This is a genomic window from Niallia sp. Marseille-Q9988, from assembly GCF_976954375.1.
Genome location: NZ_CDRJSZ010000001.1, coordinates 1 through 230,686, shown reverse-complemented (window position 1 = coordinate 230,686; position 230,686 = coordinate 1). Strand labels below are relative to the sequence as shown.

Annotated in this window: 203 protein-coding genes, 12 tRNA genes, 9 rRNA genes, 1 pseudogene, 6 riboswitches and 2 other annotated features (1 of these 233 cut by a window edge); of the genes and pseudogenes, 177 read left to right on the top strand and 48 right to left on the bottom strand. The window is 37.0% G+C overall.

Annotated elements, in window-relative coordinates:
- Positions 1-2,046, bottom strand: the 5' portion of a protein-coding gene (ileS, locus tag ACWNMZ_RS01125) for an isoleucine--tRNA ligase (protein ID WP_251627878.1). 1,047 nt of this gene lie to the left of the window's left edge; 2,046 of the gene's 3,093 nt are visible here — the first part of the coding sequence; it begins with the start codon at positions 2,044-2,046; its stop codon lies off the left edge, out of view.
- Positions 2,047-2,125: 79 nt separating this feature from the next.
- Positions 2,126-2,374: a binding site (T-box leader), on the bottom strand.
- Between the two features lie 187 nt (positions 2,375-2,561).
- Here ileS and ACWNMZ_RS01120 point away from each other — a divergent pair.
- Entirely contained in the window at positions 2,562-2,990 is a 429-nt protein-coding gene (locus tag ACWNMZ_RS01120) for a DUF2871 domain-containing protein (protein ID WP_031535088.1), read from the top strand.
- A 69-nt stretch (positions 2,991-3,059) separates the two neighbouring features.
- Here the strand turns inward: ACWNMZ_RS01120 and shc are convergent, their stop codons facing one another.
- The gene (gene shc / locus ACWNMZ_RS01115; RefSeq protein ID WP_251627875.1) at positions 3,060-4,952 is read right to left on the bottom strand and encodes a squalene--hopene cyclase; all 1,893 of its coding nucleotides are present in this window, start codon (positions 4,950-4,952) and stop codon (positions 3,060-3,062) included.
- Positions 4,953-5,092: 140 nt separating this feature from the next.
- Positions 5,093-5,307 (top strand) — a binding site (T-box leader).
- A gap of 163 nt (positions 5,308-5,470) precedes the next feature.
- On the opposite strand from shc, the gene aspS reads away from it, so the two are divergent.
- Entirely contained in the window at positions 5,471-6,766 is a 1,296-nt protein-coding gene (gene aspS / locus ACWNMZ_RS01110) for an aspartate--tRNA(Asn) ligase (protein WP_031535086.1), read from the top strand.
- A gap of 272 nt (positions 6,767-7,038) precedes the next feature.
- Positions 7,039-7,923: an SMP-30/gluconolactonase/LRE family protein gene (locus tag ACWNMZ_RS01105; protein ID WP_031535084.1), complete on the top strand. Its 885-nt coding sequence runs from the start codon at positions 7,039-7,041 to the stop codon at positions 7,921-7,923.
- 64 nt (positions 7,924-7,987) lie between these two features.
- On the opposite strand, the gene ACWNMZ_RS01100 is transcribed toward ACWNMZ_RS01105, so the two are convergent.
- Positions 7,988-8,407, bottom strand: a complete 420-nt coding sequence (locus ACWNMZ_RS01100; RefSeq protein ID WP_031535082.1) for a universal stress protein — start codon at positions 8,405-8,407, stop codon at positions 7,988-7,990.
- A 19-nt stretch (positions 8,408-8,426) separates the two neighbouring features.
- The gene (locus ACWNMZ_RS01095) at positions 8,427-9,890 is read right to left on the bottom strand and encodes a SulP family inorganic anion transporter (RefSeq protein WP_109768649.1); all 1,464 of its coding nucleotides are present in this window, start codon (positions 9,888-9,890) and stop codon (positions 8,427-8,429) included.
- A gap of 144 nt (positions 9,891-10,034) precedes the next feature.
- Here ACWNMZ_RS01095 and ACWNMZ_RS01090 point away from each other — a divergent pair, with 144 nt between their 5' ends.
- Entirely contained in the window at positions 10,035-10,574 is a 540-nt protein-coding gene (locus tag ACWNMZ_RS01090; RefSeq protein ID WP_109768687.1) for a recombinase family protein, read from the top strand.
- On the top strand, positions 10,574-10,708 hold the full coding sequence (locus ACWNMZ_RS01085; RefSeq protein ID WP_285846418.1) for a hypothetical protein: 135 nt from the start codon (positions 10,574-10,576) through the stop codon (positions 10,706-10,708). Before ACWNMZ_RS01090 ends, ACWNMZ_RS01085 begins: the two co-directional genes overlap by 1 nt.
- Before the next feature lie 9 nt (positions 10,709-10,717).
- Here ACWNMZ_RS01085 and ACWNMZ_RS01080 read toward each other — a convergent pair whose 3' ends face one another.
- The 4 genes from ACWNMZ_RS01080 to ACWNMZ_RS01065 form a co-directional block, all read right to left on the bottom strand.
- The gene (locus ACWNMZ_RS01080) at positions 10,718-11,806 is read right to left on the bottom strand and encodes a helix-turn-helix domain-containing protein (protein ID WP_251627873.1); all 1,089 of its coding nucleotides are present in this window, start codon (positions 11,804-11,806) and stop codon (positions 10,718-10,720) included.
- Positions 11,807-12,485: 679 nt separating this feature from the next.
- Complete coding sequence (locus tag ACWNMZ_RS01075; RefSeq protein WP_031535073.1) at positions 12,486-13,841, bottom strand: 6-phospho-alpha-glucosidase; 1,356 nt, start codon at positions 13,839-13,841, stop codon at positions 12,486-12,488.
- Between the two features lies 1 nt (position 13,842).
- Positions 13,843-15,417 (bottom strand): PTS transporter subunit EIIC, encoded by a 1,575-nt coding sequence (locus ACWNMZ_RS01070; protein ID WP_031535071.1) that lies wholly within the window; start codon positions 15,415-15,417, stop codon positions 13,843-13,845.
- 197 nt (positions 15,418-15,614) lie between these two features.
- On the bottom strand, positions 15,615-16,424 hold the full coding sequence (locus ACWNMZ_RS01065) for a MurR/RpiR family transcriptional regulator (RefSeq protein ID WP_231512495.1): 810 nt from the start codon (positions 16,422-16,424) through the stop codon (positions 15,615-15,617).
- A 150-nt stretch (positions 16,425-16,574) separates the two neighbouring features.
- Here ACWNMZ_RS01065 and ACWNMZ_RS01060 point away from each other — a divergent pair, with 150 nt between their 5' ends.
- A complete protein-coding gene (locus tag ACWNMZ_RS01060) occupies positions 16,575-17,564 on the top strand; it encodes a DUF3231 family protein (protein WP_251627871.1) in 990 nt (329 codons plus the stop codon).
- A gap of 166 nt (positions 17,565-17,730) precedes the next feature.
- On the opposite strand, the gene ACWNMZ_RS01055 is transcribed toward ACWNMZ_RS01060, so the two are convergent.
- Positions 17,731-18,480: a MurR/RpiR family transcriptional regulator gene (locus tag ACWNMZ_RS01055; protein ID WP_109768646.1), complete on the bottom strand. Its 750-nt coding sequence runs from the start codon at positions 18,478-18,480 to the stop codon at positions 17,731-17,733.
- Between the two features lie 204 nt (positions 18,481-18,684).
- Between ACWNMZ_RS01055 and ACWNMZ_RS01050 the strand changes: the two genes are divergently transcribed.
- The 4 genes from ACWNMZ_RS01050 to trhO all read left to right on the top strand — a co-directional run bounded on the left by ACWNMZ_RS01050 (position 18,685) and on the right by trhO (position 22,001).
- Positions 18,685-18,987, top strand: a complete 303-nt coding sequence (locus tag ACWNMZ_RS01050) for a PTS sugar transporter subunit IIB (RefSeq protein WP_109768645.1) — start codon at positions 18,685-18,687, stop codon at positions 18,985-18,987.
- 90 nt (positions 18,988-19,077) lie between these two features.
- A complete protein-coding gene (locus tag ACWNMZ_RS01045) occupies positions 19,078-20,424 on the top strand; it encodes a PTS sugar transporter subunit IIC (protein WP_235248489.1) in 1,347 nt (448 codons plus the stop codon).
- A gap of 13 nt (positions 20,425-20,437) precedes the next feature.
- Positions 20,438-20,683 carry a hypothetical protein gene (locus ACWNMZ_RS01040; RefSeq protein WP_109767884.1) on the top strand — a complete coding sequence of 82 codons (246 nt, stop codon included), beginning with the start codon at positions 20,438-20,440 and terminating at the stop codon, positions 20,681-20,683.
- Between the two features lie 346 nt (positions 20,684-21,029).
- On the top strand, positions 21,030-22,001 hold the full coding sequence (trhO, locus tag ACWNMZ_RS01035; protein WP_109767885.1) for an oxygen-dependent tRNA uridine(34) hydroxylase TrhO: 972 nt from the start codon (positions 21,030-21,032) through the stop codon (positions 21,999-22,001).
- Between the two features lie 373 nt (positions 22,002-22,374).
- Here trhO and ACWNMZ_RS01030 read toward each other — a convergent pair whose 3' ends face one another.
- From ACWNMZ_RS01030 to ACWNMZ_RS01010, 5 genes are all read right to left on the bottom strand, one after another.
- Complete coding sequence (locus ACWNMZ_RS01030) at positions 22,375-22,632, bottom strand: TetR-like C-terminal domain-containing protein (RefSeq protein WP_353964064.1); 258 nt, start codon at positions 22,630-22,632, stop codon at positions 22,375-22,377.
- Between the two features lie 341 nt (positions 22,633-22,973).
- A complete protein-coding gene (locus ACWNMZ_RS01025) occupies positions 22,974-23,663 on the bottom strand; it encodes a metal-dependent hydrolase (RefSeq protein ID WP_031535055.1) in 690 nt (229 codons plus the stop codon).
- Between the two features lie 172 nt (positions 23,664-23,835).
- Positions 23,836-24,516 carry a molybdate ABC transporter permease subunit gene (modB, locus tag ACWNMZ_RS01020; protein ID WP_031535053.1) on the bottom strand — a complete coding sequence of 227 codons (681 nt, stop codon included), beginning with the start codon at positions 24,514-24,516 and terminating at the stop codon, positions 23,836-23,838.
- The gene (modA, locus tag ACWNMZ_RS01015) at positions 24,497-25,285 is read right to left on the bottom strand and encodes a molybdate ABC transporter substrate-binding protein (RefSeq protein WP_031535050.1); all 789 of its coding nucleotides are present in this window, start codon (positions 25,283-25,285) and stop codon (positions 24,497-24,499) included. Before modA ends, modB begins: the two co-directional genes overlap by 20 nt.
- Complete coding sequence (locus tag ACWNMZ_RS01010; protein WP_031535048.1) at positions 25,282-26,172, bottom strand: dihydrodipicolinate synthase family protein; 891 nt, start codon at positions 26,170-26,172, stop codon at positions 25,282-25,284. The genes modA and ACWNMZ_RS01010 overlap by 4 nt, the downstream gene beginning before the upstream one ends.
- 139 nt (positions 26,173-26,311) lie before the next feature.
- On the opposite strand from ACWNMZ_RS01010, the gene ACWNMZ_RS01005 reads away from it, so the two are divergent.
- The 4 genes from ACWNMZ_RS01005 to ACWNMZ_RS00990 all read left to right on the top strand — a co-directional run bounded on the left by ACWNMZ_RS01005 (position 26,312) and on the right by ACWNMZ_RS00990 (position 27,904).
- A complete protein-coding gene (locus ACWNMZ_RS01005) occupies positions 26,312-26,749 on the top strand; it encodes a cupin domain-containing protein (protein WP_251627869.1) in 438 nt (145 codons plus the stop codon).
- A 159-nt stretch (positions 26,750-26,908) separates the two neighbouring features.
- Positions 26,909-27,556: a sigma factor-like helix-turn-helix DNA-binding protein gene (locus ACWNMZ_RS01000; protein WP_031535044.1), complete on the top strand. Its 648-nt coding sequence runs from the start codon at positions 26,909-26,911 to the stop codon at positions 27,554-27,556.
- A complete protein-coding gene (locus ACWNMZ_RS00995) occupies positions 27,513-27,677 on the top strand; it encodes a YvrJ family protein (RefSeq protein WP_081836540.1) in 165 nt (54 codons plus the stop codon). The genes ACWNMZ_RS01000 and ACWNMZ_RS00995 overlap by 44 nt, the downstream gene beginning before the upstream one ends.
- Positions 27,674-27,904, top strand: coding sequence for a hypothetical protein (locus ACWNMZ_RS00990; protein ID WP_031535042.1), 231 nt, complete (start codon positions 27,674-27,676; stop codon positions 27,902-27,904). The genes ACWNMZ_RS00995 and ACWNMZ_RS00990 overlap by 4 nt, the downstream gene beginning before the upstream one ends.
- A 78-nt stretch (positions 27,905-27,982) precedes the next feature.
- Here ACWNMZ_RS00990 and ACWNMZ_RS00985 read toward each other — a convergent pair whose 3' ends face one another.
- The 3 genes from ACWNMZ_RS00985 to ACWNMZ_RS00975 form a co-directional block, all read right to left on the bottom strand.
- Entirely contained in the window at positions 27,983-28,963 is a 981-nt protein-coding gene (locus ACWNMZ_RS00985; RefSeq protein ID WP_031535040.1) for a polyprenyl synthetase family protein, read from the bottom strand.
- A 3-nt stretch (positions 28,964-28,966) separates the two neighbouring features.
- Positions 28,967-29,518 carry a Gx transporter family protein gene (locus ACWNMZ_RS00980; RefSeq protein ID WP_031535038.1) on the bottom strand — a complete coding sequence of 184 codons (552 nt, stop codon included), beginning with the start codon at positions 29,516-29,518 and terminating at the stop codon, positions 28,967-28,969.
- 322 nt (positions 29,519-29,840) lie between these two features.
- Positions 29,841-31,712, bottom strand: a complete 1,872-nt coding sequence (locus ACWNMZ_RS00975) for an FAD-dependent oxidoreductase (RefSeq protein WP_031535036.1) — start codon at positions 31,710-31,712, stop codon at positions 29,841-29,843.
- 413 nt (positions 31,713-32,125) lie between these two features.
- Here ACWNMZ_RS00975 and ACWNMZ_RS00970 point away from each other — a divergent pair, with 413 nt between their 5' ends.
- The 13 genes from ACWNMZ_RS00970 (at position 32,126) to tuaH (ending at position 45,790) form a co-directional block, all read left to right on the top strand.
- The gene (locus ACWNMZ_RS00970) at positions 32,126-33,172 is read left to right on the top strand and encodes an FAD:protein FMN transferase (RefSeq protein ID WP_031535034.1); all 1,047 of its coding nucleotides are present in this window, start codon (positions 32,126-32,128) and stop codon (positions 33,170-33,172) included.
- A 23-nt stretch (positions 33,173-33,195) separates the two neighbouring features.
- Positions 33,196-34,137, top strand: a complete 942-nt coding sequence (menA, locus tag ACWNMZ_RS00965; protein WP_031535031.1) for a 1,4-dihydroxy-2-naphthoate polyprenyltransferase — start codon at positions 33,196-33,198, stop codon at positions 34,135-34,137.
- 59 nt (positions 34,138-34,196) lie between these two features.
- Positions 34,197-35,000: an energy-coupling factor transporter ATPase gene (locus ACWNMZ_RS00960; RefSeq protein WP_035415984.1), complete on the top strand. Its 804-nt coding sequence runs from the start codon at positions 34,197-34,199 to the stop codon at positions 34,998-35,000.
- On the top strand, positions 34,985-35,842 hold the full coding sequence (locus tag ACWNMZ_RS00955) for an energy-coupling factor transporter ATPase (protein ID WP_031535028.1): 858 nt from the start codon (positions 34,985-34,987) through the stop codon (positions 35,840-35,842). Before ACWNMZ_RS00960 ends, ACWNMZ_RS00955 begins: the two co-directional genes overlap by 16 nt.
- Positions 35,839-36,630 carry an energy-coupling factor transporter transmembrane component T family protein gene (locus ACWNMZ_RS00950; RefSeq protein ID WP_251627868.1) on the top strand — a complete coding sequence of 264 codons (792 nt, stop codon included), beginning with the start codon at positions 35,839-35,841 and terminating at the stop codon, positions 36,628-36,630. The genes ACWNMZ_RS00955 and ACWNMZ_RS00950 overlap by 4 nt, the downstream gene beginning before the upstream one ends.
- Before the next feature lie 721 nt (positions 36,631-37,351).
- Positions 37,352-38,011, top strand: coding sequence for a sugar transferase (locus tag ACWNMZ_RS00945; RefSeq protein WP_031535024.1), 660 nt, complete (start codon positions 37,352-37,354; stop codon positions 38,009-38,011).
- On the top strand, positions 38,012-39,454 hold the full coding sequence (gene tuaB / locus ACWNMZ_RS00940; RefSeq protein WP_031535022.1) for a teichuronic acid biosynthesis protein TuaB: 1,443 nt from the start codon (positions 38,012-38,014) through the stop codon (positions 39,452-39,454).
- A gap of 35 nt (positions 39,455-39,489) precedes the next feature.
- Entirely contained in the window at positions 39,490-40,719 is a 1,230-nt protein-coding gene (tuaC, locus tag ACWNMZ_RS00935; RefSeq protein ID WP_109767889.1) for a teichuronic acid biosynthesis protein TuaC, read from the top strand.
- The gene (locus ACWNMZ_RS00930; RefSeq protein WP_031535018.1) at positions 40,716-41,645 is read left to right on the top strand and encodes an NAD-dependent epimerase/dehydratase family protein; all 930 of its coding nucleotides are present in this window, start codon (positions 40,716-40,718) and stop codon (positions 41,643-41,645) included. Before tuaC ends, ACWNMZ_RS00930 begins: the two co-directional genes overlap by 4 nt.
- A gap of 31 nt (positions 41,646-41,676) precedes the next feature.
- Entirely contained in the window at positions 41,677-43,116 is a 1,440-nt protein-coding gene (gene tuaE / locus ACWNMZ_RS00925; RefSeq protein ID WP_251627867.1) for a teichuronic acid biosynthesis protein TuaE, read from the top strand.
- A 29-nt stretch (positions 43,117-43,145) separates the two neighbouring features.
- Positions 43,146-43,820, top strand: coding sequence for a hypothetical protein (locus ACWNMZ_RS00920; RefSeq protein WP_251627866.1), 675 nt, complete (start codon positions 43,146-43,148; stop codon positions 43,818-43,820).
- 7 nt (positions 43,821-43,827) lie between these two features.
- Positions 43,828-44,577, top strand: coding sequence for a teichuronic acid biosynthesis protein TuaG (tuaG, locus tag ACWNMZ_RS00915; protein WP_251627865.1), 750 nt, complete (start codon positions 43,828-43,830; stop codon positions 44,575-44,577).
- 19 nt (positions 44,578-44,596) lie between these two features.
- Positions 44,597-45,790, top strand: a complete 1,194-nt coding sequence (gene tuaH / locus ACWNMZ_RS00910; RefSeq protein ID WP_048718169.1) for a teichuronic acid biosynthesis protein TuaH — start codon at positions 44,597-44,599, stop codon at positions 45,788-45,790.
- A gap of 354 nt (positions 45,791-46,144) precedes the next feature.
- Here the strand turns inward: tuaH and ACWNMZ_RS00905 are convergent, their stop codons facing one another.
- Positions 46,145-46,567: an Rrf2 family transcriptional regulator gene (locus ACWNMZ_RS00905; protein ID WP_235248452.1), complete on the bottom strand. Its 423-nt coding sequence runs from the start codon at positions 46,565-46,567 to the stop codon at positions 46,145-46,147.
- Positions 46,568-46,871: 304 nt separating this feature from the next.
- Between ACWNMZ_RS00905 and ACWNMZ_RS00900 the strand changes: the two genes are divergently transcribed.
- The 15 genes from ACWNMZ_RS00900 (at position 46,872) to murB (ending at position 63,446) form a co-directional block, all read left to right on the top strand.
- The gene (locus ACWNMZ_RS00900; RefSeq protein WP_251627864.1) at positions 46,872-48,260 is read left to right on the top strand and encodes a protoporphyrinogen oxidase; all 1,389 of its coding nucleotides are present in this window, start codon (positions 46,872-46,874) and stop codon (positions 48,258-48,260) included.
- Between the two features lie 150 nt (positions 48,261-48,410).
- Positions 48,411-50,069: a histidine kinase N-terminal 7TM domain-containing diguanylate cyclase gene (locus tag ACWNMZ_RS00895; protein WP_251627863.1), complete on the top strand. Its 1,659-nt coding sequence runs from the start codon at positions 48,411-48,413 to the stop codon at positions 50,067-50,069.
- Positions 50,070-50,419: 350 nt separating this feature from the next.
- A complete protein-coding gene (locus tag ACWNMZ_RS00890; RefSeq protein WP_031535002.1) occupies positions 50,420-50,743 on the top strand; it encodes a DUF3870 domain-containing protein in 324 nt (107 codons plus the stop codon).
- Positions 50,744-50,881: 138 nt separating this feature from the next.
- Positions 50,882-51,694 carry a M55 family metallopeptidase gene (locus ACWNMZ_RS00885; RefSeq protein WP_031535000.1) on the top strand — a complete coding sequence of 271 codons (813 nt, stop codon included), beginning with the start codon at positions 50,882-50,884 and terminating at the stop codon, positions 51,692-51,694.
- A gap of 13 nt (positions 51,695-51,707) precedes the next feature.
- Positions 51,708-52,637 carry an ABC transporter permease gene (locus ACWNMZ_RS00880; protein ID WP_031534998.1) on the top strand — a complete coding sequence of 310 codons (930 nt, stop codon included), beginning with the start codon at positions 51,708-51,710 and terminating at the stop codon, positions 52,635-52,637.
- Between the two features lie 2 nt (positions 52,638-52,639).
- Positions 52,640-53,602, top strand: a complete 963-nt coding sequence (locus ACWNMZ_RS00875; RefSeq protein ID WP_031534996.1) for an ABC transporter permease — start codon at positions 52,640-52,642, stop codon at positions 53,600-53,602.
- Positions 53,602-54,594 (top strand): ABC transporter ATP-binding protein, encoded by a 993-nt coding sequence (locus tag ACWNMZ_RS00870; RefSeq protein WP_109767892.1) that lies wholly within the window; start codon positions 53,602-53,604, stop codon positions 54,592-54,594. Before ACWNMZ_RS00875 ends, ACWNMZ_RS00870 begins: the two co-directional genes overlap by 1 nt.
- Positions 54,595-54,703: 109 nt before the next feature.
- The gene (locus ACWNMZ_RS00865; RefSeq protein WP_251627861.1) at positions 54,704-56,317 is read left to right on the top strand and encodes a peptide ABC transporter substrate-binding protein; all 1,614 of its coding nucleotides are present in this window, start codon (positions 54,704-54,706) and stop codon (positions 56,315-56,317) included.
- Between the two features lie 74 nt (positions 56,318-56,391).
- Positions 56,392-57,321, top strand: a complete 930-nt coding sequence (locus ACWNMZ_RS00860) for an LD-carboxypeptidase (RefSeq protein WP_396953870.1) — start codon at positions 56,392-56,394, stop codon at positions 57,319-57,321.
- An 87-nt stretch (positions 57,322-57,408) separates the two neighbouring features.
- Positions 57,409-58,509 (top strand): mandelate racemase/muconate lactonizing enzyme family protein, encoded by a 1,101-nt coding sequence (locus ACWNMZ_RS00855; protein ID WP_109767894.1) that lies wholly within the window; start codon positions 57,409-57,411, stop codon positions 58,507-58,509.
- A complete protein-coding gene (locus ACWNMZ_RS00850) occupies positions 58,506-59,423 on the top strand; it encodes a C40 family peptidase (RefSeq protein WP_109767895.1) in 918 nt (305 codons plus the stop codon). The genes ACWNMZ_RS00855 and ACWNMZ_RS00850 overlap by 4 nt, the downstream gene beginning before the upstream one ends.
- A gap of 12 nt (positions 59,424-59,435) precedes the next feature.
- Positions 59,436-60,395 carry an ABC transporter ATP-binding protein gene (locus ACWNMZ_RS00845; protein WP_031534985.1) on the top strand — a complete coding sequence of 320 codons (960 nt, stop codon included), beginning with the start codon at positions 59,436-59,438 and terminating at the stop codon, positions 60,393-60,395.
- An 11-nt stretch (positions 60,396-60,406) separates the two neighbouring features.
- Positions 60,407-61,189, top strand: a complete 783-nt coding sequence (locus ACWNMZ_RS00840) for a serine hydrolase (protein ID WP_235248441.1) — start codon at positions 60,407-60,409, stop codon at positions 61,187-61,189.
- Positions 61,190-61,472: 283 nt separating this feature from the next.
- Complete coding sequence (locus ACWNMZ_RS00835) at positions 61,473-62,291, top strand: ABC transporter ATP-binding protein (RefSeq protein WP_109767897.1); 819 nt, start codon at positions 61,473-61,475, stop codon at positions 62,289-62,291.
- A gap of 243 nt (positions 62,292-62,534) precedes the next feature.
- On the top strand, positions 62,535-63,446 hold the full coding sequence (gene murB, locus ACWNMZ_RS00830; protein WP_031536235.1) for a UDP-N-acetylmuramate dehydrogenase: 912 nt from the start codon (positions 62,535-62,537) through the stop codon (positions 63,444-63,446).
- Positions 63,447-63,874: 428 nt separating this feature from the next.
- On the opposite strand, the gene ACWNMZ_RS00825 is transcribed toward murB, so the two are convergent.
- The gene (locus ACWNMZ_RS00825) at positions 63,875-64,273 is read right to left on the bottom strand and encodes a VanZ family protein (RefSeq protein ID WP_065429047.1); all 399 of its coding nucleotides are present in this window, start codon (positions 64,271-64,273) and stop codon (positions 63,875-63,877) included.
- Positions 64,274-64,645: 372 nt separating this feature from the next.
- On the opposite strand from ACWNMZ_RS00825, the gene ACWNMZ_RS00820 reads away from it, so the two are divergent.
- On the top strand, positions 64,646-65,578 hold the full coding sequence (locus ACWNMZ_RS00820; RefSeq protein ID WP_396953869.1) for an aldo/keto reductase: 933 nt from the start codon (positions 64,646-64,648) through the stop codon (positions 65,576-65,578).
- Between the two features lie 502 nt (positions 65,579-66,080).
- Positions 66,081-67,757, top strand: a complete 1,677-nt coding sequence (gene ilvD, locus ACWNMZ_RS00815) for a dihydroxy-acid dehydratase (protein ID WP_031536239.1) — start codon at positions 66,081-66,083, stop codon at positions 67,755-67,757.
- A 98-nt stretch (positions 67,758-67,855) separates the two neighbouring features.
- Here the strand turns inward: ilvD and ACWNMZ_RS00810 are convergent, their stop codons facing one another.
- A complete protein-coding gene (locus tag ACWNMZ_RS00810; RefSeq protein ID WP_031536240.1) occupies positions 67,856-68,887 on the bottom strand; it encodes an AI-2E family transporter in 1,032 nt (343 codons plus the stop codon).
- Between the two features lie 227 nt (positions 68,888-69,114).
- Here ACWNMZ_RS00810 and ACWNMZ_RS00805 point away from each other — a divergent pair, with 227 nt between their 5' ends.
- The 18 genes from ACWNMZ_RS00805 to ACWNMZ_RS00720 all read left to right on the top strand — a co-directional run bounded on the left by ACWNMZ_RS00805 (position 69,115) and on the right by ACWNMZ_RS00720 (position 89,794).
- Complete coding sequence (locus ACWNMZ_RS00805; RefSeq protein ID WP_231512521.1) at positions 69,115-69,507, top strand: MerR family transcriptional regulator; 393 nt, start codon at positions 69,115-69,117, stop codon at positions 69,505-69,507.
- Between the two features lie 140 nt (positions 69,508-69,647).
- On the top strand, positions 69,648-70,952 hold the full coding sequence (locus ACWNMZ_RS00800) for a hemolysin family protein (RefSeq protein ID WP_048716901.1): 1,305 nt from the start codon (positions 69,648-69,650) through the stop codon (positions 70,950-70,952).
- Between the two features lie 105 nt (positions 70,953-71,057).
- Complete coding sequence (locus ACWNMZ_RS00795) at positions 71,058-71,432, top strand: mannitol dehydrogenase family protein (RefSeq protein WP_449598257.1); 375 nt, start codon at positions 71,058-71,060, stop codon at positions 71,430-71,432.
- A 433-nt stretch (positions 71,433-71,865) separates the two neighbouring features.
- Positions 71,866-73,965 (top strand): transglycosylase domain-containing protein, encoded by a 2,100-nt coding sequence (locus ACWNMZ_RS00790; RefSeq protein WP_251627857.1) that lies wholly within the window; start codon positions 71,866-71,868, stop codon positions 73,963-73,965.
- A gap of 600 nt (positions 73,966-74,565) precedes the next feature.
- Positions 74,566-75,495, top strand: coding sequence for a cytochrome aa3 quinol oxidase subunit II (qoxA, locus tag ACWNMZ_RS00785; RefSeq protein ID WP_031536245.1), 930 nt, complete (start codon positions 74,566-74,568; stop codon positions 75,493-75,495).
- On the top strand, positions 75,485-77,437 hold the full coding sequence (qoxB, locus tag ACWNMZ_RS00780) for a cytochrome aa3 quinol oxidase subunit I (protein ID WP_109767898.1): 1,953 nt from the start codon (positions 75,485-75,487) through the stop codon (positions 77,435-77,437). The genes qoxA and qoxB overlap by 11 nt, the downstream gene beginning before the upstream one ends.
- Complete coding sequence (gene qoxC / locus ACWNMZ_RS00775; protein ID WP_035416157.1) at positions 77,437-78,039, top strand: cytochrome aa3 quinol oxidase subunit III; 603 nt, start codon at positions 77,437-77,439, stop codon at positions 78,037-78,039. Before qoxB ends, qoxC begins: the two co-directional genes overlap by 1 nt.
- Before the next feature lie 6 nt (positions 78,040-78,045).
- Positions 78,046-78,351, top strand: a complete 306-nt coding sequence (gene qoxD / locus ACWNMZ_RS00770) for a cytochrome aa3 quinol oxidase subunit IV (protein WP_031536248.1) — start codon at positions 78,046-78,048, stop codon at positions 78,349-78,351.
- A gap of 295 nt (positions 78,352-78,646) precedes the next feature.
- Positions 78,647-79,603, top strand: coding sequence for an ABC transporter permease (locus ACWNMZ_RS00765; protein ID WP_109767905.1), 957 nt, complete (start codon positions 78,647-78,649; stop codon positions 79,601-79,603).
- Complete coding sequence (locus ACWNMZ_RS00760) at positions 79,590-80,546, top strand: iron chelate uptake ABC transporter family permease subunit (protein WP_031536250.1); 957 nt, start codon at positions 79,590-79,592, stop codon at positions 80,544-80,546. The genes ACWNMZ_RS00765 and ACWNMZ_RS00760 overlap by 14 nt, the downstream gene beginning before the upstream one ends.
- Positions 80,540-81,298 (top strand): iron ABC transporter ATP-binding protein, encoded by a 759-nt coding sequence (locus tag ACWNMZ_RS00755; protein WP_109767899.1) that lies wholly within the window; start codon positions 80,540-80,542, stop codon positions 81,296-81,298. Before ACWNMZ_RS00760 ends, ACWNMZ_RS00755 begins: the two co-directional genes overlap by 7 nt.
- Positions 81,299-81,580: 282 nt before the next feature.
- Positions 81,581-82,537 carry a siderophore ABC transporter substrate-binding protein gene (locus ACWNMZ_RS00750; protein WP_031536252.1) on the top strand — a complete coding sequence of 319 codons (957 nt, stop codon included), beginning with the start codon at positions 81,581-81,583 and terminating at the stop codon, positions 82,535-82,537.
- A 187-nt stretch (positions 82,538-82,724) separates the two neighbouring features.
- Positions 82,725-83,714, top strand: a complete 990-nt coding sequence (locus ACWNMZ_RS00745) for a Gfo/Idh/MocA family protein (RefSeq protein ID WP_109767900.1) — start codon at positions 82,725-82,727, stop codon at positions 83,712-83,714.
- Positions 83,715-83,755: 41 nt separating this feature from the next.
- On the top strand, positions 83,756-84,652 hold the full coding sequence (locus ACWNMZ_RS00740) for an ROK family protein (RefSeq protein ID WP_109767901.1): 897 nt from the start codon (positions 83,756-83,758) through the stop codon (positions 84,650-84,652).
- Between the two features lie 199 nt (positions 84,653-84,851).
- Positions 84,852-85,538, top strand: a complete 687-nt coding sequence (locus ACWNMZ_RS00735; RefSeq protein ID WP_048716883.1) for a response regulator transcription factor — start codon at positions 84,852-84,854, stop codon at positions 85,536-85,538.
- A complete protein-coding gene (locus tag ACWNMZ_RS00730; RefSeq protein ID WP_048716880.1) occupies positions 85,528-86,949 on the top strand; it encodes a sensor histidine kinase in 1,422 nt (473 codons plus the stop codon). Before ACWNMZ_RS00735 ends, ACWNMZ_RS00730 begins: the two co-directional genes overlap by 11 nt.
- A gap of 282 nt (positions 86,950-87,231) precedes the next feature.
- Complete coding sequence (locus ACWNMZ_RS00725; RefSeq protein WP_251627855.1) at positions 87,232-88,722, top strand: S1C family serine protease; 1,491 nt, start codon at positions 87,232-87,234, stop codon at positions 88,720-88,722.
- A gap of 187 nt (positions 88,723-88,909) precedes the next feature.
- Positions 88,910-89,794 carry a peptidylprolyl isomerase gene (locus tag ACWNMZ_RS00720; RefSeq protein WP_031536259.1) on the top strand — a complete coding sequence of 295 codons (885 nt, stop codon included), beginning with the start codon at positions 88,910-88,912 and terminating at the stop codon, positions 89,792-89,794.
- A gap of 98 nt (positions 89,795-89,892) precedes the next feature.
- Here the strand turns inward: ACWNMZ_RS00720 and def are convergent, their stop codons facing one another.
- Positions 89,893-90,474 (bottom strand): peptide deformylase, encoded by a 582-nt coding sequence (def, locus tag ACWNMZ_RS00715; RefSeq protein ID WP_031536260.1) that lies wholly within the window; start codon positions 90,472-90,474, stop codon positions 89,893-89,895.
- A 223-nt stretch (positions 90,475-90,697) separates the two neighbouring features.
- On the opposite strand from def, the gene ACWNMZ_RS00710 reads away from it, so the two are divergent.
- From ACWNMZ_RS00710 to ACWNMZ_RS00675, 8 genes are all read left to right on the top strand, one after another.
- Positions 90,698-91,420 carry a hypothetical protein gene (locus ACWNMZ_RS00710; RefSeq protein ID WP_031536261.1) on the top strand — a complete coding sequence of 241 codons (723 nt, stop codon included), beginning with the start codon at positions 90,698-90,700 and terminating at the stop codon, positions 91,418-91,420.
- Positions 91,421-91,866: 446 nt separating this feature from the next.
- Positions 91,867-92,103 carry a hypothetical protein gene (locus tag ACWNMZ_RS00705; RefSeq protein WP_031536262.1) on the top strand — a complete coding sequence of 79 codons (237 nt, stop codon included), beginning with the start codon at positions 91,867-91,869 and terminating at the stop codon, positions 92,101-92,103.
- Between the two features lie 348 nt (positions 92,104-92,451).
- A complete protein-coding gene (locus ACWNMZ_RS00700) occupies positions 92,452-92,994 on the top strand; it encodes a helix-turn-helix domain-containing protein (protein WP_031536263.1) in 543 nt (180 codons plus the stop codon).
- Positions 92,995-93,125: 131 nt separating this feature from the next.
- Complete coding sequence (locus tag ACWNMZ_RS00695) at positions 93,126-94,232, top strand: ABC transporter ATP-binding protein (protein ID WP_251627853.1); 1,107 nt, start codon at positions 93,126-93,128, stop codon at positions 94,230-94,232.
- Positions 94,222-95,019: an ABC transporter permease gene (locus tag ACWNMZ_RS00690; protein ID WP_251627851.1), complete on the top strand. Its 798-nt coding sequence runs from the start codon at positions 94,222-94,224 to the stop codon at positions 95,017-95,019. Before ACWNMZ_RS00695 ends, ACWNMZ_RS00690 begins: the two co-directional genes overlap by 11 nt.
- 2 nt (positions 95,020-95,021) lie before the next feature.
- Entirely contained in the window at positions 95,022-95,825 is an 804-nt protein-coding gene (locus tag ACWNMZ_RS00685) for an ABC transporter permease (RefSeq protein ID WP_031536266.1), read from the top strand.
- Positions 95,822-96,895 (top strand): ABC transporter substrate-binding protein, encoded by a 1,074-nt coding sequence (locus ACWNMZ_RS00680; protein WP_031536267.1) that lies wholly within the window; start codon positions 95,822-95,824, stop codon positions 96,893-96,895. Before ACWNMZ_RS00685 ends, ACWNMZ_RS00680 begins: the two co-directional genes overlap by 4 nt.
- 172 nt (positions 96,896-97,067) lie before the next feature.
- The gene (locus ACWNMZ_RS00675; RefSeq protein ID WP_031536268.1) at positions 97,068-97,853 is read left to right on the top strand and encodes a divergent polysaccharide deacetylase family protein; all 786 of its coding nucleotides are present in this window, start codon (positions 97,068-97,070) and stop codon (positions 97,851-97,853) included.
- Positions 97,854-98,044: 191 nt separating this feature from the next.
- Here ACWNMZ_RS00675 and ACWNMZ_RS00670 read toward each other — a convergent pair whose 3' ends face one another.
- From ACWNMZ_RS00670 to mgtE, 5 genes are all read right to left on the bottom strand, one after another.
- Positions 98,045-99,550 (bottom strand): mechanosensitive ion channel, encoded by a 1,506-nt coding sequence (locus ACWNMZ_RS00670; RefSeq protein ID WP_031536269.1) that lies wholly within the window; start codon positions 99,548-99,550, stop codon positions 98,045-98,047.
- A gap of 160 nt (positions 99,551-99,710) precedes the next feature.
- Positions 99,711-100,370, bottom strand: a complete 660-nt coding sequence (locus ACWNMZ_RS00665; protein WP_031536270.1) for a potassium channel family protein — start codon at positions 100,368-100,370, stop codon at positions 99,711-99,713.
- Between the two features lie 173 nt (positions 100,371-100,543).
- Positions 100,544-100,996 (bottom strand): Dps family protein, encoded by a 453-nt coding sequence (locus ACWNMZ_RS00660; RefSeq protein WP_031536271.1) that lies wholly within the window; start codon positions 100,994-100,996, stop codon positions 100,544-100,546.
- Positions 100,997-101,603: 607 nt separating this feature from the next.
- Positions 101,604-102,764: an FtsW/RodA/SpoVE family cell cycle protein gene (locus ACWNMZ_RS00655; protein ID WP_235252103.1), complete on the bottom strand. Its 1,161-nt coding sequence runs from the start codon at positions 102,762-102,764 to the stop codon at positions 101,604-101,606.
- Between the two features lie 258 nt (positions 102,765-103,022).
- Positions 103,023-104,381: a magnesium transporter gene (gene mgtE, locus ACWNMZ_RS00650; RefSeq protein ID WP_235252104.1), complete on the bottom strand. Its 1,359-nt coding sequence runs from the start codon at positions 104,379-104,381 to the stop codon at positions 103,023-103,025.
- Between the two features lie 231 nt (positions 104,382-104,612).
- A riboswitch (purine riboswitch) is annotated at positions 104,613-104,711 on the top strand.
- Between the two features lie 61 nt (positions 104,712-104,772).
- Between mgtE and ACWNMZ_RS00645 the strand changes: the two genes are divergently transcribed.
- From ACWNMZ_RS00645 to ACWNMZ_RS00535, 23 genes are all read left to right on the top strand, one after another.
- Positions 104,773-106,107 carry a 5'-deoxyadenosine deaminase gene (locus ACWNMZ_RS00645; protein ID WP_031536274.1) on the top strand — a complete coding sequence of 445 codons (1,335 nt, stop codon included), beginning with the start codon at positions 104,773-104,775 and terminating at the stop codon, positions 106,105-106,107.
- 373 nt (positions 106,108-106,480) lie between these two features.
- A complete protein-coding gene (locus ACWNMZ_RS00640) occupies positions 106,481-107,257 on the top strand; it encodes a hypothetical protein (protein WP_251627849.1) in 777 nt (258 codons plus the stop codon).
- 12 nt (positions 107,258-107,269) lie between these two features.
- Complete coding sequence (gene sfsA, locus ACWNMZ_RS00635) at positions 107,270-108,004, top strand: DNA/RNA nuclease SfsA (RefSeq protein WP_031536276.1); 735 nt, start codon at positions 107,270-107,272, stop codon at positions 108,002-108,004.
- 83 nt (positions 108,005-108,087) lie between these two features.
- Positions 108,088-108,286, top strand: a riboswitch (cobalamin riboswitch).
- 131 nt (positions 108,287-108,417) lie between these two features.
- The gene (locus ACWNMZ_RS00630) at positions 108,418-109,383 is read left to right on the top strand and encodes an ABC transporter substrate-binding protein (protein ID WP_031536277.1); all 966 of its coding nucleotides are present in this window, start codon (positions 108,418-108,420) and stop codon (positions 109,381-109,383) included.
- Positions 109,370-110,407, top strand: coding sequence for a FecCD family ABC transporter permease (locus ACWNMZ_RS00625; RefSeq protein WP_031536278.1), 1,038 nt, complete (start codon positions 109,370-109,372; stop codon positions 110,405-110,407). The genes ACWNMZ_RS00630 and ACWNMZ_RS00625 overlap by 14 nt, the downstream gene beginning before the upstream one ends.
- Positions 110,407-111,873 carry a heme ABC transporter ATP-binding protein gene (locus ACWNMZ_RS00620; RefSeq protein ID WP_031536279.1) on the top strand — a complete coding sequence of 489 codons (1,467 nt, stop codon included), beginning with the start codon at positions 110,407-110,409 and terminating at the stop codon, positions 111,871-111,873. The genes ACWNMZ_RS00625 and ACWNMZ_RS00620 overlap by 1 nt, the downstream gene beginning before the upstream one ends.
- Entirely contained in the window at positions 111,870-112,832 is a 963-nt protein-coding gene (gene cbiB / locus ACWNMZ_RS00615) for an adenosylcobinamide-phosphate synthase CbiB (RefSeq protein ID WP_031536280.1), read from the top strand. Before ACWNMZ_RS00620 ends, cbiB begins: the two co-directional genes overlap by 4 nt.
- Complete coding sequence (locus tag ACWNMZ_RS00610) at positions 112,807-113,898, top strand: pyridoxal phosphate-dependent aminotransferase (protein WP_031536281.1); 1,092 nt, start codon at positions 112,807-112,809, stop codon at positions 113,896-113,898. Before cbiB ends, ACWNMZ_RS00610 begins: the two co-directional genes overlap by 26 nt.
- The gene (locus ACWNMZ_RS00605; RefSeq protein WP_031536282.1) at positions 113,868-114,425 is read left to right on the top strand and encodes a bifunctional adenosylcobinamide kinase/adenosylcobinamide-phosphate guanylyltransferase; all 558 of its coding nucleotides are present in this window, start codon (positions 113,868-113,870) and stop codon (positions 114,423-114,425) included. Before ACWNMZ_RS00610 ends, ACWNMZ_RS00605 begins: the two co-directional genes overlap by 31 nt.
- Positions 114,422-115,924 carry a cobyric acid synthase gene (locus ACWNMZ_RS00600; protein WP_031536283.1) on the top strand — a complete coding sequence of 501 codons (1,503 nt, stop codon included), beginning with the start codon at positions 114,422-114,424 and terminating at the stop codon, positions 115,922-115,924. Before ACWNMZ_RS00605 ends, ACWNMZ_RS00600 begins: the two co-directional genes overlap by 4 nt.
- Positions 115,925-115,926: 2 nt before the next feature.
- Complete coding sequence (cobS, locus tag ACWNMZ_RS00595) at positions 115,927-116,721, top strand: adenosylcobinamide-GDP ribazoletransferase (RefSeq protein WP_031536284.1); 795 nt, start codon at positions 115,927-115,929, stop codon at positions 116,719-116,721.
- Complete coding sequence (locus tag ACWNMZ_RS00590) at positions 116,679-117,335, top strand: histidine phosphatase family protein (protein WP_065429064.1); 657 nt, start codon at positions 116,679-116,681, stop codon at positions 117,333-117,335. Before cobS ends, ACWNMZ_RS00590 begins: the two co-directional genes overlap by 43 nt.
- On the top strand, positions 117,254-117,691 hold the full coding sequence (locus ACWNMZ_RS00585) for a bifunctional adenosylcobinamide kinase/adenosylcobinamide-phosphate guanylyltransferase (RefSeq protein ID WP_031536286.1): 438 nt from the start codon (positions 117,254-117,256) through the stop codon (positions 117,689-117,691). Before ACWNMZ_RS00590 ends, ACWNMZ_RS00585 begins: the two co-directional genes overlap by 82 nt.
- 47 nt (positions 117,692-117,738) lie before the next feature.
- Positions 117,739-117,867, top strand: coding sequence for a hypothetical protein (locus tag ACWNMZ_RS00580; protein WP_269320376.1), 129 nt, complete (start codon positions 117,739-117,741; stop codon positions 117,865-117,867).
- A 52-nt stretch (positions 117,868-117,919) separates the two neighbouring features.
- Complete coding sequence (locus tag ACWNMZ_RS00575; RefSeq protein WP_031536287.1) at positions 117,920-118,519, top strand: cob(I)yrinic acid a,c-diamide adenosyltransferase; 600 nt, start codon at positions 117,920-117,922, stop codon at positions 118,517-118,519.
- Positions 118,500-118,985 (top strand): ECF transporter S component, encoded by a 486-nt coding sequence (locus ACWNMZ_RS00570; protein ID WP_031536288.1) that lies wholly within the window; start codon positions 118,500-118,502, stop codon positions 118,983-118,985. The genes ACWNMZ_RS00575 and ACWNMZ_RS00570 overlap by 20 nt, the downstream gene beginning before the upstream one ends.
- Entirely contained in the window at positions 118,982-119,695 is a 714-nt protein-coding gene (locus tag ACWNMZ_RS00565) for a hypothetical protein (protein WP_031536289.1), read from the top strand. Before ACWNMZ_RS00570 ends, ACWNMZ_RS00565 begins: the two co-directional genes overlap by 4 nt.
- A 215-nt stretch (positions 119,696-119,910) precedes the next feature.
- Entirely contained in the window at positions 119,911-120,984 is a 1,074-nt protein-coding gene (locus tag ACWNMZ_RS00560) for a D-alanine--D-alanine ligase (protein WP_031536290.1), read from the top strand.
- A gap of 216 nt (positions 120,985-121,200) precedes the next feature.
- The gene (locus tag ACWNMZ_RS00555; protein WP_031536291.1) at positions 121,201-122,562 is read left to right on the top strand and encodes a UDP-N-acetylmuramoyl-tripeptide--D-alanyl-D-alanine ligase; all 1,362 of its coding nucleotides are present in this window, start codon (positions 121,201-121,203) and stop codon (positions 122,560-122,562) included.
- 173 nt (positions 122,563-122,735) lie between these two features.
- Positions 122,736-123,428: an alpha/beta hydrolase gene (locus tag ACWNMZ_RS00550; protein ID WP_031536292.1), complete on the top strand. Its 693-nt coding sequence runs from the start codon at positions 122,736-122,738 to the stop codon at positions 123,426-123,428.
- Positions 123,429-124,474: 1,046 nt separating this feature from the next.
- Positions 124,475-125,965: a DEAD/DEAH box helicase gene (locus ACWNMZ_RS00545; RefSeq protein WP_081836568.1), complete on the top strand. Its 1,491-nt coding sequence runs from the start codon at positions 124,475-124,477 to the stop codon at positions 125,963-125,965.
- Between the two features lie 142 nt (positions 125,966-126,107).
- The gene (locus ACWNMZ_RS00540; RefSeq protein WP_031536294.1) at positions 126,108-126,587 is read left to right on the top strand and encodes a PH domain-containing protein; all 480 of its coding nucleotides are present in this window, start codon (positions 126,108-126,110) and stop codon (positions 126,585-126,587) included.
- Entirely contained in the window at positions 126,580-128,007 is a 1,428-nt protein-coding gene (locus tag ACWNMZ_RS00535; RefSeq protein ID WP_031536295.1) for a PH domain-containing protein, read from the top strand. The genes ACWNMZ_RS00540 and ACWNMZ_RS00535 overlap by 8 nt, the downstream gene beginning before the upstream one ends.
- A 58-nt stretch (positions 128,008-128,065) precedes the next feature.
- On the opposite strand, the gene ACWNMZ_RS00530 is transcribed toward ACWNMZ_RS00535, so the two are convergent.
- A complete protein-coding gene (locus ACWNMZ_RS00530) occupies positions 128,066-128,791 on the bottom strand; it encodes a rhomboid family intramembrane serine protease (protein ID WP_031536296.1) in 726 nt (241 codons plus the stop codon).
- Positions 128,792-128,899: 108 nt separating this feature from the next.
- On the opposite strand from ACWNMZ_RS00530, the gene acpS reads away from it, so the two are divergent.
- The 13 genes from acpS to ACWNMZ_RS00465 all read left to right on the top strand — a co-directional run bounded on the left by acpS (position 128,900) and on the right by ACWNMZ_RS00465 (position 140,146).
- Positions 128,900-129,250: a holo-ACP synthase gene (gene acpS / locus ACWNMZ_RS00525; protein WP_031536297.1), complete on the top strand. Its 351-nt coding sequence runs from the start codon at positions 128,900-128,902 to the stop codon at positions 129,248-129,250.
- A 286-nt stretch (positions 129,251-129,536) separates the two neighbouring features.
- Positions 129,537-130,547 carry a LolA family protein gene (locus ACWNMZ_RS00520; protein ID WP_031536298.1) on the top strand — a complete coding sequence of 337 codons (1,011 nt, stop codon included), beginning with the start codon at positions 129,537-129,539 and terminating at the stop codon, positions 130,545-130,547.
- 155 nt (positions 130,548-130,702) lie between these two features.
- Positions 130,703-131,872: an alanine racemase gene (gene alr, locus ACWNMZ_RS00515; protein WP_031536299.1), complete on the top strand. Its 1,170-nt coding sequence runs from the start codon at positions 130,703-130,705 to the stop codon at positions 131,870-131,872.
- A gap of 347 nt (positions 131,873-132,219) precedes the next feature.
- Positions 132,220-132,501, top strand: a complete 282-nt coding sequence (locus tag ACWNMZ_RS00510; protein ID WP_016201247.1) for a CopG family ribbon-helix-helix protein — start codon at positions 132,220-132,222, stop codon at positions 132,499-132,501.
- Positions 132,502-132,505: 4 nt separating this feature from the next.
- The gene (ndoA, locus tag ACWNMZ_RS00505; RefSeq protein ID WP_016201246.1) at positions 132,506-132,856 is read left to right on the top strand and encodes a type II toxin-antitoxin system endoribonuclease NdoA; all 351 of its coding nucleotides are present in this window, start codon (positions 132,506-132,508) and stop codon (positions 132,854-132,856) included.
- Positions 132,857-133,661: 805 nt separating this feature from the next.
- A complete protein-coding gene (locus tag ACWNMZ_RS00500) occupies positions 133,662-134,018 on the top strand; it encodes an STAS domain-containing protein (RefSeq protein WP_031540168.1) in 357 nt (118 codons plus the stop codon).
- Between the two features lie 3 nt (positions 134,019-134,021).
- On the top strand, positions 134,022-134,423 hold the full coding sequence (locus tag ACWNMZ_RS00495) for an anti-sigma regulatory factor (protein WP_031540169.1): 402 nt from the start codon (positions 134,022-134,024) through the stop codon (positions 134,421-134,423).
- Between the two features lie 14 nt (positions 134,424-134,437).
- On the top strand, positions 134,438-135,448 hold the full coding sequence (locus ACWNMZ_RS00490) for a PP2C family protein-serine/threonine phosphatase (RefSeq protein ID WP_031540170.1): 1,011 nt from the start codon (positions 134,438-134,440) through the stop codon (positions 135,446-135,448).
- A 55-nt stretch (positions 135,449-135,503) separates the two neighbouring features.
- On the top strand, positions 135,504-135,836 hold the full coding sequence (locus ACWNMZ_RS00485; protein ID WP_031540171.1) for an anti-sigma factor antagonist: 333 nt from the start codon (positions 135,504-135,506) through the stop codon (positions 135,834-135,836).
- Complete coding sequence (rsbW, locus tag ACWNMZ_RS00480; protein ID WP_031540172.1) at positions 135,833-136,303, top strand: anti-sigma B factor RsbW; 471 nt, start codon at positions 135,833-135,835, stop codon at positions 136,301-136,303. Before ACWNMZ_RS00485 ends, rsbW begins: the two co-directional genes overlap by 4 nt.
- On the top strand, positions 136,281-137,078 hold the full coding sequence (sigB, locus tag ACWNMZ_RS00475; RefSeq protein WP_031540173.1) for an RNA polymerase sigma factor SigB: 798 nt from the start codon (positions 136,281-136,283) through the stop codon (positions 137,076-137,078). The genes rsbW and sigB overlap by 23 nt, the downstream gene beginning before the upstream one ends.
- Positions 137,075-137,671 (top strand): PP2C family serine/threonine-protein phosphatase, encoded by a 597-nt coding sequence (locus tag ACWNMZ_RS00470; protein WP_251627847.1) that lies wholly within the window; start codon positions 137,075-137,077, stop codon positions 137,669-137,671. Before sigB ends, ACWNMZ_RS00470 begins: the two co-directional genes overlap by 4 nt.
- Before the next feature lie 285 nt (positions 137,672-137,956).
- The gene (locus ACWNMZ_RS00465; RefSeq protein ID WP_031540175.1) at positions 137,957-140,146 is read left to right on the top strand and encodes a Tex family protein; all 2,190 of its coding nucleotides are present in this window, start codon (positions 137,957-137,959) and stop codon (positions 140,144-140,146) included.
- A gap of 97 nt (positions 140,147-140,243) precedes the next feature.
- Here ACWNMZ_RS00465 and cmpA read toward each other — a convergent pair whose 3' ends face one another.
- Positions 140,244-140,360: a cortex morphogenetic protein CmpA gene (gene cmpA, locus ACWNMZ_RS00460; protein WP_109767903.1), complete on the bottom strand. Its 117-nt coding sequence runs from the start codon at positions 140,358-140,360 to the stop codon at positions 140,244-140,246.
- Between the two features lie 222 nt (positions 140,361-140,582).
- Between cmpA and ACWNMZ_RS00455 the strand changes: the two genes are divergently transcribed.
- The 20 genes from ACWNMZ_RS00455 to tsaD all read left to right on the top strand — a co-directional run bounded on the left by ACWNMZ_RS00455 (position 140,583) and on the right by tsaD (position 150,789).
- The gene (locus tag ACWNMZ_RS00455; RefSeq protein ID WP_031540176.1) at positions 140,583-141,059 is read left to right on the top strand and encodes a SprT family protein; all 477 of its coding nucleotides are present in this window, start codon (positions 140,583-140,585) and stop codon (positions 141,057-141,059) included.
- Between the two features lie 159 nt (positions 141,060-141,218).
- Positions 141,219-141,293: transfer RNA gene (locus tag ACWNMZ_RS00450), tRNA-Asn, on the top strand.
- Positions 141,294-141,297: 4 nt separating this feature from the next.
- Positions 141,298-141,388 (top strand) — tRNA-Ser (locus ACWNMZ_RS00445).
- A gap of 19 nt (positions 141,389-141,407) precedes the next feature.
- Positions 141,408-141,479, top strand: a tRNA-Glu gene (locus tag ACWNMZ_RS00440).
- A gap of 26 nt (positions 141,480-141,505) precedes the next feature.
- Positions 141,506-141,582, top strand: a tRNA-Asp gene (locus ACWNMZ_RS00435).
- Between the two features lie 16 nt (positions 141,583-141,598).
- Positions 141,599-141,673: transfer RNA gene (locus ACWNMZ_RS00430), tRNA-Gln, on the top strand.
- A 1-nt stretch (position 141,674) separates the two neighbouring features.
- Positions 141,675-141,750, top strand: a tRNA-Lys gene (locus ACWNMZ_RS00425).
- Positions 141,751-141,768: 18 nt separating this feature from the next.
- A tRNA-Leu gene (locus ACWNMZ_RS00420) sits at positions 141,769-141,853 on the top strand.
- A gap of 51 nt (positions 141,854-141,904) precedes the next feature.
- Positions 141,905-141,987: transfer RNA gene (locus ACWNMZ_RS00415), tRNA-Leu, on the top strand.
- Positions 141,988-142,051: 64 nt separating this feature from the next.
- Positions 142,052-142,128 (top strand) — tRNA-Arg (locus ACWNMZ_RS00410).
- Positions 142,129-142,132: 4 nt separating this feature from the next.
- Positions 142,133-142,209 (top strand) — tRNA-Pro (locus tag ACWNMZ_RS00405).
- A 38-nt stretch (positions 142,210-142,247) separates the two neighbouring features.
- A tRNA-Gly gene (locus ACWNMZ_RS00400) sits at positions 142,248-142,321 on the top strand.
- Between the two features lie 123 nt (positions 142,322-142,444).
- A 16S ribosomal RNA gene (locus tag ACWNMZ_RS00395) occupies positions 142,445-143,992 on the top strand.
- A gap of 474 nt (positions 143,993-144,466) precedes the next feature.
- Positions 144,467-147,401, top strand: a 23S ribosomal RNA gene (locus ACWNMZ_RS00390).
- Positions 147,402-147,646: 245 nt separating this feature from the next.
- Positions 147,647-147,764 (top strand): 5S ribosomal RNA (gene rrf / locus ACWNMZ_RS00385).
- Together the 16S, 23S and 5S rRNA genes with 12 tRNA genes alongside form the textbook arrangement of a ribosomal RNA operon.
- 20 nt (positions 147,765-147,784) lie before the next feature.
- A tRNA-Met gene (locus ACWNMZ_RS00380) sits at positions 147,785-147,858 on the top strand.
- A 282-nt stretch (positions 147,859-148,140) separates the two neighbouring features.
- Positions 148,141-148,596 (top strand): tRNA (adenosine(37)-N6)-threonylcarbamoyltransferase complex ATPase subunit type 1 TsaE, encoded by a 456-nt coding sequence (tsaE, locus tag ACWNMZ_RS00375; RefSeq protein ID WP_235252723.1) that lies wholly within the window; start codon positions 148,141-148,143, stop codon positions 148,594-148,596.
- Positions 148,593-149,309, top strand: coding sequence for a tRNA (adenosine(37)-N6)-threonylcarbamoyltransferase complex dimerization subunit type 1 TsaB (tsaB, locus tag ACWNMZ_RS00370; protein ID WP_251628919.1), 717 nt, complete (start codon positions 148,593-148,595; stop codon positions 149,307-149,309). The genes tsaE and tsaB overlap by 4 nt, the downstream gene beginning before the upstream one ends.
- Positions 149,309-149,755, top strand: coding sequence for a ribosomal protein S18-alanine N-acetyltransferase (gene rimI / locus ACWNMZ_RS00365; RefSeq protein ID WP_235252721.1), 447 nt, complete (start codon positions 149,309-149,311; stop codon positions 149,753-149,755). The genes tsaB and rimI overlap by 1 nt, the downstream gene beginning before the upstream one ends.
- Entirely contained in the window at positions 149,752-150,789 is a 1,038-nt protein-coding gene (tsaD, locus tag ACWNMZ_RS00360) for a tRNA (adenosine(37)-N6)-threonylcarbamoyltransferase complex transferase subunit TsaD (RefSeq protein WP_031540010.1), read from the top strand. The genes rimI and tsaD overlap by 4 nt, the downstream gene beginning before the upstream one ends.
- A gap of 189 nt (positions 150,790-150,978) precedes the next feature.
- On the opposite strand, the gene ACWNMZ_RS00355 is transcribed toward tsaD, so the two are convergent.
- Positions 150,979-152,907, bottom strand: coding sequence for an ABC-F family ATP-binding cassette domain-containing protein (locus ACWNMZ_RS00355; RefSeq protein ID WP_449598256.1), 1,929 nt, complete (start codon positions 152,905-152,907; stop codon positions 150,979-150,981).
- A gap of 140 nt (positions 152,908-153,047) precedes the next feature.
- Between ACWNMZ_RS00355 and moaC the strand changes: the two genes are divergently transcribed.
- Together moaC and ACWNMZ_RS00345 are read left to right on the top strand one after the other, a co-directional pair.
- Positions 153,048-153,533, top strand: coding sequence for a cyclic pyranopterin monophosphate synthase MoaC (gene moaC, locus ACWNMZ_RS00350; protein WP_449598255.1), 486 nt, complete (start codon positions 153,048-153,050; stop codon positions 153,531-153,533).
- A gap of 38 nt (positions 153,534-153,571) precedes the next feature.
- Complete coding sequence (locus tag ACWNMZ_RS00345) at positions 153,572-154,240, top strand: redox-sensing transcriptional repressor Rex (RefSeq protein ID WP_031540007.1); 669 nt, start codon at positions 153,572-153,574, stop codon at positions 154,238-154,240.
- Positions 154,241-154,350: 110 nt separating this feature from the next.
- Here ACWNMZ_RS00345 and ACWNMZ_RS00340 read toward each other — a convergent pair whose 3' ends face one another.
- Together ACWNMZ_RS00340 and ACWNMZ_RS00335 are read right to left on the bottom strand one after the other, a co-directional pair.
- Positions 154,351-154,572, bottom strand: a complete 222-nt coding sequence (locus tag ACWNMZ_RS00340) for a YdiK family protein (protein WP_449598254.1) — start codon at positions 154,570-154,572, stop codon at positions 154,351-154,353.
- A 1-nt stretch (position 154,573) separates the two neighbouring features.
- Positions 154,574-155,308, bottom strand: a complete 735-nt coding sequence (locus ACWNMZ_RS00335) for a CPBP family intramembrane glutamic endopeptidase (RefSeq protein ID WP_048716480.1) — start codon at positions 155,306-155,308, stop codon at positions 154,574-154,576.
- Between the two features lie 357 nt (positions 155,309-155,665).
- Here ACWNMZ_RS00335 and groES point away from each other — a divergent pair, with 357 nt between their 5' ends.
- Positions 155,666-155,950, top strand: a complete 285-nt coding sequence (gene groES / locus ACWNMZ_RS00330; RefSeq protein WP_031540004.1) for a co-chaperone GroES — start codon at positions 155,666-155,668, stop codon at positions 155,948-155,950.
- Positions 155,951-156,022: 72 nt separating this feature from the next.
- The gene (gene groL, locus ACWNMZ_RS00325; RefSeq protein WP_048716483.1) at positions 156,023-157,657 is read left to right on the top strand and encodes a chaperonin GroEL; all 1,635 of its coding nucleotides are present in this window, start codon (positions 156,023-156,025) and stop codon (positions 157,655-157,657) included.
- A 190-nt stretch (positions 157,658-157,847) separates the two neighbouring features.
- Here groL and ACWNMZ_RS00320 read toward each other — a convergent pair whose 3' ends face one another.
- Positions 157,848-159,185, bottom strand: coding sequence for an ISLre2 family transposase (locus tag ACWNMZ_RS00320; RefSeq protein ID WP_251628884.1), 1,338 nt, complete (start codon positions 159,183-159,185; stop codon positions 157,848-157,850).
- Positions 159,186-159,343: 158 nt separating this feature from the next.
- Between ACWNMZ_RS00320 and dcuS the strand changes: the two genes are divergently transcribed.
- From dcuS to ACWNMZ_RS00240, 16 genes are all read left to right on the top strand, one after another.
- Positions 159,344-160,954: a DcuS/MalK family sensor histidine kinase gene (gene dcuS, locus ACWNMZ_RS00315; protein WP_449598265.1), complete on the top strand. Its 1,611-nt coding sequence runs from the start codon at positions 159,344-159,346 to the stop codon at positions 160,952-160,954.
- Positions 160,947-161,654 (top strand): response regulator, encoded by a 708-nt coding sequence (locus ACWNMZ_RS00310; RefSeq protein ID WP_441131491.1) that lies wholly within the window; start codon positions 160,947-160,949, stop codon positions 161,652-161,654. The genes dcuS and ACWNMZ_RS00310 overlap by 8 nt, the downstream gene beginning before the upstream one ends.
- A gap of 186 nt (positions 161,655-161,840) precedes the next feature.
- On the top strand, positions 161,841-162,809 hold the full coding sequence (locus ACWNMZ_RS00305; protein ID WP_031539004.1) for a 2-keto-3-deoxygluconate permease: 969 nt from the start codon (positions 161,841-161,843) through the stop codon (positions 162,807-162,809).
- Between the two features lie 193 nt (positions 162,810-163,002).
- A complete protein-coding gene (locus tag ACWNMZ_RS00300) occupies positions 163,003-164,706 on the top strand; it encodes an NAD-dependent malic enzyme (protein WP_048716382.1) in 1,704 nt (567 codons plus the stop codon).
- Between the two features lie 236 nt (positions 164,707-164,942).
- Positions 164,943-165,029, top strand: a riboswitch (cyclic di-GMP riboswitch).
- Positions 165,030-165,143: 114 nt separating this feature from the next.
- On the top strand, positions 165,144-165,512 hold the full coding sequence (locus ACWNMZ_RS00295) for a hypothetical protein (protein WP_441131494.1): 369 nt from the start codon (positions 165,144-165,146) through the stop codon (positions 165,510-165,512).
- A 58-nt stretch (positions 165,513-165,570) separates the two neighbouring features.
- Complete coding sequence (locus ACWNMZ_RS00290; protein ID WP_031538999.1) at positions 165,571-166,281, top strand: hypothetical protein; 711 nt, start codon at positions 165,571-165,573, stop codon at positions 166,279-166,281.
- Between the two features lie 47 nt (positions 166,282-166,328).
- A complete protein-coding gene (locus ACWNMZ_RS00285) occupies positions 166,329-167,522 on the top strand; it encodes a methyl-accepting chemotaxis protein (protein WP_048716385.1) in 1,194 nt (397 codons plus the stop codon).
- 98 nt (positions 167,523-167,620) lie between these two features.
- Positions 167,621-167,705, top strand: a riboswitch (cyclic di-GMP riboswitch).
- Between the two features lie 124 nt (positions 167,706-167,829).
- Positions 167,830-169,197: a sodium-dependent transporter gene (locus tag ACWNMZ_RS00280; RefSeq protein WP_449598253.1), complete on the top strand. Its 1,368-nt coding sequence runs from the start codon at positions 167,830-167,832 to the stop codon at positions 169,195-169,197.
- Positions 169,198-169,234: 37 nt separating this feature from the next.
- Positions 169,235-170,872: a pyridoxal phosphate-dependent decarboxylase family protein gene (locus tag ACWNMZ_RS00275; protein ID WP_031538996.1), complete on the top strand. Its 1,638-nt coding sequence runs from the start codon at positions 169,235-169,237 to the stop codon at positions 170,870-170,872.
- 365 nt (positions 170,873-171,237) lie between these two features.
- The gene (locus ACWNMZ_RS00270) at positions 171,238-172,020 is read left to right on the top strand and encodes a sugar phosphate isomerase/epimerase family protein (RefSeq protein ID WP_031538995.1); all 783 of its coding nucleotides are present in this window, start codon (positions 171,238-171,240) and stop codon (positions 172,018-172,020) included.
- A complete protein-coding gene (gene surE, locus ACWNMZ_RS00265; protein ID WP_449598252.1) occupies positions 172,017-172,826 on the top strand; it encodes a 5'/3'-nucleotidase SurE in 810 nt (269 codons plus the stop codon). The genes ACWNMZ_RS00270 and surE overlap by 4 nt, the downstream gene beginning before the upstream one ends.
- Complete coding sequence (locus tag ACWNMZ_RS00260) at positions 172,819-173,859, top strand: ABC transporter substrate-binding protein (protein WP_155986775.1); 1,041 nt, start codon at positions 172,819-172,821, stop codon at positions 173,857-173,859. The genes surE and ACWNMZ_RS00260 overlap by 8 nt, the downstream gene beginning before the upstream one ends.
- Positions 173,860-173,886: 27 nt before the next feature.
- A complete protein-coding gene (locus ACWNMZ_RS00255; RefSeq protein WP_031538990.1) occupies positions 173,887-175,617 on the top strand; it encodes an ABC transporter permease in 1,731 nt (576 codons plus the stop codon).
- Positions 175,604-176,680, top strand: coding sequence for an ABC transporter ATP-binding protein (locus ACWNMZ_RS00250; protein WP_031538988.1), 1,077 nt, complete (start codon positions 175,604-175,606; stop codon positions 176,678-176,680). Before ACWNMZ_RS00255 ends, ACWNMZ_RS00250 begins: the two co-directional genes overlap by 14 nt.
- Positions 176,681-176,692: 12 nt before the next feature.
- Positions 176,693-177,505 carry a PHP domain-containing protein gene (locus ACWNMZ_RS00245; RefSeq protein ID WP_031538985.1) on the top strand — a complete coding sequence of 271 codons (813 nt, stop codon included), beginning with the start codon at positions 176,693-176,695 and terminating at the stop codon, positions 177,503-177,505.
- A gap of 153 nt (positions 177,506-177,658) precedes the next feature.
- The gene (locus ACWNMZ_RS00240; RefSeq protein WP_031538984.1) at positions 177,659-178,213 is read left to right on the top strand and encodes a DUF6155 family protein; all 555 of its coding nucleotides are present in this window, start codon (positions 177,659-177,661) and stop codon (positions 178,211-178,213) included.
- 271 nt (positions 178,214-178,484) lie between these two features.
- On the opposite strand, the gene splB is transcribed toward ACWNMZ_RS00240, so the two are convergent.
- Both splB and ACWNMZ_RS00230 read right to left on the bottom strand, forming a co-directional pair.
- Positions 178,485-179,513, bottom strand: coding sequence for a spore photoproduct lyase (gene splB / locus ACWNMZ_RS00235; RefSeq protein WP_031538983.1), 1,029 nt, complete (start codon positions 179,511-179,513; stop codon positions 178,485-178,487).
- Positions 179,510-179,773: a transcriptional regulator SplA domain-containing protein gene (locus tag ACWNMZ_RS00230; protein WP_031538982.1), complete on the bottom strand. Its 264-nt coding sequence runs from the start codon at positions 179,771-179,773 to the stop codon at positions 179,510-179,512. Before ACWNMZ_RS00230 ends, splB begins: the two co-directional genes overlap by 4 nt.
- Before the next feature lie 166 nt (positions 179,774-179,939).
- Here ACWNMZ_RS00230 and ACWNMZ_RS00225 point away from each other — a divergent pair, with 166 nt between their 5' ends.
- Positions 179,940-180,299, top strand: a complete 360-nt coding sequence (locus tag ACWNMZ_RS00225) for a carboxymuconolactone decarboxylase family protein (RefSeq protein ID WP_031538981.1) — start codon at positions 179,940-179,942, stop codon at positions 180,297-180,299.
- 41 nt (positions 180,300-180,340) lie between these two features.
- Positions 180,341-180,772, top strand: a complete 432-nt coding sequence (locus ACWNMZ_RS00220; protein WP_031538978.1) for a pyridoxamine 5'-phosphate oxidase family protein — start codon at positions 180,341-180,343, stop codon at positions 180,770-180,772.
- A 26-nt stretch (positions 180,773-180,798) separates the two neighbouring features.
- On the opposite strand, the gene uvsE (ACWNMZ_RS00215) is transcribed toward ACWNMZ_RS00220, so the two are convergent.
- From uvsE (ACWNMZ_RS00215) to ACWNMZ_RS00205, 3 genes are all read right to left on the bottom strand, one after another.
- On the bottom strand, positions 180,799-181,767 hold the full coding sequence (gene uvsE, locus ACWNMZ_RS00215; RefSeq protein ID WP_048716405.1) for a UV DNA damage repair endonuclease UvsE: 969 nt from the start codon (positions 181,765-181,767) through the stop codon (positions 180,799-180,801).
- A 38-nt stretch (positions 181,768-181,805) separates the two neighbouring features.
- Positions 181,806-182,759: a UV DNA damage repair endonuclease UvsE gene (uvsE, locus tag ACWNMZ_RS00210; RefSeq protein WP_031538976.1), complete on the bottom strand. Its 954-nt coding sequence runs from the start codon at positions 182,757-182,759 to the stop codon at positions 181,806-181,808.
- 138 nt (positions 182,760-182,897) lie between these two features.
- Complete coding sequence (locus ACWNMZ_RS00205; protein WP_031538974.1) at positions 182,898-184,544, bottom strand: ABC transporter substrate-binding protein; 1,647 nt, start codon at positions 184,542-184,544, stop codon at positions 182,898-182,900.
- A gap of 97 nt (positions 184,545-184,641) precedes the next feature.
- Here ACWNMZ_RS00205 and ACWNMZ_RS00200 point away from each other — a divergent pair, with 97 nt between their 5' ends.
- Positions 184,642-185,898, top strand: a complete 1,257-nt coding sequence (locus ACWNMZ_RS00200) for an MDR family MFS transporter (RefSeq protein ID WP_235251854.1) — start codon at positions 184,642-184,644, stop codon at positions 185,896-185,898.
- Positions 185,899-186,299: 401 nt separating this feature from the next.
- Here ACWNMZ_RS00200 and ACWNMZ_RS00195 read toward each other — a convergent pair whose 3' ends face one another.
- The gene (locus ACWNMZ_RS00195; RefSeq protein WP_441994198.1) at positions 186,300-187,484 is read right to left on the bottom strand and encodes a DUF4317 domain-containing protein; all 1,185 of its coding nucleotides are present in this window, start codon (positions 187,482-187,484) and stop codon (positions 186,300-186,302) included.
- Between the two features lie 238 nt (positions 187,485-187,722).
- Between ACWNMZ_RS00195 and ACWNMZ_RS00190 the strand changes: the two genes are divergently transcribed.
- The 6 genes from ACWNMZ_RS00190 to ACWNMZ_RS00165 all read left to right on the top strand — a co-directional run bounded on the left by ACWNMZ_RS00190 (position 187,723) and on the right by ACWNMZ_RS00165 (position 194,132).
- Positions 187,723-188,610 carry a LysR substrate-binding domain-containing protein gene (locus tag ACWNMZ_RS00190; RefSeq protein ID WP_441994197.1) on the top strand — a complete coding sequence of 296 codons (888 nt, stop codon included), beginning with the start codon at positions 187,723-187,725 and terminating at the stop codon, positions 188,608-188,610.
- Positions 188,611-188,808: 198 nt separating this feature from the next.
- Entirely contained in the window at positions 188,809-190,008 is a 1,200-nt protein-coding gene (locus ACWNMZ_RS00185; RefSeq protein WP_048718094.1) for a M20 family metallopeptidase, read from the top strand.
- Between the two features lie 31 nt (positions 190,009-190,039).
- Complete coding sequence (locus ACWNMZ_RS00180; protein ID WP_231512586.1) at positions 190,040-191,473, top strand: YfcC family protein; 1,434 nt, start codon at positions 190,040-190,042, stop codon at positions 191,471-191,473.
- Positions 191,474-191,488: 15 nt separating this feature from the next.
- The gene (locus tag ACWNMZ_RS00175) at positions 191,489-193,180 is read left to right on the top strand and encodes a M28 family peptidase (protein WP_441131526.1); all 1,692 of its coding nucleotides are present in this window, start codon (positions 191,489-191,491) and stop codon (positions 193,178-193,180) included.
- Between the two features lie 127 nt (positions 193,181-193,307).
- Positions 193,308-193,958, top strand: a complete 651-nt coding sequence (locus tag ACWNMZ_RS00170) for an SDR family oxidoreductase (RefSeq protein ID WP_235251858.1) — start codon at positions 193,308-193,310, stop codon at positions 193,956-193,958.
- Positions 193,959-193,979: 21 nt separating this feature from the next.
- Complete coding sequence (locus ACWNMZ_RS00165) at positions 193,980-194,132, top strand: hypothetical protein (RefSeq protein WP_441131528.1); 153 nt, start codon at positions 193,980-193,982, stop codon at positions 194,130-194,132.
- Positions 194,133-194,207: 75 nt separating this feature from the next.
- On the opposite strand, the gene ACWNMZ_RS00160 is transcribed toward ACWNMZ_RS00165, so the two are convergent.
- Positions 194,208-194,753, bottom strand: a complete 546-nt coding sequence (locus ACWNMZ_RS00160; protein ID WP_441994195.1) for a DUF2812 domain-containing protein — start codon at positions 194,751-194,753, stop codon at positions 194,208-194,210.
- The gene (locus tag ACWNMZ_RS00155; RefSeq protein ID WP_202908300.1) at positions 194,754-195,089 is read right to left on the bottom strand and encodes a PadR family transcriptional regulator; all 336 of its coding nucleotides are present in this window, start codon (positions 195,087-195,089) and stop codon (positions 194,754-194,756) included.
- 407 nt (positions 195,090-195,496) lie between these two features.
- On the opposite strand from ACWNMZ_RS00155, the gene ACWNMZ_RS00150 reads away from it, so the two are divergent.
- Complete coding sequence (locus ACWNMZ_RS00150) at positions 195,497-196,075, top strand: hypothetical protein (protein ID WP_441131532.1); 579 nt, start codon at positions 195,497-195,499, stop codon at positions 196,073-196,075.
- A gap of 185 nt (positions 196,076-196,260) precedes the next feature.
- Here the strand turns inward: ACWNMZ_RS00150 and ACWNMZ_RS00145 are convergent, their stop codons facing one another.
- On the bottom strand, positions 196,261-196,437 hold the full coding sequence (locus tag ACWNMZ_RS00145) for a hypothetical protein (protein ID WP_160314258.1): 177 nt from the start codon (positions 196,435-196,437) through the stop codon (positions 196,261-196,263).
- 340 nt (positions 196,438-196,777) lie between these two features.
- On the opposite strand from ACWNMZ_RS00145, the gene ACWNMZ_RS00140 reads away from it, so the two are divergent.
- The 13 genes and pseudogenes from ACWNMZ_RS00140 to ACWNMZ_RS00080 all read left to right on the top strand — a co-directional run.
- Entirely contained in the window at positions 196,778-198,172 is a 1,395-nt protein-coding gene (locus tag ACWNMZ_RS00140; protein WP_419181469.1) for a TerD family protein, read from the top strand.
- Positions 198,173-198,442: 270 nt separating this feature from the next.
- Positions 198,443-199,396: an AAA family ATPase gene (locus ACWNMZ_RS00135; protein ID WP_235251861.1), complete on the top strand. Its 954-nt coding sequence runs from the start codon at positions 198,443-198,445 to the stop codon at positions 199,394-199,396.
- Positions 199,396-200,601 carry a DUF58 domain-containing protein gene (locus ACWNMZ_RS00130; RefSeq protein WP_048718086.1) on the top strand — a complete coding sequence of 402 codons (1,206 nt, stop codon included), beginning with the start codon at positions 199,396-199,398 and terminating at the stop codon, positions 200,599-200,601. Before ACWNMZ_RS00135 ends, ACWNMZ_RS00130 begins: the two co-directional genes overlap by 1 nt.
- On the top strand, positions 200,602-202,839 hold the full coding sequence (locus ACWNMZ_RS00125; protein ID WP_048718084.1) for a DUF4129 domain-containing transglutaminase family protein: 2,238 nt from the start codon (positions 200,602-200,604) through the stop codon (positions 202,837-202,839).
- 29 nt (positions 202,840-202,868) lie between these two features.
- Positions 202,869-202,970, top strand: a riboswitch (purine riboswitch).
- Positions 202,971-203,151: 181 nt separating this feature from the next.
- Positions 203,152-204,702 carry a glutamine-hydrolyzing GMP synthase gene (gene guaA, locus ACWNMZ_RS00120; RefSeq protein WP_048718082.1) on the top strand — a complete coding sequence of 517 codons (1,551 nt, stop codon included), beginning with the start codon at positions 203,152-203,154 and terminating at the stop codon, positions 204,700-204,702.
- A 135-nt stretch (positions 204,703-204,837) separates the two neighbouring features.
- Positions 204,838-204,940, top strand: a riboswitch (purine riboswitch).
- A gap of 144 nt (positions 204,941-205,084) precedes the next feature.
- On the top strand, positions 205,085-206,413 hold the full coding sequence (locus tag ACWNMZ_RS00115) for an NCS2 family permease (RefSeq protein ID WP_031539104.1): 1,329 nt from the start codon (positions 205,085-205,087) through the stop codon (positions 206,411-206,413).
- Between the two features lie 204 nt (positions 206,414-206,617).
- A complete protein-coding gene (glcT, locus tag ACWNMZ_RS00110; RefSeq protein WP_031539103.1) occupies positions 206,618-207,460 on the top strand; it encodes a glucose PTS transporter transcription antiterminator GlcT in 843 nt (280 codons plus the stop codon).
- A 187-nt stretch (positions 207,461-207,647) separates the two neighbouring features.
- Complete coding sequence (gene ptsG, locus ACWNMZ_RS00105; RefSeq protein ID WP_251628860.1) at positions 207,648-209,717, top strand: glucose-specific PTS transporter subunit IIBC; 2,070 nt, start codon at positions 207,648-207,650, stop codon at positions 209,715-209,717.
- A 585-nt stretch (positions 209,718-210,302) separates the two neighbouring features.
- Positions 210,303-211,850 (top strand): 16S ribosomal RNA (locus ACWNMZ_RS00100).
- Between the two features lie 361 nt (positions 211,851-212,211).
- Positions 212,212-215,146: ribosomal RNA gene (locus ACWNMZ_RS00095) — 23S ribosomal RNA — on the top strand.
- A gap of 247 nt (positions 215,147-215,393) precedes the next feature.
- Positions 215,394-215,511: ribosomal RNA gene (rrf, locus tag ACWNMZ_RS00090) — 5S ribosomal RNA — on the top strand.
- A 153-nt stretch (positions 215,512-215,664) separates the two neighbouring features.
- A complete protein-coding gene (locus tag ACWNMZ_RS00085) occupies positions 215,665-216,111 on the top strand; it encodes a MarR family transcriptional regulator (protein WP_048718390.1) in 447 nt (148 codons plus the stop codon).
- Between the two features lie 142 nt (positions 216,112-216,253).
- Positions 216,254-217,419 (top strand): annotated as a pseudogene (locus tag ACWNMZ_RS00080) (MFS transporter); the annotation flags it as partial.
- Between the two features lie 269 nt (positions 217,420-217,688).
- On the opposite strand, the gene ACWNMZ_RS00075 reads toward ACWNMZ_RS00080, so the two are convergent.
- The 6 genes from ACWNMZ_RS00075 to sigY form a co-directional block, all read right to left on the bottom strand.
- Positions 217,689-218,465, bottom strand: a complete 777-nt coding sequence (locus ACWNMZ_RS00075; RefSeq protein ID WP_449598251.1) for an ABC transporter permease — start codon at positions 218,463-218,465, stop codon at positions 217,689-217,691.
- Complete coding sequence (locus tag ACWNMZ_RS00070; protein ID WP_284561792.1) at positions 218,462-219,352, bottom strand: ABC transporter ATP-binding protein; 891 nt, start codon at positions 219,350-219,352, stop codon at positions 218,462-218,464. Before ACWNMZ_RS00070 ends, ACWNMZ_RS00075 begins: the two co-directional genes overlap by 4 nt.
- Before the next feature lie 12 nt (positions 219,353-219,364).
- Positions 219,365-219,499: a PLD nuclease N-terminal domain-containing protein gene (locus ACWNMZ_RS00065; RefSeq protein ID WP_082169286.1), complete on the bottom strand. Its 135-nt coding sequence runs from the start codon at positions 219,497-219,499 to the stop codon at positions 219,365-219,367.
- A gap of 68 nt (positions 219,500-219,567) precedes the next feature.
- Positions 219,568-219,774, bottom strand: a complete 207-nt coding sequence (locus ACWNMZ_RS00060; protein ID WP_048718379.1) for a hypothetical protein — start codon at positions 219,772-219,774, stop codon at positions 219,568-219,570.
- Positions 219,761-220,096 carry a DUF5345 family protein gene (locus ACWNMZ_RS00055; protein ID WP_048718377.1) on the bottom strand — a complete coding sequence of 112 codons (336 nt, stop codon included), beginning with the start codon at positions 220,094-220,096 and terminating at the stop codon, positions 219,761-219,763. The genes ACWNMZ_RS00060 and ACWNMZ_RS00055 overlap by 14 nt, the downstream gene beginning before the upstream one ends.
- Positions 220,080-220,622, bottom strand: coding sequence for an RNA polymerase sigma factor SigY (gene sigY / locus ACWNMZ_RS00050; protein WP_048718375.1), 543 nt, complete (start codon positions 220,620-220,622; stop codon positions 220,080-220,082). The genes ACWNMZ_RS00055 and sigY overlap by 17 nt, the downstream gene beginning before the upstream one ends.
- A 296-nt stretch (positions 220,623-220,918) precedes the next feature.
- Between sigY and ACWNMZ_RS00045 the strand changes: the two genes are divergently transcribed.
- From ACWNMZ_RS00045 to rrf (ACWNMZ_RS00015), 7 genes are all read left to right on the top strand, one after another.
- A complete protein-coding gene (locus ACWNMZ_RS00045) occupies positions 220,919-221,278 on the top strand; it encodes a hypothetical protein (RefSeq protein ID WP_449598250.1) in 360 nt (119 codons plus the stop codon).
- Position 221,279: 1 nt separating this feature from the next.
- Positions 221,280-221,756, top strand: coding sequence for a metallophosphoesterase family protein (locus ACWNMZ_RS00040; RefSeq protein ID WP_449598249.1), 477 nt, complete (start codon positions 221,280-221,282; stop codon positions 221,754-221,756).
- Position 221,757: 1 nt separating this feature from the next.
- Positions 221,758-222,267, top strand: coding sequence for an NUDIX hydrolase (locus ACWNMZ_RS00035; RefSeq protein WP_048718374.1), 510 nt, complete (start codon positions 221,758-221,760; stop codon positions 222,265-222,267).
- Between the two features lie 14 nt (positions 222,268-222,281).
- Positions 222,282-222,824: a 2'-5' RNA ligase family protein gene (locus ACWNMZ_RS00030; protein WP_048718371.1), complete on the top strand. Its 543-nt coding sequence runs from the start codon at positions 222,282-222,284 to the stop codon at positions 222,822-222,824.
- A gap of 294 nt (positions 222,825-223,118) precedes the next feature.
- Positions 223,119-224,666, top strand: a 16S ribosomal RNA gene (locus ACWNMZ_RS00025).
- 361 nt (positions 224,667-225,027) lie between these two features.
- Positions 225,028-227,962, top strand: a 23S ribosomal RNA gene (locus ACWNMZ_RS00020).
- 247 nt (positions 227,963-228,209) lie between these two features.
- Positions 228,210-228,327, top strand: a 5S ribosomal RNA gene (gene rrf / locus ACWNMZ_RS00015).
- A gap of 462 nt (positions 228,328-228,789) precedes the next feature.
- Here rrf (ACWNMZ_RS00015) and ACWNMZ_RS00010 read toward each other — a convergent pair.
- On the bottom strand, positions 228,790-229,089 hold the full coding sequence (locus ACWNMZ_RS00010) for a winged helix-turn-helix transcriptional regulator (RefSeq protein WP_349205536.1): 300 nt from the start codon (positions 229,087-229,089) through the stop codon (positions 228,790-228,792).
- A gap of 516 nt (positions 229,090-229,605) precedes the next feature.
- Here ACWNMZ_RS00010 and ACWNMZ_RS00005 point away from each other — a divergent pair.
- A complete protein-coding gene (locus ACWNMZ_RS00005; RefSeq protein ID WP_449598248.1) occupies positions 229,606-230,430 on the top strand; it encodes an aldo/keto reductase in 825 nt (274 codons plus the stop codon).
- Positions 230,431-230,686: the final 256 nt, after the last annotated feature.

The following is a 230,686-nucleotide window of genomic DNA, read 5'->3' as shown; positions in this document are numbered from 1 at the left end:
CGTTAATCGAGAGAGAATCCAACGGTCCATGATAGGAATGTTTTTGATCTTTGGCAATTTCGGATCAAAGTGATCAATTTCTGCGTATAAAGAGTAGAAATGAAATAAACTTAAGAATGTATCAATCATTTTTGATTTTGCTTCTTGGACATTTTTTTCTGAGAATCTTTTTTGGTTCCATGGAGCGCTATCTGCAACAAGCGCCCATCGCAGAGCGTCTGCACCATATGTTTGGATAAGCTCAATCGGATTTAGTGCATTCCCCTTACTTTTGGACATTTTTTGTCCGAGTTCATCTAATACATGCCCTGTGGCAAGAACATTTTTATAGGGAACTTCTCCCGAATAAAGGACAGAAACTGCTAAAAGAGAATAAAACCATCCTCTTGTTTGATCAATGCCTTCTACAACAACATCTGCTGGAAACTGTTTTTGAAACAGTTCGCTATTTTCAAATGGGGTATGATATTGGGCAAAGGGCATGGAGCCACTATCGAACCATACATCAATTACCTCAGGTGTCCGGTACATATCTCCACTGCAGGATGGACAAGTAAAGACAAGTTCATCTACATATGGTTTGTGCAATTCCACATCATCAATCGGAGTTTTGTTATAGTTTTTTACCTCAGAAATGCTTTTGGGAGCAATCTCCTTTTGACAGGATGTGCATTGCCAAACATTTAAGGGAGTTCCCCAATATCGATTACGACTAATATTCCAATCAACTAAACCATCGAGGAAATTTCCAAATCGACCATTCTTTATATGCTCAGGGTACCAAGTTACTTCTTGGTTTTTGGCAACCAACCTTTCCTTTGCAGCAGTTGTTTTAATAAACCAGCTTTCTGTGGCATAATACAAAAGCGGTGTGTCGCAGCGCCAGCAATGCGGGTAAGAATGTTCATATTTCTCTTTATGGAATAACAATCCTTTTTGATGGAGTAGCTTGATTATCTCTACATCAACCTTCCCGTCTTTTACAAAGGAACCGGCTAATGGTGTAATGCTTTCCTTGTACCTTCCCCTTTCATCCACTACATGGACAAAAGAAAGATTGTTTGTCTGCACAAGACGATAGTCATCCTCACCGTACGCTGGAGCGATATGGACAATTCCTGTTCCGCTATCGTTTGTGACGAAATTACCATGATGAATGGTGTGCCCTTTTTCCACTTGAACGTATGAAAATGGTGCTGTATAGGAAAGTCCTACTAATGTTGATCCCTTCAAAGTTTCAAGGACTTCCCCTTCTAAGCCGATTACCGGCTGTAATCTATCTTTTGCAACGATGAATATTTCCTCTCCTACTTTTACTCTAACATAGTCTAAATCTTTGTGAACCGCTAAGGCGACATTTGCTGGCAATGTCCAAGGAGTCGTTGTCCAACCGAGTATATATTCGTTTTCTTTTGTGGCAAGCTTAAATTTAACTGTTGCACTCAAGTCTTTTACATCTTTATAGCCTTGTGCGACCTCATGTGAGCTCAAGGAGGTTTGGCAGCTTGGGCAGTATGGTGAAACGCGATGCCCTTTATATAACCAGCCTTTTTCGTGAATAGTACCAAGGATATTCCAAACCGATTCGATGTATTCATTACTCATGGTCATGTAGGGATGATCCATATCAACCCAATATCCTAATTCCTCTGTAAAGGTTCGCCATTGTTTTTCATAGGAAAATACACTATCTTTACATTTTTCAATAAAAGGAATAATGCCATAGTTCTCAATTTCTTGTTTTCCAGAAATACCTAGCGCCTTTTCGACCCCTAATTCAACAGGAAGTCCATGTGTATCCCAGCCTGCTTTACGAATGACTTGTTTGCCGTTCATTGTTTGAAATCTTGCGATGATGTCTTTGATGGTTCTTCCAAGTGCATGACCGACGTGTGGGAGGCCGTTGGCAGTTGGTGGTCCTTCGTAAAAAACAAAGGTGTCATTGTTATTGCGCTGTTCGATTGACTTTGGAAAAATTTGTTCTTCCTCCCAATAGGCCAGGATTCTTTTTTCACGAGCTCTGTCTGTTTCTTTTTGTACTTCCATCTATATCCCTCCATCTATTTAATAAACATTCCAGTATAGAAAGATATTTTTAGGAAAAAAAAAAACACCCGTCCCTTTAGTAAGGGACGAGTGTATTATCATAACCCGCGTTACCACCCAAATTCTGTTTGACAAAAAACAAACAGCGCTTAGTCAACGTACTATCATACGTGTTCCTTTTAACGGTGGAAATCCGTCAAGACTTACTAGTTGTTCAGCCTTGCATCTCAGAGATGATTTTTTCGTTTCGGTTACCTTACTGGCTTTCACCATACCCAGCTCGCTAAAAGGGATATCAAAACGTACTTTTTCTCTTCATTGATTTCTATGAATTGGAATGTTTTGTATAGGATAGCACTTTTAATGGAGAATTTCAAGGGACATTTGCCTATATCAAGCAAAGGAGGAAAGCCGGATAAATAGGATTTTTTAGCCACAAAACTGTCATAGTATCCCGATTGGTATTTTGTTAGAATGGTAGGTAGTGATTATTAGGTTTGAAAGGAAGTAGAGAGATGAAAAAAGTATTGAATATAGCCTTCTTTTATACAATTTTAGGTTTAGTTAGTGGCGTTTACTATAGAGAGTTTACGAAAATGAGAGATTTCACAGGGGAAACGCAGCTCTCTGTTGTTCATACTCACTCGTTTGCTTTAGGAATGATGATCATGCTAATCGTCTATTTATTCTGTTATACGATGAAAATACATACACTTAAAAATTTTGATTTGTTCTTTTATTTTTATAATATTGGTTTACTATCAACGATTACATTAATGGTGATAAGAGGAACTCTGCAAGTGCTTGAATTTGATTTATCCAGCGGTTTAGATTCTGCCATCTCTGGAATTGCCGGATTAGGGCATATTTCTATAACTATTGGTTTAGTGATTTTTTTCCTTCTTTTGAGAAAGAATCATAGCGAGAATATTCGAACGAAATAGGAAAAAATGTTTTTCCGAAGTTTATAAGAATGATAAATTTGCTTCGGAAAAAACATTCTAGATTCATGATCAACTATGCGCCTCCTTGTTTATATAATGGGAAAGAGCCAATAAAGGAAAAATCTTATTATAACTATGATAATAAATGTAGAATTGTTTCGGTAACCCAATACCTGTAGGATAAGTAATGGCGCGTTCCTCTTTCTTTTCGTCTAGTAAGTAACGAATTCCCCTTTTCACTTCTTTGCTTGCTCCTTCTCCTGCCGCAATTAAGGCATCAACAGCCCAAGCTGTTTGTGATTCCGTGCTAAATGGTAGAGGAACATAGATGGAAGTTTCACAGCTCCTACAAGATTCTCCCCATCCTCCATTGGAGTGTTGGATTTTTTTCAGCCAACCAATTGCTTTTTGGATTGCTGGGTGATTTGGTTTCATGCCAACTGCTGTTAACCCTGTAAGTGCTGCCCAAGTCCCGTAAATATAACAAACACCCCATCTGCCATACCAAGAGCCGTTTTTTTCCTGATTATTGATTAACCAGCTGACGGCCTGCTTTATATGAGGATGTGTGTCGTTAAGATGAGCAAAGTTTCCAAAGTATTCTAATACTCTTCCAGTTAAATCAGCGGTAGAAGGATCCACGGCAGCATCCTTTGCATTATCGATTGGAACCATCTTGAGAATGTCCCAATCGGTATTCTTTTCGAACGCTGCCCACCCTCCATCTTTATTTTGCATGGATAATAAATAGTTTGTGCCTTTTTGCCAAGCGTAATGAACCGTTTTGTTTGATGAGGCGGTTGCGGTTAAGGCCCGTAAAACGGCAGAGGTATCATCATTGTCAGGATTATTCGTATTAATATCAGAAAAGCCCCATCCTCCTGGTTCCGAATTTGGGTTATGAACCTGCCAATCTCCTTTTTTTGTATGTTGTTTTGCTAGCAAATAATTAGTTGCTTTTATTATTGGAGTAGATTCAGTAGGTATTCCAGCTTGTTGTAATGTATAGCTGATTAAGCCTGTGTCCCAAACCGTGCTGGTGGAGTTCTCTAGGTGACTTTGCTTACCTTTTTTATCGATAAGGGATGTGAGTCCAGCAATTGCTTTTTGAATTACTGGAGAATTTTTTTTATAGCCAAGGGCAAGTAATGCATAGATCATAAAGAAAGTTGCACTCGCATAACTGTAAAGTGTCCCATCCTCTTCTAATCGATCTAGCATGTATTTTTCTGCAGATTGAAAGCCTAAGTGATGAAGATAGGCTGGAAACTTTCCGATTCGTTTCATTTCTTTCCAAAGAAATGTAAGGGGATTTCGCTCTTCTTCTAGGTGATCAAAGGATGGATAAAGAGCTATATCTCTTACAAATAGGTCATCTAGCGGTGGCTTGGTTTTTGTTTGGATTGTGAATTTTTTATTGGCTGCTATTAACATCGGAATGAAGTGAATCCGAGCATAGGCACTAAATTGGTAGAAATTGAAAGGCTGAAAGGTTGGCAAGAGTAAAAATGTCATTGGAATGTAGATCATATGGGACCAAGGGTAGAGACCATTCACGGATAGCATCCATTTTATCATAAAATGAGCCTTCGCTAGGCCGCCGTGTTTTAAAATAAATGCTTTTGCTTTCTGCATTTGTGTGTCTTCCTTTGCATAAAGGCCAGAATATAATAGGGCAGTGTAAGCAATTATGGTAGCAGAGAGATGGCCGTTTGGTTCATCGCTATATGCTTTCCAATAGCCTTCTTTATGCTGGGCGTTACGCAGTGTTTTGGCTAAAAGGTGGATGTTTTCTTCTTCTGTGTGAATGTTTAATGCTCGAATGGTGATGATATAAAAAGCATCTGTCATTAAGCTTCCTTGAAACCGGAAATGAAAAGAACCGTCTGACTTTTGTAGCTCGACAAGCTCTTTTATGCGTTTTTGTTGCTCTTTTTCAACAGAGTGGAGAAATGTATTCAATATAATCACCTCAAATGTAACATCGTATTAGTAAACTTTATGCTTCTTAAGGAAAGTCATATTCAGAAATATTTATATTTTCTTTTTTTAGTAGTTGAAATTAGGGGGAGAGAGGTCTATAATGAACATAATTTAATGGAGCGAACATGTTGATCAGAAGGAGTACCCTAAGAACCTTTTTCGAAAGAGAGCAGTCGGTAGCTGAAAAGATTGTGCAAAAGCCTTAGGAGAAGACATCTGTGAGTGTTACTTTGAACGTATTATGCTAGTAGAGGTAACCGGTTATCACCGTTATGATACAAGTGGTTTCTGTATGAAACAATTTGGGTGGTACCGCGGATAATCCGTCCCTTTTATAGGGGCGGATTTTTTTATGTTTTTTTTAGACGAATATTTAGTGTCTAGCCCTGGGCACCCAGGGGCTGATGGGCTTTTCTAATAAGGAGGTGAGTGCCGTGGACGATGATGATGATAACGATATGAATCAAAATTTTACTAACTTTAGGAGGAACAGTTATATGGAATCTTCAAAAAGGGTGCTCATTTCTGAGTGTAATATGCTTATTGGTAAAGAGGTTGTTTTAAAGGGCTGGGTGAAAAAGATTCGCCAGCTAGGAAAAGTAGGCTTCTTGTTATTGAGAGACCGCACTGGGTTGCTGCAATGTGTATTAGAGCAAGAGCAGAATCAGGTGAAAATAGAGACAGAGAGTGTTGTTCAAGTTACCGGAATTCTTGTAAAAACAGATAAAACAGCAAATGGAGTGGAACTTCAAGTTAGTGAAATCCTCGTACTAGCTGAAGCTGATTTATTGCCATTTGAAATTAATAAGAAAAAACTGAATGTCGGCTTAGATCATTTACTGAATCATCGAGTTCTATCCTTAAGACATGAACAAATAAACGCAATATTTACGATTCAATCCGTGTTCGTGAAAGGTTTTACAGATTTTCTCATGCAAGAAGGGTTTACCAGAATTTTCACTCCAAAAATAGTTTCACAAGGAGCAGAAGGCGGGGCAAATGTTTTTACCTTTAACTATTTTGATAAAAGTGCCTATTTAGCACAATCCCCTCAATTTTATAAACAAATGATGGTAGGAGCGGGCTTTGAAAGGGTGTTTGAAATTGCCCCTGTATATAGGGCGGAAGAGCATAATTCATCTAGACATTTAAATGAATATATTTCGTTAGATGTAGAAATGGGATTCATTGAAAATGTGGAGGAAGTAATGGAGATGGAGAAGCGAGTTCTTCAATATGTTTTCCAATATGTGAAGGAGCGTTGTCAGAAGCAGCTGGACGTTCTTCAGGTCGACATACCAGTGTTGAACGAAATCCCTAAAATGACATTAGCAGAAGCACAGGCTATATTAAAAGAGACATATCAAAAGGACTCTCCAGAAGGAGATTTAAATACAGAAGGGGAAAAATGCATCGGAAACTATGTTAAGGATAAATATGGAAGTGATTTTGTGTTTATAACAAACTATCCGAGAGCAACAAGACCGATGTATACCATGCCAAATAAGGAAAATCCTGAGCTGACAGATTCTTTTGACCTTTTATATAAAGGAAGTGAAATTACCTCTGGCGGGCAAAGGATTCATCGTAAAGGAGAGCTAATAGCTTCTTTTAGAGAAAAGGGACTAAATCCGAATGAATTTAAGGCATATATCGATTCTTTTGCATATGCTATTCCACCGCATGGAGGATTTGGAATTGGTTTAGAACGGATTATAATGAAGTTCCTAAACCTTGGTAATATTCGCGAAGCAAGCGCATTTCCGAGAGATTGTGATAGGCTTATTCCATAAAAGGGTTATTTAAGTCTAGTACCCATAAATAAAAACTAGCCCCTTACTCGTAAATTCGTAGGTTAATTTGGAAAAATGTTTTCTAGAAAACATAACCAAAGCAGAGCTACATTTACGAAAGGAGCTAGTTTTATTATAATATCCCGAATTTGATTGATTGAAACATAAAAAGGAGCATATTTTTATAAAATTTTAATTATATGGGTTTCTTTTCTATCTAGAAAAGGTATAGGACAAGGAGATAGATTATACATAGTTGGAGGGGGAAACATATGATAGAGGATCTAGAATTAGTACTTGATGCAAAAGCTGTGCTTGGAGAAGGACCATGCTGGGATTTTAGAAACAATATTTTATATTGGGTAGATATTGAAGGAAAAAAAGTACATATGTATAACCATATTTCTGGTGAGCACAAACAGGTTCAACTAGAACGTGAAGTATCGGCTGTTATCCCTTGTATAACAAAAGATACAGAATTTATTGTTACATTAGATAATGGCTTTCATCTTTTAAATATAGAAACAGAGCAACTAAAGTTTATTGGCGATCCAGAGCGAGATTTAAAACAGAATCGTTTTAATGATGGGAAATGTGATGCTTATGGTCGTTTATGGGCAGGTACAATGTGCAGAGATGGAAAGACGAAAGATGCAGCACTATACTGTCTTGATAATGAAGGAAAATGGACGGAAAAAATAAGTCATTTGAGTATTTCGAACGGCATGGCATGGACTAGTGATAATGAATACTTATACCATATTGATACACCTGCTCAAACAGTAACACGTTATGAATATGATTTGGAAACAGGAAAATTAGGAAAAGCAAAGCAGATTATTGATTTTTCAGAGGAAGAAGGATTCCCAGATGGTATGACAATTGATAGCGAAGGAATGCTATGGATTGCTCATTATGGTGGAGGAAGAGTGTCTAGATGGAATCCAGAGAGTGGGGAAAAATTAAGTGAAATATGCTTGCCAGTACCGAATGTGACTTCTTGTACATTTGGAGGGGAAAAATTAAATGAGTTATATATAACGACAGCGAGATCTGGTTTGGATGATGAAGAATTAAAAAAGTATCCACAATCAGGAGGGTTATATAAAATCAAGCTACATATTCAAGGGGTAAAAACGTATTTATATCAAAACTAATTCGTAGATATTGGCTATAAAAAAGAGCTAATCAAACAGGATAATCATTTGATTAGCTCTTTTTTTATTTAACAACTAAAACCGGACATTTTACTCGTTTGATTACTTTATGACTAACACTTCCCAATACCATTTCTTGCAAGGAATTTAATCCGCGACTGCCAATGACAAGTAAGTCAAAGCTATTTTGATTTGCATACTCGACAATTGTAGGACCCGGCTCTCCATGAAGAAATAGTAGATTATAAGCGATATTATTGGATTGTAAGTATTCTTCCATTGATACGAATTTTTTCCGCCTAGTAAGTTCTAAATCAGCCTTCCCTTGAGCGTGCAATACATCATATTTCGATTGAGTGATATCTAGGACATGAACAACTGTAATTACAGCATTCTTCTGAAGGGAAGCTAATTTCACTGCTTCTGTTGTTGCTCTTAACGAGTTTTTTGAACCGTCAATTGCTAAAAGAATAGTAGAATACATGATTTACGCTCCTTTTGAGTTAGTGATCAGATAATTTCGCATTTTGTTTGGGAAATACAGCAAGTTTATCTACAATCTTTTTACTTGCAGAATCTAAGCCAGTAATGGTAACTGTATTTTGATTTTCCTTCAGCTTTAACGCAATTTTATCAATGGCACCGACTGCAGAATCATCCCATACATGAGAATTAGTAAAATCAATGGAAATTTCTTTGTTTTTAATCGTTGTATCAAATGCTTGAACAAAGCTATCAACAGAAGCAAAAAATAGTTGTCCTTCCACTGCATAGTTGTAGCCTTGCGATGTTTCCTGTTTATGCATCTTCACATGGGAAATCTTCGCAGCAAATAAGACAGCACTTAAAATAACTCCAGCAATTACCCCTATGGATAAATTATCGGTTGCGACAACAATTATCACGGTTACGAGCATAACGATTGCATCTCCTTTTGGAGCAGTAACTAAGTACTTGAAGGAAGACCAGTCAAAGGTGCCGATACACACCATAATCATGATGCCAACTAGGACTGGCATAGGAATTTGTACAACAAGACTTCCTAATACCATTATCAAAAACATAAGAAAAACACCTGCAACAAATGTAGAGAGTCTTCCTCTCCCACCTGATTTCACATTGATAACAGATTGACCAATCATCGCACAGCCAGCCATTCCGCCAAAAAATCCTGTAACAATATTAGCTATTCCCTGTCCCCTTGCTTCTCTGTTTTTATTGCTGTCTGTATCTGTTGCATCATCAACGATAGAAGCAGTTAATAAGGATTCCAATAAACCAACAATTGATAAAGCTAGCGCATATGGGAAAATAATTGCTAACGTCTCAAAGGAAAACGGTACATTTGGAATAAAGAAAGATGGCAATGATTGCGTAATTTTTCCCAAATCACCAACAGTAGCTACATTTACATTTCCAAAAATAGCAACAACGGTTAAAATAATAATAGCAATTAGTGGTGCTGGAATGACTTTTAAAAATCGCGGCAAGATATACACAATTAATAACGTGATGATTACAAATAAATAAGTAATGTTTGTGACGTTAATAAGATGTGGCACTTGAGCCATAAAAATTAAGATCGCTAAAGCATTAACAAATCCAATCATCACTGCTCTCGGGATAAACTTCATGAGCTTCGCAATTTTTAATACGCCGAAAATAATCTGAATTATCCCTGTAAGGATTGTAGCAGCAAATAAATATTCTAATCCGTAATCTCTAACTAATGGCCCCATTAATAATGCCATTGCTCCTGTTGCTGCTGAAATCATACCAGGTCTTCCACCTGTAAACGAAATAACCACAGCCATAGTAAAGGAGGCATACAATCCAATCATCGGATCTACCCCGGCAATGATAGAAAATGCAATCGCCTCTGGTATTAATGCAAGAGCAACGACCATTCCTGATAAAATATCCCCACGGATATTTGAAAACCATTCCTTTTTTATTTTTTCAATCAAATGATTCACCTCAATATCTTTCTGCTTGATACAAAGAAGTCTACCATGTTTTTTCCCAAAAAGGAATATATTTTGGGATAGTTTTTACAAGGAGAGAATTTCTATCTATAATAATGAGAAGAGATAATGTTGGAGGCAATTAAGATGAAATATGGTTATATGCGACCTACCATTGCAGATACTAGCTGCGAGCAGCAGTTAAAAATACTGAAACCTATATGTGAGCAAATGTATCAAGAAGAACATGATTCGGCAAAAAATAGATCAAAGCTATCGGAAGTAATAGCCTCTCTATTAAAGGGAGACAAAATTGTTGTAGCGCAGTTATTTACCATTGCAGACTCGAGTAGGCATCTGATGGAGTTATTAGAAATACTTGAAGACAAAGGTGCTTATTTACAATCAATAAAGGAAGATATTGATACAGAAAGAAAAAAGGAGTATTCGTTGTCTGAAATGCTATCTCATTTAATTGAATTCCAGAATGAGATTATTCGGGAAAGAACAAAAAAAGGCATGGAATACGCGAGACAGCATGGGAAAGCAAGTGGAAGACCGAGAAAAGCGGATGAAAATGTAAAAAAAGCAATGGAGATGTATCAGTCTAAAAAATATACATTAAAAGAAATAAAAGCAGAAACAGGAATTAGTAAATCTACATTATATAGGTATTTAGAGCATTAATGGGGGATTTCATTTTTAAAGAGTGGAAGGCAGAAGTAGAGTTTATCAAAGGAACGAAAGCAAGAAATAAGTCGTTCATCCGAGGAATGAACGACCAAGTCGAAGTAGAAACGATTTTTTTTTTAGAAAGATAAATACTGCATTTATCTTGTCTTAAGTAACTGTTTTACGATTCTACCTAAAGAATTTTTCTCCATAAAAGGAGCTAGCTTTGCTAGTGATTGAGGAGACAGTCTATCAGCATCCATATTGGATAATAATTGATCAATAGCATCCTCTTCAAAAAAAGGAGCAAGTTCCATTAGCTGTTCTAATTCTATTTCTCCATTCACTGCTTTATCCACTAGTTCATTAAAGGAAGCTTCTCCTATAAATGGAGCCATTTTTTGTATGAAAGACCATTCCCCCTTACTTGATGCGATTGAAACTAAGTGTTCAATCGTATCTTCTTCTAAAAAGGGAGCCAAGCCAATTATATGTTCCTCATTAAACATGTCGTCTATTCCTTGCAAGACAAGATTATTTAAAGCTGTATCACTAATAAAAGGAGCCATATTTGTGATGAACTGCCAAGTTAATTGCCCATTTTGCACTTTCCATATTAAGCTGTCTATATATTCTTCATCTAAGAAGGGTGCAAGCTGCACTAATTCTATAGGTTCAATCGATTCGCTAATGACTTGATTGGCGATTGAGTGTAAGGTGCTAGAAGATAAAAAAGGGGCAATTCGTTGAACAATCTTCCAATCAATAGTTCCTTTTGTTGCTTGTATGACGATTTCATCTAATGCTTCTGTTGACAGAAAAGGAGCTAGATGAACAATTGTGTCTAAATCCCAAGCGGTTGCATCCATTTTTTCAGATACTTTACTTAGTTGACTAGTTTTAATAAGAGGGGCGATATCAATCAGCTCCTTTACGTCGGCAGCTCCTGAATTAATTAAATCCGCTACTTCCTCGGGTTGGTCGGCCGATAAATGCTCAACCATTTTCCCAATTTGCTTGGAAGGTTTTGGTTGTTTATTTCCAGCGTTCATTAAGAGATCAATAGAAACCTCCAATTCATTCGCAATAATGGGAATGGTCATAATATCAGGAAGGGATTCTCCTCTTTCCCATTTGGATACCGCTTGGTGACTGATATTTAATTTATCTGCTAATTCAACCTGTGTTAGATCTTTTTCTTTTCTCAATTTTGATATATAAGCCCCAATTTTTCGTGAATCAACCATACTTGTCATCTCCTCTACTTTTCCAGTGCGCACTGTCTAATTCGATACTAGCATACTTGCCAAAACATGCCTATCAACGGCTAGTTGAATAGCTGAAAAATAGTGATTCTACTAGTGGTAGAATTGTTTTTGCATGAGGGTTTCTAGTGAAAAGCAATACAACATTAGAACATTAAAAAGAGACTGGGAAAAAACGAAATACATAATCTTTAAAGACGAACAATCTCTAATTCAGCTCTAAAATAAAGCTACTTTTTCAAGAGGGTTCTCTATGTTTTTAAATATAGTTAAGTGTAAAAACTAAGTCGTTCCATTGCTCTACAGACGCACGATGCGCCGGGGAGGAAGCTGAGCCTCCTCACTGCGAGGCCACTGAAAAAGTATATTACCTGGTGAATCATTAGTTAGCAAACCATTCTAACTTAGTGTAGGTTTTTGTTTTCCGAGGCTTACCGCACGACTCACCGGGGCGAGCGCCGAGCCGCTTCACAGCTCACACTCCTGCAGGGTCTCGGACTTTCTCGCATCTCCCGTAGGAGTCGAGCGTCCTCCGCTCCATTTCACTTTGTTTTAAAACCTTGTTCTAAAACGAAAAACGAACAATTATGCATGTTAATCGCATAATTGTTCGACTTTGTTGCTAACTGAAATGTTTATGTCCCAGCCTCCTATTATAATCTTACACTAATACGCCTTCTTTATATTCTTTTGTTAATGTTGGCCAGAATTCTTTATTTGCTTCAATTAAATCATCAAGAACTGCTTTCGCTACTTTAGCAGAAGGTAAGGTTTTATTTAATGTGAATGCTTGTAATGCTTTTTCATAAGAACCTTCCACAATGGCTTGCACTAAAATTTTCTCCGATGCTAATTGTTGGTCAATCATTGCTTTGTAGAAGTAAGGAATGTCTCCAACAAATTCAGGTTTAGGACCATCACTTGTAATAAGCGCAGGCACTTCAATCATCGCATCATTTGGCAAGTTTGGAATTGTTCCATTGTTTTCTACCATTACTAAATATCTTTTTCCGAGGTTTTGAGCAAGAGATACTGTTACATCTACAATAAATGTTCCGTGTACACCAACTGCAAAGGAATCTTCTAAAATACCAGTCTCTTCATATTTATCTACTGTTTCAAACAATGTTTTTTCACGGCCATCCATTACTTCGTTCGCACGAGTGTATTCCTTATTTGAAGTTTCCACAATATGATCTGGGAACAGATAGTATTGTAAATATGGATTCGGCAGATATTCTGGAAAATGATCCATGATTAGTTTAATATTCTTAAAGGTTTTAATCCAGGAAGAATCTGCATGACGATAGTCAATTTTTGAAACATCTTCTGTTAGTAATCCATGTTTATATACATGCTCACGAATTTCTGGCAATCTTTCTACCCCATCAACTTTAATGCTTGTAAACCAGCCAAAGTGATTTAAACCAAAGTAGTCAACATCTAATTCTTCTCTTTCTACTCCGAGGATTGCTGCGATATTACGCATTGTTGCAACAGGCATATCACAAATGTTTAAGACTCTTGAATTTGGTCGAAGCTTACGAACACCTTCTGCCACAATGGATGCTGGATTGGAGTAGTTTACAATCCATGCTGTTTCTTTAGCATATTTTTCTACATAATCGATCAGCTCAATCATTGGAGAGATAGTTCTCAGTCCGTAAGCCAATCCGCCAGGTCCACATGTTTCTTGCCCAACTACATGATGGGAAAGGGGAATTTTCTCATCGAGTTCACGCATTGCATATTTTCCAACTCTCATTTGGGCAAATACAAAGTCTACATCTTCAAAGGCTGTTTGTGGATCTGTTGTATCAATGACTTTAATTTTATCTGTATATTCTTCAATGACGGCCTTTGCAGCTACGACTACTTTAGACTGTCTTTCTCCGTCAATATCGTAGAAGCGAATTTCAGAAAGTGGTAGATCTTCTAATCGGTCCATTAAGCTACGAATAATTCCTGGAGTGTATGTGCTTCCCCCGCCTGCAACTGCTAATTTATATGTTTTCATCTTAAATTCCTCCTAATTGTTGGTCTACTTGATCTCGAACAGATTTAACATTTAAACCATATACGACTTGGACATTATTTCCTGATTTGATAATTCCTTTGGATCCTGTTTGTTTTAATATCAGTTCATCTACTGCATTTGGATCTTTTAAAATTAGGCGTAATCTTGTATAGCAATTATCAACATTTTCAATGTTTGCTTTTCCGCCCAATGCATCGACAATAGTTGCCCCTAAAGCTGATGGCGAATCATTTGTCGTTCCACCAGATACAGCTGCCTCTGCATTAGCTAATTCATTTGTTTCAGCTGCTATCATATCTTCTTCACGACCTGGTGTTTTTAAATTAAATTTAAGAATTAAGAAGCGGAAAAGGATAAAATAGATAACTGCCATTAGTAATCCTACTAAGATAAACATTGGCCAGTTGGACTTTGTTGTTCCAAGCGGTAAATTATATAGTAAGAAATCAATAAATCCATTTGCGCCAATTGCATGTACATGAAAGATACTTAAGAGCATCATACCCACACCAGAAAGAACAGCATGTAGGACAAACAAGATTGGTGCGGTGAAAAGGAAAGCAAATTCTAAAGGCTCTGTTACTCCTAGTAAGAAGGAGGTAAAGGCTGCAGGAAGAAGAATTGCTTTTGCGATTGTTTTTTTCTTTTTATCTGCAGTTACATACATTGCTAGTGCTGCTCCCATAAGTCCAAACATTTTGCTTAAACCGCGAGCATCCCAGTTCACTGTACTGCTTAATACTTTAATGCTTGAGTCTGCCATTTCGGCAAAATAGATATTTCGGGCGCCATAAATAATTTCATTTCCGATATTTGCAACTCCACCTAATTCTGTGTAAAGAAATGGAGTATACACTAAGTGATGTAATCCAGTTGGGATGAGAATTCTTTCTAAGAATCCATAAATAAGTAATCCAACTACTCCTAAATTTTTAATGCCGCTGGCTACAGCTGTAATACCATCTTGTACGAATGGCCAAAATTCTGCGGCAAGTGCTCCTAAAATCATCGCACTAGGAATGGCTAAAATAGCTACAAAGCGATGTCCTGAGTATATAGCCATAACACCTTTGAATTCCGTGTCGCAGTATTTATTGTGCAAAATTCCAACTAGAGCACCTAGAAGAATTCCAGAAAAAACACCCATTTCCAATACTTGAACATTTAATACCATTGCTTGACCAGATAATTGCATTTGCTCTGGTGCTACTAAGCTACCAGTTAAACTTAATATTTGATGCATTGCATTTATGAAAATAACGAAGGTAACTAAGCCAGTTAAGGCAGCATATCCTTTATCTTTTTTAGCTAAGCCAATCGGAATACCGACAGCGAAGATTAAAGCTAGGTTTTGCAAAATCGATACAGCGGAGGAAGATATAAATTTCCCTGTATTTTGAATTAATGGATTTTCTAAAATCGGAATATATTGTGCTAAGTTTCCGTTTCCGAAAACATTTCCAAATGCGATAAATAGACCGATAATCGGTAGAATGAGAATTGGTGCAAATAAAGATTTTCCGAAGAGCTGAAGACCATTTACTACCTTTTTCATCTATAAAACCTCCCTTTGTTGGTAAGCGTTGTCATATCTTTTTAATAACCAAAGTATATAATTGAACAGGTAAATTTGAAAGGGTTTGCAAGGATTGTGTACAATGTCTTTCAATCCTGTAACATGTTACAAGGCTTAAGTGAAAGAAAGAGGATGTTCGATAGCATCCTCTTTCAACAGTGTATATAAAAAAAGTATTAATATTCTTTAACAATCCCTCTTTTAATCGCTACGATTAAAAGTAAATCAATGAGCATAAACATATTGGATTCAAAAGAGGTAACTTCGAATTCTTGTTGAGACTCAATGGTAGGATCGAGGACGGTAAAGACAATATCAGCAATTTTGGCGGTAGAGCTTTTATTGTTTCCGGTAAAAAGGATTGTTTTTACGCCTTTATCCTTTGCGATTTGCACTTTCTCTAGTACTTTAGCTGTTTCACCTGAGCGAGAAAAAGCAATGAGCAATTTGTATTTTTGAATATTATTGAGAAAAATCGCTCTACTGTCGCTTGTTGTTGAATTGGAAACATAATAACCAAAGAGCTCTAGTTTTTTTGCAAAATAGCTAGAAAAAAGCGTAGAAAAGCCTGCACCATAAAAGTAAATCATTTTATTTTCATTAATTTGCGCAAGAAATAGTTCGATGCTTGTTTCATCAAGGGAATCGATTGTTTGTTTATAATTTTGCTTAAAGGAAGAAACAGCATCTATCAATGGTTGATGAATACTATCTACATATTCTACTTCTTGATCAAGCATTTTTGTTACTTTTAAATTTAGGTTGTAAATAAATTCACTATAGCCACTAAAACCAAGTTTTTTACAGAGGCGGATAATGGTTGCTGTGGATACAAATAGATCATTTGCAGCTGCTCGAATGCTTAATGTTTCTCCTGCTAATTTCTTCTGGATAAGGAAATAGGTGATCTCTTTCTCTGCTTCTGTTAAGTTTTTATCATTTGCATAATCAAGAAACAGCATATCTATATTTTTCAAACCTCTCATCATTCCTTGTTCGTATTTTCGGCCTATATGTATCTCTTATTATAATGAATATATAGGGTATTATGTTTTACTTTTTTGCTGTGGTAAGCATAATTTAAAAAAGGATGCCAATACTACTAAACACAATGTAAATTCTGGAGGTTTTACTTCGTGTCTCAATCAAATATAAAGCTAACATCCTCAGAAATAGCTTCCCTGTGGACATCTTATATGAATAATTGTATGTCAAAGCAGGTTCTAACGCATATGCTTCAGCATGTAAAGGATCGAGAAATCTCTAATGCGATTCGTTTTTCTTTTCAGTTTGCCCAAAAACAAGAAAAGCGTTTTATAAAGATTTTTCAAAAAGATGATTTCGCCATTCCTCATGGATTTACAGAAACAGATGTTAATACCAATGCTCCTGCCTTATTTACAGAAACCTTTTGTCTAGCATATATTAATCAAATGGCGAAAGCAGGCTTATTGGCTTATGGAGGGTTCCTTGCAATGAGTACAAGGGAAGACCTCAGCGCTTTTTATCACCATGGATTACATAATACTTCCAAGCTTTATCATTTAACGAATTCAATATTAGAAAAGAAGGGTCTGTTAATTCGATCACCGCATACTTCCATTCCAAAGAAAATTGACTACATAGATAGCAAGAAATACTTAAGTGGTTTCTCTTTGTTCCATAAAAAAAGACCCTTAAATGCCGTAGAGGTTTCCCATCTTTTTATGAATACTCAGACGAACAATTTGGGAGTGAAGATTACATTAGCCTTTGCTCAAACTACCACAAATAAAGATGTACGGGCATATATGTTAAGAGGAAAGGATATTTCCCAAAAGCATTTAAAATTATTCATGGATGCTTTAGTGGATGAAGGAATACAAAGTCCAAATTCATCGGATATAGGAGTTACTGATTCTAAGGTACGTACATTTTCAGATAAATTAATGATGTTCCATATTAGCTTATTAAGTGCTACAGGAGTTGGAAACTACGCATTAGCAGGAGGCGCTAGTCAAAGAAGTGACCTTTTGCTCAATTATGAAAGACTGTCCATGGAAATAGCTCAATATGCAAAAGATGGGGAAGATTTGATGATTGAAAATAGTTGGCTAGAACAGCCACCGCCAACTATTCAAATATAAACTTTCCCTATGGAAAGAGAAGTGTATGTTATGGGACGTAGGTAGTAATAGCGACAAACTTCCTGGAATACTTTAAAAAAAGCCCAAACAATTATATGAATCTTTTGTCGGCATTGCGTATAATTGTTTGGGTCTATCTTAAGCTGTTTTGGTCAATCCTCTAATCTTATGCCTCCAGTTCTGTAGTATTTTTTTTACTGTTCTTTTTTACAGTGTGAGCGCTTTCCTCTAGTATATACATTACCGGTAATTGGGATGTAATATTCGATTCTCCTATATAAACTTCTGTAACATAATAGGCAATGTTGATATCGGAAATTTTTGCTAATTGGCAGTTTTTGCTATTGGTGATACTGATGATGTTGCAGCCTTCTAATTTTAATTGATTTGCAAGATGCAGTGTATGATCCGTTTCACCAGAAACAGATAAGATAATGGCTGTACTGTTTTTTAATTCTTTACTGTTAATCGGATAAAAGGGGTCTTTAATAAAAGTAGAAAATTTTCCTAAGCTGGAAAAGTATCTTGCTCCATACTCTGCTAAAATTCCAGAACTGCCTGTTCCTACGAAAATAACTTTATTTGATTTGATTACCATTTCAGCTGTTTCGTGTATGTACGTTTCGAAGTTCCCTTTCATTGTCCGTTCCAAAAACTCAGAAAGATAGTATTTTGTTGATTTTAAGTTTTCTTGTTCATTTCTATCTAAATATAATTTTAATTTAATCTTAAACTCGGAAAAACCATCACAGTTTAGTTTTCGGCAAAACCTTAAAATACTAGAAGTGGAGACGTGTGTTTCGTCAGATAATTCTCTAATGCGCATGTAAATAACCTTTTCAATATTTTTTGTAACATAGTTATAGAGTAGCATTTCCAAATCATTAAAGGATTGGATCATTTCATTTGTGAACAAATTTTTCCCTCCTACTCTAAAAGATAGTTTTCCTATATTCACCATTTAGTATAAAACAGGTTGTGACTAAAATGTAACAAATTCCTACTGAAGAAAAAAGATACTAAGTGTTTATTTTTTATTGTATTATATTTGAAAGCGTATACAATTTAGAAGGAAGGCGGAATATGATGTTTTGGTTATGAAAAATAGGGAGGGAATAAAATGAAGAAATTGCTATTAGTATGTGCAGCAGGAATGTCCACTAGCTTATTGGTAAATAAAATGAATGATGCGGCAAAGGAGAAAGGGGTAGAGCTAGAAATTTTCGCGTTGCCAGTGTCAGAATGTCAAAAAGTTGCTCATGAAGTAGATGTCGTTTTATTAGGACCACAGGTTCGTTACCAAAAACCACAGGTAGAAGAGATTATAGCTGGAAGAGTACCAGTGGAAGTAATCGATATGAGAGCATATGGCACGATGAATGGAAAGGCAGTATTAGAAAGGGCGTTAGAATTAATAGCTTAATGGATATGCAATTTGCAACTAGATATGCCTGCAAAATAAAACAGTTTCTAACTGTGAATATAATGACATTTATTTGGGGGGAGTTTTACAATGGGTTTTATGGCCGCTTTTGAGAAGTTTGCGGAGAAAACATTAGTGCCAGTTGCAGCAAAATTAAACTCACAAAGGCATATAGTTGCAATCCGTGATGCATTTATTCTATCTTTTCCTATTACACTTGCAGGTTCATTAATTGTCTTACTAAATTTTGCCGTTTTAGCTCCAGATGGCTTTATAGCTAAAATCTTATTTTTGCATAAATTATTTCCGAATTTAGCAGATTTACAATCTGTTTTCTCGCCGGTTCTAAATGGATCAGTTAATATTTTATCCATGTTTATTGTCTTCCTCGTTGCCAGAAATATGGCGATCTCTCTCAAAGCAGATGAATTATTAAGTGGACTTACTGGTCTTTCTGTATTTTTTATTATATACCCACCATATACAAATGTAGATGGGGCAAATTTCTTAACGACTCAATGGGTCGGTGCACAAGGATTATTTGTTGCATTAATTGTAGGGTTGTTAGTTGGAGAACTTTTCAGTAAATTATCTAAATCGAAAAGGCTTCAAATTAATATGCCTGATTCTGTTCCTCCAGCTGTTTCTCGTTCTTTTAAGGTGTTATTCCCAATTATTATTATTACTGTTTTGTTCGCTATTGTAAACGCTTTAATAAATGCTATTTATCCAGATGGCCTGCACGGATTTATTTATGCCGCAATTCAGACACCATTAAAAAGTCTAGGTACAAATATCGTTTCTCTTGTTATATTAGCGATTGTTTCCAACCTTTTATGGGTATTCGGTATTCATGGTCCCAACACGATTGCTGCTATTCGTGAAGCAATGTTTGCAGAGGCGAATTTAGAAAACCTTAACTTTGTTGCGGAGCATGGGACTGCTTGGGGAGCTCCATATCCAGTAACTTGGGCGATTAATGATGCTTTTGCGAACTATGGCGGCTCTGGAATGACACTTGGACTACTAATTGCTATCTTTATTGTTGCGAAAAGACAGGATTACAGAGATATTGGTAAATTATCGATTGCGCCAGGAATATTTAATATTAATGAACCAGTTATTTTTGGTTTGCCAGTAGTATTGAATCCGATTTTAATCGTGCCGTTTATTCTTGTCCCTGCCATTAATATTATTATCGGATATGTTGCCATTGTATCTGGATTAATTCCGCCAATTGCCTATTCTGTGCCGTGGACTACGCCAGGACCACTAATTGCCTTCCTGGGCACAGGCGGAAACTATATCGCGTTATTGCTTGGATTTGTGTGTCTAGCCGTCTCTACTCTTGTGTATTTGCCATTTGTCATCGCAGCAAATAAAGCCAATGCAGTAAGTTATGGAGGACAAAAAAGTGATTCGGATGTCTCGGCTTAAAGAGTGAGGAAGTATGAATCACTATACTATCCAGTTCCTATGTGGACAAATAAACTATGTCCGAGCTTTTTTTGAAAATTATCAGGATGCTAAAGTTCAAACAGATGTAGAGATTCTAAATAAAATAAAGGCAAATATTCAGGTAGAATCAGCGTTAAATGTAACGGAAGTACAATCTTACTTAGAGAAAATTTTTCAACAATCTAAATATGGCTGTGCGTTGCATTTTCAAACGATAGTGATAGAAGGGGGAGAGTAATATACTGGAAATGATAGTGGTGTCCGAGGTACTCATTTAGTGGGTACCTTTTTTGATGGAAGGGGATTGTTTTTTCCATTTCTAGATAGGCAGGAATTATATTTTTATGCTAGAATGTATAGGATAAATATCGAATGGAATATATACTAGGTAAAATCTGCATCTTTCTTTTTATCTCGTATTACATTATAATTATTTTAACTTTAATTTTAAGCAGGGGGAGATTTCAATGGGTGAAGTCTCTTTCTGTTTGTTTGCGATTTTATAAAGAAGCGATTGGTTTTTACTATTAGCACAATTGGTGTATAGTTATTATAGATAATTTTAGAAGGAATAGGGTGTTGAAATAATGAGTGAATATCGAGTATTACTTTATTATAAATATGTACCGATTGAAAATCCGGAAGAGTTAACACAAGAGCATTTAGCTTTTTGTAAAGAGCTTGGATTATTAGGTCGTATTCTTATTTCCCATGAAGGGATTAATGGAACAGTTTCTGGTACGGTAGAGCAAACAGATAAGTATATGGAAGCGATGAGACAGGATCCTCGCTTTAGTGATACTATCTTTAAAATTGATGAAGTGGATGGACATGCTTTTAAGAAAATGCATGTTCGCCATAAAAAAGAATTAGTGAACTTAAGCTTAGAAGATGATGTAGATCCACTTGAATTAACTGGTAAGCACTTAAAACCAACAGAATTCTATGAGCAAATGCAAGATTCAAATACAATCGTAATTGATGCTCGTAACGATTATGAATATGATCTTGGTCATTTTAGAGGTGCTATTAAGCCGGAGATTGAAACATTTAGAGAACTGCCACAATGGATTAAAGAAAATAAAGAGATGCTAGAAGGTAAGAAAATTCTTACTTACTGTACTGGTGGAGTAAGATGTGAGAAGTTCTCTGGCTGGTTAATGAAAGAGGGCTTTGAAGATGTAAGTCAATTAGATGGTGGAATTGTGACTTACGGTAAAGATCCAGAAGTACAAGGCGAGCTTTGGGATGGTCAATGCTATGTGTTCGACCAAAGAATCAGTGTGCCAGTCAATCAAAAAGAGCATGTTATCGTTGGACGTGACTTCTTTACTGGTGAGCCATGCGAGAGATATGTAAACTGTGCAAACCCAGAGTGTAACCGCAAAATGCTTTGCAGTGAAGAAAATGAAGAGAAGTATATGAGAAGCTGTAGCCACGAGTGCCGTACGCATCCAAGAAACTTCTATGTTAAACATCATGGTCTTACTCCAGAACAAGTGGAAGCAAGAGTAAAAGAAATTGCTCAATGGGAAGAAGAAAGTAAAGTAATGTAATAAATAATAGGGGCTGTCCTTAATGGACGGCCTTTTTGTTATTTGGGATTGATTTGGCTGATAAAACGAAACAATGGCTGATAAAGGAGGAGTTTTGGCTGATAAAATGAAACAATGGCTGATAAAGGAGAAGATTTGGCTGATAAAATGAAACAATGGCTGATAAAGGAGAAGATTTGGCTGATAAAATGAAACATTGACTGAAAAAACGAAACTTATGCTGATAATGCAATAGTTTTGGATAATAAAAGCCAAAACTTAGGCTGATATCCCTTTTATTTGCGCGATATCAGCCTTCTTTGGTGTCAAATCTAATGAAATTAGTTTAATATCTTGATTTTTGATGGGGGTGACTGGTTACTATGAATAAATGCTAATAATTGTTCCGCCATATATTCACAAGGATACCAAAATCCCCCTTGAACCACTCCCTAATCATCCCGACAATTGCATTAGCCTGATAACTGATAGGAAGATTTCGGTTGATGTGTGAATCTACTAGTGCATACTCAAAATCTTCTTTATTCACATTCTTTAAAGTCTGATAAATATGCTGTTGGTGATCATATAGGAAGTCAGAAGAAAAAACTAGCTTATAAAACAAGGCATGTCTTTGTACATGTTCAAATATTTTAATTGATTTTGCTGTTAATTGGAGACATTAAAGGTTTCTAGATGTACATATAGAAAGTGATAAGCGCAAATTAAATCAGCAGGAACATCGCAGCTGATGAAGGCTGGACTTCTTACTAAAATATTTTTATTAACTGTTAAGAAAGTAGAAATTTTCTGAAGCCTACACGCCCCTAACCGGGTGCTCTCCGCTTATCTTATTGTCTAGCTCCAGCGAATACCGCCTAGCAAACTTTCAGATCTTCTCCCCACGATAAGTCAACATCGATTCACTAACGCTCATCGTGTTTCCTTTATATCAGTCGAAGTTCTTCCAGTTTGTACGGCGCCTCCGTTTTCTTATAATTCGAAGGTCTCACCTAACTCTAATACTTTCCCTTTAAATCCAAGTTCTTCAAGCTTGTTGACAAATGCTTTTGCGTCTTGTTCAATAACAGGGAATGTATTGTAATGAATAGGAATAATTAGTTTTGCTTGATACCATTCGGCTGCTTGTAGTGCATCTTCAGTTCCCATTGTAAAATGGTCTCCGATTGGTAGGAAAACAACATCTAAATTATGACGATCCCCAATCATTTTCATATCGCCAAATAGTCCAGTGTCTCCAGCGTGATGCAACACTTTTTCCTCTGCTTCAATAATATATCCAGCTGGCATTCCGCCATATAAGATGTTTTTATTTTCTTCATCAATAATCCCTGAGCTGTGGAATGCATGTGTCATTTTCACTTTTGCAAATTCTAAATCCAGTGTTCCTCCGATATTCATCCCAATTGTTTCCACGCCCTTCCATGACATATAGGCAGCTAATTCTGGATTAGCGACAACCGGGGCATTATTTGCTTTAGCGATTGGTGCAGCGTCGAGAATATGATCCATATGAGCATGTGTCAAAAGAACAGCATCTACTTTCATTTCCTCCACTTTAGAAACTGCGGAAGGATTGCCACTAATAAACGGATCAATAACCAATGATTTTCCTTCTGTACTAATTTCAATAGTGGATTGACCATGATACGTAATTTTCATACAAAATCATCTCCTTAATTCCACAAAAATGTGGATTATTGTCCATTTTAGATTAAAACAGAGAGAGGGAAAGTGCCAAATGATATGCTTGTCTGTTGCTTTCATAATATGTCCTCTGCAGTAAGAAGTATTAACACTACTTTATAAGGAAATACATTGTCAAAGGAAAAGATTATCGTTGCTTCGGCTGGCACAAAGCTAGCATTATAAAAGAAATAATCGTGATGGATAGTACCCAAATCCAAGCCATTCGCATATTTCCATTATCGATAGCAACATAAATAGCGGTAGGCAAGGTTTGTGTTTTTCCAGGAATATTCCCTGCAAACATTAAGGTGGCCCCAAATTCTCCTAGCCCTCTGGCAAAGCTAAGGATACTTCCAGAAAGGATAGAGTGGGAAGCAAGTGGAATGGAAATGGATGTGAGTACTTTCCATTCATTTGCCCCATCGACTCGTGCTGCCTCCTCGATTGAGCGATCAATTTGAATAAATCCTGCTTTAGCTGATTGATACATTAAAGGAAAGGATACGATAAATGCAGCAATTACTGCAGCCCACCATGTAAAAATGACAGGCTGATGAAAGATCCATTCGATTACTTTACCGAGGATACTATTTCTACCAAACAGAACGAGTAGTAGGAAACCAGTAACAGTTGGAGGAAGAACGATTGGCAAAAGTAAACAAGTTTCAAGCAATGCCTTTCCCTTAAATTTTTTTCTGGCTAACTTGGCAGCAAGTATTGTGCCACTAACTATGACGACAATAGTGGCAACCAGAGAAACTTGTAAGGATAGGCAGAGGGGGGACCAAAAATTTGACCATTCCTCTTTAGTTAACAATAAATCCATCTTCCTCGAAAACCTTTAAACTAGTTGGTGTTTGCAGATAGTCATAAAACGTTTTTGCTGCCTCGTAATTTTTGCTGTCCTTGATGATGCCAATCGGATAGACAATCGGGGAATGACTTGATTCCTCCGCAGTGGCAACGACTTCTACAGAATCAGATGTCTTTGCATCTGTTCCATAAACAATCCCTGCTGCCACATTGTTTGTTTCAACATATGACAATACTTGACGAACATCTTTTGCGGTAATGATATTCTCCTGTACTTTTTCCCATATGTGAAGAGTTTGAAGCGTCTCTTTCGCATAATTTCCTGCGGGTACTGATTCTGGTATGCCGATGGCGATTTTTTCCTTATCTAATGTTTCAAGATCAGCGAAACGATTAATCGTTACATTAGATTGTTTATTTGTAATCAGAACTAAATTGTTTTTTACTAAGTCGATATGATCGGACTCTTTAATCAGTCCATCGTCAACCAAAAGATCTAGCTTATCCTGTGCAGCTGAGAAAAATAAATCAACCGGTGCTCCTTGAGCAATCTGTTGCTGCAAAGCTCCTGATGAACCAAAGTTAAAGGTTAATGTAATGTCTGGATGTTCCTCCTCGAATTTCTTCTTGATCGTATTTAATGAATCTTGCATGCTTGCTGCTGCAGAGATCGTTAAAGAAAACGTTTCTTTTTTAGAGGAAGAGGTATTTTCTCCATTATTGCTACAAGAGGCTAAAATCAATAAGGCTAATAATAGGAGGAATTTACTGTACTTTTTCATCGTACCTCTCCTTTATTAAAAATATCGCTTAATGATGCCTTTTCTTGTTTACTCAAAATGGATAGTGGCTCTCTACATATTCCTGCATTAATATTATTTTCTGTTAGTACATATTTGATGGCTCGCAGTGTTCCTATTTCTAAGATGGTATGCATGGTTGGCAGTAGTTTAGACAATTGGTCTTCTGCAAGTTTCCATTCATTATTTTTTCCCAATTGAACAATTTGTTGTATTTCTTTTGGAAAAATATTTCCTATTATACTAGTGATTCCGTCATAACCGTTTTGCATATTATCTAAAAGATGAATATCGAATCCAGTTAACACGGAGAAGGAAGGACCAAGCTTATTTTTTACTAGAGGTGCATTGCTAGGATTACCTGCTTCCTTTAAAGCTTGGATTTGCGGACAGGACTCTACTAAATCGTATAAAGTAGTTAATTCTAAGTTAAATCCAGTACGTGATGGATTATTATAGAGCATAATTGGTAAATCAGTCACAGCACACACTTTTTTCACGTATTCAGCTGCTTCTCTTTGGCTCATTCGTAAATAAGGAGGAAACCCTAGCATAATTCCATCTAGATTTTCTCGTTGGGCAGCTTCCGCCAATCGAATAGCGTCAGATGTTCTTACAGCAGCAACTCCTCCGATAAGAAGGAGCTTTTCTTCTCCAGCTAACCGTGCTTCTCGTAAGAGGGTTATGCGTTCCTCGATGGACATCGAATGCTGCTCTCCTGTTGAACCACTGATAAGCAGTGCAGGAACCTGATTTTTTTTATAGTAATCTATTAAAGAATAAATACCGCTTAATGAGAGATTTTCCTTATCATCAAACGGGGTAACCATTGCAATGCTAAATGGAACAAATGGATTTTGTTTAATCATTCTTCCTCACTCCTTTTAAAATAGATTATACTTAAACTATTCAATAGTAAAAAGAAGGCTGTTTAATAAAAGTCTTTCTATCAATTTATCTTTTTCTCGTTTTGAAATCAATATGAAATGTGAAGGGAGCAGGTTTTTTGTGGTAAAAGTAGCGTTGAATTATGCGATAATGCTGGAACAAGTAAAAAGTAATGGATATAAGGAAGAAGCGATTATACAGGCTTTGGAAAGCAAGGATCTTATTTTTTTTCAAAGCTGTGGTAATGCTTTGCCTGATTGGGAAACACTTTTCTCCTATTATGAAAAAAATAAGACAAGCGTAAAAGCGATTATTGCAGATGAATATGAAATAACCTTTTTAACAAAGGGAACGTTAAAAAGACTTTTATCATTAAAATATCAATTAGTAGAGGGAAGAGACTTTGAGGACCGAGGAGAAGTATTGGGAACAATCACTTTATCGAAGGAATCCTTTCATTCCTTTACATCGATTTTAGCAAAAAATTGGACTTTTGTCGTATTGGAAGAGAATACATACAATGTTATCTTTGATATTAAGTTATCCGTAATCGATTAAATGAAATTAGGACAAGTGGTTGTTATTTTTACGATAAATCTTTCTTTATAATATAGAAGGAGGTAGAAATAGCATATATGAATAGAAAGAGGCTAATGAAGATTAGTCCCTTTTTTTACAACAAAAACAGAACATATGTTCCTTTTGGGAGGCTTGAGTATGAAGGAATGCCGTTCTTTTCAATCAGAGGCTTTTACCGCGTTCTTGCAGGATAATAAATCATTATTAAGCAATCCAATTGTAAAAAGCTTTTTGGAAAAAAAGATAAATTTACTTCTATTAAAAAAGGCGATAGAATTCCCAACAAAGGAAAATAAAGAAAAGCTGGATGAAGCCTTTAAAAAGCATTTTTTTACCATTCGATTTACTGCGTATATTACTTCTTCCATGGAGTATAGCACCATTAATTTTAATAAAAACTTAACAATGTATCAGAAAAGATTTCCGTTAATACTTGCTGAAAGGGAAGCTGGGGGAGAGAAGGACATTACTCTATATGATAAAGAGGCTGAAATAGAAAGGATGGTGGAGAAGGAGGTCTTGCGAGCAAGTGTGGAGGAGTATATTGCAGATAAGATGATTTATTCAGCCATTCTTAGTTTGACCACTTCACAACGAGACATTCTAACCTATGCATATCTATATAAATTAACGGATACAGAAATTGCTCGAACAATTGGTACATCGCAACAATATGTTTCAAAAACACGAAAAGTAGCTTTACAACGAATTCTTTCATTTATGAACGGAAGGAGGAAGGTGGATGGAATTGATAGATATGACTCAATGGATGACAATGATCAGTAACTTTGGTTTTCCCTTAACATTATCATTATTTGTTCTGCTTCGATTAGACAAAAAAATAGATCAGCTTCTGAAGGAATGGAACGAAATGAAACCAAATCAACGAAAGGAAAATGGCAAATGACAGATATGTATACAATCGTAAAAAGAGCAAAAGTAGATCCTGAAATGTTAATGGAATTAATTAAGCTGTTTGAGCCAAAGGTCAATAAACTAATGAATAGGACAAATCCGAATGACAGGACGGATCTCTCACAAGAACTGAAAATCATGCTAATAGAGTCTGCTTATCAATATGATTTAGAAAGTATTCCGGGATTTTGGGAATTTAAAGATAAGTATACAAGCTAATAGTGGCTATTTAACAGAAAAAATCCGAGTCCAATCTATAATCAACTTGGATAGAAAGGCTCGGATTTTTTAGAAAGATTACACTTTCCGTTTCAATAAACTATTTGTAATGGCATAAAGATGCTGTTTATAATCTCCATCAGGTAATTTATTAAGTTGTTTGATTGCTTTTTCAGTATATTTTTTAGCAAGGAGTTCTGCTTTTTCTACCCCTTTATATTTAGAAATAAGTTCAGAAATCTGTTGCATATCCTCATCAGTCAACGCGTCTTTTTTATCTAAAATAGGAATCAGTTCTTTAGGATTCGCTTGAATTGCATAAATGAGCGGCAAATTATAATGACCTTGTTTAATATCTGCCAACACAGGCTTGCCTAATGTTAAGCTATCTCCTTTATAATCTAGAATATCATCCATAATTTGAAAGGCCATGCCGATATAATGTCCCATATTCCAAGCGTTCATAGCGAGTGGTCGGCTAGCTTCACTTTCTATAGCACCGGAATAGCAGCTTACAGCAAAAAGCTGGGCAGTTTTTCCAGAGATTCTTGTTAAGTAATTTTTAACCGTCACTTTAGATTGATATCGAGCATTTAATTGATCTAATTCTCCGCTTAAAATTTTTTCCATGCTACGAGCATTAAATTCTAAATGAGATAGAGACGTTGCGTGTTTAGATAAGATCGTAAAACAAACGCAGAATAGATAATCACCTGCATAGATGGCAAACTTATTTCCATTATGAGCATGGATTGTGGGAATATTATGCCGTGTAGGTGATTCATCAATAACGTCATCATGGATTAATGTAGCCATATGCAATGTTTCCAATGCAGCTGCAACTGCTATCGCGCGGTTTTTGTCTTTAGAAGGACCTACTTGTGAACAAAGCAGGGAGTAAGCAGGTCTAAGTAATTTGCCACCTGAATAGATTAAATCTTTAATCGTTTTTTCTACTACTTTGTCACGAACACGAATATTGCTTTCAATTAATTGAAGTACTTTTGACAAATCATTCTTTAATTCCGGATACGTATCCCACATTTGATGTACACGCATACTCTAACCTCTTTCATTACTAGATTCGTTTATTTCCGATAAATCTCTATAATATTGTAGTTTTTCTACATGTGTGATTAGATAGTTGGCAAGTATTCCTATGGCTATTCCTGATAAGATGCCGATAAAGGATAAAATAGGCAAATATAAAAATACAGTCCATGTTTGTGCAACAAAGCTTGCAACAGCTAATTGACCAATATTATGGAGAATAGCCCCGGTGGTACTTACTCCTATTAAGCTAATTCGTTTGGTGCCAAGCTGCTTTACACTCCACATGCCAATAAAGCTTAACAGAGCCCCGCTTGCACTATACATAAAGGTAGAAAGCGTTCCTCCTAATAGTGTCGCTAAGCAAAGGCGAATCGCAATTACTTTAAATGCATCTCTTGTAGGAAGTGTGTAAAGAGCTAAGCATGTAATAATATTTGCTAATCCAAGCTTTGCTCCAGGTGCAAAGGCAAATGGAAATGGAATAGCCCGTTCTAGTAAGCTTATTATTACAGCTTGTGACGCAAGCAGTGCTATATATACAAGGCGTTGATTTTTCGTCATATTCTCAACTTCCATTCTTGCGGATGTTATTTTTCCTATAAATAAGTTGATTGTAGGTTAAATAAATACTGATACCTATTAATCAGTATAGGACAAAAAAGAATAGAGTGAATTTTGATCTTCCTCTTCATTCAAAGGAATAAACCCTATAGTCAAATAAAGAGCTTGGAGCAAAAAGCAACCAACTAATTTCAAAGCTTAGCTTTTAGACATGATCAAGGAATAAATTCAATTAGCTTCTTTTTTCTCCTTTACTGATTCAGGAGGATTGCTAGAAACATGGAAAATAATGCATTCTCTATGTTTCTAGCATATTATTTCATTACTTATAATCCTTATAAATCGCTCGTTCTTTTCCGTACCACCAGTCACCTAATTTTCTTTGAAGGAACGGAATAACCCAATAATCTAATCCAAATGTACGACCAGATCCGTTCATCAAGGCGATTGATGCTGGCAATGCCCAAACTTTATCCCATCCAAGCATTGCAGTTAGTGTAAACATTACTAAGAAAGCAGCACTCGCAGCATTTGCTAACCATGTGAATAAACCAGCTAGAATTGCTAATCCAATTGCTAATTCAATAAAGATCATCATTTTTTGCATAAATAGTGCAACTTCTGGTGTTGGCAGCATGATTTTCATAATCCATTCAAACCAGAATGGCATTTTGCTTAAAATCGGTGTCGCAAAGTCAGTAGAAGTAGCGGCTTCACTCGCACCGCTTGTTGCAGTTTGTAGCCATTCAAACGGCATTTTTACACTAGTAGCTGTTAGCCAAGAATCTTCTCCTAGACCATTGAATAGGTTTGGAACCTTAGACCAGCTAGAGATAGAATCTTTCCATGTAGATTCACCCCAAAGTTTTGCACAAGCTTCTATTATCCAGAAACCTGCAACAAAGACACGTAAAGGTAAACTCCAAAGAACATTTCCATAGCGTGTTAAGAAGTCACGGAATATATTACGTTTATCTTTTGTATGGAAAAACTCATGCATCACATATTGGTACATATAATAGCCGCTTCCGATGCCAAAGAAATAATATAGATTAACCATATGTTTCATGAAGTTTGCAAACCAGCCACTTAAATGCATACCACTTAAATTCGCAACACCGTATCTAGCTCCGATTGATACCATTACCCCGTGGTATTTCCCTTTATATGCTTCTTTTTCGCCGCCGCTAATCTCTGCAATGATATTCTTTGCAGCTGTTAGAGCAGTTTGTTCAGCAGCTTCAACAATTTGAGGAGTAGGCTTTCCAGGCTCTTCTTCAAAATATGCTAAGTCACCAACTACATATACATCTTTATAATCTTCTGATTCCATATGAGCATTTACTTTTAAACGTCCTGCTCTTCCTGCAGACATACCATAATCTTTTGTATCAGAATTTGCGCGAACCCCTGCAGTCCAAATAAGCGTATAGGTTGGAAGCTCTTCGCCGGATTTTAAAACAATAGCATCTTCTTTTACTTCAACGATTGGAGAGCTTTTTAGGATCTTAACGCCTTGTTTCACCATATAGCTTTCTGCTTTATCAGCATCTCTGCGCTCAAGCATATTTAATATAGTAGGAGCAGCTTCGACCACATATAAAGTAATATCTTCTGCGTCTAATTTATAGTCTTTCGCCAATCTCTCTTTCCATTCAATAAGTTCCCCAACCATTTCAATTCCTGTGAACCCAGAACCACAGACAGTAAAGGTTAGCATTGCTTTTCTAGTAGCTTCGTCATGAACGTTAGCTGCTTTACGAACGATTTTCTCAATATGCTCTCTTAATCTAACAGCATCTTCCCAAGACCAAAGGGTAAATCCGTTTTCTTGTACTCCAGGTGTGCCAAAATCATTTGGTTCGCCACCCATTCCCAAGATTAAATAATCGAAGGAAAATTGTCCGTGTTCTGTCGTTACTAATTTACTTTGATAATCAACATGTTTAACATTGTCTGTAACTAATTTCACCTTTGTGCGATTAAATAAACGACGTAAATCAAATTGAATAGCATCTGGTTCTACTCTGTGTGCAGCAACCTCATGTAATTCAGTCATCATTGTATGATAGGAATGTCTATCTATAAGTGTAATGGAAACTGAATCATCTTTTTTATACTTTTTAGCAAGCTTTTTTGCGGCATGAACGCCTGCATAACCTGCTCCGATTATGACAATATTTTTTTTGTCCATTCTTCCTATTCACTCCCTTAATTGGTTAATTTCTTTCTTGTGAAGTTTTGAACAATACTAATATAACAATGTGGTTTTTATCTGTCTATGGACTTCATAGAATGTATACATTTAAAAATTACGGTTGTTCACATTTTTGCAACAATTACGAATGAATGATTTTTGTCATAAATTCTCCATATTTTAAAAGGTCACTGATAAACACTATTACGACAATGATTAATCCGGAAATGAGCTGTTTTACAGGGTTTTGTACACTAAAAAGTCGATAGACAGTAAGAGAATGCAATGATAAAATGACGATGTTATAAATGTGAAAAAGTTCACATTGTGAAATAAATGGCGGCTTTTAGGTAATCAACAAAAAATAGTAAATAACTATAATGTGATATTCATAGAAGGGAATGGGTTTAATGAAAAAATTAAAAAAGGCGGCGATTTTGTTACTTTCCCTCTTTTTATTAGTAGGCTGTGGCAAGCAAAAGGATACAGACACAGGGGTAACGAGTACCCCCTATAAAAAAACGGAATTCTTAATGGGAACAGTAGTAACCATTAAAATCTTTGATAAAGATAAAGAAGAAGTATTGAACCAAGTATTCGATCGAATAGAGCTGCTTGCAAGTCAAATTACAGTCAATGAAGAAGGATCGATTATTGACGAAATCAATGAAAATGCTGGTTTAAAACCAGTACAGGTACCAGATGATATCTATCGTTTGGTGAAAGCAGGAAAAGATTATAGTGGATACTCAGGAGGCGATTTTGATATCACAATTGGTCCCCTTACTAATTTGTGGCATATCGGATTTCCAGATGAAAAAAAGCCGACTCAAGCAGAGATAGATGAAATCCTCCCTTTTATTAATTATAGAAAGATAGAATTAAATGAAGAGAAGCAAACCGTCTATTTGCCAGAACAAGGAATGATGTTGGACTTAGGAGGAATTGCAAAAGGGTTTATTACAGACGAAGTTGTGAAGGTATTAGAGGATAATGGGGTGAAATCTGCCATTATCGATTTAGGCGGAAACATTTATGTAAAAGGAAAGAATGCATCAGGAAAGCCTTGGGAAGTTGGTGTTCAGGATCCATTTTCAGACAGAGGAGAAATGGTAGGGAAAATGGAAGAAACGGATACATCCATTGTAACATCAGGAATATATGAACGTTATTTGGAAGTTGATGGTGTCAAATATCATCATATTCTTAGCCCTAAAACAGGTTATTCTGTAAATAATGATGTTGCGGGAATAACCATTGTTTCTGATAAGTCGTTTGATGGGGATGGATATTCGACAACGATATTTATAAAAGGAGTAGATGAAGGATTAAAAGCAGTAGAACAAATGGATGGAATGGAAGCTATTTTTGTAACAAAAGATAAGAAGGTTTACTTAACATCGGGACTAAAAGATAAATTTACTTTAACGAATGATAAATTTGAAATAGCGAACTAATAAGGAAGAGGGAGGCGTAAGGCATGTCGATTCGTTCATTTTTAAAGTTAGTAGAAATCCAAACAAAAATAGCTAGTGTTTTTCCGTTTTTCATCGGGATATTATTTGTATTATACCGATACGATGCATTTCATTTGAAAAATACGCTTATATTCTTTAGCTCTATGCTCATCTTTGATTTAACAACAACAGCAATAAATAACTATATGGATTATCGAAAAGCGAAAAGTGATGAATATAGGAAAGAAAAAAACGTGATTGGGCAGGAAGGGATAAAAGAAAGCACGGTTATCGCAACGATACTTACGCTCTTTTTAATGGCAACAGGGTTGGGAATCTGGCTTAGTATCGAGACAGACTTACTTGTACTTTTAATTGGATTTATATGCTTTTGCATTGGAATTTTGTATACCTTTGGGCCAATTCCCTTATCAAGAATGCCTTTAGGAGAAGTGTTTTCTGGAGTTACGATGGGGTTTGGTATCGTTTTTCTAACGGTATATGTAAATGCCTTTGATGTTGGAATTGCCGCTTTGACTTGGGAAAAGGAAATGATATTTCTCCAAGTTAACCTGATAAAAATAATAGAAATCATTATTGTGTCTTTACCATGTATGTTTACGATAGCAAACCTTATGCTTGCAAATAATATTTGTGACGTAGAAGAAGATATTAAGAATCATCGCTTTACCTTGCCGTTTTATCTAGGCAAAAAATATTCCTTATGGCTGTATAACGGGCTTTATGTAGGATCTTTTGTTGCTATTTTGATTTCAGTCTTTCTACATTTACTACCAATAATAGCGTTATTAAGCTTAGTTGCTATTTTACCAGTATATAAGCATATGCGGATTTTTAATGAACTCCAAGTTAAATCAAAAACATTTAGTTTAGCTGTGAAAAACTTGATTATTGTTAATGGATTTCTAGTAGTGTCTTTAGCAATGTCTTTCATTATTAGATAAGAAATTTACTGATCACTAAGAGACTTGCACTTTTCTATTTAGGGATAGGGGGGATTAGTTTGGGTGTTGTTTTGGAAGTGGAAGGATTAAGCTTTCGATATGATAAAAAACAGGACAGGAGCAATATATCAGATGTTTCCTTTCAATTAAGAGAAGGGGAATGGACCGCACTTATTGGTCATAATGGAAGTGGTAAATCCACGTTAGCTCATTTGCTTGTTGGATTGCTTCAACCTGATGCAGGACAACTGAAAATAAACGGAACAGTTTTAAGGAAAGAATCAGTATCTTGGGATATCGGCATCGTTTTTCAAAATCCTGAAAATCAGTTCATTGGAACAACGGTAGAGGATGATGTTGCTTTCGGACTGGAAAATATAAATATGCCATATAAACAAATGAGAGAAAGAGTGGATAAGGCATTAGAAGATGTTGGAATGACCGAGTATCGGATGGCAGATCCTTCTCAATTATCAGGTGGTCAAAAACAAAGAGTTGCAATCGCAGGAATGCTTGCATTGCAGCCAAAGGTGCTCATTTTGGATGAAGCTTTTGTTATGTTGGATCCGAGAAGCAGAAAGGAATTAATGGACACAATACGTAAGTTAACAAACAAAGGAATGACAATCCTATCGATTACTCATGATATGGAGGAAGCAGCCCATGCAGATAAAGTTATGGTCATAAAGCAAGGGAAAGTAGCGAAAATAGAAAGTCCTTCCCAGCTATTTTTCACCGATTCATCACTTGAAAAGCCCTTTGCAGAAAAACTAAGAAATGCATTGAAAAATAGAAAGTGTAATGTTCCAGAAAAATATATGACAGAAGCAGAAATGGTGTTATGGATATGCAAATCGAATTAAAGGATGTGTCAGCAAATTATCAGCTCGGACCAATCCGTAAATCCAACGTATTAAATACCGTAAATCTTACAATTGAATCAGGGACTTTTACAGCGCTCATTGGAAGAACTGGTGCTGGGAAATCTAGCTTGTTAAAGATATTAAATGGCTTGCTTCTACCGACAAAAGGCAGTGTACGTATTGGAGAAACAGTCATTAAGCAACCGTATCCTAAAAAGGATATCCGGAACATTCGTAAACAAGTGGGAATGGTCTTTCAATTTCCAGAGTCCCAATTATTTGCTGAAACAGTGGAAAAAGATATTTGCTTCGGGCCCATGAATTTTGGCGTGCCTTTAGAAGAAGCGAAAAAAACTGCTAAAAAGATGATTGAGTTAGTGGGGCTAGAGCCATCCATTTTATCAAAATCCCCGTTTTCCTTATCGGGGGGGCAGAAAAGACGAGTTGCAATTGCAGGGATTTTAGCAATGGAACCTGCTGTGCTTGTTCTAGACGAACCTGGTGCTGGATTAGATCCACAGGGAAAAAAAGAAATTATGTCTCTCATTTCTAGTTGGCATCAACAAGAAGGCTTAACTACCATTTTGGTTACGCATGACATGGAGGATGTAGCTTTATACGCTGATCGTGTTATTTTAATGGATCAAGGAAAAATAATAAAATACGAAAAAACAAAAACGATTTTTACAGATTCAGATTTACTAGAGAGTTGGGGACTTGAATTGCCACAGGCTCGGCGCTATCAAATAAAAATTGAACAGGAAACAGGAATGAAATTACCAAAGATATGCCTAACGTTAGATGAGCTAGCAGATGCTTTGGTTATGGTGGGATTGGTATGAATAAATTAATTTTAGGGAGATATTTTCCTGGAGGATCATGGCTTCATCGGTTAGATGCTCAGGCAAAAATGATTTCAGTCATTTTACTTATAGTGATGCTATTTATAGCAGATAGTTGGCAAGCCTACTTATTTTTATGGCTCATCACATTTTCTATCATGCATTTATCACAAGTTCCATTTCGTACTTATGTACGGGGAGTAAGACCAATGATTTGGCTTATCTTATTCACAGTGGTATTACAAGTGCTATTTACTTCTGGAAGCAACGTATATGTAACTATGGGACCAATTACCATTTCAGAGTACGGCTTAATAAATGGAATTTTTATCTTTAGCCGTTTTGTCATGATGGTATTTTTATCAACGGTCTTAACATTAACAACGAAACCAATCGATTTGACAGATGGGATAAATAAATTATTATCACCATTACGCTTTGTAAAAGTTCCGATTGATGATATAAGCATCATGCTATCTATCTCCTTACGTTTCATTCCTAATTTACTAGATGAAACCCAAAAGGTAATGGATGCCCAAAGAGCAAGAGGTACAGTGTTTGGCGAAGGTTCATTATTTCAGCAAATGAAAACACTAGTGCCAATTTTTCTTCCTTTATTTGTTAGTTCGATAAATAGAGCAGAGGATATGGCTAATATGATGGATGTAAAAGGATATCGATCTGGAATAAAAAGATCTACTTTTCGGAGAATCAACTGGAAAAAACAAGATTCATGGTGTTTATGCAGTGTACTGTTCATTGGAATAGTCACATTATTATTAAATTGATTTTTGATTTTGAGTAAGGATTGTCTGTCAACCGATGTCGGTTGATGGGCAGTCCTATTTTATTTTTGGAAAGGGACAGAGTGGGACTTCTGAGCCCGGGGAGTGAGAAAAATAGGAGGAGACGGTAATAGAGAAGCTTTATCTAAGCCCGGGAGCCAGAAAAACAGGAGAAGAAGGTAACAGAGAAGCGCTCTCTGAGTCTGGTAACAAGAAAAACAGGAAGAAAAGGTAACAGAGAGCCGTTCTCTGAGCCCATTAACAAGAAAAACAGGAAGAAAAGGTAACAGAGAGCCGTTCTCTGAGCCCATTAACAAGAAAAACAGGAAGAAAAGGTAACAGAGAAGCGTTCTCTGAGCCCATTAACAAGAAAAACAGGAAGAGAAGGTAACAGAGAAGCGTTCTCTGAGCCCATAAGCAAGAAAAACAGGAAGAGAAGGTAACAGAGAAGCGTTCTCTGAGCCCGTAAACAAGAAAAACAGCAAGGGACCGTAACAGACAGAATTAGCTTCCTCTGCAAAAGACTACCACACAAAATATACAGTCAAATTCCATTAATGGATCACCACCTCATTCCATAAAAATCATCCATGTATATCGAAAAATAACTGGAAATTTACAATCATTTACCATTCTTTAAAATAGATTCAACGATTTATTAACAAAAGAACCATATACTAAATTTGTAAATAGCCCAGATAGATAAAACTTTGAGGTGAAAAAAATGCAGGCTAACAGGAGTATCCATATTTTAAAAGAGATATCAATTGTACAAGCAAATAAACTTACGTCATCAAAAAAAGTTTCCTCTTATCCATTTTTTAAAAGAATGATGGATCTCTTTATAGCAAGTATAGGTATTGTGATTTCACTCCCATTCATTCTATTGTTTGCTATTCTTATTCGAGTAGATTCCCCAGGTTCACCCTTCTATATTCAAAAAAGGGTCGGAAAGAATGGGAAATGCTTTCGTTTAATTAAATTGCGCTCGATGAGAAATGATGCAGAAAAAGATGGCGAAAAATGGGCGGAAGTAAATGATCCAAGAATTACAAAAGTCGGGACCTTTATAAGAAAAACGCGAATTGATGAATTACCCCAACTATTTTCAGTATTAAAAGGCGATATGTCCATAATTGGACCAAGACCAGAAAGACCGTCTTTTACAGCGAAATTTAGTGAAGAGATTGATGGGTTTTCCAATAGGCTTCTTGTGAAACCTGGGTTGACAGGTCTTGCACAAGTGAATGGCGGATATGATATTTCGCCAGAGGAAAAGCTCAAGTACGATCTTCAATATATTAATAATGTGACGTTTACTTTAGAGATGATCATTTTGTTAAAAACAATAAAGGTTGTCTTAACAGGAGAAGGTGCTAGGTAATTGGACTCCATTAAAAGCAAAATTAACAGTGGAGCAAAATGGACTAGTATAGCGACGTTAGTCATTACTCTATTACAGATGGGGCAGTTTGTAATACTAGGTAATGCAATGAGTGCAAGGGAATTTGGCATGATAGGCATGTTGACAACCATCATTATTTTTGCACAGATTTTTGTCGAACTTGGACTAGGGGCAGCTGTTATTCAAAAGCATCATGCAACAAATAGACAGTTGTCCACTTTATTTTGGATCAATATTCTTTTGGGGATTTTAATCTGTATTGTTATGCAGGCTGCTAGTCCTATTATTGCAGATTACTTTCAAACAAACGAGCTAGAGGGAAAAATACGCCTGTTATCTATTGTTTTCTTGATTGCTCCAATCGGCCAGCAATCCCAGTATCTAATGCAGCGCGACTTATCCTTTCAGCTATTAGGAAAAATAGAGACGATAGCAACTATTTTAAGCTTTGGGCTCTTAATTGGTTTGATTGTTTTCACGAAACAAGACCCAATAAATGCGTATGTAATATCGCAGATTTGTCTCTATTCCTTGAAAGGAGTTCTTTTTTTTATTTGTTATCTTCCAAAGTGGAAACCAAGCTTTGTTTTAGATATGAAAGACTGTAAAGAATTCTTTTCTTTTGGGATATATCAGCTTTTATCTCGTCTCGTAAATCGTCTAGGTAGCAATGTAGATATGATTTTAATTGGGAGATTTATTGGAATGGAGGCATTAGGAATATATAGCTTGGTCTATCAAATAGTGACCATTCCTGTTCTTAAATTAAATCCCATCATAACAAGAGTTGCATTTCCAGTGTTTTCGAAAGATAAAAATAATAATCAGACATTAGAAACTGGTTATCTGTACATGACCAAATTATTGGCGCTTGTTTCTTTTCCGCTGCTACTCGGGCTTTATTCTGTTGCAGATATAGTTATTCCTCTATTTTTTGGTAAGCAATGGGGAGAAGCCATTCCAATTTTGCAAATTATGATTATTGTCGGGATCCTAAGAGTCCTTATGAACCCAAATGGCAGCATCATTTTAGCCAAGGGAAAGGCGAATATTTCATTTTATTGGGATTCAGGAGTATTAGTTTGCTACAGTTTAGCATTGCTAGCAGCAGTTCAAAGTGAGCAGCTGGAAATGGTGGCATGGACATATGTAGCTGTAAGCATACTGAATTTTATAGGTGGAAGAATTTTATTAACTAGAATGATTGGCCTTCAACTAAAAAGATATATCAAAGTGTTGCTGTTGCCATTTATTCTTGCAGGAGTAAGTAGTGTGATCGCATTTGTATTGAAAAATCAAATGATTTCGCTCCACAATAATTTGGTTTGGACGCTAATATGGTCTGTGTTGATAAGTGGGATCAGCTACTTCTTGTTATTCCTTGTAACAAAAAAGCTAGAGCTTAGAGGAGAGTATCAATAATCGCAGATAAACCTATAGAAAGAGGGTTACGTATCATGAAGGTATTGTGGATAACCAGTGTTTACCCAAGTGAGGAGAACCCTGGAATTGGAGTGTTTCATGAAACACAGGTAAGAGCACTAACTTCTTTAGGAGTAGAAGTAACGGTTATTAATCCTATTCCCTTAAATACATCCATTATTAGAGTATGGAAGAAAAAGTATCGAAAAAAGAATCTCCCCTATTTAGAAAAGCGGAATGGCGTGAAGGTATACAGACCAGTGTATAGAGCAACTCCGGGTCAACTTCGCTGGTTTCAGCCGGACAAACGGATTGCAAGAAGTATTCTTAACACCTTGAAGAAAGAAAATCTCCATTTCGATTTTATCCATGCTCATTTTGCAATGCCCTCTGGAGGTGCTGCCAGAATAATTGCTGCTGAATGTCAGAAGCCATGGCTTTTAACACTGCATGGAAGTGATGTTCATATTTATCCTTCTTTCAGTCGAAGCGCAGAACGGATTTTTCAAAAAACGGTTAAATCTGCAGATGAAGTAATCGCCGTAGGGAAGCACCTTGCGATAGCAGCAGAGCGAAAAACAGGTAGGGAATGTACCCCGTTGCCAATAGGGATTGATTTAACGACATTCAAGATAACGGACGCCTCGATATGGAAAGCAAAGCGTAAAGGGGAGTTAACATTACCGAAGAGTAAAAAAATCATTCTGTATATTGGACGCCTGGTGAAAGAAAAGGGGATTTTTGAATTAGCAAACGCATTGCCTTTTCTTCCAGCAGAATATGTAGTTGTTTATGTGGGCGATGGACCGGAAAAGAAAAGGCTACAAAGGCAGGAAATGTACAATGAACGATTGTTTTTAGTGGGGCAAATTCCTAATGATAAAGTGCGAGAATATATACTTGCAAGCGATATTTTTATTTTACCGTCCTATTCGGAGGGGGTGCCAACCGTTGTAATAGAGGCGATGGCTTTAAAAATCCCAATTATTTGTACGAATGTAGGTGGGATACCAGATTTATTTGGTAAATATTCTAATCTATTAATCCAACCTAAATCGGTACAAGATATCGTAACAAGAGTAAAAGAGTTAATGGCTAATCCAATTTTCTATGAAGAGGTAATAGAAGAATTATCCAGGCACGTCCATGCAAATTACTCTGTAGTTGATAATGCTAAAAAACTAATAGAGAAATATGAAGGATTAACAAATAAGTCGACAAATTCTACTTATGAAATAAATCACATTTGGGAGGAAGCAAAATGACCAAGGTTCTAGTTACAGGTGGAGCAGGTTTTATTGGATCACATATTGTAGAAGCTCTATTAGAAGAAGGATATGAAGTAGTCGTTATCGATAATTTTTCATCAGGGAAGTTTGATCATATTAAAGATTTGCCTGTTAAAATTTGTCCCTTTGATATAACCGATCCAAGAGTAATCGATGTTATTGTCGACTTACATCCTTCCTTTATTATTCACCAGGCTGCCCAAGTAAGTGTGGCAGAATCGGTTCATGATATATTGCATGATGAAAATGTAAATGTAAAAGGATCTTTGCATGTGATTCAAGCAGCTATTCGTGCCTCTGTGGAGAAAATATTATTTGCTTCCTCTGCAGCTGTATACGGAAACCCTATGGCGCTTCCTGTTACGATAGATCATCCAACCTTACCAGAATCACCTTACGGATTGACTAAATTAACTGTCGAAAAATATCTAAAGCTAGCACATAAATTTTATGGCTTATCCTATGGGATTCTAAGATATAGCAATGTTTTTGGACCAAGGCAGGATGGCAAAGGAGAAGGCGGAGTTATTTCTATTTTTGCTGATCGTATTCTTGAAAATGAGACGCCGATCATTTACGGTTCTGGAGAACAGACTCGAGACTTTATCTTTGTAAAAGATGTAGCATATGCAAATGTACTGGCATTAAAGCAACAAGAAAATGTTTGTTTAAATATTTCCTCAAATAATCGAATTTCTATCAATCAGCTTTGGGAAAAGATGGGGAAAATTAGCGGTTTTTCCTTTAATCCAATATATAAAGCAGAAAGAGCTGGAGATATTTTACATAGCATTCTTTGTAATGAGGAGACAATGGCACAATTGGAATGGATGCCTCGAACCAATTTAGAAAATGGATTGAGAGAAACCCTTTTCTCATCAAAAAAAGTTTTACAAAAGTAAGCGTAGAATAGGGAGGAAGGATTGTAGAAGTTTGGGAAATAATCGTACAGTAAGCAAAACAATAGGATTTACAGTCTTATTTATCGGTTGTCTTACCGTTTTATATGTGACAACGATGTATAAATTAACCTGGATACTTCCTATTGTAAGCATATGGATTTCTATACAATTAGGCGTTTATTTAAAATCAGTCATGACACTTGACCAATTATTCCGAAAGGTTATGTATGCCTTGCTGCTTTCTACCTTTTTGAACCAGTCTGTCATTAGTGTAAATGTCGGTGCCTTTTCTCTTTTTTTGTACAGAATATTGCTATTATTGGCAATTATTTTGTACGTGTGCACTGCTTTATACGATAAAAGGTTGGTGGTGGACTTTACTCGTAGTGGTCTATCATTTATTTGGTTGTTTTTTGGTGGGTGGATACTTTATGGAATGATATCTGTTCTTTGGTCCATCTCCATTATTGCATCCATTAAATATCTGTCCTTATTGATGATGGGGATAGCATTCGTTTATTTAGCAAGTATGACATTTAAAACAAGGCAGCAATTGAAGTTCTTTTTGGCGGGCTGGCTTGGAATGACTGTTTTATTAGTGGGAATAGGTTTTGTAAATTATTTCTTCTCGATTCAATTGCCAAGTTCAGGGTTGTATGGAGCTTCCATTCATAAACTATCCTATCCTACAGCTGTTTTTTTTAATCAGAATGATTTTGCTGTTTATCTGGGAATTTCCTTTTTCTTCTTCTTAGCTGTTGCAAAAAATGCTAAAAAAACCATGCTGAAAGGATCAACATTTCTTCTAAGTGTAATGGTACTTATTCTTCTATATTTAACGGAATCACGTGCTGCCATGCTTGCGGTAATAGGAGGAGGATTAGTCTATCTATTCTTATTGATACCGAAAAGGTGGAAAAAGTTAATGCTGCTAACTCTTTTTGGATTATTTGTATTAGGGAGTCTCTTGTTTGCAAACAGAGGGATTGCCAAAGTTCATTTACTTATGGACTCAGCAGGAGAATATGGATTCGATGAAGTGCTGCCATCAAACCTGGCAAGAATCAATCTTTTAAGGAACACCTTCTATTATTTACTAGATTCATATGGATTTGGTATCGGAGCGGGAAATATTCCTTATTATTTGGAGCATGAAAGCTACTTTCCAACTGGAAATGTCTATCAAGTGCATAATTGGTTTGCAGAAATTGCTGGGAATTTTGGTTTAGTCATTCTGCTTGGTTATTTATTTGTGTGGATCTATACATTTATAAGATTCTATCGAATCTATCAAAGGAGTAATAGCAGGACAGATAAAATGCTGTTAGAAGCATCCATGATTGGAATGGTCTCTTTCCTCATTTCTAGTATTAGTCCAAGTTCAGTGATGAATTTATATTTCCATTGGGTGTTTCTAGGGTTTATTTTATCTACATTGTCTGTTTATAAAAATAGAAAGCTAGAATCTTAACTTTCATAGCGGAAAGGGAGAGTTCGTGCGTGAAGTTCGGTTTATCACTTATTACAGCTAGATTAAAAAGATATATTTTGTTCTTATTAATACTCAGCATCCTTCTCGGAGCAATTGGATGGTTCGCACCAGCAGGGAAAGAAATTACAGATGTAAAAGCAGAGGCAACGATTTTACTTGGAAATTATGAAAATGAGTATTTGAATAATAGTGAAGTAATCGCGTCCTTATTAAGAAATGAAACGACTTTTAAAGAATATTTACCAGATGTGGAAATCGATAGGGAGCATCTCCTTATTTCTACTGATACACCTAAAAAAATAAGCTTTGCCTTGACTGCATCAAATGAACAAGAAGCATTGAATTCGTTATCAGAATTAGTAACTGCTTTTTTAGAAATGGATCAGCGCTATTATCAAGAAAAGGATGAAATTATTTCAGAAAGCATTAATCAGCTTCAGGAAAAGACCGTTTCAGAAGACTTGGTAGTAGATCAAGAGCGATTTTTATACGAGCTAAAAACGAAACAGTTAACACTTCAGCCAGCGATGCTAGTGAAGGATGTTATGGCAATTAAGGCAGATAACAGAGTAGTTTCTCAACAAGATCGGGCGCTTTTAGGAGTTATGATTGGAATCATGCTCAGTTGTTTATGGATAATCTATCCGGTGTTTATAAAATCTGAAACGGATTTAAAGAGGTGAATGTAGAATGGCTCCATCTGTATCCATTATTATGCCTTCATATAATTGTAAAGAATATATATCTTATAGCATCGAATCAGTCAGAGAACAAACTTACACGGATTGGGAACTATTAATTGTTGATGATTATTCAACGGACGGAACGGTCGATTTATTAAAGGAATGGGAAAAGGGAGATGGACGCATTCGTATTTTTTACCAGACGGTGAATGAAGGAGCTGCTGTTGCCAGAAACATAGCACTAGCTCATGCCCGTGGAAGATACATCGCTTTTTTAGACAGTGATGATAGATGGAAAAAAGACAAGCTTGAAGCACAGTTAGCTTATATGATGGATAACAAATATGCTTTTACCTTTACTGCCTATGAGTGGATTGATCAAAAAGGAGAGTATTTAAATAAATATATTCGTGCTCCTAAGCGAGTTGACTATCAAACGATGCTAAAAAATACAATTGTCGGTTGCCTTACTGTATTAATTGATCGTGACCAAGTGGGAGATTTCCGTATGCCTAATATCCGTACTCGGCAAGACTTGGCAACCTGGCTAATGATTTTAAAAAGAGGATTCCGTGCGTTTGGCTTAAATGAAATACTAGCAGAATACAGGGTGGGAAATGAATCTATCTCCAAAAACAAATGGAAGGCAGCAAAAAATAATTGGCATGTGTATCGCCAAATAGAGCAGTTGAATTTCTTGCAGTCGTCTTGGTATTTTTCTCATTATGCCTATAATGCTATCCGGAAAAGACTGTAAAAGGTAAGGAGATATTAAAATGAGAACAATCCATGTTATTGTGGCGACTGGTATTTGGAATCTAGATCATTTAACATACCGTAGACATCGATTTGCAGAGTTCCTACAAAAACAGCAAGATACAGAGGAAGTAATTTGGCTTTGTCCAGGGCAAAAGCAAATGCCGGAAGTAACGAAATTAGAAAATGGCATTTATCAATGGATAATTGGTGATTTGGGAAATCATAAAATACAACGATTCGCTCGATTTATTCCCTGTTTTTATCAAAAGAAGCTTCGCAGCTTGAGCAACTATTTAGCAGAGAAGAAAGGGCGGTACTTGGTGAAATTATGGTATACTTACCCAGCATTGCCGACCCTCTATAAGATATATGATTGGGATCAGATCGTTTATGATTGTAGTGATCTATGGGCAGAACAGTTAAGTGGAAAATTTTCTATTCTTGCCTATTTAAAACAAAGAGTCATTTTGAAAAGTGAACAAAGAATTGTAGAGAAAGCGAGTTATATTACTTGTACTTCTAGTTTTTTAAAAGAGGAATTAATCAACCGAATGCCTGTCTATCACAACAAAATTTACACGTTTGAAAATGGTGTGGAATATGGGCTTTTTCAAAAACAGGCGAAAAATGTTCCTCTAATAGATAAAGAGCAACTAACGATTGGGTATATTGGAGGAATCAAGCCAAAGCTTGATTTTAATCTTATTCAGCAAATAGCACAAAGAAGGAAGGATTGGCGGATATTATTGGTGGGACCTGATGGCACTAATTCTAGCCAAGAATTTATGCAATTATTGGAGGAGTCAAATGTTCATTGGGCTGGAAGTGTACCGAGAGAGCAGGTTTCGGAATATATGCATACATTAGACATTGGGATAATGCCATATAAGGATACCCAATACAATAAAGCTATTTTTCCATTAAAGCTGTTTGAGTTTCTTGCTGCTGGAAAGCCAGTGATAGGGATGAACCTCCCCTCAACAAAGGAATATGTAGAAGAAGGTGTTTATGAACTTCTGCAGGGTGGGCTGGAAGTGGATACATATATTCAAGCATGTGACAAGATGATGAACATAGCTAGAAATCAAGAGTGGGAAAAAAGAAGAAAGCAAATTGCTAAGACAAAAGATTGGGAGACGATTTTCCAAGAAATTATTCATATAAATAAAGATAGAGAGAGTCTGGGTCAAAACAAAATAACTAATCTTTAAAGACGAACAATTTCTAATGTAGTCTTAAATAAAGCTACTTCCTCATGATGGTTATCTATGTTTTCAAATAAAATTATGCGTAAAAACTAAGTCGTTCCATTGCGCTACAGACGCACGATGCGCCGGGGAGGAATGAGCCTCCTCGCATGCGCTGTGTGGGGTCTAAAGCGTCTCTATTTCCCGCAGGAGTCGAGCGTCCTCCGCTCCATTTCACTTCGTTTTTAAACTTTTTTCCAACTGATAAACACGAATTTTTATGTATATTAAGTATATAAAAGTTCGTGTTTATTTTTAGTTGAAATACTTATGTTCCAGCCTCTTCTTTGTGTTCTATTTTAAAATATTCAATTGATGTTATATCTTACTGTATAAATCCATTTCTTCCATTACATCCAGTAAGGTAATTTGTGTTAATTCCTTTTCCATTGATTTCTGGATAGTAGAAAAAGTCTTCTCTAGTGTAGGATAAATTTTACAGCCGATTGGACAATCGTGATTTGGGTGATCGTGTAGCGCAAACCATTCACTTTTTGATTGAACAGCTAAATAAATGTCCAAAAGAGAGATGTCAGCAGGAGATTTTAATAGAATAGCCCCTGAAATTCCTGCTCTACTCGTTAATATTCCACCTTTTTTCAAAAGACCACACATTCTTCTTATCACTACAGGGTTTGTATTAACACTTTCTGCAATAGAATCAGAGGTTATTTGTTCATAAGGTTTCGAGGCAATTAAAGATAGGATATGGATAGCAACAGATAGTCGACTGTTAGCCATATAGATAGACACCACCGATCAAATTTTTTGTCATTCATCAGGAATACGTTATAATTGTTGCGTTGTAAAAAAAGAATAGTGATTCTTTCAATAAGCGCTTACATTTCGTGGTTAACATTATTATACAATGGATTTTACTACCATATGCAGTTAAATTTCTGCTAAATTGTGAACAAATAGACACAAAAAATATGTTGATAAATAGAAAGAAAATGGTAAACCTGTTTTATAATAAAAACAGCTAAGAAATCGTAGAGAAAACAAGTTTTTAGATATTGTCATTAGTAAATGAGGTGTAGGAATTGTGAAAACAGTTTTAGTCGTTGGTGGTGGAATAACGGGGTTAACTGCCATGTATTATTTACAAAAACAAAACAGGAAAAGAAACTTAGGGCTCCGTTTAGTGCTAGTAGAATCAAATGAATATCTTGGTGGGAAAATTCATACCGTAAAAAAAGATGATTTTATTATGGAAACTGGAGCGGATTCTATTGTCGCGCGGAATAAAAATGTTCTCCCCTATGTAAAGGAACTGAACTTAGAAGAGGAACTTGTTTTTAATGCAACAGGAACATCCTATATTCATACTCAAAATAAGTTGTTAGAAATTCCTAAGGATTCTATATTCGGCATTCCGATGACGCTAGAAGCACTTTTTACAAGTGAGCTTCTATCTACGCGAGGGAAGATAGAGGCTTTAAAGGATCTTTTTCGAACAAATATATGCTTTACGAAAGAATCGTCTATTGGTGAGTTTTTAGAGTATTATCTCGGAAAAGAAATTGTGGAAAAACAGATTGCACCAGTTCTTGCAGGTGTATATTCAGGTAATATTTATTCGTTAACAATGGGATCTACCTTACCTTATCTATTGGATTATAAAGAAAAGTATGGGAGCATTATCCGTGGCCTTGGAAGGAATAAAGAAACATTTCAGTCTGCTGCGGATAAGAAATTTATCTCTTTTAAAAAAGGGTTATCTACTATTATTAATCGATTGGAAGAAGTACTAACAGATGTAACGATTTTAAAGGGAATTGCAGTTACTGGCATGAAAAAAATAGATGATCAATATGAAATTAAGTTATCAAATGGGGAACAGCAAATAGTGGATACTGTAGTGTTATCGACACCTCAAGATATAACGCAAAGAATTTTGAACAAGGAAGAGTTAAACACGATATTCGGCAAATTAAAGAATTCATCGAATATTACCTTGTATTTATCCTATGATATACCAGATGAAGAGCTGCCTAAAGACGGAACGGGATTTATTGTTGCAGAAGATAGTGATATTGTTTGTAATGCATGTACGTGGACAAGCAGAAAGTGGAAACATACATCAAAGAATAATCAGCTATTATTGCGGCTTTTTTATAAAAAAACGAATCCGGCCTTTGCACGATTGAATAGTCTGACAGAAGAAGAGCTGATAAAAGAGGCAAAAAAGGATATTGAGAAGAGTTTAGGAATTACCTCGAATCCAAAAAGCTATGAAGTGACAAAGTGGGATAATGCGATGCCGGTTTACTCTTTAGATCATAAGCAAGCGGTAGAAGCACTTACTCAAAACTTAGCTGACTTATATCCAAATGTGTATCTTGCAGGATGTTCATACTTCGGGGTAGGGATTGCTGCATGTATGGCAAATGGGGAAGAAATAGCGGTGAAATTATTAAATTCAATAGAATAGCCAAAAAAAGCAGAGCTGTTTCACGATGGAAAGGTTCTGTTTTTTTCTGTGTAACCTATAAATCTGGTGGTTATTATACTTTCATTAATAGCAAAATAGAGTTTTTTTTGTTCTTATCTAGTATCAACTTTTAACAAGAATTATAATAGAATGAAAGAATATAAAGAATTGAGGGCCCAAAATGAAAATGAGACAGATGATCACGGTACTACAGGAGTAAATTTAATGGATCATACAGTAATGATATATATTGTTTTCATAACAATGTCTGGTGCATTGCATGTCATATTAGGAATTATTGCCTATATGAATAGACATGCGTTTGAGGGAATGAGGACCTTTTTATGGTTTTCATGTTTTATAGCTATTTATGCATTTGGATATGCATTAAGTCTTGCGAGTACAACGATAGAAGGAATGAAGTTTTGGACAGCCATTCAGTATTTAGGGATGCCGTTTTCAGCACCTGCTACCTTAATTCTTGTTTTGCAGTATATTGGCTATGATCGACATTTGAATAAAAAGACGTATTTTTTCTATTATTTAATACCGGCGATATCCTTTTTACTACTTGCGACAAATGATTTTCACCATTTATTCTACCAATCTGTCTATTTAGAATATCGCAATGCAACTCCTATTATGCAAATCACAATAGGGCAATGGTATTTAATACATGGAGCATACACATTCGGTACGCTTGCGATTGCTTTTGTATTACTAGCAATCTATTGGTTTAGAAAGAAATCTAGACAAACGAAACAAGTGATCATTCTGTTAATAGGAGTCTTTGTTCCGATTGCTGCTGCTTTTTCGTATTTAATAGGAATTACTCCTGGTGGTCTTGATCCTGTTCCAGTTGCCATGCTATTTTCTAGTTCTCTTTATTTATACTCCATCATATCCACAAAGTTTTTATTGGTTCCGCCCATCGAAAAGGATTATATATTTGAAAGCATGGGAGATGCTGTTCTTGTATTAGATCAAACCTATCACATTAAAGATTTTAATAAGGCAGCCTTTCCTATATTTTCACATGTAAAAATAGGGGAGCATATAGCAGCTGTATTAGGAGTGGATAATCAAATCCTTCCCTTATTGAAAAATGTCCATACAGAATCAATAATACTGGAAGTAGAGATGAGTAATAATTCTATAAAAGAATATTATCAAGCAAAGATATCCCCAATAAAAAGAGGGGAGTCGACGATTGTTGGCACTACTATTATTTTTACTAATATTACCGAGCAAAAAATGGAACAGATGAATTTAACGAAACTGGCATACACGGATGGATTAACGCAAATATATAATCGGGCGTATGTTCTATCTATAGCTGAAAAGATGTTTGCCTCACATGAAAAGATGGCTGTTGTTTTGTTTGATATTGACCATTTTAAGAAAATAAATGATACATATGGTCATTTTGGAGGAGATGAAGGGCTGAAGCATGTTGCATCTTTAAGTAGAAATGTTATACCAGAAAGTGGCGTATTCGGCAGATACGGTGGAGAAGAGTTTATTCTCTTTTTATTTGGGAAAGAAGCAGAAGCAGCCAGTACCATTTCTAGTAAGTTGAGAAGATTAATTGCAGAAACTCCCTTCCATTATGATGATATAGTGATTAATATTACTGCAAGCTTTGGTGTTGCGTTAAAGGAAAATTGTACAGCACTTCCCCTTTTGATTAAGGAAGCAGATGAAGCACTATATGCTTCCAAAAAAGAAGGGAGAAATACTGTTTGTGTCGCAATGGATGGAGAATATATTAAATTATCTTCTGAGATAATTGCAGGAAAATACGGATAATAGAAGGTTTAGGGCACATATTTCTACTTGTAGGACGTGTGTTTAATATAAAATTACTACTTATGTCATCTTTTCTTACGTTATTTGTTAAAATATTTAGAAAATACTTAAAAATATATTGCGTAAAAAAGGGTGGTGTATTACAATTTTTTATATAATCTAAATCTATCTTTTATAGTCAGAAAAGATTCTAACTATTTTGTGAAATGATAGGAAGAAAAGTATGTTAGTAGTCTTTTGCCAATCAAGGCAACCGCGCTTTTCTTAAGACATATGCATTGCTTCGAATGTTTATGATTTTCTCATAGATATCTCATGCAATATCCAGATGTTTGTAGGAGGAGTATCACATGTATCATGCTAATACCGTTTATATTATTGGAGAAAGTAAAACATCCTCTAATAATGCAATTATGCAGCAATACAATGGTTTTTTTATCGCATTGGTTGTGGATAGAGTTTCGCATACAATTGTGGATGCTGAATGTTCTTCAACTATTAATATTACCTCTTCCTTTATTAAGTCTATCGTTGTTGGAAAATCGATGTTAGATACAGACACTGTCTTAAAGGAAGTAGAAAGTCGTTATTTTGGATCTTCTCAAAAGGCAGTTATGGTTGCTTTTAAGAATGCCCATATTAAATATAAACAACTATTAAAAGAATTGGTATAAAACTGCTTTTTCTGTTATACGCAGAGGAAATCCAGTTGATAGAGACTTTATTTCTCTATTGGCTGGATTTTTTATTTTGTACGAATAAAGAGGGCTAATAAGAAAATAGGGGAGGTTTTTCTATTGGGGAAAATTTATATGTCTGTTGATATGGAAGGAATAACAGGATTAATTGATCACACACAGGTTGATTCAACTAAGTTAAATTACGAAAGAAGCCGGATTCTAATGACGGATGAGGCGAACTATGTTGTAACAAGCTTGTTTGACCAGGGCGTAGAAGAAGTAGTTGTGAATGATAGTCATAGTAAAATGAATAATTTATTGGTAGAAAGATTTCATCCGAAAACAAAGATAATAACAGGAGATGTCAAGCCGTACTCAATGGTACAGGGCCTTGATGCTACATATGATGGGGCAATCTTTGTTGGCTATCATGCACGAGCTTCCGTTCCTGGTGTTATGACACATAGCATGATCTTTGGAGTTCGTAATATGTACATAGATGATGTGGTAGTTGGCGAATTAGGGTTTAATGCCTATGTCGCAGGGTATTATGGAGTCCCCATTCTTCTTGTTGCAGGGGATGATCAAGCTGCAAAAGAAGCAGAGAAGCTTATTCCCAATGTAACAACAGCAATTGTGAAAAATAGTATTTCAAGATCAGCAGCTTTGAGCTTAACACCGGCTCAGGCAGGAGAATTATTGAAGGAAAAGACAAAGGAAGCACTAGAAAGAAAACATTTAATAAAGCCGCTAGTACCACCAACAAGTCCTTTACTCCGAATTGAGTTTGCTAATTATGGACAAGCAGAATGGGCCCATCTAATGCCAGGAACCGAAATAGAACCAGGTACTACAATAGTTCGGTTTCAAGCAAAAAGCATTTTAGAAGCTTATCAAGCCATGCTAGTTATGACTGAACTTGCGATGAGAACAACATTTTGTTAGGTGGTGAGGAGTGATGAAATCTTATTATATAAAGCGGTTTGTCTCGATGCTCGTAACTCTATGGGTTATTATTACGATTACTTTCTTCTTAATGCATTTCACACCAGGTTCTCCATTTAATGATGAAAGAACGACAAATGAGGCTATTCAGAAAAACTTAGAGGAGCAATATCATCTAGATAAACCTCTAATTGTCCAATATGGAATGTATTTAAAACAAATCGCTACCTTTGATTTTGGCATTTCGATAAAAAAATCATCTCAAACAGTGAATGAAATGATTGGAAGAGGATTTCCTGTTTCCTTTGAGCTCGGTATGGTTGCCTTAGTAGTTGCTGTCATTTCGGGGATAACACTTGGGGTAATTGCTTCCCTTAAACATAACGGGGTCATTGACTATATAGCGATGACAATAGCAGTAATAGGCATATCCATTCCTAACTTTGTTTTAGCAACCATGCTTATTCAACAGTTTGCTGTAAATTGGAAGATACTCCCGACAGCAACTTGGTCAAGCTGGAAGCATATGATTTTACCGACGATTGCACTTGCGACAAGTCCAACTGCCATTATTGCGCGATTAACAAGAACAAGCATGCTAGAGGTGTTAACACAGGATTATATAAAAACGGCAAAGGCGAAGGGGCTATCTCCATTCAAAATCATTGTAAAACACGCACTGCGCAATGCTCTTTTGCCAGTTGTGACATTATTAGGTGCTTTAGCAGCTAGTATTTTAACAGGAACATTCGTGATTGAAAAAATATTTGCGATACCTGGTATGGGAAAATACTTTGTAGATAGTATCAATAACCGTGATTACCCTGTCATTATGGGAACTACTATTTTTTACAGTACCATTTTGATTATCATGCTATTCCTCGTTGATTTAGCATATGGCATATTGGATCCTCGAATAAAACTTCAGAAGAAGGAGGGATAGCAATGGGTTTACCTCAGGAAACATTGTACGAAGAGAAGGAAGATATTGCTCTTGACGAATGGTTTGTGCCAATAGAGAAAAAGAAAGGAGAAGCAGAAGCGGTTGTTCGACCAAGTCTATCCTATTGGCAGGAAGCATGGCGAAATCTTGGGAAGAATAAATTAGCGTTGGGAGCATTAATTTTCTTAATTCTACTAATTATCATGGCTATTATAGGACCGATTCTTTCTCCCCATTCGATCTCAGAGCAAAAACTAATTAATCAAAATCAGCCACCATCTTCTGAATATTGGTTTGGGACAGATAGTTTAGGCAGAGATGTGTTTTCTAGAACTTGGTATGGAGCAAGAATATCGATATTTGTTGGGATTGCTGCTGCTGTCATTGATTTTTTGATAGGGGTAGCTTATGGAGGTCTATCGGGGTACAAGGGTGGCAGGGTAGATCATATCTTGATGAGAATAGTAGAAGTATTATATGGACTACCTTATCTATTAATTGTTATTTTAATGTCTGTAGTGATGGGGCCAGGATTAGGTTCCATTATTATCGCACTATCTATTACAGGATGGGTTGGGATGGCGCGTATCGTAAGAGGGCAAGTTCTGCAAATAAAAAACTATGAGTTTATCTTAGCATCGAAAACGTTTGGAGCAAAAACTTACAGAATAATTAGAAAAAACTTACTTCCCAATACTATGGGGCCAATTATTGTTCAGATGACTTTAACCGTTCCTTCCGCGATATTTGCGGAAGCATTCTTAAGCTTTTTAGGGCTTGGTATTCAAGCTCCTTTAACAAGTTGGGGGGTAATGGCAGATGAAGGACTATCTGCTATTTTAACAGGTCATTGGTGGAGACTATTTTTCCCAACATTATTTATTTCACTTACGATGTTTGCTTTTAATGTGTTGGGTGATGGACTCCAGGATGCATTAGATCCAAAGTTAAGGGGTGGGAAATAATGGGGAGTCTGTTAGAAGTTAATAATTTACATGTTTCTTTCGCTTCATATGGAGGAGAGGTACAAGCTGTCAGAGGAGTGAATTTTTCATTAAAAAAAGGGGAAACATTAGCAATTGTCGGCGAATCTGGTTGTGGAAAAAGTGTAACTTCCCAAACGATTATGCGATTAATCCCCAGTCCGCCGGGAAAAATCAAGGATGGTTCTATTTTATATAAAGGGAAAGATTTAACAAAGTTGAGAGAGGAAGAAATGAGAGGAATTCGAGGTTCTTCTATCTCCATGATCTTTCAAGATCCAATGACTGCCTTAAATCCTACGTTAACAATTGGTGATCAGATTATGGAAGGGATTAAGCAGCATAAGCAAATCTCAAAAGTGGAAGCAAAGAGTAAAGCTATTGAAATGCTTGAATTAGTTGGAATCCCTAATCCAGAAATGCGATTAAAACAATATCCCCATCAATTTAGTGGAGGGATGAGACAGAGAATTGTTATCGCGATGGCATTGATTTGCGAGCCAGAGATTTTGATTGCAGATGAGCCGACAACTGCTTTAGATGTAACCATTCAAGCGCAGATTTTGGACCTATTTAGAGAGATTCAGCAAAAAAGAGATGTATCGATCATTTTAATTACACATGATTTAGGCGTAGTTGCACAAGTAGCTGACCGTGTGGCAGTTATGTATGCTGGAAAAATAGTGGAGATGGGTAATAGACGAGACATTTTCTATTCTCCCCAGCATCCTTATACAAGAGGTCTATTAAACTCTGTACCTAGATTGGACCAAGAAGGAGAACTAGTACCGATAGACGGAACACCACCAGACTTATTTTCACCGCCAGAAGGATGTTCTTTTACTGCTAGATGCCCCTATGCTATGGAAGTTTGCAAGCGGGTGTATCCATTAGAAAGTAATTTGAACAATCACCATCAAATCAACTGCTGGCTCCAGGATGAGCGAGCAAAACGCATATTGCACACAATCTAATGATGTAAAAAGAAACTGTTTTTTAGCAGTGTAAGTTTATGCTATTTTTTGACTTTAAGGAAAAGTCATTTTATAGATTGCTAGATGAAAACGATGTGGGGGGAATACGATGAAAAAGATATGGATAAGTTTTTTGGCTATGGTTGTAATTTTTTCTCTTGCTGCATGTACAGCAAATAGTGATGCAGGGAAGGAAGAGTCATCTGGGGAGACGAAAGAAAAGATATTATATTTAAATAATGGACAAGAGCCTAGTTCTTTCGATCCGCCGATTGGTTTTGATAGTGTTTCCTGGACAGCTTTAAATAATTTAATGGAGGGCTTAACCCGATTGGATAACAACCATGAGCCTCAAGCTGCCATTGCTGAAAATTGGGATGTATCAGAAGATGGGAAAGTATATACTTTCCACTTAAGGGAGAATGCAAATTGGTCTAATGGAGATCCGGTTACTGCTGGGGATTTTGAATTTGCATGGAAGCGATTGTTAAATCCAGATACGAAATCGCCAGCTGCCTTTCTTGGTTATTTCATTGAGGGAGGAGAAGCATATGCAAACGGAGAGGGCTCAGCGGATGATGTAAAAGTTAAAGCGATTGATGAAAAGACGTTTGAGGTTATGTTAACAAGCCCACAGGCCTATTTCTTAAATGTCATCACCAATCCTGCCTTTTTCCCGATTAATGAAAAGGTAGCAACGGAGAATCCAGAATGGTTTTCAGAGGCAGATTCATTTGTAGGAAATGGTCCGTTTAAATTAACAAGATGGGAGCATGACAGCTATTTTGAAATGGAGAAAAACGAAACGTATTGGGATGCTGATACGGTTAAACTTAATAAAATACATTGGGCAATGGTAGATGATTCTAATACTGAATATCAAATGTTCCAAAATGGAGAATTGGATACTTCTGATGTTCCAGCAGAATTAAGTGAGCAATTATTTAATGAAGGAAAAGTAAAAGTAGAAGACCAGGCAGGAACATACTTCTATCGATTTAATGTAACAAAAGAACCTTTCACAAATAAAAATATCCGTAAAGCCTTTGCTTTAGCAGTTGATCAACAGCAAATTGTCGATTATGTAACAAAAAATCAGGAGAAACCTGCATATGGTTTTGTTTCTTATGGATACTTGGACAATAACGGAAATGATTTTCGTGAAACGAGTGGAGATTTAATAAAAACAGATGTAGAAGAAGCAAAGAAATTACTTGAACAAGGAATGAAGGAAGAAGGCTATAAAACATTACCAGAAGTGACGCTCACCTATAGCACAAATGATACACATAAGGCAATAGCGGAAGCTCTACAAGCAATGTTTAAGGATAATCTTGGGGTAGATGTAAAGCTTGCAAATATGGAATCAAGTGTCTTTACTCAAGAACAAACAGCATTGAAGCTGCAATTATCCAGAAGTTCCTTCCTAGCAGACTATGGTGATCCAATTAACTTTTTGGAAAACTTCCAAACAGGTTTAGCAATGAATAGAACGGGTTGGTCAAATGCTGAATATGATCAATTAATTAAAGATGCTAAGAGTGAATCTGATGAAGCAACACGTTATGAATTAATGTATAAAGCAGAAAAGTTATTGCTTGATGAGGCACCAATTTTCCCAATTCATTTCTATAACTATGTGTATTTACAAAATGATAGTGTGACGGGAATTGTTCGTCATCCAGTTGGATATCTTGAGTTAAAATGGGCAGATAAAAAATAAATGGAGGGGAGAAGGGATGAACGGAAGGCATCCCTTTTTTCCTTAAAGCATTCAAAAAACGAAACGAGAAAGGGATTAAAAAAGTGATAAAGCCGGAACGTTTAAAAAAAGGAGATACTGTTGCAGTAATCGCCCCAGCAAGTCCGCCATCGCCCAACTTTTTAAGGGAAGGTATTAGCTATCTGGAAGAGGAATTAGGTTTAAAAGTTAAAGTTGGACAACATGTTTACGACCATTACGGTTATTTAGCAGGAGAAGATGAATTTAGATTAATAGATTTAGAAAATGCATTTTTAGATAAAGAAGTAAAAGGAATTTTCTGTGCATGTGGAGGATATGGAACAGCAAGGTTGGCAAGTAAGATTAACTATTCAATAATTTCTCAAAATCCAAAAATATTTTGGGGTTATAGTGATATAACTTTTTTGCATACAGCTATCTCTAATAGCACTGGATTGGTTACTTTTCATGGTCCAATGCTTTCTTCTGATATTGGGAAGGAAGACTGTCATCCTTTATCGAAAGACCTATTCCAACAATTATTTGAACCAAAGGAAATGCTATATACCGAAGAATACTCACCGCTAGAGGTTTTAGTGGAAGGGAAGGCATCTGGAAGGATAACAGGAGGAAATCTTTCCCTTATCACAAGTTCAATTGGTACTCCTTTTGAAATAAATACAAAATCGAATATCTTATTGATAGAAGATATAAATGAAGAACCGCGCTCTGTAGATCGGATGCTTAATCAATTACTGCAAGCTGGGAAGCTAACCGATGCTGCCGGAATCGTTATCGGTGACTTCCATCAATGTCATTCTAAAAGAGATAAATCACTTGCATTAGAAGAAGTGATGGATCACTACATTCAAAAAGCTGGGAAACCAGCGATGAAGGGATTTAAAATAGGACATTGCTCTCCTCAAGTGTCAATCCCGCTAGGTGTGAATGCGGAAATAAACACGAATGAGAAAGTATTAATGATTGATAGTGGGGTGGAATAACGATAGAAGGAGATTGAAAGTTTTAGAACGAGTCAATAATTAATTAACACCATAAAACTAGAATTTTTTTAATAAGGATGGTACATAGTGAAGATAACAAGAATTGAAACATTCCGTGTCGCAGTTCCGTTAATCAAGCCTTTTAAGACTGCATTACGAACCGTAACTATTGCAGATTCTGTATATGTAAAAATTACATGTGAAAACGGAATTGTTGGTTGGGGAGAAGCACCACCGACTTTAGTGATAACTGGAGACAGCCTGAAAAGCATTGAAGCGTCTATTCATGAAGTGTTCAAACCATATTTATTGAGTAAAAGTGTTTTGCAACTCGAATTATTACTTCAAGGAATCCATCAAATACTTGTAGGAAATGTAAGTGCAAAAGCAGCAATTGATATGGCGCTTTATGATTGTTTTTCTCAATATTGTAAACTGCCGCTTTATCAATTATTAGGTGGATATAATAATACATTGGAAACAGATTATACAGTAAGTGTTAATGATCCGATTGAAATGGGAGAAGACGCAGCAAGCTATGTTAAGCAAGGGTTTACTGTATTAAAGATTAAAGTTGGAAAAGATGAAATTCAAACGGATATTAATAGAATGATAGAAATTAGACGAAGAGTAGGGAAGGAAATTAAATTAAGATTGGATGCTAATCAAGGCTGGAGCCCGAAAGAAGCAGTAACAGCAATACGAAAAATGGAGGATTTAGGACTAAACATCGAATTAGTTGAGCAGCCGGTTAAAGCAGCGGATATACAAGGACTGAAGAAAGTAACCGATTCAGTAGATACTTTAATTATGGCTGATGAAGCTGTATTTACTCCGAATCAAGCCTTTGAGGTGCTAAAAACACGTAGTGCTGATTTGATTAATATTAAATTAATGAAATCGGGAGGGATCTACCGAGCTCAGATTATTAACCATCTGGCTGAAGTCTCTGGAGTAGAATGTATGGTCGGAAGTATGATTGAAACGAAATTAGGAATTACGGCAGCTGCACATTTTGCAGCAAGTAAAAAGAATATAACTCGTTATGATTTTGATGCACCACTGATGTTGGCTGAGGATATAGTGGGTGGAGGTATTCAATATAACGGAAGAAGCATCACTCTATCTGATCAATTTGGCTTAGGAATAAATCATATTCTTGGACAAGAAAAGGAGAATGTGGGATGAGTAAATATGATGTGAAAATAGTGGATGTTCCTGTTGCTACCCTTTGGACAAGTGAAGACTCGGCAAGGGAAATTGATTGTATGGCAATTGATAATCCATGTGATATGAAGAACTGGATAGATAGCCTTGATTATGAAAAAGGACTGGAGCTTTGTACCGGGAACTTAGTACAATCACAAGTATTGTATGGCCAAGAGGTATATGTCTTGGCAGAAAAAGAGGACTGGATGTTTGTTGCATTGCCCAATCAAGCGACTAAAAAAAATCAGCTAGGTTATCCGGGGTGGATACCGAAAAAACAATTAGTAGAAAAAGGGATTTACTCTTTACAAAGTGGACCGATTGCAGTTATTGAAGCATCTACAACAGATTTATGTGATGTCAATAAAGATGCTGTATTGCAATTAGCCTTCCAAACGAGGCTTCCACTAAAAAATCAAGAAGGGGAATGGGTACAAGTGACTACACCTACTGGAGAAGGGTGGATTAAAGCGGAGGATGTATCCAGTTATTCCTCCTCTCAAGATGTCCGTAAAGGAACGGGGAAGGATATAGTAAAGCAAGGAGAACGATTTTTGGGTCTTGATTATTTATGGGGTGGCATGAGTTCTTATGGTTATGATTGCTCAGGTTTCAGTTACTCCATGTGTTTAGCAAATGGTTATGTGATACCAAGAGATGCAAGTGAGCAGGCAGAGGCAGGGAAAAATGTTCCTTTAGATGAAATAGAGCCAGGAGATTTATTATTTTTTGCTTACGAGGAAGGGAAAGGAAAGATTCACCATGTAGGTATCTATTATGGAGAAAATAAATTGCTTCATTCTCCTAAGACAGGAAAAACAATCGAAATTATTCCTTTAAAAAATACAAACTATGAAAAAGAATTATGTATAGCAAGAAGATATTGGGAATAAGGAGAGAATGATATGGCACAGCAAGTTCTATTGAAGGTAGATAATCTATCAAAATATTTTGAATTAGAAAAAAATACGACATTACAAGCTGTATCAAATGTCTCCTTTCAAATTAAAAAAGGAGAAACATTTGGCATTGTTGGTGAATCAGGCTGTGGAAAATCGACATTGGGTAGGACGATTATTGGACTGTATAAAGCTTCAAATGGACAGATTCTGTATAATGATACCAATATGGAGAACATTTCTGAAAAGGATACTTTTTCGTTTCGTCGCAAAATGCAAATGATTTTTCAGGACCCTTATGCTTCGTTAAATCCTCGTTCTACTGTGCGAGAGATTTTGGCAGAACCTTTGGAAATTCATGGAGTGTATCATACAAAGGAAGAAAAAAATGCAAGGATAGATGAGTTATTGGAAAGTGTTGGTCTAAATAGAGAACATGGTAATCGATTTCCACATGAATTTAGTGGGGGGCAAAGACAAAGAATTGGCATAGCAAGAGCTTTGGCGTTAGAGCCTGAATTTATTATTGCTGACGAGCCGATTTCTGCATTAGATGTTTCTGTTCAAGCTCAAGTAGTAAATCTATTAAAACGATTACAAAGAGAAAAACAATTAACCTATCTATTTATAGCCCATGATTTATCGATGGTAAAGCAAATTAGTGATCGAATTGGCGTCATGTATTTAGGGAATTTAGTAGAATTAACAGATAGTAAAGAGTTGTATTCGAATCCACTTCATCCATATACACAGGCGCTCCTTTCTGCTATTCCGATTCCAGATCCTGATATAGAAGACAAAAGGGAACGAATCATCTTAAAAGGGGAGATACCAAGTCCGGTAAACCCACCAAGTGGTTGTGTTTTTCGAACGCGCTGTCCTCATGCAATGGATATTTGTGCCAATGATAAGCCAACTTGGCAGCAACGAGAAAATGGTCATTTTGTAGCATGTCATCTTTATTAGGAGATAGCAGAATGGATATAGAGAGATTAAGCAAAAGTATAAACAAAATTGCACAGGAGCATAGGGGACAAGGTCATTTAGGGATAGCTATTGAGTGGAAGGGACAATTTTTTTTTCTAAACGAAAGGGATGTCTTTCCAAGTGCTAGTCTAATTAAATTACCAATTATGATAGAAGGATTTATGCAAAGCCTAAGTGGAACCTTAGAGTTGGACGAGTTAATAAGAGTTGATAATATTCGGAAAGCAGGAGGAGCGGGTATCGTTCAATACATCTCCCCACAAAGCTATTTATCAATCGGTGATTTACTTACTTCGATGATTATTGTTTCAGATAATATGGCAACCAACTATTTGATTGAACGACTTGGACTGGAAAGTATTAATAGCAGATGCCAACAGCTTGGAATGTCCAATACAGTTCTTCAACGAAAAATGATGGATCAACAAGCAAGAGAAAGAAAATTGGATAACTATACTTCCCCTCTAGACATTATTCGGTGTTTAAAGGCTATTCAGAACGATAAGAATCAAAGTGCTAAGAGAATCCTAAGCAATCAGCAACTTCTTGATAAACTGCCCTATTATCTTGGAGAGAATCGCTCTATTAGGATTGCCAATAAAACAGGAGAGTTAGATAAGGTCGAACACGATTGTGCTATTATCGAGTACGAGGATGAAATTATCTATGTTGCGGTTTTAACAGATCAATTACCAACTAATCAAAAAGGAAAAGAGATCATCCAATTAATTGGGGCCAGTATTTTTGAATGTATATCCGACAAAAAAGTCTGAACTTGTTAAGCAGGCTTTTTTGTATGAATGAAATCATCTAAAGCTACAAGAAATAAATCTTGTTAAATTTGTTTAAATAGTCTTGAATGAAAGCTTTGTTCAAATTATAATAAATAATGAAAATCATTATCATTTAGTATTTCATTTATATGTAGGGAATAAAGAAATGAATAAATGAGAAAATAAGAAAAGTGTAAATAGAGGATTATTTTAACAGCTGTTTAATTCTACAGAAAAAATATAATAGATAAATTTATGAGAGAAATAAAGGAGGGGAGAATAAGTGGATATACTATCAACAGACAAACTTAAAATTGGATACGAAGACAAAATTATCGTCCATGATTTAAATTTACGTGTCCAAGAGGGAAAAATCACTACTATTATTGGACCAAATGGTTGCGGAAAATCAACGATATTAAAAACACTTGCGCGGATCCATAAGGCAAAAGCAGGATATGTTTATCTTGATGGAGAAATGATTCACAAAATACCAACAAAAAAAATTGCGCAAAGAATGGCAGTTCTTCCTCAATCTCCAGAAGCTCCTAATGGATTAACGATATTTGATTTAGTATCCTATGGGCGATCACCTCATCAAAGAGGCTTTGGACGCTTAGGGGAGAAAGACAAAGAAGTAATAAATTGGGCGTTGGATGTCACTGGGTTAACGGAATTGAAAAACCAGGAAGTCGATACGTTATCAGGTGGACAGCGACAAAGAGCATGGATTGCCATGGCGATTGCACAGGAAACAAATCTTCTTCTCCTAGATGAACCAACAACCTATTTGGATATGGCTCATCAATTGGAAGTTTTGAAATTATTAAAGAAATTAAATGAAGAAGAAAATCGAACGATTGTGATGGTTATTCATGACCTTAATCACGCAGCAAGATTTTCGGATCATATGGTTGCAATGAGAAATGGTCAATTAATGAAAGAAGGAACGGCAGAAGAAGTAATGACAGAAGAGGTATTAAGAGAAGTTTTTCAAATAGATGCTGTCGTAGTAAAAGATCCGAGAACCAATAAACCAGCATGCCTTTCCTATGATTTATTGCATCAAAAGGAAAAAGAATTAGTAATGGCGGCTAAGTAATCAATAAAAAGAGATTGCTTAGCTTTTTTTGTATTTTTCAACCTGTTAAATGCTGTTTTACCATCCAGCATGAATAAGCAAACTGGTCTTCCCCCTTTTATTAGCATGAAGAGAAGGGGAGTTTCATATAATGGGATTGAGTATGATTTCACATAAATTTGCTTAATAGCGTCGTACCATTTTATAATTTTGGTATACTATTAGAATAGTGTAGTCAGAAATACGTACAGAAGGTTGAGATTAATGGATAAAAACATATTAATTAAAAAATTTCTAGAAATATTGCCTAATGAAAGTGTAATGATTGATGAGGCGTTAAATAAATATACGTATACGAAAATTGGTGGGAAGGCTGATTTCTTGCTTTTTCCTCTTACGTACGAGCAATTACAGTCTGGGTATAAATTGGCATTAAGCGAAAATATGCCAATCACTATTTTAGGAAATGGTTCAAATGTGCTAATTAGAGATGGCGGAATTCGTGGAGTTGTATTTAATTTAACAAAGCTTGATGCTATTTCCCTTGATGGTAATAAAGTGATTGCTCAAAGTGGTGCTCCAATTATTGAGACATCTAGATTTGCCCTAGAGCATTCTTTAACAGGACTCGAGTTTGCTTGTGGCATTCCAGGTTCTGTAGGAGGAGCGTTGTATATGAACGCTGGTGCTTATGGGGGGGAAGTTTCTGACGTATTGGAAGCCGCAAAAGTTTTAACTAGAACTGGGGATATTCGCACAGTAACAAAAGCAGAATTAGAGCTTGGCTACCGTACAAGTAGTATTGGAAAAAATGGCTGGGTAGCATTAGAGGGAACTTTTTCCCTTGGAAAAGGAACATATGCAGATATCAAAGCAAAAATGGATGAACTTACTTTCTTAAGAGAGTCAAAACAACCATTAGAATATCCTTCATGTGGAAGTGTGTTTAAAAGACCGCCTAACCACTTTGCGGGAAAGCTTATTCAAGACAGCGGACTTCAAGGAACGAAAATTGGCGGTGCGCAAGTATCTACAAAACATGCTGGTTTTATTGTAAACGTAGAAGATGCAACAGCAAATGACTATCTATCTTTAATAAAGCATGTGCAAAAGACGGTAAAAGAAAATTTTAACGTAGACCTTGAAACAGAAGTAAGAATCATCGGGGAAGAATAGAAAATCTACCCGTAAAAAAGGTTATTGTTATAGGATGAGGCTGGGACAAAAGTATTTCAACTAATAATAAACACGAACTTTTGTATAGTTAGTATACATAAAAGTTCGTGTTTTTCAATTTGAAAAAAAGTTTAAAAACGAAGTGGAATGGAGCGGAGGACGCTTGACTCCTGCGGGAAATAGAGACGCTTAAGGCCCCGCAGCGCATGCGAGAAGGCTCAGCTTCCTCCCCCGGCGCATCGTGCGTCTGTAGCGCAATGGAACTACTTAGTTTTTACACTTAACTATATTTAAAAACATAGATAACCATCATGAGAAAGTAGCTTTATTTAAGAGCTAAATTAGATATTGTTCGTCTTTAAAGATTGGTTATTTAGTTTTGTCCAGCCTCTTTCTATATAAAGCTAGCATCTTAAAAAGATTAATGTTTAGCACTTATGTAATAATCGTCGCGCGAATAGCCCCATAAATAAAAAGAGAAAATAGCCAACCATTGCTCCAAAGATATTTAGAATGAAATCATCTATATCTGCAGCTCTATCTACAGTAAAGAAAAATTGAATAGTCTCAATAGAAAGGGAGCAGAGAATAGCAAGTCCTAGTATAACGAATGCTCTAAATCGCTTTTTATACAAAAAAGGAAGTAGAAGACCAAATGGGATAAATAAAAGGATGTTTCCGAGCGTATATAGCATCCAAAAAAAAGGCGGTTTATATTTGTATTGATATAGAATTTGAACATAAGGAATTAGATTCATTTTTCCGTCATTTAGACTAGGTGGAGTAAAGTGAAAAGGCTCCAATGTTACATAGATAACTGTCAGCATATATACGAAAAATAGATTAATTGGAAATTCTTTTGAAAGTAGTACCGCTTTTCGCTGATTGTTTTGTTGGATTCGAAAATATATCCATAAGGGAACGATAAGAATAAGTAGAAAAGGAAAATTTAATAGCAGTGAAACTCCCCTCATCGACCAAAGTGTAAGGAATAGAAGGAGAATAAGGAGAAAAAAGATTCCGTTTTTTAATACATGCACAGATAATCGAAGTCCTTTCTTTATTTGTTCTTCTAAAAAGTATATGATACTTGTTCAAAAATAGAATATAAAGCGAATTACTTTACTCTTATTACAGAAATACGCATACTAGGAGTGAATAGATAGTTGTCTATATACTAATGAAGGAGATGAATCTTTTTGAGTAGTAAAGTTCAAATAGGTCAAACGGCTATGCATGTTACGAAGCTGGGATATGGTGCGAACTCTGTCGGTGGTCATAATTTATTTCCGAATTTAAATGATAAAACAGGAAAAAATGTAGTAAGAAATGCATTAGATGCTGGAATTGATTTTCTTGATACTGCTTATGTATACGGATTAGGAAGATCAGAGGAATTAATTGGAGAGGTGCTAAAGGAAAGAGGTAACCGCCAAGATATCGTCATTGCAAGCAAGGCTGCTCATAAATTAGTGGATGGCAAAATACAACTTGATAATAGTAGAGAGTTTTTACGGAAATCTGTAGAAGACAGTCTAAAGCGACTGCAAACAGATTATATTGATTTATTCTATGTTCATTTTCCAGATGATGTCACTCCAATGGCTGAAGTTGCAGGGACGTTACAAGAGTTAAAGGATGAAGGGAAGATCCTTGCAGTTGGAGCTTCTAATTTGGATGCTGAACAACTAAAGGCATTTAATCAGGATGGCTATTTAGAAGTATTCCAAGCAGAATATTCATTATTTAAAAGACAAGCAGAGGAAATGTACTTACCGTATTGTGTTGAACATAACATTAGCTTTGTTCCATATTTTCCTTTAGCTTCTGGTCTATTGACTGGAAAGTATTCAAAGGATTCCACAATTAGTGATGGCAGACAAAATAATCCTCTATTTCAAGGAGAGGCATTTATTCAAAATGTTGAAAAAGTCGACAAATTAAAGCAAATGGCTGAAGAAAAAGGCTTTGATGCAACACATTTTGCATTAGCATGGCTATTAGAACAGCCTGCAGTTGATGTGATTATTCCAGGAGCGAAATCAACTAGTCAGCTTAAGAATAATCTGAGAACCTTAGAAGTGGCGTTAACAGAAGAAGAAGTGAAACAAATTAGTGAAATATTTGCTTAGGAGAACGGATAGGATAGACGGAGATTAACTGTCCATTAATATCCGAAATGGTTCTACTAATTCTCAGTGGGAGCAAGGAAACACACTAAAGTGATGATTCACTTTATTAAATAGAGAATAATGAAATCAATAAAAAGCAATGAAGGGATAATAGGAACTTCATTGCTTTTGTTTATCTATAGAGCTTTATTTACAGCCGTATTTAATGAAATTACTAACAGAAAAATTATTTTTATATAATATTAAGTTGGCTGAGAATGGATTAAGAAGGACAGGAGAATTAGAATACATAAGGTTATTATGTGAGAACTTCTAACATTGTCCGTTAGAAAAAACCTAATTTAACAATGTTTTTGTTTTTTGGTAAAAAGGATTGTCGATATCGATTTCTATTTATAATCTCAAGAAGAAATTATACCAATTTTGCTTTTATAGTGTTACAATAAGTAAAAGTTTAAATATACAGATTTTTCGCTTTAATCGGATAATTGGAGGGGTAGAAGTGACACAATTGAGAAGTAATATGATAAAGAAGGGATTCGATCGTGCGCCACATCGAAGCTTACTGCGAGCTGCTGGGGTAAAAGAGGAGGATTTTGATAAACCATTTATTGCTGTAGTCAATTCATATATTGATATTGTTCCAGGACATGTTCATTTACAGGAATTTGGAAAGATTGTAAAGGATGCAATAAGAGAAGCAGGCGGCGTTCCATTTGAAATGAATACAATTGGTGTGGATGATGGAATTGCGATGGGGCATATTGGAATGCGCTATTCTTTGCCAAGCCGTGAAATTATTGCAGATTCCATTGAAACGGTAGTTGCTGCACATTGGTTTGATGGAATGGTTTGTATCCCAAACTGTGACAAAATTACACCAGGAATGATGATGGCCTCCCTACGATTAAATATTCCTACTATCTTTGTAAGTGGTGGACCAATGAAGGCTGGTGTTACTAGTGATGGGAGGAAGATTTCTTTATCATCTGTGTTTGAGGGAGTAGGGGCTTTCCAGTCAGGCAAAATTGATGAAGGTGGTCTAAGAGAATTAGAGCAATTTGGTTGTCCGACCTGTGGTTCTTGTTCCGGAATGTTCACAGCAAATTCAATGAACTGTCTTGCTGAAGCATTAGGTCTTGCTTTGCCTGGAAATGGGACAATTCTTGCTGTCGCACCTGAGAGAAAAGAATTTGTAAAGAAATCTGCTAAACAGCTGATGCATTTAATAGATGAGGATATTAAACCAAGAGATATTGTGACAGAAAAGGCAATTGATAATGCCTTTGCATTGGACATGGCATTAGGAGGATCAACGAATACTGTTCTTCATACATTGGCTTTAGCACATGAAGCGGGCGTAGAATATCCACTTGAAAGAATCAATCAAGTTGCATCAAGAGTACCTCATTTATCGAAGCTTGCTCCTTCTTCTGATGTACATATTGAAGATTTACATGAAGCTGGAGGAGTTTCAGCGGCTCTTTATGAACTATCCAAAAAGGAAGGGGCTCTTCATCTGGATACATTAACTGTTACTGGGAAAACACTTGGAGAGAATATTGCTGGATGTAAAGTGAAGGATTATCAAGTGATTCGTCCAATCGATGATCCTCATACCTCAACAGGAGGATTAGCAGTCTTGTTTGGTAATCTTGCTCCTCAAGGTGCTATCATTAAAACAGGTGGTGTTCAAAACGGAATTCAACGTCATGAAGGGCCAGCTATTGTGTTTGACTCACAGGATGATGTATTAGAGGGATTAGTGAAAGGCAAAGTGAAGGAAGGGCATGTTGTTATCATTCGCTATGAAGGACCAAAAGGAGGACCGGGTATGCCGGAAATGCTAGCACCTACTTCACAAATTGTTGGAATGGGTCTTGGTCCCAAAGTTGCGCTTGTAACAGATGGGCGTTTTTCAGGTGCTTCTCGCGGTATATCTATCGGCCATGCTTCACCAGAGGCGGCAGAAGGAGGACCGTTGGCATTTGTTAAAGATGGCGATCATATTGTGATTGACATTGAAAATCGTACAATGGATGTTGTAGTACCTGAGGAAGAATGGCAACAAAGGAAAGCAGAATGGAAAGGGTTTGAATCAAAAGTAAAAAGTGGCTATTTAGCACGATATTCTAAGCTTGTGACATCTGCGAATACAGGAGCAGTATTGAAGTATTAATTCGGTAATGTTTATTTAATGAAAAAGCAGGTTAGATACACGGTACAAAGTGTATTCAACCTGCTTTTCTATTTATGTGTATAAAAAGGTAGACGGGTTTATTCCTTTATCATGTCTTTTTCTCTATTGGGATCCATACTTTGTACCTGTAAGATATCTAAAAGGAAAACAAACACAGGTATTCCAATGATTAAGCCCCATACTCCAAAGAAATGTTCAGAGAAGATAAGCACAATAAAAGTAAAAAATACAGGTAAATTTGTTTTCGATGACATTAGCTTCGGATTAAGAATATAAGCTTCAATAGCATGGATAACACAAATAAAGATAATCAATATAATAATATAGGTGTATCCACCAATTGTGTACCCAATTGTCAGCAACGGTATGAGGGAAATAATAACCCCTGCAACTGGGATAAGCCCAAAGACAAATATCATCAGAGATAAGCCTAGTAATTGAGGAAAACCAAGGATCCATAATCCGATAGTCGTTAAGATACAATTTACTAAAGCTATGATAACTTGAGCTTCTAATACTTTTCCAAATGTTAACACAAATTTTTTGCCAAAGAATTCAATTTCATTATAAAAAGGTGCAATTTTACTTTTACGAAAGTTTTCTTTATATTTTATTAATCGCGGCTTCTCTAAAAGGAAGAAGAAGCTTAGAATCATAGCGAGTATGAATTGTATGCTTATGGAACTGATACTTGAGAAATATTTGACAACAATGCCAAGTCCTTGTTCCAAATAGCTGTTGATTTGTCTTTCTTGAATGATGGAAACAATATAATTTAAGACCTCATTATCATGTGGACGGGAATAAAAATCCATTACTTGTCTAACTAATGCCGTTATTTCTTCTACAAGCATTGGCAAATATTTAATAAAGCTATAGGAAAGAATTCCGATGGTTACCAGATAGAGGAGGCTAACTATAACGTTTCGTTTAACGTGAATTCGCTTGGAGATAATTTTTTCCATGCGATCCATTAAAAAAGAAAGGATAAAAGTAAATAGCATTAAATTAATCATGCTTCTAAGCGCATAGATGCCCAGAATGATTAATGCAAAAATAAAAAACCTTTTTACCCCTTTATTCATAAGAAAATTGATAATTGTTTCCACTCCATTTCCCCTTCTTAAATATATTTTTCTTTTCTATTTATCTTCTTATATTTTAACCTAAATTGTATTTTAATAATATAAAAAGCCTACATTTTGTGAAAATTTAGTCAGCGTAAGGAAAAGCTATTATATATAGGAAGTTTTTTGCTTGAATCTTTTCTCATTCCCCTTATATAATAAAAAAGTAAAACTAAAACGTTATGGTTAGGAGGAGAAGCGATGGGGATGTGAAATTAAGAATTGGTGATTTGGCAAAAGTTACTGGTGTAACGAAAAGAACCATAGATTATTATACAAACCTTGGCCTTCTTCAAGCAGAACGTTCTCAAACAAATTATCGTTATTATAGAGAAGAACAAATAGAACAAATTAAAGTTATTGAAGAATTTAAAAAGAGAAAGCTAACGCTAGAGGAAATTAAGGGGAAATTAAATAATCACAAAATGAATACTTTGGATGTAGAGGAACTGAAAGAAAATATGAGGGATTTGAATGAAAAGATTCATCAAATGCTTCTATCAGTAGATATTCAGGACCATCATAAAAAGAAAGAAGTAAGAAATACTATATCTCATGAAAGTATATCTTTAATACAAGCATTGTTGCTTTTGCTAAATTAAACTGTTTTTTTAAGGTTTGCATAAAAAATTTAACTAAAAGGAATGGGAATTATTATAAGCAACAGCGTCTCTCCTTTTATTGGAGAAATGCGGATGCGCTTTTATTATCAGGAGGTGTAAGCCCCTTTACGGGCTACTTATTGGAAATTTTTAATTTGATTTTATTTGTGATATTAATTGCTTTAACTGCTTTTTTCGTTGCAACCGAGTTTGCAATAGTAAAGGTCAGGAGTTCAAGAATCGATCAGTTAGTTGCTGAAGGAAAAAAAGGTGCATTAGCGGCAAAAAAGGTAACGACACATTTAGATGAATATCTTTCAGCTTGCCAATTAGGGATAACTGTTACAGCTTTAGGACTAGGTTGGATTGGAGAATCCACTTTCGCGGAAATTCTTGAGCCACTATTTATTAAGTTATCCATTGGGAATGCATTATCTCACGTGATTGCCTTTGTTATATCCTTTTTACTTGTAACCTTCTTGCATGTTGTTGTTGGAGAACTTGCTCCAAAGACGGTTGCTATTCAAAAGGCAGAACTTATAACATTAACCTTTGCAAATCCAATTATTTGGTTCTATCGAATATTATATCCTTTTATTTGGTTGTTGAATGGGTCTGCACGACTTTTGACAAGTATCTTTGGATTAAAACCAGCATCAGAACATGAACTTGCACACTCAGAAGAAGAGTTAAGAATTTTAATGTCAGAAAGCTATAAAAGCGGTGAAATCAATAAAAATGAACTAGCATATGTAAATAATATTTTTGAATTTGATGAACGAATTGCCAAAGAAATCATGGTGCCGAGAACCGAAATGGTTACGATTAGTGTAGATAATACCTTTGATGAAATAATGAATATATTGGAAGAGGAGAATTACACTCGTTATCCATTAGTAAATGGAGATAAGGATAATGTAATCGGATTAATTAATATTCGAGAATTTCTAACGGCAACTGTTCAAAACAAACAAGAGATTCGATTAGAGGACTATATGAAACCGATTATTCGTGTCATTGAAACCGTTCCTATAAGAGAATTATTAATTAAAATGCAGAAAGAACGTACACATATGGCGATTCTGCTTGATGAATATGGTGGTACTTCAGGTATTGTTACTGCAGAAGATATACTAGAGGAAATTGTAGGAGACATCAGAGATGAGTTTGATGAGGATGAAATTTCTGATATTCGCAGAATTAAAGACGATCATTATATACTTAATGGCAAAGTATTAATCAGCGAAGTAAACGATCTTTTAGGAACTCATTTATCTGAGGAGGAAGTGGATACGATTGGCGGATGGTTTTTGACTAAAAATTTTGAAGCGGTTGAAGGGGATATTTTGGAAGAAGAAGGATATATCTTTAAAATAAAAAATATTGAAGAACATCACATCCATTTTATTGAAGTGATGAAAGATACTAGTGCAGTGGAAGTTTGATTAAAAAAACGGATTTTATAGAAGGGGAAACCCTTCTTTTTTTGGTGTATAAATTGTTGGTTAAATAGAATCTTTTAAGAGAGTTAACGCGGAATGCTGATTTTATTGGATTTTATTAATTTAATTGTGTCAGCATTATGTCTGCCAAAAGTATATTTAGGCCGTTTTGCAAATGTTTATATCGTTGACGACGTAAAACGAGTTGGTCGATCACCATTAAGAAAATTAGGTGGCAATGATCGATTAGTCGCTCCTGCTTTAGCATATTATAGGGAGTTTAACGAAATTCCTTCTTACTTAGTTGAAGTGATGGCATCAGCACTTCGCTTTTATACACCGGAAGATCAAGAGTCTATTGAGTTAAAGAACTTAATAGATGAAAATGGAGTTCAAACAGCTTTCAGTAAAGTATCAGGTTTAAATGAAGACCATGCTTTAGTGAAAGAAGTAGTGCTTGCTTATAACAATATTAATGCATAAAAAAATCCAATGTAGCCTAAGGCGAATAGCCCTGGCTGCATTGGATTTTTTCTTTTAGCGTGTAGCAGTACTAGAGTTTACCTTGGACTGTTTCCGCTTGTCCCACATTTTTTTGGCGAAGGGATAAATGATAGGTCCCCACGTAATCAATCGTCTGAACATTTTTTTCATTATCTCTCACATCCTTTTTCTTCTATAATAGGTCTTTTCCCGAAACTGCGATAGAATAAACAACAGAGCTCGCTCCTTGATAAATTTGGTAATAATAGAGAGGGGAATACCTTCTTGTAATTTACAAAAAAAGAGAATATAGTTTTGATAGATAACTTGCAACAAAAGAATGGAAATTAACGTCTAATGTTTGATAGGAAAGAGAGAAAAGAAAATATATAGTATTTATTCTATTTAGTAAAAGTAAAGGATAGGTTATAGAATGGAAAGACTAAAACCGTATTGGGAAGGGTTTCGACGCTTTTGGAAGAAGAGACATCTTACCCAAATTATACTTTTGGGTGGGTTACTGTTTGTTTTGTTGGCAATATTATATTTTACGTATTTAGCGACACAGGCAAATGTTAGTACCTTGAAGGCTGGTTTAAGCCAGGCAACGATTATTTACGATAAAGATGGGGACGAAGCAACCCAAATAAGAACAGAAAGAACGGAAGGAATAGAATTGGAGGATGTACCTGAATATGTTCCGGCAGCTGTTGTTTCTATTGAAGATGAACGTTTTTATGAACATAATGGGTTTGATATAAAAGGAATTACTCGGGCCTTTTTTAAAAATATTTTTGCAGGAAGAATTACAGGTGGAGGCAGTACCATTACGCAACAATTAACAAAAAATGCCTTGTTAACTTCCGAACAGACGTATAAACGGAAAGCAGAGGAATTATTTTTAGCAGTAGAAATAGAGAAGCATTATAAAAAAGAAGAAATACTACAAATGTATTTAAACCATGTTTATTTTGGTAGTGGAGCATGGGGGATTAGCCAAGCTTCTTTAAAGTACTTTAATAAAGATATTAAAGAAGTATCAATAAGTGAAGCTGCTTTACTTGCAGGGATATTACAGGCTCCCTCTGCATTAGATCCCTATAATAATTATGATGGGGCAGTTTCCCGCCGTAATGTGGTTCTAAAGAAAATGCTAGATTTAAACGAAATAACAGAGAAAGAATATCAAAAGGCAGTAAAAGAAAAAATTGTTTTAGAAAATGGGGGAGGCTCCTTTATTGAAAGAGAATATCCTTACTTTGTAGATGCGGTTATCGATGAAGCAATCAATAAATATGGTCTTACTCAGGAAGAAATCTTGAAAAGAGGCTATAAAATTTATACAGAGATGGACCAAAATCTTCAATCAACATTAGAAAAGACCTTTGCTCGCGATTCTCTTTTCCCAAAAAGCGCTGATGGGACATTAGTGCAAGGTGGAGCAGTGCTGCTTGACCCAGAAACAGGTGGGGTAAGAGGATTAGTCGGAGGAAGAGGAGAGCAAGTTTTCAGAGGATTTAATCGAGCTACTCAAATTAAAGTACAACCAGGATCTACAATGAAGCCACTTGCGGTTTATACACCAGCTTTAGAAAAAGGATATAAGATAGATTCGATGCTTGAGGATAAACCTTTTAAGAAAGGGAAATATGAACCACAAAACTTTACAAAAACATTTAAGGGAGAAGTCCCAATGTATGAAGCTTTAGAAGAATCCTTAAATGTTCCAGCTGTCTGGCTATTAGACCAAATTGGATTAGAAACGGGACTTAAATCGCTTGATCGATTTGGAATTCCGTATGAAAAAGATGATGAGTATTTAGGGATTGCTTTAGGTGGAATGACTACAGGTGTTTCCCCTTTACAAATGGCCAGTGCTTATTCTACGTTCCCAAATGATGGTGTTCGAATGGAGAATCATTTGATTACAAAAATTATTGGACCAACAGGTAACGTTATTGCGGAATATGAACCTGAATCAACAAGAGTAACATCAAAATCAGTCACAGATGATATGACTTCGATGCTACTGGATGTTATAAAATCAGGAACAGGTCAAGGTGCAAAAGTGACTGGATTCCAAATTGCGGGAAAAACAGGATCTACTCAATTAGATAATGGTAATATTTCTGGTACAAAGGACCAATGGTTTGTGGGTTATACCCCAAATCTAGTTGGTGCCATGTGGCTCGGTTATGATAAAACAGATGATCAACATTATCTTCCAAGCAAAAGCTCGGGGGATGTAGTACCAATTTTTAAGACAATTATGGATCAGGCTGTACAATACGTAGAACCGGAAAATTTTAAAGTATTATCTGTTAGTGATAAACTAGCAAATAAGGATAATGGAAATGTAAATGAAAAAGTAGAAGAAACAAAAAAAGTAATTAAAGAAAAAGCAGAGGAATTAGAAACAACCATAAAAGAGAATTCTTCAAAATGGAGCCAAGTTGTAGATGAAATTAAAAAAGATGTGAAAAAAATAAATGACATGGTAAAAGGGAAATTACAAGAAATACTAGAAAATTAGTATTTGAACAAGGCAGAAATTTATACGGATACAAGAGCAGTTGCTACTGGTGGCGGTATATATTTCTGCCTTTTTTTATCTATCTAAAGGGTTTTTTTGAAAAGCATAACTAAATATGGATAATCTATAAAATAGGAAAGATAATCTAGTTTAATGAAGTATAGTCTGTGATAAATATAACAGAATAAACTAAATGAATAAAAGGGAATGAAGAGGAATAAATATTGGAAAAACCAACCAGAATATTCTATAATGTTTGTAAGCGTTTAAATGTCTTGTGAGAGAGGGGAACATAGAAATGCTATAGGTTGAAAAAGTATTTGTGACAAGAGTGTGGACATGGATTTTAATAATAGCATCTGATATAATAAAAAGGTTGATAAAATCTTGAATACACGGAAAACATAAGAATAGAAAATGTGAAAATTGGTAAAATTATACTTACGTTTTTTGTCACAAATAATAGGTTCGAGATATGATATCATCATACAGGTAGTAATAATCATTATTTTACCTATGTAATATGAATGTTCTATGTCTAAATATCGAACATTCTGTGAATAGTTTAACATTTGAACTTAAACGGAAGGAGCTGTACAAATGAAAAAGGGAATTTTAGTTTCACTTTTAGCAATTGTACCACTATTCATTTTAAGCGGTTGTGAATCGATGGTTGTATTTGATCCACAAGGTCCTGTTGCTAGAAGTATTACAGACTTGATTAACTGGTCTATTGTATTAATGGCTTTTGTTTGTCTAGTAGTTTTTGGACTATTTGGCTACATAGTTTGGAAATATCGCGCAACGAAAGACAATGCGGATTATGAACCAGAAGAACATGGAAGTACAAAGCTTGAGATTGTTTGGACTGTAATCCCATTTCTAATTATTATTGCATTAACGATTCCGACTGTAAAAACAATTTATGCATTAGAGGATATTCCAGAGGATTATAAAGATCAAGATCCTATTGTAATTAATGTAACTTCTGCTGACTGGAAGTGGATTTTTAGCTATCCAGAAGAAGGAATTGAAACAGTCAACTATGTAAATATCCCTGCTGGTGTACCAGTGGAGTTTAAATTAACTTCTGCTGGAACAATGCAATCATTCTGGATTCCTGCATTAGCTGGCCAGAAGTACACAATGTATGGGGCTGAAACAGATCTTTATGTTGTGGCTGATAACCCAGGTAGTTATGAAGGGCAAAATACAAGCTTTAACGGTAAAGGCTATGCGGAGATGAAATTTGAAGTTGAAGCAAAAACCTTAGCGGACTATGATGAATGGGTAGATGAAGTAAAAGAAACTGCCCCTGAATTAACTGAGGAAAAATATAAAGAAATTATTAAGCCGACACATTTAGGCCGTATGACTTTCTCTAATACTCATTTAGAGTGGATTGATCACGGGAAAGGTGGAGACTCAAACTATTATTTAAATCCTGAGCTATATCGAGTTCATGGATATCCAGGTAAAACTTTTGAAAAGAACGAAGAGTCAAACGGGGGTGAAGAGGATGCACATTAAGTGGGAACATATCGTTATTACTGGTGATCCCCTCATATTATCTGCTCAAATAGGTATTACGCTAACAATGCTTGCCATTGTAGTTGGTGTCACCTATTTTAAGAAATGGCAATATCTATGGGATGAATGGATAACAACGGTTGATCACAAAAAAATCGGTATTATGTATATTATCGTAGCCGTATTAATGTTCTTCCGTGGTGGAGTAGATGGTTTGATGATGAAATATCAAACCTCAGCACCTGAAATGGATTTTTTAGATGCACAGCATTACAATGAAGTATTTACAACACACGGTGTTATCATGATTCTTTTTATGGCGATGCCTGCGTTGATTGGACTAATGAACGTAGTAATTCCTTTACAAATTGGTGCACGTGATGTTGCATTCCCACAATTAAATGCATTAAGCTTCTGGCTAACATTTAGTGGTGCAATGTTATTCAATATTTCTTTCGTAATTGGTGGATCACCTGATGCAGGATGGACATCCTATTTCCCTCTTGCTGGGAAAGAATTTACGCCAGGGGTTGGAAATAACTTCTATGCCATTGCCTTGCAGATTGCAGGTATAGGTACGTTAATGACAGGTATCAACTTTGTTGTTACGATCCTAAAAATGCGTGCAAAAGGGATGACATTAATGAAAATGCCAATGTTCACTTGGACTTCATTAATTACAAACGTTATTATTGTATTTGCATTCCCAATCTTAACTGTTGCACTAGCATTAATGACATTTGACCGTTTATTCGGAACACATTTCTTCACGATTTCCGGTGGAGGAAATGCGATGTTATGGAATAACTTATTCTGGTTATGGGGACATCCTGAGGTTTATATCGTAATCTTGCCTGCTTTCGGTATGTTCTCAGAAGTAATTGCGACTTTCTCAAGAAAACGTCTATATGGTTATAATTCAATGATTATATCTATTGTAGGTATTGCTATCTTAAGTATGGTTGTATGGGTTCACCATTTCTACACGATGGGGTCTGGACCTGTTGTAAACTCTGTATTCTCGATTACGACAATGTTAATTGCAGTTCCGACTGGGGTTAAGATTTTCAACTGGTTATTTACAATGAGAAAAGGGCGAATTCAATTTACAACAGCTATGCTATGGTCGCTTGCATTTATTCCAACCTTTACAATTGGTGGGGTAACTGGAGTTATGCTTGCAATGGCTGCAGCAGACTATCAATATCATAATACATTATTCTTAGTAGCTCACTTCCACTATGTATTAATACCAGGTGTAGTGTATGCAGTATTTGCTGGTTTCTATTACTGGTGGCCAAAAATGTTCGGTTATGCTTTAAATGAGCGTTTAGGAAAATGGCATTTCTGGTTATTTAATATTGGTTTTAACGTAACATTTATGCCAATGTTCTTCTTAGGTTTACAAGGAGCAGTAAGACGTTCTTATACTTTCTCTGCAGAATCTGGATTTGCACCATTGTTCATGCTTTCCGCAATCGGATCTCTTATTCTTGCTGCGGGATTTGCAGTACTTGTTTATAACATTTACTATAGCACTCGTTATGCAGATAGAAAGATTTCAACAGATCCATGGGATGCAAGAACATTAGAATGGCATACAGCTTCTCCAGTTCAGCCATATAACTTCGCTATCACTCCAGAAGTAAAAGCATTAGATGCATTCTGGTATATGAAGAAAAATAAAGAAGGCTTAGTTTTAAAAGAAGAAGAGTTAGAAGAAATACACATGCCGAGCAACTCTTGGTTGCCATTCTATATGTGTGCAATATTTGGTGTAGTTGGTTTCTTACTAGTATTTGAATTGTTTATTCCAGCTGCAATCTGTAGTTTAGGTATTTTTGTTGGCTTAATAATTCGTTCTTTTGATTATGACGAAGGTTACCATATTAAACTGGATGTTATTAAGAAAACGGAACGTGCATGGAGAGGTGAGAAATAATGGCAAAAGTCGATAAGTCTTTACCACTAGAATATCAGACAGAGCAAAGCCGTTTAAATATTCTAGGCTTCTGGATCTTCCTTGGTGCGGAGGTTGTATTATTCGCTACCTTGTTTGCAGCCTATGGATCTTTAAAGGATAACTTTGCAGGCGGGCCTACTCCAGCTGAATTATTTAAATTAAAAGATGTCATGATTGAAACACTTTTACTATTAACAAGTAGTTTCACTTGTGGGATTGCCATATGGTATATGCGTCGCCAGAATTTAAAAGGATTATTAACTTGGTTAATTATCACTTTGGCATTAGGTGCAGGGTTCGTTTTTGTGGAAGTAAATGAGTTTATTCATTATGTACATGAAGGTGCAACAATGCAGACAAGTGCATTCCTTTCTTCGTTCTTTGTATTGCTTGGAACGCATGGATTGCACGTATCCATAGGTATTGGCTGGGCAATATTAATTATTATTCAATTAATGAAGCATGGTTTAACACCAACAACAGCTCGTAAGACATTTATTATAAGTTTATACTGGCACTTCTTAGACGTTGTGTGGATTTTCATCTTCACATTCGTTTATCTTGCTAGAATGGGAGGGTAATTAAAGATGGCAAAAAATCATGAAAATGAAAAATTTCCAATTGGTCATATTGCAGGTTTTATTGTTTCTTTATTACTTACCTTCGCAGCTGTAGGAGCTAAGTTATATACAGATCTTCCAATGATAACTGTTATGTGGATTATCGGTGCATTGGCTGTCATTCAAGCCATTCTTCAACTGTTTATGTTTATGCATCTTACAGAAGGAGAAGGACAAGTACAAACTATAAATATCGTTTATGCTTTCTTCTGCGCAATCGTAGTAGCAGGAGGAACTATTTGGGTAATGACATCAGGACATGTGCATTACTAATAAAGCGTTATGTGAAAGAGGTCTCCATTGGAGGTCTCTTTTTTTGCATTCGAGCGGAACGGAACGACAGCATGCTTAATTAAGTATTTTTATGGTGATGCTAAACCATGACAAAGTAACTAGGTAATCAGCATCATTCTTTTTTAAATTTTGTGATAAATCTATCAGGTCTTTGAAAAAGCATTGACGAGCTGGAAAAAGATGATAAAATAAAGAAAGAATCTAAATGATAATGAAAATCATTTACGACTAAGTAGGGGAGTGAGGAAAGAGAGTAGTATTACTCAATAGCGTGATGAAAATAAAGTATTTATTTATATTGTTAATAGTCTTATCTATCATCTCCCTATTTGTTGGAGTCATTGATATTCACCCAAAAAATATTTTTCATTTAACAGCAGATCAAAAAGAAATTCTTTTGATTAGCAGATTTCCACGCCTAATCAGCATTATCATTGCCGGCGTTAGCCTAAGCATTTGTGGCCTCATTATGCAGCAAATATCGAGAAATAAATTTGTTTCTCCTACGACAGCTGGTACGATGGATTGGGCAAGGTTGGGGATATTGGTCGCTCTAATGCTTTTTACAGGAGAGAGCCCGATTGTAAAAATGATAATAGCATTCGTATTTGCACTTTGTGGCACATTTTTGTTTATGCGAATACTGAATATGATTAAATTCAAAGATGCTATCTTTATTCCATTAATTGGTCTAATGCTTGGAAATATTGTAAGTTCCATTACCACTTTTTTTGCGATGAAATATGATTTAATACAAAATATGTCTTCATGGTTGCAAGGAGATTTTTCCTTAATCATGGCCGGGAGATACGAGCTTCTTTACATAAGTATTCCGGTAGTAATTATTGCCTATCTATATGCAAATAAATTTACGATTGCTGGAATGGGTGAAGACTTTTCCATTAATCTTGGACTAAATCACAAAAGAGTGGTGAATATAGGATTAATCATCGTTGCACTAGTATCTTCTGTTGTATTACTGACAGTAGGAATGATTCCATTTCTTGGCCTAATTATTCCAAATATTGTTTCTTTATACCGAGGAGATAATTTAAAAAACAGCTTAACGCATACAGCATTACTTGGCGCAGTATTTGTATTATTCTGTGATATTCTGGGAAGAGTGATTATTTATCCATATGAAATTTCGATTGGTGTGATGGTTGGAGTCATCGGAAGTGGTATCTTCCTGTATTTACTTTTAAGGAGAAAGACTTATGAAGCAGCCTAAGATAAAACTTATTGTACTGGCCGTTCTAGCGATTCTACTAATTGCTATATTTATGTTAATCAAAGTCAGTAGCAATAATTGGGAATACGTCATTCCCCGCCGAGCTATAAAAATTGTTGCCATTCTTTTAACTGGTGGCTGCATTGCCTTTACTTCAATGATATTCCAAACCATTACAAATAACCGAATATTAACGCCAAGTATTTTAGGGTTAGATTCCCTTTATCTATTTATTCAAACCGCTGTTGTTTTCCTTTTTGGCTCAAGCACGATGACGATGATGAATAGCAACATAAACTTCTTAGTGTCTGTTGTATTAATGGTTCTTTTTTCAAGTATCCTTTATAAGCTTTTCTTTAATAGAGAAGACCAAAACATTTTATTATTACTGTTAATTGGAATTGTAATGGGGAGCTTTTTCTCTAGTGTTTCATCCTTTATGCAAGTATTAATTGATCCAAATGAGTTTCTGATTATTCAAGATAAAATGTTTGCAAGTTTTAATAATATAAATACCAATATTTTAACGATCAGTCTTATTATCGTCGCAGTAGTGTCTATCTATGTTACAAGATATAGTCGCTTCTTTGACGTCATGTCTTTAGGAAGAGACCAGGCTATTAACTTAGGGATTGACTATGAGAAGGTAGTGCGCAATATGTTAATTGTAGTATCTATCCTTGTATCTGTTGCGACGGCATTAGTTGGTCCAATTACCTTTCTCGGGTTACTGGTTGTCAACTTAGCTCGTGAGTTTTTGAAAACATATAAGCACAGTACCTTGATTACTGGATCTATTCTATTGAGCATTATTTCTTTAGTTGGTGGGTTACTGATTGTAGAACGAGTATTTACATTTTCAACAACTATCAGTGTGATCATTAACTTTGTAGGTGGAGTGTATTTTATCTATTTATTACTAAAGGAGAGAAGAGCATGGTAGAGGTAAAGAACATTACGAAACAATATAGTGGGAAAAAAGTGCTTGATAATGTATCTCTTTCTGTAGAAAAAGGAAAAATCACTTCTTTTATTGGACCGAATGGCGCTGGGAAAAGTACATTGCTTTCTATTATTAGTCGCTTAATTAAAGCAGACAGTGGAGATGTCATAATAGATGGCCAGCATATTGATAAAGCAAAAAGCAATGACCTTGCAAAGAAAATTTCTATATTAAAACAAGCAAACAATATCAATCTTCGCTTAACAATAAGAGAGCTTGTAAGCTTTGGGAGATTTCCTTATTCACAAGGAAAACTGACAGATTTAGATGAAAAAATGGTAGATGAAGCCATTAAGTATATGGAATTAGAGGATATGCAGCATAAATACTTAGATCAGCTAAGCGGTGGACAAAAGCAAAGAGCTTATATCGCAATGGTAGTTGCCCAAGATACAGAATATATCCTTTTGGATGAACCGCTAAATAATTTAGATATGAAGCACTCTGTGCAAATTATGAAAGTGCTAAGAAGATTAGTAGAAGAGCTGGGAAAAACGGTAGTAATTGTTATCCATGATATTAATTTTGCATCTGTTTATTCAGATAATATCGTTGCATTAAAGAATGGCAAAATCGTCAATGATGGACCAGCTAAAAAGATAATCAATCGAAAAGTATTAAAAAACATTTATGAAATGGATATGCAAATTGAAGAAATTAATAATCAACGAATATGCGTTTATTTTGCATAGAAAAAGATTTTGACTATTGATAAATGATTGGTTCATTGTAGAAAAGAAGCTAATGGTGGAAGAAAAATAGAAAGGGGGCAGTGTAATTATGGCTGACTTAACTAAGTCCCTTCGCCAGAAGAAACCATAATAACACTACCATTAGAATTAGCAAAATCCCTAATCATTCTAGGAAAATGAGGAAGGAAAGATGCTAATAATACCTTATCATAGGTTATTCTGTCTTTAAATGCAATGTATTCAATTTAATTTATATATTAAATTTATAGAGGTGTTTATCGAATGAAGAAAAAGCTTTCCCTATTATTATTAACATTCGTTCTTGCAGTATTAGCTGCATGTGGCAATACAGAAAAATCAAATGCAGAAGCAGATTCAAGTAAGAATAGCGAAGAGCCGGCAGAAATTAAAGTAACCCATGAATTAGGGGAAGACACAGTTCCGGTCAATCCTAAGAAAGTTGTAGCTTTTGATTTTGGAGTTTTAGATACATTAGAAAAATTAGGAATAGAAGTAGCGGGTGTTCCACAAGCAAACATTCCCCCATATCTTTCTAAATATGAAGATTCAAAGTATGCAAATGTAGGAAGTTTAAAGGAACCAGATTTTGAAGCAATTAGTGAATTATCACCAGATGTTATTTTTATCTCTGGAAGACAGTCAGCTGCTTATGAAGAATTGAAAAAAATTGCTCCAACTGTATATGTCGGTGTTGATACAACAGACTATATGAATTCATTTAAGCATAATATGAATCTTATTGGCGATATTTTTGATAAGAAACAAGAAGTGGCAGATGAACTAGCAAAAATTGAGGAGGATATTGCTGCCATTAATGAAAAAGCAAAAACGATAGATGGTAAATCATTAATCGTATTAGTAAATGACGGAAGCTTAAGTGCTTATGGGAAAAACTCTCGGTTCGGGATTATTCATGATGTATTAGGCTTAGCTCCAGCAGATGAAAATATTGAGGCATCTACACATGGACAAAAGGTTACATTTGAATATCTAGCAGAAAAAAATCCAGCTTACTTATTTGTCATTGATAGAGGAGCAGTTGTTGGTGGAGAATCTTCAGGTGAGAAGACGCTTGATAATAAGTTAGTAAATGGCATTGATGCAGCTAAAAATGATCATATTATCTATCTAGATCCAAATTACTGGTACCTATCAGGCGGAGGACTGCTATCAACAAGTGAAATGGTAAAAGAAATTTCAGAAGCGATTTCAGAATAAAGAAGGAGAATCCAGTAAGTATGCTACTTGCTGGATTCTTTTTTGTGTAAGGATAAAACAATTTTGCAAGGATATAGAACCATTTTCAAAAGATAAAAATGCTAGCTGATAGTTGCTTTTTTAGCGACTTCCATCCAAAATAAAAGAAAGATGGGAAGATTTCATCGAATAGGAGGATCTACATTTTATGACGATTAGATTTGGAATCATCGGCACGAATTGGATTACAGAATCTTTTATTGAGGCGGCTAGTGAAATAGCAGACTTTCAATTAACAGCGGTATATTCTAGAACGGAAGATAAAGCAAAAACGTTTGCTGATAAGTATCGGGCAGATTATACATACACAGATTTAGAAGAAATGGCAAAAAGCGATACAATCGATGCTGTATATATTGCTAGTCCTAATGCCTATCATGCAGAACAGGCTATCGTTTTTTTGAAAAATAAAAAGCATGTTTTAACAGAGAAAGCGATGGCTTCTAATGCACGTGAAGTGAGACAGATGATGGAGGTTGCCAAGGAAAATAATGTCTTATTAATGGAAGCATTAAAAACAACTTTCCTTCCTAACTTTCAAGTTATTCAAAAGAATTTACATAAAGTCGGAAAAATCCGTCGTGCATTTGTAAGCTATTGTCAGTATTCTTCACGATATGATGCTTATAAAGAAGGAACGGTATTAAATGCATTTAAGCCAGAATTATCAAATGGATCACTAATGGACATTGGTGTTTATTGTCTTTATCCAATGGTAGCTCTGTTTGGAAGGCCAGAGGAAATTAAAGCAAATAGTTTCTTACTAGATTCAGGGGTAGATGGAGAAGGAAGCATCATTTTAAGCTATTCTGATATGGATGTACTATTGATGTATTCAAAAATCACCAATTCCTATATTCCATCCGAAATTCAAGGGGAAGAAGGAAACATATTAATTCAACAATTCAGCACACCTACAAAGGTAGAATTTATCCCGCGTAAAGGGGAAAAAGAGGATCTGACGGTTTCACAAAAGCCAGCTTCGATGTATTATGAGGCGAAGGAATTTATTGAATTGATTAAAGCGGGGAAAATAGAATCTTCTGTGAACACTTATGATGTTTCTTTAACGGTCATGGAAATTATGGACGAGGTAAGAAAGCAAACAGGAGTTGTTTTTCCAGCAGATAAACAGTAAATAAGCAAATAAATCTAGTCATTCATAAGGAGAGAAGATTCATGACATTATATGGTGCGATTGAAGCAGGCGGAACAAAATTTGTCTGTGCAGTAGGAGATGCAAAAGGGGAAATTAAAGAACGAATTTCCATTCCAACGACGACCCCTGAAGAAACAATGCCAGAGGTAATTGCCTTTTTTAAAAGGTTTCCTATTGAAGCAATTGGAATCGGGTCATTTGGTCCAATTGATGTGGATAAAAATAGTCCTACTTATGGAAATATCACAACTACGCCTAAACTAGCTTGGAAGGACTATTCATTATTAAAAGCAATAGAGGATGAATTTTCTGTTCCAACTGGTTTTAATACAGATGTAAATGTTGCTGCGCTAGGAGAGGCAAAGTTAGGTGCTGCTAAAGGAGTAGATAATTGTTTATATATTACCATTGGTACAGGCATTGGTGCTGGTGCGTATGTTAATGGCGAATTATTGCAAGGTTTGACACATCCAGAAATGGGACATATTTTAGTCAGAAGACATCCAGAAGATATGTACAAAGGGAGATGCCCATACCATGCAGATTGTTTAGAAGGGTTAGCTGCAGGACCAGCAATTGAAGAAAGATGGGGCGAGAAGGCTATTCATTTAAGTGACAAGGAAAGTGTATGGGAAATGGAGGGCTATTATATTGCACAGGCACTCATGCAATATATCCTTATTCTATCCCCTAAAAAAATCATCCTTGGCGGAGGTGTTATGAATCAGGAGCATGTGTTAACACATGTATATCGCCATTTGAGCGAACTTTTAAATGGGTATGTTTCCTATCCAGAAGTCCAAGACAAGATGAATGAATATATTGTTAGACCAGGATTAGGAGATAATGCCGGCATCACAGGAGGGCTACTTCTCGCAGAAAAAGTATTGGAAGAAAGTAAGGCAGAAGTTAACTAAATAAGTTAATTTAGTAGACCATTTAAAGGAGGAATCTTTTAGATGGTCTTTTTTGTGTCTATGTACAAATGTCTTTTTTAAAATATGAACGAACTATTTCCTAACCTTTAACAATCCATTAAATAGGAAGGTAAGCTATTGCTTCTATTAGTAAAAGCGGCTTTAATTAGTAAAAAGCAGATAAAATAGGAGAGTACTTATGGATATTTTAGTAATAGAAGATAATAAAAGTGTTTGTTCCATGCTGGAAATGTTTTTTATGAAGGAGGGCTTTCAGGTAACCTTTCTTTCTAACGGCTTGGAAGGATATAAACATTTGAAGCAAAATAAATATGATATGATTATTTTAGACTGGATGCTTCCAGATTTAGATGGTATAACAGTTTGTCGCAAAATAAGAGAAACAGATAAAGAGACACCTATTATTATGTTAACAGCAAAGGATGGGGAATCAGATCAAGTACTTGGGCTAGAAATGGGAGCAGATGATTATGTTACAAAGCCCTTTAGTCCACTAGCCTTAATTGCAAGAATAAAGGCAATTTGGAGAAGAAAGTCTAATGAAGAAGATGGAAGCGGAAATGCAATTATTAAAGTAAATAAAGAAACGAGAGAAGTATTGATTGATGATCGACCAATATTGGGATTAACACCAAAAGAATTTGATTTACTTTCATTCTTTGTTCAGCACCCTAAACAAGTGTTTTCCAGAGAACAGATATTACAGCAAGTATGGGGATTTCAGTTTTATGGAGATGATCGTACGGTTGATGTCCATATTAAAAGACTCAGAAGAAAAATAGGAAGAGATAGTCAGCCCTTTTTACATACAGTATGGGGTGTAGGATATAAATTCGATGAAACGGTGGTAGTACATGAGAATTAAATACATCTATCAGCAGCTAATAAGTCATTTAAGTGTCATTCTGGTGGCACTATTAGTATTAAGCTTGGTTTTTTCCCATTATATAGAGAAATTAGTATTTTCGATGAAAGCAGATGAATTACAGGGCTATGGATATAATATTGTTCAAGATGTTCAAGGAGCGGATCTATGGTCTGCTTCCACGTATTCAACTTTATTACGTTATTCCGAAGAGCTGAAGGGGACAGGAATAACGATAGGCATATTTAATACACAACGAAACCGGATTTGGTCTTTCGGAAAAGATTTGGATATCAATATTACTACGGCAGAGTGGGATGAAATAAAAGACGGAAGTAGCACGGTTATTAAGCCTAGTACAAGAAGAGGAGATCAAGAGGTAGCACTTGTTGCGATTCCATACTCTGTTAATGATGTTGTTGTGGGTGGAATTATTTTAACATCTCCTCTTGTAGAATCGAAAGAAATGATTCAAGAAATTAATCGCTATTTGATTTATATTCTCTTCTTAGTTTTTGCAATTGCTTTATTAATGAGTTTCATTTTTTCAAGGGTGCATGTTAAGCGGATAAAAAAGCTCCAGGAAGCTACAAGTCATGTTGCAGAAGGGGATTATAGTGTAAAAGTATCATCCTCTACTTTTGATGAGATAGGGGAACTAGGTCAAGATTTTAATCAGATGGTAGATAGACTAAGAGAATCAAAAGAAGCAATAGATGCGTTAGAAAATCGGCGCCGACAATTTATGTCTGATGTTTCACACGAATTAAAGACTCCTTTAACAACGATAAGCGGCGTGATTGAGGGCTTAAATAATAATATGATACCAGAAAATGAGCGGGATAAAGGACTCAAACTAATTAGCCAAGAAGCAAAAAGACTTATCCGGCTAGTAAATGAAAATCTTGATTATGATAAAATTCGCTCCAATCAGATTGTTTTAATGAAGGAATTCATTTCCCTTGAAGAAGTTTTGGAGATTATTTATGAGCAGCTATCCTTTCTAGCAGAGGAAAAGGATGTAAAAATCTATGTAGAAGTCGATCACGATGCGGTAATTTATGCAGATTATGATCGTTTAATCCAAATCTTAATGAACATTACGAAGAATAGCATTCAGTTTACTGAAAATGGAAGCATTTGGCTGAGTGGCCGAATGGAATCCGACAGAACAATCATTGAGGTTAAGGATACTGGCATTGGAATAGATGCGCATGAAATAGAAAATATTTGGAAGAGATTTTATAAAGCAGATCTCTCAAGGACGAATAATCCATATGGAGAATTTGGACTTGGTTTATCGATTGTTAAACAATTAGTGCAGTTCCATGAAGGGGATATTCAAGTAACGAGTGAAAAAGGGAAAGGAACAACCTTTACCATTTTCTTTCCACTTCCACAGGAAAAGTGACGGTGCTAAATTCATTTGTATAGCATAGGCTGAATGGGGCTCATTGTTGCGAGTCACTTAAGTTCTAATATCCACTTAGCAGAAAAGCTAGAGATTAGTACTCAAAGGATATTTAGGAGGAATGGAATTGTTCCGAAATTCTTCTATGTCTTTTCAAATTTTGTTCATAATTTATTCATATATATTGGTTACTATGTATGTATAAAGACGTTAATTGAAATGAAAAGAAAATAAATTAATGGAAATAATTGTTCGAAATTAGAAATAGGAGGAGAACAAAAGATGAGTGATTATGAAAAAAGAAATGAATGGGAGAAAGAACTGCCAGAAGATAATCAACTGAACTTAAATACAGATGATTCTTCTGAAAAGAAGCAAGAACAAGCAAATGAGGAGGAGCCAAAACTTAAAGAGGAAACAGATATGCGACAAGAATCAGAACAGCCTATTTTATCTTCTGATATAGATGAACATATCCGTCTTGATAAAGAAGAGATGGAGGAAGTGAAAGCTACGGAACAAGCAATCGCAAGTTCAACTGAAGAAGGTAGAACAGAAAGAGCCCAATTCAATAGTAAAAAAGGTAATTCAAAAGCAAAAGGTTTCTTCTCTTTGTTGGCAGCAGGTATAGTAGGTTCCGCCTTAACTTTTTTTACAATTCCATATACTGATTTGTACAATGATTCTTATGATAAGCTGGAAAAGCAAGTGTCTGAGCTTTCTACTAAAGTGGAAAGCAAGCAAACAGGAGCCATTACAGCCAATACAACAGCCAATACAACAACTAGTGATGGGACAGTAGCTATTGCTGATATGGTAGAAGCTTCTTCTAAAGCAATCGTTGGAATTGAAAACCTTCAACAGCAACAGTCAAATCCATTTTCAGAAGAATCCAGTGATGTGGAGTCTGGGTCAGGTTCTGGCATAATTTTCAAAAAGGATGATCAGTATGCATATATTGTAACAAATAACCATGTTATTGAAGGGGCAAATTCATTAGAAATCTCTCTATATAGTGGAGAGAAAACGGATGCAAAATTGATTGGCGCAGATGCTTTAACCGATTTAGCTGTCGTAAGAATTGATGCCAAATATGCAACAGATGTCATTAATTTTGGAGATTCTTCTACACTAAGACCTGGAGATCAAGTATGGGCAATTGGTAATCCCCTTGGCTTAGAGCTATCTAGAACGGTAACACAAGGAATTGTTAGTGCGGTAGAACGAAGCATAACGGTTAATACATCTGCAGGCGATTGGGAATTCAATGTAATCCAAACAGATGCAGCGATAAATCCTGGTAATAGCGGAGGAGCTCTTATTAATTCTTCAGGAGAGGTAATAGGGATTAACAGTTTAAAAATTGCTGATTCTGGTGTAGAAGGATTAGGATTCGCAATCCCAAGTAATGATCTTATACCAATAGTAAATGATATTATTGAAAAAGGAAAAGTAGAGCGACCATATCTTGGGGTAGGATTAGCGAGCTTAGAGGAAGTTCCTAGAATGTATTTACAAGACCTACCAAACGAGGTTTCAGAAGGAGTAATGATTACAAATATTGATTCGAATTCTGCTGCTGCAGAGGCGGGCTTAAAAGTACAAGATGTGATTGTCTCTATTGATGGGAAAAAAATCACGAATTCAACCGATTTGCGTAAATATCTTTACACAGAAGTGAAAGTAGGAGACAAAGTCGAGTTAGAATTCTATAGAGATGGTAAATCGCAAAAAGTGGAATTAACATTAACAAGTAATAATACAACAAGTTAATCGACACGTTTCATGTGAAACATAAAAAAATTGTCGAAAAAATTCCATCTTATTTTAAAGGTAGGATGGAATTTTTTTAAATCTGTTAATAATTTCGTCATAATTATATGATAATATAATGTAAGAGTTATAATGGGGATATGCTCGTTATATCCAAAATTTTGTGCAGAGAGGATTTTAGCTTAATATGAAAAATAAAAAGGTTCTTATTCCTATTTTAGCGGTAGTACTAGTAGCGTTAATAATAGGAGCGGTTTATTTAACACAGCGAAGTGAAACGGTTGCAACAGTAGATAAGGAAAAAATTACGCAAGAACAATTAAATGAAGAGCTAAATAAGCAATATGGCGCAAGTGTATTAAGTATGATGATTTCTAATAAAGTTGTAGATCTGGAAGCTGATAAGGAAAAAGTGAAAGTAACTGATAAAGAAATCCAAGCAGAATTGGATAAGATGGTTGAACAATACGGTGGACAAGATACCTTTAATACATTATTAGCTCAAAATGGATTAACAGAAGATGTGTTTAAAGAGCAAATTGAGCAAAATTTAAAAGTAACAAAAATTCTTGAGCCTTCTATCGAAATCACAGATGATGAGATTAAAACATACTTTGAAGACAATAAAGAAAGTTTAGACACACCAGAGCAAGTAGAAGCAAGCCATATTTTAGTAGAAGATGAAGAAACAGCTAAAGAAGTGAAGAAGAAGCTAGATGAAGGTGGAGACTTTGCTGAATTAGCGAAAGAATATTCAACCGATACACAAACAAAAGAGAGTGGTGGAGAATTAGGTTATTTCTCTTCAGGACAAATGGTTGAAGAATTTGATAAAGCTGCTTTCGCTATGGATGTAGATGAAATTAGTGATCCAGTGAAAACAGATTATGGATATCATATTATTAAAGTTACTGGCAAACAAGAAGCAAAAGAAGCAACATTAGAAGAGTCAAAAGATCAAATTAAAGAAACATTATTAGATCAAAAAGTACAAGAGCAAGCTAGCACTTGGTTATCGGAGGCAACTGCAAAATATAAGATTGAAAATAAATTAGAAGCTGATGCTGAGTAAATAAAGAGGTTGTGACATAAGTGTCCTAGCCAAAAATTAGAGCCAAACAATTACACGAAAATTTTCGTATAGTTGTTTGGCTTTTTTATGAGCTTTTTTTAATAAAGTGGACTAATATCAACATTCGCAGGCAGCTCAAATGGGTTCTTACCATTGATATGATCAAAAAATAATATCCCATTTAAATGATCTATTTCATGCTGAAAAACGATTGCTTCATAATCCTTCAATTTAATTTTTACTTCTTCCCCATTAATAGTATAAGCTCGAACGGTTATTCTTCGGTAGCGCGGAACATAGCCTACGATTGGTCGATCAATGGAAAGGCAGCCTTCGCTTTCCGGTATAAAGGTCATGGCAGTAGAATGACTAATTATTTTTGGATTAATGAGCATAAATTCCAACGGTTCGCCATGTTCTTGTTTTATATATGCGGCAAACATTCGTTTATTTAATCCAATTTGATTAGCTGAGAGGCCAACACCAGCCCGTAATTGATATTTTTCTGATAGGACAGGATCCTGACTATTTTTCAAGTATTGCAACATGCATTCAAGCTCTTCTCGATCCTCTTTCGTAGGAGGAATCGTAACTTCTTTTGTTTTTTCCCGAAGGATGGGGTCGCCTTCTCTTACGATATCCTCCATTTTTATGATGTAATCTTTTGTAAATTTACTCATGTAATAACTCATCTCCACAAATATTGTATATAAGTAAAATAGCAGAAGGTAGTTAGTATGTCTATTCGTAAAGCATATAAGTAGGTAAATTTGAGTTTTTTGATGGAAAGGTTCTAGCAACAAAACGGTGATAATTTTAGTAGAAAGCTTACATATAAAACAATGAACAGGAAAGGATATAAAAGATATAAAATAATTATCTAAAATGGAAAGGAAGAATAAAATGAAAAAAATGATGCTAATAATGCTAGCTTTTGTAGTAGCATTAACAGGCTTTGGTTCATTGACTAGTGCAGCTCCATCCCTGGCAACACCAGACAAAAAGGAAATATCTCAAGAAGATACACAGTTTTTAAAAGAAATGGCAAAAAGTCTTGGCATTAAAACAGAAGGAAAAGATCCTATTGCAATAAAAAAAGAAATTCATGAGGTATTAATAAAGAAAGAGGCAGAAAAATTAGGAATCAAAACAGAAGGAAAAGATATACAAAAGATAGCGATGGAAGTACATACTGCTCACTTAAAGGAAGAAGCAAAATCGCTTGGAATTAACACAGAAGGAAAAGATGGCAAAACATTGATGAAAGAAGTATTTGAGGCGAAAATTTCGAAAAAGGCTAAAGAGTTAGGAATCGATACAAAAGGAAAGAATATGCAGAAATTGGGTAAAGAGGTTCACGAAAAAATGATTATGGTGGAAGCAGAAAAGCTGAAGATCAAAACAGAAGGAAAGGATTTAAAGCAAATTGCTGATGAGATAAGAGATTCACAAATTATTAGTAAAGCGAAAGAGCTAGGGCTAGATACGAAAAATAAGGAGCCAAAAGAATTATTAAAGGAAATGATGATTAAGCATCCTGAGGAAGTGAAAAAGTTAAAGCTATTTCCATCATATGGGCAACATTTCATGTTTAAAAAGCACCATAAAATGAAACGAGAAGACTAAAAATCAAGCGGAAAAATCACTTATAATGTCAGGTGGTTTTTCTTTTTTATTTATACGTTCTATATATTGAACATATAAACAGGTTACAATTTTTCAAAATTTGGGAAAAGAATAGAAAAAACCAATAATATACAATGTTTGGGCAAAAGGATATTTTCTCCAAAAAAATAGGAAAGGTGACTAAGTGTTCAATATATTGAAATGAATCCTTTGACCTATTAACATACAGAGTTTTGAAACGTTTTATCTATTTTTCAAAAAAAAATAGATAAATACATGTTATTTTCCTGAAGGATTAGTATGCTTAAATTAGCAGACTTAATCAGTAATAATTTATTAATTGAAAATTTACACAAAAATTTTCATAGAAATAGGAAGTAATTATTTAAGGGAAAGAAATCTGTTAAGTACCTGCAGTAAAATGGGAGTAATAGGAGGAATAAAGATTGAAACAATATTCCAAACTACGAATTACGGAAAAAGATGATAATATTTATAAGGCACTGTGTGATTTGTATAAGGAAAAAGGGGAAAAAGTAGGGATTGGACCTACTGAGATTGGAATAAGAGTTGGAAGAGATTCTTATGATGCTTCTGCGTATTGCAATGCATCTTTAAAAAAGCTAATTCATTTCAAAAAAATAGAAAAAGTAGATAGTGGAAAATACATACCAATCGATTAAAAACAGCTGTAGGAAAAACGAGTAAGAGGGAATTTTTCTTAAAAGGGTACCATGGGATAATTGGAGGCGTTATTATTCATAATTTATGGATAATCTCATCGACAACGTTCTTAGAGTGGTAACCTAATTAAGGGGAATTCTTTTTTGTTTTTTGGGAAATTAATCTAACTAGAAAGTTGCTAAGTATGTATTTTTTTGTAAATAAAAAATGATGAAATACAACAAAAAATGATTGCATGTTATACAAAGTATTGTATAATAATTGGGTAAAAGTAAACTTTAAGTTTATAAATACCAAACTTTTATGTCTTTGTGTTTACTATTTCTAAACAAAAAGTAGGTTGAATGATGGAAATTGGCAAAAAAATAAAAAATTTACGGTTGAAAAAAGGACTTACACAAGAAGAATTAGGGGAACGAACGGATTTAAGTAAAGGGTATATATCCCAGCTAGAGAGAGATTTAAGTTCTCCTTCTATTGAAACGTTTTTTACTATTTTAGAGGTATTAGGATGTACACCAAAAGAATTCTTTGATGATGATGAACGAAAGCAAAAAGTTATATATACAGAGGACGATATCACCGATTTTTTTGATGAGGAAAAAGGCTATCGCATTCAATGGCTAGTACCAGAATCGAATGAAAAGGAAATGGAACCAATCCGGTTATTCTTTTATCAGCATGGAGAATTTAAACAATTTGAACCATCTCTATCGGAAACATTTGCCTATGTAGTGGAAGGCGAAGTATTGCTTAAATTAGGAAAGCAAGAGTATAAGGCAAAAAAAGGGGAATCTATTTATTATCATGCTACAGAAGAACACCAACTAGTGAATTTAGCAGATGGTGTAACAGAATTGATTCTCGTAGTTACCGAATCTTACTTATAAGGAAGGATTTTTTTGCTAATAAAATACTGTTTACTTTAGATTTAGCTGCTTTGTAAACAGAGGGAGCTTTAAAGACGATAAAGGGCTGTCAACAGCAATCTTACAAAATAATAGATAAAGAGGAGGATATTATGTCTGAGCAGCATATTATTCGATTTGAAAATGTAACAAAAAATTATGATCAAGATACAACTGTTCTAAAGAATGTAAGCTTTGAAATTGAAAGAGGTAAATTTTATACCTTGCTTGGACCATCTGGCTGCGGGAAAACGACTGTTTTACGATTAATTGCCGGATTTATGGAACCTACAGATGGAAATATTTACTTTAATGGGAAGCAGATTAATAAAATTCCAGCCAATAAGAGACAAGTAAATACAGTTTTTCAGGATTATGCGCTTTTCCCCCATTTAAATGTATTTGAAAATGTGGCCTTTGGTCTGCGCATAAAAAAATGGAAGAAGCAAGTAATTGAAAACAAGGTGAAAGAAGCGCTTCGTTTCGTCAATTTAGAAGGCTATGAGAATAGAGAAATCAGTGAAATGTCTGGTGGGCAGAGACAACGTGTTGCTATAGCTAGGGCCATTGTAAATGAACCAGAGATTATTCTTCTAGATGAACCATTATCCGCATTGGATTTGAAGCTTCGCACGGAAATGCAGTATGAACTTAGAGAATTACAAAGAAGATTAGGTATTACCTTCATCTTTGTTACACATGACCAAGAAGAAGCATTGGCGATGTCGGATGAAATCTTCGTTTTAAACAAAGGACGAATCGAGCAAAGTGGAACACCAATAGATATTTATGATGAACCAATTAATCGCTTTGTTGCAGATTTTATCGGTGAATCCAATATTGTTCCTGGATTGATGAAAAAAGATTTTATTGTCCATTTTGGAAGCAAAACGTTTGATTGTGTGGATGGTGGATTTAATGAAAATGAAGCAGTGGAAGTAGTAATTCGCCCCGAGGATTTAGAAATTTCATCTGTTGAGGCAGGAAAGCTAAAGGTAAAAGTAGACTCTCAATTATTTAGAGGAGTCCATTATGAGATTTGTGGCTATGATGAAGACGGAAATGAGTGGCTTGTCCATTCCACAAAGAAAGCTACTGTTGGAACCGAAATTGGTCTTTACTTTGAGCCAGAAGCCATTCATGTTATGCGACTAGGAGAAACAGAGGAAGAATTTGATAAGCGACTAGAAGCGTATGAGGGTGTAGTCAATGAAAAGTAATACAAAATGGTATACTTTCCCATATTATCTTTGGATTGCACTCTTTGTCATTGCCCCAGTTGCACTGGTTGTCTATTATTCATTCTTTGATATTGAAGGGGCATTTACGTTTGAAAATTATCAGAAGTTCTTTACACCTGTTTATTTAAAGATGACATTAAGTTCCTTTTGGTATGCATTTTTAATCACATTCTTTTCCTTGCTAATTGCATATCCTACCGCTTATTTATTGACGAAAACAAAGCATAAGCAATTATGGCTGTTATTAATTATATTACCTTCCTGGATTAATCTTTTATTAAAAGCTTATGCTTTTTTAGGGATATTTGGAACACATGGTGCAGCAAATCAAATGCTGGACTTTCTGGGAATAGGCGAGCAACAGCTATTATTTACAGACTTTAGTTTCCTATTTGTAAGTGTATATATATTTATACCTTTTATGATTCTTCCTATTTTTAATGCATTAGAGAAGTTAAATCCTAGCCTAGTTGATGCTTCCCAGGATTTAGGAGCATCTTCTTGGACGACGTTTAAAAAGGTAATATTCCCACTTACAATAAATGGAGTGAAATCAGGGTGCCAAGCTGTATTTATTCCGGCTTTATCACTATTTATGATTACACGCCTAATTGCAGGTAATCGTGTGATTACATTAGGAACTGCAATAGAACAGCATTTCCTTATTACACAAGATTGGGGAATGGGTTCAACAATTGCTGTATTTTTGATTATTAGCATGATTATTATCATGGTTCTTACAGGGAACAGAAAGAGAGGGGTATAAAAATGAAAAAGCTATCAAAATTATCTGTTCTCTATTTATGTATTGTTTTTGTCATTTTATATGCTCCAATCTTTTATTTAATCTTCTATTCCTTTAATAGTGGAGGAACCATGCATGATTTCGATTCCTTTACATTTGATTGGTATAAAGAACTATTTCAGGATACAAGATTACTAGTGATCGTTTTAAATACGATAATAATTGCCCTTTTATCTGCAGCAATTTCAACCATTATAGGGGTACTTGGAGCGATTAGTATTTCCATGATGAGGAAAAAGGGTCTTCGAAATTCTATTTTATCCTTAAATAATGTTCTAATAGTAAGTCCAGACGTTATTATTGGTGCGTCTTTCTTAATTTTCTTTACTATCATTGGAATTAAACTAGGTTTCTTTTCCGTACTATTATCACATATTGCCTTCTCGATTCCGATTGTTGTCATTATGGTATTACCAAAGCTAGAAGAAATGAGCCCAACTTTAGTTGATGCAGCATTAGATCTTGGAGCAAGCTGGAAGGATGTTCTTACAAAAGTTATCATTCCTTATATCTCACCGGGGATATTTGCTGGATTCTTTATGGCGTTGACATACTCCTTAGACGATTTTGCTGTAACATTCTTTGTAACTGGTAATGGATTTACGACGCTGTCTGTGGAAATCTACTCTTTAGCAAGAAGAGGTATTTCTTTAAATATAAATGCATTATCAACCTTGTTATTCTTATTCACGCTGCTTCTTGTGATTGGCTATTATTTCATTACGCAACGTGTCAATAAAGCTTCGCAAGCGGGGGTGAGAAAATGAAGTCTCTAATTCGCGGATTAATTACTATCTTTGCACTGTCTTTCATTCTTTTATTTATTGTTAATCAATTAAATTCAAGCAGAGGGTATACAAGTGGTAATACATTGACAGTATATAACTGGGGAGATTATATCGATGCAGATTTAATTACTAAATTTGAAGAAGAAACAGGAATTAAGGTTATCTATGAAACCTTTGATTCCAATGAAGCGATGATGACAAAAATTCAGCAGGGAGGAACAAGCTATGATATTGCGATTCCCTCTGAATATATGATTGATAAAATGAAGGAAGAGGATTTATTAATTCCGATTGACCATGCTAAAGTTCCTAATTTGAAAAACATAGATAGTCGATTTATGAATCTATCCTTTGATCCAGACAATAAATTTTCGATTCCGTACTTTTGGGGAACAGTTGGAATTGTCTATAATCCAACGATGCTTGGTGGAAAAGAAATTACTTCTTGGAATGATTTATGGGATAAAGATTTAAAAAATGAAATTATGCTTATAGATGGTGCCCGTGAAATTATGGGGATGAGCTTAAATAGCTTGCATTACTCTTTAAATGATAAAGATCATGAGCATTTGAAGGAAGCAAAGGAAAAATTAGATATGTTAACGCCGAATGTAAAAGCGATTGTTGGAGACGAAATTCGAATGCTCATTGAAAATGAAGAAGCATCTATCGGTGTCTTATGGTCTGGAATGGCAGCTGAGATTATGTGGGAAAATGAAGAGGTAGAATATGTTGTTCCAGAAGAAGGCTCTAATCTTTGGTTCGATAATATGGTTATTCCCAAAACGGCAAAGAATGTGGATGGAGCTCATCAGTTTATTAATTTTATGCTGGATGCCCAAAACGCTGCGCAAAATACAGAATATGTTGGCTATTCAACCCCAAACAAGGCAGCGATGGAATTTTTGCCAGAAGACATTACTGGGGATGAGCGCTTCTATCCTGATGAAAAAATGACTTCAAAATTAGAAGTGTATGAGAACCTAGGTCATCGTTCATTAGCGGAGTATAATGATTTATTCCTAGAGTTTAAAATGCATCGAAAGTAAATAACGGAAAGAAAACAGTTCGCTAAACTATAGTGAACTGTTTTTTACTTCTAAAGGGATGTTAATCTGTATCCCCTTTATGTGAAAACAGCTTATTAAACAATTTCTCTACATTTTTGTATGCAACCTGACTATACGGAAAATACTAACGGAAAACAAGGTGGGTTATAAAATGAAAAAAATAATATGGTTCTTGTGTTTTCTTTCCTTTCCGTTAGGGATTTCCGCACAAGAGGTGGATTCCTCTAAGAATCAAGTGAGAAAGGAACTTGCAATCGTTATTGATGATTTTGGTAATAATATGAAAGGAACAGATGAGATGCTCAACTTACCTGTTCCCATTACGGTTGCTATTATGCCTTTTCTTTCCACAAGTAAAGAAGATGCTATTCGTGCACATAAAAAGGGACATGAAGTAATTGTTCATCTGCCATTAGAACCGAAAAAAGGAAAAAAAAGCTGGCTTGGACCTGGTGCTATTACAACAGATTTATCAAATGAGGAAATTAGAAAGCGAGTTAAGGGTGCTATAGAAAGCATTCCTTATGCAGTGGGAATGAATCATCATATGGGGTCAAAGGCAACGGAAGATGAAAGGGTAATGAGAATTATCCTAGAGGAGTGTCATAAGCATAATCTTTACTATTTAGACAGTAAGACAACAAATAAAAGTGTTATAAAAGAGTTAGCAGAGGAACTCCATGTACCTTATTTAGAAAATGATCTCTTTTTTGATCATATTTACACAAATCAGCATATTGCTAAACAAGCTAGTAGGTTAGCCAAAAGGCTAGATAAGGAGCAGGAGTTTATTGCTATTGGCCATGTAGGAATCTCTGGTCCTTCTGTAGTAAGTGTTTTAAAAGAATACATTCCAGTCTATCAAAAGGATGCTGATATTGTACCGCTTTCTACACTAGTAGAAGGCTATGAACTGCTTGATACTGATTTACCATAAGAAAAAGAGCAAAATCATCACGCTATATCGAAATCGATATATAACGCTGATTTGTACTCTCTTAATTAGATTAAACTATGAAACGGGTTTCATAACAATAGCTGTTTTTGAAAAAAATGACAAAATACATGTTGCTTTATAGAAAAAGGAGACAGACCGTTTTTCTAGTCTGCCTCCTTCTTTGCAATGTATTAATTATTTAGAGAATTATCATCATTTGGTTTTTGGATAGATGTTTGATCGATTTTTGTATCTAGTTTATCCAATCTTTTTTTGGCAAAGTCTTTGCCTCCGAGACCAAATGCTAATCCAAATGCTAAAGCAAGTCCGCCTAGGATTAGGATAAAGGCAGAATTCACAATAGAAGATGCTACCCCTAATTGGTCAAGTGCCATAAAAACGGAAATGGTAATGATCGCATATTTTGCAATTACCGGTAAAAGCTTGAAGTGAGCGCCTTGTAAAACACTGCTTAACAATTTCTGGACAAGATAGCCTAACCATAAGCCTACGCCAATGATTACTATTGCAGCGAGAACCATTGGTAAATAAGCAATAACAGCAGTTGATAAGGTTACTAAAAATTCTAGTCCTACTATATTTAATGCCTGTACTGCTAATAAGAAAACAATCAGGATTTGTACGATAGAACCAATAATATTTGAAATACTAGTATTAGGGTTAATTCCCATTTTTCGTACATAAGTATCTAGACTAAGCTTTACCAATAAGGTAACAACCATTTGCTTTACCCATTTTCCTATCCAAATGCCTACTAAGATGAGGATAATGGCAATAGCGATATTCGGAATCATTGTTAATATATCATTTAACATGTTAATAGCTGGCTGGGAGATTCCTTGAATATCTAACTTCTCAAGCGCTGATATAACAGTTGGGATGAGAATGAAAATAAATACAATGTTGCCAATAACAGAAGATAGGCTTACATTCTCTAAAAGCTTGCTTATGCCTAATCGATTAGCTAAAGAATCTGTACCAATTGTTTGTAAGAAGTTTGTTAGAATGGTACGAACAATCTTTGCAACAAACCAACCGACTAAGACGATTAGTGCAGCTGCTAGTAGCTTTGGTAAAAAGGCAAGTATGTTTTGAAGCATATTGGCAAATGGTTCGGAAACACCATATAAATTTAGTGCATCTAATACTGCAGGTAAGAATAACAATAGGACTAAGTAGAAAACAATATTTGCGACTTTATCCATTATATTTTGCGGGTTATTCTTTTCTGTAAGATTCCATTTTTGCAGTTTCTCATGGACCTTTAAGGTAGATCCTGTTTTTTTAATAAGGAATTTTAACCCAGTTGCGATGATCCATGCTACCACAAGAATCAATCCGGCTTTTAGAATATTAGGAATAGCTCCAAGTATAGAGGACAGCATATTCACTAATGGAGAAGTAATAGCCGTTAAATTTAAAATATTAAAGAATAGGGAAAAGACGAAAACCAATAATAAGTAAAACACGATTTTACTAATAATTTTTTCAGATGAATATTTTCGTGGTTTTCCTTCTGGGAAAATTTTATCATCCAATTTTGTTTTCTGTAGTCCTTTATATAGGGCTTTTTCAATAATTTTAGCAACAATCCACCCTATGATTAAAACAACCACAGCTAAAATAAAATCTGGTAGCTTGTCCCAAAAGGAATTCCAATTCCAATTATAGTTCATATCCTTCACTCCTTGTTTTTAATTTATACTACTAATACCCAGCGAGTGAAGGATTAAACGTTGTATATAATAGAGCTTCTAATCAAGAATATATATAAAAAAAGAGAAGAGCTTAATGATAGCCTTCTCATTTAGGGTGCAATATTTTTTGTTAATAGGTTTATTTTAGGGCTTTTTCTTCAAAATCATAAAGGCAATCATTACTACCTACCATGATTAGAATATCTCCTTTAAGGATTACTTCATTTGCCGATGGAGAGACGATTGTTTCTCCTGCTCGCTGGATGCCAATAATTGTACAGCCATATTTTGCACGTACGTCTAAGTCTAAAATGGATTTATTATGTATTTTAGCTGAAGCCACCATTTCGACAATTCCGTGTTCTTTCGAAAGCTGAATATAATCAATCATACTGTCGGAAATAACGTGATGGGCAATTCTTTTTGCCATATCCTGTTCCGGATGAATCACACGGTCAGCACCAATCTTCTCTAAAACACGTTTATGATATACATCTGCTGCTTTTACCCAAACTTGGCTAATGCCCATTTCTTTTAAAAGCATAGTAGTAAGGGTGCTAGATTCTACATCATCTCCAAATGAAACAAAGGCATGATCAAAGTTTCGAATACCGATTTGTGTTAGTGATGCTTCGGTAATATTCGTCATTTGTACGCAGAGTGTAGCGAATGCTCGATATTTTTCCACTTTTTCCAACGACTGATCGATTGCTAATACTTCTGCTCCCATTTTATGAAACTCTTCTACTAAACTGCCACCAAAGCTGCCTAGTCCTATCACTACAAATTGTTTTTTCATACTTACCCTCCTAGGGATGAAAAAATACATACTTTGCCATCATTATACTTTTTTATAGAAAAGAAATAAAATAATTTTTCTTTTTTGATAGGGAAAATAGTATTGGGGAAGAGGGGTTTCCTTCCAAATAAAAACCACTTTTTCGTTAGAAAGAAAAAGTGGTTTAACTATGTTTATTCAGAAAGATACGCTGTTAACATCCATAAATGTTTCTCAATTTTGCCAATTAGATCGACTGCTAAATCATTTGTAATTACATCTTCTAATTCATCTGCATGTTCTGCTAATGCTTTTAATTGTGTGTTAATTTGGCTGTAATCTTCTACTAAAGATTTTACCATTTCGTTGGCAGTTAGTTTCTCTGTACTTTCTTTTAATGTTGAAGTTTCGATAAATTCTTGTAATGTTGAAACAGGTTTTCCACCAATTGCAAGAAGGCGTTCTGCGATTTCGTCTACTGCTTCAGCAGCCTCGTCGTACAATTCCTCAAATTTTTCATGAAGTGTGAAGAAAAAAGGCCCTTTTACATACCAGTGATGTTGATGAAGTTTTGTGTATAATACGCTCCAGTTAGCAATTTGTACGTTTAGTTCTTTTTGTAATTCAACTTTTGTTTGTAATCCCATTTTAACAAACTCCCTTCGATTGATTATATATTAATTATAACAAATATTAATTTAAAATCAATATTTATTTATAATTATTACAATTTATTTTTAAAACAAATGAAAAACGCTTGTCATCTCAATAGGTGAAGGAGGGGGTAGATTTTTACTTTTTATTTTTTGTTGTCCTATAAAAATTTATACCCCAATTAGACCGGAAAGGAAACAAAAGGAAGAAAGAATTCATGAAATGGACATATTTAAAAGAGGATGGGACAAAACTAAATAACTAATCTTTAAAGACGAACAATCTTTAATCCAGCTCTTAAATAAAGCTACTTTATTTTTTAAAAATATAGTTAAGTGTAAAAACTAAGTCGTTCCATTGCGCTACAGACGCACGATGCGCCGGGGAGGAAGCTGAGCCTCCTCGCTGCGCTGCGGGGTCTAAAGCTTCTCTATTTCCCGCAGGAGTCGAGCGACCTCCGCTCCATTTCACTTCGTTTTTAAACATTTTCCAAAAAACAAACACGAACTATAATATAATTATTTTGCATTATAGTTCGTGTTTGTTGTTGGTTTAAATACTTATGTCCCAGCCTCTTAACGGCAAAACATGATTCTCAATTTAAAAAGATAGAGAATTGCTAGAAAACATATAGGACTTATAATGATAACGAATGCTAAAAATGAGTCCCATTGCCATCATATTCGTCATTAATGAGCTACCTCCATAACTAATAAATGGAAGGGGGATGCCTGTTATTGGTAACAACTGTATCGTCATCCCGATGTTTTCGAATACATGGAAGGTTATCATGCTAATCACTCCAACAGTAATATAAATACTGTAAGGATCAGCTGTTTTTAATGCTGTTCTCACAAGGTGATAAATTAAGAAAAAATAAAGAATGATAACAATACTGCCACCAATAAAACCGTATTCTTCTCCGATAATGGTGAAAATAAAATCTGTATGTCTTTCGGGGATATATACTTCCTCATTTCCTAATCCTTTTCCGCTAATTAGGCCAGAACCTATTGCCATTAGGGATTTAACTAACTGCAATCCTGCATCCCCCGCATTATGGGGATCAAGCCAAGAGCTAATACGATCGAATTGATAGGGATCGACTCCCAAATATTTTTCTAACAGTTCTCGCCCAAAGATAGCTAAGTAGAAAACGATAGAACCAAAGGCGGCAGCTGATCCATATAACGGAATAAGAATTTTCCATGAAATTCCTGATACTAGCATCATGCCAATTAAGATTGCCATTAGCACGAGGGTTGTACCAAAGTCCTGTACAATGACTAAACCAATCGGTATTCCAGCCACAATTCCAAGCTTACACATTAAAATAAAGTCAGTTAAGAGCGACTTATAAATAGTTTTCTTATGATGATTCGTTATAACTTTTGCGATTGCTAAAATATAAAAAATCTTCATATATTCAGATGGTTGAATACTACCAATGTGAGGAATGACATACCAGCTTTGGGCTCCACCCCTTTTAGGAGTAAAATCGGTTACTGGGGCAAATAAAAGACCAATTAGTAATAATGCTCCTATCCCATAAAGAATCCACGTTATTTGTTGAATCTGTTCATTATCAAAATACATAATAATAGCAATGACAATAGAACCAATTGCATACCACATAATTTGTGATTGTAAGTAGGAAGCGTTTGCGCTGTATATAGCAATACAGCTAACTAAACAAAATAACATAAGCAAAAGACATAATGTCCAATCGAAACGTTCGGAAAATCCTTTTTTCGTTCTCATTCTAGCAAACCCCTAGTTCAAATTTCTTATATTTATATAGACGGAAGAGAAGGTGAATTTGTTTCCTTATTTTTCATAATCCAGTGAAAATATTGGTTTGTATCTAAAGCTGAGGTAATTATTACAAGTATATGGTCAGAGGCAGAATCAGTATGATCTAAAAAAAACAATTTATAATCCAAACCAAATATATGCCCAAAGTGTAAAATAAATTACCAAACGCAAAAAAAAGACTGTCCAAGTTAGACAGCCTTTCTTTCACATTAAATGAGCTAGAAAAATTTGGGCAATTCCGAAGTAAATAAATAACGAAAAGATATCATTAAGCGTCGTAATTAACGGACCTGATGCAACGGCAGGGTCAATATTTAATTTATAAAGAATAATAGGAATAATGGTACCTGATAATGTTCCGATTATAAGTGTACAAATTAATGAAAGGCCAACAACTAAGCCAAGCATCAGATCGCTTTGCCAAACATAGGCAATAATCATAATAATAACGCCACAAGTAATCCCGATTATCAAGCCAACTAATAATTCTCTAAATATCAACTTTGTTACAACTGTTTTATTTATCGTATTAGAAATAAGTCCACGTACAACAACTGCTAATGATTGTGTTCCTGTATTACCAGTCATCCCTGAAATCATAGGCATGAAAAAGGATAGAGCCACTACTTTAGTCAGAACATCTTCATAATTGCTTATAATGCTTCCAGATACGACGCCAATAAATAAAAGTAAGATTAACCAGGGGAGTCTACGATAGGCTGCTACAGATGCTTTTGTATCAAAATCAATCGATTTCCCTGAGGCAGATAGTTTTTCGATATCTTCATTTGCTTCTTGGAAAACGACGTCAATCATATCATCGACGGTTACAATTCCCATCAAAATATTATCATCATTCACAACTGGAATGGCTAAGAAATCGTATTTTTGTATGGTTTGTGCCACTTCTTCTTGGTCTTGGTCCACTGTAACACTAATGACCCGTTCATACATAATGTCACGAATTTTATCCTGTGGTTCAGCAATCAAAAGGTCACGATAGGAAACAACACCAACCAATTTTCTATTTTGATCAATCACGTATAGATAGCTTAATGTTTCTGCGAAATCTGCAAACGATTTTAGCTTATCAACAGCTTCACGAGTAGTGTAATAATCGCGAATCCAAACAAAACGGTTTGTCATGAGACGTCCAGCAGTTTCGTCAGGATAGTTCATTAAGTTTTGTACAATTATAGACTCTTCTTTTTTCATTTCAGAAAGAAGCTCTTTAATTCTATCTGGTGCTAGTTCATTTAAAAGGGAAGCTAGATCATCATTATCCATTAAATCTAGCACTTTCCCGGTCTTGTCCATTCCTAATGTGTTTAGAACCTCAAGTTGTTCTTCTTTATCTAATTCTTCTAAGAGATGGGCTAATAAGTCGACTTTCAGAAAAAGCAAAAAACGAGCCCTATGCTTTTCGGGGAGGCTCTCATAAATTTGAGCTATATCATATGGTTGTAGCTCATCAACGATGGATTCAAATTCAGATTTATTATTGTCTTTTAGCGTCTGAATGATGTGAAGTGTGATTTGATTTTCTGTCATTTGGTGTATCATACTTCTCACTCTCCCTTCCGAGGTTTAAGGCAGTTATTCGACATATACCCTGTCTTATTATATGTAAATTAACGAAAGAATGAAATGGATAATTCTTTGCAAAAAAGGAGATCTTGAGAAAATTTTTGATAAAACACATAAAAAAACCTTGTTAAATATTCTGACAATAAACTTGAAAAGATTAGATTCTAAATTAAAATAGGGATATAACATGAATGACCGCAGGCAGCTGCCGCTATTGCGACTTTTTTTCGTATATCCTTAATAATTGGGTTAAGGGTCTCTACTAGAAACCGTAAATTTCTTGCTACGAAAAATATGCTTAACTAGCATATTTTTCGTAGTTTTTTTGTGTTTATTCCGAAATATAAACAAGCACAGGGGGATTGGAATGGGAAATATTTTAATCAGAAATGCACAAATAGTTACGATGAATCAAGCAGAAGATATTATTTTAGGAGATATTTATATAGAAGAGAATATCATAAAAGCTATCGGAAGAGATCTTCAAATAAATCATGTAGACAAAATTATCGATGCGACAAACAGAACGGTAATCCCTGGTTTTATTCAAACACATATTCATTTATGCCAAACATTGTTTCGCGGCAAAGGGGATGATTTAGAACTGATGGATTGGCTTAGAAAAAGAATTTGGCCACTTGAAGCCGCACATGACGAAGAGTCTATTTATTATTCAGCGATGCTTGGCATAGGAGAGCTGCTGGAAAGTGGAACAACTACGATTGTGGATATGGAAACCGTCCATCATACGGAATATGCTTTCCGTGCCATAGCTGAGAGTGGAATCCGAGCTGTTTCTGGGAAAGTGATGATGGATAAAGGGGATGAGGTTCCTTTGGCATTACAGGAAAAAACAGCAGAGTCTATTCAGCAAAGTGTCGACTTGTTGGAGAAGTGGAATGGCTTTGATGATGGAAGAATTCACTATGCGTTTTCGCCCCGCTTTGTGGTCTCATGTACAGAGGAGTTATTGAAAGAGGTAAAGACGCTTTCGGATAAATATAGGGTCAAGGTACACACCCATGCTTCAGAAAACAAGGGAGAGATTCAGATTGTGCAAGAAGAGACGGGGATGAGAAATGTTGTGTATCTAGATCATCTTGGATTAGCAAATGAGCGTCTGATTTTGGCGCATTGTATTTGGCTAGATGAAGAAGAGAAACGAATTATTAAAGATAAAGGAGTGCATGTGAGCCATTGTCCGGGTTCTAATCTAAAGCTCGCCTCAGGGATAGCAGATACACACCATCTCCTTTGTAATCATGCTTCGGTTAGCTTAGGAGCAGACGGTGCTCCATGTAATAATAATTTAGATATGTTTAATGAAATGAGATTGGCCGCACTTATTCAAAAGCCTATTCATGGTCCAACTGCCATGGATGCAAAAACAGTCTTTAGAATGGCGACTATAGGTGGAGCAAAAGCAGTTGGCATGGAAAAAGAAATTGGCAGTCTTGAAATTGGCAAGAGAGCAGATCTGGCTATTTTAAATCTGCATAATTTTCATACCTTTCCTTCCTATGATGTGGACCCGATTTCGAGAATAGTCTATTCCGCAACAAGAGCTGATGTTGAAACGACCATAGTGGACGGTAAAATAGTGATGGAAAATAAAATAATCAAAACGGTGGACAAACCTATTGTACTAAATGAAGCAGATAAAAGTATTAAAAGGCTGTTGAGCAAAACAAATATAAGTTAGTGCTAGCAATATACCGTGCTTCAGGGAGTGGTCATAACCATTTTTCTAAAGCACGGTGTTTTTTTGTGGTCTCTATAGGATAAAAGGGAAGAATGACTGATAGTAGGAAAATGTTGTTCCTTTTTTCTAAATTGAAAATTTTGTAAGCTATTTTGCCTAAATTTTGTTAAACTAAAATGGTTACAATAAGCACAACTAGATGTATGATGGAAAGTAAGGATAAGGGGTCTGTTCCATACGGACTTAAATAGAGGAAAAAGGGAAAAATTTTCTTGTAATCAGATAAATAAAATGGAATAAAAGCAATTTCAGCAATTAGAAAGTAAGCTAAAGCTATCCGTTTACAAGCTAATAATGTTTGGAGGTTTACTTGATGAAAAAAGGCAGTAATGATATTCGAGATGTGGTTTATATCCATTTAAATGAGAAAGAGCGCTTTGTTCTTTCTTACGGTATAGAGTTTAGAGAGTTTTATAGAATTTTGGCTGAGACTCTTTCCTCTGTTTTGTTGTTAAAGCATCAGTTTGAAGATGGAGAATTTAATATTCATACACAGTTCGAATATGTTCCAAACACTAAATTAGCAAAGTTATCAAAGGAAGATGTTTACGGATACGGGGATTTTGTATGGGTCGATTTTGATGAGACAGAGATTTTAGATATCTTAGAAGGTCAAACAATTGCCGAGCTTCTTTATTTGGGACATAAGCTGGAGCCGCTAAGAAAACCATTTTTTCAGCAATTGAATAATCAATATGCTTATTTGGCCCATGATGATGGCTGGTTTAATAAAATCTATTATAAGAACATGGATTCTTTTTATCAATTATTTGGGGATGTCATTGCAAAGAAAGTGACAGACCTTAAATTAGAGAAGGGGTTGCTTGGACTCAAAAAGAAGCGGATATATCCTTCCCCTCCTAATGAAATCGTCATGGAGCTAAAACATTATATGAATGAAGGAATGGTGTTATCCATTGAAAAAGCCTCTCAGACGCGATTGAAAATGGAAATTCCAATATGGATTTTAGGCGATTTTGATAATATGGATGATATGTACGAGGAATATGAGAAGAATAGCAAACAAAAAACGGATGCCTTGCTTATTTTTGACAAGAAATTAAGAGAATGGCATTTAACGAAGGCTTAATTGGTGGATAATATGAGTGAAAGAATAGTTGTAGGCTTTCCAGCGGAATTAAAGAAAATGACTTTTGTGGAGCGGCCTAACCGGTTTATATTGCATTGCTTGAATGAAGAGACAAATCAACTCGAAAGGGTGCATTTGGCCGATCCTGGAAGACTAATGGAGCTTTTAATAGAAGGGGTAACTATTTATGTTCTCCCAAGTATGAATCCTAATCGAAAAACGAAATGGACGGCAGTTTATGTCGAATCAAATGGTATTCTAGTGTCTATCAATACAACATATCCTAATAAGCTTGTTGAATCTATATTGAAAAAAGCAATCATTGAGGAGCTTTCTGTCTATCGATGGGTGAAATCGGAATACACATATGGAAGCTCTAGATGGGATTTTTTATTAGAGGATGGGGAAAAAAATCAGCTCCTTCTTGAAGTGAAAAGCGTTACATTAGCCAAAGATGGAATAGGGATGTTTCCTGATGCTATCACGAAAAGAGGCTCTAAGCATGTGCAAGAATTAACGGCTATTGCTAAGGAAGGAACATTTAAAACAGCTATTTTATTTGTTGTGCAAAGAGGAGATGTTGAAATAGTGACAGGTGCAGCAGAAATTGACCCAGTCTTTGCGAAAAACTTAGAGGAAGCTGCAAAAGCAGGGGTGCAATTACTAAGCTACACTTGTGTTTTAACAGAGCAAGGAATCGGATGGGGCAATGCTATTCCAGTGGATCCATTTTTAAAAATTAAATAAAAGGACATTTATTTTTGCTACCTTTGATGTATAATCAAAAAGGACGAAAAATGAAATAGATAGATGATGGTGAGACTTTTTGTAAAAGATTGATGAGGAATGTCGAAAGACTTTCTCTTTTTTCAGAAAGACTCTTAAAAGGGAAGTTGGTGAAAATCCAACACGGTCCCGCCACTGTAAATGATTGCACATGGAGAAGTGCCACTGTACTTACCTGTATGGGAAGGTTCTATTGTTGCGACAATCATGAGTCAGGAGACCTGCCATTTTCTATACACCTAAATAAACCTACGAGGATAGGGAGGTGTGGAGCGCGCTTTGAAATTATTTTTAAAGTCATCCCAACATCTCTATGGACGATAATAGGGATGTTTTTTATTTTTCACATATTTATTTCAGGAAGGTGAAGAATGATGAAAAAGTTTTATTCTTTATTTTTAGCAATACTGCTCGTAGTTGGGTCGCTTGCTGGATGTGGTGAAGGAAAGACAGAAAATAATAATGATAACAAGGAGCAGTCAACTGCACAAGAGGCTGCTTTTCCTGTAACGATTAAAGATGCAATCGATCAAGAAGTAGTAATTGAGGAAAAGCCAGAAAAAATAGTTTCTTTAATGCCTAGTAATACGGAAATTGTATTTGCGCTTGGGCTAGGAGATGAGTTAGTTGGAGTTAGTGATTATGACAACTATCCAAAAGAAGCAGCGGAAAAAGAAAAAGTAGGCGGCATGGAATTTAATGTGGAGAAAATAATCTCACTGAATCCAGATGTAGTTTTAGCACATGCATCTAGTGCCCATAATTCGACAGAAGGCTTGCAGCAAATCCGCGATGCCGGAATTGATGTTGTTGTTGTGAATGATGCAACTTCTTTTGAGGACGTCTATAAAGGGATGGAAATGATTGGACAGGCTACTGGAGCAGAAACGGAAGCAGATAAGCTTGTTGCTGATATGAAAGAGAAGTTAGCTGCTATCAAGGATAAAGCAGCAGCGATTTCTGATAGTGACCAAAAATCTGTTTATATAGAAGTAAGCGGAGAACCAAGTATATTTACGACTGGTACAAATACATTTATGCAAGAGATGTTAGATACCATTAATGCGAAAAATATTATTTCGGAAGAAGGCTGGATTCAAGTAGACCAAGAGGCAGTGATTGCAGCAAATCCAGATGCTATCATTACTACTTATGGTGCTTACTCAGAAACAAGCCCAATCGATCAAATTAGCTCGAGAAAAGGTTGGGAAGAGATAAAAGCAGTAAAAGAAAAGCAAATAGTAGATGTTGATTCTGACATGGTAACTCGTTCTGGTCCTCGTTTAGTTGAAGGAGTAGAGGCCGTTGCCGAAGCGGTGTACCCAGATGTTTTTAAATAAAAGAAAAGCGGCTTATGTTTATGCCGCTTTTTTTCTCCTTTTTGCGATTGTAATGGGAATATCTGTTGGAACTATATCTGTTCCTATTTTGTCTGTGGTAAAAATATTAGCAAGCTATGTTGGGCCAGAAAGCTTATTAACTAATGTCGAGCCAATGCATATCAATATAGTCCAAAATATTCGACTCCCTAGAGTGCTGTTGGCGGGACTTGTCGGTGCGAGCCTATCCATTTCGGGAGCTGCTTTCCAAGGGTTATTGAGAAATCCATTGGCAGATCCTTATACACTTGGGGTTTCATCTGGTGCTTCTGTTGGAGCTGTTATTACATTGTTCTTCCAATTAAGTATCCCATTTCTTGGCGCACTGACTTTGCCATTTATGAGTGTACTATTCTCCTTCTTTACGATTTTATTTGTTGTCTTTTTTGCGAAAAAAATGGATCCTGCGATGCGAGTGGAAACGATTATTTTAACAGGAATTATTATTGGTTCTTTTTTAAGTGCATTTATTTCGCTTATGATCGCATTAACAGGCAATGAACTTCGCCAAATTATTGGCTGGTTACTTGGAAGTGTCTCCATGAGAGGGTGGGAATATATAAAAATTATTCTTCCTTTCTTTGTAGTTGGTTCTGGTCTTCTTCTTTCGCAAGGAAAGGAATTAAATGCTTTAGCGTTTGGCGAAGAAAGAGCACAGCATTTAGGTATTCATGTACAAAGAAGAAAAATGATTATTTTGCTGGCTGGCTCTATGTTAACAGGTGCAGCGGTTGCAGTATCTGGGACAATCGGATTTGTTGGTCTTGTTATTCCACATTTTGTTCGAATCATTGTAGGGTCAGATCACCGTCATTTAATGGGGGTATCCCTTTTTGCAGGCAGTGGCTTTATGATTCTGGCTGACTTATTAGCTAGAACAATTATTTCTCCAACAGAACTTCCGATAGGGGTTATTACAGCTTTAGTAGGTGCCCCGGTGTTTGCGGGATTATTACTGAGAAGAAGGAAGAGGAGTTTAAACTAATGCTTAATGTACAGAATCTCTTTTTTCAATATGAAACAAAACAAATTTTACAGGATATTTCTTTTACGGTGAATAAAGGAGAAATGGTTGGTATCCTTGGACCGAATGGTAGTGGGAAAACGACGTTAATGAAAATTATTAGCGGCATTTTAACTCCACAGGAGGGACAGGTTGAGATAAAAGGCAAACCAATCGAGCAGTATAAAACGAAAGAATTAGTAAAGGTAGTCGCAGTCCTGTCTCAGCATGTGAATGAATCTTTTTCCTATACCGTTCGAGAAATCGTATCACTCGGGAGATATGCTCATCAATCCGGGCTGTTTCAGTCCTGGAGTTCTCAAGATGAAGCAGTAGTTACAAGCGTGATGAAACAAACGGGAGTCTTTTCATTTCAAGAGAAATCCATTCATGAATTATCTGGAGGCGAAAAGCAGCGTGTTTATTTGGCACAGGCACTCGCACAAGAACCAGAAATTCTCCTATTAGATGAACCTACAAACCATTTGGATTTATCTTATCAGAAGGAGTTATTGGATAACTTAAGAGAATGGAGCATGGAAAGAGATTTAACGATTGTTTGTATTTTCCATGATTTGAACTTGGCAGGATTATATTGTGATCGGCTGCTTTTATTACATGATGGAATGGTAGAAGTAGATGCCGCCCCTTCTAATGTATTGCAAGAAGAGAGGGTGAAAAGAATCTATCAAACAGATGTGAAAAGTACTTTTCATCCAAGTAGACCAGCTCCGCAAATAGCTCTAGTACCAAGAAATAAAGAGAGAAATAATAGGAAAATAGATACGGAAGCTATTACCATTTATTCAGATCGTGTAGAGGTAAAGGTTCCCTTTCCACTATACACTCTTTCATCAGGTGTAATAGGTGCAGGGATGGGATGGTATAAATGCTTTGTGAACAGACATGTGGATAAGAGATATCAATGCGAAGATTATCGGGAAGAAATGGAGGGTTATTTGCATCGAAATGGCTTTATTCCATCAGAAACTGTAGGGATGATGACAGCTGTTTACACAGAGGATGTAGCATATGAGCTTATCGAGCAGCGGGATTTTTCTGTGATGATTGTCGTAACAGGCGGAGTAGGAAATGCTGTTGATGCCGCAAAGACTAACGAGCATTCTTCCTTCTTAAATCCTGGAACCATTAATATTTGGATTTTTGTTAACGGGACATTATCAGAGCAAGCCTTCGTGCAAAGTGTCATTACGGCCACAGAAGCAAAAGCAGCGGTCTTGCGAGATCGGAAGATAAAAGATTTGGAAACAGGAACCATTGCAACAGGTACGTCAACAGATAGTATATTGGTGGCTGCTACCCAAGAAGGAGCCTACCTCGAATTTGGAGGTACGATAACAGCGCTTGGAAAATGTGTAGCACAAGGAGTCTATCAGTGTTTAGCAAAGTCGTTAGATAAAAGGAATAGGAGGATAGCACCTAAATGATCGGCCATTTGATTAGCATTACACTTGCGATTGTTTTAGATAAGCTTATTGGTGATCCTCCAAGCTGGCCACATCCGGTAAAAGGGATGGGGAGATTGATTTCCTTTCTAGATCAAAGATTAAATAACGGAAAGAGTCGGAGAATAAAAGGGTTATGGATGCTCAGCACGGTATTAATATTTACCTTTTTGATTAGCTACGTCCTCGTTTATATTAGCTATCAGCTTCATTGGTGGGTCGGGGTAATCGTGGAAGCTCTTCTTATCGCCACAACGATTGCCCAAAAGAGTCTAAAGGATGCTGCGATAGAGGTTTATGATCCATTGCAGGCTAATGATTTAGAGATGGCAAGAAAAAAGCTGTCTTATATTGTAGGCAGAGATACAGAGCAATTAGAGGGAGAAGAAATTGTCCGTGCGACGGTAGAGACAGTTGCAGAAAATACTAGTGATGGTATTACTGCTCCACTGTTTTGGGCATTTATTGGCGGAGCTCCCTTGAGTCTTGTATATAGAGCGATTAATACATGTGATAGTATGGTTGGTTATAAGAATGATAAATATGGAGATTTTGGGTATTGTGCTGCGAAATGTGATGATATCGTCAACTATTTGCCTAGTCGAATAACAGCCATTCTCGTGCTGTTAGTTAGTCGTAGTCCTTTCTATCGTAAAAAGGAAGCCTGGAAGTTGTTATTTCATGATGCAATGAAGCATCCCTCTCCAAACAGCGGCTGGGGTGAAGCAGTGACTGCGATTATCCTTGGTATACAGCTTGGTGGGATTAACTTTTACAAAGGAAAGAAGTCAGATCGTGCACGTATGGGAAGAGCACTGCAGCCTTTAGGAACTAGACATATTATCGAGTCGACTAAAATTGCTGATAAAGCTGTTGTTTGCTTTTATCTCTTTTTATGTATAGGAGGAATTGGATTTGAATTGGCCAATGCATGGAGCTAATCCTCAGTATATTTATGAAAAGACAAATGTAGAAATGCCGGTAAATACGATTGATTTTAGTGCTAATATCAACCCATTAGGACCTCCGACTATTTTATCGGACAACTGGGATGACTTATTTCAGACAGTCCATCTTTATCCAGATCCTTATGCAAGCAGTCTAAAAGAGAAAATTTCAGATCAGTATGGGCTTTGTCCAAAGCAGCTTTTAATTGGTAATGGAGCTGCGGAAATTATTTCTTTGTTGGGAAGAATTTTGGCGAGGAAAAAGGTATTATTGCTCCAGCCAGCTTTTTCTGAATATGAAGAAGTATGCAAAATTAATCATTGTGACATCTATCATCATTATTTAACAGCGGAAACAGGATGGGAACTAAATCCATCTAATTTGGAAAAGGATATCCGCCATGTAGATGCTCTATTTTTATGTAATCCTAATAATCCAACAGGGATATTTTATCCGAAACAAGTAGTAGAAGAATTGTTAGTTATTTGTAAAAAAAATGATTGCTATGTCATCCTAGATGAAGCTTTCTATGATTTTGTAATTGGATATGAGGATATGCTTCCTCTCTTAAAAAAATTCTCCAATCTTATTATTATCCGTTCCTTGACAAAGATGTACAGTATTCCAGGGATTCGCCTTGGTTATGCATTCGCATCAGAGGAACTGATTGCAAAATTACAACAGTTTCAATCTCAATGGAGTATTAATGGAATTGCTTTAAGGGTTGGTGAATTATTAATGGGACAAGAGATGTTTTTAAATAAAACGCAAAGTTATATGGAAGAGGAAAAGAAAAGGTTATTTTCCTTTTTTAATAAACAGCAATTCGCTTATTCCACTTCTGCTGCTAATTATTACCTGTTAAGAGATACTAGTTTTACAGACCAAAAAGAGCTCCTGATTTTCTTATTAAACAATGGCATCATAGCAAGACATACATATAATTATCCGGGTTTAGATGGAAGATGGCTACGGTTTGCGATTAAAAGTAAGTTAGAGAATCAGCAATTGCAAGGAGTGTTAGCTAAATGGAAACAAAGTCATCCATCATCTTTGTAACTGGAGGCGTGAGAAGCGGAAAATCTTCTTTTGCTGAGAGATTGGCAATAGAATATGCAGAGAATGAAAAAGCAGATTTACATTATATAGCCACAGCTGTTCATTCAGACACAGAGATGCAAGAAAGAATTGCAAGGCATCAGCAACGAAGAAAAAAACAAAAGGTAAAATGGAATAGCCATGAACAAGCAGTAAATATTGGTGAATTGGCTGGAGTTTTTTCAAAAAAGGATGTTATACTACTCGATTGCTTAACTGTATTAGTCAATAATGAACTTTTTTATAAAGATCAACGGCAAGAAATGCTAGAGCTAAAGCTGAAAAGGGAGCTAATAGAGTTAAGCCGAAGCTGCAGATATCTTATTCTTGTGAGTAATGAAGTGACATATGAGATGTCATCAGATCCATTTGTACAGAACTACTGCAGGCTTTTAAATCAACTCCACTATTTCCTCGTGCAGCATGCAAAGGAAGCTTATTTGGTAGAATTCGGAATCGCGAAAAGCAAGAAGGGAGGAAAAAAATGAAGGGGGTAATGATACAAGGAACTTCATCTGATGTTGGGAAAAGTCTGATTGCTACTGCTATATGCAGAATGGTGGCAAATGAGGGGATAAAGGTGGCTCCATTTAAGTCACAGAATATGTCTAATAATTCTTATGTCACGGTAGATGGAAAAGAGATTGGCAGAGCACAAGGAATTCAGGCAGAAGCAGCAAGGACGGTGGCAACTGTTTGGATGAACCCGATACTCTTAAAGCCAAGATCTGATTTACAGTCAGAGGTTGTCCTGCTTGGGGAAGCTAGTACGACTCTATCTGGAAGAGGGTATCGTGAACAGTTTTATGAGGAAGGAATTTGTGTTATACAAAAAAGCCTGGATTACCTGCAAAGCCATTATGAGATGACTATTATGGAAGGTGCGGGAAGTCCAGTTGAAATAAATTTGAAAGACAGAGAGCTTGTAAACATGAAGGTAGCAGAAATGGCTGATGTTCCTGTCATTCTCGTTGCGGATATTGATCGCGGCGGCGTGTTTGCGAGTATCATTGGAACCCTTGCCCTATTTTCAGAAGAGGAAAGGAGCAGGGTAAAGGGAATTATAATAAATAAGTTTCGCGGCGATCCAACTCTCTTTGAAGATGGGGTTCAATGGCTGAAGGAAAAGACAGGCATTCCTGTCCTTGGAGTCCTTCCTTTTATTCATAACCATATGATTGAAGGAGAGGACTCATTATCTATCCGAGAGAAAAGATTTACAACTACTAAAGCTGTGATTGATTTGGCAGTAGTAAACAATCGTTATATGTCCAATTTCACAGATATAGAACCATTTTTTCTAGAAGAAGACGTTAGTATCCGCCTGATTAATAAAGGCGAAGATTTAGGGAATCCAGATGCGGTTATTATACCAGGTACGAAAAGTACAATAGATGATTGGAAAGAAATGAAGAGGAAAGGATTAGCATCCCAGCTTAAAAGCTATTATAAGCAAGGTGGCAGAGTAATCGGATTATGTGGAGGCTATCAAATGCTTTGTACTACTTTGAAGGATCCACAGGGTGCTGATACTGGAAGCAGAGGCGAAGAAATAGAGGGACTAGGACTTATCCCCGCAAGCACGACCTTTGAAAAGAAAAAAGAGACGATTCGAGTGGAAGGCAGTTATCATCCTTCTACGAAGTTAGCATCAGAAAGAATAGAGGGTTATGAGATTCATTTAGGAAAAACAGAATATGCTTCTATAGACGATAGATGCCCGTTTTTATTGCTTCATAACAGCAGGGAAGAAGGCTATTATCGAGAAGATGGAAGATTGATAGGTACTTATATGCATCATCTATTTTATAATGATGCATTTCGCCATACGTGGTTAAATCAAATTCGAGTGCAAAAAGGAATGATGAAAAGGAAAAGGCTGTTTATACAAGAACAGAAGGATAAACGCTTTGATGCACTTGCTCATGAAATGAAAAAACATTTGAATTGGGAAAAACTATGGAATATCCTTCAGGCTGGTGATTGATAATGAAGAAATGGTTTATTGGTTTTCTCTTAAATATACAGTTCTTTACGGCGATACCAGTGAGAAAGGAACTTCCAATGGAAGGGGAATTTCTTCAGAAAAGTATAAAGACATTCCCTTTGCTAGGACTTTTTCAAGGCTTTATTTATATGAGCTTCTTCTTTTTGCTAAAAGAATATACGCCGTTTACAGCACTTGCAGTAGCTTTTTTTGTCTGGGCCAGTACGATTTTGTTAACTGGAGGGCTTCATTTAGATGGCTGGATGGATGCAAGTGATGCTTATTTTTCTTATCAGGATAGGAAGAAAAGATTAGAGATTATGAAGGATCCACATGTTGGCGCCTTTGGTCTTTTATCCGTCATTCTGTTATTGAGTGCGAAGTTTCTTTTTATCTATGAAATCGTGACACGTATGCAAGACTTTACCTATCTTTTTGTCATGCTCCTGCCGTTATTTTCTAAAGCTGTAATGGGATGGATCTTGCTATTTGTTCAAGAGGCAAAGAATGACGGGCTTGGCGCATACTTTAAAAGGTCTGTTGAAGGGCAGCGAGCATTTTTTTATAGTCGCTATTTTGCACTTGTTCTTCTATTTATCATCTTATTGAATACACAATGGCTGCCACTGTTCTTTCTGTTTCTCTTTATTAGCATCTGCAGCTATATTTTATTAAGTCGATTTATGAAGCGAGCTTTTGGGGGATTAACAGGTGATTTATTAGGGGCAAGTGTAGAAGGGACGGAACTGGCATTATGGGCGACACTATGGTTATTGCATTATTTCGTCATGGGTTAACTGCCGAAAATGAACGAAAAGCATACATTGGCTGGCTGGATGCTCCTTTAAGTGAAAACGGGAAAGCGGACCTTTATGAAAAAGGAAGCCCAGTGTCTAAATATGAATGGATAAGTACAAGCGATTTATTGCGAGCGAAAGAGACAGCAACTTATTGGTTTCCTGAACAGAGCATACACAGTACTCCTAATTTTCGAGAAATAAATTTTGGAGAGTGGGAAGGAAAAACATATGACCAACTAAAAGAGCTCCCTGACTATTGCAAATGGCTAAATGCTCCGTTTACAGTTTCAGCAACAAATGGAGAATCCTTTAAAGAGTTTGTTATGCGAGTAGATACAGGCTGGGATCTTTTAATTGAGCAGAGTAAGAAAAGCGATCGAATGGCAGTTGTCACACATGGTGGGGTTATTCGTTATTTACTTAGTAAATATGGTGTAACAGAAAAGGAGTTTTGGGATTACAGCATTTCGCCAGGAGAGGGCATCGAACTAATATGGTCCAATAAAGAAAGGTTTAGGAGGAAGGAAAGATGCACTTTATTACAGGAGGTAGCTTTCACGGGAAAAAAAGCTGGGCAGTCTCCTTTACGAAGGAGCAAGGATTTACAGTAGGAAAGGTCCTCCGTTTGTTTGATGAAAAGGAAATAAAGATTACAACGGATGAGAAGGATTCCTTTTATATGTTAGAAGGGTTGGAGTGGATGATTAAAAATCGTCTGAAAGAAGAAACGTTGGAGCAAACGATCCATTATCTAGAAAAACAAGTAGAGACTTTACTTCAATGGGAAAGAGAAGAGAAAAAGCGCTGTGTGTTTATTATTGGTAGCGATATTACGAAAGGCATCGTACCGATTGATAAGGAAGATCGCTTTTGGCGAGATGCTACAGGACTGATTTTTCAACGAATTGCAGCAGAGGCAGATAGAGTGGATGTTATTTGGTATGGGTTGAATGAGCGATTAAAGTAGTTGGTGAATTTGGTTTGTGGGTGACTGGTAGGGAGGCTATGGGATTAGTGAAAGTGGTTTTTAAAAGCGGGATGAACGCTGAAATCCGAAGCGGGCAAGAGAAAAGTGGTTTTCAAAAAGCAAGACAAGTTCTAAAGCAACAAAGCAACTACAAGAAAAAATTACATTTAACGTAAAAAGCACTAATCGCAAAAACACTAAACAAATAAACAGAAAGAGGGATAGAATATGCGAATTTATACAAAAACAGGTGATAAAGGGGAAACTAGTATAATTGGGGGAAGAGTATCAAAGGATGACATTCGTGTAGAAGCATACGGTACAGTAGATGAATTAAATTCTTTTGTTGGATTGGCAGTTGCGCAATTAGCGGGAGAACAATTTGCTGATATTAAAGAAGACTTAGAGAAAATTCAGCATGAATTATTTGATTGTGGGGGAGATTTAGCGAGTATCTCAAAAAGAAGAGAATGGAAGTTAACAGAAGAGGCTATTGCCTATTTAGAGGAACGAATTGATGCTTTTATGGAAGAGACGCCGGATTTGGAGCGATTTATTTTGCCGGGAGGGACAGAAGCAGCAGCGACTGTGCATCTAGCACGAACAGTGACAAGAAGAGCGGAACGCTTAGTGGTGACATTGGTGAAAACGAATGAAGATATACCGGAATTGCCATTAAAATATTTAAATAGACTTTCTGATTACTTTTTTGCGCTTGCAAGGGTGATTAATTATAGAAGCGATGTGGCAGATGTCGAGTATGTACGTAGTGCAAAGGTATTTCGAACAACTAAAAAGGGAGAGAGAAATGAACGTAAAGAAGATTAATATCCTTGCTATTTTTATTGCAATTTCGGTTATTGGTGCTTTTATAAAAATTCCAAGCTTCATTGGAAGTGTTGCACTCGATAGTTTTCCGAGTCTTATTGCGGGTGTATTTTTAGGTGGGATTGCTGGAGGAATAGTAGCTGCTTTCGGTCATCTGGTGTCTGCTTTGATTGGAGGACTCCCACTCGGAATTTTTCATTTATTTATTGCGATAGAAATGTGTTTGCTTGTTTTTATTTTTACTAAAATCTATCAGAATGGAATTAGAATTATCTCCTATTTATGGTTTGTGTTAGGAAATGGAGTTCTACTGCCCCTTCCTTTCTTATTCCTAATGGGAAAAGGTTTTTATATTTCTATGGTTCCAGTATTGTTGATCGGTGCTGTATTAAACGGCATTATTGCTCAGCTGTTAATGCCGAGGCTAGAATCTTTCCTTAAAGGGTGGGGAGAGGCGAAGCAATGAGAGATGTACAAATTGTTCCCTGGAATCAAGAAGAAGTAATGGTTATTAGTGCAGATAATAGTGGAGGGATTGGGCAGAAAGAAGAGGATCAAGTTTCCGTTCCCTATGATATAGTTTCTTATTTTTCTTTTCGCGTAGCAGTTATGGAATGTTTGGCAGCAGGAGGAATCCCGTTTTCGGTAATTTTGCAGAATTTTTGTGGAAATGATGCTTGGATTCCCCTTGTAACAGGTATACATAAAGGAGTGCAGGAGCTTGGGTTAGATGGTGAGCTTGGAATAACAGGCAGTACAGAGAGCAATTTTTCCTTCTGTCAATCAGCTGTTGGGCTTACGATTCTTGGAAAAAGACAAGCTGATTTCAAGGAGACATCCATTGTAAATGGAAGAATTGCGGTTATTGGAAGTCCCCTTGTTGGGGAAGAAGTAATGTTACAGGAAGATAAAGTTGTTCCCTTATTTTTGTTTTCTCATTTTGCAAAGGAAGTAAAATGTCGATTACAGCCAGTTGGCTCTAAGGGAATTCTTTATGAATTAGGACAGTTAAAGGGGAAGCTTTTTCAAGAAGAAGAAGTGACATGCTCTGTTGATCTTTTAAAATCTTCTGGTCCAGCTACATGCTTTATTGTCGAGTATGAAAAAGAAATGGAATCAGAAATAAAAAGGTTGGCAGGTGGCTATTTTCATGAAGTACTTGTTTCTTTGAGATAAGATAAAGGAGCAAGGATAATTTTTCTTTCTTAGGGAGAAATTTTAAATAAATAAGCTCCAATTTAGCCCTTTTTTCATATGGTAATAAGAGTTAAAATGGAAAAGGATTATTAGGGTCTGATTAAATTGTTATTTGACTTACATGTTTTCTTTTTAAAGGTCTGGTTCTAGTGGTAGAATAAACAAGTGCATTGATTAAATGGAGGTAACTCATAATGAAAAAGAAACTTGGATTATTATATGGCGGAAAATCTGCTGAACATAAAGTTAGTATGCAAACAGCAATGGCAGTAATTAAAGCATTAGATACAGATAAATATGATATTCATCCAATTTACATATCGGAGAGTGGTGAATGGGTGCGCGGACCACAATTAATGGGACCTGTTGAAAATGTAAAAGAGCTTGCGTTTAACTCACAGGAGCAAATCGGATCAAATGCGCTTTCTACTACTCTCTTCCAAGCAAATGATGAGGCTTCCTTAGATGTTATTTTTCCATTACTTCATGGACCAAACGGCGAAGATGGAACCGTACAAGGATTGCTGGAACTTCTGAATCTTCCTTATGTTGGAAATGGTGTTTTAGCATCATCAGCGGGAATGGATAAAGTAATTATGAAGAATATATTTGAAGTAGCTGGACTAAACCAAGTAAAATATAATTCTTTTATCCGCAGTGACTGGCAAAGTAATAAAGCGGCAGCGTATGATCGTGTGGAAAAGGAATTAGGTTTTCCTTGTTTTGTCAAGCCTGCTAATCTTGGATCAAGTGTAGGAATTAGTAAATGTACGACTAGAGAAGAATTAGAAACTGCCTTTATCGAAGCATTCCAATTTGACCGCAAAATTATTGTCGAAGAAGGCTTAATAGCTAGAGAAATTGAAGTAGGGGTACTAGGAAATGATCACCCAGAAGTTTCTGTAGCAGGAGAAATTGTTCCGAAAAAAGATTTTTACGATTATAAAGCAAAGTATGAGGATGGAGATACAGCTTTAATTATTCCAGCAGAAGTTACAGAATCTGAATATGCTGCTATTAAAACAGATGCGATTAAAGCATTTAAAGCACTTGATTGTTCTGGCCTTGTACGTGCAGATTTCTTCCTTACAAAAGAGGGGGAAGTTTATATTAATGAAGTAAATACAATGCCTGGATTTACACCGTTCAGCATGTTCCCATTATTATGGAAGCACACAGGTTTAGAATATGATGCTTTAATCAATAAATTAGTAGATCTTGCAGTGGAAAGACATACAGAAAAACAAAATATCAAATATACGATTTAATAGAGAAGAAATGGGAAGGCATTTGTTAATTGGATGCTTGTTAACCGATTCAGATTGCTCCATAGTAAATAGACTTTAGAACATGTATATTTGTATAACAACGGTCAAAAGGAGAGGTGAGAATAATACCTCTTCTTTTGTTCCATCAAATATCAGGTTTCAGCGGAAAATAATAAATATTTTTTTAATAAACTATTGGAAAAAGGAGGTTTTTTCGTGATTAAACGTACATATGCAGAAATAGCAAAAATGGCCGGCAATGTGGATTCTTTCACGCAATTTGCGGATGTTCAAATTAATGGGGTAACCATTGATTCTAGAAAAATTGAAGTAGGGCAATTATTTATTCCATTTAAAGGAGAAAGAACGGATGGGCACCAATACGTCGAAGATGCGATAAAACGAGGAGCAGCTGCAGCTTTTTGGCAAAAGGATGTTCCGAATCCACCAAAGAATCTGCCGCTTATCTTTGTTGAGGATTCTTTAACAGCTATTCAAGCTCTTGCTAAAAGCTATCTTCAGCAGTTGAGTGTTAAAGTAGTAGGAATTACAGGAAGCAATGGGAAAACTTCTACAAAGGATATGACAACTAGTCTCCTTTCTTTAAAATATAAGGTGCAAAAAACAGAAGGGAATTATAATAATCATCTTGGTCTTCCTTTAACTGTTCTTGGTTTAGAAGAGGATACGGATATTGCTGTCTTAGAAATGGGAATGAGTGGAAGGGGAGAAATTGACTTTTTGAGCAGACTAGCTGAACCCGACATTGCTGTTATTACCAATATCGGCGAATCCCATATGCAGGATTTAGGCTCAAGAGAAGGAATCGCAGAGGCGAAGTTAGAAATATTAAATGGATTAAAAGACAACGGCAGATTCATTTATTTTGGTGACGAGCCACTTCTTTCAAGTCGTATGAAAAATAGTACTCTTGATAAGAAAACCTTCGGGATGAATCCTTCTAATGATTTATATCCTCTTCATATCCAGACACAAAACAATGGCAGTGTTTTTCATATTAATAAGATTTCTGATCCATTTGAACTACCGGTTCTCGGAAATCACAATATTTTAAATGCATTAGCGGCAATGCTTGTGGCAGAGTATTTTAACATTCCTTTTGAAGTAATGAATAAAGGACTACAATCATTAAAGCTTACTAATATGCGTATGGAATTAGTGGAAGGAAAATCAGGTGTTAAAATTATTAATGATGCTTACAATGCCAGTCCAACTTCGATGCTTGCTGCAATTGATGTTCTAAAAAAGCTGCCAGGCTATAAACAGAAAATCGCTGTTCTCGGTGATATGTTAGAGCTTGGGGATAATGAAGAGACATTTCACTATGAAATAGGCGAAAAACTAGAGGGAATTGATTATGTTTTGACATATGGAAATCTGGGAAGTTTTATTGCAAGAGGTGCGAAAACGGCTCTCCCAGAAGATCGTATATTTACCTTCCAGGACAAAGTACCGTTAATACAAACATTAACCCATTATGTAAATAAAGAAACAGTAGTTTTAGTTAAAGCCTCTAGAGGAATGAAGCTGGAGGAAATCGTTAAGGCTATTCAATAGTTGAAAGAGGCCAGCCGATAGATAAGCGGAAAATCGTTTTCTTGTAGGTTTGGCTTTTTTAATTTAGCTAATTTGTCTTTTGACAACAACAGGCGTCATTATAAAGGGAAAGTTCAAGTGTTGGAAAAATTACCTTTATAGTGTAAAATAACTCTAAAAGGAGTGGCTATAATATGACAGCTTGTATGTTTATACATGGATTTACAGGTTCCCCGATGGAAGTGGAACCACTGGCTACATATATTCAACAACATTCCAATTGGGAATGTATCATCCCCACACTACCTGGCCATGGAAATGAATTGAGATTAAAGGGCATTATGTATAATGAATGGCTTTTGCATGCAGAAGATACGTTAAGAGATTTATTAAAAAGACATGATACCGTATATGTTGTCGGATTTTCGATGGGAGGATTAATAGCAAGCTATTTAGCAACAAAATATCCTATTAAGAAATTAATCCTATTGAGTGCAGCAGCTTATTATGTGAATTTTGTCCAGCTTCAAAAGGACATAAGAATAATCTGTGCGGATTTTTTTCGAGGGCGAATGAGAGAAAATGAGTTATTTACTCGCTATATAAACAAAATAAAAAGTACCCCATTAGCTGCTACTATCCAGTTCCGAAAGCTTGTCCAATATGTGAGACCATTGTTGTCTAACATCCACGTACCAACTTTGATTGCCCAAGGAGAGAAAGATGGCATTGTGCCATTGAAAAGTGCAAACTATTTATACAATACCATTCGCGCTGAAAACAAGAAAATCATCTATGTAGAAGATTCCAAGCATTTAATTTGTCATTGTGAGAGAAAAGAATTATTATTTCAAGAAATAATAACATTCCTCAAGGAGCCCTCATAAATTAGAAGTGACAACATAAAAATTCTGATGTATAGAAGTTTGCTTGAATGGAAAGAGTAGGATAGGCAAGCTTTGCCCTTCTATACTCTCCAATTAAGCATTGTTAGAGAGAACAATAGGAAAAAGATACTATTTCTATAGGAAATGATAAACGAACGCTGCAAACTCTCTTTTGTGTAAAACGTTTACAATGCGAAAATGGGGAAAACATGTATAAAACGTAGATTTTCGAATACCCAATTTATTGCAAAGCGTATTTCTTAGTGATAAGATTATTTTAAAAAGTAACGTGAAGAAACATAACATTTGGGGCATAATGTTAGTAAAGTATAAACATTCTATTTTAAACGATAAATTAGTCAAATAGAGAGAAATGATCTAAAGTCCCACTTATAAACTTCATTATGACTGTCACTTCCTGCTTATGGGAATTTGAGGGATAGCTTGGAAATCAACTGTCCTTAAAGGTCCGAATGGTTCAACTGACAATCGGTGGGAGAGAAGGGTAAACACCACTGACGAAAGGTTCCCTTGATAAGAAATGCTTTGTTATGAATGAGTTGTTTTCTTTTTAAAGGTAAGTATGTGTTATTTCTTTGTATTTGGCTAACTTTTCTCAGATTAGCTAATTTGTTTAAAGCTCCGTGAAAAGATCATGTTGTTTTCGAACGTGAATTTTGAAGATTCTCTATGAGAGAATAGACATTATCACAAATTGGTAACAGAGCTATTAATAAAATAATAAATAGAAGTCATTTGAAATTTCCTCCTATTTAGAACTTGGTTAAATAGTATCTCATAACTAATAAGACTTAAATAGTAGCATATACCTCATCATTCTCCTGATAAAGGTTGTAAGGCTATTGAAACCAACAATAACTTTCATCATTTATATAATAACGACTATCGTTTCTTTTTAATTGTATGGGGAAAGGCATAATGTGATGAATACGATATGCCATTTTAATATGTTTTCATTTAGAAAGTGAGGTACATACGAATGGTTGACATGATGGAGTACATCCATCTGTTTATGGATATTTTTAATGACTAGAAGGAGATTGGATATATTGGTAAAGTTTCAAGATTTAGGTATTAGTCCTGCTACAATGAAGGCATTAAAAAGAATGGGCTTTGAAGAAGCTACACCTATTCAGGCAGAAACTATTCCATTAAGTCTTCAAAATAAAGACTTAATTGGTCAAGCGCAAACAGGAACTGGGAAAACAGCAGCTTTTGGAGTGCCATTGGTGGATAAGATTGATGTTGCAAAGGAAGTAATCCAAGGGATTATTATTGCACCGACAAGAGAGCTTGCTATTCAAGTATCAGAAGAATTATATAAAATCGGCTACGGAAAACGTACAAGAGTTTTATCTATTTTTGGCGGACAGGATATAAATCGCCAAATCCGTGCTTTAAAGAAAAATCCCCATATTATTGTCGGTACACCTGGACGTATATTAGATCATATTAATCGTAAAACACTTCGTTTGGATAGTGTCAAAACGGTTATATTGGATGAAGCAGATGAAATGCTGAATATGGGATTCATTGATGATATTGAATCAATTCTTTCAAAAATCCCAACAGAAAGACAAACATTATTATTCTCAGCTACTATGCCAGCACCAATTAGAAAAATGGCTGAGCGCTTCATGAAAGATCCAGAAGTAGTAAAAGTGAAAGCGAAGGAAATGACAGTACCATTAATCGAACAGTATTATATTGAAACACAGGAGAAAACGAAATTTGATATTCTAACAAGACTATTGGATATTCAATCGCCTGAGTTGGCAATTATTTTTGGTCGCACAAAACGTCGTGTTGATGAACTTTCTGAGGCATTAAATCTGCGTGGTTATACAGCAGAAGGTATTCATGGAGATTTAAGTCAGGCAAAACGTATGTCTGTACTTCGTAAATTTAAAGAAGGAACCATTGATGTACTTGTCGCAACAGATGTAGCAGCACGCGGACTGGATATTTCTGGTGTAACGCATGTATATAATTTCGATATTCCTCAAGATCCAGAAAGCTATGTTCACCGTATTGGCCGAACTGGCCGTGCTGGCAAAGAAGGTGTCGCTATTACATTCATTACGTATAGAGAAAGATCTTATCTTCAAGTTGTGGAAAAAACAACAAAGAGAAAAATGGAAAAAATGATTCCGCCAACAGTGGATCAAGCAATTGAAGGTCAGCAAAAAGCTGTGATTGAAAAAATTTCGCAAATTATGGATGAAAACAATTTAGATTCATACCGAAATGTAGCAGACGAATTATTAGAGCAAAAAGATGCTTCTACAATCGTTGCAGCAGTTCTAAAAATGCTGACAAAAGAACCGGATACAACACCTGTTAAGTTAACAGAAGAGAAACCACTACCGGTTAAACGTGATCGTAGACCATATGATAAAAATAATGATCGTGGTGCTCGTAAAAATTATAATTCCCGTCAACGACAAGGTTATAGCAGTAACAAACGCCAAGGACAATCAAGTGGTGGATACAATAAATCTAAGTCTTACCGTTAAGCTTAGCATGAAAAGCCTCAATGAAAAAATTACTTCATTGAGGCTTTTCTTATATTTGATAGAAAAAATCTGAAACTACTTTCTCCTATTTTCGTATATAGTTAGTATAAACAGACAAAATGTAGAAAAAGGGGGAAAGTAATTGATAGCGATACCTCAAAATAGATTATCGAAAAAGGGAATAATTGTTTGGCGAATAACAGGAGTAATATCCTCTCTTATCATGATGGCTATTGGCGGTGGTGTAATCACACTGGCTATTCTTTTTGACTGGCATATTCTGATAAGTATAGGGATAATTATTTATCTTCTTGTTCATACAGTGCTGACCATTGGTATTCTACCACCTTTAAAATGGAAGAGGTGGAGATACGAAGTCAGAGGAGATGAAATTGAAATTCAGCAAGGTGTCATTGTAATTAAGCGAACTCTAATTCCGATGATTAGAGTTCAACATGTAGACATGAAGCAGGGACCATTGTTAAGGAAGTATGAGCTTGCGACAGTTTCTATTTCTACTGCTGCTACTATCCATGAAATTCCTGTGCTTGAAGTAGAGGAGGCAGAGGAAATAAGACATTATATTTCTAGCAAAACGAAGGTGGCGGAAGAGGATGTTTGAAAAAAGAAGACTTCATCCTATTTCGGTTCTTTATATAATTTTAAAGCGTCTAAAAGAATTGATTTTCCCTTTTATAGGAATTATTGTACTTGGAGGAAAGCCTTCAGACTGGGGATTATATACGATTTTAGGAGCAATCCTGCTCCTTGTTGTGATTTTAATTAGTGGTTTTTTGCACTGGAATTATTTTACTTATTACGTTGTAGGAAATGAATTGCGTATCGAGTATGGGGTATTTGTTAAGAAAAAGAGGTATATACCCTTTGAACGAATTCAAAGTATTGATTTTACTGAAGGGATTTTTCATCGTCCGTTCCGTCTGGTGAAAGTTAAGATAGAAACAGCAGGGGGCGTAGAAGCAGAAGGTGAGCTTACAGCTATATCAAAAAAGCTTGCCGAAGAGCTAAAAAGATATATCATAAAAAAGAAAAACGAAGAAATAGTATTGGAAGAAGAGATAGAAGAGATAGAACCTGTTCAACAAGAAATCTATCGTATCACGAATAAACAGTTAGCTATTTTGGCCACCACATCTGGTGGAGTGGGAGTGATTATTTCCGCGATTTTCGCCTTCGTTTCCCAGTTTGAAGAATTAATTCCAATCAAAAGAATTTATGAGCAAGTTCATCAGTTCATTACAAGTGGATTGGCCTTAATTTCTATCGTTGTATTTATTTTATGTGTATTATTATGGATTTTATCTTTGTTTATTACATTGCTCAAATATGCGAATTTTACTTTATCAAAGACGAATGATGATTTGATTATTACACGGGGGTTAATTGAGAAAAAGCAAATTACGATTCCGTTAAAACGCATTCAGGCAGTTAAAGTAACGGAGGCTATGCTTCGCCAACCATTTCATTTAGTAGGCGTATCCTTAATTAGTGCAGGAGGATCTTTTAATGATATAGAAGCTGCAAATGTATTGGCAGTTCCCTTGTTAAAGAAAAAGGATTTACCGCAATTACTAAAGGAAGTGGTTCCTGAATATGAATGGAGTGAGCAGCTAATACCACCACCAAAACGGTCTGTTTGGCGATATATTGTTAAAAACAGCTGGATTGCACTACCTATTATTAGCACACTCATTTATTTTTTTCATGGATGGGGAATGCTATCGTTATTGCTATTATTGATTTTACCAATGTGGGGATATTGGAATTATCGCTCAGCAGGCTATGCTATCTTAGGTAAACAACTAACCTTATCCTTCCGTCAATTCCACAAGACGACATTTATTATGAAGCGTAATCGTATTCAAGCTCTCTATTATACAGAGGGATGGTGGCAAAGAAAGGGAGAGCTTGCCTCGATTGAAGGAGTAGTTCTTTCTGGTGCCGGGGGGGCAACGGGTGTGGTTACAGACCTTTCAAAAGGTGATGTGAAGAAGGTTTATGAGTGGTATTCCTATAGATAAGAAAAGAAGGTTGCTATAAAGGCAGCCTTCTTTTGTAATAAGCTAGTGATGTTATCGTTTATTGACTAAGCAAGCCAATAATGGCAAGGCCGAAGATAATGATCCAAATAATAATGGATTTTCCTTCAGGTTTTTTTGTGTGCCGAAGCTGCTGTTTTAAATAGTACCATTCCTCTTTATAGCTGGAAATAATCTTCTTTCCCTTTGATTCAGACAAGCTTCCAATGATTAGACCAGTTAGAAAGCCAAAAATATGGGCAACAATATTTATGTTTGGCTGTAAAAATGTCATGATTAAACTAAGAACAGCGATGGTAGTAATAATTTGTGCATTACTTTGAGAAATGATATCTTTTCGAAAAACGACTAGACTAATATAATAGCCAAATAAGCCGAAAATTGCCCCACTAGAACCTAAATGTACATAAGTAAGAGGTTCAATCAGGAGTGTTATAATATTTGCTGCAATACCGGTAATTAAGTAAATAAAGAGAAATTTAAATTTGCCAAGGATTCTTTCTAATGCAGGACCAAATAAAAAAATACTAAAACTGTTAAATAAAAGATGAGCAAATCCTCCGTGAATAAATATAGGAGTAATTAATCGCCACCATTCCCCTTCTACAATATATAGATTGACACCTATCATTAAATCTAACAGATGTTTGTTTGGGAAGATGGGCAAATTTGTTAACAAAAATAGGACTAGGTGAATGAGCAGGATTGCAGATACGACTGGATAATACGAAATATACTCTCTAAAGTTTTCTCTTCTGGTAAACAACCGTATTTGATACCTCCTAATAAAGCTTCTTTCTACAATAATAGCCAAACAATAGGAAAAGATACAATATATTATGCGTATAAATAATGGAATAGAAGGAGTTGTCTTATGATAAAAGGGACAGGAATAGATATTACGGAAATAGAAAGAATAGAAACTTTGATGCAAAGAAAGCCGAATTTTGCAAAGCGGATACTTACCGATATGGAAATGGAAAGATATGAGCTGCTGTCAGGTCATCGTAGAAGTGAGTTTCTAGCAGGGAGATTCGCAGCGAAAGAAGCTTTTTCAAAAGCATTAGGAACAGGGATAGGAGGAAGCCTAAGTTTTTTAGATGTGGAGATTAGCTATGATCCCCATGGAAAGCCATGCATTTTAAAGCCATTTTCTCAAGGTGTTCATTTATCTATTACCCATAGTAAACAATATGCCTTCGCACAAGTAATTATTGAAGAATAAGGAAAAGAGGTGTTTCGCCTTTTTCCTTTTTTTTATGAAAAGTTTATTGATTCCCACTAGATTGTCATTTCCATAAACGAAATGACAATGAAAAGAGATATTATTCCAAGTAGCATATTCCCGAAGGTTGTCTCATATATTCATAGAGAAATAGGAGAGACAAGTATGGGTTTTCGGTTTCTAATAGAAAATTCACAAGGATAAGGGTATGGAATTTTTTAATAGAAATGCTGTTTGCTTATTTTTCTCTCTTTCTACGTGAAATGAAAATAGGGGAGTTGAAAAAATGAACAAGAAGATTTGGTTGCTATTTGTAGGGCTAACGGTCATGCTTTTGTTAACTGCCTGTGGAACAAAATCGAAAGAAGATGTTCTGACTGATTTAAAAGAAAAGGTCGAGACAAAGGGGTATAAAGCAGACGCCGAAATGACTCTCAAAATGGGGACAGAGCCGCAAACATACGAAGTGGAAGTCTGGCATAAGGACCCAGATTTTTATCGAGTAAATCTAAAGAATTCGGCAAAGAATCAGAGTCAAATGATCTTAAAAAATGAAGAAGGTGTGTATGTTTTAACTCCGGCTTTAAACAAAAGCTTTAAGTTTCAAAGCGAGTGGCCAGAAAATAGTAGTCAGGCATATCTCTATGAGTCTTTAGTAAAAGATATTGAAGAAGATAAAGATGTGAAATTTTCTGCTACAGATAAGTATTATGTATTTGAAACGAAAACACGCTATCAGAATAACAAAATGCTTCCAACACAGGAAATTGCTTTTAGTAAAAAAGATCTTTCTCCTGTGAGTGTGAAGGTTAAGGATGTAGAGGGAGTAGCGCTTGTTACGGTTAAGTTCTCGAATGTAAAGTTTGACGTTTCCTTTGATAAAAAGGATTTTGATTTACAAAAAAGTATGACAGCAGCTAAGATGGTAATCCCGGTAATGGGAGAAATAGAAGATAAAGAATTTGCTGTGAAATATCCTGAAGAGCCGTTAGAAGGAGTTAGCTTGGTAGAAGAAAAGAAAATGGCTACGGAAAACGGAAATCGTGTTATTTTAACCTACGATGGGGTAGTGTCCTATACCATTATTCAGGAAAAAGCAGAGGTAGCACCAGCTACAGCAGGACCAATTGTTAGTAAGGGAGATCCAGTGGATTTAGGCTTTACTATTGGGGAAGTTACGGATTCAAAAGTATCATGGACGTTTGAAGGCGTTGATTATACAATTGCATCAAGTGACCTAACTCGAGATGAATTAGTTACCGTTGCGCGCTCCGTTCAAGGAGAAGCGATTAAATAAACAATTTTGAGCAGCTTCTATAATAGAAGCTGTTTTTTTGATGTATAAATGAAACAATACATACAAACATATAAGGATTGGAATTGACAAGCGATAAAAACAGTAGAATAATTTAGGATACAAGTTTGTTATTTCATGAAGGACGTGTGAGGATTTTGATTCAAGAAGATACCTTTTATCGAGATACATGGGTGGAAATTGATCTTGATGCGATTGCATATAATGTTAGGGAATTAAGAAAAAGAGTACATGCTGATAATAAAATAATAGCAGTAGTGAAAGCAAATGGATATGGTCATGGGGCTCTGCAAATTTCCAAAGAAGCATTGCTGTCAGGTGCAGACTGTTTAGCTGTTGCCTTTTTAGATGAAGCGATTCATTTAAGAAAAAATGGTATTACTGCACCCATACTTGTTCTTGGAGCAAGCAGACCGCGCGATGTAGCGATAGCTATAAAATATAAGGTGACTTTAACGGTTTATCATATCGATTGGTTGGAAGATGCTATCCAATTTTTAAATAAAGATGCGCACGTGGCGATTCATTTAAAATTAGATACAGGCATGGGTAGAATTGGGCTGAGAAAGGAACAAGAGATTCAGCAGGTGGAAGAGTTGCTGGCAAATCATCCGAATATTGTGGTGGAAGGAGTTTTCACTCATTTCGCAACAGCAGATGAAAAAAATTCTATTTACTTTGAGAAACAAATCCAGCGTTTTAAGGAACTACTTGCTGCATTTTCAAAGCTGCCAGCAATCGTTCATTGTAGTAATAGTGCCGCGAGTCTTTTGTATCCTGATTTACAATACAATGCTATTCGTATGGGGATTTCCATGTATGGATTGACGCCATCTCTTGAGATTGAGTCTGATTTGCCTTATTCCTTAAAAGAAGCTTTTTCCTTGCGCACAAAATTGGTCCAAGTGAAAAAATTAAACAAGGGCGATAGGGTAAGCTATGGTGCCACATATGAGGCAGAAAAAGAGGAATGGATTGGTACTTTGCCGATTGGCTATGCAGACGGGTGGTTGCGGAAATTGCAAGGTCAAGAGGTTCTCGTAGAAGGAAAGAGAGTGCCGATTGTCGGGAGAATTTGTATGGATCAATGTATGGTAAGGCTTCCGTACTATTTAGAACCAGGTACGCAAATAACGTTAATTGGGAAGCAAAAGGATGAAGAAATCTCTGTTAATGAAATTGCTACTAAATTAGACACAATCAATTATGAGGTCACATGTATGATTTCCGCAAGAGTCCCCCGTATATATAAAAAAAATGGTGTTTTTGAAGAAACGGTAAATCCCTTAATTAGTGAGATGGAGTAACGGATTATAACTGAAAAGTATAGCAGGATTTATTTTTGGCGAGAATTGTAAAAGAATAATTCAACATTGGGCTGAAAATAAAAGTAATGGATGATCAAAGAAATGAATACATTAATTATGGTCACATATACCAGCTAGAAATAATAATAGATGAAAAATATGGTAAATCCCCTCTTTGTTTTGAGAATATTTTTCGCTTTTTCCATTCTTTGATGCATAAAAGGGATAATTTTTGGTGGATAATACAGTAGAATTGCTGAATGGACTTTGCAGAAACAGTTATTAGTGGTATGATTAAAAAAAGCAGAGCTAAAAATGGTGTGTAGTGATGGTGGAGGTGTATCTTTGTGTCTGAATCCAGCGCAACGACAGAGATCATGATAAAATTACCAAAGCATTTGTTAACTGAATTGGACGGCTTCGTTAAGCAGGAAAATGTAAATCGTAGTGAATTTATTTATCAAGCAACGAAAATGTATCTTCGCGAACGTAAAAAGAGACATATCCGCGAATCGATGAGACGAGGATATATGGAGATGGCTAAATTAAATTTATCCATTGCATCAGAAAGCTTTCTCGCAGAATACGAGGCAGAGCATACAGTAGAACGTCTTGTAAGCGGAGGGTAATCCTTTGATTGTCAAACGTGGTGACGTTTATTTTGCAGACCTATCCCCAGTTGTTGGTTCAGAGCAAGGCGGCGTCCGTCCTGTACTTGTCATTCAAAACGACATCGGGAATCGGTTCAGTCCCACAGTCATTATTGCAGCAATTACAGCTCAAATTCAAAAGGCTAAATTGCCGACTCATGTGGAAATTGATGCGAAGCGATATGGTTTTGAAAGAGATTCAGTAATTCTTTTAGAACAAATTCGTACGATAGATAAACAGAGGCTAACGGACAAAATTACTCATCTCGATGAGGAAATGATGGAAAAAGTCGATGAAGCTCTACAGATTAGTTTAGGTCTCATTGAATTTTAATGATAGAATGCGCTCGTTTGGAGCGCTTTTTTTTATAGCGTTTTTTGTTCTGTTATGTATAAGAATGTAACCCCCTTCGTATTGTAGGAGGTTATTTTTTATTGGAAAGGAAGCGTAATTCTCTAAAAGGATAAAATATTTCTTAATTAAAGGTTTTAAATATAATCAGATAGGGAATATAGAAAAGTCAAAACCTATATACATATAGGATTAGTTAATTATCAAGCGAAAAATAATGCCCAAAAATAGAGGGCACTGAAAAAGTATAGTTTTTTCAAATTAAATAAGAATTTATTTATTTGAAAGCGAATATTAAGTTGGTTTGGAGAGGTGAACGCTTGACTCCTATGGGAGCAGCGAGAAAGTCCGAGACCCTGCAGGAGCGTAGCGACGAAGCGGCTCGGCGCTCGCCCCGTGGAAAGCGAGCGGTAAGCCTCGGAAAACAAAAACCTACACTAAGTTAGAAAGGTTTGGTAACTACCGATTCACCAGGTAATTCACTTTTTCAGTGGCCTCAAAAATACCGCTTGTTTTTTCAATATATAAGTTTTTGAAAATAGAAAGTATCTCTTTATGTGATAAAATGGAGGAAAGCTGTTTTAAAAACATCGAGCAATCAAATCAATGGAAATGAGCATACAGGATATTTATCTTTCGATGAAAGATAGTTTTATTTTGTTTGGCAAAATTGTATAAAAGAAATGCTTGTTTTGGATTGGTTTTCGTCCATTTAGTTGAACTAAAAAAGAAAAGGAAGTACGTAAAAATATATTAAATGAAAGTTGGTTGGTTTTGGGTGAATAGAGTGAGAATACCAATATTAAAACTGTATGACTATTTGCTAGTATCCATTCAGTGGGAATTAGATGACCAAACAGCCCTTCAGTTTCAAGAGGATTTATTAAATAAAATCCATGAAACTAGTGCAAGTGGAGTAGTGATTGACTTAACATCCATTGATTTTATAGACTCATTTATTGCCAAAGTATTAGGTGATGTTATCGGTATGTCGAAGCTAATGGGGGCTAAGGTGGTACTGACAGGGATTCAGCCTGCTGTTGCCATCACCTTAGTAGAGCTAGGTATCAGTTTGAACGATGTTTTAACTGCCTTAGATCTAGAAAAAGGTTTGGAGAAATTACAACAGGAATTGGAGGATTGACCTATGGGAGACCAATCCTGTGTAAAAATCGTAAATGAATGGGACATCGTTGCAGCTCGGCAATTAGGTAGAAATATTGCAAGAGAGCTTGGCTTCGGTATTGTAGATCAAGCTCGTATTACTACTGCGATTAGTGAACTTGCAAGAAATATCTATTTATATGCTGGACAAGGGCAAATTTGTATAGAGAAGCTTTTTGATAATGGGAAAGCGGGCTTGAAGCTAATTGCTAAAGACAGTGGTCCTGGAATAAAAGATATAAGACAAGTAATGCAAGATGGTTTTTCTACCTCGGGTGGGTTAGGTGCTGGATTACCAGGAGTAAAACGGTTGATGGATGCGTTTGATATCAAAACCTCTATAGGCGAGGGGACAGAAATTCAGGCAGTGAAGTGGCTAAGATAAGGGGGAGAGAGATAATGGATTTCCGAGAAATGATGGAATCTAAGTATCGAGATCTTCTTGTGAACTATATTAAAGATGAATCTGAACAAGCGCTTTATCAAGGGCAAAAGTTTAGTAGGAAATCGATTGAACAAAAAATATCACCAGAAGATATAATCAGTTTACATAAATCTATTTTAGTGGATTTATATCCGGATATGCCTGAATATGTAACGAAATCTTTTGATATTCTTTTAGAGGTTATGATAGGCTATGGATTTGCTTATAGAGAACATCAAAGTCTTCGCCATGTTCAGCAAGAATTAAGAAGTGAGATGGAAATCGCTGCAAATGTCCAACAAACATTATTAAGTACAGATATTCCAAAAGCAGAAGGGTTGGATATTGGCGCAATCAGTGTTCCGGCAAAAATGATGAATGGAGATTATTATCACTTCGTTCATGATGATGATCAAATCATTAATATTGCCATCGCGGATGTAATTGGAAAAGGAATTCCTGCTGCTATGTGCATGTCGATGATTAAGTATGCAATGGACAGTCTCCCAGAAAATAGGAATAAACCAAGCAATGTATTAGAAAATTTAAATAGGGTAGTAGAGCAGAATGTAGATCCTAGTATGTTCATTACGATGTTTTACGGAGCATATGATACATTGTCGCATGTATTTCACTATGCATCGGCTGGTCATGAACCAGGTCTTTATTATCAAGCGAAAACAAAACAGTTTAGTGAGCTTAAAACAAAGGGCTTATTACTAGGTGTAGATAAAAAGACAAAATATCAACAATTTGAAAAGGAAATTTATCCAGGTGATATGATTGTTTTAATGTCAGATGGAGTAACAGAAAGCAGAACGAAAGAAGGCTTTATTGATAAAGAAATTCTTCTAGGATACATAAGAAAGCATATGCATTTAGATGCACAAGATATTGTCAAAAATGTTTATATGGAATTAGAAAAAATTCAAGAATTTCATTTGCGTGATGATTTTACTTTAATTATTTTAAAAAGAAAAGTTTAACTCCGTAAACGATGGGGTAAAAGACAATATCGTAATCATGTAAAGGTGGGTCGGGATGAATATCATAATAGATGTAAAGGAAAAAGAATTGGATGTAGAAGTTAAAGTTTCTGGTGAAATAGATGCGTATACAGCTCCGAAATTAAGAGAGCGTATTTATTCCTTTTCTGAAAAAGAAGGAATAAAAATGGTAATAGATTTATCAGATGTTAACTATATGGACAGTACTGGTTTAGGCGTGTTTGTGGGGATATTTAAGAATGTCCGAGCAAACAATGGTGAATTCAAGTTGATTGGTCTATCTAGTCGTTTAATCAGGCTATTTGAAATAACTGGATTGGCAGATATTATAGACATAAATAGTAAGATAGAAGGTGGAATCAAATGAGTCATTTTGAGTACATCGAAATGAAAATCCCTTCTAAACCAGAGTATGTTGGCATTATTCGCTTAACACTATCTGGGATTGCAAGCAGAATGGGCTTTAGCTATGACGAAATTGAAGATTTAAAGATAGCTACTAGTGAAGCATGTACAAATGCTGTGCAACATGCGTATAAGAATAAGGACGCAGGAGATGTTTTGATTGGGTTTCGATTATATAATGATCGACTAGAGGTTATTGTCGCCGATAATGGAAAGAGTTTTGACTTTCATTCTACGACCAAAGATTTAGGTCCGTATGAACAGGATGAGTCAGTAGAATTTCTTCGTGAAGGGGGACTTGGCCTATACTTAATCGAAACATTAATGGATGAAGTAAAGATTCACCATAATAACGGGGTAACTGTTTTCATGACTAAATACCTCGAAGGAGAGCAGGTGGAGAGGGATGCAGAAACAATCTCAACCTAATCGCCATTTATCAAAGGAAGAAGTAAATGAATTAATTAAAGAATTTCAACTGACGCAAAATGAGAAAGCCCAGGAAGCACTTGTCTTAAATTATCGTGATTTAGTAGAAATGCTGGCAAGGAAATATTCTAAAGGGAAAATGTTTCACGAAGATATCGCACAAGTAGGAATTATTGGATTAATAGGAGCCATTCAACGTTATGATGAAAGCTTCGGCAAGAGTTTTGAGGCCTTTGCTGTACCAACTATAATTGGCGAAATTAAACGGTTTTTAAGAGATAAAACGTGGAGTGTTCATGTACCAAGGCGTATTAAAGAGCTTGGACCTAAAATAAAGAAAACGGTAGAACAGCTTACTACCGATTTACAGCGTTCTCCAAAGGTAAATGAAATTGCTGATTATCTAGAGGTATCCGAGGAAGAAGTGCTAGAAGCGATGGAGATGGGCAGAAGCTATCAGGCTTTATCTGTTGACCATTCGATTGAGGCAGATTCAGAAGGGGGAACCGTTACTCTCTTAGATATTGTGGGGGATGTAGATCAAGGATTTGAAAAAGTAAATCAAAAACTAGTGCTAGAAAAAGTGTTGCATGTATTAACGGAGCGAGAAAAAAGTATTATTCAATATACATATTTGGATAATCTTAGTCAGAAGGAAGCTGGAGAAAAGCTCGGGATATCTCAAATGCATGTTTCTAGGCTTCAAAGAAGAGCGATAAAAAAGCTCCAAGAAGCAATACAGGCAGAGTCCAATAATTCGGAGTTTATCTTATGAATGAATTGAAAGATAATAATGTCCATGTACTTGCCTATCAGACTAGCAAGAAAGGGAAAACCCTTTGTGGAGATAGTTTTTTTTATACATCAACGGATGAATACTTTGTTTGTGTATTAGCAGATGGTCTTGGAAGCGGCGAATACGCAAATGAAGCATCCGTTGCAGTTACCGAGATGATTAAAGAAAATCATGCGAAATCTGTTGAGGAATTAATGGAACTATCTAACAATGTTCTTATAAAGAAAAGAGGAGCGGCAGTCTGTGTTTTCAAAATTAACTATGCTACCAAGACAGTTATTTATAGCTGTGTAGGTAATATTCGATTCTTTCTTTATTCTCCTTCAGGCAAATTGACTTATCCACTCCCAGTAACGGGTTACTTATCAGGAAGACCTCAACATTATCATACGCAACGTTTTGCCTTTGAAAATCACGCGAAATTCCTTGTTTTTTCCGACGGATTTAATATTCAAGGAATAAAAAATTTGCTAAAAGGATATTTGCCTATTAGCTCCATAGCAGATAGTATTGTTGGAAAATATAATAATTCAGATGATGATTCTACTTTTATATTGGGAAGCTTGCTTTAAAGTAAGCTTTTTTTTGCTGTTTTATTATATTTTTTTCTGTCGGTTATATCAACAAGCTTTTGAAAGTAGCTCTCTTTATTTATGAAATAGATACTTGCTTGATAGCTATTAAGAATTGCCAAAGGAAGAAGGCAAATTCCTTTCTATTGATAATAGGCTTTCATAGGACCTTTTGATAAAATAGAATTAGGTAAAAATTGAAGGACTAACTTTTAGTGTGGAAAGAGAATGGATATTATATTTTTTTAGTGATTGCTCGATGGATTAGAAAGGATCGTGAGTTGTGTGGAGAAAGTTTTGGAACAGGAAAAAGGGCAGGATTATTTAGCTATTATTGCAAAAGAACAGAATGTATCGATTAAACAGGTGAAAAGTGTTATTGCGCTAATAGAAGATGGGAATACAGTTCCTTTTATTGCTCGATACAGAAAAGAACAAACAGGAGCACTAGATGAAGTGCAGATTAAGGATATTATCGATCGCTATACATATATTCAAAACCTAGCTCAAAGAAAAGAAGAAGTTATACGTTTAATCGAAGAGCAAGGCAAGCTGACAGAAGAATTGCAAAATAATATTATGAAGGCAATCAAGCTCCAGGAAGTAGAAGATTTATATCGTCCATATAAACAAAAACGCCGTACGAAAGCTACTATTGCGAAAGAAAAAGGATTAGAACCTTTTGCGGACTGGTTATTAAGTCTGACAAAGGAAAAATCGTTGGATGAGGAAGCCTGTAAATATATATCCGAAGAAAAAGAAGTATTAACAATTGAAGATGTGATCAATGGTGCGAAAGATATTTTAGCAGAGCGCATATCAGATGATGCAGAGAGTAGAAAGTGGATTAGAAACAAGACGATGCTTACTGGGAAAGTTCAAACTAGCTCTAAAAAGTTAGAGAAGGACGAAAAAAATATTTATGAAATGTATTATGAATATGAAGAGCCAGTAAATAAAATTGTTCCTCATCGTACACTAGCTGTAAATCGAGGAGAAAAAGAAGATATCTTAAAAGTAGCTATCAGTGCTCCAACAGATGTAATAATAGAATACTTAGAGAAAAAGTGGATAAAAAATGAGTATTCTCCTGCAACAGTAATTATGAAAGAAGCAATAGAAGATGGTTATAAACGTCTTATTCAGCCGTCTATTGAGAGGGAAATAAGAAATGAGTTAACAGAAAAGGCTGAGGAGCAGGCAATACATATTTTCTCGGAAAATCTTAGAAATCTATTATTACAGCCACCCCTTAAAGGGAAAATGGTTCTCGGAGTGGACCCAGCTTATCGGACAGGCTGTAAATTAGCTGTAGTCGATGAAACGGGGAAAGTATTAGAAATAGGAGTAATTTATCCCCATCCACCAGTGTCCAAAAGAGCAGATGCAGCTGCAAAGTTTCAAAGCATTCTTGATCGCTATCATATTGAAATGGTTGCAGTGGGGAATGGTACTGCTTCGAGAGAAACAGAACAATTTGTTGCTGAGATGCTAAATAAGCAGAATAAAGAGATTTATTATTTAATCGTAAATGAAGCTGGAGCTAGTGTTTATTCAGCTTCCGAAATTGCAAGAGAAGAATTCCCGGATTTTCAAGTGGAAGAAAGAAGCGCAGTGTCTATTGCGAGGAGATTACAAGATCCATTAGCAGAATTAGTGAAAATCGATCCAAAATCTGTAGGTGTTGGTCAATATCAACATGATGTATCACAAAAAAAATTAGCGGAATCATTACATTTTGTTGTAGAAACAGCAGTTAACCAAGTTGGAGTTAATGTAAATACTGCATCGTCTTCTTTACTGCAATATGTTGCTGGCCTTTCCAAGGCTGTTGCTAATAATATCGTAAAAAAACGAGAAGAAGAAGGTAAATTCAGCAATCGCAAACAATTAAAGAAGATACCACGTTTAGGGGCTAAAACATATGAGCAAGCTATCGGCTTTTTGCGCGTATTAGATGGGGAAGAGCCTTTAGATCGAACTGGCATCCACCCTGAACATTACGGTGAAGTAATGAAACTTCTATCTAAATTAGGATTTAAGTCACAAGATATCGGCACTCCTGAATTAAAGGAAGTACTAACAAAAGTTGAAATGAAGGATATTGCACAAGAACTTAATATTGGAGAACTTACATTAAAAGATATTATTGATGCATTGGTTCGTCCATCTCGAGATCCACGGGAAGACCTTCCTGCACCATTATTGCGAAAAGATGTATTAAAACTAGAAGATTTACAAACGGGAATGGAATTACAAGGTACGGTTCGAAATGTAGTCGATTTTGGTGCATTTGTAGATATTGGAGTTAAACAAGATGGTTTAGTTCATATTTCTAAGTTGAGCAATAAGTTTGTTAAGCATCCACTTGATATAGTAAGTGTAGGGGATGTAGTTACTGTTTGGGTAGACAGTGTAGATCAAAATAAAGGAAGAGTTGCGCTTACTATGTTAAGTCCAAAAGACGAGAAATAATAAAGAAGGATCGCCTGTTTTTTAAGCGTGGAAATACAGGTGATCCTAATTTTTAGGAGTAAAGGATTTTTACACATAATCGAGCACTAAAGGATAGCTAACTTGGAGTATTTTTACGGCAATAGTAATACCAGCATTGATTTAATAGCTTTACTTGATAGCTGTTTTTTTCAAAGAAGGCTTTTTTAATTTGGTTTTGTAACCAATTAGGCATTATATTCACTCCTTGTTGTAATCATTAAACTCGGTTAAGAACGAAAAATCGTTCCTTCCACTTTCTTGAAATATCCATCAATAGCGCACTTCTCTCTATAATATAATGGATAAGAAAATGTTTTGATTTGGACGGTGTTATATCATTCGATAAGATTTAGTAAGGTATAAGTTTATTGTATGCTATAATAGTTTGTCTTGTTGAGGAGGGATAAACGGATCAATGACAAATGAAGAATTACAAAGATTAGTTGAGGATATTTCTTGGAAGTATTTTGAAAGAAAGTTTGAACATGAAGCATCTTTTAATCTTAGATTAAGAACTACTGGGGGAAGGTATTTATTAAACACTCATAATATTGAAATTAATAAAACGTATTATGAGGTATTGGGATTAGAGGAGTTAATAGGTATTATTAAGCATGAATTATGTCATTATCATCTTCATTTATTAAACAGAGGATATCAACATAAGGATGCTGATTTTAAGACGCTTCTTAAAAGAGTAGGTGGTCCTAGGTTTTGTTCTTCTCTACCAGCTGAAAGGAAGAAAGGGCAATCGAAGAGAGTTCTTATTTATTCTTGTGTTTCATGTCAACAAAAATATACTAGGAAAAAAAGAATGGACATAAGAAAGTATGTTTGTGGAAAATGTAGAGGAAGATTAAAATTAGAAGAAATAATTAGTGTTGATAAGTGATTTTCAATGAGGAATTTTATTTTCGAAAAAAGTTTTGAAAGGTGCTTGACTTATTATTTATATGTCCTTATAATGTAAAGAGTCGACAAGAGAGCAACTTGTTAATGCAACTGCTGGCAACTGTCTCGTTAGATAGTTGGACAAGTCGATGGATATTATTCCGCAGTAGCTCAGTGGTAGAGCATTCGGCTGTTAACCGAACGGTCGTAGGTTCGAGTCCTACCTGCGGAGCCATTTTGGGGAAGTACTCAAGAGGCTGAAGAGGCGCCCCTGCTAAGGGTGTAGGTCGCGTAAGCGGCGCGAGGGTTCAAATCCCTCCTTCTCCGCCAGAAAGCAATTTAAAGTTATGGCCCGTTGGTCAAGCGGTTAAGACACCGCCCTTTCACGGCGGTAACACGGGTTCGAATCCCGTACGGGTCATTTGTTATTTGTAATTTTGAAAGTTTGGTCCGGTAGTTCAGTTGGTTAGAATGCCTGCCTGTCACGCAGGAGGTCGCGGGTTCGAGTCCCGTCCGGACCGCCATTTAAATTTTTATTATTGGGCTATAGCCAAGCGGTAAGGCAACGGACTTTGACTCCGTCACTCGTTGGTTCGAATCCAGCTAGCCCAGCCACGAGCCATTAGCTCAGTCGGTAGAGCATCTGACTTTTAATCAGAGGGTCGGAGGTTCGAATCCTCCATGGCTCACCATTATATATATTAGAATAAGCGGGTGTGGCGGAATTGGCAGACGCACTAGACTTAGGATCTAGCGCCGCAAGGCGTGGGGGTTCGACTCCCTTCACCCGCACCATCTAATAAACGAAAAAGATTTATGAATGTACAATAAATTATCTCTTGTAGTGCGGTCGTGGCGGAATGGCAGACGCGCTAGGTTGAGGGCCTAGTGGGGGCAACCCCGTGGAGGTTCAAGTCCTCTCGGCCGCATCAAAAAAAGTGTTGACAGCCGATAAAATATGTTGTATGATTATAAAGTCGCTTTCGGAAATATGCGCCCGTAGCTCAATTGGATAGAGCGTCTGACTACGGATCAGAAGGTTATGGGTTCGACTCCTTTCGGGCGCGCCATATTCGGGAAGTAGCTCAGCTTGGTAGAGCACTTGGTTTGGGACCAAGGGGTCGCAGGTTCGAATCCTGTCTTCCCGACCATTGATATCAAGCTTAAAAATAAATATCAACCTTATAATGCGGGTGTAGTTTAATGGTAAAACCTCAGCCTTCCAAGCTGATGTCGTGGGTTCGATTCCCATCACCCGCTCCAAATTTTTTATTGCTCTTTGAAAACTGAACAAACAAACGTCAACAATAATCGTGTTATAACGAATGTTATAGAATGACAACAAGTAATAAAAAGCTAGAGTTTAGCAATGAGCTAATCAACTCTTTATTGGAGAGTTTGATCCTGGCTCAGGACGAACGCTGGCGGCGTGCCTAATACATGCAAGTCGAGCGGACTTTAAAAGCTTGCTTTTAAAGTTAGCGGCGGACGGGTGAGTAACACGTGGGCAACCTGCCTGTAAGACTGGGATAACTTCGGGAAACCGGAGCTAATACCGGATAATCCTTTTCTACACATGTAGAAAAGCTGAAAGACGGTTTACGCTGTCACTTACAGATGGGCCCGCGGCGCATTAGCTAGTTGGTGAGGTAACGGCTCACCAAGGCAACGATGCGTAGCCGACCTGAGAGGGTGATCGGCCACACTGGGACTGAGACACGGCCCAGACTCCTACGGGAGGCAGCAGTAGGGAATCTTCCGCAATGGACGAAAGTCTGACGGAGCAACGCCGCGTGAGTGATGAAGGTTTTCGGATCGTAAAACTCTGTTGTTAGGGAAGAACAAGTACAAGAGTAACTGCTTGTACCTTGACGGTACCTAACCAGAAAGCCACGGCTAACTACGTGCCAGCAGCCGCGGTAATACGTAGGTGGCAAGCGTTGTCCGGAATTATTGGGCGTAAAGCGCGCGCAGGCGGTCCTTTAAGTCTGATGTGAAAGCCCACGGCTCAACCGTGGAGGGTCATTGGAAACTGGGGGACTTGAGTGCAGAAGAGAAGAGTGGAATTCCACGTGTAGCGGTGAAATGCGTAGAGATGTGGAGGAACACCAGTGGCGAAGGCGACTCTTTGGTCTGTAACTGACGCTGAGGCGCGAAAGCGTGGGGAGCAAACAGGATTAGATACCCTGGTAGTCCACGCCGTAAACGATGAGTGCTAAGTGTTAGAGGGTTTCCGCCCTTTAGTGCTGCAGCAAACGCATTAAGCACTCCGCCTGGGGAGTACGGCCGCAAGGCTGAAACTCAAAGGAATTGACGGGGGCCCGCACAAGCGGTGGAGCATGTGGTTTAATTCGAAGCAACGCGAAGAACCTTACCAGGTCTTGACATCCTCTGACACTCCTAGAGATAGGACGTTCCCCTTCGGGGGACAGAGTGACAGGTGGTGCATGGTTGTCGTCAGCTCGTGTCGTGAGATGTTGGGTTAAGTCCCGCAACGAGCGCAACCCTTGATCTTAGTTGCCAGCATTTAGTTGGGCACTCTAAGGTGACTGCCGGTGACAAACCGGAGGAAGGTGGGGATGACGTCAAATCATCATGCCCCTTATGACCTGGGCTACACACGTGCTACAATGGATGGTACAAAGGGCAGCAAAGCGGTGACGCCTAGCAAATCCCATAAAACCATTCTCAGTTCGGATTGTAGGCTGCAACTCGCCTACATGAAGCTGGAATCGCTAGTAATCGCGGATCAGCATGCCGCGGTGAATACGTTCCCGGGCCTTGTACACACCGCCCGTCACACCACGAGAGTTTGTAACACCCGAAGTCGGTGGGGTAACCATTTGGAGCCAGCCGCCTAAGGTGGGATAGATGATTGGGGTGAAGTCGTAACAAGGTAGCCGTATCGGAAGGTGCGGCTGGATCACCTCCTTTCTAAGGAAAATGGAATGTACATTCCATCAAAGATTGTTGACGATTTGTTGTTCAGTTTTGAGGGAGCAATTCCTCAAAAACAGTAATAAGTTTGAGGGTAAAGAGAAACGAGTAGATCAAGGAAGCAAACGCGCGAGCACCGGAGCGTACAACAGTACGTGAGGAGCAGAGCGAAGAAGCTGACGAAGAGATGCGAAGTTTATCTTTAGCCGAAATTGTTCCTTGAAAACTAGATTATGAATAGTAAAAACAAGAAAGAAACCGAGTAATCGCCATCTTAGATTCTCTATTTTAGAGAATTATTTCTTTGAAAAGTAATCGTATCAATCGAATACCCTTTCAAAGATTTGAGAGCAAAGAGAAGCAAGTAGGTCAAGGAAGCGACCGAGCGAGCACCGGAGCGTACGCTAGTACGTGAGGAGCAGAGTAAGGAAGCTGACGAAGAGATACGCCGCTTATCTTTGGTCGAAACTAAGTTAAGTTAGAAAGGGCGCACGGTGGATGCCTTGGCACTAGGAGCCGATGAAGGACGGGATTAACACCGATATGCTTTGGGGAGCTGTAAGTAAGCTTTGATCCAGAGATTTCCGAATGGGGAAACCCTCTATCCGTAATGGGATAGAATCTTTACCTGAATACATAGGGTACTGAAGGCAGACCCGGGGAACTGAAACATCTAAGTACCCGGAGGAAGAGAAAGCAAACGCGATTCCCTGAGTAGCGGCGAGCGAAACGGGATTAGCCCAAACCAAGAGGCTTGCCTCTTGGGGTTGTAGGACACTCTATATGGAGTTACAAAGGAACGGGGTAGACGAATCGATCTGGAAAGGTCAGTCGTAGAAGGTAAAAACCCTGTAGTCGAAACTTCGTTCCCTCCAGAGTGTATCCTGAGTACGGCGGGACACGAGAAATCCCGTCGGAAGCAGGGAGGACCATCTCCCAAGGCTAAATACTCCCTAGTGACCGATAGTGAACCAGTACCGTGAGGGAAAGGTGAAAAGCACCCCGGAAGGGGAGTGAAATAGATCCTGAAACCGTGTGCCTACAAGTAGTTAGAGCCCATTTATGGGTGATAGCGTGCCTTTTGTAGAATGAACCGGCGAGTTACGATTACATGCGAGGTTAAGTTGATAAGACGGAGCCGCAGCGAAAGCGAGTCTGAATAGGGCGAAATAGTATGTGGTTGTAGACCCGAAACCAGGTGATCTACCCATGTCCAGGGTGAAGTCCAGGTAACACTGGATGGAGGCCCGAACCCACGCACGTTGAAAAGTGCGGGGATGAGGTGTGGGTAGCGGAGAAATTCCAATCGAACTTGGAGATAGCTGGTTCTCTCCGAAATAGCTTTAGGGCTAGCCTCAAGATTTAGAGTATTGGAGGTAGAGCACTGTTTGGACTAGGGGCCCCCATCGGGTTACCGAATTCAGACAAACTCCGAATGCCAAATACTTATTCTTGGGAGTCAGACTACGAGTGATAAGATCCGTGGTCAAGAGGGAAACAGCCCAGACCACCAGCTAAGGTCCCAAAGTATACGTTAAGTGGAAAAGGATGTGGAGTTGCTTAGACAACCAGGATGTTGGCTTAGAAGCAGCCACCATTTAAAGAGTGCGTAATAGCTCACTGGTCGAGTGACTCTGCGCCGAAAATGTACCGGGGCTAAACGTATCACCGAAGCTGTGGATTGACATCTAATGATGTCAGTGGTAGGAGAGCGTTCTAAGGGCGTTGAAGCTAGACCGTAAGGACTGGTGGAGCGCTTAGAAGTGAGAATGCCGGTATGAGTAGCGAAAGATGAGTGAGAATCTCATCCACCGAATGCCTAAGGTTTCCTGAGGAAGGCTCGTCCGCTCAGGGTTAGTCGGGACCTAAGCCGAGGCTGAAAAGCGTAGGCGATGGACAACAGGTTGATATTCCTGTACCACCTTTCAATCATTTGAGCAATGGGGGGACGCAGGAGGATAGGGTAAGCGTGCTGTTGGATTAGCACGTCCAAGCAGTTAGGCCGGTAATGAGGCAAATCCCATTACCACATAAGCGGAGCTGTGACGGCGAGGGAAATATAGTACCGAAGTTCCTGATTCCACACTGCCAAGAAAAGCCTCTAGCGAGATTGATGGTGCCCGTACCGCAAACCGACACAGGTAGGCGAGGAGAGAATCCTAAGGTGAGCGAGAGAACTCTCGTTAAGGAACTCGGCAAAATGACCCCGTAACTTCGGGAGAAGGGGTGCTCTTGCGGGTGCAAGCCTGCGAGAGCCGCAGTGAATAGGCCCAGGCGACTGTTTAGCAAAAACACAGGTCTCTGCGAAGCCGCAAGGCGAAGTATAGGGGCTGACACCTGCCCGGTGCTGGAAGGTTAAGAGGAGGGGTTAGCGTTCGCGCGAAGCTCTGAATTGAAGCCCCAGTAAACGGCGGCCGTAACTATAACGGTCCTAAGGTAGCGAAATTCCTTGTCGGGTAAGTTCCGACCCGCACGAAAGGTGTAACGATCTGGGCACTGTCTCAACGAGAGACTCGGTGAAATTATAGTACCTGTGAAGATGCAGGTTACCCGCGACAGGACGGAAAGACCCCGTGGAGCTTTACTGCAGCCTGATATTGAATTTTGGTACAGCTTGTACAGGATAGGTAGGAGCCTTGGAAGCCGGAGCGCTAGCTTCGGTGGAGGCATTGGTGGGATACTACCCTGGCTGTATTGACATTCTAACCCGCACCCCTTATCGGGGTGGGAGACAGTGTCAGGTGGGCAGTTTGACTGGGGCGGTCGCCTCCTAAAAAGTAACGGAGGCGCCCAAAGGTTCCCTCAGAATGGTTGGAAATCATTCGTAGAGTGTAAAGGCACAAGGGAGCTTGACTGCGAGACCTACAAGTCGAGCAGGGACGAAAGTCGGGCTTAGTGATCCGGTGGTTCCGCATGGAAGGGCCATCGCTCAACGGATAAAAGCTACCCCGGGGATAACAGGCTTATCTCCCCCAAGAGTCCACATCGACGGGGAGGTTTGGCACCTCGATGTCGGCTCATCGCATCCTGGGGCTGTAGTCGGTCCCAAGGGTTGGGCTGTTCGCCCATTAAAGCGGTACGCGAGCTGGGTTCAGAACGTCGTGAGACAGTTCGGTCCCTATCCGTCGTGGGCGTAGGAAATTTGAGAGGAGCTGTCCTTAGTACGAGAGGACCGGGATGGACGCACCGCTGGTGTACCAGTTGTCTTGCCAAAGGCATCGCTGGGTAGCTATGTGCGGAAGGGATAAGTGCTGAAAGCATCTAAGCATGAAGCCCCCCTCAAGATGAGATTTCCCATAGCGTAAGCTAGTAAGATCCCTGAAAGATGATCAGGTTGATAGGTCAGAGGTGGAAGCGTGGCGACATGTGGAGCTGACTGATACTAATAGATCGAGGACTTAACTAAAACGAAAAGCGGAAACGCCTGTTTATCGGCGTACAAACTGGAAGAGCTTGTTCTTTCGATAAAGGAAACACGATGAACGTAAGTGAATCGATGTTGACTTACGCAAAAGAGATGATCGGAAGTTTGATAGGCGATAGGCGTTGGAGCTGGACAATAAATCTTAGCGTAAGCTAAGAAAGATTACTCATTTCTTATCTTTACTTCATAATCTAGTTTTGAGGGAATAACTCTCAAAAATTAAATAGTCTGGTGGCGATAGCGAGAAGGTCACACCCGTTCCCATACCGAACACGGAAGTTAAGCTTCTAAAGCGCCGATGGTAGTTGGGGGTTCTCCCCCTGTGAGAGTAGGACGTCGCCAGGCTTTTATATTTTTAATATCGTCGCGGGGTGGAGCAGTCTGGTAGCTCGTCGGGCTCATAACCCGAAGGTCGCAGGTTCAAATCCTGTCCCCGCAATCAAACAATGAAAAAAATCCTTAGGAATAACCTAAGGATTTTTTTGTTCGTCTAAGAACCTCTAAAATGGAGAGACTGTGGATATCTAAGTTAAACAGACTGATAAATGAATGAAAAAAAGTATAATAGATTGATTTGAATGGATATTTTGTATTTCTTTTAGGATTATGAGACAAACTATTCTGTTTCCTCAAAAAAACAAGGAGACTTGCTTTAGACTCATAGGTTTATTGAGTATAATAAAAGATATACCATTATTAAATTTTATATTAGGAGTAATTTATGAAAAACTTTGAGTGGAAGGCAGATAATGTGGAAGAGACGATTAGTTTTGCTGAGCGAATTGGCTTGCTTTTAAAAGCAGGGGATGTAATTACTTTAGAAGGGGATCTTGGCGCTGGCAAAACAACTTTTACAAAAGGAATCGCGAAAGGATTAGGAATAGCTAAAACGGTTAACAGTCCAACCTTTACAATAATAAAGGAATATCAAGGGATATTACCGTTATATCATATGGATGTCTATCGATTAAAGGATAGTGAGGAAGATTTAGGCTTTGAGGAGTATTTTGAAGGGGATGGAGTTACTGTTGTGGAATGGGCCCATTTAATTGAGGACCAACTGCCAATAGAATTTTTGCAAATTCAATTGTTTTATGACGACACTTCAGGAAGGAAAATAGTTTTATCCCCTAAAGGTTCTCGCTATATGCAATTATGTAAGGAGATATTTGAATGAAGATATTAGCAATAGATACGTCAAATTTTGTTTTAGGTATTGCTTTATATGAAGATGGAAAGGTAATTGGGGAATATATCACTAACCTGAAAAAGAACCATTCGATTAGAGCGATGCCTGCGATCGAGCAATTAATGAAGGAATGTGATATAAAGCCAAAGGATCTCTCCAAGGTTGTAGTAGCAAAAGGACCTGGATCTTATACAGGCGTTCGGATTGGGGTTACGATTGCAAAAACACTTGCCTGGACATTAAATATTCCATTAGTAGGTGTTTCTAGCCTAGAAGTACTTGCTGCATCTGTAGGACGATATTTTGATGGTTATGTGTCTCCACTATTCGATGCTAGAAGAGGACAGATTTATACAGGGTTATATCATTTTACAAGTAATAAAGTGGAAATAATAAAAAAGGATCAATTGATTTTATCTACAGATTGGGTTCAGCACCTTGCTCCATTGAAGAAAAGCATATTATTTGTTGGGAATGATTTACCTCTTCATGAAGAAATCTTAAAGGACGGATTAGGTGATCTTGCTTATTTAGCAGATGGAGTGGATTTTAATCCGAGACCTTCTATCCTTGCTATGTTAGGAGAATCAAGGCCAGCTGAAGCGATACATACGTTTACACCTAATTATATACGGTTAGCAGAGGCAGAGGCAAATTGGCTGAAAGCAAATAAAAAAGAGATAAAGGAAGACAGGGGATAATGTCAGCATTTGAATTTCGCTATATGACAGTTGCGGATATCGATGATATTTTCAAAATCGAAATGATTTCTTTTACTACTCCTTGGAGTAAAGAGGCTTTTTATAATGAGCTAACACAAAATCGATTTGCTAAATATATTGTAATCCAACATGAAGAAGGGCTTGTCGGGTATTGTGGAGTATGGATTGTTGTAGATGAAGCTCATATTACAAATATAGCTATTCTGCCAGAGTACAGAGGAAAAAAGCTCGGTGAAACGTTACTTACAAAGATAATGGATGAGGCAAGGCAGCTTGGTGCTACTTCTATGACATTAGAAGTCCGTGTGACAAATATGGTGGCACAAAATTTATATAGAAAACTAGGATTCCAAAACGGTGCAATTAGAAAGAAGTACTATACAGATAATCAAGAAGATGCTTTAGTAATGTGGGTGAAATTATGAAAAATAATAATGATTTGATTATATTGGGTATGGAAACAAGCTGTGATGAAACAGCGGTTTCTATTGTAAGAAATGGATCGGAAATCCTTTCAAATATTGTAGCTTCTCAAATTGAAAGCCATAAGAGATTTGGTGGAGTCGTTCCAGAAATTGCTTCAAGACATCATGTGGAGCAAATTACGCTTGTAATAGAAGAAGCGCTCTCCCAAGCGGATGTCACTTATGAAGAAATCGATGCAATTGCTGTAACAGAGGGACCAGGTTTGGTAGGAGCTCTTTTAATAGGAGTGAATGCTGCTAAAGCAATAAGTTTTGCACATGATATCCCACTTGTGGGTGTACATCATATTGCTGGGCATATTTATGCCAATCAACTTGTGGATAACTTAGAATTCCCTTTATTAGCACTAGTGGTTTCTGGTGGGCATACAGAATTAGTATTAATGAGAGAGCATGGTCATTTTGAAGTTATTGGAGAAACAAGAGACGACGCTGCTGGAGAAGCCTATGATAAGGTTGCGCGAACACTTAATCTTCCTTATCCAGGTGGCCCTCATATTGATCGACTAGCGACAGAAGGGAATGCTGCTGCTGTAAAGTTGCCAAGAGCATGGATAGAAGGAACCTATGATTTTAGTTTTAGTGGATTGAAATCAGCAGTTATCAACACTGTGCATAACGCTGAGCAACGTGGAGAAGTTATTAGACCTGAAGATTTGGCAGCTAGCTTTCAGGAAAGTGTTGTGGAAGTATTGGTATCAAAGACTGTCGAAGCAGCAGAGCAGTACCAAGTGAAGCAAGTTGTATTAGCAGGTGGGGTTGCTGCTAATAAAGGACTTAGAACTGCTCTTATGGATAAGTTTAAAAAGATGAATTCCGTAAAATTAACGATACCACCATTAGCTTTATGTACAGATAATGCGGCAATGATTGCTGCAGCAGGAACCATTTTCTTTGAAAAAGGACAGCGATCAAGATTGGATTTGAACGGAAACCCAGGATTAGATATAACAATCCACAATGGAATGGAGTAAGACTTTGGCCCTATATGCGTCACTGTGAATAAATATGATGTTATATACACACGTTGTGGATAATGTGAATAATTCATTATGTATTTGTGGATAATGTGGGTAAATATGTGGAAAGCTGATAAAACAATCCTTGATATGTGGATAATAATGTGGAAAAAAAGTACTGGGTAAATAAATACCCAGTACTTTTTACTTATCTGATAATTCGGTCCATTCATCCATTAACCGTTCGATTTGATCTTTTAACTGTTCAAGGCTTTTATTTAACTCTAAGACCTTTTCATGATCTTGGAAAATTTCAGGTTCGCATAGAAGAGCTTCCTGTTCTGATACTTTTATTTCTAGCTCTTCAATAGTTGTTTCTATTTCTTCAATTCTTCTTAATCTTTGACGTTCTAATTTTTGCACTTCCTTGCTCATTTGGTAAGAGCTTTTCTCTTCTGTCCCTGTATTTTGTGCTTGTTTTACAGCAGCATTTGCTTCTAATGCCTGAATTTCTGCTTGCTCCAGCTTCTTTTCCACATAATAATCATAGTCGCCTAAGAATTCTGTGGATCCACTCTTATCTAATTCAATCACCTTTGTTGCAATTCTGTTAATAAAATATCTGTCATGGGAAACAAAAAGAATGGTACCTGGGTAATCAATTAAAGCATTTTCGAGTACTTCTTTACTGTCTAAGTCTAAATGGTTTGTCGGCTCGTCCAAGATTAAGACATTTGGTTTTTCCATCATTAGCTTAGATAATGCGAGACGTGCCTTCTCTCCACCACTTAATGAATTTACTATTTTTAAAACATCGTCTCCTGAAAATAAGAAATTGCCGAGGACAGTACGGATATCTTTTTCAGGTGTCAGTGGAAAGTCATCCCATAATTCATTAAGGACTCGTTTATTAGAGGTAAGTTCTGCTTGTTCTTGATCGTAGTATCCAATCATGACATTTGAGCCAAGTGCTATCGAACCAGCATGTTTTGGCAGCCTATCAATGATTGTTTTTAATAGCGTTGATTTTCCAACACCATTTGGGCCAACTAGGGCAACACTTTCACCTCTATTTATTTGGAAGGAAATATGCTCAGATACTGAATTATCTTTATAACCAATGGAAAGATCATTAATTTTTAATACATCATTTCCTGTTTGTTTTGTAATTTCAAAGCCAAAGGAAGCAGATTTTTCATTGCCGTCTGGACGATCGATTCTATCCATTCTGTCCAATGTTTTTCTGCGGCTTTGTGCTCTTTTGGTAGTAGACGCTCTTGCTAAATTTTTTTGAATGAATGTTTCTAGTTTGGCAATTTCATCTTGTTGCTTTTCGTAAAGTTTCATTTCTCGCTCATAATTTGCCGCTTTTTGCTCAAGATAACCGCTATAGTTACCAATAAACTTTTGAATATGGTGTCTTGATATTTCGTACACTTGGGTCACTACTTTATCAAGGAAATAACGGTCATGGGAAACGATTAATACAGCACCCTTATAACCTTGCAAGTATTGCTCCAACCAAGATAATGTTTCAATATCTAGATGGTTTGTTGGTTCGTCTAGTATGAGAATATCTGGTGTAGTTAGTAGAAGCTTTGCTAGTGCTAATCTTGTTTTTTGACCACCACTTAACGTAGAGATTTTTGTACTGTAATCGAATGTACTAAAGTTTAAACCATGTAAAACGGAGCGGATATCTGCTTCGTATTGATAGCCACCGCTTTCTTTAAATTCAAATTGCAGGTGGTCATATTCCTTTAAAATTCGCTCAAAAGCATCTGGGTTTTCGATTGTATTGGGATCGGACATCTTTTGTTCCAGTTTTCTTAAATGTTTTTCTTTTACTTGAAGCTCATGGAAAACTGTTAACATCTCATCCCAAATGGAAAGGCTTGATTCCAAACCTGTGTTTTGAGCAAGATACCCTATTTCGACATTTTTAGGCTTTATGATTTCACCGGAGTCATAGGATAATTGCCCAGCGATAATTTTCAATAAGGTAGATTTGCCAGCGCCGTTTCTTCCCACTAGAGCGATTCGGTCTCTCGTTTGTACTTCTAATTTTATATTTGATAAGATAAGTTCAGCTCCAAAATGCTTAGATAGCTGATTTACTTGTAATAGTATCATTTCTTCACCTCAGGGGATTATGTACCATAAGTGTAACCTATAAATATGTTATCCTGCAATAAAAGGGAAAATGGGAAAAAAGTGATAATAAATACACATTCTCTTTAAAATAGTGTATCATTTTGCTTAGAGGTGTTATTATGGGGGAGTTTACACATTTTAATCAGGAAGGCCATGCGAAAATGGTTGATATATCAGAAAAAAGTGAAACCGCTCGCATTGCTGTTGCTCTATCTAGTATTAAAGTAAGTGAAGAAATTTATGAGAAAATCATAAAGCAGGAGATAAAAAAAGGAGATGTACTAGCTGTTGCCCAAGTAGCAGGAATAATGGCTGCTAAAAAAACAGCTGACATCATACCTATGTGTCACCCAATTATGTTGAAGGGTGTCGATATATCATTTCAATGGGAAGACGATGCGGAAGATTTTCAATTGATTATTTCCGCAACCGTAAAGACAGTCGGAAGTACAGGTGTGGAAATGGAAGCATTGACTGCTGCATCTGTTACAGCTTTAACGATTTATGATATGTGTAAAAGCTTGGATAAAGGGATGGTAATTGGCCACACCTATTTAGTCGAGAAATCAGGTGGAAAAAATGGCGATTACAAAAGAGAGCAGTAGAATAACTGCTAATTTTTATATATAGGTAGGGGATAAGTATGCATAATGAGGTAATGAAAATACCGCAGGCAACAGCAAAGCGGTTACCATTATACTATCGCTTTTTAAAAAATTTACATTCATCAGGTAAGCAGAGAGTGTCTTCTGCTGAATTAAGTGAAGCAGTGAAGGTCGACTCTGCCACAATAAGACGGGATTTCTCTTATTTTGGCGCGCTTGGAAAAAAGGGATATGGATACAATGTAAACTATTTATTATCATTTTTCCGTAAAACATTAGATCAAGATGAACTAACGAAAGTAGCTTTAATTGGTGTTGGTAATTTAGGGGTTGCCTTTTTGAAATATAACTTCTTAAAAAATAATAACACAAAAATTGAAGTAGGATTCGATGTTATAGAAGAAAAGATTGGCACTTTAGTGAACGATGTGCCTATTCATCATATGGATGATTTAGAGAAGGTTCTGCAAGAGAATGGTGTTGAAGTAGCAATACTAACGGTACCAGCACATGCAGCACAAATTATTACAGATCGTTTAGTAGAGAGCAATATCAAAGGAATATTGAATTTTACTCCCGCTCGCTTAAATGTGCCAGCGAATGTGAGAGTACATCATATTGATTTGGCTGTGGAGCTGCAATCGCTTGTTTATTTCTTAAAGCATTATCCTACGCCAGATGTAGAGGCAGAGGAAACGGAAGAATAAAAAGGAAATGCGTGTATAAGGGTGTAGCGGAAACTACATTCTTATACACGCATTTTTTTTAGAAAGAATTAAAAAGTGGCCCGTTGATTTCCACTCTTAATTATTTTCTATCATTGTTTCGGCTTTTTTCTATCTGTTTGGTTTTTTTTCAGGAAAAAGTGAAAGTTGATTAATTTTATTCCTGATCCGATGTCAAAGGTTGCCAGGATGACTAGTAAATACGTATAGAATCCCCATTCTTGATTTAATTGTAAATCGTGGATTGCAAAATACGTAAAAAGAGCTCCAAAAATAATATATAGAACTCCTGAAAATAACTGTGATCTTCTCATTTTATAAAAATCCTCCAATAAATTGTGTTACGCCCGAGTATTTTTCCTGCCATTCGATAATTTTGTCATAGTTTAATTGCAAAATTACTACGAGTGTGTTCATTGCGACATGGGCAAAGATTGGCACAAGGATTCTTTTGGTTTTTACATATAGGAATGCAAAGGTAAAGCCCATGCTTGCATATAGAAGGATGTGGACAAAATCTCTATGAGCAACTGCAAAGATTAGGGAACTAATTAGTGCAGAAATGAAAAATCCGAATCGCTGATATAGGGAACCGAAAATGATTTTACGAAATACAATTTCCTCTAGAATCGGTCCAATAATACTTACTACTATAATCACAAGAGGTGCTGCGTTGATAAGCTGCATAATTTGTTCTGTGTTTTCTGATCCTTGTTTTATGCCTAATTGCTGTTCAATGATTCCGGCAAAGCTTTGGGCAAATAAAGACAGAAATACCCCACCAATTGCCCACCCAATAGAGGAAGGAATGCTCATTACATCTGAACGCATCGGATTACTGACTTCCTTTCTTAGCAAAACAAGACAGATAATTAAGGCGATGATAAAACTAAATATTAGCCAAATAATGTTAGATTGGAATTGAATCGCTTTGGAAGCTGGATTGTATCCAAGTAAACCAGCAATAAAAAGAATGACCGGAACTCCAACAAAAGTGGAGAGCTGCATGGCGATGTAAGTTATTAAAATAATCCAATATTCTTTTTTCAAAATAAAAGCTCCTTTAGATAATTGATAGGTTTAAAAAAATGTGTGAAAGGAATATATCAATGTTAATCTGTTCTTATTATATTTGAGCAAAGAGACAATCATACTTCCTATTCTACTAATAAGCAGTGCTCTGTTTCAAATAGTAACAACTAAAATAATAGAAAGTGTGAATATTTAAAGCTTTAACGTATATACTCTCTAAGGGAAATAGAAACTAGAAAAAAATTTACGAAAAAATAAGTCTTGTCTCTTGCATTATGAGAAAAGATTAATTAATATAATAATTGTGTTAGCACTCATAGTGATTGAGTGCTAATAAGAAAATAAAATGTATATAATTTGAGGAGGTTGTTTCACTTGTTAAAGCCATTAGGAGATCGCATTATTATTGAGCTTGTTGAAACAGAAGAAAAAACTGCAAGTGGTATCGTATTACCAGACTCTGCTAAAGAAAAGCCTCAAGAAGGCAAAGTAGTAGCTGTAGGAACTGGTCGCGTATTAGAGAGCGGAGAGCGTGTAGCGCTTGAAGTATCTGTTGATGACCGCATTATCTTCTCAAAATACTCTGGTACTGAAGTGAAATACGAAGGGAAAGAGTATCTAATTCTTCGCGAAAGCGACATTTTAGCTATTATTGGCTAATTCAATTTTAACATAAGAGATTACGTAATAAAAAAATACATGAGATAACAATACTTGAGGAGGTTTTTCAAAATGGCTAAAGATATTAAATTTAGTGAAGAAGCTCGCCGTGCTATGCTGCGTGGGGTTGATGCTCTAGCAGATGCTGTAAAAGTAACACTTGGACCAAAAGGACGCAACGTGGTTCTTGAGAAAAAATATGGCTCACCACTTATTACAAATGATGGTGTAACAATCGCAAAAGAAATCGAATTAGAAGATGCATTTGAAAACATGGGGGCAAAACTTGTTGCAGAAGTAGCAAGCAAAACAAATGATGTTGCAGGGGACGGTACAACAACTGCGACAGTTCTAGCACAAGCAATGATTCGCGAAGGACTTAAAAACGTTACAGCAGGTGCTAACCCAATGGGTATCCGTAAAGGGATGGACAAAGCGATTGCTGCTGCAATTGAAGAGTTAAAAGCTATTTCTAAACCAATCGAAGGCAAAGCTTCTATTGCACAAGTTGCTGCTATTTCTTCTGCTGATGAAGAAGTAGGACAATTAATCGCTGAAGCAATGGAGCGTGTTGGTAACGACGGAGTTATCACAATTGAAGAATCAAAAGGTTTCACTACTGAATTAGATGTAGTAGAAGGTATGCAATTCGACCGTGGATACGTATCTCCATACATGGTTACTGATTCAGATAAAATGGAAGCTGTTCTTGAAAATCCATATCTTTTAATTACAGATAAGAAGATTTCGAACATCCAAGAAATCTTACCAGTATTAGAGCAAGTAGTTCAACAAGGGAAACCATTATTAATCGTTGCAGAAGACGTAGAAGGCGAAGCAAATGCTACATTAGTATTAAATAAACTTCGCGGAACATTCACTGCAGTAGCTGTTAAAGCTCCTGGCTTTGGTGATCGTCGTAAAGCAATGCTAGAAGATATCGCTGTTTTAACTGGCGGTCAAGTAATCACAGAAGATCTTGGCTTAGAGCTTAAAACAACCTCTATTGAGTCTTTAGGACGCGCTGCAAAAGTAGTCATCACAAAAGAAACTACTACAATTGTAGAAGGTGCTGGTTCAACAGAAGATATCCAAGCACGTGTAAACCAAATCCGTGTTCAATTAGAAGAAACAACTTCTGAATTTGACCGTGAAAAATTACAAGAACGTCTTGCAAAACTTTCTGGTGGTGTAGCAGTAGTAAAAGTTGGTGCTGCAACGGAAACAGAATTAAAAGAACGTAAATTACGTATCGAAGACGCTCTAAACTCTACTCGCGCTGCTGTGGAAGAAGGTATCGTAGCAGGTGGTGGTACAGCTCTTCTAAACGTATACAATAAAGTAGCTGCTATCCAAGCAGAAGGCGACGAAGCAACTGGTGTAAACATCGTTCTACGCGCAATCGAAGAGCCAGTTCGTCAAATCGCATTCAACGCAGGCCTAGAAGGATCTGTAATCGTTGAGAAATTGAAAAACGAACCAGTAGGAACAGGCTTCAACGCTGCTAACGGCGAGTGGGTAAACATGATTGAAGCTGGTATTGTTGACCCAACTAAAGTTACTCGTTCTGCCTTACAAAACGCAGGAAGTGTAGCTGCTATGTTCTTAACAACAGAAGCTGTAGTTGCTGATAAACCTGAAGAAGGTGGCGCAGGTGCTGCAATGCCTGATATGGGCGGCATGGGTGGAATGGGCGGCATGATGTAATCATCGCCCAAACCCCTTGATATATGAGGGTTTTATGTAAGAGGGGAGCGCAATGCTAACATTTTGCTAATATTGAAGTTAGACAACGGAGGCTTCTCAAAAGTTTAAGTAAACTTTTGAGAAGCCTCTTTTTTATTTTCTAGTGTTCCTTGTAAAAAAGTATATTGTAATCTTCTATAACTAGTAAGTTTTAAAAACCTTTTAATCCCTGTAAGGCAAAGTGAATGGGTTTTCCAATCGCTTGATTTAAGTATGGCATGTTCTGACGCACGGTTTCTGTTACTAATTTTGTGGGTATTTTTCTTTTCGGTCGATGCTCTTTCTTTGATTTTTCCGTGGTCTTTTCCCATTTTCCATATATCGTTTGGATGGATAGGTCATCCTTCAATCCAATCCACAAGCGCGCCATGCTCATGACCCCTTTTTTGCTCCATGCTCTTCCATTTTTTAATCGTTTGGCTAATTGATTCATCATCGCCTCTGCACTTCCCATTGGACGATACGCTGTCGTGTCCACACCTTTTTCCTGTAACCAACTACGGTAATCTTTTATGGTTTCCTGATGATGCGTTAAAAAGGCAAGGAAATGCTCTAGTTTTTCTTCTTCTTCTGGTGTATCCATTGTTCCTACTGCGCTATTCAACTCTAGAAGTAATGTTTCTACCTGGTAGTTTTTTAACGCTCTTTTCATGTAGCGGTATCGAGGATGGCTCTTCATTAGTTGCTTCATTGAACGAGCGACATGAAAACGATCCATGGTGAAAAAGGCGCGTTCCCGAAAATACTCTCGACATGCCGTTATCCAGCCTGCTCCATCGCCATTAATAATAAGCAAGGTTTGGGTAGGATCATACGCATAATTATTCTGTAAGAACGTTTCAAAGGCTTCCCAAAAGGGTTCTTTTCCTTCATAGAGAAAATGCCTTTTATTTCGGAGTCTGACTCGCTTTCCGTTTTCTTTCCATCCCTCGTGTACAGCGGCGAATTTCAACTCCCATCCACGCTTTTTCTTTTCTTGGCTCTTCACATATAATCCATCTACTTCGACGAACAATACCTTTTGAAAAGGGCGTTTTTCCTTAGCGGGAAGTACGTTTGTTTGAAGAAGATGTTGCCGTAATGCTTCATGGCTCATCGCCGAATAGCCTAAAAATTGTTCGAACGTTTCCACCGCCTTTCGATAGGAGGAGCCATTCGTCGCTAGTTCTAACCCCCATTCTTCTAGTAGTGGACTAAATCCCTTATTCCCCTGAAACTGTAAATAGTGATCTAATAGACAAATATATTTTTTGGTCACACGATCGAAATAATAATTACGCTTCAGCTCCACAGCTCCAAACGCTGTATCTACTCGTATTTCTCGTTTATCTCGTAAAGCAAATCTTCTTTTGTCTCGTTGCTGAGCAATCTCTTGATCCCAATTTTCTAATGTTTGAACAAGAATTTCTTGAAACGTCATTTGTAGTGTTCGAAATAAAGTTTTTTCCAATTCTTTTAATGATGGCATTTTTGTGTTACATTGATTCATGAGAGCCTCTCCTTTTCGTAGTTTTCTAGTCAAATTCTACTTTACAAAAGGAAGCTCTCTTTTTTAATGCTTCATTTTTTCCAGCTACCGCGCTCTCGCTTGGTGGCCTTTTTGTCTAGTTGGGGGACGCGTCCCCCAACTAGACAAAAAGGATATTTATTCTCCCACAAACATTTTACTCATACTTACAAGTCATTATTATTATTTTTGTATGTATTGTTGTTGTGTTATCCCTTTTAATAACCGATTTGATTATAAGTAAAGGAATAACCTCCAGTGTAGAAGGAACACAGGAAGAGAAGGCATTGGATGTTGCAAGGATGGTGGCCGTTACTCCACAGGCGAAAGAGGTTCTCGAAGGAAAAGGTAGCCAGACAGAAATTCAAGCTTTTGCAAATGAAATAAAAGAACAAACAAATGTTAACTTTGTTGTTGTGATGGATATGGACGGAAATCGTCTATCCCACCCGGAACCTAGTAAAGTGGGGAAGCACTTCAGCGGAGGAGATGAAGGTCCAGTGCTGGAGGGAAAGGAGTATGTTTCCATTTCTAAGGGAACGCTTGGCCATTCCATGCGAGCGTTTACTCCTATCAAGAACGAAGAAGGAGAACAAATCGGCGCAGTTGCTGTAGGAATTTCTTTAAAGAGTGTGACAGAGGCTGTCCATAAAGGACGGATGGGCATCTTTATGGGAACATTGATTGGGACTTTGATTGGTGTAATTGGGGCCGTGTCTCTGGCAAGATACTTCAAAAAAATTCTGTTAGGACTTGAGCCTTTTGCTATTGCTAAGCTTCTAGAAGAGCGTAGTTCTATGCTTCAGTCTGTACGCGAGGGAATTATAGCAATAGATCAGGAGGGCAAAATCACCCTTGTTAATAAGGCAGCTAGTAAGCTTTTTCAAAAAGCGGGTCTTGATGAGAATGCTATTGGTAAAAATATTGAAGATTATTTGCCAGATACTCGGTTAACACGCATTATAAAATCGGCTGAAATGGATTTGGACCAAGAGCAGAACTTGCATGGTGTGACTATTTTAGTAAACCGGGTACCAGTAGTTGTGGAAAATCAAGTAGTGGGTGCTATTGCAACATTCCGTGAAAAATTAGAGGTCCAGCAATTGGCTGAACAATTGACAGGTGTACGTAATTATGCGGATGCTCTCCGTGCCCAAGCACATGAATTTATGAATAAACTTCATGTTATCCTTGGTCTCGTTCGGACGGAACAATACGATACACTTGCTAATTATGTAAGTGAAACGGTAAATCATCGGGAAACAGAAGTTGGCTTTGTTACGAAGAAAGTCCAAGATCCTGTTCTTGCTGGGTTTCTGATTGGTAAGTTAAGCTTTGCCAGAGAATCTGGAGTTTCGCTTTACTTTGATTGTGAAAATAAACTTCCAAAGCCTGCAAACCCGGAAATTACCCATGAACTAATCACGATTATTGGGAATATCCTTGATAATGCTATTGAGGCGAGTGTAGATAGTATAAACAAAAAGGTAGATCTTAAATTGGATTATGCAGAAGAGATTTTAACCATTGAAGTCAAAGATACAGGGATGGGAATGACGAATTCCCTGCAAAATAAAATTCTTGATAAAGGTTTCTCTACTAAAGGAAATAATCGAGGATTTGGCTTGTTTCTTTTAACGCAAGCAGTAGAAAGATTGGAAGGGGATCTCATTATTTCGTCAAAGCCTGGAAAGGGGACAACTTTTGCCGTGTATATACCTTATAAAGTAGAGGTGAGGAGAAATGATTAATGTAATGATTGTAGAAGATGACCCGATGGTAGCGGAAATAAATAAACGATACCTTTCGCAAATAGATGGATTTCAATTGGCACAAACAGCTAATTCAGTAGATGAAGCGATCGCTTTATTGAAAAAAGAAAAAGTACAGCTGATTCTTTTAGATATTTTTATGCCAGGCAAGCTCGGATTAGAACTGTTAGCCTATCTTAGAAAAAATGAACTTGAAATTGATGTTATCATTATATCGGCAGCCTCGGATTTTGAACGAATTAAGAAAGCCTTAAGGCAGGGTATTGTCGACTATTTAATTAAGCCTTTTGAGTTTGAAAGGTTTAATGCTGCTCTCACTACTTACCTTGAGCAAACTAGGATGACGGATAAGCGGGATTCTATTAGTCAACAAGAACTGGATTCCTTCCTTTTACATAGAGAAGAGGCTGTTATTGTAGAGGAACTGCCAAAAGGGTTAACAAAAGATACCCTGAAGCAAATATGGGATGCGATTCAGAAATTAAAGGAAGCACCTTTCTCAAGGGATGATGTAGCAAATGTTGTTGGAATATCAAGAGTATCTGCTAGAAAGTATCTTAATTTCCTAAAGGATTTAGGAATACTTGAAGTGAAGGTTATCTATGGAACGATTGGAAGGCCTGTTTATCAACATGAATATAATTACTGGAAGGAACACTTAATAAAAAACTTTTTGTAAGCAGGTTTGGAAACCGCTTACTTTTTTATTTACAAAAAGAATGATTAAACTTACACAAACTATGAAAGCGTTTAACCGGAGGGTATGATGAACATGTAAAAACAAAAGGGGATTCGTGGTCCAATCAAAATGTTTAGATCGCTTCCTCACAAGTAATAATATAAACTTTTTTTAGGAGGATAAAGTATGCATATTCCGATTAAGAAAACGCTTGATAAAATTCCAGGTGGGATGATGGTTGTTCCATTATTCTTAGGGGTATTAACGAACACATTTTTCCCGCAATTTTTAGAAATTGATCATTTTACTACGGCATTATTTAGTAAAGAAGCATCATCGACCATTTTGGCATGTTTTATGTTTTTAATTGGCTCGCAAATTAATTTTAAATTAGCTCCAAAGGCAATTAAAAAAGGGGCAATCTTACTATCAGGAAAATTTATAGTAGGGGCAGGTATAGGGATTGCAGTAGCCATAATCTTTGGGCCAGCTGGAATTCTAGGATTATCCCCTTTAGCCATTCTTGCAGCGTTATTAAATGCTAATGGTGGTTTGTACGCATCACTTGCTTCCTCCTATGGTGATGAAACGGATGTAGGAGCATATGCGTTATTTTCTTTAAAAGACGGTCCATTTTTTACATTAGTTGCATTAGGAGCTTCTGGTCTTGCTTCCATTCCATTTCATGCGCTTGTAGGAGTATTAATCCCAATATTAATAGGAATGATTTTAGGAAATATTGATCCTGATATGAGAAAGTTTCTAGGAAGCAGTAAATTATTATTAATCCCATTCTTCTCCTTCCCATTAGGAGCAGGAATGGATCTTAGGACGATAATAGAAGCGGGAGGCCCTGGCTTATTACTAGGATTGATAGCTGCATTCACTGGAATTGGGGCTTACTTCCTTTTAAAGTTATTTAAAGAAAATCCTATCGTTGGTTTAGCAACAGGATCAACTGCAGGAAATGCTGTAGCTACACCAGCAGTTGTTGCAGCTGCAGACCCAACATTAGCTTCTATAGCACCAGCAGCTACTGCCCAAGTTGCAGCAGCATGCGTAGTATCTGCAATCATCTGTCCAATTATTGTTAGCTATGTTTATAAAAGATCGGAAAAGAAAAAAGCTAAGAATTCGATTGTACCAGCAGCATAAATAAGGATAGGGAATGAAATAAAGAGGAAAGCAATCCTGGTTACTTGCTGCATTGTTCGTTACAAAATAATGAATTTAAATTAAATATCCTAGTGGAAAATAGCAATCAGTATTAATATGAGAAGGAAGAAATTTGTTTTTGAGAATGTAAGGTTAATAGTTTAATTTCATATAGAAAGAAGGATCTACCACTATGAGTGTGTCTGAAAATGTAATTATCACAACATTAAAAGGAAAAGAAATTCTCTCCAATCCCTTTTTAAATAAAGGTGTTGCTTTTACGAAAGAGGAAAGAGAAAATCTGGGACTTGATGGTCTATTGCCGCCACAAGTACTTACACTTGAAGAACAAGTAAACAGAATCTATGAGCAATATTCGATGCGGACCACCAATCTTTTTAAATACGGCTTGCTTAACGATTTATATAATCGAAATGTCGTTTTGTATTATCGATTTTTAAAAGAACACTTAGCAGAGATGCTTCCAATCGTTTATACCCCAACTGTCGGTGATGCTATCCAGTCATACTCTCATAGCTACCATCGTCCAGATGGATTGTATCTTTCCATTGATCACCCTGAAGGGGTTGAAAAAGCATTTTATAATCTAGGGAAGTCCAGAAATGACATTGACTTAATCGTTGTTACGGACTCTGAAAGTATCCTCGGTATAGGGGATCAAGGAGTAGGCGGTATTAATATTGCAATAGGTAAACTAGCAGTATATACAGCGGCAGCTGGTATTGATCCAAGCCGTGTTCTGCCGGTTGTATTGGATGTTGGTACGAACAATCAGTCTTTAATTGAAGACCCTATCTATATTGGTAATAAGTTCCCTCGTGTCCGTGGTGAGCGTTACGATGATTTCATTGATTTATTTGTTCATACTTCAAGAAAGTTTTTCCCAGAAGTACTTCTTCATTGGGAGGATCTTGGAAATGTAAATGCACGAAATATCTTGGATAAATATGGTGACAAAATCCTTACCTTTAATGATGACATCCAAGGAACAGGTGCTGTGACACTTGCTGCTGTTATGTCTGCGTTAAAAGTTACAGGAGATTCTCTGAAGGATCAACGTATTATTGTCTTTGGACCGGGTGCTGGTGGTCTCGGTAACGCAGACCAAATAGTTGATGCCATGGAAAATCAAGGATTAACAAAAAAAGAGGCTTATGATCATTTTTGGGCTATTGACTATCGAGGGCTACTGACAGATGAAACACCAGATGTACTGAATTTCCAAATGCCTTATGTAAGAAAAGCGGAGGAAGTAAAGGAGTGGGATCAAAATGAGGACGGAATCATTTCATTATTGGAAGTGGTGAAAAGGGTGAAACCAACCATCCTCATTGGTACTTCCGGCCAAGGGGGAGCTTTTTCGGAGGAAATTGTGAAAGAGATGGCAAAGCATGTGGAACGTCCAATTATCATGCCAATGTCCAACCCTACACAACTTGCGGAAGCAGTTCCAGAAAATTTGATTAAATGGACGGATGGTAAGGCGCTAATTGCCACAGGAAGCCCCTTTGCCAATGTAGAATATAACGGTGTTTGCTATGAGATCGGTCAGTCAAATAACGCATTTGTGTTCCCAGGACTAGGGCTTGGAGCCATTGTTTCAAAAGCGCAAGTTATTTCAAAAGGAATGTTTGCGGCAGCAGCAAATGCAGTTGCTGAGATGTGTGAACCCAACCAACCTGGAGCTTCCTTGCTTCCTTCGGTTGAGAAATTACATGATGTATCTATCTATGTTGCAATAGAAGTAGCAAAGGCTGCTCTAAACGAAGGGATAGCAAGAGTGGAGCTTACAGATATTCCAAAAGCCGTGGTCGATGCTGTTTGGCAGCCTGAGTATAAGGAGATAAAGAGTGTCGGTATTTGGGCAAATGTTTAATGACATAATAATAGATTAGTAATCTATATTGGCCTGTTCCTCCTAGTAATTGTCGTATTTTCGACATTTTAGGAGGAAGGGGTTTTTATTTTGTGGTTGCGAAACGGAATAGAGTAATTAGTACTATTTTTGTATATTTGATATGAATAAAAAATACTAGTATCGACAAAAAATGACAAGTTCTTTATAATGAAGTAGTGATTTGTATTCGTGAAAATAGTACTGAAGTTTTCTAAAATTGAAAAAGGCAAACTTATCGAAAGGTAAGGACGCAAAGCTACGAGTCTAAAATCCTTCTGGATAATGATAGTCGGGTTGCCAGAAATAACCACCAACGATTATTTGGCTATCCCTGTCTATTCCTGGGATAGCTTTATTTATTTTGGACTTCTTGGAAAAAAGATGAAAACATGGATATAAGGAAAAGGAGAATAGATATGATTGTAGTAGACAAAAAGAAGTATAAAATGGCGATTAATGAAGGCTCGAAAGAAATCCATGTACAGGTTCATGGATTGATGAGAGAGGAAGACGCAGAGGAATATATGGTGGATTTGCAAGAGACGATTAATAAAGTGTCAAGACGAGATTATACCTTTGTTGTGGATGCTACTCACCAAACACCAGTCCCATCAAAAGTTGTACCACAATTGGAACAAACGATGCAATTTTACTCTGGCTTAGGTTTTAAGGAAGTTCTTGTTGTAAAGCCTTCTTCTAAAATTGCCCAAGTGCAAATTAGAAATGCCTTAGAAAGAATTGAGTTCGCAGGTAAAATTATTGATCAAGTATCTCACTCTATGTAAGTTAGGTATAAATTATTTTAAGAGAGTTATATATTTTAATTGAAAAGGGAGTCATCAAGTGCAACAAGTACAAACGTTATATACATATGAAATTCTATCAAAAGGACAAACGGCTTTGATTGAAAAGGCAGCTGACTGTCTTGCAAGCTCATTTATAGGATTGAATATAGCAGGGAAGTTGGTTCAAGAGCCAATGGTAGGTCTTTTAAATATAGATTATGAAGATTTTTATCAGTTTACGAAAGAATATATAGAATCTACTGTGGAGCAAGGATATTGTGCAGTCGCTTTAGATAGTAATCAACAGGTTGTTGGTGTTCTAGCTGGAGATATAAATGCGCCAGAGATTATTGGAGAAGATGTGTTTGAAGGTTCTTTTTCTGATATGAATGTTATTCTACATGTTTTAGAAGATGTAGATAAACGTTTCCTAGCAGATTATAAAGAACGAAATGGAAGAGAGCTAAAGGATGGAGAAATATTGCATTTATTCATGTTAGGTGTAACTGCCGAACAGGAACGTCACGATGTTATTAAGCAATTAGGAAGCACACTAATAACGAAAGCCTCTTCACAAGGATTGAAGGCTGTTTTAGCAGAAGCGACAAATCCTAAATCTATACGTGTGATGGAGAAATATTACGAGATGGAAAAATATAAAGATGTAGAAGGAAATTATATTGTTCATAAATATCAAGAGAATAGTAGATTAAAAGATATTCCTACAACGATTGCTGACGGCACTTATATAATTATTAAAGAAATTTAAACTTTCAGCAGTCTAATTAAATTTTATAAATAGGAGAGTTATTTATTATGGAGGCTATATTATTAGCTATTATTGTTATCTTATTGGGAACAACAGTGTATTTTGCTTACCGATATTTTTCGCTGAAACATCATCCATCTATTAACAAAGAAATAATAAACGGGATGAAAGAAATAGCTGCAGGAAATAGAAGTGGCAAAGTAGATGGGACAAGTTCTTATCATATTACATTTAATGAACTAATTGCGTTTTTAGATCGTGTAAGGGAAAAGTTTTTTTCTTTTTCAAAAAATGTCCATACAAAAGGAGAAAATCTAGCTGGAATTGGTGAAAATGCTATGGAGAAAGCTGATATTGTCCGAGCAGCAATCGATGAGGTAGGTAGAGGATTACAAAAACAATTAGTAGCAACAGAGGAAAGCGCCCTATCAATGGAAGAAATGGCCCAGGCCATCGAAGATTTATCGATAAGGTCCAATCAAATTTCGGAACAGTCTAATACTACTTTAGAATTGACGCAAGAAGGAAATGTAAAGCTTAAGGACTCTTTAGAAAAAATGGAGCAATTTAACCAAACAATCAATACAACCTTTCATGCCATTAATAAGCTTGGAGAAAAGTCTCAAGAAATTGGTACAATTGTAAAGGTAATTACAGGAATATCTGAGCAAATTAACTTATTGGCATTGAATGCGGCAATAGAAGCAGCTCGTGCGGGGGAACATGGTAAAGGTTTTGCAGTCGTAGCTGATGAGGTGCGAAAACTGGCTGAACAGTCCCGTCAATCATCTTCTGAAGTATCAAATATTGTAAGAAATATCCAAGAGGAAACAGGGATAGTTGTGAATTCAATGCAGCAGGGTACAGAAGAGTTTAAAGACACGAACACGAATATTTTAGAAGTTGGTACGATGTTCGAACAAATTCTCTCTACTACAAAGGTCATTGCTGAAAATAATGAAAATTCTTCTGCGAGCACAGAAGAATTATCCTCGGCTTCTCAACAAATCATGACAACGATTGTTCAGATAGCGGCTATTTCGCGAGAATCTGTTGAAATGTTTGAGGAATTAATCGGGATTAGTGATGGAGAGCTACAAACGATTCAAAAACTAGTTCAGGAAGCGGAGAATCTTTTGGAATTGAAAAATGATGTAGACAAACTACTTTCTACGTGGAATCAGGGTGTTGAAACAGAAGTGGGTCAACAAATTGAAGGTAAGGGTAGTGTAGCCAGTTAAGTTGGAAACTGCTTCTCATAGGTGATTAAACTTGTGAGAAGCTTTCATTTGTAGATTAATTGAAATAATTTATTTTAATAAAGTATTTTGTAATATTCCTTCGAAAATAGCAAACTCATTGAAAGATGAGGACGCAAAGCTGCGGGCCTAAAGAAGTACTTCTATGGTAGCCGGGTTGCCGAAAAGGTTGGATAGTTACTAATCAAGCAATATATTGCTTTTTTACGTCCTCCTTGGTGTGGACTTTTTTTATTTGGATTTGTCTATCGTAGCAGAAGGATAGTATTCAAAAGGAAAGGGAGTAGAAATGGCACAACAAGAGCAATGGAAATCAAAAATAGGATTTGTTTTAGCTGCAGCTGGATCAGCGATAGGATTAGGAGCTATATGGAAATTCCCTTATGTAGCTGGAACAGGTGGCGGCGGAGCCTTTCTCTTATTATTTTTAGTTTTTACATTAGTATTGGGAATGCCCTTATTATTAGGAGAATTTATGATTGGGAGAATGGGACAAAGTAATCCGGTTCAAACATATGGCAAGCTAGCATTAAATCCAAAGTGGAACTTTATCGGGAAACTCGGTGTTTTTACAAGCTTTTTACTGCTATCATTTTATAGCGTTGTTGGTGGCTGGATTATTTTATACATTGTGAAGCTTTTGAGCGGTGGATTAGCTGGATTGACTCAGGATCAATATGGAGAGCTTTTTGGCGACATTATTTCTAACCCATATCCGACTATTGCGGCACAGCTTGTATTTATGCTTGTCACAATCCTTGTCGTTGCTCAAGGGATTCAAAAAGGGATTGAGTTAGCAAGTAAAGTCATGATGCCAGCGTTATTGCTTTTGTTTTTAATACTAGTGATTCGTTCTTTAAGCTTGGATGGAGCAATGGAGGGTGTGAAATTTTTACTTGTACCAGATTTTTCAAAGCTGACATCTGAGAGTATCCTATTTGCCCTTGGGCAAGCATTTTTCACATTATCTTTAGGTGTTTCGGTTATGCTTACATATGCTTCTTATTTACCTAAAACACAAAATCTACCTCAATCAGCTATTTCTATTATTATCTTAAATATTGTTATAGCTTTATTAGCGGGATTAGCTATTTTTCCAGGTGTTTTCTCCTTTGGCATGGAACCGAATGCAGGGCCGGTTTTAATATTCTCGGTTTTACCTGCAGTGTTTGCCCATATGCCTTTTGGGATGCTTTTCCTCTTGGCATTTTTACTATTATTCTTATTTGCCGCTTTCACTTCAGCATTCTCTATGATTGAAATTATAGTATCAGCAGTTACGAAAAATGATGCAAGTAAACGGAAGAAAAGTACATGGATAATTGGGATGCTGATTTTTATTGTTGGTGTTCCATCCTGTCTATCTTATGGTGTACTTGCAGATGTCCATCTTTTTAATAAGACTATTTTTGATTTGATGGATTACACGGTTAGTAATATTTTAATGCCATTAGGTGCCTTATTAATCGCGATTTTTGTATCGCGAAAAATTCCAAGAGAAGATTTATTTGCGGAATTAAAGCAAGGATCGAATGTAAGATACACATTCTTTTCCATTTGTTATTTTCTGTTGAAGTACATCGTTCCCATTGCGATTATTGTCGTTTTCTTAGATGCGGCAGGATTATCAGATTGGATTATAGCTTTGTTTAAATAAAAGCTACTTCTAGCAAGAACATCACGGAGGTCAAATAATGAAGGAAATACAACAATTATTCCCAAGCATGGACGGGAACAACTTTCAAAGAGAGGAATTATTGTCCTACTTTAAAACCATTTTAACGAAAATAGATGAATTAAAGGATCCTAACAAACTAACTCTAGGAGAAATGCCAGAATACACAGAGGACTACTATAATCGTGTTATTGAAAAGGCAGATGTTCCGAAAATGGGTGTATCCATGGAGGAAGTGATGCAGAAGCTTCTAAAATTAGTGGAAGGACATCGATATGTAAATCGAAACTATGTAGCCAATGCGGCGCCCCTTCCGAATATTGCTAGTATCATTGGGAATTTAGTTATGGTGCTTGTCAATGGGAACAACCTTTGGGATGTAGAAGGTCCGGCGGCCGCTACAGCGGAGGTCGAAATAACAAGTATGCTGTCCAAGCTAATTGGCTATGATGAAAATCTAAGTGCTGGATATACAACTTGGGGAGGACAAGGAGCGGTGTTTAATTCTTTACGCCTTGCAATTGCCCGTTATGCACCTTCCTCTAATCAAAAGGGGATTCCGAAAAATCTTTATTGCTTCTGTTCAGAGTTATCCCACTACAGCTTGTATAAATCTGTAGAAGCAACGGGGATTGGGGTAGAAAACATGATTCGTGTGAAGGTGAATCAGGATCATTCTATGAATCTCCAAGATTTAAAAGAAAAAATGGAGCAGGTAATTTCAAAAGGCGGTGTTCCACTTTATATACTTGCAACAATGGGAACAACTGATACATTTGGGATTGATGATATAGAGGCCATGAAGCATCTAGCGGAAGAGCTAGAGCGCAAGCATGGTCTTAGCCCCATCTATATTCATGCCGACTCAGCAATGGGAGGATTGTACACCTTCTTTAATGCGTACGGCTTTGATAATAACCCACTTCAATTGGAAGACAATGTTAAGGTAGTATTGAAATCCTACCAGCAGAAGTTTAAGCAGATCAAGCTTGCAGATAGTATGGTCTTTGATTTTCATAAGCTAGGTCAAACTCCGTATATTACGAGTTTATTTTTAATTAAAAATAGAGAGAATCTGAAGTATGTTGATTTAGACGAAGAGGAAACTCCGTATGTTGGGAATCGTGGCTATGGAAGCTATCATACAGGCTACACATTAGAATGTTCGCGAATGGGAAGTGCTCTTTCCATCTATGCATCTTTATTAGCATTTGGGATGGAAGGGTATCAAAAGCTTCTAGCCAACTATCTTCGCGTTAATATGAAATTTAGAGAGACGTTAACAAGGGAAATTTCAAATGTGGCAATTACGAATGAAGTTTCGCCGATTACAACATTCCGCTTTTATCCTGAAACTTCTAAATGGAAGGATGAATCAGGTGGACTTTTAACAGTGGAAGAAATAAATGAAATTAATCAATTTAATGACGAGTTTGCCGAAATAATTGGTGCTGAACGAGATACCGTCTTCTTTGGAAATACAAAAAAACAGCGTCTTGTAGAAGCAGCCGATTCCAATAAGCGAGTATCTATATATGCACATAAGTTTTTCACAATCTCTCCTTATTCAACGATGGAAGAGGTAGATCGTTATGTTGAATTTTTAAGAGAGCATATTGAATTTTTCTTGAAAATGAAAAAGGTAGTTGTTTATTAAAAGGGAATATAAGAATTGTTCTTGAATATAAAGTTAGATTTAAATCCCTCTGCCATAGCAGGAGGATTTTTTACATTGTGAAAAATTTGCTTCTTTTCCGCTGTAAATATCTAGATTTAAAAAATGCTGTAAATAATCATTCTCATAATTAGTCGTGCATTTTAACGTAATGTAAAAAGTTTACTTTCACTTTACAAAAGATATCGTTTTTATTGATAAATCAAACATCTCTCAAAAAATCTCCTGCGCCTTATTAATAATAATTTTACATTACTCCCCAAAGTACCTTTATATTTATTTTCTAGAATTTAATTATAGAAGAAACAACATTGTTAATAATTCTATCAAAGGAGTGAGGGAGTTTTATGCATTTTGCTTCAACGTTAGCTTGGGCTTATCCAGTAGACGAAGTGGTACAGATTGCCAAAAAGAATGAATTATCAGGATTGGAGGTTTGGGCAGAGCAGGTATGGTTTCACGGAACAAATCCAGAAAAAATCCGTAAAGCGAATCTAGATCAGTCTATCAACCTGACTATGCATGCCGCAAGCTGGGACTTGAACATTTGCTCTATAGAAAAAGAAATAAGAGAAAGCTCTGTAAGGCAAATTCAACATTCCATTAAGCTAGCAGATGAGATAGGTGCAGACTCTATTACATTCCACCCAGGGAGGCTGACTCTTCCCCAAATGAAACAGGAAATATATGAGACTTTAATGATGGAATCTATTTTTACTTTAATAGAAACAGCGAAGCAGTATAAGAAAACCCTTAGCATAGAATTAATGGAGGTAAAAGCAAAGGAATTTGTGACAAGCCCTGATACGATGAATCGATTGATTGCAAGCTTTATACCGGAACTGAAAACAACCTTTGATGTTGCTCATATTTCGGAGGGAGCTCCCGGGCGTGCCTTTGCCGACTTAATAAATGTGGACAAAATTCATGTTAGTGATAATACCGAAAGTCAGCTACATGTTCCCCTTGGTACTGGCATACTAGATCGTAATATGCTGAGAGAGTTTTTTGCTATCACATCTCTCCCCGTAGTGGTCGAAGGTTTCGATGCATCGGAAAATCTAAATTGGTGGAAGCATAATCTTCACTATTTAAAAAGCCTGGAAATACAGAAGGAGGTGCCTCAATGAAGATTCTAGTGACAAACGATGATGGCATTTTTGCTCCTGGTCTTCAGGCGCTGGTTGAAGTGTTGCAGCATTTTGCTGATGTATATGTGGTCTGTCCAGATCAGGAAAGAAGCGCAGTCAGTCATTCGATTACGTTGAGAGTGCCTTTAAAGGCAAAGCCACTTCCCCTATTTCCTGGTGTAAAAGGTTGTTGGGCAGTTAATGGAACACCAGCAGATTGTGTGAAGCTGGGGATGGAAGTATTAATGAAACAGCAGCCTGACTTTGTTATTTCCGGAATAAATCTTGGACCAAATCTAGGTCGTGACCTTTATTACTCAGGAACAATGGCTGGGGCTATAGAAGGATTACTTTACGGCATTCCTGCTGTGGCAGTATCATTAAATGCCTTTTCTGACATGGACATTAATTATGAAAAAGTAAAAAGGCTATTTTATCCTATTATGGAGGTGCTTTTGCAGAACAAGATTCCAAAGGGGATTTTCTTGAATGTAAATTTACCTTATTTATCAAGGGAGATGTGTAAGGGAGTCCGTATTGTTCCACTTGATATGAAGGTTGCTCGCTATTCCTATGTCGGTTTAAACGACCCCCATGGACAAGTTTACTATTGGTTAAAGGATCAGCTACATAATATGAAAGATTTTGAGGAGGATAGTGACTTTCTTTTACTAAGAACAGGGTTTGTCACTGTATCACCGATTGAGTTTAGGACGTTTCATAAAAGAAAACAAGAACAAATTGAACGATGGTTTTCCCATTTAACTTTTGCTAGTACAGATGAGGAGGAAATAGATTATGCGTAAATGGATGCTTATATTAATGTTTGGAATATTGATGGCTTTTGCTGCAGGCTGCGGTAGTAAGGAAAGCAGTGAGACAAGTAATGCTTCAGAAGATACGAATAATACAGAGGCGAAGGTAGAGGGATCTCTCCATTTTTATACTTCTCAGCCGGATGCAGATGCGGCCAAATTGGTAGAAGGATTTCAAGCTAAATATCCTGATGTAAAGGTAGAAACCTTCCGCTCTGGTACAGAAGAAGTAATCTCAAAAATTAAAGCGGAAAAAATGGCTGGAAAGATTCAGGCTGATGTACTGTTGGTTGCAGATGCAGTAACATTTGAAAGCTTAAAGGAAGAAGATATGCTTCAAGCATATGAAACAGAAGAAGCTGCTGAAATCCCTTCCGAACTTATTGATTCCGATCATACTTACTTTGGAACAAAGGTTATGGCAACTGGCTTAGTTGTAAATACCGAAAATGTAAAAGAAATGCCTACGAGTTGGAATGCGCTGACTTCTAAAGAGGTAAAAGGAAAAATTATTATGCCAAGCCCGTTATACTCTGGTGCTGCTGCTTATAATTTAGGTGTGTTTACACGTCAAGATACATTTGGCTGGGATTTTTATAAAAATATTGCTGCAAACGATGTAACAGTAACAAAGGGGAATGGCGATGTACTTAAAGGTGTTGCCGGCGGAGAAAAGGACTATGGAATGATTGTTGACTATCTCGTTACACGTGCTAAAGCAGAGGGATCTCCAGTTGAGCTCATTTATCCAGAAGAGGGTGTGCCAGTTATTACGGAACCCATTGGAATCATGAAGGACGCACAAAATGTAGAAGCAGCAAAGGCTTTTGTTGATTTCGTTCTTTCAGAAGATGGACAAAAGCTTGCTGCAGAGCTTGGCTATACTCCAATTCGTAAAGGGATAGAAGCTCCTGAAGGACTAAAAACAATTGATGAAATAAAGGTCCTTTCGGAAGATGTGCAGGAATTGTATAAGACAAGAGATGCTGATAAAAAAGAATTTGAAACAGTTATCAGCGAATAGAACATTTTTTAAGAAGGAGTGGACAGAATGAACTCACATGTTCAGAGTTCAGAAAGGAAAACGGAAGCTTTATCTCCGTTCTCCTTTTCTTATTTTACCCGTAATTGGTGGGGCGTTCCCGGCTTTCTGTTGCTTATCTTTGTATTTTTGCTTCCTGTTTGTCGTCTTGTTTGGCTGAGTGTTTCCAATGGAGAAGAAGTTGGTCTCATGCTTTATCAGGAAATACTATTAGAAAAAGCAACCTGGAGGACGATTCAAAATACCATTATTATTACGATTTCCAGTACAGTACTTTCCTTAGTTATAGGAGTAGGGCTTGCCTTTACAATGGCATATGTGAATATCCGGGCAAAAAAATGGCTGCAATTGCTTATCTTTTTACCGTTTTTAATCCCCTCCTATATCTCAACACTTGCTTGGGTTCAGTTTTTTGGAGGAAATGGTCCCATCCAGTTTCTATTTAATGAATCTGTTAATTTGTACAGTATGGGAGGAATTATTTTTGTACTTGGGCTTTCTCATTATCCCCTTGTGTATTTGATGAGTGTGGAGGTATTTCGTCGTATTCCAAGAGAGCTGAAATATGCTGCCAGCACTTCCGGAGCGTCTGGTGGAGTTGTATTTCGAAAAGTTATCCTTCCAATGGCGCTGCCAGGGATTGCTAGTGGTGGTATTCTTGCTTTTCTATCTAATATTGATAACTTTGGCATTCCTGCTTTTCTTGGTATTCCAGCAAATATTCGTGTATTAAGTACTTATATTTATGAACAGATAATTGGATATGGACCATCTGCCTTTTCCAGAGCCGCTGTACTTTCCGTTATTCTTGGCGTGATCGCGTTAATTGGTACAGTGGTGCAATGGGCGATTATTAGAAAAAGTAATGTAAGTGAAACAACTGCAAGAGATACAGAGCCAAGATATTATCTCACGCGGGGGTGGAGGAACGTTGCGGAGTCAGCGCTATGGATTTTCTTGTTGCTCACAACCCTTGTGCCGTTGATTGTTATGGCTTCTACCTCCTTTATCAGGGCATATGGATTATCGCTTTCGTGGGAAAATCTTTCTTTGAAAAATTACCGATATCTGCTATTTGAAGATGCTAAAACCGGTTCAGCGATAGGGAATAGCGTAACCCTAGCACTTGCTACTATGTTAATCTGTATGGTTATTGGAACAGTGATTGCCTATATTCGCTTTAAAAAGCCATCCTTTTTTGTGAAGGCTTCGGAAATCATTGTTACTATTCCGTATGCTTTGCCAGGAACGGTATTTGCCTTGGCGATTATTTTAATGTGGCTTCAGCCATTACCAGGTGTGCAACCAGGAGTCTATGGAACGATATGGATTTTATTGATTGCTTATATAACTAGATTTACGGTTCTACAAATGAGAGGAAGCCTGACTGCCTTTTCGCAAATTGATCCTTCTATGGAGGAAGCAGCAAGAACTTCAGGAGCAAGGGCGTATGTTAAATGGAAAAGTATCCTTTTTCCACTACTTATGCCTGGAGTATTAAGCGGGGCTGCTCTTGTGTTTTTGACTGCTCTAACGGAGCTTACGGTTTCAAGTCTTTTATGGTCAAGCGGCTCTGAAACGATTGGTGTTGTCATCTTTAGTTTTGAGCAAGCTGGATACTCCACTTATTCCACAGCATTTTCAACATTGATTGTAACAGCAGTATTAACAATGGGGATTTTGTTTGTTCTTTTCGAAAAAATATGGAAGAAGAGGGTGATGAAGAGTGATTCGAATTGATGGGTTAAAAAAGAATTATGGAAATTATACGGCTCTTGAGAATATTGATTTGGAGCTATTAAACGGAGAATTTATCGCTATACTTGGTCCTTCTGGATGTGGGAAGACTACATTGCTACGGCTTTTGGCAGGATTCATGAAACCAACAGAAGGAACAATTTCCATAGACGATGAAATAGCAGCAAGCTCCAGTAAACTTGTCCCACCTGAAAAAAGGAATATTAGTATGGTATTTCAATCTTTTGCATTATGGCCGCATATGACAGTAGAAGAGCATATTCGATTTCCCCTAAAGCATCATCGATTTGGCAAAACAAATGCGAAGGAGGAGCAGGAAAAAAGGGTCTCTGAAGCATTAGAAATGGTAGGACTTTCTCATTTGAAAGATCGTTATCCTGCTGAACTTTCCGGTGGACAAAAACAACGTGTTGCACTAGCACGGGCAATCGTTCCAAAGCCGTCACTTCTCTTGATGGATGAGCCGTTAAGTGCGCTTGATGCAGAACTTCGAATGGAAATGAGAAGAGAGATTGGCGCGATTCACCGAAAAATGGGTACAACAATTATCTATGTTACTCATGATCAAGGGGAAGCATTGGCGATGGCCGATAGAATTGTTGTAATGAACCATGGGAAGATAGAGCAGATAGGTACACCTGAAAGTATTTATAATACTCCGCAGTCCGTATTTGTGTCCACTTTTGTTGGGAAAGGCAATCTAATAAAAGGGGAGTGGGTGAATGAGGATAAATTTATTCCAGCTGATTTTCCTGCTGTTTCTTGGACAGATATTGGCATAGCAAAGGAAATAAAAGCTCAAAATCTTTATCCTGTTCGCCCGGAGCAATGGAAGCTTGGCGAGGTGGATCAGAATCAGATGACTGGAATTGTTCAATTTGCCCAATTTCAAGGGAATGAAATCCATTACAGCATTCAGTCTGGTGAAGAGATGATTAATGTTTATGCTTCTGTTTTTGAAAAAAGATTCCTACCAGGTGACTCTGTTTCATTAAAAATATATACTGGCACAGCCCAAAAAGCTGTTTTAGTAGGTAGCAGGTAGGGAGGAAATAGGATGATTGATTTGCATATTCATTCTGAATACTCAGATGGTTCCTGGAATCCTCGAGAGATAGTAGAAGATAGTATAAAAAAGGGGCTAAAAATCATTTCGATTACCGATCATGATGTATTGGCGGGTTATGAAGAGGCTCTATTCTATAGAAATAATAGCTTGAAAATTATTCCTGGGATTGAATTGAATACAGATGGTCCTTTAGGAGAACTTCATATTTTAGGCTACAACTTTGACCCAGAGCATCCAAGCTTAAAGGAACATGTCCTTTGGAGAGTGGAGGATCGGTTGCAATGGGGAAAAAGAATTGTAGCAAAATTGAAGACGCTAGGATTTAATATTTCTTTTGGAAATTGCCTTGCACGTGTGGGAAAAGGAGTTCTTGTTAGAACACATATTGCAGATGAGTTAGTTGCAGCTGGATACTTTCACAACAGTAAACAGGCGTATGAAGAACTTTTAAAAAAGGGGAAGCCAGGCTTTGAAGAAAGAGGAACTTTTTCTGCAGTGGATGCCATTAAGCTAATTCATGAGGCTGGTGGTCTTGCCTTTCTTGCTCATCCAGGAATGTATAAGCACGATTTTAATGTTCATCACTTAATCGATTCTGGTTTGGATGGAATCGAAGTGTATCACTCCAAACATACTAAGAAGGACCAAGACTATTGGAGAGGATTAGCAGTAGATAGGAATCTTCTTATTTCTGGAGGAAGTGATTTTCATGGACCGGAATCAAGGAATCCGTTTCCGATTGGGAGTGTGGAGATAGAAGATCCTCAGATTCTAGCATGGTTTGGTAATATGGTTCCTTAGCATTTAGATAAATTATAGTGTTGTTTATAGAAAAATTTAATTGCATTTTAGTGAAGCTTTGCTTTAAATAAAAGTAAAGCTTTTTTATGTAGAATACTTTTGGAAAATTCTATTAGCATTTGCAATAATTTATAGTAAAGGAATGGTGGACAAATGGCATTATTAAAACTAAATCAACTAAAAAAAGAACTAAAACAGTTGGAACAAAATGAATTAATTCAGTTAATTTCAGAGATGTATAAAATTAATAAAGATGTTCAGCAGTATTTGTCCAATAAGTTTATAGGAGAAGAAGCCATTAAAGACTTGTATGAGAGAACAAAAAAGATAGTGAGGGATGAATTCTTCCCAGAGCGCGGTTTTGCGAAAATGCGATTGGGAGTAGCAAGAGATGCGATTTCAACTTTTAAGAAACTTTCCTCTGATGAGGGTAAAACAATAGATTTGATGCTTTACTTTGTTGAAACTGGAACAAAATTTACCAATACGTATGGTGATATAGAGGAAAAATTCTATAATAGTATGGTTTCCATGTATAACAAAGTAGTGAATGAATGCAATAAGAGCGAGGGATTTTACAACATTTTTAAAGATCGTCTTTATTCGATTGTCGGTGACACAGATGGAATTGGATGGGGATATCATGATGATATTTGTGCTATTTATTATTCTTTAGATTGGCTGGAAGAGGATGAAGAAGATGAATGAGATGGAATAAGAAAAAGTAATCTATTTAAAAGGCTGTTTTCGTAAAGTTTGTTATGATGAATCCACTTTGCTTACCATAAGGAGTCAAAAGCTCAGTATTTCTAATTAATTTTGTTTTTTCTATTGAAAAAGAAACACTCTTTTAGAAAACAGCCATTTAAAAAGAATCGCTTGGTTTTGAATAAAATATTTAGAAAGCTGCCGCTATTTTTTAAAGTGAAGTGGCTATTTAAACATCTTTATATCAAGTAACCATTTCCGTATCCACTAGTTACGTGAAATATTCTAACTTAGCATCTGGAAAGAATTTTTTCATATAGGAATGAAGATGATTTTTAATATCTTCTTCTTCTTCTTTTTGATAAATATATTTCCCAATCCCATATTTTCCCCATTTATATCTTCGTTTTTCCTCATCTAGCTCTAATTTTGTCATCGGATAATTTTTTTGTATGACTCTTTTGGCTGGTTTTGTAAAACGGTGCTGGATAAATTCGAATGTTAAATCCTTTTTTGCTTCGGCCGGCAACTCAGCATCCAGTCGTTCGAACATGTGAAGATATCCTTCTTCCCATCCTTCATGGAGATAAATTGGAGCGACAATAAATCCAAGGGGATATCCAGCTCTTGCGACTTTTCCAGCAGCTTCGATTCTTTTTGCTAGAGGAGAGGTTCCAGGCTCAAAATGCTTGATGACATAATCAGCATTTACACTAAAACGAAAGCGGGTTTTTCCATTATGCTTGGCATCGAGTAAGTGATCAACATGATGAAACTTTGTTACAAACCTCAGTTTTCCGTAATCCGATTCTCCGAAATGTTCAATCGCACGTTTAAGGGTATGGGTTAAATGATCAATACCGACAATATCGGATGTACAAGATGCTTCAAATCGAGTAAATTCAGGAGCGCGCTCCTGCATGTAATGATCGGCAGCTTCTAAAATTTCATCAACATTTACATAGGTACGGATGTAAGGCTTACTTCCCATCGTTGTTTGCAAATAGCAATAGTGACAATGTCCCATACAGCCGGTTGCAAAAGGAATGGCATATTCAGCAGAAGGCTTCGAGGTATCGAATTTGAGCGTCTTCCGAATGCCGACGACAAGGGTTGATTTTGCTACCCGGTAACGCTGAAAATCATTGTCTCCAGGAAGGTTTCTAACTTGATTATGGGAAGTTGTGTGCCGGATTTCTACATCCATTTTCTCAAACTTTTCAAGTAGCTCTTTCCCTAATGGATAGTTTAGTGCATCTGGTTCAAAATAAACTAGCTTCGGTGTAAATGGTTTAATCATTCCAATCTCCCTTCCGAAACATCTCCATAATAGTAATTGTAAGCTTGCTGAGCTTCTTCTTCTGTAGTATATACAGCAACCTCGTTAGATAGAGGATAGTAATTTTCGTATAAAAATAAAGATAATTGATTGGAATCGTCAGGATTTTTAACTATAGCTGCAGCTTGAATATTAGCTACATCTTGGGTATGTGGGTTTCTGTAAAATACATAGACGATATCTCCGGCTTGAAAGGTTTGGTTTTCGTTATACAGTGTCATTCACTCACTTTCTACATTCAATCTATTAAGATTTTTTACATTGGATTCTTTAAGTATGTATTACTTTTTTTGGAAGTGGCGGGAAATGAAATCCGCTTATTAAATCGTTCTATTTTTGCTCATAATAATGCTGATATACACAATGATAAAAAGGAGCGTTTAAGAAATGGATGCTAGAAATTCAATCGAAACTACACTGTTAACGTATAAAAAAGGGCTTGGTGATTTTACTGGGAAGATGCCTGAATTTGCAAGTAGATTTAATGCTTTTACAGAAGCATGTTTTGGAGAAGGAGCTTTATCTCAAAAACAAAAGCAATTAATTGCTTTAGGAATCAGCCTTCACGCACAGGATGAGTACTGTATTATTTATCATACAAAGGGATGTTTGGATCAAGGCTGTTCCGAACAGGAAATCTTAGAAGCTGTGGGTGTAACTGCTGCATTTGGAGGCGGAGCAACTATGAGTCAAGGGGTTACATTGGTTCAAGAATGCATGCAGGAATTCAATCAATTAGAACACTAATAAAAGTAGAAAATTAACAATAAATAGGAGCAGAACAGATTATGACAAATCAAGACATTAAAAATCAGGCTATTAAAATTATCTCAGGTCATAGGACAGGAATACTTTCATCTGTTGAAAATAATAAACCCCACTCACGATATATGACATATTACAATGATGATTTAACATTATATACACCAACTCAAATGGATACAGAAAAGATAGAGGAAATCGAAAAAAATCCTTACGTTGCTGTATTGTTAGGATATGAAGAAAAGGGGCAAAGTGATACGTATATTGAAATAACAGGGAAGTCTGCTATTAACAATACAGAAACATTGAAAAAACAGTTTTGGGATGACTCTTTTCAAGAATGGTTTGAAGGGCCTGAAGATCCAAACTATGTATATCTCCAAATAACTCCTGAAGTGGTTCGGATTTTAAATATGCACGGTGAACCGCCCCAAGAGTTATCATTAGAAAATGAATGAATCACTCAACAGACTCTTCTTTCCTTTTACTTTAGACGGAAAGAAGAGCCATCAATAATCTCCACGTCCCCTCGTAATTTAACTTCTTTCATAAGTTTAAAAAGTGCCTTATCTTTCTTTTTTGCTTCAATCATACAGTCGATTTGGCTTATACTTCCGTTAATCTTTTTTAGAAAATCGAAGAACATATTTATATCGATATAATCGGCATGATGCCGAAAAAGTTTATCACTTTTTGGGCTCGAAATATGCATTTTAATGGGGAGAGAAGAATCTCTCCATGTTTGGATGACCCGGTCCCAGTTACTTTCCCAATGGGGATTATTAGAATGGTGAGCAAGATGGTGGTGATAATCAAATACAAGCGGAATTCCTAATTTTTCACATAAGTAAAGTGTATTCTCAAAAGTGAAGGAGGTATCATCATTTTCAAGCATAATCATGGTTTGAAGTGATCTTGGGACAAGCATCCAATTTTCTATAAAGCGTTCTAAAGACTCTTCTGTGTCCTTGTAATTTCCTCCAACATGCATGACACATCGATGCATTGTATCTATGCCCATCCCTTTTAATAATAAATAGTGCAATTTTAACGTTTTAATCGAGTTTTTCAAAATATGCTTCTGAGGCGAATTAAGGAGAACAAAGTGATCAGGATGAAAATCGATTCTCATTTTGTGTTTTCTTGCAAATGCCCCCAATTCTCCTAAAGGTTCCTTTAGTGGTTTCATATAATCCCAATCAAGAAGTTCCTCATGGTTTGCCAACGGAATAAGCCTTGAAGTTAAACGATAAAAATGTATATCGGAAGCTGCAGTGTGCCTTAAGAGGCGAAGGGTATTCTGGAGGTTTTGTAAGGCAATCCGTTCTAACTTACGGAGTGCTGCTTCCCGATCCTCGATTTTCTGAAATTGAGTATATGTCATTGTTTTTGATGGGGATGAATTTTTTACAATCATGCTCATCGCAACGTATCCAAGTCGGACAATGGTCAATAGATGTCACCTCTTAATATATAATTCAAAAGTCATTCCTACCATTCTATCGTTCCACCAGAAGTCTGTTTTACTCCTCTAATAGATGCGATGTCCTCAATCAGCTTCAACATGGCAAGGTTTTTTTGTTTTGCTTCTATCATAATGTCAAAATCCTGTTTAAGATTTTTTGCCATTTTTAAAAAGGGGAGTACAAAGTCAATGGAAACAAAGTCAGCATGAGAACGAAAGGCTTGGATCGATTTTGGTGAAGAAATATGTACTTTAGGGACCATTTTTTTGTTATTCCATGTGTTAAAAATTCTTTCTAAATAAAGAGATAAATCTATATCCTCGTTATTTGCCATATGATGATGATAATCAAGAATCATCGGAATGTTTTCTTGTTCACAAGTTATCAGTGTTTCTTTCACGTTATACGTTTTATCGTCATTTTCAAGCGTCATTTGATTTTTGATTTCTACAGGCAATTGTTTTATATTCTGATGAAATCGACGTAAAGAAGTATTTTTATCTCCATATGCCCCACCAATATGAATATTAATGATACTAGTATCGAGTACATCCATGGCTTTTAGCATTTTATAATGAAATTCCATATCCTTTACAGCATTTATGGTTACTTCTTCTCTAGGGCTAGTAAAAAGTGTAAATTGATTGGGATGAAAACTAACCCGAAGTTTAAATTGTCTAATTAATTGGCCAAGTTCTCTCCATTGCTCTTTAAAGGGAGTAATGAAATCCCATTCTAACTCTGGATGAGTTGCTAATGGCACTAACGAACTGGATAACCGATACAATGAAATCTCATTGGCGGCATTATAGTAGAGAATTCTTTTCGTATTTTTTAAATTTTGAGCCGTAACAGCAAGTAGCTTTTCTGTGGCTTCCTGTTTAGGAAGGGCTGAATATCGAGAGAAGGTTAAAGCCTTTGAAGGACTTGCATCCCATAATCCTAATGCATTTGCCACATAGCCAAAGCGAATCTTCATCTGTTTAGTTCCTTTCCATAGAGTCCAGCAGTGTATCTTTTTATATTGCCATATCTTCTGGAACTCTATGTGCTGTTTTACTAAGTTAATAATGCATTTCATTAAAAAAATCCTGAGATTGTGTCTTTCCTATACCACTCATTCTTTCGGCCGAACCCATACTTTTGAAAAATCTACATAGCCAAAATGGCTAATTTTAATATTGCTTATATCGGTTGAAAATGGAATATATCGCTTTTGATAATAAAGTGGAATCATAATCGATTGATTAATCAATTTTTTTTCGATTTCTAGGTTTAAAGCTGTCCATTGTTCAAATGGTGTATCCTTATATTTTCCCATTAAGTTTGTAAGTGTTCCATTGTTTGCTATCATTTGGGAAAGAGGAGAAAACCCATTCATTAAAAAATAGTAAAAGGAAAAATCTTGATTGAATTCAAAAACTTCTCCATGTACGAAAAGATCTACATCTAATGTCTTAGGATGCTTTGTTAATATATCAGCAAAGGAAAACCATTGAATATCTATAGGGATTTTTTCTTTTGCGAATATTTCTGCAAGCCATTGTGTGGTATTAGCAGTATGTCTAGCACCTCTTATCACAATGGGTTTAGAAAATGTTGGCCGTTCTACTTCAGAAATAGTCAGCTGTTGATTTTGACCGACTATTATACTCTTATCATTCGGTATTAGTCTTGAACTTAGGTCACCAATTGTGTGACGATTTTTAGCGATAATCCAATGGAGGTAATCTCTTACTCGCTTCTGTCTAATAGCAGAATTTCTACAGGAGTTCATTACGATGATACCAAACCCCGAGTCGCTTTCTACTTCGATGGAGGAAGAGGTATCCTTTTCCATAGGAGAATGATAGATTCCTTTAAAATCCTCAGGAACTTGAATGAATTCTACTACATCAATTAATGGCCTCTCTCGAAAATGATCTTGAAAAGCAGTTAAAGTTGTTTTTTTATCGATGTTTTGTTGAAGGATGAAGTAACCGGTGCCCAATATTTTTTCATTCGTCTCTCTATAGATGCTTGCACACATCATACTAAGCATAGGAAGGATATAGGTGCATCCATTGGGATGGATAATATCCAGTATAAGTGGAGACTTTACTTCGATACTTTTGACAGGTGTCCATAAATCTTTGTAATAAGCATGTGTCCGAAGTTTTTCAAGGCATTCGGCCACATCATTTGCTGTCAAAACGGAACCGTCATGAAATTTAATATCCTTTTTTAAATAGAGTCTTAGTTTAGAAGTGGTGCTATCCCAACTATGGGCAATTTCAGGTAATACTTTCCCTTCTTCTGTATGAGTGACAAGCCGATTAAACACGTTTGCCACTAAATGGGCACTGAAGACATCCCCAGCTTCAAGTGGATGGGTGGAATGGAATGGATATCTTTTTGGTACGATTAATTTATCATTCGACTCTTGGACAAAGCCAAGTTTTGTATGAAATTTATTCATTAACCTCATTTTGCTGTTTGTGGACCAATTATACATTAAGTATTTGCTTGTTTGTTCTACTGGTTCCAGATCAATTCGCTTTAAAACCTCTTTTTCGTAAGAACTTTCCACCTCTTTTTTCCATACCAATGTTGAAATGTTTCCGCGTCCTCGTCCGGGTGTAAAGGATAGCCAGCCTTCCTCCATCCATTTTTTTAAATAACGTGTTGTTTGTTTCGAGCTCAATTGCAAGGTTTCAGAAATTTCCTCCATTCGAATACTGCCTGAAGGATAATATCTCCAAAGTGTAAGTAATTTGTTATCCATCCTTTTTCCTCCTAAAAGGGGACGTTGTTTTATTAATTGTCTATTTTTAGAATTATTCGTCTAGTTTAATATACAGTAATAACAAGGGGGAGACAACATGAAATGGAAGGAATTACCGAGAAATATCAAAGTTAGGATGATTACCTCTTTCTTTAATCGGGCGGTTTCATCAGCTGTTATGCCATTTATGGCTTTATTCTTTGCACAGGAATTAAACAAAATTTGGGCGGGGTTATTTTTGATTAGTACTGTGGTTATCGGATTTATGATTAATTTAGTTGGAGGATACATTTCTGACCGCTTTCCCAGAAAAAAGGTTTTAATGATAACATCCTGGCTGAATGCACTCTTCTTTTTAATCATGACGATCAGTCTATTTCCGACCAATAAAGTAATTGTCTTGTTTGCTTTGGCGTATGTTGGATTTATTATTACAAGCAGTCTAGGGAGACCTGCAATGCATGCGATTATTATTGATTCCACAACACCAGAAAATAGAAAGGCCGTTTATACACTGGATTACTGGCTAGTGAATTTATCGATGGCTATTGGGGCAGCAATTGGAGGACTTTTATATTTGAATCATCAGAAAGAATTATTCATCATGCTGACTTGTACATCTACAATGATTCCAATTGCCTATGGGATTTGGCTGCAGGACAAGTTCACAAATCAGTTACACAAAAAGCACAAGAATGTCTTGGTTGACTTAATTAGCAATTATAAAGTGGCGTTTAAAGATGTAGCCTTTGTAAAAGTGGTTGCAGGCTCCACCTTTATTTTTGCAGCTGAATTTTCATTAAATAGTTATATTGGGATTCGCCTTGCTGAAACTTTTGAAGCAGTTCGTATTGGAAGCTTTGAAATTGTTGGGGTACGAATGCTAAGTATATTAAATATAGAAAATATGCTGCTTGTAGTTTGTTTTACTTTTATTATCAATCGGTTCACAGATAAGATGAATAAAAAGAATGCTTTAATAACAGGTCTTATTCTATATGGAATTGGATATGCGACTGTTACTTCGTCAAACACGTGGTATATGCTTGTTTTATTTAATTTGATAGCAACGATAGGCGAATTAATTTATTCACCGATTCGAAATGCAGAGCAGGCGAATATGATTCCAAGCGATAAACGTGGATCTTACTCTGCTTTTTCCAACTTGTCATTTAGTGGAGCAGATTTAATTGCAAGAGCTAGTATTATTATCGGGGCATTTTTAATTCCAACGATGATGTCTGTCTACATTGGCATTATTGTGATGGTGGGGACTGTTCTTATTTATACAGGATTATTCGCGAAAAACATAAAAGTAAATAACCTAGTCAATAAAGGTGTTAGTGGCGACTAGAGCAGTAAGTTGAAAATTGGTATGGAAGATATATTGAGGCTGGGACATAAGTAAATAACTAGTCTTTAAAGACGAACAATCTTTAATTTAGCTCTTAAATAAAGCTACTTTCTCATGATGGTTATCTATGTTTTTTAATATAGTTAAGTTTAAAAACTAAGTCGTTCCATTGCGCTACAGATGCTCGCTTTCCGCGGGGAGGAAGCTGAGCCTCCTCGCATGCGCTGCGGGGTCTCAGTCTTTCCTCTATTTCCCGCAGGAGTCGAGCGTCTTCCGCTCCATTACACTTCGTTTTTAAACCTTTTTCTAAAAAACAAACACGAACTTTTTGTAAATTAATTACATTATAGTTCGTGTTTGTTGTTGGTTGAAATGCTTTTGTCCCAACCTCTCTTTGAATCTTATTCTTCTTCTGAACTTCCGCCAAAAGCTTCGGGAATCATTGTAAATCCTTCGATTACGGTGTCTTCTTCGACTTCGATCATCAAGTACCTTTTTCCGCTAAATTCGATTTGTTTTACATATCGTAAGTCTGGTGGACTTATTGCGATATTGGCAATTTTTGTGCTGATTTTAATCGACTTTGATGTGAATTTTGGCAAGATATTAGTTGCTTTTAACTCGTACTTATCATCATCAATGATCTTTTTGAAAGCAAATTCAACTTTTTCTGGATTAATATCCTCCACGCCACTCATTTTTAAGACTTGTTCGACGTCTTTGGAATCTAATTTTGGAACTTCTTCTTCTTCATTTTCTACAATCATCCGGTAAATTTCTTCATAAACATTGGAAAGAGTAGAGGTGCTTAGCTGATCTCCGGTTACGTCCTTAATTATTTCTTCAAACACGATTTTATCATCTTGAGCAGTCATCATTTCTTCGCCGTTGAGCACTTCTTCGATAAATTGATAATCCGGTTCATGAATCTTGCCCGCAGCATAGAGAATATGATTAACATCTGCCGCATTATCTGTGAAGCTTGGGAAAAGAAATCCACCCATGGGTGCATTCAGATTAATAATGGGGTCAACAACAATATTGTATTTAAATTCTTTCTCTACATAATCAAATAGCAATTCTTTTTTTGGCTCTTGTGTGTTATTAATGCTGCATAAAATGAAAGGATGGGAGAAAACCGTATCTCTTTCACTTTCTTCGGACTCTGCATTGCGGCGTTTCTTTGGCTTTAAATATTCTCCGCGAATGAATGTAATGACAATATCCTTTTCATATTGTCTGCTATTAAGCATCTTTTCCACCATCTGCAGCATTTGGTCTTTCCAATCTTCTACTTCAGAGCTAAGTAATCCTTTATGTAAAATAAGCTGGCTATTATTCTCTGCATCCCTTTGAAACTTTAATTCAAAGAGTTTTTCATCTAAATTGCCGGCAAGTAATTTTTTAAAGTTATGCAAAAATAACTCTTGTTGGTCTTGGTCAAGCATTCCGAATGGTTGGCTTTGATAATGGAATATATCACTCGATTCTTTCATGACATAGACATTAAACATGTCTGTAATTCTAAGTAGATCGTTGTTCATTTTGAATTGTTTTCGAATGTTTGCTATATCTTTTTTGTTCATTCTAAGTACACTCCTAAGTTACTATAAGTAAAAGATGGATGTTATATTAAGCGTTAGCTAAATGTATGCACTCATTTTTAGTCATTCATCCATTTTATCATATTTAGTTTCTCTATTATAAGAAAGAAAATAGAGTTATGGGAAAACAAGTTTATTTTAATGAGGAGAAAGAGGTCTAGTCAATATTATTCCTCTATGCTTAAATAGGAGATAATCTAAGAACAGGTGGGGAAACGAAATGAATGAGAAGGATTGCTTGTTGCTCCTCTATTTACAGAAGGAGCAAAATATAACGAAAGCAGCGGAACATCTGTTTATGACACAGCCTGCCTTGACCTATCGCATACGGCAACTTGAAAAGGAATTTCAGGTTGAAATCCTCTCTAAAAATGGGAAAAATATAAGACTGACACCAGCTGGCGAACATTTAGTAGAGTATGCAAAAAGAATTCTTAGCGATTTGCGCAAGACGAAAGAATTTCTGCTAAATTTGGAAAATGAACTGATTGGAAGTTTGAAAATTGGTGTGAATAGTCACTTTGGTTTGTACAATTTGCCGTCGATTTTAAAGGATTATATAAAGATGTTTCCGAAAGTCGAATTGAATGTAGATACTGGATTTAGTACGGAAATGATGGATTTACTAGTAGATGGGCAAATTGATGTGGCGATTGTAAGAGGAGATTATAACTGGTCAGATGGGAAATACCTACTTAGCGAAGAGAATGTCTGTATTATTGCAAACGAACCGATTGATGTAAAAAAGCTTCCTCAGATGCCGATGATTAATAGAAAAGAGCCTAAAGTACTTCTGAAGTATAAGACAAGTCCATATAATCCTTTCGAGCAAAGCGTTGAATATTGGTGGAATCAAAGGTTTATTGAACCACCTATAGTAACGATGCAAGTGGATAGCTATGAAACGTGTAAGGAAATGGTGAAAAAAGGGCTTGGTTATGCGATTATCCCTAGTGTTTTTTTAAAGCAGACGGACGATTTATATAATGCTCCGCTTATTTTTAAAAATGGTCAGGAAATGAAAAGAAGAACGTGGATGTATTATAGAGAAGAATCGATGAGTCTCGCGACAGTAGCTGAGTTTGTTCGATATATGAAAAATTCGTAGAAAGAGAATGAGTATGTGATTCTCTTTTTTTTGTCATATTTGTATAATTATAAATTTTTGTTTATGCAAAAATAGCTGTTATCCATAAAAAAATTTTATGAATAACGAAAAAAAGCTTGATTTTACTTATTTATACAGGGGTATTACAATGGTGAATATAATTATCATTGTTCAGAATATTTCGGGGGTTGTATATTTATGTATTTGGAGAAGGCCGGAGAAAAACTAGCACTTATCGATAAGGTAGATGCGATGGATAACCAATTACGCGAATTAGCATTAAAGATTCATCAGAATCCAGAAGTGAGTTTTCAAGAACAACAAGCGATGAACTGGTTGACAGAACCACTTGAAGAGGCGGGGTTTGTCATAGAAAAAGGGATTGCGACATTAGAAACGTCATTTAGAGCGACTTGGGAAGGGACACCTGGTGGTCCAACGATTGCATTACTTGCAGAATATGATGCGTTGGCAGGATTAGGGCATGGCTGTGGACACAATATTATCGGAACCTCAGCTGTAGGTGCGGCAATAGCGCTAAAGGAGACAATGCCAAATTTAAAAGGAAAAATCGTTGTTCTTGGAACACCGGCAGAAGAGCTAGGTGGCGGAAAAATTATAATGGTGGAACAAGGTGTTTTTGATCAAGTGGATGCTGCCATGATGTGTCATCCCCATAAGAAATCGATGGTTTTGCGGGGAGGATTGGCTTGTGTAGATGCAACATTTAAATATTATGGCAAGGCAGCCCATGCAGCTGCTAGTCCTGAACAAGGAATCAGTGCATTGGATGCAGTCATCCATACATTTGTTGCGGTTAACTCTTTGCGTCAGTTTTTTAAGGATGATGTGAGAATTCACGGGATTATCACAAAAGGTGGAGAGGCTACAAATGTAGTGCCCGCTTACTGTGAAGCCGAATTTTTACTAAGGGCGGAAAACGTAGAGCAGCTGGAATTAGTTCGAGAAAAAGTATATGCTGCTGCTCGATATTCTGCAGAGGCAGTAGGGGCCGCTTTAGAGATTGAAGAGGGACTTATCTATGCCGAAAGAAACAATAATCATGCCCTTGCCCATTTATTCAAAGACAATTTGGAGCTTTTGGATGAAGAAGTAAGTGATCCTCCTAAAAAAGGCGGAATCGGTTCCTCTGATATTGGCAATGTTGGTCAAGTGACAGCAACCATTCATCCTTATATTAAAATCACGGATTCAGCCAATACACACACTCCAGAGTTTGTAGATGCTGCTGGTTCAGAAGAAGGGATGAAAGGACTAAATAAAGCTGCAAAAGCATTGGCGCTCACAGCGTTTGATCTATGCACAAACGAACAATCCCTAAAAGCGATTCGCAGTGAGTTCGAGGAATGGAAAAGAAGCAAACAGCAAGTGAAATAATAGATGAATAAAAAAGTAAAGGGTGAATAGGTTGAAAACGAATAAGCTAGCGTCCAATGTGGCATCTCCAGTAACAAATAAGGGAAAGAAACTTCGAATGCCACATACATTTGTCATCATTTTATGTATGGTGTTATTTGCAGCTGTACTTACTTACATACTCCCGGCAGGAGAATTTGAACGGGTAGAAGATGCAAACTCAGGAAATACAGTAGTAGTACAGGATTCTTACCAACATGTTGAACAAAATCCTATTAGTCTATTTAATCTGCCACTAGCAGTTGTACAAGGTTTGGTAAGTGCAAGCGATACAGTCTTTTTTATCTTTATCGTTGGTGGTGTTTTCCAAATTATCAATTCTACAGGAACGATTGAAGCAGTTGCTGGAAGAGTTGGAAAAACCTTTATGAACCGTGGTCTAGTTATTATTCCAATTTTCTTGACCCTGTTTTCATTCGGTGGCTTTACAATTGGGATGTCAGCAGAGGTAATGGCGTTTGTACCTATTGGAATCGCGATTGCTAGAGCATTAGGATATGATGCGTTAACTGGGACAGCCATGGTTATGTTAGGTGCAGCGACAGGTTTTACAGCAGGGTTACTAAATCCTTTTAATGTTGGAATTGCCCAATCAATTGCTGAAATTCCAATGTTTTCAGGAATGTGGCTACGTGCGATTATTTTAGTTGTGCTGCTAATCGCTACTAGTTTTTATATTATACGTTATGCAAAAAAGGTGAAAAAGAATCCATCATCAAGTATTGTTGTCCAGCTTGAAAAAGAAGAAGGGCATAAAAATATCGATATGACTTCATTATCATCCATGAAGGTCAATCACTATTTAACAATCATTGCTATATTAGCAGGATTTGGTTTCCTTATCTGGGGAGTTTCAGAAAAGGGATGGTGGATGCAAGAATTAGCTGCGTTTTTTCTAGCGTTAGGTATTATAGTAGGGTTTCTATCTAAATATGGGCCTAGCAAAATTGCAAGTGAATTTGTGGCAGGGGCAAAAGATATCACTTTTGGTGCCTTTATTGTCGGATTAGCAAAAGGAATCGTTATTGTTTTAGAGCAAGGACATGTTATTGATTCGGTTGTAAATGGATTAGCGATAATGGTTGACCATCTGCCAAGTTACATTCAGGTTCTCGGCATGTACTTCTTTCAAACGATTATGAATGTCTTTATCACTTCTGGAACAGGACTTGCTGCAACAACAATGCCGATTATGGTTCCATTAGCTGATTTAATTGATGTTACTAGACAAACAGCTGTTCTAGCCTATCAGCTAGGAGATGGGTTATCTAATTGTATCCTGCCTACCTCTGCCATGTTAATGGGAAGCTTAGCGGTGTCAAAAATAAAGTATCAAGAATGGGTAAAGTTTTTCTGGCCATTATTGGTGATATGGCTTGTTATTGGCGGAGTTTTTGTCATCGTCGCAGATATTATTCACTATTGATGAAGAGGATGAGTAATGATGAACCCCCAGCTTATTGAATTAATGGATAAGGAACTTTTAAATCAACATGTTAAGGAACTTTCTGCATATGAACGGTTAACAGGAGAGGAAGAAGCTGAAAGAGCGGTAGATTATATAGTGGGAAATTTGCAACAGCATCATATTTCATATAATCGTTACCAATTCGATGGATACTTTAGTGATCCTATTCATGGGGCAGTGTTTGTAACAGCACCTATGAAACTGGCTATTCGCGCAAAAGCAAGATCATTTGGTGCCAATCTTCCGAATGGGGTAAAGGGAAATCTTCTATATGATTTCTTTAGTGAACACTCAACAGGGATAAGCGGACCAGTCGAGCGTTATGAAAAGATGAAAGACAAAATTATTATCAGCTGGAACTATTACGAGGATTATGTGAAAAAAATAGAAAGTGCAGGAGCAATAGGGCTTATTCATATATGGCCATCTAAGGAAAAGGCGCTTCATGAAGAAACGGTGGGAACAATTTGGGGTACCCCTACGATGGGAACTGTGGACCAACTGACGAAAATTCCTGTCGTTGGCATAAACCATGAAGATGGGAGCAAGTTGCTTAAGTGGATAAAAGAGGAGCATTCTGTAGAAGTCGTATTGAAAACAGAGGTGAGAAATTCTGTTAAAAAGACTAGTTTACCAGTTGCTACTATTCGCGGGGAACTAGAAGAGTATATTTTGGTATCTGGACATTATGATTCCTGGCATAAAGGGGCAACAGATAATGCAACAGCCAATTCTTTGATGCTGGAGATGGCCCGGATATTTTCTACTCAACAAAGTAAACGAAGCATTAAAATAGCTTGGTGGCCAGGACATTCAAATGGTAGATATGCAGGGTCTGCCTGGTATTGTGATCAATTTTGGGAGGAAATCAATGAGAAGTGTGTAGCACATATTAATATTGATTTTCCAGGGACAAAAGGAAATGTTCAAGTAGTTCCAAGATCAACAGCGATGGAAAAGGAAGAACTTTTAACCGATATTATTCGAGATTATACAAAGAAGGAACCATCTCGAACAGATTATTTGCCTCGGGGAGCGGATCAATCCTTTTGGGGAACGAATATTCCTATCCATCTAATGCTAAAGTATGAACCACTCGATCAAGAAAAAAGATATCAAACACCAGGAGGGAACTGGTGGTGGCATACAGAAGAGGATCTCGTTGATAAAGTGGATTGTGATTTATTGAAGAGAGATACAGGGATGCACATAGATCTAGTGAATCACTTGGTGAATGTACCGATCTTGCCAATTAACCTTCTTCGCTTTTTAGCAAAAAGTAAGGAGATTATAAAAGATCTAGACAATCATTCTGATGAAGCTTTCGATTTCACTAAAATTCATCAAATCTTTGAAAGGGTTTCGATAATGGCGGGAGAGCTTTTGGAAAAGGAAGAATCAGATAAAACTTCCTATAATAAGCTTTTAAAATCGATTGGTGGAAAACTCAATAGACTTAAGTTCTCTTATTCCAGTAGATATGATTATGATAACACGTATCCTTTTCAGCCTTATCCTGGCTTAGCCAAAGTGAAGGACGTCTATCGAAGCAATACAACACAAGAAGATTTCCTGTTTATCAGTACCTTTTTCATTAGACAACGAAATCGGATAGTAAATGAGATAAAAGAAGTAATAATGGAGATAGAAAGATACTTTGATTAAATATATAAAGGTTTTCGCTCGTTCTTATGTCGAGCGAAAGCCTTTTTTAGTTAGGCGCCTTATTTGAAATAGATATTCTTAAATGAAATAATAGTAGGAGAAGATGGAACGGAAAGGAGTTTTTACAATGAAGGTATTAGTGGTTGGAGCGAATGGGCAAATAGGCAAACAGTTAGTAATGTTATTACAAGCGAGCCATGTATACTCTGTTAGGGCATTAGTCAGAACAGAAGATCAGCTAAAAGCATTTGAACAAAGCGGAGTAGAGGCAGTGATGGGCAATTTGGAGGAGACGGTTGAGCAGCTAGAGAGTGTTGTTCGAGACTGTGAGGCAGTCATTTTTACTGCAGGTTCAGGCGGGAAAACCGGGTATGATAAAACGTTGCTAATTGATCTTGATGGTGCGGTTAAAATGATCGAAGCATCAAAAAATATGGGAATCAAGCGATTTGTAATGGTTAGCGCACTACAAGCACATAATCGAAAAAACTGGAATGAACAACTTAAGCCCTACTATGTAGCAAAGCATTATGCAGATCGAATCCTCATGGAAAGCGGATTAACGTATACGATTATTCGTCCAGGTGGCCTTTTGAATGAAGATGGAACTGGAAAGGTAACGATTGGGGAGAATCTTGAAAGAGGGATGATTCCGCGAGAGGATGTAGCAAAGACGGTAATTGCCTCACTACAGGAGTCGAACGTGTTTAATAAAGCTTTTGATATAGTTTCTGGTGAAACGACGATTGCGGAGGCAGTGGGGGATTATAAAGATTAATTAGAGAAGAAGCGTCTAGGTATGCAGGTTGGTTTGGCTGATATCCTAGTATGTTTGGCTGATAAAATAGAAGATTGGCTGGAACCCCAACAGTATTGGCTGATAAACAGAAGATTGGCTGGAACCCCAACAGTATTGGCTGATAAAGCAGAAGATTGGCTGAAACCCCAATAGCTTTGGCTGATATATCGAAAACTTAAGCTGTAACAGGATGGACGCTCTCTCTAATCCTTGCGATTTAGAAAATCATTAAAACAATTTTTTTCTCTTTTTTAATGCATAAATTTTTTTAGTAAGTGGAAATCCAAGAATAAGAAAGAAGATTCCTATTATAACTAAAACAGCATTTAGGATCACTTCAAAAGTATGGATGTCTCTAAAGAGAAAGACTTGAGAAAGCCCGGAAGAAATAAAGATAATAGCCATGATATACCAGATGAAATTAATTCTTTGGTAATGTTCAATTTGGGAATCAATATCAGAATAGATTTTAAATTCACCTAAGGAAGCATCTCTTCTAAAGTAATGCCATCTTTTAATAGATGCAACTTGATCCACGCTAAACTCCTTCATTAGTGCTAAATAGTCATCCTTTTCTTTTTGAAAAACATCTTGTTTAAGAAATTCAATACGGTATATATATTTACTTGGTGTACTTGTTTCGAAAACATAGTATCCATCAGTAATTTCTTGTAGGGCATAGCCTTGTTTACACATATTGTTTATCCAAGCCTCTTCTTTTTTAATATTGATAAAGAAATCTTTAAATACACTTCTTTTTACTTTTTTAATCATTTAGTTGTCCCCCATTCTTATTAATCCATTTTGATACAACTCCTTTAGTCTGACGATTTCAGATTGAACTACTTGATAGCCTTCGTTAGTCAGGATATATACTTTCTTCCTTTTCTCCAAGACATCATTATTCGTAAATTCAATCCATCCTTTATCTAAGAGAGCTTTAAGGGCACCATAAAGTGTGCCGGGAGCTAGTGTTAAACGGCCATTACTCATTTTTTTTACATCCTGCATAATTCCATAACCATGTTGAGGAGCAAGAAGAGAGAGTAGAATATAGTAAGTTGATTCTGATAATGCATGGTTCGTGTTATGTCCTGAAATAGAAATCACTTCCCTTTTTTATTATATCTTCTTGCGATATATCGTGAGACGATATAGTTTATATAATTATACCTCAAGTTTAGGTAAGATTCTATGTGAAAAAAGCTGAAAATTTAAAAAATGACACGAATTATTTTCAATGAAGCTGTAATGGGTAGTACAGCAGCACAGCTATCACATTCTGCAAAACAAATATTCAGTTTATAACCAGGAATAAAGCTGATTTGCAACAATTGGGTTCGTGGTTATTGGTGTAGTAGCAAAGTTAGGGGGATTTGGTAGATACTTCTAAACGCACCCATCCTAATCAACATATCTATTGGAACTAGTTATATATCATTCCCTATTGTCATATGGTATACAATGTGTAATTCCTTAGGTTAAGGAAATCAATAACTGAATAGAGGAGGCAGTATATGCTTTGGATTCTTAGTGCACTCATCCTTATTGGCTTTAGCTTCTTTATTTATTCACAGATACAAGACCTACCCGAAAATCAAATAACAGCGAAATGCTTGCCTATGCTGTATGGTATGTCTTCTAGTGTGGCCATCGGCGTTTTATTTGGTACCATTATGCACAATGAATTAGGAATGGCCACAATTCTTTCCATCATTGTAAGTTTCTCCTTCATTCTTTTTCTTTTTATTAAAAGCACAATAGTTGCAATGATAGAAGCAGGGGCAGCCAGTTTAATGGGGGCTTTAATGGGAGCAATGTTAGGAGTTATGCTGAATGAAGGAGATGCGGTCTTAATAATAATTATGGTAGATGCTATTTTTCTGCTAAGTAGTTTCGTTATCTATCATATTGTGAAGAAGTATCAGTCTAGTAAAAGAAGATTCACTTCCAATCTTTTAATCGTTTCAGCTACCTTAAGTCTTGGACTCATCCTTTTAACAGGATTTTCTTATATGCTGAAAAATGATGAGTTGCCTATAGAAACGAATGAGCATCATCATCAAGGACTAGAAATATATATGGAAATATTATGAATCACGAATTCTATTCCATACTATCTACGTTTCAGCCACTATTTCTTCGAGAACTTTTCCTCTACTATTTTTTTCAAAAGAAAAGAAGAAGCCTATCTAAACGGCCTCTTCTTTTTCCTCTAATAAGTTTTTAGACTCCTTATAATTAAAATGAAGTAGTTGGAAAACTTTTATATAATAAATGATTACTGGTTAATTGATTGATCTGTAGAATCTTTCTCCTCTACTTGTTCCGCTTCTGTATCTTCTTGTTTTCTCTCATACTCTTTTCTTACATCTCCACAAGTGATGCATATCCCACTGTAATAATAATTATATTTATGATATTTTCGTATTTTGCATATAAGTGAACCAAATAACAAAAGTAACAACTCCTTTACTTATCCATTCTACAATAGTGGTCAGTAATATTTGGTTAAATAACCGTTACGAACCTACCAAATCTATTACAAAGATGTCTTCTTTATCTTTTTTATGACAATCACCAAAAAAACATTACAGCTTGCTAGAGGAATAGGTGAATATAGAAAGGAATGGAAAGAGAAAATGGTGAAAACTAGAAACTTTTTGATGTGCTGTATCGTAATAGGTATAGTTGTAATACAAATGTAAATGAATATCCGTACAAATGCCTAGATAATGCTGTAAAATAATAGGTAATACATGGTTGGAAGAATATGAATGTAAAAGGAGAGATTCTTTGTGGGGGTCATGCTAAGCAAAGGTCAAAAGGTAGATTTAACAAAAGCTCATCCTGGATTAAGCAATGTTGTAATTGGTTTAGGCTGGGATATCAATCAACAGGGTGCCAACTATGATTTAGATGCTTCTGCTTTTTTGTTGGGAGAAAATCATAAAGTATGGAGCGATAATGATTTTATTTTTTACAATAATCCATCTGGTCCTAATGGATCTGTAATATACAGTGGAGATAACCGGACGGGTCATGGTAGATTGGACGATGAACAAATTAGAGTGAATTTATCTCAAGTACCATCCAGTATTCAACGTATTGCTTTTACCATTACCATCCATGATGCTTATGAAAAAGGACAAAATTTTGGACAAATATCTAATGCCTATGTCAGAGTATATAATGAGGAAGAGCAAGTAGAACTTCTTCGTTTTAATCTTGGAAGAGACTATACAATTGAAACGGCAATAGTCGCAGCAGAGCTATATCGCCATAATGGAGAATGGAAGTTTAATGCTGTTGGCAGTGGCTTTCAAGGTGGTTTAGCTGCATTATGCCGCAATTTTGGGGTAACTGTTGATGATGAACCAACAGCACCTGTTCCATCTATTCAACAAGGCTATCAAGAACCAAATAGACCTCCTTTCCAGTCGTTTGAAACACAAACGTATCCCACTTCTAATAGAGAGGCATACCAGCCAACCGGTCATTCGGCTTATTCAAATAATCCGCAAATGTATGGACAAGCTTCTCAGCATAATCATCATTCTAGTGACCATTTCCAGTGTATTAGGTGCCATAGCACGAATGTCCGTACAGGTGAAAAAGGATTTGGAATTGGAAAAGCGGCTATAGGCGGGTTAATTTTAGGACCAGTTGGACTACTGGGTGGCTTTATTGGAAAAGGCCAATTAAAAATTAGCTGCAATAGTTGTGGTTATAATTGGTCTCCATCTCAGACAGATTATGCTGAATGGGGGAGACAGCAGAAGCAACGGGCAAAGGACCTCTTCATGCGATATAAAAATCCGGAAGTTTTAGACGCTGTTGTGGCTGCATGTGCATTAGTAGGGATGGCAGATGGAAGATTAGATCCTTCAGAAGAACGAAAAATGATGGAGTTTATCCATCAAAGTGAAGAATTGCGTGTTTTTGATACAAATAAAGTCGTTCAGCAATTTAATCACTTTGTTCGCAAAATAGAATACGATCAAATTATTGGTCAGACAGAGTGTTTTCGAGCGTTAGGGAAAGTGCGATCAAAGCCAGAGGTTGCAAGACTAGTAGCACGGTATTGCATTGCTATTGGCTATGCAGACGGTCATTTTGATCACAGAGAAAAACAAGTAGTGACAGAAATATGCCGAGAATTAGGATTGAATCCACAGGAATTTTTATCTTAAGAATAGGACATAATAGAATAGAAGACCAGTTTTAATAGAATAGTTTGGGAGAGAATGTCTAAAAGAAATCTCTTGCAAATATGTATACAAGAAAGATAGGCGGGAGATTACTTTTTCGTAATGTCGGAATGGTTTAACATATCATCAGTGGAGGGGATGAAATTCTCTACTGATGGAAGTTTTTCTTTATTGTATTCCGTCAAATCAGTAACTCCCATTGCTCGGGTGAGTATAGGTGCATTTTAATAGAAATACAACAGGAGGAGAAGGATGGCAGGAAATCATAGTTTAGTAATTGACAGAATAATCGGTAATATCGAAAAAGTAATGATTGGGAAAAGAGACGTAGCAGAACTTAGTTTAATTGCATTACTTGCCCAAGGTCATGTTTTATTAGAAGATGTCCCTGGAGTCGGGAAAACAATGATGGTAAGAGCTTTGGCGAAATCAGTTGGTGCTAATTTCCGTAGAATTCAATTCACCCCAGACCTTTTACCATCTGATGTAACAGGAGTCTCCATTTATAATCCGAAAGAGCTGGAATTTCAATTTGTGCCAGGGCCGATCATGGGAAATATCATTCTTGCAGATGAAATTAATCGAACATCGCCCAAAACACAGTCAGCCCTTTTGGAGGCGATGGAAGAGAGTAGTGTAACAATTGATGGAATTACCCATCATTTACAAAAGCCGTTCTTTGTTATGGCAACCCAGAATCCCATTGAATATGAAGGAACATACCCTCTCCCTGAAGCTCAGCTAGATCGATTTTTATTAAAAATGCAGATGGGATATCCAACCGTGGCAGAAGAAATGGAAGTGTTAACTAGAGTCCAAGTAGCTGCTCCTATTGAAAAGTTAGAGTCAGTTGTGACCTTGGATGAACTGCTTACTCTTCAATATGAAGTTAGACAGGTGTATGTGGATGACACAATAAAGAAATATATAGTGGAGCTTGCTACTGCAACAAGAGAACATGCGGGAATTTATTTAGGAGTCAGCCCTAGAGGTTCGATTGCATTAATGAGAGCATCACAAAGCTATGCCTTTATTCAAGGAAGAAATTATGTTATTCCTGATGATGTTCAATTTTTAGTGAAAGCTGTATTTGCCCATCGAATTATTTTAAAATCAGAGACAAAATTTGATGGAATATCGCCAGAGGAAATTATCAATCGAATTGTTGGGGAAGTCTCTGTACCGGTGCAAAGGTTAGTGAAGTAATGAAAAGACTTTTGCAAAAATTAAATCGGATTTGGAAACTAATTTTATTATTTTTATTAATAGCGATGGTTTTTTCTTATGCTATGTTCCAAGGAGGATTTGTTAGCTGGTTTTTATTCTATAGTTTTTTACCTTTTGCTTTATATGGACTACTGATTGCTGGTTACCCAATTAGAGACTGGCAGGTAAAACGAAAAATTCAAAAATATGAGTACAGTGCAAAAGAAGAAATGCATGTAGAAATTGAATTAAAAAGAAAGACATTCTTCCCTATTTTCTATGTCATGGTGGAAGATTCGTTTAGCTCGACTGTAGGGGAAAAGATAATGGGAAAGAAGCTGTTAATGCCTGGGTTCAGACGTACTCTTACTTATAAATATACGGTAAAAGAGTTGTCGAGAGGAGAGCATGTATTTGATCAGATTTTCCTGCAAATAGGAGATCCTTTAGGTCTTGTTGAAAAGGAGAAAGTTTATATTCAAGTTGATCGGATACTTGTCTATCCTCCTTTTGAAGAGATGGTTTACAAGCCTTTGGAAAATCATTTTGAACAAGGGATGACTTCTTCGAAGGAACGAGTGCAAAGAGATACGACAATGGCAGTTGGAATAAGAGAGTATCAGCCTGGTGACCGCTTCTCATGGATTAACTGGAAGGCAAGTGCAAGGCGGAATAATATGATGACAAAAGAGTTTGAACAAAAGCAGACCCATGACATTATGATTGTTGTGGATTGCGAAGAGAATAAGAGATTTGAAGGAGTAGTTTCTTTTACGGCTTCAGTAATTCGTGCCATTTTAAAAAAAGGTGCTCAGGTAGGGCTTTTATCAGTTGATACAGATCGAACAATTTTTCCAATAAGAGGAGGAGAAAGTCAACAACAACTATTACTCTATCATTTAGCAAAGATTCGCACTACAAAGGAGATAACACTTGCAGAGGTTTTGGATAATGAAAGCAGTCAGTTGCAGCAACAAGCTACAGTTATGCTGATTACATCCATGTTAACGAAAGAGCTAGTAGATAAAGCAGGCTGGCTTTCTAGCAAAAGGTATAATATAGCGGTGTTTGTCATTACAGGTAAAAATGAAGGCTTATCTAGTGGGGAAAAAACATTAAGTGCTTTTGCTGTAAAAAGAGGGATTCGCGTTATCCATGTTTCTGAAGGAAGATATAAAGAGGCTTTTTTGGAGGTGATGGCTTAAATGAGTTCATCTTTTAGCAAAAAGCACATCACAATATCCAATTTTCTATTGTATATCTTAGGATTTTTATTAATTTGGGAATGGCTTAGACCGCTGGAAGCGTTGACGAATACAGAGAATGTGATTGTATTTAATCTATTTCTTGCGCTTTCTTTATTACTAGCCTTTTTTAGAGCACCAAGCTTGTTAAGCGGAACATTAAAGACTGTTTATATTATCTTTGTTCTTCAATCTTTATATTTTGAGGAGTCCTTTTTAACCTTCCAATGGATCCAGCCTTTTGTTACTGAATTTATTGATAATCTAGTATTAGTGTTTGATACAAATTGGTCGGAAATGACCAATATGTTTAAAAGCTGTCTCTGCTTTATTTTACTATGGCTAATGGCCTACCTAATCGATTACTGGCTAATTAAACGAAGAAAGATTTTTACTTTCTTTTTGTTGACGATTATCTATATTACAGTATTAGATACCTTTACAATATATAGTGCTACTAGTGCTATTATTCGGACGGTAATCATTGGTTTTACAGTAATGGGGATGTTAACATTCTTTCGATTAAATGACAAAGAAGGCTCTGAGAATAACCATCGTTCAACTATAAAATGGATGATCCCGTTGCTCGTATTTGTAATAGGGAGTGCTGGAATTGGCTACTTATTACCAAAGGCAGATCCTATTTGGCCAGATCCAGTTCCTTTTATTCAAACGATGGGGAATAAAGGTGGAGAGAACGAAGGAGGCAGCACCGGAGAAGATGGTGTTCATCGGGTTGGATATAGTGTAGATGATTCTAGATTAGGAGGGGACTTTATTGGTGATTCCTCCATGGTTTTTGTCGCAGAAGTGGAAGAGCCCCATTATTGGAAAGTAGAAACAAAAGATACGTATACAGGAAAAGGCTGGGTGCAGTCAGAGGAATCTTTGCAATTGAGCCGAGATAACTTTGAAGTATTAGATCACGGTGGAGAGATTCCGTTTATTTCTTTTGTTGATGGAGAAAATGTGAAGCGGACAGAATCGCAAAGCACGGTTCAATTTACAAATGGTTTTTCATACTTCCTATATCCGTTAGGAGTAAAAGAAATGACTGCTGCGAATTCTTATATGGAAATTGAAAGTGGGAATGAGCGCGGGGTATTTAATGGCTATGTTGAAAGTTATTCCGTAACATATGATATACCGGAATACAGCTTAGATGCATTAACAACGGCGGACATGGAAGCCTTTGTGATGGATAATCCAGCTATTGCGAATCGTTATCTTCAACTTCCAGATTCATTGCCGCAAAGAGTGAAGGATCTTGCTGTTGATATAACGAAAAATGATGAAAATGTGTTTGCGAAAGTAAGATCGATAGAAACCTATTTCTCCTCTAATGGATTTGTTTATAGTCAAAGTAATGTTGCCATTCCGAATGGGGAGGAGGATTATGTAGATCAATTCTTATTTGAAACAAAACTAGGGTATTGTGATAACTATTCTACTTCTATGGTTACCTTGCTGCGTTCTATTGGCATTCCCTCTCGATGGGTTAAGGGCTTTACAGAAGGGGATTTTGTAGAGACAGATGGTGAAATTCGTCGTTATGAAGTAACAAATAATAATGCCCATTCTTGGGTAGAGGTGTATTTTCCAGAGGTTGGTTGGGTTTCCTTTGAACCAACACAAGGATTCTCCAATGCGAATACGTATATGAATGATATAGAAAATCAATCAAATTCTAATAATACAGAATCCGAAACACCAGATGCACAAGAACAACAGCAAGAAACTCCTGAAAACAAACCGGAAGAGCAAGAACAAACGTTAGAACCAACATCCCAAACTACGGAGGGGTGGAGTAATTATCCAGCTGTAGTCAAAGGAAATTGGCAATGGGTTGCTTTTGTACTAGCTTTAATCGGGTTGTTAGGAGTTGCTATTTATAAATTTCGATATAAATGGTTGCCTTATTATTATATTTGGAAATTCAAACATGCAACTGGCGAAAATAACTTTCCAAAAGCGTATATCGTATTGTTGCATTTATTAGAAATAGCAGGCCTTAAGAAAAAGGAAGAAGTTACCTTAAGAGAGTATGCGAAGCAAATTGATCACATCTATTCAAGTGATGAAATGAGCTTGTTGACTGCTAAATATGAGGAATATCTGTATAAAGGTCAATTGCAAAAAGGCAGCTGGGAAGATTTGAGGGAATTATGGGAAAATTTAATTAAAAAAACAACAGCTTGACCATCGATTCGACATGTTGTTACAATATTCTCATCTATATATAATTCCTTCATATATCCTCGATGATATGGTTCGAGAGTCTCTACCGGGTCGCCTTAAATGATCTGACTATGAAGGCAGATAAGTCTTTCCAATTTAGCTTCTTCATGGAATCCAAAAGACTAGAATTCTGCCTTCGTTTTTATTTGAGGCCGATTCTAGTCTTTTTTTCTTAAAAAAAGATGGTGAAATGGAGATAAGAGGCATGAATGATGAAGGTGTTTGGCAATAGTAATAAGAGAAATTCAAATAGATTAATTGGGGTGAATAGGAATGGGGAAAGCGCATATAGAAGGTCAGGAAATGATTGTTGTTCTAGACTTTGGTAGTCAATACAATCAATTGATTACAAGAAGAATAAGAGAATTTGGAGTATACAGTGAGTTGCATCCACATACCATTACTGCTGAAGAGATTAAGGAATTAAACCCTTCAGGAATAATTTTCTCAGGTGGCCCTAACAGTGTTTACGATGAAAATGCATTTGGTGTTGATGAGAAAATATTTGATTTAGGGCTTCCTATCTTTGGTATTTGTTATGGTATGCAATTGATGACGCAGCATTTTGCAGGAAAAGTGGAAAAAGCAAAGCATCGTGAATATGGAAAAGCAGCGATTAATATTGAAAATAACTCGAAATTATTTGCTGACCTTCCAACAGAACAAATCGTTTGGATGAGTCATGGTGATTTAGTTGTAGAAGCTCCTGCTGGATTTACAATTGATGCAACAAGTGCTTCTTGTCCTATCGCTTCAATGAGTAATGGAGAAAAAGGATTATATGCAGTTCAATTCCATCCAGAGGTTCGTCATTCTGTATATGGAAACGAATTGTTAAAAAACTTTGTGTTTGGGGTTTGTGGATGCAAAGGTGACTGGTCTATGGAAAACTTCATTGAAATTGAAATGGAAAAAATTCGTCAGACAGTTGGCGACAAAAAAGTTTTATGTGCTCTTAGTGGCGGTGTAGATTCTTCTGTTGTTGCTGTTTTGATTCATAAAGCAATTGGTGACCAATTAACATGTATCTTTGTAGACCATGGACTTCTTCGTAAAGGGGAAGCGGAAGGGGTTATGAAGACTTTCACAGAAGGCTTCAATATGAATGTAATTAAAGTTGATGCAAAAGAGCGTTTTATGTCTAAGCTAGAAGGCGTAAGTGATCCGGAGAAAAAACGTAAGATTATCGGAAATGAGTTCATCTATGTGTTTGATGATGAAGCAGCTAAACTAGAAGGTATTGATTTCTTAGCACAAGGTACTCTTTACACTGATATTATTGAGAGTGGAACAGCTACTGCGCAAACAATTAAGTCCCATCATAATGTTGGCGGGCTTCCTGAAGATATGCAATTCCAATTAATTGAACCTTTAAATACGCTATTTAAAGATGAAGTACGTGCTCTAGGTTCTGAATTAGGAATAGCTGATGATATCGTATGGAGACAACCATTCCCAGGTCCTGGTTTAGGGATTCGGGTATTAGGTGCTATTTCAGAAGAAAAATTAGAAATTGTGCGTGAATCCGACGCAATTTTACGCGAAGAAATTAAAAAGGCGGGCTTAGAACGTGATGTATGGCAATACTTTACAGTTCTTCCTGATATCCGAAGTGTTGGGGTAATGGGGGATGCGCGTACTTATGATTATACTATCGGAATTCGCGCAGTTACTTCAATAGATGGAATGACCTCTGACTGGGCAAGACTTCCTTGGGATGTACTAGAAGTGATTTCTACAAGAATCGTTAATGAAGTAGCCCATATTAACCGCGTAGTGTATGACATTACGAGTAAGCCACCTGCTACGATTGAGTGGGAGTAAAAGGAAAAAAATAGTAGCTTTTCCTTTTATAAAGATAAGTTCTATAGAAAAAGCGAACGATCGTATATTTTTATTATCGATTGTTCGCTTTTTGTATTGACGAGCTTTCTTTAAACTGTTAAACTAGATTTACAACTGAGATAGATATTTTTTACTCGTATAATATTGGGGAATACGGCCCAAAAGTTTCTACCGAGCTACCGTAAATAGCTTGACTACGAGGTAAGTGTAAATAGGGAATAATGAGAACTCATTTATATATTTATTTTAAGAGAAAGTTTCCCTATTCGTATTCACAAACCCTAGTCAACGCTCCTTTAATCGTAGGAGTGTTTTTTTGTTTTAGTCGATTATTAAAGCATTTATGAGAGGGGAAAGATCAATGAAGAAGTTTTTCAAATTTGAAGAACTAGGCACAAATTACCGCAGAGAGTTTTTAGGTGGTTTCACTACATTCCTTGCGATGGCTTATATTTTAGCAGTAAACCCATTTACATTAACATTAGGAGATGTAGCTGATCTTCCGGATGCATTAAGAATGGATTATGGAGCGGTGTTTGTGGCGACAGCACTTGCTGCAGCAGTAGGATCTCTAATTATGGGGATATTTGCTAATTATCCAATTGCGTTAGCTCCAGGTTTAGGATTAAATGCATACTTTGCATATACCGTTGTTTTAACACAAGGACATCCGTGGCAATATGCTTTAGCAGCTGTATTTATTTCAAGTGTATTTTTCTTACTACTAACACTTTCTGGTCTTCGTGAAAAACTAATTAATGCGATACCAGTTGAATTAAAGCTTGCGGTCGGCGCAGGTATTGGATTATTTATAACATTTATTGGATTGCAGAATTCCGAAATTATTGTTGGTAACGCTGCGACACTTGTTCATATTGGTGATTTAACCAAGCCAAGTACATTACTAGCCATTTTTGGTATTTTCGTTACGATTATTTTAATGGTTAGAGGAATACACGGTGGAGTATTCTACGGAATGATCATCACAGCAGTAGTAGGAATGATTTTTGGAGTAATTGATACGCCTTCTAAAGTGGTTTCTACCGTTCCTAGTATTGAGCCAACTTTTGGATCATTGTTCTCCGCGCTTGGGGATCCTGGATTTTATACACAAAGTATGTTAGTTGTTGTTTTAACTTTCTTGTTTGTTGATTTCTTTGATAACGCTGGTACATTAGTAGCAGTTGCAAACCAAGCTGGATTAATGAAAGAAAATAAATTACCGAGAGCAGGAAAAGCGTTATTTGCCGATTCTATTGCATCCATGGTAGGTTCTATTTTCGGTACATCTACAACGACTTCTTATATTGAGTCATCAGCAGGTGTTGCTGCTGGAGCTCGTACTGGATTTGCTGCAGTTGTTACAGCAGGGTTCTTCTTGTTATCCTTATTCTTCTTCCCACTGTTGGAAGTAGTAACATCAGCTGTTACAACACCAGCTTTAGTTGTGGTTGGTATTTTGATGGTTTCATCCCTTGGGAAAATTGAGTGGGCTAAGTTTGAAGTGGCCGTTCCAGCATTCCTTACTATCGTTGCGATGCCTTTGACTTATAGTATTGCAACAGGTATAGCTGTTGGGTTTATCTTCTACCCTATTGTTATGATTGTTAAAGGTCGTATTAAAGATATTAATCCAATTATGTATATATTCTTTGTCATCTTCGCATTGTACTTTATCTTCTTACAATAGAAGGGAAGATGATTCATAACTCATTGTGATAAAGGTTAACGATATTATATTGTATTATTTTGGGGTTGCGAGAAAAAGTCTTTTTGCTAAGAAGAAAAGGGATGTCCATTTTGGATGTCCTTTTTCTCATTTTTTCGTTGACTTCCTATAAAGACTTTAATAACATTGAGGTACCGAGAAGTCTGTCGAAGTGGGGAAATAAGTATGCCTAATTTACTAATAAAGAAAGCGCTGAATAATAATGTGCTCATTGGAGACCATCCATCCTATGGGGAAGTAGTGCTTATAGGGAAAGGAATAGGCTTTAATCAGAAAAGTGGAGATTATATTGATGTTAATGTTGTAGAAAAGTTGTTTGTCCTAAAAGATGAAAAGGAACAAAGCAATTACTTGAAGCTTCTTCCACAAGTGGATAATGAGTTGTTGGATGTAATTATTTCATCAATAGAGTTAATTAAAAATAAGACAAATACAAAGCTTAACGAGCATATCCATATAGCGTTAACGGATCATATTATGTTTGCTGCCTCTCGTGTTACAAACGGGCTAGTATTGAATAATCCATTTCTGATTGAAACAAAGGCATTGTACCCGTTTGAGTATGCAATCGCTGAAGAGGTTGTGAAATTAATCGGAGAACAAACAGGGCTTCAATTACCAGTAGGTGAAATCGGTTTCATCGCATTGCATATTCATAGTGCAATGATGAACAAAAGTTTATCAGAGGTCAATCAGCATTCACAATTAGTTACACATCTTGTGAATCTCATAGAGGAACAACTAGATACAAAAATTGATAAAGATAGCATCGACTATATGCGTCTTGTTAGACATTTGCGTTTTACGATAGAACGGGTTAATTCAGGAGAAAAAGTAGAAGAACCAGAAAATATAATTTTGCTATTGAAGAGTGAGTATCCACTGTGCTATAATCTTGCATGGAAGCTCATAAAAGTGATGCAACAAGCATTGAAAAAGCCAGTCTTTGAAGCAGAAGCAGTTTATCTGACGATGCATCTACAAAGACTTCAGAAAAAAATTAAATAGTTATTATCTTATAAACGTGTTACTGATACGATCAGGCATGAGTGAAAAAGATGATTGATTTAAATGTTTTAGGGTAACCTAACCTTAGCGTTTATTTCAATCTATCTACGCTCATGCCTTTTTTGTTTTTTACTCTTGTTTGAGAACGCTTTTTTGAGCCGAAAAATTGCTTTAGGAGGTCAACAAAATGTTTAAAAAGTTGTTTGGTGTTTTACAAAAAGTTGGTAAAGCACTTATGTTACCAGTTGCTATTCTTCCAGCTGCTGGTATCTTGCTTGCATTTGGTAATGCGTTGCAAAATCCAACGCTTCTTGATATTGCTCCATTTTTGAATAATAGTGGAGTGGAAATGGTTGCGTCCGTTATGGAGGATGCAGGAAATATCATCTTTGGTAACCTTTCCTTACTATTTGCTGTTGGGGTTGCTGTTGGTTTAGCTGGCGGTGAAGGTGTAGCAGGTCTAGCTGCTATTATTGGATTCCTTATTATGAACGTTACTATGGGAACAGTTTTAGGGATTGATGCTGATGCATTAGTTGGAAGTACTGAATATGCAGCTGTTTTAGGAATTCCTACTCTTCAAACGGGTGTGTTCGGTGGTATCATTGTCGGTATTATCGCCGCCGCGATGTATAATCGCTTCTTTGAAATTGAGTTACCTTCTTATTTAGGTTTCTTTGCAGGTAAACGCTTTGTTCCGATTGTGACAGCTGCATGTGCTGTTATTTTAGGTTTAATTATGATTGTTATTTGGCCGCCGATTCAACATGGTCTAAATGTATTCTCTGAAAATATGTTGGGTGCTAATTTAACAATATCTGCGTTTATTTTCGGGTTAATTGAAAGATCGTTAATTCCATTTGGTTTACATCATATATTCTATTCTCCTTTCTGGTTCGAGTTTGGTAGTTATACAACGAATGCTGGAACAATTGTTAAAGGGGACCAAGCTATCTTTATGAACCAAATTAAAGATGGTGTTCAAAACTTAACTGCAGGTACATTTATGACTGGTAAATTCCCGTTCATGATGTTTGGATTACCTGCTGCGGCTCTTGCTATTTACCATGAGGCTCGTCCTGAGAAAAAGGCGATTGTTGGTGGGTTGATGGCTTCAGCAGCATTAACTTCTTTCTTAACAGGTATTACAGAGCCATTAGAATTCTCATTCTTATTCGTAGCTCCAATATTGTTCGGTATTCATGCTGTTTTTGCAGGTTTATCATTTTTGACAATGCATTTATTAAATGTAAAAGTAGGTATGACATTCTCTGGTGGTTTAATCGACTATGTATTATTCGGTCTTATTAACCCACAAACAAATGCATGGATTATTATCCCTGTTGGTTTAGTATTTGCTGTAATCTACTATTTCGGTTTCCGTTTTGCAATTCGAAAATTCAACCTGAAAACACCAGGTAGAGAAGATGAATCAGATGAAACAGAAAGCAGTGCTAAAGGTACAACTAGTGATCTTCCGTATGATGTATTAGAAGCGATGGGTGGACAAGAAAATATTGCGCATTTAGATGCATGTATTACGCGTCTTCGTGTATCAGTTAATGATATTAAATCTGTTGATAAAGATCGTCTGAAAAAACTAGGTGCAGCAGGAGTACTGGAAGTTGGAAATAATATTCAAGCAATATTTGGTCCTCGTTCTGAAACGATTAAAGGCCAAATGAGAGATATTATGAGTGGGAAAAGACCACGCCCAACTGCTCAACCATCTATGGATAAAGAAGTGAAAGAGCAAATTGAAGATGTAAACCCAAGTGCATTACAAGGTAATGTAACTGGTGAAGATTCTTTCTTTGCTCCTATCAAAGGGGAGCTAGTAGCTATAACAGATGTACCTGACGCAGTTTTTGCGGGGAAAATGATGGGAGACGGTTTTGCGATTATTCCTTCAGAAGGTACAGTTGTTTCACCTGTTGACGGGAAAATTGTTAACTTATTCCCAACAAAACATGCCCTTGGAATCTTGGCTGATAATGGTCGAGAAATTCTTATTCACTTTGGTATTGATACTGTTAAGTTAAAAGGGGAAGGTTTTGAAACACTTGTTTCGGAAAATGATCAAGTGAAACAAGGACAACCTCTATTGAAAGTAAACCTTGACTATATTAAAGAAAATGCAACTTCAACTATTACGCCTGTTGTATTTACAAATTTAGCTGAGGGTGAATCTGTACAAATTAATAAACTTGGTAATGTGGAACTAAAAGAAGAAGATGTAGTAAAGATTACTAAGTAATTATATATATAGAAGAAACTCGGTCTTTTGATCGGGTTTTTTCTATATATAAGGGGGGGATTGTGGGAAAAAAGCGATTGTTAAACGGAATAATGAGAAGTAAGGTTACTTGGAGTTTAAAGGATTGTAATAACTTGTTAAGTAATACTTAATTTTATCCTACTCTTAAACTTCAGTATGGGGGAAAAAGCACCAACTGATGGAAGTTTCACTTTATTGAAATAATAATTTGGATAGATGATAGATATAGAGGGAATAGCTATATTAACAATGTTAATTTAAATAGATATAATTTTATCGTTTTTTTGTTGACGAAAATGTAAACAGATGTTATTATATAAAAACAGCCTTATGAAAGCTATTGATTACTTTGATTGATAGCAAGAAAGAAAATTATTTTGAAAAAGTAATTGACTTATTCATCAAAGGTTGGTATGATATAAAAGTTGCTTCTGATAGCAACAAACAAATTGCTCTTTGAAAACTGAACAAACAAACGTCAACAATAATCGTTTTATAACAAATGTTATAGAATGACAACAAGTAACAAAAAAGCTAGAGTTTAGCAATGAGCTAATCAACTCTTTATTGGAGAGTTTGATCCTGGCTCAGGACGAACGCTGGCGGCGTGCCTAATACATGCAAGTCGAGCGGACTTTAAAAGCTTGCTTTTAAGGTTAGCGGCGGACGGGTGAGTAACACGTGGGCAACCTGCCTGTAAGACTGGGATAACTTCGGGAAACCGGAGCTAATACCGGATAATCCTTTTCTACACATGTAGAAAAGCTGAAAGACGGTTTACGCTGTCACTTACAGATGGGCCCGCGGCGCATTAGCTAGTTGGTGAGGTAACGGCTCACCAAGGCAACGATGCGTAGCCGACCTGAGAGGGTGATCGGCCACACTGGGACTGAGACACGGCCCAGACTCCTACGGGAGGCAGCAGTAGGGAATCTTCCGCAATGGACGAAAGTCTGACGGAGCAACGCCGCGTGAGTGATGAAGGTTTTCGGATCGTAAAACTCTGTTGTTAGGGAAGAACAAGTACAAGAGTAACTGCTTGTACCTTGACGGTACCTAACCAGAAAGCCACGGCTAACTACGTGCCAGCAGCCGCGGTAATACGTAGGTGGCAAGCGTTGTCCGGAATTATTGGGCGTAAAGCGCGCGCAGGCGGTCCTTTAAGTCTGATGTGAAAGCCCACGGCTCAACCGTGGAGGGTCATTGGAAACTGGGGGACTTGAGTGCAGAAGAGAAGAGTGGAATTCCACGTGTAGCGGTGAAATGCGTAGAGATGTGGAGGAACACCAGTGGCGAAGGCGACTCTTTGGTCTGTAACTGACGCTGAGGCGCGAAAGCGTGGGGAGCAAACAGGATTAGATACCCTGGTAGTCCACGCCGTAAACGATGAGTGCTAAGTGTTAGAGGGTTTCCGCCCTTTAGTGCTGCAGCAAACGCATTAAGCACTCCGCCTGGGGAGTACGGCCGCAAGGCTGAAACTCAAAGGAATTGACGGGGGCCCGCACAAGCGGTGGAGCATGTGGTTTAATTCGAAGCAACGCGAAGAACCTTACCAGGTCTTGACATCCTCTGACACTCCTAGAGATAGGACGTTCCCCTTCGGGGGACAGAGTGACAGGTGGTGCATGGTTGTCGTCAGCTCGTGTCGTGAGATGTTGGGTTAAGTCCCGCAACGAGCGCAACCCTTGATCTTAGTTGCCAGCATTTAGTTGGGCACTCTAAGGTGACTGCCGGTGACAAACCGGAGGAAGGTGGGGATGACGTCAAATCATCATGCCCCTTATGACCTGGGCTACACACGTGCTACAATGGATGGTACAAAGGGCAGCAAAGCGGTGACGCCTAGCAAATCCCATAAAACCATTCTCAGTTCGGATTGTAGGCTGCAACTCGCCTACATGAAGCTGGAATCGCTAGTAATCGCGGATCAGCATGCCGCGGTGAATACGTTCCCGGGCCTTGTACACACCGCCCGTCACACCACGAGAGTTTGTAACACCCGAAGTCGGTGGGGTAACCATTTGGAGCCAGCCGCCTAAGGTGGGATAGATGATTGGGGTGAAGTCGTAACAAGGTAGCCGTATCGGAAGGTGCGGCTGGATCACCTCCTTTCTAAGGAAAATGGAATTCACATTCCATCAAAGATTGTTGACGATTTGTTGTTCAGTTTTGAGGGAGCAATTCCTCAAAAATAGGCTTTTAAATAAGCCGAAATTGTTCTTTGAAAACTAAATCATTAAATAGAAGTAACCAAGATAAACCGAGTAATCGCCATCTTAGATTCTCTATTTTAGAGAATTATTTCTTTGAAAAGTAATCGTATCAATCGAATACCCTTTCAAAGATTTGAGAGCAAAGAGAAGCAAGTAGGTCAAGGAAGCGACCGAGCGAGCACCGGAGCGTACGCTAGTACGTGAGGAGCAGAGTAAGGAAGCTGACGAAGAGATACGCCGCTTATCTTTGGTCGAAACTAAGTTAAGTTAGAAAGGGCGCACGGTGGATGCCTTGGCACTAGGAGCCGATGAAGGACGGGATTAACACCGATATGCTTTGGGGAGCTGTAAGTAAGCTTTGATCCAGAGATTTCCGAATGGGGAAACCCTCTATCCGTAATGGGATAGAATCTTTACCTGAATACATAGGGTACTGAAGGCAGACCCGGGGAACTGAAACATCTAAGTACCCGGAGGAAGAGAAAGCAAACGCGATTCCCTGAGTAGCGGCGAGCGAAACGGGATTAGCCCAAACCAAGAGGCTTGCCTCTTGGGGTTGTAGGACACTCTATATGGAGTTACAAAGGAACGGGGTAGACGAATCGATCTGGAAAGGTCAGTCGTAGAAGGTAAAAACCCTGTAGTCGAAACTTCGTTCCCTCCAGAGTGTATCCTGAGTACGGCGGGACACGAGAAATCCCGTCGGAAGCAGGGAGGACCATCTCCCAAGGCTAAATACTCCCTAGTGACCGATAGTGAACCAGTACCGTGAGGGAAAGGTGAAAAGCACCCCGGAAGGGGAGTGAAATAGATCCTGAAACCGTGTGCCTACAAGTAGTTAGAGCCCATTTATGGGTGATAGCGTGCCTTTTGTAGAATGAACCGGCGAGTTACGATTACATGCGAGGTTAAGTTGATAAGACGGAGCCGCAGCGAAAGCGAGTCTGAATAGGGCGAAATAGTATGTGGTTGTAGACCCGAAACCAGGTGATCTACCCATGTCCAGGGTGAAGTCCAGGTAACACTGGATGGAGGCCCGAACCCACGCACGTTGAAAAGTGCGGGGATGAGGTGTGGGTAGCGGAGAAATTCCAATCGAACTTGGAGATAGCTGGTTCTCTCCGAAATAGCTTTAGGGCTAGCCTCAAGATTTAGAGTATTGGAGGTAGAGCACTGTTTGGACTAGGGGCCCCCATCGGGTTACCGAATTCAGACAAACTCCGAATGCCAAATACTTATTCTTGGGAGTCAGACTACGAGTGATAAGATCCGTGGTCAAGAGGGAAACAGCCCAGACCACCAGCTAAGGTCCCAAAGTATACGTTAAGTGGAAAAGGATGTGGAGTTGCTTAGACAACCAGGATGTTGGCTTAGAAGCAGCCACCATTTAAAGAGTGCGTAATAGCTCACTGGTCGAGTGACTCTGCGCCGAAAATGTACCGGGGCTAAACGTATCACCGAAGCTGTGGATTGACATCTAATGATGTCAGTGGTAGGAGAGCGTTCTAAGGGCGTTGAAGCTAGACCGTAAGGACTGGTGGAGCGCTTAGAAGTGAGAATGCCGGTATGAGTAGCGAAAGATGAGTGAGAATCTCATCCACCGAATGCCTAAGGTTTCCTGAGGAAGGCTCGTCCGCTCAGGGTTAGTCGGGACCTAAGCCGAGGCTGAAAAGCGTAGGCGATGGACAACAGGTTGATATTCCTGTACCACCTTTCAATCATTTGAGCAATGGGGGGACGCAGGAGGATAGGGTAAGCGTGCTGTTGGATTAGCACGTCCAAGCAGTTAGGCCGGTAATGAGGCAAATCCCATTACCACATAAGCGGAGCTGTGACGGCGAGGGAAATATAGTACCGAAGTTCCTGATTCCACACTGCCAAGAAAAGCCTCTAGCGAGATTGATGGTGCCCGTACCGCAAACCGACACAGGTAGGCGAGGAGAGAATCCTAAGGTGAGCGAGAGAACTCTCGTTAAGGAACTCGGCAAAATGACCCCGTAACTTCGGGAGAAGGGGTGCTCTTGCGGGTGCAAGCCTGCGAGAGCCGCAGTGAATAGGCCCAGGCGACTGTTTAGCAAAAACACAGGTCTCTGCGAAGCCGCAAGGCGAAGTATAGGGGCTGACACCTGCCCGGTGCTGGAAGGTTAAGAGGAGGGGTTAGCGTTCGCGCGAAGCTCTGAATTGAAGCCCCAGTAAACGGCGGCCGTAACTATAACGGTCCTAAGGTAGCGAAATTCCTTGTCGGGTAAGTTCCGACCCGCACGAAAGGTGTAACGATCTGGGCACTGTCTCAACGAGAGACTCGGTGAAATTATAGTACCTGTGAAGATGCAGGTTACCCGCGACAGGACGGAAAGACCCCGTGGAGCTTTACTGCAGCCTGATATTGAATTTTGGTACAGCTTGTACAGGATAGGTAGGAGCCTTGGAAGCCGGAGCGCTAGCTTCGGTGGAGGCATTGGTGGGATACTACCCTGGCTGTATTGACATTCTAACCCGCACCCCTTATCGGGGTGGGAGACAGTGTCAGGTGGGCAGTTTGACTGGGGCGGTCGCCTCCTAAAAAGTAACGGAGGCGCCCAAAGGTTCCCTCAGAATGGTTGGAAATCATTCGTAGAGTGTAAAGGCACAAGGGAGCTTGACTGCGAGACCTACAAGTCGAGCAGGGACGAAAGTCGGGCTTAGTGATCCGGTGGTTCCGCATGGAAGGGCCATCGCTCAACGGATAAAAGCTACCCCGGGGATAACAGGCTTATCTCCCCCAAGAGTCCACATCGACGGGGAGGTTTGGCACCTCGATGTCGGCTCATCGCATCCTGGGGCTGTAGTCGGTCCCAAGGGTTGGGCTGTTCGCCCATTAAAGCGGTACGCGAGCTGGGTTCAGAACGTCGTGAGACAGTTCGGTCCCTATCCGTCGTGGGCGTAGGAAATTTGAGAGGAGCTGTCCTTAGTACGAGAGGACCGGGATGGACGCACCGCTGGTGTACCAGTTGTCTTGCCAAAGGCATCGCTGGGTAGCTATGTGCGGAAGGGATAAGTGCTGAAAGCATCTAAGCATGAAGCCCCCCTCAAGATGAGATTTCCCATAGCGTAAGCTAGTAAGATCCCTGAAAGATGATCAGGTTGATAGGTCAGAGGTGGAAGCGTGGCGACATGTGGAGCTGACTGATACTAATAGATCGAGGACTTAACTAAAATGAAAAGCGGAAACGCCTGTTTATCGGCGTATAAACTGGAAGAGCTTGTTCTTTCGATAAAGGAAACACGATGAACGTAAGTGAATCGATGTTGACTTACGCAAAAGAGATGATCGGAAGTTTGATAGGCGATAGGCGTTGGAGCTGGACAATAATGCTTAGCGCAAGCTAAGTAAGATTACTTGGCAAAATGGTTTACTTCTAAATGATTTAGTTTTGAGAGAATAATTCTCTAACTAAATAAGTCTGGTGGCGATAGCGAGAAGGTCACACCCGTTCCCATACCGAACACGGAAGTTAAGCTTCTAAAGCGCCGATGGTAGTTGGGGGTTCTCCCCCTGTGAGAGTAGGACGTCGCCAGGCAAATTGAAAAGACCTAAAGGTAATTAAGCCTTTAGGTCTTTTTGTGTGGAAAAAGTAGTATTTCGTAATATTATATTTCCGTAGTATCCTTACACTTTGTTGCGACAGAAACAAAATCTGGGTATACTGAATATAAATCAGGGAGGATTTATCATGGATAAAAGACAGCAGTTAATGAGCGAGCTTATGGATTTATGCAATGAAATAATTTGGCTTAATAAACCAGAACTTGAATCGGCCCTAAATGGATATACATTGAATGAAATAGAATTAATCGAAAATATTGCCCTAATCCCAAATGCAAATGTGACAAAACTTGCAGCTGCAAGTTATATGACTCGAGGCGCAATAAGTAAGCTCACCAAGAAGCTTCTAGCTAAAAATATTATTGAGAGTTATCAAAATGCTGAAAATAAAAAAGAAATATATTTTCGGTTAACAGCTAATGGGCAGAAAATAAATAATATCCATCAAGAATTACATGGGCTGTTTCTTAAACGTGACAATGAAGTATTTAAAAATATGACTGATGATGAATTTGATACTATTTTTCGTTTCATTGGTCGATACAGGTATCATTTGAAAAATATCACGAGATAAAGTGGTATTTTTTTATTTTTGTTTATTGTTGACGAAGAAACAATAATGGAGTAAACTTTTTTGTTGACATAGAAACAAAAAAAGTAGAAAGAGAAATAGTATGAAGATTTCAATCAATAAACATGCACTAACATTTGGGTTTATCTCAGTCTTTTTAACTGGTATGGGTTTGACTATTGTAATCCCCGTTTTACCTGTTTTAGTAAAATCTTATACCAGTAATCCAAGCGCTCAGGCTACGGCGGTAACATTGCTTTCTTCTATCTACGCACTTTCTGTATTCTTGGCAGCACCGGTCTTAGGAGCATTAAGTGATAGATATGGTCGTCGTCCTGTTTTAATTATTAGTCTGCTCGGTTCTGCTCTAGGTTATTTTGTATTTGGTCTTGGAGGGGCGCTTTGGGTCCTTTTTCTTGGACGAATCATAGAAGGTTTAACAGGGGGGGGAATATCAGCAATTTTTGCTTACTTTGCTGATATCACTCCTTCTAATGAACGCACTAAATACTTTGGTTGGATTATGCGGTTGTCGGGGTTGGGACTACTCTCGGTCCTGCAATCGGTGGAGTACTTGCGAATTTCGGGAATAGTGTACCTATGTATGCAGGTGCCGTAATTACATTATTCAATGCTATATATGGATATTTCTTTATGCCTGAAAGTCTTGAAAAGTCTAGACGCTCTTCTAGTATTTCTCCTAAATATCTTAATCCGTTTATACAACTATCAAATGTTTTTTCTTTTAAATTTGTTAAATGGCTCATGATTGCTGGATTCTTAATTTGGATTCCTAATGGATCATTACAAGTTATTTTCTCTCAATTTTCAATAGATACATTTGCGTGGCGGGCGTTGCTTGTCGGGTTGGTATTTTCAATAATAGGGGTGCTTGACATCTTCTCTCAAGCAATTATTATGCCAAGGTTACTTAAATATTTATCAGATAAAAAAATTGCACTTTTAGGTATGATAAGTGAAATGATAGGTTTTAGTTTTATTGCTGTTTCAGCATTCAATGCGTATTATCCAGTCTTTATCGTAGGAATGATTTTCTTTGGACTCGGAGATTCTATCTTTGGTCCAGCATTTAATGGCATGCTTTCAAAATCCGTTGACCTTAACGAACAGGGACGTATCCTGGGTGGTTCTCAAAGTATTCAATCGCTAGCTCGATTCATTGGACCGATTATTGGTGGACAGTTGTATGGAAGAGTTAGCCATTCTACTCCTGCTATCATGGGTGTGATATTAATTGGAGTTGCCGCTCTTGTTTTTTCAAAGCAGCATCGGTGGATCCGCTATAAATAACTTTTAGGATTATCCTATAACGGATAATAGGAAATAATAAATAATGCTTCAGCTAGTCTTCGATTAATTTTGACATGTATACACATTGAATGAATAACTAACAGTTTAGCAATAAAACAGGGGAAGTGGAAGGAGAAAGATCTATCTATGGATTATATTCTATTTAAACCCATAAGCATCTATTTGGTAGATGCTTATGGGTAGAATTGGTATAAGTAGTTCTTTTGGGGTAGCATAATCTTTTCTTATTTTGAAATAGGGTGACATTATTAGAAACGCTCCAATCGCCTAAATGTGAATACTGCTAGTGCTAAAAGAATTATTGATGATAGGATAGTTGTAAAAATAGGTAGAAGGAATATGTCATTACTTTGATTGTGCATTAAAATACTTGTTGCTCCATTTCGAAGTGTTGCGGGACTCCATTTCATATATTTGGTTATAAGTCCAGTGAGTAAGGAAAGTGCAGCTAGGAATGTTAAGCTTACGCCCGCGATACCGCCAGTATTTCTTAAGAGTGTTGCTATCCAAATTGTGAAAGTGAGAATAAAAATAATCCATAGGCTATATATTAGGAAGCTAGTGAGTACATCTATCCAACGAACAGGTGAAAACAGTAAATTAGTATAGTGCCAAGTCAAAATATAGCTTAAAAATAGAGAAGATAATGCGATGATAACTTGACTTGACCATTTACTGGCTATGTATTGAAAGGCAGAAACAGGACGTGCCATAATAAGGGTAAGCACATTATTTTGCCGTTCATGAGAAATAATTCCCATCGTGGCTAGGACGAATAAAAGAGTACCAATTGTTCCATATTGAGATAAAGTAGCTGCGAGCACTTCTGCTCCTGTAGGAACTGGGAATTCAATCTTCGCTCCCACGGGTAAGTTTCCAGCTTTTTCAATAATTTGTGGCATATAGTAAGTTGAAATTGGTTGGGAGACGCCTAGAATCATCATTACAACTGGAAGCCAGATCCATTTCCCGTTTCTTTTACTTTCTAGCATTTCTTTTTGAAATAAAGTTAAAAAGTTTTTCATATGTCTACCACCTTCATATAGGCATCCTCTAAAGAATCCTCCATAACTTCAAATCGTTGTATTGTGTATCCTCTGCTTATTAGGGCAGTTAATAAATCATTTGTTTGTAAAGAAGGTGTAATTTCTAAAATAGTTGCATTATTATCAGTCGTAAAGTGAATAGCTTCCGGTTTTAATAATTCATCGAATGCATTCTTTATAGGTTCTATTGTTTCAATATGGATAGCTGTATGCGAAAAGACTTTTTTTAAGTCAATTAAAGAACCCTCCCACTTTATTTCTCCTTCCTTTAACATAAGAACTTCATCGCAAACTTGTTCTGCATCATGAAGGACATGTGTGGAAAAAAGGATTGTCATCCTTTCTTTTAATTTTTCCATAAGTATTAAAACTTCCCTTCTCCCTGTAGGGTCTAAGGCGGAAACTGGTTCGTCTAGGATCAATAGTTCTGGCTGATGTAAAATAGCTTGTGCTAATCCGAGCCGTTGCTTCATTCCACCAGAAAAACCTCCGATCTTTCGGTTCTTTACCTCTGTTAGCCCAACGAATGAAAGGCTGTTATTAACATATTCTATTAAACGTTGTTTAGGAACACCTGATAGTTTTCCAGCGAAATACAGAAATTCCACGGGAGTCATCCAATTAAAAAAAGTGGGGTGTTGGGGCATAAAACCAATATGTTTACGATAATCCTTTTCTCCGTTATAAGATATAGAGCCTTTTGTCGGGGATAGCAAACCCGCAAGCATATGAAGCGTGGTTGTCTTACCAGCTCCATTTGGCCCTAATAGTGCTGTGCAACGACCTTTTTTAATGTGAAAAGTGATTCCTTTAATCGCTTGATGGTCATTAAAACGCTTTTGTAATTGATTCACTTGTACGAACATCTTAATGCCTCCTTAAGTATTTTTTCTTCCTATTACAAAATATAAAATGGATCCGAATAAACTAACGATTAGGATAAGTAGAATCCATAACCATTTTGGTCCGTTTGTTTCTTCTTGCTTGATGCAGCTAATGAGAGCAGTGAGCATTAATATGAATTGGAGAATAAGGACGGGAGCTATTAATGACCAGTTTACTTGTAATAATTCTTCCAAAGTTATTTCTCCTTTCGTACTTTTCTTTTTTTAGGCAAGATAATTAGTAGGAAGTAAAGAATTGATGGAAGTGGAAGCGAAATCAATCCCCAAATTCCCCAAAACCATGCAATGCTTGCATTTTTTTTCGCATGAATAAACAGAAAAGTTCCCTGTGCTAACAGAGCGAGGAAAAGCAAGATTAATAAATAAGGATTAATTTCTGTCATCAAATATCTTCCCTTCTTGTTTGTGTATTAATATAAAGTAAATTAGAGGAGCAACTATAATAGATATAACCTCCATAATGACTATGGTTTGAAAGTCTAGGAATGCAATCATTGATAAAAAACTCAGTAAAAGGACGGCTGTTACCATAAACAGCTTCAATTCTTTATAGAAAGCTTTTTTCTTTTTTAGTTGAGAGTATTGTAGCTGCTCTTTTATGAAAAATGAAGAAGGTTCCTTGCTGAAAGGAAGATTTTCAAGGTGATTCCAATCTTTTTGTAAATCCTCAATAAGCTTATCTGTTTGATTATGATCTTTCGTCATAGGCTGCCCACTCCTTTCTAAGTCTTTTGATGCCGTTGTGAACCCGAGATTTAACCGTTCCTGCTTTAATCTGAAGTAGTTCGCCGATTTCTTCATACGTGTAGCCGTAATAATGATGAAGAAGGATGGGGATACGAAACTCTGCTTCTAAATTATTAAAATCAGTAAATGTGTCACTCCATTCTATCCCTTTGGAATTCGCTTTCCATGTTAGTTGTCGTGATAAAGCTATTTTTGTTTGATTTAACCAATTGACTTCCCGTTTCTTTTTTCGAAGTTGGTCGATATATAGTCGTGAAGCAATAGAAATCATCCAGGTTGAGAACTTACTGTCTCCCTTAAAAGAGTTAAGGTTTTCGTAGCATTTAAGCATGGTATCCTGTGTAAGATCTGAACTTATTTCTTCATTTAAAGTAAGTTTTAGTAAATATTTATATAGGAATGAATAGTGTAATTGAAATAAATCTATGAAGGCATCTTCATTTCCTTCCTTTGCAAGTTTAATAAGTCTTTTCTCGTTGTCCAAAGTTAAATCGATGCCTCCTTTTTTTTCAAATCATAAGACGGTTAATCTCAGTAAATCGTTCACTAAATATAAATAATTTTTTAAGGCTACATTTATTTTACGATAATTCCTCCTTAAATTAGAGAAAGAGAGGTGTACTCAATAATAGGGATGTATGTTAAACTTTTATTAAATTTATGCAATTCTGAACTTTTTTGAAAAAATTGGTGTTCATAGACTTTTTAGGTGTTGGAAAATACAGAGATACGGTCAAAATCGGAATGTAGTTAAATATATGAGAGAAGTAAGATGAATGATTGAGAGAAGGGTTTGCAGAAACTGTTTTCCTTAGTCGTATCAATCAAGAGTATATATACTTCCTCATAAAAGGAGTAGGAATAGCTGAAGATTGGAATCATTACCGACGTTCATGGAAATGGTCCGGCTTTGAACGCTGTGCTGCAAGAAATAGATACAAGGAAAGAATTTATTGTTTAGGGGATATGATAGGGATTGGACCAGATACAAACGAGGTTTTAGGCATTTTGTTTTCCAGAATGGACAGTTCAATGATTACAGGTAACCATGATGAAGCGATTCTGGCGCTACTTAAAAGAGAAGAGTATCCTCTCAGTCATTACGCGCATCAAAGTACATCATTAATGGATCGCAGATAATATGAATAAATCCTATATTCCTAATTTAGAAAAGTTACCACAAACTATTGATACAATAATAGAAGGTCATTCGGTTCTATTTACACATTATCATATAAAAGAATCAAAACGAAATAGTCATATTAGCCAAGAACCCTTTAGTGAAATTGTTGAACCGTCATTCAAACCTATTAACGGTTTATTTAAAGGGTATAATAAAGAGTTGATCTGTTTTGGACACAATCATCCCATTTATTTTTTTCAAAGCAAAAAAAAGGCTTTTCTAAATCCAGGATCTTTTGGGTGTAATCTTCAACCAATAGCTTCATATGCAATTGGAAATATAGATAAGAAGAAAATAGAAATTAGTCTAGAAAAAGTAGTTTATGATAATTCCTTTTTCTTTGAGTCGTATGAGACTTTGAAAGTACCAGATCGTGAATTTATTATTAATATATTTCATGGGGATCAAAACAGAAAGGATGGAAAGGGGTTATAAGATGCGGTTTAATGAAAGGATTGGTCTGGATATAAGCGATGAACATCATAAGATTCATCGGCGAGTAGCGGTAAGGGCTGTAATAATTGAAAAGCAAAAGGTTTTACTTATGCAAACAAATAAAGGTGACTTTAAATTTCCAGGGGGAGGAGTTGAAGGAAATGAGGGACTGGAAGAAGCGCTATGGAGGGAGGTAAAAGAAGAAACTGGTTATACTCATTGCACAGTTAAAGAATGTATGGGGAAAGTAATAGAAAATCAAGTAGATCAGGACGATAAGCAAGCATATTTTCAAATGGTATCTCATTATTACATGTGTGAGCTTACGAATAAGGGAAAAGTGGAAAAAGAGTTAGATGCGTATGAGTTTGAACTCGATTTTAAACCTGTATGGATATCCGTGGGTAAGGCTATAGAAGAAAATGAATATGCCGTATCTCAATTTAATTGCAATCCTTGGGTTGCTAGAGAAAATTTAGTTTTGAAAAAAATAAAAGACTTTTTATACTGAAGGAGAAGAGTGGGATGTATGCAGTAATTGCATTATTTGATGTAGTATTAGAACAAAGAATAAAAAAGATATGGGAAGAATTAGAGAGTAACGGAATCTCCTATTATGCGAGAGAAGTGGAGGATAGAGTACCTCATATTACTCTAGCAAGCTATAAGGAAGTCTCTCTTACGCACTTTATACATGAGATGGAAACCTTCTATAGAAATAAGGGGAAAATCCAGGTTGATTTTCAAACTGTAGGATCTTTTATAAATACGCCAACACTATTTTATTCTCCAACTGTAACTAAAGAGTTAATCGAGTTACATTCGAGTCATCATCGACATTTTGATTCATTTAACAATGATGAAGAGTCATTATATCTTCCAGATAAATGGGTTCCACATTGTACCTTAGCTAATAGACTTTCTAAAGAAGAGTTGCAGGAAGCATATAGCTATTGTTTAAAGATAAGTGAAAAGCTAGAAGGGGAAATTAACCGAATAGGGTTAATTAGAATAGATAGTTCGAAGCATGCTCCAGTTATATATTCTAAGAGTTTAATAGAATTGTAAAAAAAAAACGTAAAAAACAGTTGACGATTAAATAGATAATTGTTATTATATAAAAGTTGCTTCTAACAGCAACATAATATGATAATTTAATAGTGAAAAGATATCTTGAAAAAAGTTATTGACTTTCACTTGATGAATATGGTATTATATAAAAGTTGCTTCTGATAGCAACAACCGAATTGCTCTTTGAAAACTGAACAAACAAACGTCAACAATAATCGTTTTATAACAAATGTTATAGAATGACAACAAGTAACAAAAAAGCTAGAGTTTAGCAATGAGCTAATCAACTCTTTATTGGAGAGTTTGATCCTGGCTCAGGACGAACGCTGGCGGCGTGCCTAATACATGCAAGTCGAGCGGACTTTAAAAGCTTGCTTTTAAGGTTAGCGGCGGACGGGTGAGTAACACGTGGGCAACCTGCCTGTAAGACTGGGATAACTTCGGGAAACCGGAGCTAATACCGGATAATCCTTTTCTACACATGTAGAAAAGCTGAAAGACGGTTTACGCTGTCACTTACAGATGGGCCCGCGGCGCATTAGCTAGTTGGTGAGGTAACGGCTCACCAAGGCAACGATGCGTAGCCGACCTGAGAGGGTGATCGGCCACACTGGGACTGAGACACGGCCCAGACTCCTACGGGAGGCAGCAGTAGGGAATCTTCCGCAATGGACGAAAGTCTGACGGAGCAACGCCGCGTGAGTGATGAAGGTTTTCGGATCGTAAAACTCTGTTGTTAGGGAAGAACAAGTACAAGAGTAACTGCTTGTACCTTGACGGTACCTAACCAGAAAGCCACGGCTAACTACGTGCCAGCAGCCGCGGTAATACGTAGGTGGCAAGCGTTGTCCGGAATTATTGGGCGTAAAGCGCGCGCAGGCGGTCCTTTAAGTCTGATGTGAAAGCCCACGGCTCAACCGTGGAGGGTCATTGGAAACTGGGGGACTTGAGTGCAGAAGAGAAGAGTGGAATTCCACGTGTAGCGGTGAAATGCGTAGAGATGTGGAGGAACACCAGTGGCGAAGGCGACTCTTTGGTCTGTAACTGACGCTGAGGCGCGAAAGCGTGGGGAGCAAACAGGATTAGATACCCTGGTAGTCCACGCCGTAAACGATGAGTGCTAAGTGTTAGAGGGTTTCCGCCCTTTAGTGCTGCAGCAAACGCATTAAGCACTCCGCCTGGGGAGTACGGCCGCAAGGCTGAAACTCAAAGGAATTGACGGGGGCCCGCACAAGCGGTGGAGCATGTGGTTTAATTCGAAGCAACGCGAAGAACCTTACCAGGTCTTGACATCCTCTGACACTCCTAGAGATAGGACGTTCCCCTTCGGGGGACAGAGTGACAGGTGGTGCATGGTTGTCGTCAGCTCGTGTCGTGAGATGTTGGGTTAAGTCCCGCAACGAGCGCAACCCTTGATCTTAGTTGCCAGCATTTAGTTGGGCACTCTAAGGTGACTGCCGGTGACAAACCGGAGGAAGGTGGGGATGACGTCAAATCATCATGCCCCTTATGACCTGGGCTACACACGTGCTACAATGGATGGTACAAAGGGCAGCAAAGCGGTGACGCCTAGCAAATCCCATAAAACCATTCTCAGTTCGGATTGTAGGCTGCAACTCGCCTACATGAAGCTGGAATCGCTAGTAATCGCGGATCAGCATGCCGCGGTGAATACGTTCCCGGGCCTTGTACACACCGCCCGTCACACCACGAGAGTTTGTAACACCCGAAGTCGGTGGGGTAACCATTTGGAGCCAGCCGCCTAAGGTGGGATAGATGATTGGGGTGAAGTCGTAACAAGGTAGCCGTATCGGAAGGTGCGGCTGGATCACCTCCTTTCTAAGGAAAATGGAATTCACATTCCATCAAAGATTGTTGACGATTTGTTGTTCAGTTTTGAGGGAGCAATTCCTCAAAAATAGGCTTTTAAATAAGCCGAAATTGTTCTTTGAAAACTAAATCATTAAATAGAAGTAACCAAGATAAACCGAGTAATCGCCATCTTAGATTCTCTATTTTAGAGAATTATTTCTTTGAAAAGTAATCGTATCAATCGAATACCCTTTCAAAGATTTGAGAGCAAAGAGAAGCAAGTAGGTCAAGGAAGCGACCGAGCGAGCACCGGAGCGTACGCTAGTACGTGAGGAGCAGAGTAAGGAAGCTGACGAAGAGATACGCCGCTTATCTTTGGTCGAAACTAAGTTAAGTTAGAAAGGGCGCACGGTGGATGCCTTGGCACTAGGAGCCGATGAAGGACGGGATTAACACCGATATGCTTTGGGGAGCTGTAAGTAAGCTTTGATCCAGAGATTTCCGAATGGGGAAACCCTCTATCCGTAATGGGATAGAATCTTTACCTGAATACATAGGGTACTGAAGGCAGACCCGGGGAACTGAAACATCTAAGTACCCGGAGGAAGAGAAAGCAAACGCGATTCCCTGAGTAGCGGCGAGCGAAACGGGATTAGCCCAAACCAAGAGGCTTGCCTCTTGGGGTTGTAGGACACTCTATATGGAGTTACAAAGGAACGGGGTAGACGAATCGATCTGGAAAGGTCAGTCGTAGAAGGTAAAAACCCTGTAGTCGAAACTTCGTTCCCTCCAGAGTGTATCCTGAGTACGGCGGGACACGAGAAATCCCGTCGGAAGCAGGGAGGACCATCTCCCAAGGCTAAATACTCCCTAGTGACCGATAGTGAACCAGTACCGTGAGGGAAAGGTGAAAAGCACCCCGGAAGGGGAGTGAAATAGATCCTGAAACCGTGTGCCTACAAGTAGTTAGAGCCCATTTATGGGTGATAGCGTGCCTTTTGTAGAATGAACCGGCGAGTTACGATTACATGCGAGGTTAAGTTGATAAGACGGAGCCGCAGCGAAAGCGAGTCTGAATAGGGCGAAATAGTATGTGGTTGTAGACCCGAAACCAGGTGATCTACCCATGTCCAGGGTGAAGTCCAGGTAACACTGGATGGAGGCCCGAACCCACGCACGTTGAAAAGTGCGGGGATGAGGTGTGGGTAGCGGAGAAATTCCAATCGAACTTGGAGATAGCTGGTTCTCTCCGAAATAGCTTTAGGGCTAGCCTCAAGATTTAGAGTATTGGAGGTAGAGCACTGTTTGGACTAGGGGCCCCCATCGGGTTACCGAATTCAGACAAACTCCGAATGCCAAATACTTATTCTTGGGAGTCAGACTACGAGTGATAAGATCCGTGGTCAAGAGGGAAACAGCCCAGACCACCAGCTAAGGTCCCAAAGTATACGTTAAGTGGAAAAGGATGTGGAGTTGCTTAGACAACCAGGATGTTGGCTTAGAAGCAGCCACCATTTAAAGAGTGCGTAATAGCTCACTGGTCGAGTGACTCTGCGCCGAAAATGTACCGGGGCTAAACGTATCACCGAAGCTGTGGATTGACATCTAATGATGTCAGTGGTAGGAGAGCGTTCTAAGGGCGTTGAAGCTAGACCGTAAGGACTGGTGGAGCGCTTAGAAGTGAGAATGCCGGTATGAGTAGCGAAAGATGAGTGAGAATCTCATCCACCGAATGCCTAAGGTTTCCTGAGGAAGGCTCGTCCGCTCAGGGTTAGTCGGGACCTAAGCCGAGGCTGAAAAGCGTAGGCGATGGACAACAGGTTGATATTCCTGTACCACCTTTCAATCATTTGAGCAATGGGGGGACGCAGGAGGATAGGGTAAGCGTGCTGTTGGATTAGCACGTCCAAGCAGTTAGGCCGGTAATGAGGCAAATCCCATTACCACATAAGCGGAGCTGTGACGGCGAGGGAAATATAGTACCGAAGTTCCTGATTCCACACTGCCAAGAAAAGCCTCTAGCGAGATTGATGGTGCCCGTACCGCAAACCGACACAGGTAGGCGAGGAGAGAATCCTAAGGTGAGCGAGAGAACTCTCGTTAAGGAACTCGGCAAAATGACCCCGTAACTTCGGGAGAAGGGGTGCTCTTGCGGGTGCAAGCCTGCGAGAGCCGCAGTGAATAGGCCCAGGCGACTGTTTAGCAAAAACACAGGTCTCTGCGAAGCCGCAAGGCGAAGTATAGGGGCTGACACCTGCCCGGTGCTGGAAGGTTAAGAGGAGGGGTTAGCGTTCGCGCGAAGCTCTGAATTGAAGCCCCAGTAAACGGCGGCCGTAACTATAACGGTCCTAAGGTAGCGAAATTCCTTGTCGGGTAAGTTCCGACCCGCACGAAAGGTGTAACGATCTGGGCACTGTCTCAACGAGAGACTCGGTGAAATTATAGTACCTGTGAAGATGCAGGTTACCCGCGACAGGACGGAAAGACCCCGTGGAGCTTTACTGCAGCCTGATATTGAATTTTGGTACAGCTTGTACAGGATAGGTAGGAGCCTTGGAAGCCGGAGCGCTAGCTTCGGTGGAGGCATTGGTGGGATACTACCCTGGCTGTATTGACATTCTAACCCGCACCCCTTATCGGGGTGGGAGACAGTGTCAGGTGGGCAGTTTGACTGGGGCGGTCGCCTCCTAAAAAGTAACGGAGGCGCCCAAAGGTTCCCTCAGAATGGTTGGAAATCATTCGTAGAGTGTAAAGGCACAAGGGAGCTTGACTGCGAGACCTACAAGTCGAGCAGGGACGAAAGTCGGGCTTAGTGATCCGGTGGTTCCGCATGGAAGGGCCATCGCTCAACGGATAAAAGCTACCCCGGGGATAACAGGCTTATCTCCCCCAAGAGTCCACATCGACGGGGAGGTTTGGCACCTCGATGTCGGCTCATCGCATCCTGGGGCTGTAGTCGGTCCCAAGGGTTGGGCTGTTCGCCCATTAAAGCGGTACGCGAGCTGGGTTCAGAACGTCGTGAGACAGTTCGGTCCCTATCCGTCGTGGGCGTAGGAAATTTGAGAGGAGCTGTCCTTAGTACGAGAGGACCGGGATGGACGCACCGCTGGTGTACCAGTTGTCTTGCCAAAGGCATCGCTGGGTAGCTATGTGCGGAAGGGATAAGTGCTGAAAGCATCTAAGCATGAAGCCCCCCTCAAGATGAGATTTCCCATAGCGTAAGCTAGTAAGATCCCTGAAAGATGATCAGGTTGATAGGTCAGAGGTGGAAGCGTGGCGACATGTGGAGCTGACTGATACTAATAGATCGAGGACTTAACTAAAATGAAAAGCGGAAACGCCTGTTTATCGGCGTATAAACTGGAAGAGCTTGTTCTTTCGATAAAGGAAACACGATGAACGTAAGTGAATCGATGTTGACTTACGCAAAAGAGATGATCGGAAGTTTGATAGGCGATAGGCGTTGGAGCTGGACAATAATGCTTAGCGCAAGCTAAGTAAGATTACTTGGCAAAATGGTTTACTTCTAAATGATTTAGTTTTGAGAGAATAATTCTCTAACTAAATAAGTCTGGTGGCGATAGCGAGAAGGTCACACCCGTTCCCATACCGAACACGGAAGTTAAGCTTCTAAAGCGCCGATGGTAGTTGGGGGTTCTCCCCCTGTGAGAGTAGGACGTCGCCAGGCCATAAAAAAACCTAAAAGCTTAAGGGCTTTTAGTTTTTTTTATGTGGAAAAGTAGATAAGCTTTTAGGTCTTTTTTATATTACGATTAATATCTGATGGTAAGACTAGGCAAAAAAGGAAAGAAAAAATGATACATATTATTTAGTAGTTTTTAGGGATACAATAATATTAAAAAGAAGTAACCCATCTAAAGGTTTCCTTATTCTAATAATAGTAACAAGTTATGCTAAGGCTAAGGACTTCATCAGTTGGAAGTCCTTTTTAATATTAAAAAGAGCATAGATTAAATAAGTTCGTTTATAATAATGTTAAATTTATCCCATTCATAAACTTCAGTAAGATTCTCACCTCTTGCTTAGGAGAATTCCCGGAGATAGGTGAGAGATTAACTGCCGATAAAAATTCTGAATAGCTCAGCTAATCTTCTGCTAAAAGAAGTTTCATTTTATGTAGTGTAAATAGTTACGCCCATTCGGCAGCCCATTTTTTCATTTCCTTTAATACACTATGAAAAGATTCACCTTTTTCTGTAAGGGAGTATTCAACGGTGATAGGAACTGTAGGGATAGCAGTTCGAACAATAATACCTTTCTTTTCTAAATGTTTGAGTGTTGTTGTTAAAGAATTAGGACTTATCCCTTCAATAGATCTCCGTAATTCATTGAACCGTTTTGTCCCTTCGAATAATTCCCTTAACACTAGAAATGACCATTTATTTCCGATAATATCAAGTGTTTTTTCAATTGAGCATGGAATTTCCATCCTATCCCTCCTGGTTACGAATTAATAGTTAGTTAAGTATAAGTAACTATGTCATAAAAAATTCACTACTTACATTATTATATTAAGTCTTGTAAAATAGCAATCAAGCAATCCTAGTAGGAATCTCTAAAAAAAGTATAATGAGACTCAGAAAACTTACATTATAGTAATTGGGTAATTTGTAAAGTGAAAATCAGAATGGAGTTATATCCATTCTATTTATCATTTTTGTTTGATATAGCCTTATTAAAAAGGTATTTATTGCAAAGTTTATAGTAGGAAAGTGTTTTATGAATAGTTCTCGGATAAATTTACAGTAAGTATAATTGTTCCTTAAAATAGTCCTCTAAGGAGGTGATTTTGATTATCTTTAATCCTTATTGGCAATTAAAGTAAACTGATATAGTTTATCTATTGTATCTAATAAAGAAAAGAGGAAAGGGAACAGTAACTTTGCCTTGGAATTAAAGTATAGGGGTAACAAAAATATAATTATTTAAAAAGGAGAAATGTATAATGGAATATGTTACTTTAAATAATGGATTGAAAATGCCTCAATTAGGATTTGGAGTTTGGCAAGTTGCTGATGATCAAGCAACTAGTGCAGTTGCTAAAGCACTTGAAGTTGGTTATCGCTCAATTGATACTGCAATGATTTATAAAAATGAAAAAGGTGTAGGAAAAGCAATAAAAGATTCTTCTGTTCCTCGTGAAGAGATGTTTATTACAACAAAAGTTTGGAATAGTGACCAAGGGTATGAAAATACACTGAAAGCATTTGATGAAAGTTTAGAAAGATTGGGTCTTGATTATGTTGATTTATATTTAATTCATTGGCCAACTCCTAACTTTGATAATTATGTGGATACATATAAAGCTTTAGAAAAACTATATAAGGATGGAAAAGTGAAAGCTATTGGTGTTTGTAACTTTGAAATAGAACATTTAGAGCGCATTCTAACTGAATGTGAAGTAAAGCCTGTTCTAAATCAGGTAGAATGTCATCCATACTTGACACAAAAGGAATTAAAGGAGTATTGTGCAAAGCATGCTATTTTTGTAGAAGCTTGGAGTCCATTAGATCAAGGTGGAGAAGTCCTACAAGATGAAGTAATTAAAAATATTGCAGATGCACATAAAAAAACACCAGCTCAAGTTGTTTTGCGTTGGCACTTACAAAATAATACAATTGTAATTCCTAAATCAGTTACTCCATCTAGAATTGAAGAAAATTTTCAAGTATTTGACTTTGAGCTAAATGAAACAGAAGTAAATGAAATAAGTGGATTAAACATTAATAGACGTAAAGGATCTCATCCTAACGATATGCATGTTCGCTAAAATATATCTTATCTTGATGAAAGAAAGGAAGGGTTTAATTCCTTTCTTTTCTTTGCTATTTTAATGCTTTATTCAAAAGGAAGAAAAAACTTTAATTTTTTTTTTTTTTTTTTTTTTTTTTTTTTTTTTTTTTTTTTTTTTTTTTTAAAAAGTCGCTTAAAATTATTTTTTAATTTTTTTATATTTTTTTTCTTTTTAATATACATAATAAATTAAATTTTTTATTAGATAAAATTTCTTATAAAAAAAGTTTTTT

Coding starts and splice junctions, on each gene's coding strand:
- ACWNMZ_RS01120 (WP_031535088.1), top strand. CDS start 2,562: ATGAAAAAAGTATTGAATATAGCCTTCTTTTATACAATTTTAGGTTTA.
- aspS (WP_031535086.1), top strand. CDS start 5,471: ATGGAATCTTCAAAAAGGGTGCTCATTTCTGAGTGTAATATGCTTATT.
- ACWNMZ_RS01105 (WP_031535084.1), top strand. CDS start 7,039: ATGATAGAGGATCTAGAATTAGTACTTGATGCAAAAGCTGTGCTTGGA.
- ACWNMZ_RS01100 (WP_031535082.1), bottom strand. CDS start 8,407: ATGTATTCTACTATTCTTTTAGCAATTGACGGTTCAAAAAACTCGTTA.
- ACWNMZ_RS01090 (WP_109768687.1), top strand. CDS start 10,035: ATGAAATATGGTTATATGCGACCTACCATTGCAGATACTAGCTGCGAG.
- ACWNMZ_RS01085 (WP_285846418.1), top strand. CDS start 10,574: ATGGGGGATTTCATTTTTAAAGAGTGGAAGGCAGAAGTAGAGTTTATC.
- ACWNMZ_RS01080 (WP_251627873.1), bottom strand. CDS start 11,806: ATGGTTGATTCACGAAAAATTGGGGCTTATATATCAAAATTGAGAAAA.
- ACWNMZ_RS01075 (WP_031535073.1), bottom strand. CDS start 13,841: ATGAAAACATATAAATTAGCAGTTGCAGGCGGGGGAAGCACATACACT.
- ACWNMZ_RS01070 (WP_031535071.1), bottom strand. CDS start 15,417: ATGAAAAAGGTAGTAAATGGTCTTCAGCTCTTCGGAAAATCTTTATTT.
- ACWNMZ_RS01065 (WP_231512495.1), bottom strand. CDS start 16,424: ATGAGAGGTTTGAAAAATATAGATATGCTGTTTCTTGATTATGCAAAT.
- ACWNMZ_RS01050 (WP_109768645.1), top strand. CDS start 18,685: ATGAAGAAATTGCTATTAGTATGTGCAGCAGGAATGTCCACTAGCTTA.
- ACWNMZ_RS01045 (WP_235248489.1), top strand. CDS start 19,078: ATGGGTTTTATGGCCGCTTTTGAGAAGTTTGCGGAGAAAACATTAGTG.
- ACWNMZ_RS01040 (WP_109767884.1), top strand. CDS start 20,438: ATGAATCACTATACTATCCAGTTCCTATGTGGACAAATAAACTATGTC.
- ACWNMZ_RS01025 (WP_031535055.1), bottom strand. CDS start 23,663: ATGAAAATTACGTATCATGGTCAATCCACTATTGAAATTAGTACAGAA.
- modB (WP_031535053.1), bottom strand. CDS start 24,516: ATGGATTTATTGTTAACTAAAGAGGAATGGTCAAATTTTTGGTCCCCC.
- modA (WP_031535050.1), bottom strand. CDS start 25,285: ATGAAAAAGTACAGTAAATTCCTCCTATTATTAGCCTTATTGATTTTA.
- ACWNMZ_RS01010 (WP_031535048.1), bottom strand. CDS start 26,172: ATGATTAAACAAAATCCATTTGTTCCATTTAGCATTGCAATGGTTACC.
- ACWNMZ_RS01000 (WP_031535044.1), top strand. CDS start 26,909: ATGAAGGAATGCCGTTCTTTTCAATCAGAGGCTTTTACCGCGTTCTTG.
- ACWNMZ_RS00995 (WP_081836540.1), top strand. CDS start 27,513: ATGGAATTGATAGATATGACTCAATGGATGACAATGATCAGTAACTTT.
- ACWNMZ_RS00990 (WP_031535042.1), top strand. CDS start 27,674: ATGACAGATATGTATACAATCGTAAAAAGAGCAAAAGTAGATCCTGAA.
- ACWNMZ_RS00985 (WP_031535040.1), bottom strand. CDS start 28,963: ATGCGTGTACATCAAATGTGGGATACGTATCCGGAATTAAAGAATGAT.
- ACWNMZ_RS00980 (WP_031535038.1), bottom strand. CDS start 29,518: ATGACGAAAAATCAACGCCTTGTATATATAGCACTGCTTGCGTCACAA.
- ACWNMZ_RS00975 (WP_031535036.1), bottom strand. CDS start 31,712: ATGGACAAAAAAAATATTGTCATAATCGGAGCAGGTTATGCAGGCGTT.
- ACWNMZ_RS00970 (WP_031535034.1), top strand. CDS start 32,126: ATGAAAAAATTAAAAAAGGCGGCGATTTTGTTACTTTCCCTCTTTTTA.
- menA (WP_031535031.1), top strand. CDS start 33,196: ATGTCGATTCGTTCATTTTTAAAGTTAGTAGAAATCCAAACAAAAATA.
- ACWNMZ_RS00955 (WP_031535028.1), top strand. CDS start 34,985: ATGCAAATCGAATTAAAGGATGTGTCAGCAAATTATCAGCTCGGACCA.
- ACWNMZ_RS00950 (WP_251627868.1), top strand. CDS start 35,839: ATGAATAAATTAATTTTAGGGAGATATTTTCCTGGAGGATCATGGCTT.
- ACWNMZ_RS00945 (WP_031535024.1), top strand. CDS start 37,352: ATGCAGGCTAACAGGAGTATCCATATTTTAAAAGAGATATCAATTGTA.
- tuaC (WP_109767889.1), top strand. CDS start 39,490: ATGAAGGTATTGTGGATAACCAGTGTTTACCCAAGTGAGGAGAACCCT.
- ACWNMZ_RS00930 (WP_031535018.1), top strand. CDS start 40,716: ATGACCAAGGTTCTAGTTACAGGTGGAGCAGGTTTTATTGGATCACAT.
- tuaG (WP_251627865.1), top strand. CDS start 43,828: ATGGCTCCATCTGTATCCATTATTATGCCTTCATATAATTGTAAAGAA.
- tuaH (WP_048718169.1), top strand. CDS start 44,597: ATGAGAACAATCCATGTTATTGTGGCGACTGGTATTTGGAATCTAGAT.
- ACWNMZ_RS00905 (WP_235248452.1), bottom strand. CDS start 46,567: ATGGCTAACAGTCGACTATCTGTTGCTATCCATATCCTATCTTTAATT.
- ACWNMZ_RS00895 (WP_251627863.1), top strand. CDS start 48,411: ATGAAAGAATATAAAGAATTGAGGGCCCAAAATGAAAATGAGACAGAT.
- ACWNMZ_RS00890 (WP_031535002.1), top strand. CDS start 50,420: ATGTATCATGCTAATACCGTTTATATTATTGGAGAAAGTAAAACATCC.
- ACWNMZ_RS00885 (WP_031535000.1), top strand. CDS start 50,882: ATGTCTGTTGATATGGAAGGAATAACAGGATTAATTGATCACACACAG.
- ACWNMZ_RS00880 (WP_031534998.1), top strand. CDS start 51,708: ATGAAATCTTATTATATAAAGCGGTTTGTCTCGATGCTCGTAACTCTA.
- ACWNMZ_RS00875 (WP_031534996.1), top strand. CDS start 52,640: ATGGGTTTACCTCAGGAAACATTGTACGAAGAGAAGGAAGATATTGCT.
- ACWNMZ_RS00870 (WP_109767892.1), top strand. CDS start 53,602: ATGGGGAGTCTGTTAGAAGTTAATAATTTACATGTTTCTTTCGCTTCA.
- ACWNMZ_RS00865 (WP_251627861.1), top strand. CDS start 54,704: ATGAAAAAGATATGGATAAGTTTTTTGGCTATGGTTGTAATTTTTTCT.
- ACWNMZ_RS00850 (WP_109767895.1), top strand. CDS start 58,506: ATGAGTAAATATGATGTGAAAATAGTGGATGTTCCTGTTGCTACCCTT.
- ACWNMZ_RS00845 (WP_031534985.1), top strand. CDS start 59,436: ATGGCACAGCAAGTTCTATTGAAGGTAGATAATCTATCAAAATATTTT.
- ACWNMZ_RS00840 (WP_235248441.1), top strand. CDS start 60,407: ATGGATATAGAGAGATTAAGCAAAAGTATAAACAAAATTGCACAGGAG.
- murB (WP_031536235.1), top strand. CDS start 62,535: ATGGATAAAAACATATTAATTAAAAAATTTCTAGAAATATTGCCTAAT.
- ACWNMZ_RS00825 (WP_065429047.1), bottom strand. CDS start 64,273: ATGCTGACAGTTATCTATGTAACATTGGAGCCTTTTCACTTTACTCCA.
- ACWNMZ_RS00790 (WP_251627857.1), top strand. CDS start 71,866: ATGGAAAGACTAAAACCGTATTGGGAAGGGTTTCGACGCTTTTGGAAG.
- qoxA (WP_031536245.1), top strand. CDS start 74,566: ATGAAAAAGGGAATTTTAGTTTCACTTTTAGCAATTGTACCACTATTC.
- qoxB (WP_109767898.1), top strand. CDS start 75,485: ATGCACATTAAGTGGGAACATATCGTTATTACTGGTGATCCCCTCATA.
- qoxC (WP_035416157.1), top strand. CDS start 77,437: ATGGCAAAAGTCGATAAGTCTTTACCACTAGAATATCAGACAGAGCAA.
- qoxD (WP_031536248.1), top strand. CDS start 78,046: ATGGCAAAAAATCATGAAAATGAAAAATTTCCAATTGGTCATATTGCA.
- ACWNMZ_RS00765 (WP_109767905.1), top strand. CDS start 78,647: ATGAAAATAAAGTATTTATTTATATTGTTAATAGTCTTATCTATCATC.
- ACWNMZ_RS00760 (WP_031536250.1), top strand. CDS start 79,590: ATGAAGCAGCCTAAGATAAAACTTATTGTACTGGCCGTTCTAGCGATT.
- ACWNMZ_RS00755 (WP_109767899.1), top strand. CDS start 80,540: ATGGTAGAGGTAAAGAACATTACGAAACAATATAGTGGGAAAAAAGTG.
- ACWNMZ_RS00750 (WP_031536252.1), top strand. CDS start 81,581: ATGAAGAAAAAGCTTTCCCTATTATTATTAACATTCGTTCTTGCAGTA.
- ACWNMZ_RS00745 (WP_109767900.1), top strand. CDS start 82,725: ATGACGATTAGATTTGGAATCATCGGCACGAATTGGATTACAGAATCT.
- ACWNMZ_RS00740 (WP_109767901.1), top strand. CDS start 83,756: ATGACATTATATGGTGCGATTGAAGCAGGCGGAACAAAATTTGTCTGT.
- ACWNMZ_RS00735 (WP_048716883.1), top strand. CDS start 84,852: ATGGATATTTTAGTAATAGAAGATAATAAAAGTGTTTGTTCCATGCTG.
- ACWNMZ_RS00730 (WP_048716880.1), top strand. CDS start 85,528: ATGAGAATTAAATACATCTATCAGCAGCTAATAAGTCATTTAAGTGTC.
- ACWNMZ_RS00725 (WP_251627855.1), top strand. CDS start 87,232: ATGAGTGATTATGAAAAAAGAAATGAATGGGAGAAAGAACTGCCAGAA.
- ACWNMZ_RS00720 (WP_031536259.1), top strand. CDS start 88,910: ATGAAAAATAAAAAGGTTCTTATTCCTATTTTAGCGGTAGTACTAGTA.
- def (WP_031536260.1), bottom strand. CDS start 90,474: ATGAGTAAATTTACAAAAGATTACATCATAAAAATGGAGGATATCGTA.
- ACWNMZ_RS00710 (WP_031536261.1), top strand. CDS start 90,698: ATGAAAAAAATGATGCTAATAATGCTAGCTTTTGTAGTAGCATTAACA.
- ACWNMZ_RS00700 (WP_031536263.1), top strand. CDS start 92,452: ATGGAAATTGGCAAAAAAATAAAAAATTTACGGTTGAAAAAAGGACTT.
- ACWNMZ_RS00695 (WP_251627853.1), top strand. CDS start 93,126: ATGTCTGAGCAGCATATTATTCGATTTGAAAATGTAACAAAAAATTAT.
- ACWNMZ_RS00690 (WP_251627851.1), top strand. CDS start 94,222: ATGAAAAGTAATACAAAATGGTATACTTTCCCATATTATCTTTGGATT.
- ACWNMZ_RS00685 (WP_031536266.1), top strand. CDS start 95,022: ATGAAAAAGCTATCAAAATTATCTGTTCTCTATTTATGTATTGTTTTT.
- ACWNMZ_RS00680 (WP_031536267.1), top strand. CDS start 95,822: ATGAAGTCTCTAATTCGCGGATTAATTACTATCTTTGCACTGTCTTTC.
- ACWNMZ_RS00675 (WP_031536268.1), top strand. CDS start 97,068: ATGAAAAAAATAATATGGTTCTTGTGTTTTCTTTCCTTTCCGTTAGGG.
- ACWNMZ_RS00670 (WP_031536269.1), bottom strand. CDS start 99,550: ATGAACTATAATTGGAATTGGAATTCCTTTTGGGACAAGCTACCAGAT.
- ACWNMZ_RS00665 (WP_031536270.1), bottom strand. CDS start 100,370: ATGAAAAAACAATTTGTAGTGATAGGACTAGGCAGCTTTGGTGGCAGT.
- ACWNMZ_RS00660 (WP_031536271.1), bottom strand. CDS start 100,996: ATGGGATTACAAACAAAAGTTGAATTACAAAAAGAACTAAACGTACAA.
- ACWNMZ_RS00655 (WP_235252103.1), bottom strand. CDS start 102,764: ATGAGAACGAAAAAAGGATTTTCCGAACGTTTCGATTGGACATTATGT.
- mgtE (WP_235252104.1), bottom strand. CDS start 104,381: ATGATACACCAAATGACAGAAAATCAAATCACACTTCACATCATTCAG.
- ACWNMZ_RS00645 (WP_031536274.1), top strand. CDS start 104,773: ATGGGAAATATTTTAATCAGAAATGCACAAATAGTTACGATGAATCAA.
- ACWNMZ_RS00640 (WP_251627849.1), top strand. CDS start 106,481: ATGAAAAAAGGCAGTAATGATATTCGAGATGTGGTTTATATCCATTTA.
- sfsA (WP_031536276.1), top strand. CDS start 107,270: ATGAGTGAAAGAATAGTTGTAGGCTTTCCAGCGGAATTAAAGAAAATG.
- ACWNMZ_RS00630 (WP_031536277.1), top strand. CDS start 108,418: ATGAAAAAGTTTTATTCTTTATTTTTAGCAATACTGCTCGTAGTTGGG.
- ACWNMZ_RS00625 (WP_031536278.1), top strand. CDS start 109,370: ATGTTTTTAAATAAAAGAAAAGCGGCTTATGTTTATGCCGCTTTTTTT.
- ACWNMZ_RS00620 (WP_031536279.1), top strand. CDS start 110,407: ATGCTTAATGTACAGAATCTCTTTTTTCAATATGAAACAAAACAAATT.
- cbiB (WP_031536280.1), top strand. CDS start 111,870: ATGATCGGCCATTTGATTAGCATTACACTTGCGATTGTTTTAGATAAG.
- ACWNMZ_RS00605 (WP_031536282.1), top strand. CDS start 113,868: ATGGAAACAAAGTCATCCATCATCTTTGTAACTGGAGGCGTGAGAAGC.
- ACWNMZ_RS00600 (WP_031536283.1), top strand. CDS start 114,422: ATGAAGGGGGTAATGATACAAGGAACTTCATCTGATGTTGGGAAAAGT.
- cobS (WP_031536284.1), top strand. CDS start 115,927: ATGAAGAAATGGTTTATTGGTTTTCTCTTAAATATACAGTTCTTTACG.
- ACWNMZ_RS00590 (WP_065429064.1), top strand. CDS start 116,679: ATGGGCGACACTATGGTTATTGCATTATTTCGTCATGGGTTAACTGCC.
- ACWNMZ_RS00585 (WP_031536286.1), top strand. CDS start 117,254: ATGCACTTTATTACAGGAGGTAGCTTTCACGGGAAAAAAAGCTGGGCA.
- ACWNMZ_RS00575 (WP_031536287.1), top strand. CDS start 117,920: ATGCGAATTTATACAAAAACAGGTGATAAAGGGGAAACTAGTATAATT.
- ACWNMZ_RS00570 (WP_031536288.1), top strand. CDS start 118,500: ATGAACGTAAAGAAGATTAATATCCTTGCTATTTTTATTGCAATTTCG.
- ACWNMZ_RS00565 (WP_031536289.1), top strand. CDS start 118,982: ATGAGAGATGTACAAATTGTTCCCTGGAATCAAGAAGAAGTAATGGTT.
- ACWNMZ_RS00560 (WP_031536290.1), top strand. CDS start 119,911: ATGAAAAAGAAACTTGGATTATTATATGGCGGAAAATCTGCTGAACAT.
- ACWNMZ_RS00550 (WP_031536292.1), top strand. CDS start 122,736: ATGACAGCTTGTATGTTTATACATGGATTTACAGGTTCCCCGATGGAA.
- ACWNMZ_RS00545 (WP_081836568.1), top strand. CDS start 124,475: ATGACTAGAAGGAGATTGGATATATTGGTAAAGTTTCAAGATTTAGGT.
- ACWNMZ_RS00535 (WP_031536295.1), top strand. CDS start 126,580: ATGTTTGAAAAAAGAAGACTTCATCCTATTTCGGTTCTTTATATAATT.
- acpS (WP_031536297.1), top strand. CDS start 128,900: ATGATAAAAGGGACAGGAATAGATATTACGGAAATAGAAAGAATAGAA.
- ACWNMZ_RS00520 (WP_031536298.1), top strand. CDS start 129,537: ATGAACAAGAAGATTTGGTTGCTATTTGTAGGGCTAACGGTCATGCTT.
- ACWNMZ_RS00495 (WP_031540169.1), top strand. CDS start 134,022: ATGGGAGACCAATCCTGTGTAAAAATCGTAAATGAATGGGACATCGTT.
- ACWNMZ_RS00490 (WP_031540170.1), top strand. CDS start 134,438: ATGGATTTCCGAGAAATGATGGAATCTAAGTATCGAGATCTTCTTGTG.
- ACWNMZ_RS00485 (WP_031540171.1), top strand. CDS start 135,504: ATGAATATCATAATAGATGTAAAGGAAAAAGAATTGGATGTAGAAGTT.
- rsbW (WP_031540172.1), top strand. CDS start 135,833: ATGAGTCATTTTGAGTACATCGAAATGAAAATCCCTTCTAAACCAGAG.
- sigB (WP_031540173.1), top strand. CDS start 136,281: ATGCAGAAACAATCTCAACCTAATCGCCATTTATCAAAGGAAGAAGTA.
- ACWNMZ_RS00470 (WP_251627847.1), top strand. CDS start 137,075: ATGAATGAATTGAAAGATAATAATGTCCATGTACTTGCCTATCAGACT.
- cmpA (WP_109767903.1), bottom strand. CDS start 140,360: ATGCCTAATTGGTTACAAAACCAAATTAAAAAAGCCTTCTTTGAAAAA.
- ACWNMZ_RS00455 (WP_031540176.1), top strand. CDS start 140,583: ATGACAAATGAAGAATTACAAAGATTAGTTGAGGATATTTCTTGGAAG.
- tsaE (WP_235252723.1), top strand. CDS start 148,141: ATGAAAAACTTTGAGTGGAAGGCAGATAATGTGGAAGAGACGATTAGT.
- tsaB (WP_251628919.1), top strand. CDS start 148,593: ATGAAGATATTAGCAATAGATACGTCAAATTTTGTTTTAGGTATTGCT.
- rimI (WP_235252721.1), top strand. CDS start 149,309: ATGTCAGCATTTGAATTTCGCTATATGACAGTTGCGGATATCGATGAT.
- tsaD (WP_031540010.1), top strand. CDS start 149,752: ATGAAAAATAATAATGATTTGATTATATTGGGTATGGAAACAAGCTGT.
- ACWNMZ_RS00355 (WP_449598256.1), bottom strand. CDS start 152,907: ATGATACTATTACAAGTAAATCAGCTATCTAAGCATTTTGGAGCTGAA.
- moaC (WP_449598255.1), top strand. CDS start 153,048: ATGGGGGAGTTTACACATTTTAATCAGGAAGGCCATGCGAAAATGGTT.
- ACWNMZ_RS00345 (WP_031540007.1), top strand. CDS start 153,572: ATGCATAATGAGGTAATGAAAATACCGCAGGCAACAGCAAAGCGGTTA.
- ACWNMZ_RS00340 (WP_449598254.1), bottom strand. CDS start 154,572: ATGAGAAGATCACAGTTATTTTCAGGAGTTCTATATATTATTTTTGGA.
- groL (WP_048716483.1), top strand. CDS start 156,023: ATGGCTAAAGATATTAAATTTAGTGAAGAAGCTCGCCGTGCTATGCTG.
- ACWNMZ_RS00320 (WP_251628884.1), bottom strand. CDS start 159,185: ATGAATCAATGTAACACAAAAATGCCATCATTAAAAGAATTGGAAAAA.
- ACWNMZ_RS00310 (WP_441131491.1), top strand. CDS start 160,947: ATGATTAATGTAATGATTGTAGAAGATGACCCGATGGTAGCGGAAATA.
- ACWNMZ_RS00305 (WP_031539004.1), top strand. CDS start 161,841: ATGCATATTCCGATTAAGAAAACGCTTGATAAAATTCCAGGTGGGATG.
- ACWNMZ_RS00300 (WP_048716382.1), top strand. CDS start 163,003: ATGAGTGTGTCTGAAAATGTAATTATCACAACATTAAAAGGAAAAGAA.
- ACWNMZ_RS00295 (WP_441131494.1), top strand. CDS start 165,144: ATGATTGTAGTAGACAAAAAGAAGTATAAAATGGCGATTAATGAAGGC.
- ACWNMZ_RS00285 (WP_048716385.1), top strand. CDS start 166,329: ATGGAGGCTATATTATTAGCTATTATTGTTATCTTATTGGGAACAACA.
- ACWNMZ_RS00280 (WP_449598253.1), top strand. CDS start 167,830: ATGGCACAACAAGAGCAATGGAAATCAAAAATAGGATTTGTTTTAGCT.
- ACWNMZ_RS00275 (WP_031538996.1), top strand. CDS start 169,235: ATGAAGGAAATACAACAATTATTCCCAAGCATGGACGGGAACAACTTT.
- ACWNMZ_RS00270 (WP_031538995.1), top strand. CDS start 171,238: ATGCATTTTGCTTCAACGTTAGCTTGGGCTTATCCAGTAGACGAAGTG.
- surE (WP_449598252.1), top strand. CDS start 172,017: ATGAAGATTCTAGTGACAAACGATGATGGCATTTTTGCTCCTGGTCTT.
- ACWNMZ_RS00260 (WP_155986775.1), top strand. CDS start 172,819: ATGCGTAAATGGATGCTTATATTAATGTTTGGAATATTGATGGCTTTT.
- ACWNMZ_RS00255 (WP_031538990.1), top strand. CDS start 173,887: ATGAACTCACATGTTCAGAGTTCAGAAAGGAAAACGGAAGCTTTATCT.
- ACWNMZ_RS00245 (WP_031538985.1), top strand. CDS start 176,693: ATGATTGATTTGCATATTCATTCTGAATACTCAGATGGTTCCTGGAAT.
- ACWNMZ_RS00240 (WP_031538984.1), top strand. CDS start 177,659: ATGGCATTATTAAAACTAAATCAACTAAAAAAAGAACTAAAACAGTTG.
- splB (WP_031538983.1), bottom strand. CDS start 179,513: ATGATTAAACCATTTACACCGAAGCTAGTTTATTTTGAACCAGATGCA.
- ACWNMZ_RS00230 (WP_031538982.1), bottom strand. CDS start 179,773: ATGACACTGTATAACGAAAACCAAACCTTTCAAGCCGGAGATATCGTC.
- ACWNMZ_RS00225 (WP_031538981.1), top strand. CDS start 179,940: ATGGATGCTAGAAATTCAATCGAAACTACACTGTTAACGTATAAAAAA.
- ACWNMZ_RS00220 (WP_031538978.1), top strand. CDS start 180,341: ATGACAAATCAAGACATTAAAAATCAGGCTATTAAAATTATCTCAGGT.
- uvsE (WP_031538976.1), bottom strand. CDS start 182,759: ATGAAGATTCGCTTTGGCTATGTGGCAAATGCATTAGGATTATGGGAT.
- ACWNMZ_RS00205 (WP_031538974.1), bottom strand. CDS start 184,544: ATGGATAACAAATTACTTACACTTTGGAGATATTATCCTTCAGGCAGT.
- ACWNMZ_RS00200 (WP_235251854.1), top strand. CDS start 184,642: ATGAAATGGAAGGAATTACCGAGAAATATCAAAGTTAGGATGATTACC.
- ACWNMZ_RS00195 (WP_441994198.1), bottom strand. CDS start 187,484: ATGAACAAAAAAGATATAGCAAACATTCGAAAACAATTCAAAATGAAC.
- ACWNMZ_RS00190 (WP_441994197.1), top strand. CDS start 187,723: ATGAATGAGAAGGATTGCTTGTTGCTCCTCTATTTACAGAAGGAGCAA.
- ACWNMZ_RS00185 (WP_048718094.1), top strand. CDS start 188,809: ATGTATTTGGAGAAGGCCGGAGAAAAACTAGCACTTATCGATAAGGTA.
- ACWNMZ_RS00175 (WP_441131526.1), top strand. CDS start 191,489: ATGATGAACCCCCAGCTTATTGAATTAATGGATAAGGAACTTTTAAAT.
- ACWNMZ_RS00170 (WP_235251858.1), top strand. CDS start 193,308: ATGAAGGTATTAGTGGTTGGAGCGAATGGGCAAATAGGCAAACAGTTA.
- ACWNMZ_RS00165 (WP_441131528.1), top strand. CDS start 193,980: ATGCAGGTTGGTTTGGCTGATATCCTAGTATGTTTGGCTGATAAAATA.
- ACWNMZ_RS00160 (WP_441994195.1), bottom strand. CDS start 194,753: ATGATTAAAAAAGTAAAAAGAAGTGTATTTAAAGATTTCTTTATCAAT.
- ACWNMZ_RS00150 (WP_441131532.1), top strand. CDS start 195,497: ATGCTTTGGATTCTTAGTGCACTCATCCTTATTGGCTTTAGCTTCTTT.
- ACWNMZ_RS00135 (WP_235251861.1), top strand. CDS start 198,443: ATGGCAGGAAATCATAGTTTAGTAATTGACAGAATAATCGGTAATATC.
- ACWNMZ_RS00130 (WP_048718086.1), top strand. CDS start 199,396: ATGAAAAGACTTTTGCAAAAATTAAATCGGATTTGGAAACTAATTTTA.
- ACWNMZ_RS00125 (WP_048718084.1), top strand. CDS start 200,602: ATGAGTTCATCTTTTAGCAAAAAGCACATCACAATATCCAATTTTCTA.
- guaA (WP_048718082.1), top strand. CDS start 203,152: ATGGGGAAAGCGCATATAGAAGGTCAGGAAATGATTGTTGTTCTAGAC.
- ACWNMZ_RS00115 (WP_031539104.1), top strand. CDS start 205,085: ATGAAGAAGTTTTTCAAATTTGAAGAACTAGGCACAAATTACCGCAGA.
- glcT (WP_031539103.1), top strand. CDS start 206,618: ATGCCTAATTTACTAATAAAGAAAGCGCTGAATAATAATGTGCTCATT.
- ptsG (WP_251628860.1), top strand. CDS start 207,648: ATGTTTAAAAAGTTGTTTGGTGTTTTACAAAAAGTTGGTAAAGCACTT.
- ACWNMZ_RS00085 (WP_048718390.1), top strand. CDS start 215,665: ATGGATAAAAGACAGCAGTTAATGAGCGAGCTTATGGATTTATGCAAT.
- ACWNMZ_RS00075 (WP_449598251.1), bottom strand. CDS start 218,465: ATGAAAAACTTTTTAACTTTATTTCAAAAAGAAATGCTAGAAAGTAAA.
- ACWNMZ_RS00070 (WP_284561792.1), bottom strand. CDS start 219,352: ATGTTCGTACAAGTGAATCAATTACAAAAGCGTTTTAATGACCATCAA.
- ACWNMZ_RS00065 (WP_082169286.1), bottom strand. CDS start 219,499: ATGCTCACTGCTCTCATTAGCTGCATCAAGCAAGAAGAAACAAACGGA.
- ACWNMZ_RS00060 (WP_048718379.1), bottom strand. CDS start 219,774: ATGACAGAAATTAATCCTTATTTATTAATCTTGCTTTTCCTCGCTCTG.
- ACWNMZ_RS00055 (WP_048718377.1), bottom strand. CDS start 220,096: ATGACGAAAGATCATAATCAAACAGATAAGCTTATTGAGGATTTACAA.
- ACWNMZ_RS00040 (WP_449598249.1), top strand. CDS start 221,280: ATGAATAAATCCTATATTCCTAATTTAGAAAAGTTACCACAAACTATT.
- ACWNMZ_RS00035 (WP_048718374.1), top strand. CDS start 221,758: ATGCGGTTTAATGAAAGGATTGGTCTGGATATAAGCGATGAACATCAT.
- ACWNMZ_RS00030 (WP_048718371.1), top strand. CDS start 222,282: ATGTATGCAGTAATTGCATTATTTGATGTAGTATTAGAACAAAGAATA.
- ACWNMZ_RS00010 (WP_349205536.1), bottom strand. CDS start 229,089: ATGGAAATTCCATGCTCAATTGAAAAAACACTTGATATTATCGGAAAT.
- ACWNMZ_RS00005 (WP_449598248.1), top strand. CDS start 229,606: ATGGAATATGTTACTTTAAATAATGGATTGAAAATGCCTCAATTAGGA.